Raw genomic sequence first — 227,838 nt, 5'->3', positions numbered from 1 at the left:
CCGGGCCGTGGTAGGTGGCAATGCGGGAGCCCGACTTGTGCGAAATCGTGTCGGTTATCGTGTTTTCCGACTTCGACAGGCCGGGCAGGTAGCGGTAGGTGTCGCGCGGGCCCAGAGCGTTGAACAAGGAATAGCGCAAGCCCAGCGACACGGCAAAGCGGGACGTCAGGTCAATTTTGTCGGACACGTACAGCGCCTGTTCCAGGGCCTGTTCCTGCGGCAGCACATCCCGCTTAATCAGCGACTCCGCGCCCAACGGCACCAAACTGCCAGCTGCCACTGAGTAATAGATGTTGTTTATCCCGAAGTCGATGCTGTGCTTGTTGGACGGCAAGTAGCTAAAGTCGGCCTGCAGGTTGCGCTGCTTGATGCCGAAGGCCAGCTCCGAGGCGTTGACCGGGTTTTTCTGGTTGGTAATGCTGTACTGGTAGCTGCTGTAAGAGCCCGTCAGCACCCCGTAGAGCGTGTTGCTGAAGTTGTGCTGCCACTTCACGCTGGCCGTCTGATTCAGATACTTATACAACGTATCGGTGGCTAGCTTAAACTGGTCCCGGCTCAGGTAGCCGGTGGCGTAAATCGTGTTCTTGTCATTGATCTGGTGGCTGATGTGGGCGTTCAGATCGTAAAAAGAGGCCGAGCTTTCCTGATAGGTTTTGTTGGGAATCTGGTGCAGAATCCAGTCGGAGTAGCTGGTGCGGCCGGCCACGATAAACGACGAGCGGTCCTTGATAAGGGGGCCTTCCAGCGTCAGGCGGCTGGTCATCAGGCCAATGCCGCCCGCGCCGCTAAACTTCTTCTGGTTGCCGTCGCGGGTGGCAATTTCCAGTACCGACGACAGGCGGCCGCCGTATTTGGCCGGCACGGCGCTTTTGTAAAGCTCCACGCTCTTGAGCACGTCGGGGTTGAAGGCTGAAAAGAAGCCGAACAAGTGAGCCGGGTTGTACACCGTCGCGTCATTGAACAGAATCAGGTTCTGGTCGGTGGCACCGCCGCGCACGTTCATACCGGTGCTGCCTTCCCCCACCGACTTTACGCCCGGTAAGGTCAGCACCACCCGCAGAATGTCGGTTTCGCCGAAAGCCGTGGGTACCTGCCGCATGGTTTTAATGTCGAGCTTTTCCACGCCCATCTGCATGCCGGCCACGTTGCGGTCCTTCTCGGCCTCGATGACGACCTCCTTGAGCGGGGTTATATCCTCTTCTACCTCGATTTCGAGCTTGCCGTCGGCATTAAGCACCACCTGCCGCCTGGTATTCTTGATGCCAATGGCGCGCACGCGCACCTCGTAACGACCCGGGGGCAGCGTCAGGGCATAGTAGCCAAACTGGTCGGTGGTGGTGCCGGTGTTGGTGGGCGCCTCCACAAACACGGCCGCGCCGATGACGGGCTCCCCGGTGGTTTTGTCGCGCACGTGGCCCGCCAGCGTGACGCGCCCGGGAGCCGGTCCGGCCGCCTTTCTCCCGATTTCGTAAAGCTTCAGCTCCGAGCTACCCGTGGTCGGGGCCGCCTCGGCAGCAACTGGCTCATCGGCCACGACCACCGCCTCCGTTTCGCCCGACAGGAAAAACGGGTCGGGCAGGTTGGGCTGAATAGCGCTGCCCGTGGTGATATACACGCGGCGCTGCTGGTCGACGGCAAAGCGGAAAGGCGTCTTGGCCAGCACGGCTCGCAGTACACTGTCCACGGGCTGGTTCTGTACCCGTAGCGTCACGCTCAGCGTGTCCAGGGCTTCCGGCTGGTAATACAGGCGGTAAGGCGTCTGGGCTTCCAGCTGTTTTACCAGCTCAGGAAAACGGCTTTTGGTAAACTCCCCGCTGAACAGCAGGGAGGCCGGTCCTTGCTGGCCCAGCACTACACTACTTGTGCAGCTGCACAGTAAAAAGAAAACCAATCGGTAAAAATACCTCATATCAGCAGGTGTGCAGCAAGTAACAGGAGAATAGGAGCGGGTAGGGCCGGGGTGGCCACCTAGCGCAGGGTATCGTAGTAGCGGGCCAGTTTCACGAAGGAGGCTTCCTGCTGGTCTTTGTTAAAGCTCAGCTTTTGGGCACTCACAAATTGCCGCAGCTCCTTCTTCTTGTCGGCCAGGGCTGTCAGCAGGTCGCCCTTGCCGCTGATGGGGTAGGGTTTGCCTTCTTTTTCCAGGAAAAAGCGGTTTGATTCCAGAAAAGCCAGTTCCACTCCACCACCGGTCAAGGTTTCCTGAATCTTTTTGATCCGCTTGGCCAGCACCCGCGTCCGACCTTCGTACAGCACGTCATAAAAGCCTGGCACCAGGGCTCCGGCCGTGGCAGGTGCCGGGCCGTTTATCTGCACAAATCGGTGGCGGTTGACGGTAAAGTAGCCTACCTTCTCGGTGTGCAGCTTAAGCTGATAGGGGCTCTGCGGAAACCGCAAAACCAGTTGGTCATACCGGATGTCATACTGTAGGGGCACATTCGTATACAGTGCTCCATCATAGAAAATATTTCCGGTCAGCTCTTCGGCGGCCTGAAAAAACTGGTGGCCTTTTACGGAGCGGAAAGTCTTCTCGTAGCGCACATATTCAGTGCCGTTGTAGAGGTTGGAGTTGCCTTCTGCCGGGGCCATCTGCAGGCTTGTTAGCCGGGTAGTGGCCGCGGCCAGCAGGCTCGAATCACGGGGCTGGCCCTGGCCCGCGGCCTGATTAGCACTAAGCCAGCTGGTCAGCGTAAGACAGCAAAGCGGGTAAAAGAACTTCATGAGAGCAGACAGGTGTGATAAGCGGACGGTACGAAGAGTAGAATAGCAGCTTAAAAGGTAAAGGAGGATAACCTGTTTTTATTGTTTTAACGAATAGGTTATATTTTATATATATAAAATTTATTCAGCCTGCACAGGTTGCTGCCTTCCACACGAGCTCGGGCTGCTGTCGGCATACTCATATGTCTGGGAATCTTGCGTTAGCGTTGCATCGGTAGCAGTGGGAGCAACCCGAAATACAAATGCTGCGAGGCAGGAGCTTGTGGGCCGCTTTATGCCATGTCCGGAAAACAAAAAAGCCTTCTGGCGTGAACCAGAAGGCTTTTTTTGTCTCAGGATGAAACTCGTAGTCCGTAGGGGAATCGAACCCCTGTTGGTAGAATGAAAATCTACTGTCCTAACCCCTAGACGAACGGACCATGTATCAAAACGGGTCGGGTAGTAGTCCGTAGGGGAATCGAACCCCTGTTGGTAGAATGAAAATCTACTGTCCTAACCCCTAGACGAACGGACCAGATAACGTCCCGACCTCGTTTTGATGCTGCAAAGATAGATAAGAGAACCTTGGCCGCAATAGCTGATTGAAAAAAAAGCCCCTAAAGACGTTAAAACAACTGATTTTCAGGGCAAAAAAATGCGAATGTCTAAAGTCAGTCGACAGCGGGCCAGCTGATGAGCTGAAAACCGGGCTGCTACTATAGGCCTTTCACCCGGGGAAAGGAGGCGGAAAAGACATGATTTTACCCGGCCTGATATTGATTTGGCGAAGTTAGCAGGACCCGGTACCTTCGCTCCGCGTTTTCACTCGGCCTCTTGTGGGCCGTTAAACCTCATCTCCCTTATTATGGCTAAAATTAAAGTCGCCATTAACGGCTTCGGCCGCATTGGCCGCCTGACGTTCAAGTCTCTTCTTGGCCGCGACAACGTGGAAGTTGTAGCAATCAACGACCTGACCGATAACAAGACGCTGGCTCACCTGCTGAAGTATGACTCGGTACACGGCCGCTTCGACGGTACTGTGACCTACGACGAGGAAAGCCTGACGGTAAACGGCCAGCGCATCGCCGCTTTGGCTGAGCGTGACCCCAAGCTGTTGCCCTGGGGCAACATGGGCGTTGACGTGGTACTGGAGTCGACCGGCCGCTTCGTGGACGAGACCGGCGCTGGTCAGCACATCACCGCTGGCGCTAAGAAAGTTGTGATTTCGGCTCCCGCTACCGGCAACATTCCGACCGTAGTACTGGGCGTAAACGAAGATATCCTGACCGGCGACGAGACCATCATCTCTAACGCCAGCTGCACCACCAACTGCCTGGCCCCAATGGCTAAGGTACTGGACGAGGTGTTCGGTATTGAGAAAGGCTACATCACCACGGTGCACGCCTACACTTCCGACCAGAACCTGCAGGACGCTCCTCACAAGGACCTGCGCCGCGCCCGCGCCGCTGCCTACAGCATCATCCCCACCAGCACTGGTGCCGCCAAGGCCGTAGGTCTGGTGCTGCCCACGCTGAAGGGCAAGCTTGATGGTTTGGCCATGCGCGTACCCGTGCCGGATGGCTCGATGACCGATCTGACCGTGATTCTGAAGAAAGAAGCCACGAAAGAGCAGATCAACGCCGCGCTGAAGTCGGCCTCGGAAGGTGCCATGAAAGGCATCATCGAGTACGCCACCGACCCGCTGGTGAGCATCGACATCGTGGGCAACCCCCACAGCTGCATCTTCGACTCGGAGCTGACGGCCGCCAGCGGTACGCTGGCCAAGGTTATCGGCTGGTACGACAACGAAACCGGCTACAGCACCCGCACTGCCGACCTGATCCAGAAGCTGGGTGAGGCCATGAGCAAGTAAGCGGAAGCTTTTTCCTGCCAAAGAAGCCTGCCCGCTTGGGCGGGCTTTTTTGTTGGGGCCGGCCGTTCAACTTTTCACTCCTTCCTGCGTTGTTGCCGTCTATGTCCGACAAGCTGCGAATCTGCTTTCTTATCAACCCCAACTCCGGTACCAACCGGCGGCAGGACGTGCCAGCCCTGATAGCCCAGCATCTGCCCGCCGACACGGTGGACTACGAGGTGCGGCTGACCCAGTACGCCGGCCACGCCGTGGAGCTGGCCCGGCAGGCCGCCGAGGACGGTTTCCGCATTGTGGTAGCCGTGGGCGGCGACGGGACGGTAAATGAAGTGGGCCGCGGGCTGCTCGGGACGCGGGCCGCGCTGGGAATTCTGCCCCGGGGCTCGGGCAACGGGCTGGCCCGGCACCTGCATGTGCCTCTTGACTTAGCCGCTGCCATCCGGCAGCTAGCCCGCCCCACGTTTCAGCGTATCGATGTGGGCTACATTAATGAGCGGCCTTTTTTCTGCACCGCGGGCCTGGGCTTCGATGCCCACGTGAGCAAGTGCTTTGCCCTGGCCGGCACCCGGGGATTGGGCACTTACGTGCAGGTAGCGCTGCGCGAGTACCGGCGCTACCGGCCCACGCCCATTACCGTCACGATGCAGGGCCAAACCACGAATACCGACTGCTACGTGCTGGCCTTTGCCAACGCGGCCCAGTACGGCAACAACGCCTACATTGCGCCCCTGGCCGATATTTCCGACGGCTTGCTGGACCTGTGCCTGATTGATGCCCTGCCGCTGTTGCGGGCCGTGCGCGTGAGTCTGGGCCTGGCCCTGGGCAATCTGCCCGCCTCGGGCGCGGCCGTGTACCACACCTGCAGCGACGTGCAGGTGCAGGCTGCCCGTGACCTGGGCTTCCACGTAGACGGCGACTACGTGGGTGACGCCCAAGCCTTCGACGTGAAGCTCGAGCCCTTGGCACTGGAAGTTGCGGTAGGCGTTAAGAAGTGAGGTAGGAGTGTTGTCGTTGAATCAAACACTAGCTCATCCTTCGCTACCCCGTTTTTATCCGCAACGCTTTCCACAGGCTATTTTAACAGCGCTAGGCGCGAACAAGCTCACCATTTCACAATCTCACCAACTCACCATATGAAAGCCGATAAAAACCGCCGAAGCCGGGAAGGCGTGGTGTATTCCACCAGCTCCGACTTTGAATACCAGCACAGCGCCGATGAAGAAGCCGAAACCCTGCCGCCCCAGCAGCAGAACCTGCGGGTGCAGCTCGATAAAAAGTCGCGCGGGGGCAAGCAGGTAACGCTCATCACGGGCTTCGTAGGCCAGGATGCCGATTTGCAAACCCTGGCCAAGCTGCTCAAAACCAAATGTGGCGTGGGCGGCAATGCCAAGGACGGCGAAATCCTGATCCAGGGCGACTTCCGCGACAAAGTGCTGGCCGTGCTGCTCGAGCAGAAATACAAAGCCAAGAAAGCCGGGGGCTAAGCGCCGCCGCTACTTGGGACAGCCAAGGCATGTTAACGTTGCCAACGGCTGTAGATGAGCGTTTTAACCTACCTAGCTGCTTATGATGCTGCTCTCTGCCGAACCGAGTACCCTGCATAGCCTGGCCGAGCACGGCGTTATTACCATCGTGCAGTGGCTCAAGCTCGGGGTCGAAACGATTGGGGCCTTCATCATTGGGCTCGGAATCCTGGTGGCTGGGCGCCTGTTTGTGCTGGCACTCTGGCACCGCCGCACCGCCGACTTTACGGCTATTCGTCTGACCCTGGCCCGGTACCTGGCGCTGGCCCTGGAATTTCAACTCGGGGCCGACATTCTTTCTACAGCCATTGCCCCCAGCTGGGAGCAGATCGGAAAGCTCGGGGCTATTGCTGTCATCCGTACAGCCCTGAACTTCTTTTTGTCGAAGGAAATGAAGGATGAGCGCCACGTGCAGGGCGAGGCGCACGTGGAACACCGCACCAACCAGATAAGCGGTGAAACCGGGCCTGAGCCGCGCTAAGTAGGGTCTATTAATCTAAGTCAGCCAGCTGCCGCCGGGCCCGCTCCAGGTCTTCCGGCGTGTCGATGCCGAGCGTAACGACCATCGTTTCGGCCGTCTGGATCAGGTAGCCGGCTTCGAGCCAGCGCAACTGCTCCAGGGACTCGGCCAGCTCCAGCGGCGAAGGAGGCAGGCGGGTTATTTCGGCCAGAATATCGGCCCGGTAGCCATACAGGCCAATGTGGCGCAGGTAGCGGTGGTGCGCCAACCACTGTTCCTGCGGGTACTGGCGTTGGTAGGGCAGGGGGTGGCGGCTAAAATAAAGGGCCTGACCCCGCCCATTGAGCACTACCTTGGGCATATGCGGGCTGAAAAGCTCCTCACTGGTATCTACCGGCTTTACCAGCGTGGCTAGTTGCGTGCTGAGGTCCTGCTCAAACAAGTCAATCAGCGCGTTGATCTGCCCGGGCTGAATAAACGGCTCGTCGCCTTGGATGTTGATGATGCAGTCGGCGGGGGAATCGAGCTGGCAATACGCGTCAAACACCCGGTCGGTGCCGCTGGGGTGGTCGGCCGAGGTCAGCAGGGCCTCACCGCCAAAGCTGCGCACGTGGTTTAGAATCCGCTCGTCGTCGGTGGCCACTACCACCCGGCTCAGGCGGGCCTGCTGGGCCTGCTCCACCACCCGCTGAATCATGGTTTTGCCACCCAGATCAAGCAAAGGCTTGCCGGGCAGGCGGGTGGAGGCATATCGGGCGGGAATGATACCAAGGGCGTTGATCATAGCGGCAAGCGGGAGAAAGACGAAAAGTGGCCCGAAAGTAAGCTGAATGTAGGCTTGAACCCAATATGGCGCTAAATTGGCTATACGTGGCCGTTAGTGCCCCGCTGCCAGGCCAAACGCTGCGTTACGGCCGGTTTTCCGCGTCTTATCCAGTCTGCTCAAGGATTATTTATTTATCTTTCGGCTGCGTTTATTCTGCTGGCAGCGTGCCATCCGTCTCGTTTTTCGCCCGTTGCCTGTTTTTCGCGCCCTGTCCGTATGACTCGTTTTTCCTTGCTGCTTGCCACGTGTGTTTTCTGTGGTTTTTCCGCTTCGGCGGCTGTTCGCCCCGTTGCCTTACCCGATTCCATCGGCGTTGAGTACCGCAACAACAAAGTATTAATCAAGCACCGTGTGGCGCCCGGCGAAACGCTTTATGGTCTGAGCCGCCGCTACAAAGTGCCCGTCGACCAGATTGTAGAGGAAAACCCCAAGCTCGAAGCCCTGGTTACGGGCCAGATTGTGCTGGTGCCCCGTAATCGGGTGGTGATGAACCCAGCCGGCACGGCCAAGAAGCCCGCTCCCGCGACTCCTGTCGCCGCCTCTACTGCCGGCCTGACCACCGACAGCCGCGGCAACAAAGTGTATAAGGTAGAAAAGGGCCAGACGCTATTTTCCATTGCCCGGCGCTTCAGTACCACTCCCGACGCTATTACGCGCGTCAACAAGCTGCCCGACAACGCTGGCGTGCGTATCGGGCAGACGCTGATTATCGTGCCTGCTGCGGGCTCCGTGGCTGCCCCGGAACCCGCGCCGGTAGCGGCTGCTCCCGCGCCGAAGCCGGCCCCGGCCGCGCCCACCAACCGCCCGAGCGAGCTGAGGATACCGACCGGGACAAGGACAAGGAAACCCCCGCGGCCGTGACCCCGGCCCCTAAGGAAAAAGACGAGGAACGCGTACCCGAGCGGGCCAGCGAAATTGTGCGCAAAGTCACCGAGGGCGGCCTAGCGGCCATTATCGAAGGCGGCGGCACCGACAAATACCTGGCCTTGCACAAAACGGCTCCCGTAGGCACCATCATGCAGGTGCGCAACATCATGAACGGGCAGTCGGTGTACGTGCGCGTGATTGGGCAGCTGCCCGACACGGGCGAAAACAGCAACATTCTGGTACGCCTCTCCAGGCGGGCCGTGCAGAAGCTGGCCACGCCCGATTCCCGCTTCCGGGTTGAGACCTCCTACGTGCCGTAGGCTGGTTTTTTCTGCTTATCATCACTACAAAGGCCGTCAGCACGATGGCCTTTGCGGTTTTTAGCTACTTCACACCGGTCTTATCCGTGCAAGCTTCGCAACTTTCAACCATCCGGCAGGTACTCGAAGAGCGTTACCAGCGCTACAACCAGCCCGGCTTTATCGAGCACGACCCTATTAGCATTCCCCACCGCTTCCGCCAGCGGCAGGACGTGGAAATCAGCGGGCTGTTTGCCGCCCTGCTGGCCTGGGGCCGCCGTCCGACCATTATCAGCAAGGTAACTGAGCTGCTGCGCCGCATGGACGATGCGCCCTACCAGTTTATCACCCAGCACCACGACGAGGACCTGAAAAAGCTGCTGGGTTTCTGCCACCGCACCTTCTGCGACACTGACCTGCTGTACTTCGTGCACTGGCTGCGCTGGTTTTATGCTGACCATAGCACGCTGGAAGATGCGTTTTTGTCCGGCGCCACCCAGCGGGAGCGGCTTGAAAACTTCCATGACCTGTTCTTCAGCCTGGAAGATGCCCCGCAGCGCACCCGTAAGCACGTGGCTACGCCCGCCCGGGGCTCGGCCTGCAAGCGGGTGAATATGTACCTGCGCTGGATGGTGCGCCAGGACGACCGGGGCGTGGACTTCGGCCTCTGGACCCGCCTGCCCATGGCCGAGCTGGTGTGCCCCATCGACGTGCACGTGGAGCGTCAGGCCCGGCAGCTAGGTTTGCTGCAGCGCCCGGTGGTCGATTGGCGGGCCGCCGAGGAGCTGACGGCCAACCTGCGCCTGCTCGACCCGCTCGACCCGGTGAAGTACGACTTTGCCTTGTTTGGACTGGGCGTAGAGGAGAAATACTAAACACGTGTTGCACCCGGGCCGGCAAAGGGCGGAAAGCATAAGCCCCAGGAGCCGCAAACCAACTTCGATTTGCCGCCTCTGGGGCCTAAGGGAAGAGCTGGGTTAGTTTACTTAATCGTATAGACGTTGATTACCCCGTGGTTCTGCTTGGTATAGTCTACTAAAAGCGGCTTGGAACGGCTGGTGGCCTGGCTGACGTAGTACCGGATATGCTCGTCCTCTGGCACTTTCAGCAGGTTGTCGTACAGCGTTAAGTAGAGGGGCGAGCTTTCTAGGAAATAGTAGATAGGGAGCGTTTCATCAATTTTGGGCGTGGTGCTACCAGCGGCATTGTACGAGAAGTTCTTAACGTTTGGCGCCAACACATACTGAAGCCAGATATTATCGGACAATTTGTTGCGCTCCTTATCCGTGAGGAAAACGGACCGCTCGAATTTGAGGTTGGGGTCGAAGTACATCGTGACGTAGCCATCGGCAATTTTTACCTCCGCCGCCAGCTTACGGGTAATGTTGTCCGGAATTATGGTTACCTCATCGGTTTCCTGCAACTGCTTTGCTAAGCCTTTGTGCTTGTCGGATAAGGCATTGGCGTACACTACTTGCTTATGGGAAAGCAGGCGGCCGCCCAAGTCATACCGCTCGAAAAAGAACCCTTCAGTAGTGGGATTAGGCGCCTGCTTATTCTTGGACGTTTTTTGGTACGCTCCGCAGAAGACGATGCTTTCGTTGGCCTGGTCAATGTAAAAAGACGGCTCGTGCAGGTTTTTGCCAACCGTTCGGTACGCGCCCAGCTGTAACTCCGGCTGAACGGAAGCCACGAGTTGGCCTTTATTATCGAAGCCCAAAAGCTCGAACCGTTGTTCGACAACGTGCTCGGCGGTAGAGCCTTTGGTTGATTTAAAACGGCGCGAAAAGTAGGTGATGCCCTTATAACGAGTGAGCAGATGCCAGTCTTCCTTGAAGTTGGGAGTCTTGCCAGGGCCTGGTTTGGCCAGGGGGAGCCGGATATGCTGGGTGTCTTTGCCCGTTAAGCTAAAGGAGTTCAGGTAAACCTCATCGGTGTCCTTGCGGTAATTAACCTCCCGGCTTATTTGGTAAAACGTATTGTCTTCGACGTAGCTTAAAAAGCTGGACACCGTCGTCGACGGCGAAATGGCGGCGTAGGTCAGGATCTGCTCCTTTTTCTCGCCAGTGGAATCTAAGCGCTGTAGCAGTATGTCATGGGCGTTAATGTTTTCTTTTTTAACGTTGCGATTCAAGTCTTGGTCGACCACCTCTGCCGCATAAATGGTATTGCCGACAGCAAATACCTCTAGGGGGTCAAGGGTGGGATACAGGCTTTCAATGGGGACGCCATTGGGCTGATTGGCTGCTGCCGTGCCCGGTCCTTTGCGAAAGGCAGTCTGCATCTTGGTGAGCGACTTTTCCCAGCGCAGCTTGCCATCGGTGTTTAGCAACAGCACCCGCACGTTGCCTTCCTGGGGTTTGGATACAAAAAGCGCAACCGTGCCATTTTGCAGCTGCAGCGCCGCTCCCAGTAGCTCTTTCTTGTTTAGCTTGACTGCTGTAGCCAGCTGGGTTTGCCCAACCGCTGGCAGCGACAAAGCACAGGACACGAGGGCTGCCGTAAGCAAGCGGTACCAGGCGGTAGGGGAGTTGGGTGGGTTGGAAAACATGGATCAGTGAAAGTGAAGCAGGTAGTAGTGGGTTGGGTCTGGTAAAAGCCGCTGCCGGAGTAGAGTACACAGCGAAGCAGGAATATGTATTCAGTGCTATTTTTTCTTGCTCACAACCAAATAATCCTAAAAAGAAGGAAGATATTGGCCGTAACAAGCAAGTATTCGTAGGGCCTGGGTAGGGCTAGTCCAAAAATAAGCGTGGCGCAGCAATATTGAAAGCAATAAAGTGCGTGGCCAAAATTTTCTTCCTCTACATTCAATTTCATCTTCTAACCGAATCTTTCCCTATGCCCAAGGTGTTTACCTTAGCACTCTCTTTCTAATCCGCAGTACCTCTACTACCCACTTTCGAGTTTGATTCTTCCTAATAACTTCGAGCAGAAAATCGGCTTCGCGCAGTTGCGCGAGATGCTGGAAAGCTTGTGCCTGAGCGCCCTGGGCCGCCAGTTTGTGGCCAAGATGCAGTTTCAGACCAAGCACGACCAGCTGGAAAAGCTGCTGCTGCAAACCGACGAGTTCCGCGCCCTGCTCCAGTCGGGCGCCGACTTTCCCAGCCAGCACTACCACGACGTACACCCATACCTGGTGCGGGCCAGCCTGCCCGGTGCCTACCTCGACGTAGCGGCTTTTTTCGCCGTGAAAATGTCGCTGCGCACCATCCGTCAGGCTCTTACCTTCTTTACCCAGGCCGAGGAAACCCTGTATCCCACGCTGCGCCTGCTGGGCATCGGCGTGCAGGTCGACCGTAACCTGCTGGCCGCTTTGGACAAGGTGGTGGACGACGAAGGGCAGGTGCGCGATAATGCTTCCCCGCTGCTGTCCCAGCTGCGCCAGGAACTCATCAACCGCCAGGGCATGCTGCGCAAGCAGATTGCCGGCATCCTGCGCCACGCCAAATCTGAAGGCTGGATTCCCGGCGACGCCGAGCCCACCATCCGGGGCGGCCGCCTGGTGCTGCCTGTTATTGCCGAGCACAAGCGTCGCGTCAAAGGCCTGATTCACGACGAGTCGGCCTCGGGCCAGACGGTGTTTATCGAGCCGGAAGCCGTGTTCGAGCTCAACAACGACATAAAGGACCTCGAAAATGCCTACCAGCGGGAGCTGATCCGCATTCTGACCCACCTGACTAGCCAGCTGCGCCCCCACATTCCGGACCTGCGCAAGGCCTATCAGTACCTGGGCTTGCTCGACTTCATCCGGGCCAAGGCTCTGCTGGCCGGCCGCCTGGAAGCCACCATGCCCGTGCTGCACCCCGCCCGCTAATGCAGTGGAAAAAGGTGCGCCACCCGCTGCTGTATCTTACCTTCAAGGAGCACTTCAAGGAAAACCCGCGCGAGGTGGTGCCCCTGGATATGGAGCTCAACCTCGATCAGCGCATCCTGCTGATTTCGGGTCCTAATGCCGGCGGTAAGTCGGTGAGTATGAAGACCGTGGGCCTGGTGCAGTACATGCTGCAGTGCGGCCTGCTCATCCCGGCCGGCGACGGTTCGGAAGCCGGCGTGTTCGATGATATTTTCCTCGACATCGGCGACGAGCAAAGCCTGGAAAACGACCTGAGTACCTACTCGTCGCACCTGCTGAACATGAAGCAGTTTGTGACCCTGGCCGGCAAGCGCAGCTTGGTGCTCATCGACGAATTTGGTACCGGTACCGAGCCTGCCCTGGGTGGCGCCATTGCCGAGGCCGTGCTCGACCAGCTCAACCGGGCCCGCAGCTTCGGGGTCATTACCACGCACTACACCAACCTGAAGAACTTTGCCGAGCGCAACGCCGGGGTGGTGAATGGGGCCATGCGCTACGACCCCGAGCAGCTGCAGCCGCTGTACCGCCTCGAAATCGGGAAGCCGGGCTCAAGCTTTGCCATCGAAATTGCCCGCAAAATCGGTTTGCCCAAGCAGATTGTGGAGCGGGCCACCCAGCTTGTGGGCAAGGATAAAATCCGCTACGACCGGCTGCTGGAAGGCCTGGAAAAGGAGAAAACCGACCTGGAAGTGCGCAACGCCGAAGCCGCCAAGGCCGAGAAGCGCATGAAAAAGGCCGCTCAGGAATACCAAGACCTCAAAAAGCACCTCGACGAAACCACCCTCGAAGTGTTGCGCAACGCCAAGGCCCAGGCCAAGCTGCTGCTCAAGGACACCAACCAGCAGATTGAGGCCACCATTGCCGAAATCCGCTCCAACCAGGCCGACAAGGAAAAGACCAAGGAGGCCCGGCAGAATCTGGACACCTTTGTGCGCGAAAAGCTCCAGATTGAGCCGCCCAAGCCCAAAGCCAGCCGCGAAACCGCCGACCCGAAAACCCTCAAGCCCGGCGACAAAGTGGCTTTGATCGGACAGGATGGCTACGGCGAGCTGATTAGCATCAAAGGCAAAACCGCCGAGGTGTTGTTTGGCGGCATGAAAACCATTGTCAAGGCCAGTCAGCTGGAAAAAGTGGGCCGGGCCGAAATCCGGGAGCGGGAGAAGAAGGCTGAAAAGGCCAGCTTCAGCTCCTCGGCCAGCCTGGGCATGGACCTGACCGGCCGCATGGCCAACTTCAGCCCCGTGCTGGATTTGCGCGGGAGCGGGCTGAAGATGCCCTGCACAAGGTTATGGCCTTCGTGGATGATGCCGTGATGCTGGGGATTCCCGAAATCAAGTTCCTGCACGGCCGCGGCAACGGGGTGCTGCGCCAGGTGGTGCGCGACTATCTGCACCGGGTGCGGGCCGCCGCCAGCGTAGCCGATGAGCACGCTGACCGGGGCGGTGACGGGGCTACCGTGGCCGTGCTGAAATAGCCGATGTTTTTTAACCAGCCCCAGCAATTTGCCTACCACGCCAACACGTCGGCCGAAGCCCTGCGCGCTACGGCCGACGTGTTTATTGCCCGGCAGGGTGGGCCGCTGCACCCGCACGTGTATCGGGCCAGCTGGCAGTCGGCTACGGTGCTTGAAGTGGCCCCGCTGGTGGCATTAGGTGGCCTGCGCTTTTCCGGAAAACAACGGGCTACGCTCGAAATCGGGGCCGCGGCTACCGGAACACCAGTGATGCTGACGGTGTATCCGGCGCCTTCGATGCAGCCCATGTTCTGGGGAATTACGCTGTTCGCCGCCTTGGCCGGTTTCTTTGATCTGGGTCAAACCCACTGGCTGCATGTCGGCTTTAGCCTCGTGTTCTGGACCCTGGGCAGCGGCTCGCTGTGGGTGCTGCACCGGGTGTCGACCGGGTTGCTGAAGCGGGACTTAGAACGTAGCTTTCAACTAGCGCCGCTTACCTGACGGCTAGGTGTAATGTAAAAGCAAAAAAGGCGGCTCCCAACACGGGAGCCGCCTTTTTTGCTTTTAGCTGCTGTGAGGATTATTCCACTACCACGCGGCTAACCTGCGTCGACTCGGGGGTTACGACCTGCACCATGTACAGACCGGCACCCAGGGCCGAAGCATCTACTTTTACTTCCTCACCAACGCCAATAGCCTGGGTCTGGGTTAGCACCACGCGGCCGGTTGCGTCGCGCAAGGTAACCGTGGCCGTCCGGGCCTTGCTGGCTGCCGCTACCCGCAGCTGGAACTTGCCGTGGGTGGGGTTCGGATATACCTGAATGCTGGATTGCTGAACGGTAGCCGTTTTGTTGGCCAGTACCAGGTTGCAGACCGAGATGCCCCGGTTCTGGTCGGCAATGCGGGCCGCAAATTCCTGGTAGTAGCGGTTTACCACCAGCGGGTCGTGCACCACCAGGGTGTTTTCGTCATTGGTCGTGTTGGCCGACAGGCTCCAGTTGTGCGAGCCCACGAATACCTGCGGGTCCGACTGCGAAGCACCGGCGTCTACAATCAGGGTTTTGTGGTGCATAATGCCACCAGTATTTTTCACCATAATGCGAGTGCCCAGCGCCGTGCGGATAGTGCGGAAAATAGCGCCAGTGCCCGTGTTGGAGGTGTCATTGAGCAAAGCTTCCGAGCAGTTGGCAATGTTGCGCAGCTGTACTTGGTCCCGCACTACCTGGCCGATTTCGCTCAGCGTGATGAGCATCGTTTCAATGTGCAGGTCATTGTCGGCAGTCCGGATGCTTTCCAGCAAGCGGGCGTTTACGTTGTCGGTCGGGCTAAACCACGACTCCACGCGCGAGCCACCAATTACGAAGAAGTGGGGCGTGTTGTCCGTTTTGCGGTTGCCGAAAACCGGCGTGCCGGGCGTCGGGCCTGTTGACCCCCAGATTTCCTCAAACTCCATCGTGTAGGTGCGGGCCAAGCTTTGGTCCTGCACGGCAATAACGTTGTTGTTGTCGCTAAAAAGCTGGGCCTGCGTCCAGTTGGTAGAGCCGGTCCAAACCCAGGGGCGGGTAGCGTTGGCGCTATTGGCGTCGATTACCACAAACTTGTTGTGCATGATGCCCCGGTTGCTGGCGTCACTATCCGAGTCGCGGCCGATACGCGGAATGGCAGCATTCAGCAGTTTTACGCTATTGTTCGCGTTGGTAGCCTCATAGATCAGACGCACCTTGATACCGCGAGCCTGGGCCCGGTTGATGGCATCCAGTATCGTCTGGTTGTTCCAGTTATAGATGGCTACATCCAGGCTTTCCTGGGCCCGGTCGATGTAGCGGGCCAGCGTATCGGGCACGGTCTGGTTCAGGTACAGAGCCGTATTGCTGGGCAGAGCCAGGCTAGTATTCACGGAGCTGTTAAAGTAGTTCCGGATTTTACCCGTCGAATTTGATACCGTAATCATGGGGCCGATGCCACTGCTGGAAGTCCCGTTGGCATTCGTCGACGATACGCGCACGTAGTACACGGTGGCGGGCTGCAGGCCGGTCAGGCTTACCTGGTGGGAAGTGGTAGCGGTAGCGGTAGTCAGTACGGTGCCCAAGGCGGGAGTAGTACCGTACTCCAGCTTGGTGTCGCCGGCAAACTGGGTGGTAAAGGAAACCGTGAAGCTGTTGCGCGTCAGGGCCGAGGGCACCGGGCCGTTCAGAATCTTGGGGCCTTCCAGAACGATATCCGCGTAGAGGCGGGGCAGCAGCTGGTAGCCGCCCGTGCCGGTGGTGGAAAACTGGCTCATAATGCCGATGATATCGAACGGGCCAGTCGGCACTGGTTTGCCAACCAGACCAGCGGCCCCGGTCGAAGCCGTGTTGGGCCGGATGACCAGCGTGGGCTGGGCATTGAGCAGGTAGTTGGTATTGCCGGCAAACACGGTTACCGCCGCGCCATTAGCGGCCGTAACGCTGGTGTTACCGTTCACGCGTACCAAACGGCTTTCATAGACTTCGGCGTATACCGAGCTGGCCGTGGCCACGTCTACCTCCGCTACGGTTAGCGGCCGGTTTCGCCCCAGCACCGTAACCGAGGTTACGGGGTCTATTTCCAGAATGCCGTTGAAGTTTTTCAGCGTACCCCGCACTTCAATACTGTCGCCCACGCCCAGGCTGGTGAAAGCCGTGGTGGTGGCATAAGCGGCCACGCCAGCCTCCTTATCCTGCAAATAGCGGATGGCGCCGAGCTCCGACCCGTTCGAGACGGTACCGCGCACCGCCACCGCGGCCCCCACGCCCTTGGCCCGGGCAGAGGCAATAGTTTCTACGGTTTGGGCAATAGCCGGCCGCAAGCCTGCGCCGAGGGCCAGCAGACTTAGAAGAGTAATTCTTTTCATGAAATTTGGGTAGGGGCACTAAGGGAAAACGCGCACAAAGAAACACAAAACCGTGTTAGCCACAGGTTAAGTTACGGCTAACGCAGAGTTTGTGACCCCGGCAGGGGTGGAAAAGACAGGTTTGGCCGCCGGATTATTCCGCGTCTTCGGCGGTGCGCGTGCGGCTGGTAGCCCGCTTCTTGGTGTCCGTAATCATCGGGACGGCCGCCGACTCAGAGCGGCCCACCGCGTTGGTCGACGATACCTTGACGTAGTACACCGTGCCGGGCTGCAGATCAGTTAGGGCAATGTTGTGCTTGGTCGTCTGGGTGGCGTTGGCTACTACCGTGCCCAGGGCTGAGGTTTTACCGTATTCCACCTTGGTGTCTCCCGGGTTCTGGGTGGTAAAGCTCACGGTGAAACCCGTACGGCTCATTTCCGTGGGAACCGGCTCACCCATCACGTTGGGCAGGCCGCCCCGAGCACGAGGTCGGTATAGAGGCGGGGCAGAATCTGGTAGCCGCCCGTGCCGCTGGGAGCGAACTGACTGACCACGCCCACCAAGTCGAAGTCGCTGGCGGGCACGGCTTTGCCTACGAGGCCGGTTTCGCCGCTGGAGGCCTGGTTGATCCGGATCGGGGCGCCTTTCTGCCCGTTGATCAGGTAGTTGCTGTTGCCGTTCATGGCTGCCAGGGGGGAGCCGCCCAGGGTTGTGATGCTGTTCACCCCTTTGATTTTCACCAGCCGCCCTTCGTAGGCTTCGGCAAACACTTTGGTCAGTTCCGCGGCTGGTACTTCGGCCATAATCAGGCGCCGGTTTTTGGCCAGCACCTTCACCGAGCTGATGGGGTCCATTTCCAACAGGCCATTATAATTTTTCAAGGTACCGCGCAGCTCTACACTGTCGCCGAGCACCAGGGAGGAGAAGCCGGGAGCGTTGAGCGAGTAAGCAGCCAGGCCGGCGTCTTTGTCCTGCACGTAGCGCAGGCCGCCCAGTTCAGGACCGTTGCTCACTGTGCCCGAATCGTGACGGTAGCACCCGGACCGGCCGCACGGGCGGCCAGCAGCGTCACGGGAGCTTGAGCATAGGCACTCATTGCGCCGCCGAGCAGCAGCGCCAGAAGGGTAACGTTTTTCATCAACTTAAAATGCAATAAGTGGGAAAGAGCAGGTCAGTGTGCAAAACACAAATATGCTTGTTTCCAGTCTAATTGCATTACGGATTCCGTACAAAAAACCCGTTTTGTCTATCGGATTGACCGAAAAAACCGAAGAAAGATGAAGAGGCTTACAGAATATTGACCTCCGGATGCAATTCCACTCCGAACGTGGCGCGCACCGAGGCAATGATTTCGTGGGCCAAATCCCGGATGGCGCTGCCCTGGGCCCCGCCGTGGTTTACGAGCACCAGAGCCTGGCGGTCGTGTACGCCGTGAGCCCCAAAGCGCCGGCCCTTCCAGCCGCACTGCTCGATAAGCCAGGCGGCGGGCACTTTCACGCCCCGGGCACGGCATAGCCGGGAATTTCGGGGTACTGGGCCTTAAGCTCGTCGTACTTGGCCTGGGAGATTTCCGGGTTCTTGAAAAAGCTGCCGGCGTTGCCGATCTGGGCCGGGTCGGGAAGCTTGCTGCGCCGGATCTGGATAACGGCCTCGCTCACGTCGCGCGGGGTCGGGTCGGCTTCAATGCCCATGTCGGCCAGCGTGGTGCTGATGGCCCCGTAGCTGACGTTGAGCTGGTGCTTGCGCCGCAGCTGCAGCACCACGCCCGTCACGATGTACTGGTTGCGCAGCGGGCCCTTGAACACACTTTCACGGTAGCCGAAGCCGCACTGCTCGTGGGTGAAGGTGCGCAGCTGCCCGGTGCTGATTTCCACGGCTTCGAGGTGGTCGAAGGTGTCCTTGAGCTCCGCCCCATAGGCCCCGATATTCTGCAAAGGAGCGGCACCCACCGTGCCCGGAATCAACGACAGGTTTTCGATGCCGCTCAGGTTCTGGCTAAGGGTGTACTGCACCAGTCCGTGCCACGACTCGCCGGCGCCGGCCCGCACCAGGGCCGTGTCCTGGGCTTCGTCCTGGGCAATGATTTCGAGGCCGGTTATTTCGTTTTTGAGCACCACCCCATCGAAGTTCTGGGTGAAGAGCAGGTTGGAGCCGCCACCCAGCACCAGCTTTTCGGCCTGCTGCACCTCGGGCAGAGCCAGCAGGGCGCGCAGCTCCTCGACCGAGCGGAAGCGGGCAAACAGGCGGGCTTTGGCGTCGATGCCGAAGGTGTTGTAGGGCAGCAGGGAAACGTGGTGTTCGAGAACGGGAGCCGAAGCCATAGCAAAGCGGAGTAAATGCGTGGAACGGCAAAGTTAGCCGTTTGCTACTAGTTGGCGCAGCTTGTGGGAGTTAGTGAAATGACGTCTCTAAAATCGGCGGGCGAAACGAAAAAGCTTAACGGTTGGACCAGCTTATTCTTAGTCTAGCCTTCCGAGAAGCCATAAGTTCAGGAAACGCAAGTCTGTCTGAGTTTCCTGAACGTTGATTTCCTGAACCAGTTTTCTGATCTCAAGCTGGGCTATAGGACCACTTTGCCATGCCAGTAGATGTGCATGGGCAGCAGTTCAAGAAAAGGAGCGTCTGATAGTGGACTTACATAGTTACGAATAGCGAGGAAGCCCCACTACTCTTGCAGTGCAGCACTATTACTCCACTATGTACGAGTTGTTGTCGAACATTAAATCGACAGAATTACTCCACCAGGTCTTACTTACATGATCCTGGAAATCCTTCGTAGCAGAAGGAAAACGAGAGACTTCCTTAAATCCGAATCGAACGGTACTGACAAGGCGCTTGTAGGACCCTGCTGCATACGCAGCAAGCTGCTCTGCCTGAGTACGGATAAGGGCAGCGTCCTTTGAGATGAACCCGTAAAAAACGAGCTTCTGATAGGGGTTGAGTTGTATTAGATCAGGAGTATTCTTATTGCAGTCACTTCCCCATAAGCCTATTCCCTGCCTATTCGTTACCCAATTCTCATCCCAGCCGCAGGACATGATCCAGAACTCCCTCAGGGTGCCGGATGTGTTGCGAACGGTCAGCTTAACAAAATACCCCTCGTCCCCATAGTTTTTCTGAAACGAGGACATAGAAGATTTTCCTTCTCCCGTTATTTCTGCTGTTACAGTCAGATCTTGTGGTACTAGTACTTGGGCTTGTATTGCCGGGGTAGATAGCCCAGTGAATAGTAAGCTTAAGAGCAGCCTGTATAGGAGGGGCGTTTTCATCAAATAGCGAAAGGCTTCCACTTTATAGAAAGGGTCCGCTTAAATAAACGCAAAAGCCTCGATACGAAGTTGGGCTTCTTCAGGCAGAAAATTATGTTAGTCTAAACGGTGGTTTTCATTAAAAGAGTGATGCACCACCGCTCACTATGCTTTCCGTTTTTGCGAGGTAACCGGGCAATAATAAAAAAGTGTTTCAGCCTAGGACTGAAACACTTTTTTTACTCAATGGCAAGCTGTTAGGCCAGCAGGCTTTTGACGAAATTAAGCCAATCTACCGCACCCGATAGCCCCTTACGCTGTAGAACAGCAGATACGCGTAGCAGAGGGCCGGCAGCACGAAGGCCACCCGCAACCCACCGCCGTTGGTGGCAATCCAGCCCATGAGGGGCGGAATGATGGCCCGCCGACGATGGCCATAATCAGGTAGGACGAGCCTTGCTTGGTGAAGCGGCCCAGGCCGGTAATGGCCAGCGGAAACACTACGGGCCAGATAATGGAGTTGCACAGGCCGCAGAGCACCACCAGCCACAGGGCCGTTTCGCCGCTGCTCAGCAGGGAGGCTACCACGAACAAGGTGCCGGCCGCGCACACACCTACCAGCAGCTTACGGGCGTTGAAGCGGGAAAGCAGCGGAATGCCGATAATGCGCCCTATCATCAGGCCAAACCAGTACGACGACACCAGCACCGCGCCCACGGCCTTGGTAAAGCCCGTGTTGGTGTCGATGGGCTCGGGGGAATGGCCAAACAGGGCGGCAGCCCAGCCCGTAGCCACGCTTAGGCCCCGCACCAGCTGCTGGGTGAAGCCACTGAGCTGATTGATGCCCTGACTTTCTCCGTAGCGAATCAGAAAGGAGCCGATGCCCACTTCCACGCCCACGTAGGTGAAGATGGCCACGATACCCAGCACCAGGTGGCGATAGTCGAGAGCGGAACGGCGGCCGGTGGTGCCGGCTTCGGCGGCCAAGGCGGCTTCTTCCTCGGCCGGAATGCTTTCAATTTCGGGCAGGCGCACTAGGAAAAACAAGGTGGCCAGTACGGCCAGAAACACGGCCAGACCCAGGTACAACGGCTTGACCAGCGTGGCTTCCTGGGTTAGGCGCTGCTCCAGGGGCAGGGCTGCCAGCTGGGCCTTGAGCACGGCCGAGCCGCCAAACAAAATCAGGCCACCGATAAGTGGAGAAATGGTGCCGCCCAGCCCGTTGGCTACGCCTACGATGCTCACCCGGCTAGCCGCCGTGCGAGCCGGACCCAGCACCGATACGTAGGGGTTGGCCGCCACCTGCAGCAGCGTGACGCCGGCACCCAATAAGCTTAGCGCCAGCAAAAACAGGCCGAACGTGCGGGAGTTGGCCGCCGGCACAAACAGCAGGGCCCCCGCGGCCATAATCAGCAAGCCCAGCACGATGCCGCGCTTAAAGCCGATTTTTTCCAGCACGATACCCGCCGGCAACGACATCAGGAAGTAGGCCCCAAAGAAGGCAAACTGCACCGCCGTCGACTGGAAGTCGGTGAGCTGGCACACATCCTTGAGGTAGGGCATGAGCACGTCGTTGAAGTTGGTAACGGCCCCGAACAGAAAGAACAGGGTCGTCATCAGCAGCATGGGCCCGGCGTAGGAGCGGGTAGTGGTGCTGGCAGAAACGGAGGAGGAAGAGACGGGAGCAGCCATGCAGGCGGGATAGGGAGAATGGTTGGGCCTTAAAGATAGGAATTCGCGCGAAGCGCCTCCGCAGAAAGCTGGCCGGGCCGTTAGTAGCGCGAACGGTGTAGTTGGCATAGCCCACGCCGTTAGAATCATTCTGGCACGCGAACTACACCGTTCGCGCTACGGTGCAGTGGGCTCCCCGGCCCGCCAAGCGTCCATCGTTGCCCCAAGTGTCGGGTTTACTCATTCGTTATAGATTGCAAAAGATGCGAGGGAAAACTGGTCCTCGCAGCTTTCTGTACCTGTCGCACAACATGTGAGGTCAGGGAAGGCCGCCCGTTGACTTACCAGTTGCTGCTAGGCGTAAGCCGCCTAAGCTCCCTAGCGTAACGATTTGTTAACCCCCGGCGTTAGCTGCCGGGGCGGCAAGTCGCGTTGGAAATAAGGCCGGTACCTATAGCGCCGTCCTTTGCCCATGAACTCCTCTCCCCTGGAAATCGGCCTGTTTGCCAGCAGCGGGCTGCTCTTGTTTCTGTACTCAGTAGGCCGGCTGGCGCTGGCCTTGCGGCAGGTAGCCGGGCCGCGCATGCAGGACATTCTCCACCGTTTTACCCGCTCGGTGCCCCTGGCCATTCTTACCGGCACGGTGGTAACCACGCTGCTGGATTCATCTTCCGTGGTGATTATTCTGGCTATTGCCCTGGTAAGTGCCGGGGCCTTGCCCTTCCGCAACTCCCTGGGCGTGGTGCTGGGCGCCAACATCGGCACGACCATCTCCAGTCAGCTGTTCGCCTTCGATTTGGGCCAGTACGCAGCCGTTGCCATGCTGCCGGGGCTGCTGCTGCTGTCCCTGAGCAAAAAGCGCGGGGGACGGACGGCGGGTCGGGCTCTGTTCTGCTTCGGGCTGCTTTTCTTTAGTTTGTTCTTGCTGGGGGAAGCGGCGGCTCCGCTGAAAGAGTACCCCGGCGTGCAGGCCTGGCTGCTACAGCTCGAAACGCCCCTGCGCGGCGCCGGGGCCGGGGCCCTGCTCACCTTGCTGATTCAGTCGTCGTCGGCTACGCTGGGCATGGCTATCAAGCTGGCCGACAAAGAGTTGCTCACCTTGCCGGCTGGCATTGCCGTGATGCTTGGAGCCGAGCTGGGCACCTGCTCCGATACCCTGCTGGCCACGATGGGACGGGGCCGGCCCGCCCTGAAAACCGGCCTGTTTCACCTGTTCTTCAACATTGTGTCCATTGCCCTGGGTCTGTTGCTGATTGCGCCCTTCACGGCCCTGGTGCTACGCTTGGCCAGCCATGCCGATGTGGCCCGGCAGCTGGCCCACGCCCATGTGCTGTTTAATGTGGGAGGTGTGCTGCTGTTTGCCCCCTTGCTGCCCCTATGCCAACGCCTGCTCGACGCCTGGCTGCCTGATAATGAAGTACCGCAAGCAGCCAGCGCCCAGCCCCAGGCCGCCTAAGCCGCGAGACGCTGGAAGGTTGACGGCGCAGCTTGGTGGTAGTAGCTATTTGATAACAAGCCTCATAAGCACGCAGGGCGCATCTTTGCACAGCAGTTCTTTCCGCTGCCATTTGTCCTTATGCGTATTCTGCTTGGAGCCCTACTGATCTTGCTACTAAACCTGGCGGCCCGGCCCGGTTGGGCGCAGACCAGTACGCCGTATCCACCCCTGACCGGGCAGGTCGTCAATAGCGGGCACCGTCCCCTGGCCGGTGTGAGCATCCTGGTGATGGGCACCACCCTGAGTACCACCGCCAACTGGGAGGGTGCGTTTCTGCTGCCCGTGCCGGGGCCGGGTACCTACAGCCTGCGGTTCGACTATCCGGCTCATCTGCTGACGGATGTCGTGGTCACGGACACCACCCGCCGGCCGCTGCGGGTTACGCTTTTCTCAACCCAGCCGCCGGTCCGGGCCCGGCGACCAAAGTCCTAGGGGCAGCCCGCGCCCAAGGGCCTGAATAGACGAGGGGGCCTACCTTCTGGCAGTCCCCTCTACGACGCAGCTCCAGCCGCTTTCGTAGGGCAAAGGTTGCGCCTTTATAAGCCACTGACAATACGCCGGCAGATTCTTCACCGGATGATAACCTAGCGAGGGTTCTGTGTGCCGGGAGCTGGAAAGTAGAATGGAGATGCCTCCGGAGCAGCGGCTAGGCTTCCCCGGCTGTCCGCTTTTTTGGGCCTGCTTATCGGCCAAGAGGACAACGGGTAGGGCAGGAGCAGGGAAAAACTCCGACCTTTGCGGTTCTTCATTTCTCTTAGCTACCCTGCCCCATGTCCGAAAACCGCCGCGACGCCACCTTCTTTATGACTGCCACCACCCAGTTTGGCCTGGAGGAAGTGCTGGCCCAGGAGCTGCGGGACCTGGGCGCCAAAATCGAGAAAGTCGGGCAGCGGGCCATTGAGTTCACCGGCACCAAGCAGCTGCTCTACGAGGCCAACCTCTGGTGCCGCACCGCCGTGCGCATCCTCAAGCCCTTCGCCGGCTTCTACGCCCGCGACGAAAAAGCCCTCTACCGTGAAGTGGGCCGCATCGAGTGGCCGGCCTATATCCGCCCCGACCAGACCTTTGCCATTACGGCCGTGGTCAACAAGTCGACCTTCGAGCACTCCCTGTATGTGGCCCAGCTCACCAAGGATGCCATTGTCGACCAGTTTCGCAACCGCACCGGCTCGAGGCCCAGCGTGGACGTGAAGAACCCCGACATCCGGCTGCACCTGCACATGATTGAGAATGACGTGGTACTCAGCCTCGACGCTTCCGGCGACTCCCTGCACCGCCGCGGCTACCGCCAGCAAACCAACGTGGCTCCCCTGAACGAGGCCCTGGCTGCCGGCATCATCCTGCTCACCGGCTGGGACGGCAAAAAGCCCTTTATTGACCCCATGTGCGGCTCGGGCACCCTGCTCACCGAGGCTGCCCTCATTGCCCAGCGCATTGCCCCGGGACTCTACCATCAGGGCAAGTTTAGCTTTCAAAACTGGGCCGACTTCGACCAGCAGCTCTGGGACTCGGTGGTGATGGACGCCCGCAGTGCCCGTATTGAGGAGCCCCAGGCCTACATTGCCGGCTCCGACTTGTCGCGCGAGTACATCGAGCTGGCCCGGGAAAACGTGGCCGCTGCCGACTTGGAGGACTACATCCGCCTCGGCGTGCGCGACGTGAAAGACGCCCAGGCCCCGAAGAACGAGCCGGCCGGCGTGGTGGTGTCGAACCCGCCCTACGGGGAGCGAATCGGGGAGGAAGCCCAGATGGAGGCGCTCTACAAAACCATCGGCGACACGCTCAAAACCAGCTTCCAGGGCTACGACGCCTTTTTGTTTACCGGCAACCTGGAAGCCGCCAAGCGCGTGGGGTTGAAAGCCTCCCGCCGCATTCCGCTCTTCAACGGGCCGATTGACTGCCGCCTGCTCAAGTACGAGCTCTACCAAGGCACGCGCAAGGCAGCCCGGCCCGAGTAGAGGGGACCCTGGGTACGGCTCCGGCCGGCAGCCTCTCCGAGACTACGTCAGGCGGGCCCGCACCTGCTCAACGGCTTGGTCGGTGGTCAGTACCGTGGCGAATTCGCCGTGCAAACTGGCCAGGGCCGTGGCGTGGATCAGGGCGGCGGGGTAGTGCTGTCCGTCGAAGCCGGTTTTGTCGAACGTAGCCGTGGCGTCGGCCACGAGGTAGGTTTCGAAGCCCAGGTTGCCCGCCATGCGGGTCGTCGTCGATACGCAGTGGTCGGTGGTCAGGCCCGCAATAAAGAGGCCGTGAATGTTGTGCTCCGCCAAATACGCTTGCAGGCCAGTGCCGATAAAGGCGCTGTTCACCGTTTTGGCGAAGATGGGCTCCCCGGCCTCGGGCTGCACCTCCGTTTTAAAGGCATTGCCCGGCTGGCCGGGCCGCAACGGAGAGGCCGGGCTGGCCGAGTCGTGGCGGATGTGAATAACTGGCCAGCCCAGCTGCCGCCACTGAGCCAGGAGCCGCCCGGCATTGGCTTCGGCCTGGGGGTTGTTGCGGTTGCCACCCCAGTAGGCCTGGTTGTCGAAAGCCTGCTGAAAGTCGATAAGAAGTAAGGCGGGGATGTGCTGCATGGCCTAAATATGGCGGGCCCAAATGGATTTATCGGTCCGGGAGCCGGCTGCTACACCCAATATACTCCCTTGGTGGGCTGCGAAGGGGCTTCATATGCTGCTGGCTGGGGCGGGCAAACCCGGCGCGGGCCAGGCCCCAGGCTATAACTTATTCGACGGGGCGGGTATAGTTTAGCGTAACTTCCCTTTTATCATTTTCCCGAGTACAATGAGTGCATTACCCCTATTGGATGGATTGGGCTGGGCAACATGGGTACGCCCATGTCGAGTCGCCTGCTAAGTGCGGGCTACCCGGTTTCGGTTTACAACCGAAGCCCGGAGAGAACCGTCGCCCTGCGCGAGGCTGGCGCCACCGTGGCCTCTTCTCCGGCGGCCTTGCTGACCCAGGCGGACGTCGTGTTCCTGATGGTGTCGGACGACCAGGCCGTGCGGGAGCTGTTTACCGGGCCCGAGGGTTTGTTGCAGGCCCAGGCCACCGGCAAGCTGCTGATCAACATGAGCACTGTCTCGCCGGGAGTCAGCCGCGAAATGGCCGTGCTGTGCCAGGCCCAGGGCCACACCTACCTCGACGCCCCGGTGTCGGGCAGCGTCAAGCAGGCCGAGTCGGGCCAGCTGGTAATTATGGTGGGGGGCGAGGAAAGTGGCTTTGCCCAGGCCCAGCCCTTGTTTGAGCACCTGGGCAAGCTGGCCCGCTACCTGGGACCCACCGGCAACGGCAACGTGGCCAAGCTGGCCCTGAACACCTTGCTGGGGTTTCAGGCCCAGGGGTTGGCCGAAGCCCTGCTCTTTGCCCAGCAGCACCAGCTGCAAACCAACGACCTGATGGAGCTGATTAACAACAGCGCCCTAGGCAGCGTCTTTATCAAGCTCAAAGGCGAGGCCGTGCAGGGCGAAAACTACGCGGCAGCCTTTGCCCTGAAGCTGCTGGCCAAAGACTTGCGTCTGGCTCAGGCCGAAGGCTTGGCCACGCCCCTGGCCGAAACCGTCGTTCAGACCTTTCAGCAGGCCGAGCCTGCGCTGGGGAAGAGGATGTAATAGCCATCCTCAAGCACCTGAAGCGCGCCTAAGTACTGTGGCCCGCCCCGGGGCTGCCTTTTTGAACGTCCTGCCGAGCTTTCTGCGCCCCAAAGCAGACTGCCAGACAGGGCGTTCTTTCTTTTGGCGGCGCTTCTTCTAACTTTCGGTTCTCTCCCAACTCTCTCCCGCCCATGAAACAACAGCTTTCCTACTTGCTGCTGGCCTTGCTGCTGCCGCTACTGGCCCCGGCCCAAACGCCGGCCATTACCCGCCTGAACCCCACCAACTGGTGGACGGGCATGAAAAACGGCAATCTGCAGCTGCTGGTCTACGGGCCCCAGGCCGGCACGCTGAGCTACACCATTAGCTACCCGGGGGTGAAGCTGGTGAAAACCAGTGCCGTGGAAAACCCGAACTACGCCTTTCTGGACCTCACCATTGCCGCCACCGCCAAGCCCGGCACGGTGAGCATCGTGGGCAAAAAGGGCACCCAGACCGTAACTCAGAAGTGGGAGCTGCTGGCCCGCGACAACCGCCCCAAGGGGCAGGGCGTAACCCAGGCCGACCTGATTTACCTGGCCATGCCCGACCGGTTTGCCAACGGGGACGCCAGCAACGACAAGTTTGCCGACATGGCCGACCCCAACTCGGACCGGGCCAACCCGTTTTTCCGCCACGGCGGCGACTTACAGGGTGCGGCCCAGCGCATCGGCTACCTCAAGGACCTGGGCGTGACGGCCGTCTGGTTTACACCCGTGCTGGAAAACAACCAGGGCCTGACCAACGAGGGCGGCACCATGCGCTCGGCCTACCACGGCTACGGCTTCACCGACCACTACACTGTGGACCGGCGCCTGGGCGGCAATGCGGCCTACAAAGCCTACGTGCAGCAGGCCCACGCCGCCGGCCTCAAAGTGGTGCAGGACGCGGTGTACAACCACGTGGGCAACAACCATTGGTTTATCAAGGACTTGCCCATGAAAAGCTGGGTGCACCAGTGGCCCACCTACACCAATACCAGCTACCGGCAGCAGCCCATCACCGACCCCCACGCCGCCCAGATTGACCGCGCCGTGACCCTCAACGGCTGGTTTGTGCCCTTCCTGCCCGACCTCGACCAACAGAATCCCTACGTGGCCAATTTCCTGATTCAGCACGCCATCTGGTCGGTGGAAACCTTCGGGGTAGATGCCTGGCGCATCGATACTTATATGTATAACGACCAGCCGTTTATGAACCGCTGCAACGCGGCGCTGCTGGCCGAGTACCCCAAGATTCACATTTTCGGGGAGTCGTCGGTGACCAGCACCGTGGACCAGGCTTACTACGTGCGCAACAAGATTGATTTCCCGTTCAAGTCCAACCAGCCCGGCGGCCTGGATTTCGTGCTAGAAAACGCTATGCTGGCTGGCCTCAAGGAAGTGGGCACGCCCGCCGCCACCGGCTGGGACAACGGGGCCCAGCGCGTGTACCAAGCCCTGGCCCAGGATGCCGTCTATCAGGACCCGACCAAGCTCGTGACCTTTATCGACAACCACGACCACAACCGGTTTCTGTCGGAAGTGGGGGAGGACTACGACCGGTACAAAATCGGGCTGACCTGGCTGCTGACTACCCGCGGCATTCCGAGCATGTACTACGGCACCGAAATCCTGATGAAGAACTTCAAGGACCCCACCGATGCCGAAGTGCGCAAGGACTTTCCCGGCGGCTGGTCTGGCGACAAAGAGGACAAGTTTACCGCCGCCGGCCGCTCGGCCAAGGAGAACGAGGCATTCAACTTTGTGAAAACCCTGGCTACCTACCGCAAAACCCACCCGGCGCTGCACAGCGGCAAGCTGATGCAGTACCTGCCCGAAAACGGCCTCTACGTGTACTTCCGCTACGACGCTACCGGTACCGTGATGGTGGCCACCAACTCTACCGATAAGTCTGCCGCGCTGCACACGGCTCGTTTTGCGGAGCGCATGAGCGGCTTCACCAACGCCCGCAACGTGCTCACCGGCGAAACACTCAGCAGCCTGACGACCCTGCAGCTGCCCGCCAAAACGGCCCTGGTGCTGGAGCTTGGCAAGTAGATAACGAAGGTGCCAGGCGCCGCTGTTAACGGGGCAACCTAGCTAGCCATTCACAAAAAAGCCCTTTGCCGCAGGTTGTGGCAAAGGGCTTTTGTTTTGGCCGGAGCCGCGCTATTCTACCATCAGGGCGCGGGCAGCGCGCTGGTCACCCAGCTGCAGCTGCACGTAATACAAGCCGGCCGCCAGTCCAGTCAAGGAGAATTCCAAGGCCCCCGTGGCTCCCGGCACAACAAACGCCGTGCGCACTTTCCGGCCCGTTCCGTCGAGCAAGGTAGCGGTAGCGGCGGCCTGGGTGCCGACTGGCAGCTGGAGCGTCACGCGGTGGTGAGCCGGGTTGGGGTACAGGCCCAGGCCAGCCAGCAGGGCAGGGCTGTTTGTGGCCGTCGTCACGTTGTCGGAGAGGGTTGCCAGGTAGGCAGTGGCAGTAGCCGCGGAGCCCGACAGCGTCTGGGTGCCGAAGCGGGCCGGGATGGTAGCGCTGCCTACTACGTGCAGCAGTGAGCCCCGCACGGCCAGACCGGTAGCATAATCGTGCCCTGTGCCGCCGGCCTGCTGGGCCCAGCTGAAGACCGGGGTCGTGGTGCCCACGTCGTTGAGCTTGGCTACTACGATGTCGAAAAAGCCGCTCTGGTTGTTGGAGAAGACATTGACCGAGCCGAAGCCAATCAGGGGGCTGTTGAACTGCCCGGCCACGTACACGCTGCTGCCATTCACGGCCAGAGCCGTAGCCTGGTCGAAGCCGGTGCCCCGGCCCGCTGGGCCCAGTTGAAGGCCGGAGCCGTCGTACCCGCATCCGTAAGCTTGGCCACGAATAAATCCGCGTTGCCGTTGTTGGCCAGAATCAGCCCGCTGAAGTTGGCCGCAATGCTGGCGAAGCTGCCGGCCACGTACACCGCGCTGCCCCTCACGACCAGACTCGTGGCCAGCTCGTCGTTGGCGCCGCCGGCCCGCTGCACCCAGGCAAAGCTGCTGGTCGCACCCGCATCGGTCAGGCGGGTTACAAACAAATCCTGGTTGCCGGCGCTGAACACCAGATTACTGCCGAAGCTGCCGGTGCTGCTGAAGCTGCCGGCCACGTACACGTTGGAGCCTTCTACGCCCAGGGCCGCAGCGGCATCCGTGCCCGGGCCGCCCGCGCTTTGGGTCCAGACAAAGCCGCCGGTGCTGCCGGGGTAAGCTTGGTAATGAAAATATCGGGGGTGGTACTCACGGTGCTGGTCAGCAGCGCGTTGCCGAAACGGGCTGAGCCGGTATAGGCGCCGGTGGCAAATACGCCAGAGGCCGTGGCCGCCACGGCGCTGAGCTCGTCGTTGGCTGAACCTCCGGCCTGCTGGGCCCAACTCAGGCTGGCCGTAGAACCTGCATCGGCATAGCGGGCCACAAATACGTCGGTGGTGGAGGCCGGGCCAGCATTGGTAAGGGTAGTGCTGCCAAACACGGCGGTGGCCCCGCTAAACATGCCGCCGACGTACACGCCGCCATTGTGCACGGTTACGGCCTTGGCCGTGTCGTTGCCGGCGCCACCCGCGCGCTGGGCCCACAGAAAACCGCCCGAATTCCGTTTGGCTACAAAAATATCCGTGCCGCCGGCGCTGGTCAGGGTTTGGCTGCCGAGCGTCATACTGCCCGCAAAGGTTCCTACCAGATACACGTTGCCGGCTTCATCGGTGGTGGTAGCCTTCACGTCGGTAGCGCTGCCGCCCACACTGGCAACCGACTGCCAGGAGCCCTGCGCGTAGCCCGGCGTGCCGGCCAGCAGCAGGCCCAGGCTCAGTAGCCACCGTTGGTTTAAAAAAGCGGATCGGAAAGATGTTTTCATAGATGAGCAGAAAAGTGAAACAAGAAGAACCCGCCCGGCAGCCGCAGTGCCTGCCGGAAGCTGGGGCATGAAGCTTCGGCAGATACGAGGTTGCTAAGGCGGAGTTACACTACGCGAAACGGCCGGTAATGAAGGGAAAACTTGTATTTATCTGACTGGCGTATTGTACTTATGAAATATGAACTGGACTTTCCTCTGCTGGACCTAGCTGGCAAAAAGAGTGGCAGTAGCTCTTGAGCTCCTTGCTTTCTTCCCCTTCTGAAATGCGGGATGAGACTCTTCTGCGTGAGGAGGCGCCGTGAGCAGGGTCGGCAAAATGAAAGATGTGCCTACTTTGGGCCCTTGAACTGAAACCACCGCGCTACCCGATGATCCTGAAAATAGTATACATCCTGGGCGGCATTGCCGTAGCCGTTGTGGGCGGCGTGGTGCTCATATTTTCCCTGGGGCAGCGCTCCGTAACCTACGAGCTCCGGCTCACCGTGCTCGGCGCCGATGGCCAGCCTCTGCCCGCGCAGCCGATTCTGCTGTGGGACCGTAGCAGCGGGCAGCACGAGTTTAAGCTCAACGAGCGGGGGCAGTTTGCGCGCCTGCGCTCCGAGTCCTTTGGCTCCAGCGCCCTGGGGCCCCGCCGGCCCGATGCCTTCGGGGTAGGACTGGCTTTCCCCGGCCTCTCGCCGCTGTACTACCAGTTTGCCATCCGCGGCAGCGGTCCGCTTGCTTCCTACGAGGTCTACAACGATTACTACTCTCACGGCACCAAGCAGTGGGTCGGCGACTTCAATGCCCAGGGCTTTACCCGCCGTCAGACCAAGCCCGACTCTAAAGGCGGAGTAGCTACCGCCGTGCTACCCCGGGGTGGTCAGGTGCTGCGCTGGCAGGCTACGGCCATCCTGAAGCGGGCCGGAACCACCCCCGACGGCCATCGGCTCTACCTCCTAGAGCTGACCCTGCGAGAAAGTGGTGTGGAGGTCGTGAAAGGCCCTTAAAACCGGCTTGTTATCCTGGGGAAGTGGGTGCAAGGCAAGGGAAATATCGTTTGGAGCAACCCGATACTGCGGAAATAAATCATTCTTAAGCTGTACGGTGAGCACCGGCGCGGTGCGGCGCCGGAATCTGCGAAATCCGTGCACTATTTCCCCGCGGCCACGGTTTATTTACGTCTGTCAAGTCCTGGTTTAGCCGTATTTTTACCGCATGTTATTTGCCCCCGAACCCCTCGCGCCCACGCTGGCTTCTGCTCGGCGCGTCCTGAAGCAGTACTACGGTTACGATACTTTCCGGCCCATGCAGGAAAGCATTATTTCCCATATCATGAGCGGCAAGGACACCGTGGTGCTCATGCCCACGGGTGGGGGCAAATCGGTGTGCTTCCAGGTGCCGGCCGTGGTACAGGAAGGCGTCTGCGTGGTCGTCTCCCCCTGATTGCCCTGATGAAGGACCAGGTGGAAGCCCTCAAGGCCAACGGTATTCCGGCCGAGTACATCAACAGCAGCGTGGGCCAGAGCGAGCAAAGCAGCATTGCCAGTGACTGCCTCAACGGCTACCTCAAGCTGCTTTACGTAAGCCCCGAAAAGCTGGTCTCGCCCGGCTTCGTGCAGTTTCTGCAACGCCTGCGCATCAGCATGTTCGCCATCGACGAGGCCCACTGCATCTCGTCCTGGGGCCACGACTTCCGGCCCGAGTACACCCAGCTGCGGGTCCTGCGCGAGCAGTTTCCGCAGGTGCCCATCATTGCCCTGACCGCCACGGCCGACCGCCTCACCCAGCGCGACATCCAGCAGCAGCTGCGCATGCACGAGCCCCAGGTGTTTTTGTCGAGCTTCGATAGGCCCAACCTCAACCTTATCGTGCGCCCCGGCCAAAACCGCGTGGGCAGCATTGTGGACTTCGTCACGGCCCGGCCCTCGGAGGCGGGCATCGTGTACTGCCTCTCGCGCAAGCAGTGCGAGACGTTGGCCCAGAAGCTCAAGGAAAAAGGCGTCCGCGCCGGTCACTACCACGCCGGCATGACCCCCAACCAGCGCGGAGCCGTGCAGGAAGCCTTTCTGCGCGACGATCTGCAGGTCATCGTGGCTACCATTGCTTTTGGCATGGGCATCGACAAGAGCAACGTGCGCTGGGTGATTCACTACAACCTGCCCAAGAACATCGAGGGCTATTACCAGGAAATCGGCCGCGCCGGGCGCGACGGGGCTCCGGCCACTGCGGTGCTCTTCTACAGCTACGCCGACGTGATGAGCCTGCGCGACATGCTCACCAAGGACGCCGACCCGCGCCTGGCCCAGCTCAGCCTCACCAAGCTGGAGCGCATGCAGCAGTTTGCCGAAGCCGCCAGCTGCCGCCGCAAAATCCTGCTCAACTACTTCGGCGAAACCCTGCCCACCGACTGCGGCAACTGCGACATCTGCCGCAACCCACCCACCACCTTCGACGGCACCGAGTTGGCTCAGAAGGCGTTGTCGGCCGTGGTGCGCATGCGCGAGCGGGCCCCCATCGGTCTGCTCATCGACGTGCTGCGCGGGATGCGCAACCAGGCCATTCTGCAGGGCGGCTACGAGCAAATCAAAACCTACGGCGCGGGCCGCGACTTGCCGTATTTGGACTGGTACAGCTACATCCACCAGATGCTCAACGACGGCCTGCTCTACATTGCGTACGAGGAAGGCTACGCGCTGAAAATCACTGACCTGGGTAAGCAGGTGCTGCAGGGCCAGCGCCAGTTGCCGATGAAGAAATTCCAGCCCGCCGAAAAAGCCGAGAAGCAGCCCCGGGGCAAGAAAGCCGCCGGCACCGCCACGGCGCCTACCGATGCCACGACCCAGCTCTTCGACCGGCTGCGGCAGCTGCGCAAGCGTATTGCCGACGAGCAGAACGTACCCCCATACGTCATCTTCACCGATACGACGCTGCAGGAAATGGCGGCCGAGCGGCCCGTGTCACGCACGGCCATGCTAGCTATTGGCGGCGTGGGCATGAAGAAGTTCGAGAACTACGGCGAGGTCTTTATCAAAGCCATTCTAGAGCACGGCGGAGTGCCCAACCCTTCGGATACCACCGATGACGACGAAGACGAGGACCTGCCCAGCGCGGCCCGCAAGCCGCGCCGCGCCCGCGAGGCCGGCGACACTCACGAAAACACCTTGCAACTGCACCGTGCGGGTCTGAGCGTGGAAGCCATTGCCGAGCGCCGCTCGCTGAGCCCTAGCACCATTCGGGCCCACATTGAGACGCTCTACGCCAAGGGGCAACCCATTCGGCTGGAGGAGTTTTTGACCATGGACGAATTCGCCAAAATTCAGACCGCCATCGGCCAGCTCGGCGGCGACCCACCCCTGCGGGACTTGTTTGACCACCTGCGCGAGCAGTACGACTACTTCAAGCTCCGCTTGGCCGTGATGTACCAGAAGCGCCTGCGCAGCAAGTAGAGCTAATATGCTAAGGTGATGGAATGTGCGAATGTGCTAATACACAACACGTGTCATTGCGAGCAACGCGAAGCAATCCGTTCTCTGCGGAGGTAGTCCCGCCCTTTTACCAGAAAGCCCTTTCCCGTAGCAAAACAGGAAAGGGCTTTTCACTTTAGAGCATTCCGTACATTTCAGAGGACGGATTGCTTCGTCGTGCCTCCTCGCAAGGACTGGTAAAAAGGCGCCCGTTGAGACCTTACCTTAAGACAGAGTTTTGCGGGTTGAAGGGTCTGGGAAAATACTTTTCCGGCTGCACCATAAGAATATACTAGCCGCGTTATATTGCCCTAGCGCTTTTCGGCTTCCCCATGCTTTCCTCTTTTACTATTCCGCGCCTGCTGCAATGGCTGGCGGGTGCGGCCGTAGCCTGTTTTACCATCCTAATGGGCACCAAAGTGTGGCCCTACCTATCGTTTGAGCCCGGCATTAACTTCCTGACGACCAAGTCGGAAGTAACGAACAGCCGCGGGCTGTTTCGGCTGGGCTTTTACGTGCACATTACCAGTAGCATGTGGGTGCTGGCGGCCGGACTAGCACAGTTTTTTCCGCGCCTGTTTCAAGGCCGGACCGCTTTGCACCGCAACCTGGGCAAGCTCTACGTATTTTCCGTCCTGGCTTTGGCGGCCCCCTCGGGCCTGATTCTGGCCAGCTTTGCCAACGGCGGCCTGGTAGCCAAAGTGGGCTTTACGCTGCAGTGCCTGGTGTGGTGGCTCGGCACCTGGCAGGCCTACCGCCTGGCCCGGCAGCGGCGCTGGGAGCAGCATACCGAGTGGATGATACGCAGCTTTGCCGTGACACTAGCCGCCATGAGCTTGCGCACCGAGAGCTACGTGCTGTTTTACGTGTTTGGCACCAAGCCCATTGAAACCTACCTGACCGTGACCTGGCTCTCGTGGACCGGCAACCTGGTGCTGGCCGAAGTGGTGATTCAGGCGGGTGCGGCCCGGCGGCTGCTCCGTTCGTTTCACGCTGCACCCGCCACCCGATGAGGCGCTGGAAAAAAATAGTACTCGGCTTTCTGCTGACCAGCAGCCTGCTGGCTGTAGCCGTCGTGGGGTGGGCGTGGCGGCGCAAGGTGGCGGAGCAGCGCGCCCAAGCCAGCTTCGACTCCCTGCTGCTGCCTTCCCAGAGCCAACGGGTGATGCCGTTGGTTGACACGCTGGAAGCGGCGGCTCGGGACAGGCTCTTTCTTCACTCAGATATTGCCCCGCTCTGGCTACTGAATGCTGAAAACCCCGTGCAGAACGGCTTGCTGGGCCCACACCACCAGCGGCTGGAAGTCGTATTTCAGCGGGCCTGGCAAGACGAGCGGCAACCGGGCCGCTTTCACCTGCGGGGCCTGCTGCGAGTAGCCCGCGTCATTACTCCGGTGCAGGGCACGGTATGGCTGCGGCAGGTGCGGGAGCATCATGATTTAGGCTACCAGCACAAAGGGCTGCGGGCTTATACGGCAGTTGGGCCGTTTACCTTCCACACGACGCAAGGCGTGCTGCACGGCACGGCGGCCCTCGATTGGCAGATAAACTCCCAGGGCCAGCTCAACTTGTTTGACACCCAGGTATCACCTCACCCGTCCCGTGGCTTTGCCTTCGAGGGGGCTACAAGCAAGGCCCGCAGCAACAGTCGGTACTCTGGGCCGCCCACCTGACCCAGGTGGCTGATGAGCTGCTGGGCGACTTCAACGTGGGAGGGCGGATAGTCGAAGTCAACCCGAAATACGCCCGCTACGGCTGGAATGAATACTACGAAAACGAGGAATGGTGGACGACGGCCCCAGCTAACCCCACGAAGAACCCTCGGCCCGTTGATTTCTTAAAGTAGAGCTGCTATGAACCTGCTCACGTTACTTCTGATGCTGCCCATTGGGGCAACTACGAACCCCTCTGCACCGCCGCCAGCTGTGCGCAAGCCAGCCCCTGCCAGTTCAGCCACCCTATTTCGTAAGTTTAACCTGGCCCCGTTGTGGCTGGTGTCGGCAAGGCCCGCCGAAGCCCAAACCATGCTGGGCTGCATGGGCCCGCAGTACCGGCCCGTGGATGTGGTATTTGAAAAAGTACGTCGCGACGCTAAAAATCCGGCCCGCTACTACGTGGAGGGCAAAACCCGGGAGCGGGAACGGCTTCTCTCGTTTAGCGGCACCATCACGCTGAGCTCTGTTCAAAAAGTGAAAGCGCCTTACCCGCTGGCCTCCTTCCAGGCATCCGCGCACTACCGGGCCACCGGCTCGTTTCGCCTGGTCGAAGATCGGGCCGAGGAAGCAGCTGGGGTCTTTAGCGGCTCGGTGGTCGTTACCTTCTCCCAAACCCCGGCCGGCCCGGCCTACCAACCCAGTTCAGCCTATTGGTGGACGGGAGCCAGCATTGGGAAAGCTCCCGCTTCACCAGCGCCTGGACCAGCGCGGCTCATCCCCGGGCGGTGCGCTTGGTGTGGGCCACCAACTTTATGAATATTGCCGATGATGTCATGGACCACTTCAACCTGTGGGACCGGGGCCCGCACATCAACTCCAAGTATACCCGCGTCGGCTGGAGTTCCTACTGGCAAAACGACGAGTGGTGGGTAGAGGCCGGAACTCCGGTTTTATAGCTGGGAAAGCAGTATGTTGTGTTTGCAAATCCAGCCCGGCTGCTCGGGCGAATTACTCCCTGAATTAGTCTCAACTCTATGCCCCTACTTCAACAAGGAATAGCTGCGGCCCTGATTACAGCCCTGGGGCTGACTTCCTGCCAGCAGTCGGCCACTTCTACAACCGCAACTGCCGTTGCTACCCCGCGGCATCTAGAACCACCGCTACCCGCCCGGCCGCGAAACCCGCGGCTCCGGCCCCGGTGCTGACGCCCGAAATGCGGACCTTCCTGGCGCAGTATGACTTAGGAGAGCTTTGGAACCCGGAGGATAAAACTACGTTTGGCCCGATGAACGGCTTTTTCGGGGCCGACCATTACCGGGTGGAAGTGCTGCTGCTATCATCGCGCAAAGACACGCTGCAGCCCGAGGTATACTATGTCACGGGCAAGAGCCGCTTCAAGGGCCGCATTACCTCTTTCACGGGTAGTATTACGCTTCAGAACGTGCATGATCTGGGCGTTGATCTAGGGAAATACCTGGAAGACAATGGGGCCGCCAAAGGCTATACGGCCACTGGAACCTACGTTTTCAACGAGGACCCCGCCAGCAAAGGGGCTGGCACCTTCACTGGTACTATGGCCGTAGACTTTAGCATGGACCCAAATCGGCCCGATGGACTGCAGCTGTTTTCGTTCGGCATTCCGGCTACGGATGCCTCATCCACCCGGGGTACGGCTCTGCTGTTTGATGGCAAGTGGCGCAGCTACCAGACCAGTCGGGAGAAGCCCGCGCTCTGGGCCTTCAATATTCTGCCGATTGCCGGCAAGGTTCTGACCGACTTCAACATCGGGGAACGGGGCCCGGAAGTAAACCCGAAGTACGCGAAGCTGGGCTGGGCTGGGCTCTGGGAAAATGAGGAGTGGTGGGCTGAGCCCGGTCCTGCTAAAACTCAAACTTCCCGCGCGACGCTTTTAAACCCGCCTGACCTCAACGAAGTGATGGCCCAAGCTCCACCGGATAGCCTTTAGAAGGGGGCGTGGGAGCAGAAGAAAGCTCCGGAGCTTTTTTCTAAAAAATTAAAGCTAATTGAATTAGTAAAGCTGCGGGTTTGTTGCTAATTTCACGAGCCGATAACCCTTTGATGTCGAAGCCTTTCCCGGCTCCCTACCCGCGATGATTAACACCAACCTGAAATTCTGGCGGCGCGAACTGGCCCTGACTCAGGCTCAGATGGCCGAAAAACTAGGTATCAAACGCTCTCTAGTAGGCGCTTACGAAGAAGGCCGGGCCGAGCCCAAGCTCAGCACCCTGGTCAATATGGCCCGCCTCTTCGGCATCTCCCTGGATGCCCTGGTCACGACCGACTTCACCAAGAAGAGCGCCCAGAAGGCCGCTTTGCGCCAACTCGAGCCTGCTACTTCTTCGCCCGAGCCACCCACGCCCCGTCCTGCCAACGGCCTGCGCATCCTGGCGCTGACCGTTGACAAAGAGCAAAATGAGAATATTGAACTCGTGCCGCTGAAAGCCAGCGCCGGCTACCTCAACGGCTATGCCGACCCCGAGTTTATCGAGGAGCTGCCCAAGTTCCGCCTGCCCATGCTCAGCACCGGCGGTACCTACCGGGCCTTCGAAATTGCCGGCGACTCGATGCTGCCCATTGCCTCGGGTACGGTTATCGTGGGCAAGTACGTGGAGGACTGGATGACCATCAAGGACGGTACGCCGTGCGTGGTGGTGAGCGGCAAGGAAGGTATCGTCTTCAAGCGCATCTTCAATAAGCTCAAGGACGGCGCCACGCTTTCCCTGCACTCCGACAACCCCGTGTACTCGCCCTACGAAATCGGGGTGGAAGACGTGGTGGAAATCTGGGAAGCTAAGTCCTACATCAGCAGCACGTTCCCAATTGCGGACCTGTCGCTCTCGCGCCTGGCCAGCATCGTGCTGGACCTGCAGCAGCAGATGAGCACCCTGAAAAAGGCGTAACATCCGTAGCGCAGTTATGCGCTGCGTATAGCAAGGCTCACTCGTTGTTCTTACGGGTGAGCCTTGCTGTTTATAAGGTGTTTCTAACTTAGCCCGGCTTTAGCGCGTATGCTTTAGGCAATTTGCTACCACACCAACACCTGAACCACCATGCTCAAGTATATCCCCGCTACCGACCGTCATCATGCCTCGCCGGTAGCCTGGCTCAACAGCTACTTCCTGTTTTCCTTCGCCGACTACTACGACCCGAACAACGTGCATTTCGGGCCGCTGCGCGTATTTAACGATGACACGGTAGCGCCCAACTCGGGCTTTCCCCAGCACCCGCACTCCGAAATGGAAATTGTGACCATCGTGTTGGAAGGAGAAGTAACCCACGAGGATACGATGGGCAACAAAACCACCATCAAGAAAGGCGAAGTGCAGCGCATGACGGCCGGTACCGGCCTGGCGCACGGGGAAATGAACCGTACCGACAAGCCCCTGCACATCTACCAGCTGTGGTTTTTGCCCAACCAGAAAGGCCTAGCGCCCAGCTACGAGCAAAAGGACCTGGATCTGCTCGACAGTAAGAATGAGCTGATGCCCATCGTTTCGGGCCAGAAGGTGCTGGAAGATGTGGTATACATGAACTCCAACAGCACGATTTACTGGTCGAATCTGAAAGAAGGCAAGGAAATCGAGTTCAAGACCTTCCCGATCCGCAATACTTTCATCTACGTCAAGGAAGGCACGATATACGTGAACGGCACCGAGCTGGGCCCCAACGACCAGGCCCGCATGACCGACGAGCACGTCGTGCAAATACGCGCCACCAAAGATTCGCAGTTTATCCTAATTGATTTGCCCGCTGCCGAAGCTAACTACTAGCTTCCACGAGCACCGAAGTTCTTTACTTAAAAACAGCCGGCCGCAAGTCCGGCTGTTTTGCTTTTAGGAGGCGGCAAACTCGGAGTCTTTTTCAGCGGCAAATACGCCCTATTTGATTCCGTATTAGTATCGTGAAAATGCGTATTTCAAGACTAGGCCCCAGCCGTAAACTTCTTCTACAGCCAACGCCGCTCGGGCGAGGGGCTGCTGGAAGGAGGCTTTATGGTTGCCATACACAATATTGCCAAGTGGCTGGCAGTCGGCCTGATGACTGCGCATGCGCTGGCCTGCAATTTTCAGAAGCAGAACGTAGCTTCCGCCCAGTCCGGGCCCGGCCTGCCGGTGCAGCTTACTGCTGACCAGGGCCCGAAGGAAAAGAAGGTTCAGATTCCCTACTATCCGCTGCAGTCGGCCCGGGACCTGGACCGGCTAATGGCCCAGATTGGGGACGCCCGGGTAGTGCTGCTGGGTGAGGCCTCGCACGGCACGCGGGAGTACTACCTGTGGCGGGCTGCTTTGAGCAAGCGCCTGATTGCGGAAAAAGGCTTCGACTTCGTTGCCGTGGAAGGGGAGTGGGCCGATTCCTACCGGGTCAACAACTTTATCAAAGGAGCCCGGCAGGATAGCGCCGCGGCCGTGCGGCTACTACGGCACTACAACCGCTGGCCTACCTGGATGTGGGGCAACCACGAAGTGGCCGGGCTGGTAAAGTGGCTCAACCACCACAACCAGCAAGTGGCTGGGTCCGAGAAAGTCGGCTTCTTCGGGTTGGACGTGTACTGCGTGTGGGAGTCACTGGCTGACCTGGTGCCCCACCTCGAAGGCCGGGACCCCGGGGCCGCCCAAGCTGCCCAGCGGGCCCAGCAGTGCTTTAAGCCCTACAGTGCTGACCCCCAGGAGTACGCTTTGGCAGTAGACCGCGCCGACAAAACCTGCTGGACGGAAACCAACCGCCTCTGGAAGACCATGGAAAAGCTTACGGGCGGGGCCATGCCCAGGACGAGCAGCTGTTTGTGGCCCAGCAGCACGCCCTGGTAGCCATGAACGGGGAGAAATACTACCGGGCCATGACCACCAGCAATACCGAGTCGTGGAATATTCGGGACAAGCACATGATGGAAACGCTGCGTCGCCTGCTGGAGTTGCACGGGCCACAGAGCAAAGCCATTGTGTGGGAGCACAACACCCACGTGGGCGACGCCCGCTACACCGACATGGCCAGCAGCGCCGAGGTGAACGTGGGCCAGCTGGCCCGGCAGCATTTGGGTCGGGAAAACGTGTTTATCATCGGTTTTGGCTCCTATCAGGGCTCCGTTATTGCGGCCGATGCCTGGGGCGCGCCCATTAAGCGGATGCTGGTGCCCGAAGCCAAAGTGGGCAGCTGGGAGGATATGCTGCATGCCATTGGTCCCACGGATAAGCTCGTGCTTTCCCAGGATTTGCTGAAAGACCCGTTTTTCAAGCGCCGCATTGGCCACCGGGCCATCGGCGTGGTGTATAATCCGCGGGCCGACCGGTTTCAGAACTACGTGCCCTCCATCATGCCCCAGCGCTACGACGCGTTTATCTACCTCGACAAAACCACGGCCCTGCACCCGCTTGAAACGCCGGTGAAAGCCAATGAGCCCCGGATTTGTATCCGTCGGGGACGTAGAGGTGCCTAATGAGTTATTTCTGTGCAGAATGAGAAATGTAGTTCATGTTGAAGTGCATGAAAACAATGGCTGCAACTGCATTCATGTTACTGCTCGAATAGCTTCCCTTGTTCCAGTATGGAAACTCTTGCTGGTAGCTTGGTGCCTCCAGCTCAACATAGTAGCCCTGCTGCAAGTCAGCTGTTGAAATATAGACCAAGATGCCATGGTTATCCGGGTGGGCAATTCCGATAGCCTCCGGATCATCGGTCCAATGGTCTACTATATCAAAATAGTTGTCGGAGAAAATACCCACGAGTTGCCTGATAGTTTCTTGAATAGGCAGGCTCTTGTTGTCTAATGGGATGAGCATAAGAGACGGGCGCAGCAATTCACTTCGTCCGTTCAAGATAGTGTAAAGCAGCCTTATAGAATTGTCAGCTTAGAAATAGCCCTACTTAGCCGCAGCTTCTGCCTTAGGCTTGAATACATACCGGAAAGCCTTGAGCGCCGATGGGTGGTAAATTGTGCCGTGGGTTTCAGTGGGTATCGGTTCGTAGTGCCAGGTAAGCGCGGCGTTGGGCGTGTCCTGCAGAATCTTGCCCAGGCGGGCCGAAGCGGCGGCAATAACCGGCTCGTCGCTCGAGGTCATGTATAGGGTTTTGGCCGGACCCTTATACGCTTTGATGGTCGCGGCAGCCTGCTTCACCAGTTGCTCGTTGTTCCACCACAAACTTGGGTCGAAGGCCAGGTAGTGGTCAAACAGGTCGGGTTCCAGCAGCAGGGTTTCAACTACAAACAGTCCTGCCAAGGACTCGCCCACAATGGCTTTTTCGGCCGTGGTGCGGTAGCGCTGCTGGACCTGGAGCATAAGCTCCTGACGGATAAACTGGCGGAAAGCGGCCGATTCGCCCACTTTGGGCGCAATCTTCTTGTCTTCAGCTACCGTCGTGGGGCCGGTCAGGTCGCGGCGGCGCTGGGTGTTTTCGATGCCCACCACGATAAAGGGCCGCATGGTGCTGTTGCCGACCGAAACCTGCACTAGGCCCGCCACGTGCAAAAAGTCTTCGGCCATACCGCCATCGGGCATGTAGAGCACCGGCAGCCGCAGCGTCTTCGATTCAGCGTAGCCGGCGGGCAAATACACGTTGATGCGCCGCGTTTCCCCAGGATTTTGGAAACAATGGTGAAGGTTTCACCAATGGCCAGGGGTTCGGCTTTGCTTTGGGCGGTGGCCTGTATCGTGCAAAGCTTTACCAGAAGCAAGAGCAGTAAAAACCCTGGGCGGAGTAGATTCTTGTTGTTCATGGACGGAAGCGAATCAAAAAACGGCGCCACATGAGTTGCAGCACCGTTTTAAAGGTAAGGGATACGTTGGCCAACCGAGCTTACATCGTGTACTTGCGGCCCTTGTTCTGCTCTTTCAGGTAGGCCATCAGGGGCTGGAAGTAATCCACCATGGCGCGGGCCGAAAGGTCTTCGCCGGTTTTCTCCTTCAGCACGGCCCGCCAGTCTTTGCTGGCCCCGGGGCGCATGATGTCGGCCAGGAAGGTGCCCACTTCCTTGCTGCCGTAGTAGTTGGTGGCGTGCGGGTCCTGCTTGAGGATTTTCTTGGCAATATGGTCGTGGAGTTGAAACAGGATGACGTACGACAGGGCATAGTCATAGTACTGGGCCGGGTCGTCGTTGATGTGGGTTTTGGTGGCTGGGTCGAGGAAGTTTTCCCGCGGGTGCTGGGCGGAACGATGCCCTGGTACTTTTTCACCAGCTCCCACCACCGGGCGTTGAGCTGGTCGGCGGGAAGGTTGTCGGCATAGAAGGAGTTTTCCCACTCGCTCATCACGCCCGAGGAGAAGGGAATAAAGGTCACGTAGTTCAGCGCCTCTTTCAGCAAAGTTTGAGTCTGGTCGGTTTTGGCTTTGGCGTCCTGCAAACCCAGGCCCACCAGGAATAGCTTCTGGGTGGCGGCCAGGCCCATCAGGCTACCCATGGCCTCGTGGTAGGCGCGGTTGGCCCCAGCCCGCAGCAGCACCGGCACTTCGGGGTTGGTGTAGGTCAGGTAGTAGTAGATGTGGCCCAGCTCGTGGTGGGTGGTTTCATACCACTCGGTGTTGGGCTCCACGCTCATCAGGCTCCGGACGTCGTTGTTGAGGTCCATGTGCCAGGCCGAGGCGTGGTTATTCTTCTTGTAGGTGGCTGTTTTGGGCAGCGGGTAGAGGCTGCTTTTCTCCCAGAACACCGGCGGCAGGGCCTGAAAGCCCAGGCTCTGGTAAAACCGCTCGGCCTGCTTCACCTGCCACTCGGCGCCCTTCTTGGCCAGCGTAGCGTCCAAGTTCACGCCTTTCACGTCGACCATGGCACTCCAGTCCTGGCCCCAGCGGTTGGGCAGCCAGGAGGCGGGCAGGTAGTCGGGCACCTGCTTCTGGCCGTACTTTTTGGCCAGTTCGTAGCGGGCGTAGGTGTGCAGTTCGCGGTAGAGGGGCCGCAGCTCCTCGTTGATTTTGCGCACCAGTTGCATCATTTCCTCCCGGCTCATGCCGTAGTCGGAGGCCTGGTAGGTGAAGTAGTCGGGGTAGCCCAGGGCCTGCACGGTCTGGTTGCGCAGGCCGCGCAGGTTCAGCAGGCCGTCCTTGAGGGTGGGGCCAATGGCCTTGCTGGCTTCCCAGATGGCCTGCCGCTTCTTAGGGTCTTTTTCCTTGCGCAGTAGCTCGTCCAGGTCGTTGGTCGTTACCGACTTGCCCTGGTACTTGTAGTCGAAGCCGTAGAGCTTTTCGGTCTGTTGGGTTTCAGACTTGATGCGGCGCTTGACCACGTCGGCAATGGTCTGGGGCGAGTTGGCCGCGTTATACAGGGCCGTTTGCAGCTGCTTGACCTGGATTTCAGTGAGCTGGTCTTTGTGCTCGAGCAATTGGCGTAAGTCGGCAATGTTCTGGCTGCTGCCGGTAAAGGCGGCCATGGCCTCGTTGGCCCGGGCCGTAGCGGCCGAGTTGGTGGTGTCGCCGGGCACAATGCGGGTGTTGGAGCGCCACTCGGCCTCCGCCGACTGGGTGTAGAGCTGCTGGTACTGGGCTGAGTAGTTGGCCAGAAACTCATCGGCCTGCCGGCCCCAGTCGACCGGCGCGGGCGGCGTCGACGATTGGGCGGAGGCTGCATCGGCGGCCGGGGCGGTAGCCGTGGCGGTTTTGGCCGTGGGCGCGCAGGCCCAGAGCGCCGAACCCAGCGTAGCCAGAGCCAGGCCGGAAATCAAAGGTTTTTTCATTGGAAGGGAAATGGAGCGGGAAGGGCAAAAGGTATTTCGCTGGCTAAAATAGCCAGTTGCCGGCAAAAGGAGTCAGCGCAACCGTGTCATTGCGAGCTTGCGAAGCAATTCGTCCTCTGAAATGTAGAAAGCTCTCTTCAGTAAAAAGCCCTTTCCTGCTCGTGCGGGAAAGGGCTTTCTGGAAAAAGGATGGGTCGTACTGCGCAGAGGACGGATTGCTTCGTGCCTCGCAATGACAGCGGAAAAGAATGGCTTTCTTGTAAAAGAACAGGCTACGCAGCTACCTGCGGTTCCTGCAGTAAATGGCAGTCTTTGTACTTCTTGCCGCTGCCGCAGGGGCAGGGGTCGTTGCGGCCAAACTTACGCTTGGAGCGTAGCGTTTTAAGCCATTCGCGCGGATCGACTGAGAAGCGCAGGAAGCGTTTCTTGGGGTTCTGGCGCAGGGCCCGGCTCAGGAGCTGGTAGAGCTCGGGGTGGTTTTCCTGCAGCTTCTCGGGCTTCTCGAAAAAGTACTCTGTCACCACGGCGAAGAACTCGGCCTCGTTAGTACCCCCGTAGGAGTTGATTTCCGACTTGCCCTCCCGGATAGCCGCAATTTCGCGCTCCATCACCTCGGCCCAGGGCTTGAGCAGCTCGGGCGGCAAGGCCAGCTTGGGTATTCCGTCAATCACACCGTCGGCTTGGTCGAGCATGTGGGCAAACTCGTGAATGCCCACGTTCTGCTTGTCCATGCCATCCTTGAAGCCTTGCTCCAGGGAGGCTTTCGACAGGTGCATGTAGTGCTGGTTCTGGAAATTGCGCACGCTGCCCAGCAGTTGCCCCTGCAGCGGGGCCACTTCCTGATTCGGGTTATTGGCCTCTTTCCAGGCTTCGGGCACGATGAGCACCTCGCCCAGGTTGCCGTATTCCCAGTCGCGGAAGCCGAAAATGGGAATAACAGCCGAAGCCGCCACCAGCACCCGCGTCACATCGTCGACCTCGGTTTGCAGGCCCGTTATGCGGGTGAGAGCCAGGAATACCTGCACTTCCCGCTCGAAGCGCTTTTTCTCATCTTTCGACAGCGACAGATAAAACGCGACGCGGGAAGCCAGAATCTGCCGCCACTCCTCGGGAAAGTCGGCGGCCAGGGCGGCGGCTTTTACCCGGGCCTCGCGGGTGACGTAGCGGTAAAACAGGAAGATAACGCCGGCCAGTACGGCCAGGTAAACAAGATAATTCATGGCCGGCTAAACGGGTGAACCGGTTTTGGGGTTGGCCCAAAAATCACCGACCCGGCGTAGGTGGCGGGGAAGAATAGGCGCGAAAAAACGTAAGTGCCCGCTGGTTAAACTCCTGCGCAATTTTCAGGGGAGAAACGTGAGACGCTTCGCTGAAAATGGTTAGCTCGGCTCGGGGGAGGCGGACCGCCCCATGAACGGCAAATCCGGATAAATTCAGGGTGTGGAAGTGGTTGTAGGCAGCTTATCCGGCTGTCGGCTCAGGCGGTAGGCCAACCCCAGGCGATATTCAATTCTGGGGTTGCCCCAGGCGGAATGCGGAACCAACTGCGCATCGAGGCTGGTCGTCAGGCGGCCGTTACGCCACCCCAAAGTCAGATTAGGCATCGGGAGCGGACTTAGATCCTGATACTCATCCGACGAGATAGTGGGCCCGCTGGTCGTGGTAAAGTCGGAAAAGAGGAGAGCCCGCATTTCCGCGCCCGCCCCAATAAACCATTGCTGCTGCTGAGCCAGATGGAAATAGCGGCGTAATCCCAGCCGGAACGTACTGAGCCAGGCCCGGTAGGTAAACGTGCTTTGCTGAGTCGAATAGATGACGTCAAACTCGCCGTTGGGCAGCAGTATCAGGTCGCGCCGGTAGGTGGTGCTGGTGTTCTCGCCCCGGTGAGAGCTCAGACTAAGCTCACCATGAAAGGAAAGCAGGCGGTTTGGCAGCAGCAGTTCCCCATAGATTCCGCCAAAAGGCAGCAACGGCCGGCCAAGGCCCTTCACCGTGCTATACCGTGCGCCCGCAAGGACGCCGCCCGTGAGTGCTACTTCCCGGCGCGGGTCTACCGTCCAGCTGCGAGTAGCCGTGTGGCTAGTAGTACACGCTTGATTGTAGGCCTGTACCACTTGTACCAAGCCTGCTGTTGTGAATGGTATTTTCTGGGATATATCTGCGGCGGCAGGGCAGTCGCCAAAGAAAATGCTGAGTTGGCCCCGGTAGTTGTTTCCATCCGTAGCCAGTAGTTTGCCAACAGCATCGGTTTGCAAATATTTCCGCTCGCTGAGGTCCAGAATGGGCAGACCGGGACGCTGGAGCAGGTAATGCGTAGCGCCACTCTTCGCCACTCGCAAGAGCAGAACCGGTCCCTCCAGCACGACATCAGCCAAGACAGAATCAATACGAACGTCGGGGTGGAAGCCGTAGGGTAGCTGCCCCAGGCGGGTTTCGGCCGCATAGTCGATGGGCACGACTTCGTAGCGGAAATACCGGCCGCCGGTGAAGCTGACAGCCCGCAGCTGACGGGGCTTAAAAAGCTGGACCGGGCTTTGAGGTGTCGTTTTAAACCGAATCAGGGTGGGCGGCTCGGTCCAGAAGGCGTTTTCAATTTCGCCCCGCAGCGTGTCGCCGTTGCTGCGCACCAGCACGCCGGGCTCAAAAGCCTGGGCCTGGACTCGAACAGCGCAACACGTCAAGCAAGCAGCAAAGAGTAAGCGTCGAATCATATGCTAAAAAGCAGAGATAGATAAGCAATTATAGCTGCTCGAGGTGTTCCCGGAGCCGCTCGCGCAGCAGCTCTACCAGGAGGGGAGCCAAAAACTGGAATTTGTCGGGAATGCGCAGGTTGATAATGGGCTTACCGGCCAGCGCTGCCCCAAACTTGTCGCGCAGAATATCGGCGTGGCGGCGCTCCATCACGAAGACCATGTCGGCCCAGCCGATGTGGCCGGCCGTCACGCGCACCCGGGCCCCCGGCTCGGTGCCGGCCGAGCGGGCCTCGTAGTGCGCGTGCTCATCGAAAAGCCGCTCGGCCGTGAGGCTGCGCCAGCGGTTCTGGCTACAGATGAAGAGCAGCTGCCGGGCTTCGGGGGCATCGTATTGGTAGATCTAATGGCGTGAGCTATTTTTTGAGGACAAGCTTATTTAGGGCTGCTAACAACGCCACTCGGTTTTTCGCGGACTTGATAAAAGTTGGCAACCGTTCAACCATGGTAGAGAAATCAGGAGCTTGGCGTTGGCGCAGCGTTGCCTGAATATACTCTTTCAGATGTTGCAGGTGCTCATAATTGTAGGCCCACAAACTATCCGACCCAAAGGAAGTTTGTAGCCAAAGTCGCAGGCCAAAATACGGCTCGGTTTCCCCGTCTCTTTTTAGGTGTACAGCAATGCTCTCATAGGTGGGCCTAAACTTGTTCGTGTTGTTACAGGCTGAGCACTTAAGCCGAATAAAACTTGTCTGGTGCCTTATGGAAGGTATATGCACCTCAACCCGGTAGCCGCAGTCAGGGCAATACTGGTTGACCGAGAGAGTATGTTTTAGCTCTCGGCCAATAGTATGGTAGCAGTTGCAGCAGCGAAACTCGTGCTGCCCAGATACCGGATTTTTATGGACTTCTGCTCGGCTCCGACACGACGGACACTCAACCAATAGTGTATCGGTAAAGCTGTACAAAGTGCGAGGACCGCCTTGAAAACGAACCGCTTTTTTAGCTTCCATAGACAGGCACTCGCGTTATACTTTACTCAACGACCGATACCCGAATCTTACGGCCTTTAATCTTGGCGCCGGTCACGCGGTTGGCTACTTCCTGGGCCTGCTCGCGGGGCACGGCCACATAGCTGTAGTGGTCGAACACCTCGATGTGGCCAACGGCGTCGCGCTCCAGGCCGCCGTGGGCCACGAACGTTCCTACCAAGTCGTGGGCACTGACTTTGTCGCGGCGGCCAGCCGATACGTGTAGGGTGGTACTGGTGGGGCGGGGAGCTTTGGGCGCCGCGGGCGGCAGCTTGGGGGCGTGCATGTCCTCCCACTTGATGGTTTCCGATACCGGCCACTTCTGCACGTGCTTCTGCTCGTGGGGCGTGGCCAGAATGTGGGCTACACCCTCGGCACCGGCACGAGCGGTACGGCCGGCCCGGTGCTGGAAGGAGTCGGCCTTGTCGGGGGCGTCATACTGGATGACGGTGTCGAGGGCCGTCACATCGAGGCCGCGGGCGGCCACGTCGGTGGCCACTACCACCTGGCTGGAGCCGTTGCGCAGCTTCATCAGGGCCTTGTCGCGCTCGGGCTGGGGCATTTTGCCGTGCAGCACTTCGGCTGCCACGCCCCGTCCCTGCAGGAAGCGGGCCAGCTCGGTGCACTTCTCGCGGGTGTTGCAGAAAATCAGGGCGCGGCCGGTTTCGGGCTGGTGCAGCAGGTGCAGCAAGGCGGCGGGCTTCTTCTCAATGGGCCCCACGTGGCCGCGCAACGTCAGGTTTTCGGGCAGGGTGCCTTCGTCCTCGCCGGCATTCACTACGCGGGGCCGGGTCAGGTTTTTGCGAATCAAGTCCAGCACCTTGTCCGACATCGTGGCCGAGAACAGCAAGGTCTGGCGGCGGCGGGGCAGGCGCTTGATGATTTCCACGAGCTCATCCTGGAAGCCCAGCTCCAGGAGCTTGTCGGCCTCGTCGAGAATCAGGACTTTGAGCTGATTGGGAATAATGGTGCGGCGCTCGAAGTGGTCGAGCAAGCGGCCGGGCGTGGCCACCACAATGTGGGGAGCCTGCTTTAGGGCAACGGTTTCGTCGCGGAAGGCGTGGCCCCCGTAGAAGGCCGCCACGCGCAGGTTGGAAGTGTATTTGCCGAGCTTTTTCAGGGCGTCGCGCACCTGCAGGGCCAGCTCCCGGGCCGGCACCAGCACGATAATCTGCACGGCATCGAGCTTTACATCAACCTGGTGCAGGATAGATAAGCCGTAGGCGGCCGTTTTGCCCGAGCCAGTGGGCGCCTGCCCTACCACGTCCTGCCCGGCCAGCGCCATCGGAATTACTTGCTCCTGAACGGGCGTAGGAACGGTAAAATTCAGCTCATCCAGAGCTTGTATCAAAGACGGCGCGAGGCCAAGGTCGGCAAAAGAGGGCATGCGAAACGGTATAGTATAAATGCAAAGGTACGCCGGATTTTGGCAGCCGCCGCAGGGAGGTTGCGGGGCCGAGGGTACCGGCATCAGGGAGCACGCCTCAGGTGCTCATTCAGCCAGGTTACTTGTTCGCTCGGGTAAGCAAACTATCCTATTGTTATTCGCGCCGGAGCAGCTAGGGGTACAAACTTTGCAGCACTTGGCTTAAAATCCCAACACTTTGGGTTAGCTCGTCGCAGTTGAGGGCGGCAAATCCGAGCCGCACGTGGGAAGCTCTGGCTTCAGCGGCCGTCTGGTAGAGTTGTCCGTCGCTTATGCCCAAGCCCCGCTGCTGGCACTGCCAGGCCACTTGGGTCAGGTCCACACGGTCGGCAAACCGGCCCCACACGGCCAAACCTCCCGTGGGCGCCTCGGACGTAAACCAGGCCGGCAGCTGCTCGCGCAGCAACTGGCAGAACACGTCCCGCCGCTGATGATAGGCCAAGCGGGCCCGCTTTAAGTGGGTGTTCATTTCTCCCTCGGCAAACAACTCGGCGATACCCTGCTCCAGGACCGTGTCGCCCTGCCGATCGATGCGCCGCTGCCAGTGGCCCAGCTCTTCCACGACATCGGCGGGAGCCACTACGTAGCCCACGCGAAAAGCCGGGGCCAGCACCTTGCTGAGCGAGCCCATGTAGAGCACCCGGCCCGTGCGGTCGGTGCTGGCCAACGGTAGGATAGGGGCCCCGTCGTAGTGGAAATCAAAGTCGTAGTCGTCTTCCAGAATGATAAAGTCGTGCTGCGCGGCGAGCTGCAGCAGGCGGACCCGGCGCTCGGCCGACAAGGTGACCGTCGTTGGGTAATGATGATGGGGCGTAACGTACACTAAGCGCACGGCCTGGCGCTGGCAAAGGGCGGCCAGTTCATCGATGCACAGGCCCTGGGCGTCGACTCCTACCCGGTGCAGGCGGGTACCTTGCGCGCTAAAGGCCCGGTCGGCCCCGTGGTAGCTGCGCTGCCCCACCACGACGGCGTCGCCGGGCTGAAGCAGCAGTTGAGCCAGCAAGTACAAGGACATCGTGCCGCCGCGGGTAATGGCCACATTCTCCGGCTGCGCCGGCAGGCCCCGGGTAGCGCGCAGGTGCTCGGCCAGCTGCTGGCGCAAAGCCAGGCTGCCGTTGGCCTCGGCATAGCCCAACAAATGGCGGCGGGCCGGCTGCAAACACAGGGCGCGGTACTTGCGGGCCAGCGCCGCCAGTGGGGCCAGGCGGCTGTCGGGCGTGCTGCTCAGCGTTAAAGGTAAGGATGAGACATGGCGTGGTGGCGAAGACGGCCGGAATTTCGGGTACGAAAAAGCGGCGCGGGGCGCAATGCGGCGGGCCGCTTCTGGCTGAAACGGCTGGGGCGTCACCGTGGGCAGGCGGGAGCTGACTCTGGCTGCTTTGGAGGACCGCTGCTCAATCCAGCCCTGGGCTTCGAGCTCGTCGAAGGCAACCACGACGGTTTGGCGGTGCACGCCCAGCAGGCCGGCCAGAGTGCGGGTACCCGGGAGCGGGTCGCCGGCGGCCAGCAGGCCCTGCTGCATCAGGTGAATCAGGCCGATAGTCAGCTGCTGACTCAGAGGAGTCGGCGTGTGACGGTTTAGGGGAAGCAGCGTGGCGTAAGGAAGCATAACCGGACCACTGACTATCTGAAAACCGGACTAGGCCACTGGGCCGGCAAGCTACTACGTTTGGGGGTGCTTATAAAATAGCGCCACCGCAACCGGCCTCTTGCCATCCATTTAGCTTCTACAACTTCTGAATTTATGCACCCGGAACCCACTACCATTCAGCTGCTAGGCCACGCCACGTTCAAAATAACTACGCCCGAAAAGAAGGTGATTCTGGTCGACCCCTGGCTGTTTAACAACCCTTATATCCCGCAGGGCCTGGAACAGCAGCCGGTAGTCGACCTGATGCTGGTGACGCACGGGCACGAGGACCACATGGATATTCGCCTGAAAGAACTTATCGACCAGTCTTCCCCGACTATTATTGCCAACAACATCTGCCGCCGCTTTCTGATTGAGCAAGGAGTAGACGAAAGCCTGTTTGAGCCCATGAACCTGGGCGGCAGCCTGCCAGTGCACGATGTGACCGTGACTATGGTCAACGCCTTTCATCACGCGCACGTCTACCTCACCGAGAAAACCGTGACTTTCCCGCACGCCGCCAACGGCTTTGTGGTGCGCCTGTCGGACGGCACGACCGTGTATTTTGCGGGTGACACCTGCGTCTTCGGCGACATGCAGCTGATTCGGGAGCTTTACCAGCCCACCATTGCCGTGCTGCCCATCGGGGGCGCTCCATGATGGGCGCCTTGGAGGCGGCGCACGCGGTAAAGCTGCTCCAGGTGAGCCACGTTATTCCCTTCCATTACGGCACGGCACCCGAACACACCCAAACACCCGACGAGTTTGTGGCCCTCACCCGGCAGTATCCTACTACCCGCGTGCATCTGCTGCAGGCCGGGGAGGTATTGAATTGCTCGTCCATGACCGTGGGTGCTATGGCAAACCCCGAGTCTGCTTTGTAATCTTGCCAATCGTCCTTACAGCTTGGTCTTGGGTAGGCAGTTGGTCGGGCCGCCTATTCCGCCACCTTTGCCTTCCCCAAATAATCAATCATCCATTTCTTCCTCTCTGATGCTTCACCTTCTGCGGACCATTGGCACTCACCCTGATTTTCAAACCCTGGTTGCCCTTCTTGACCAGGACTTAGCCTTGCGTGACGGGACCGAGCACACCTTTTACGCGGCGTTCAACAGCAGCACCTCGCTCCAACACGTTGTCGTGGCCTATGAGCAGGACTTCCCGGTCGGCTGCGGGGCGTTTAAAGAGTATGCTTCTGACCTAGTGGAAATCAAGCGCATGTTTGTGCAAGCCAGCAGCCGAAGAAAGGGAGTGGCGGCCAAAATTCTGCGCGAATTAGAGGTCTGGGCCCAGGAGCTGCACTACACGGGCTGCGTGCTGGAGACCGGCAAAAGGCAACCGGAAGCCATCAGCCTGTACCAGCAGAGCGGCTACCGCTTCGTGCCTAACTACGGGCCCTATATTGGGGTTGAAAACAGCGTGTGCCTGCAAAAAGACCTGGATATTTCTCCAGCAACGGGGAGGGAAGACCGGTAAGAAAAAGCCTGCGGCAATGTTCGGGAGCCTGCTTCCAGCCTCAGTAGAACCTTGAGACTTCCTTTCCCGCCTCACCAGCTGCCGGAGGCGCCGCGGTGCCGGGGCTCGTCGGGCAAATCAACCAGGCGGTAGCGCACGGCGTTTTTCTTGGGGCGAATGTCCATACCCACGTAGTGCGCATACACTTTGGTAAAGCAGGCGCCAAAGTAGAAAATCATGGCCGAGTAGAAAACGAACAGCAGTACCAGCACGATGCTGGAGGCGTGGCCGTAAATCGGGCCCAGATTGCGCGGCACCAGCAGGTAGCCCAGGGCAAACTCGCCCAGGTCGATGAGCACAGCCGTGAGTACGGCCCCGCGCAGCACGGCTTTCCAGGGTACTTTGGCGCTGCTCAGGTTACGAAACGTGACGCCAAACCACACGGCCAGAATCAGCAGGGACACCAGCTGGTTGAGAATCTGAATCAAATAATAGCCGAAGGTCAGGTCGAAGTCGCGCATGTAGTCGCCGAACACGGCCAGCAGTGCGTCGCTCAGAAAGGCCACCAACGAGAGCAGCCCCGTGGTCAGGAGCAGTCCCAGGGAGCGGCTGCGCTCCTTGACAATCTTGCTGAAGCGGCCCGTGGCCCGGTTGGGACGCACTTGCCAGAGCTGGTTCAGGGAGTTCTGAATGACCACGAACAGCGTAGTGGAGATGAACAGCAGAAAGCCAAATCCAAGCCAGGTAAGCAGGCGGCTACGCTCGATGTTGCTCACGTTGAGCAGAATCTGCTCGACCAGCTCGGCCGCCGAAGTGCCCAGCAGGGCCGAAAGCTTGCGCAGGAGCAACTGTTGTATCCCCGTGGTGGAATACACCGAGCCCAGCAACTGAATCAGGATAATCAGGATGGGCGGCAGGGCAAACGTGGTGAAAAATGCCGTGGCCGCCCCCAGCCGCAGCGGGTCGTTGAGAGCAAACTCCTTGGCGGCCCGCTTCATGAGCAGGAAGAAATCTGTCCAGACTTTTCGGCGGGGCTGGCCCGGCTGGCGTACCTTTGTCATCGGCTTCTCGTACGAACTTCGGGGTTAAGCCGTTTGGTGCGAACAACGAAGGTAAGGTGCCGGCGTCGTACTGTCCTGTCTCTTTTTGCTGTTGCCCGTGTCTTCTTCTGCTCCCTCCGTGCTGCCCGGCCCACTGCCCCGCGCCCCGACACCTGGTGGCGCCGCCGAGTGGTAGACCCGCTACGCAACATTCTCAAGCAGGGCCTTACCCCGCCCCAGCTGGCCCTCACCGTGGCCCTGGCCGTGCCGATGGGCCTGGTGCCGGTGCTGGGTATTACCACGCTGCTGGCCACGTTTGCCGCCGTGCGCCTGCGCCTGAACGTGGCCGCCATGCTCATTATCAGTCACCTAATGAGCCCGTTGCAGCTGGTGGTACTTATTCCCCTGCTGCGGTACGGAGCTCGTCTGCTCGGCAACGGGCAGGGCCCGGAGCTGAGTATCGGCCAGCTGCGCCATCTGTTTGCCACCGACTGGAGCAGCGGCCTGTCGTTGTTGTGGCGGGCCGGGGCCGGGGCCGTGCTGCTGTGGGCGGTAGTGTCGGTGCCGCTGGGGCTGCTGCTGTACTTCGGGCTGCGGCCCGTATTCCGGCGCCTGCTAGCCCGGCAGACTACAGCGGCCGTTGTTTCTTAACTTAGTCAGACCCAAAAAAAGCCCCGACGCAGGTCGGGGCTTTTGCTTTGTAAGAAGCTTTGCTGCTTAGGCATCAGCGCGCTTGTAGACAGGTGCGGCCTGCAGGAAATACTGGTTGAGAGGCTCGTCAGAGTTCTTGTCGAGCACCATCACGTCGACTAGGTCGTCTTCCTTAAGCTTGCCTTGCACCACGGGGCCCATTTCTTCCAAGAAGGACGGGTCGTTATCATCGGTGTAGAAAGCCAGCAGCAGGCGCGGGGCGTGGTTTCGTCCTGGAAGCGCACCATGGCTACGTGGGCGGTTTCAATCTGAGGCTTGCTTTGGGCAAACTCCTGCACGGCCTCTACCAGCGGGACGTGTGCCTCCGTTACGGGGCCCAGCGTTACTTGCATGTTGCCGCCGGGAGGGCCCTGCATGATGCTGCTGCTCAGAAGCTCGGCAATTTCATCGGCCATCAGCATTTTGCCCACGGTCGAGAAGGGGTTCAGAGCACAGTCGGCTCCTTGCACCATCTGGAAGAAGTCGAGGCCGCGCAGGCGCATGTAGGGCAGGGAGCCTTCCTCGGTGTTGCTCTCAAAAATCCGCTCCTTGGAGGTGAAAACGGGAATTTTGCCGTCGTTGAGCACCTGCAGCTGGATTTCCATGCCTTCCACCGGCGTTACTTCGCCCAGCGGCTCGCCTTCCTTCGGGATGGTTACCACGAAAACTTCCTCGTTGAGCAACGCCTGGTAGAAGCCGGGGCGGAACTCGGGCATGGTGGCAGCGTTGAACAGCAGCTGCTCCAGCACGTTGACGGGCTCGAAGTGCGGCATGCTGGGCAGCTCCGGAATCGGCATCTCCGGGATATTCATTTGCGGCATCGGCATCTGTGGCATCGGAGCCGGAGCCGCCGGAGTGGGCGAGGTATAGCTGGAGCCTTTGTAGCGGGGTCCGGCGGGCGCCGGCGTTTCAGCGGGCGACGAAGAAGCGGCGCCGGGCGTAGTGGGAGCCGGCGTTTCCGGCGTCTGAGGAGCCGGTTTGTTGGATTTCAGAAAGTCGAAGAGACCCATAGGACATAGTGGATTGGATACGCAAGCTAAGGAGGTTTGCGGAAGAATGCCGCCAAAAATGCTCCTTCGTATGACTTTTATGGTAGCAATTTGGTTCCCAGCGGATTTGCCGGCTTCCTACCGGCCGTCGCTGGCCCCGCAACCCCGGAGCTGCTCCGATACTTCCCGAATCGTGAAAATCTCGCCTTTATTGCCCCAGGAGGTCTGCACGAAGTTCAGGATATTGGTAATCTGTGAGTCGGTCAGGTGGGTGTCGGCCGGAGGCATTACCTGGTTGAATTCCACCCCGTTGACGACCAGTGGACCCTTCATGCCCTTGCGCACCAGGCAGGCCAGTCCATTGCGGTTTTTGGTCAGATAGTCAGACTGGGCCAGGGGCGGAATTAGGCGCTTGAGGCCTTCGCCCTGTGCACCGTGGCAATTGGCGCAGTGCGTGCCGTAGAGCGTGGCGCCCTCGTTCTGCCGGTTGGAAAAGCAGCTCATAACGCTCACGGCCCCGGCCAGTACGGCCAGGGCGCGCAACAGTAGCAGGGGCCGCCTCAGCGTCTTCATTGGGCTTTTTTCTGCTTGGCAGCCTCTTCCTGCAGCAGCACGGGCAGGTCTTTGATGAGCTGGTCGACTTTCTCTTTCACCATCCCGTCGTACACACCGCGGATGTGGCGGTCGGAATCAACCAGGGCGAAGGCGCCGCTGTGGGCATAGCCGCCGGCCACGGTGCTGTCTTTCTGGGCCGCGGCAAAGTAGCGCGGAGCCAGGCGGAAAATCGTGTCGTGGGGTGCCGTAGCAAAGTGCCAGCGGCTGGCATCCTTGATGCCCAGGCGCTCGGCATAGTCGCGCAGTACCGGAATGGAGTCGTGGGCCGGGTCGATGGTGTGCGACAGAAACACCACCTGGGGGTTATCCTTGAACTGCTCGTACACGCGCAGCATCTCGCTCTGCATCTTGGGGCAGATACTGGGGCAGGAGGCAAAGAAGAAGTCGGCAATGTAGACCTTGCCGGCAAAGGTTTGGTTGGTAATGGTTTTGCCTTCCTGGTTGGTCAGGGTGAAGGTGGGAATGGCGGCGAAAATGGTATCGGCCGGACGGCCATCGGCGCGGGGGCGCACGTCCCGCTCCCGTAGTAGGGCAGGGACTCGGGTTTCTCAGAACAGGAAGAAAAAGCCAGGGCGCTGCCCGCGGCCAGCAGGCCTACTTGGAAAGCGCGGCGGAAAGAAATGGAAATCATTGAGCGGAAGAGTTAGCGGCCGGAGTAGCCAGTTGTAAAACCAGCTTGGCCGAGTCAAGGTTCTGGCGCATGAGCCGGCCCACCGAATCTATTTTCTGCTGCTGCCCGGCAAAGTAGCGCAGCTTGGCCTCGGTGGCTACCGAGTCGGCGGGCTTGCGGTACTGGTGCATCCAGCCCATCATGGCCGCATCGGCCCGGAGCAGGCTGCGGCGCTGCCGGCCGGCTAGCACGGTGTCGGGCCCGGGCGCCTTTTGCAGCTGCTGGCGCAGGTCGTAGAGCTGGCCCATCTGGGCCATGAGGGTATCGTGGCTGGCCAGCACGGCTTTTTCGGCAGCCTCAACTTGCTGCTGCTCATTGGGGCCGGAGCTGCAGGCAGCTACCAGGGCTGCGCAGCCCACGGCCAGCAGCAGGGAAGGACGGAAGGTAAACACGCGGCAAAGGTAAGTCACGCGGCCCGGAGTAGAAGGGTTGCGTGTGGTTGCCGGCTACGCGGTATAATTTTATGCTGTCATCCTGAGCCCAGCGAAGGACCTTGCTTCCCTAGGTGACGAGCTTTTCAACGCACCAAAGCCCTTTGCCACTAGCAAAAGAACTTTGGTGCGTTGATGCCACCGGTAGTGGGATAGGAGAGGTAGGTCCTTCGCTGGGCTTAGGATAACAGCCGAAAGAAAGCGACACAACGAAGCGGTAGAGATGTTTCGACTTCGCTTTGCTTCGCTCAGCATGACGTCTAATTCCCAACAACGACGCCACGCGAGATTCCTCGCTCTGCTCGGAATGACGTTCTTATTTTCAGCATTCCCAACTTACCGCAGTGGGGCCGTCGTCAGCGGGGTGACGGGCGTTTCGCGGGGAATGCGGCCCTGGAAGTGGGGCATGGAGACGTTAGGCAGGCGGGGCAGCACGTAGCGGGCAAAGTAGTCGGCCTCGCCCAGCAGGGGGTAGCCCGAGAAGATGAAGGCCCGGAAGCCCATGTCCATGTAGCGGTTGAGCTTTTCGACAATCTGGTCGGGGTTGCCCACCAAAGCCCCGCCGGCCCCGGAGCGGGCCTTGCCGATGTCGGTCCAGAGCAGGGGTTCCACGAAGCCTTCCATGTCGGCGTGCTCGCGCAGCTGGTTCTGGCGGTGCACGCCCAAGGACCACGAATCCTGGGCCCGGCTCTTGATTTCGGCGCCTTTTACGGGGTCAAACTTGGACATGAGCTTTTTGGCGTAGGCCCGGGCCTCGTCCTCGGTTTCGCGCACGATGACGTGGATGCGCAGGCCAAAGTCAATCTGCCGGCCATGGGCCGCGGCCCGGGCGCTAAGGTCCTGCATCGTGTCGTAGAGCATTTCCTCGGTTTCGGGCCACATCAAAAACATGTCGCAGTACTGGGCGCACACCGCCCGGGCGCCTTCCGAGGTACCGCCAAAGTAGAGCAGGGGCCCACCGTTCTGCTGGTAGGGCTTGGCCGGGTCGGCGGGCATGTCGAACTGGTACAACTCGCCTTTGTGCACGATGCGCTCCTGGGTCCAGGCCTGGCGCAGGATTTCGATGGTTTCGGCGCAGCGCTGGTAGCGCAGCTCGGGTACCTCGCGCAGGCCGGGCAAGTCGGAGTTGATGATGTTGATGGTCAGCCGGCCCTCCAGCATGTGGTCGAGCGAGGCCAGGGCCCGGGCCAGCATCGGCGGGTGAATTTCCCCGGTCCGGATGGCCGTAAGCAGGTTGATGCGCGAGGTCTGGGGCGCAATGCCGGCGGCAAAGGTCATCACGTCCTGGCCCACGGTGTAGGAAGTCGGCAGCAGGATGTTGGAGTAGCCCAGCTCCTCGGACTTGAGCACAATGTCGCGGCAGTGGGCCCAGGAGCTGCGGTAGGACCCGTCGAGCACGCTCAGGTACTGGGTGTCGCCGCCGCAGAGGTCGTCAAACCAGGATATTTCGGCCACCCGCTGCGGGGTGCGAACGGCAACGGAGGAAATGGGAGTGGACAGCATCGGGAAGAATCAGAGCCGGCAAAACCGGATAAGGACAGAAGAAGAGTTGACGAAGCAGCCAAACTACAGCTGCCGTGGGGCAGGGGAACGGCGCTGGTTGTAAAGAACATATAAGACCAGACCGGCGCCGGCCACGATGGCCACGTCGCGGGCTTCATGGGCCGCGCTGTTCGACAAAAGCCACAAACAGAGCCCTACGCACAAAGCCGCCACTGCCGCTCCGCCCCATACCCGAAAGGGCGCCGGCCGCTCCGGGTGACGGCGGCGCAAGACCGGCAACGCCGCGCAGGTCAAAGCAAAGTAAGCTAGGCGAATTATGGTGCTCAGCGTCAGGGCGTAGATAAACGTGCCGGAAATGGCCAGTGCTAGCTTCAGCACCGCCGACACTAGAATAGCCACGTAGGGCGTGCGGAAGCGCGGGTGAGTGGCGCCGAAAAAGGCCGGAATCTGCTTCTGCTCGGCCAAGGCAAACAGCAGGCGGGGCCCGGTGAGCATCAGGGCATTGAGCGTACCCAGGGCCGTCAGCATGGCTGCCGCGGCTACAAAAGCCGCCCCAATAGGGCCCAGAAACTGCTGGGTGGCACTGGCCAGGGGCCGCTCGGCCGAAGCCAGATCGGGCAAGGTACCGATGCAGACCACCTGGACCAGCAGAAACAGCACGGCCACGGTGGCAATGGCCGTGAACAACGCAAAGGGCACGTTGCGCTGGGGTTGCTGGATTTCGGCGGCCGGAATGGCGGCCACGTCGAAGCCCGAAAAGGTGAAAATCAGCAGTAGCACGGCGCTTGAAAACCCGGTGTAGGTGGGCGCCACGGCAAAGGAAAACGCCCGCCAGTCCACGAAAAACAAGCCCACCACGGTGAACAGAACGAGCAGCAGGACTTTGCTGACGGTAAACACGTTATTGGCCGCCGAAGCCCGCCGCACGCCCACCAGGTTCAGTAGGGTCAGGGCCGTAATCAACCCTGCCATGAGCAAGCCGCGGCCCAGACCAGCGCCCGCGGCGGGCCAGAAGTAGGCGGCGTAATCCACGAACAGGTTGCAGAGGGCCGCAAAACTGGCCAAGCGCGACACCCACAACAGCCAGCCGACCTCAAAGCCAACCAGGGGCCCGAAGGCTTCCCGGGCGTAGAGATAGGGCCCGCCGGCCCCGCTGAAGCGGCTGCTGACTTCGGCAAAGCACAGAATTATCAGGGTCACGATGAGGGCGGCGGCCCCGTAGGCTACCAGGCTATAGGCGCCCACCAGGGCGTAAATCTTGGCCGGCAAACCCAGGATGCCGGCGCCGATGGTGATGTTGACAATAAGGGCCACAAAGTCCCAGCGGCGGATGCCACGAACCAGGTCGGGCCGCGGGGCGGCAACGGAAGTGGAAGTCATGCAAAAAGCGAAAAGCTGCAGAAAACGGGCGGCGCACACGGCCCCCACGACGCGGAAGTCAGGTAGTTGCGGGGCAACAACAACAGCGGTTTTCGAACAACTTAATGGCAGGCATGCGGGGTAAAAGCAGGAAAGGGAGCGAACGGAATCACCCGATTTTTCAAGATGACAACCGCCCCAGATGGCGGCAAATATAGACAGCGCGGCCCGCAGTGCAAGTTTTTGTCCGGGTTGAGCTGGGCGGTAGGAACCCAGGATTTTACTCAGACGAAAAATAATATTTGCGTTTCTGAATTTCGCCGCTTTACCTTTGGAACACCAATTCTTGATCCCATCAAAGGATTGTTTTTATACAGAGGCGTGGAGAGACAGGCTCTATGAAACGCCGACAACCCCGGAACATCCGGAACGGTGCCAAGTCCTGACCATATAAAAACAACAACGCCGTGAAAGCCTTCACCAGCTCCTCCGCTCATCTCGCACCCCGCGCCGCCCAAGTATTTGGCTGTTGTGGTATGCTGTGTTGCGCGGTCTGTATGCCCGCGTTGGGCTAGAGCTGCTAAGGATCAGGTACTTCCTTGTTTTCCTTCTTGTTTGCTCACGTAGCCGGCTGACTTAGCACGTTGGCTTGCTGCACCCTCGCCGGGCCACGTTTGCGCCGGGCGGGTTCAGGCCGCGGCCGTTTCCGGCGGTTCGGCGGCCGAAGTCGTCAGATTTTCTTTCTGGCCGATCAGCTTTCCCTGCTTATAATCCTATTTCGGCTGCCTTGGTGGCTGAATCAGGCCCGGCTGTGCACGAGTCGGGGCCGGAGCAGAGCAGCCTCTGTTTTCAGATTTTCTTCTTCCCGTTCGGCGCTGCTGGCACCGTTACGCTGGGTAAGCTGCGGCCTTTCTGGCACGCTGAGCTTAGTAGGTAACTGCCTGCCTCGCTGTAACTACAGGTGAAGAAAAGTCAAAACAGGGAAGGATTGGCCGGGAGCTTTTGCTCCACAGGTAGCCAACTTTTTCTATGAAATCCTCTACTCTTTTGGCGGTGCCGGCCGCATTAGCTGGCATCGTGTGCGTAGCTAGTCCGGCCTGGGCCCAAACCGCCCCGTCAGTTCAAACTGCCCCGCAACCCATTACCGGTACCATTACCGATGCCGCCGACGGCAGCCCCTTGCCGGGCGTTACCGTTGTGGTCAAAGGCACTACGGTAGGCGCCTCCACCGACCCCAGCGGACAATTCTCGCTGAACTTGCCAGCGGGTAGCAATACGCTGGTCGTTAGCGCCGTAGGCTACGAAAGCCAGACCGTGGCGGCTACGGGCGGCGCGGTGCGCGTCCGGTTGAAAGCCGACGTCAAGCAGCTTTCAGAAGTAGTCGTGACGGGCTACAGTGAGCAGAACCGCAAGACCCTGACCAGCGCCATCAACTCCGTGAAAGGCGACGCGCTGAAGGACATTCCGGCCGCCAGCCCCGACCAGCTCTTGCAGGGCAAGGCGCCCGGCGTGCAGGTGTCGGCCAACTCGGGTGTGCCGGGCGGCGGTATTTTCATCCGCATCCGGGGCAGCAACTCGGTGAATGCCAGCAACGACCCGCTCTACGTAGTCGACGGGGTGTTTATCAACAACACCAACCTGATTGCTACGGGCCTGGGTAACCAGGTATCGTCGAACCCGCTGGCCGATTTGAACCCGCAGGACATTGAGAGCATCGAGATTCTGAAGGACGCCAACGCCACGGCCATTTACGGCTCCCGTGGAGCCAACGGGGTGGTCTTGATTCAGACCAAGCGGGGCAAGGCCGGCGACAAAACCCGCATCACCTTCAACACCTACCACGGCTGGTCGAAGGCGGCCAAGCAGTACGATTTGGTAACTGGACCCGAACTGGCGGAGCTGGAAAACGAGCGGTTTTTGAACGACGGGGGTAACCCCAGCCAGTTACCCTACCGCTCGGTAGCCTCGGGTGGGCGGGGCCTGCCGGAGGAGCAGCCCACCTACGACCGGCTCTCCGACGTGTTTCGCACGGCCCAGACCCAGAGCTACGAGCTGTCGGCCGCGGGAGGCTCGGATAAAACCCAGTTCTACATCGGGGCGGGCTATTTCCAGCAGGAGTCTATTGCCCGGCCCAGCGCCTTCGACCGGTTTTCCCTGCGGGTCAACCTCGACAACTCCGTCACCGACAAGCTGCGCATCGGCACCAGCACGGCCCTGGCCCGCACCCACCGCAACGTAAGCAGCAACGACAACAACCCGGTGGGCGTCATCAACTCGGCCCTGTTTCCGCGCACCAACCTGCCGGTCTACAACCCCGACGGCTCCTACGCCAAGTACGGCTCCTTCGACAACCACCAGGCCCTGATTGACCACCTCAACAACGACGCGGTAGGCACCCGGGTCATTTCCAACGTCTATGGCGAGTACCGTTTCCTCAAAAACCTGACGTTGCGCAGCAGTTGGAGCATCGACTTCAACGACATGTACGAAAACAACTTCAACAACACCCTGATTCTGGCCGGCCAGCCCCGGGGCACGGCTTCGTCCTACCTCTCGCGCGACATTACCCTGCTCAACGAACAGACCCTGAACTACAATGTCGAGCTGGGCGAAAACCACTCCCTGCAGGCGTTGGTGGGCAATACGTTGCAGCGCAACACCTTCCAGCGGACCAGCTTGCTGGGGCAGCAGTTTCCCGGCAACGACCTGACCACCATTGCCTCGGCTGCTACCCAAACTGGTTCCTCGTCCCGCTCCCAGGCCGGGCTGGTGTCGTTCTTTGGCAAGGCCACCTACTCCTATAAGAGCCGCTACACCGCCGACGTGAGCGTGCGGGCCGACGCCTCGTCGCGCTTCGGGCGCGACAACCGCTGGGGTTACTTCCCGGCCGTAGGGCTGGGCTGGCGCCTGGGCGAGGAAGGCTTTATCCAGAACCTCAACGTGTTCCAGGAGCTTAAGCTCCGGGCCAGTATCGGCAAAACTGGTAACCAGGCCGGCATCAGCGACTTTGCCGCCCTGGGCCTGGTGCAGGGTGGAGCCAACTACCTCGATTTGCCCGGCACGGCCCCGCTGCAGCTGGCCAACCCCAACCTGAGCTGGGAAAGCACCCGGCAGTGGAACGTGGGCCTCGACGCGGCCGTGCTCGACAACCGGGTGCTGCTGGAGCTGAACTACTACGACAAGTACACCTCGGGTTTATTGCTGAACGTGCCGGTGCCGCGCAAAACCGGCTTCGCCTCAGTCGTTGAAAACTACGGGGCCGTCAGCAACAAGGGTTTCGAGGCCCAGGCCACGGTGAACTGGCTGACCAAAGGCCCCCTGCAGTGGAGCACGACGGTGAACTTGGCCCGCAACGTGAACAAGATTCAGAAGCTGGCCGCGCCCATTACCACCGGCTCCCGCGACATTTTCCGCCTCGAGGAAGGTGCCCCGCTCTACTCGTTCTGGCTCTACCACCAAACTGGCGTGAACCCCGAAAGCGGCGACGCCCAGTACGAGGACGTGAACGGCGACGGGCAGCTCACTGTGGTCGACCGGCAGTTGGTGGGCAACGCCTGGCCCGCCTACTTCGGCGGCCTCACCAACTCGGTTACTTATAAGGGAGTGGATTTTGGCTTCTCGCTCAACTTCGAGCAGGGCGCCAAAATCATGAACATGAACCGCTTCTTCCTCGTGCACGGCGGTACCCAGAGCAACATCGGCTACCTGCGCGAGCAGCTCGACCGGTGGCAGAGCCCCGGCGACCAGACCGACATTCCGCGCCTGACGACCAATGCGGCCAGCAACAACTACGGCGGGGTGGTGCAAAACCTCAGTGACCGGTACCTCGAAGACGGCTCCTTCCTGCGCCTGCGCACCCTGACGCTGGGCTACACCATCCCGAAGGAAACCCTGGCCAAAGCCCGCCTGAACTCGGTGCGCGTCTACGTGCAGGCCGCTAACCTGTTCACCCTCACGCCTTACTCCGGCCTCGACCCCGAGGTCAACTCCCAGAGCGGGGTGAGCAACACCAAAAACTTCGACTGGGCCACCGTGCCCCAGCCCCGCACTTTCCAGGTGGGCATCACGGTCGGCTTGTAGAAAAGACAACCAGAACGTCATGCTGAGCGCAGTCGAAGCATCTCTGCCGCTTCGACTGCGCCATAAAGAACGTCATGTCGACCCGCGGGAGACATCTCGCGTGCAGTAGTAATCAGAATTACTATGGCGGGAGAGATGCTTCGACAAGCTCAGCATGACAGTTAGTTTGGCAACATCAGCACGCGAGATATCTCGCTTTGCTCGACATGACGGCCATTATCCCACAACGATTTTAACTTCCATGAAATCCACGATACACCACCTGTTTTTTGCGGCTTGGCTCGGCGCTACTACGCTCAGCATCACGGCCTGCAATGATTTGCTGGAGCCCACGCCGGTGCAGCAACTCGCTGATGACAAGGCCATAACCGATGCCGGTAGTGCCCGCTCGGCCACCATCGGCGTGTATGACCGGGTGCAGGCTTACTACCAGCTCAACTGGCCGGTGCTGGGCTTTCTGCCCGGCGACAATGTGCGCTTCAACGGCACGCTCAACCAGTTTCTGCAAATCGACCAAAACCAGCTCAGCGCCGACAACGTGCTGATTACCGAGGCCTGGACCCAGATGTATCAGGCTGTGAACGGGGCCAACAACGTGCTGGCCGCCCTGCCCGGCATCAACGACCCGCTGCTGCCCGCCGCCGAGAAAAACCAGCTGCTCGGCGAGGCTTATTTTCTGCGGGCGCTGGTCTACTTCGACCTGGGCCGGGGCTGGGGCGGAGTACCATTGGTGCTGACGCCCACGCGCTCCAAGGAAAACGGCGCCGGCCAGGGCCGCAGCACCCTGGCCCAGACCTACGAGCAGGTGCTGGCCGACCTGATCCAGGCCGAGAGCCTCTTGCCCGAAACTGCTACCCGCAACCGCGCCGTTAAAGCCGCTGCCCGGGCCCTGCGGGCCCGCCTGCACCTCTACCGCCAGCAGTGGAGCGAGGCCGAAACCTACGCCACCCAGGTGATTAGCAGCAGCAGCAACTACCGGCTCGTGACGCCCTACCGCGCAATTTCCACGGCCCCTTTCCTGAGCCAGGAATCGGTGTTTGAGCTGACCTTCAGCAACTCCGACGCCAATAGCATGTGGAACAACTGGTTTCCCAGCGCCCTGGGCGGACAGTTCAACTTCCAGCCCCTGCCCGCTGCCATTACCCTGCTCAACGACCCGGCTACCGGCGGCAGCCGCTCGGCCCTGCTGGCTTCTACTACCATCAACGGCAGCAGCGTGACCTACGGCAACCTCTACAGCCGCTCGGCCCAGCGCGACGACCCGAGCTATGTGCTGCGCCTGGCCGAGCAGTACCTCATCCGGGCCGAAGCCCGCGCCAAGCAAAACAAGCTCACCGATGCCCTGGCCGACCTGAACGCCGTACGCGCCCGCGCCGGGGTAGAGCCCAGCAAAGCCGCCACCGCCGAAGCTCTGTTGCTGGCCATCGAAAACGAGCGGCGCGTGGAATTCGCCTTCGAAGCCGACCGGTGGTTTGACCTCGTGCGCACCGGCCGCGCCGCCACCGTGCTCGGCGTCACCGACCAGCGCCGCTGGCTCTTCCCGATTCCCTTCAACGACCTGGTCGCCGACCGGAGCCTGGAGCAGAACCCGGGGTACTAAACTCTGCGCAAAACTCTATAGGCCGTCATGCTGAGCTTGTCGAAGTATCTCTACCGCTGACACACCTATTTCATCTGTCATCCTGAGCCTTGCGAAGGACCTTCCTCCATGTTCTAACAAAGCCTGATACCAACGCCTAACTTTTATCGAAATAAGTAGGAGCGTTGGCAGGAGCTTCGGTTGGGTAGGTGAGGAAGGTCCTTCGCTCTGCTCATGATGACAGGATAAACAACATCAGCACGCAAGATTCCTCACAGGGCTCGGAATGACGGGCTGGGTTGCCCTTGCCTGCCAACTACTAACTGACAACTTAACCGGGCTATCATAGCCTGCTATACCCATGTTGAAATCATCCTTTTCCGCTGCCCTGCTTTCCCTGGGCTTGACACTAGCCCAACCCGCCGCGGCTCAAAACAGCTACTTTTTCCCCGCCGCCCAGGCTAGCACCTTCGACTCTAAAATCCCGACGCCCGAGCAGTTTCTGGGCTACGCCATCGGCACGCACTACACCCGCACCGACCAGATTGTGGCCTACCTGCGGGAGCTGGACCGGGTGTCGGACCGGGTGAGTCTGCGCACCATCGGGACGACCTTCGAGGAGCGGCCTCAGGTAGTAGCCACCATCACCGCGCCCCAGAACCAGCAAAACCTGGCCGGCTTGCAGCAGGCCCGCCGGGCCCTGGTCGACCCCGCGCAGCCGGCGCCCGACTACCGCAAGCTGCCGGTGGTAGTCAGCCTCAACTTCGGCGTGCATGGCAACGAAAGCTCCTCGTCGGAAGCGGCCCTGCTGCTGGCTTACTACCTGACGGCCTCCACCAGCCCCGAAACCCAGCAGTGGCTGGAACAATCGGTTATAACCATTGACCCGCTGGAAAACCCCGACGGGCGCGACCGGGCCTCACACTGGTTTGACTAGAATAAGTCGTGGCCTAACCCCACGGACCCGCTCGATCGGGAACACACCGAAGCCTGGCCGGGGGGCCGCACCAACCACTTCTACACCGATTTGAACCGCGACTGGCTGGCGCTGACCCAGCCCGAAAGCCGGGCCCGGATGGCGTTTTTCCACGAGTGGTACCCCAACGTGATGATAGACTTTCACGAAATGGGCACCAACGGCACGTACTATTTCGAGCCGTCCAAGCCCTTCAGTACCGAAAACGACCTGATTCCCCGGGCTACCTACGAAGTGCTCAACGTGCATCTGGCCAAGTACTTTGCCAAGGCTCTGGACAACCTGGGCTCTTTGTACTGGACCAAGGAGCAGTTCGACAACCTGTCACCCATCTACGGCTCGACTTATCCCGATTTTCAGGGCGGCGTGGGCATCACCTTCGAAGTAGGCAGCTCCCGGGGCCTGGCCCAGGAAGGCACCAACGGCGTGGTTACGTTCCCCTTTACCATCCGCAACCACGTGGCTACCGGCCTGGCTACGGTGCGGGGCGCCGTAGAGGAAAAAGAGCTGTATCTGAAGCACCAGCGCGAGTTTTTTGCCTCGGCCCTCACCGACGCCCGCAAGTTTCCGACCAAGGCCTACGTCTTCGGCAACGCCCAGGATGAAACGCTGACCAACAAGTTTCTAAACCTGCTGCTCCAACACAAAATCGAGGTGCACGAGCTGGGCAAAACCGTCACGCTCGACAAGCAGCAATTTGAAAAGGGCAAGGCCTACGTGGTACCCACCGCCCAGCCCCAGTACCGCATCGTCAACTCCCTGTTTGAGGAGCTGACCACCTTTCACGACAGTGTGTTCTACGACGTAACCGGCTGGAGCCAGGCCCACGCCTACGGCCTGGCGGTGGCCAAGCAAAAGAATACCAGCTTAGTACAAGGTGCCCCGGTGCAGGCCGTCAAAACCCTGAACGGCACCGTGCGCGGGGGCCAAAGCAGCTACGCCTACCTGCTGTCCTGGTCCGACTACAATGCCCCGCGCAGCCTCACCGCGTTGCAGCGGGCCGGCTTAGTAGCCAAAGTCAGCTTTAAACCCTTCAGCGCCGGCACTGCTCAAAGCTCCACCGACTTCGGCTACGGCACGCTCGTCATTCCCGTAGCGGCCCAGAAGCTGCCCGCCGATTCAGTGTTTCAGATTGTGAGCCGCATCAGCCGCCAGAACCAGGTCACCTTTACCAGCGTCGGCACGGGCTTCAGCGCTAAGGGTATTGACCTGGGTTCCAACAACGTGCGCACGGCCCCCGAAACCAAGGCGGCCATTCTGGTGGGGCAGGGCACCAACTCCTCGGAAGTAGGCGAGGCGTGGTTTGTAGCCAGCCAGCAGCTGGGTGTACCCTTGAGCCGGATTGAGGTCGGCAACTTCGGCCGGGCCCCGCTGGGACGCTACTCCAGCATTGTGCTGGTGGGCGGCTCGTACTCGGCTCTGGATAAGGCTGCTGTGGCCAAGCTGCGGCAGTGGGTGCAGGATGGCGGTACGCTCATTACCCTGAAAAACGCCTCGGAGTGGGCCATCAGGCAGGGCATCGTCAAGGAGAAACTGCTGATTCCGGCCAACGGCGGCTGGGCCGATACCACCGCCACGACCAGCGCGAAAGGCAAAGCGGGTGCTCCTGGCCGCGCCGATTTCGTGCAGCAGGAGCAGGAGGGCACCCGGGCCATTGCCGGCTCCATCTACTCGGCCGACATCGACATTACTAACCCCATCGGCTTCGGTTTGACCAGCCGCCGGCTCTACGTTTTCCGCAACGGCACCACCTTTCTCAAGCCTAGCCGAAACCCCTACGCCACCGTGGCCCAGTACACGGCCCAGCCCCTGGTAAGCGGCTACGTGTCGAAGGGCAACCTGAAGCAAATCAGCAGCTCGGCGGCCGTGGTAGTGAGCAAGGTAGGTTCGGGCCGCGTCGTGCTTTTCGCCGATGACCCCAACTTCCGCCACTACTGGCACGGCACGTCCCGGCTGTTTGCCAACGCCCTGCTGCTCGGGCCGCTCCTGAACCTGCCCGAAGGCCCCGCGGCTATTTCGGCCGAGGAAGAGCAGGAGTAGGCCGGCACAAAAAGAACGCCATGCTGAGCTTGTCGAAGCATCTCTCCCGCAGCAGTAATCAAATTACTTTAGCAGTAGAGATGCTTCGACAAGCTCAGCATGACGTGTTATAAGCGCTACAAGTACTCCAAATAGAAGTACAACTAATAGCCAGGTTTCAGCACCTGGCTTGGCAATCGGAGCCAGCTTTTACCACCAGTTCTCACTGCCGTACTGCCAGAACCAGGCCGTCAGCGTCCAGAGGCCCCAAACGAGAGCTGCCAGAAAGATAAAAAAGCCAATGAGCACTACCGTAAGCAGGCCCCGGCCGCTGCCCTGATGCTTGCCCTCGGCGTAGTGGGCCCGCAGCAAAGCTACGTTCCGGTCGTTGCTTTTGTAGGCGAAATCGAAGATGTTGCCCAAGATAGGAATGGCGCCTATAATGGTGTCGAGCAGGATGTTGAGCACCATGCGCACCACCAGCGCCCCGCTGGCTCCGTGCCGCATCATGGTCATTACCAGCACACTTGATACGGCCAAGGTCGGCAGCCCGCCCACCACGGGCAATAGCCCCAGGATGGGGTCCAGGCCGAAGCGGAAGTTGGTGCCTGGGAGCTTAAACTGGCTGTCGAGCAGGCGGGCCACGCGCTCCACCCAGCGCAGCCGCTCGTCCTGGTCGAAGGTGGGGAAGAAGGCGGAATGCTAGGACGGGTCGGGGCAGCCATGGCGAAGGGTTTTCTGCCTTTAACGCACAAGCAGCCAAAATGGCGAAGTCAAATCCTGGCGCGCAGCCAATCAAACCCGCGACTCGTAGGTTATACCTGCTCGATACTTTCTAACCACAACCACACACTACATGGAAACTCGCAATTTGGGCCAGCAGGGCCTGCGCGTCTCGGACCTGGGCCTGGGCTGTATGGGCATGTCCGACTTCTACGGCCAGCGCGACGACGCCGAAAGCACCCGCACTCTGCACCGGGCTCAGGAGCTGGGCGTCACTTTTTTCGACACGGCCGATATGTACGGCCCTTACCTCAACGAAGAACTCGTTGGCCGCGCCTTCCAGGGCCGGCGGCAGCAAATTGTGCTGGCTACCAAGTTTGGCATTCAGCGCGACCCCAACGACCCGGCCAAGCGCGGGGTCAACGGCCGACCTGAGTACGTGCGCCAGGCCTGCGAAGGCAGCCTCAAGCGCCTGGGCACTGATTATATCGACCTTTACTACCAGCACCGCGTCGACCCTAACACGCCCATTGAGGAAACCGTAGGCGCCATGAGCCGCTTGGTGGAAGAAGGCAAAGTGCGCTTTCTGGGCCTTTCCGAAGCTGCTGCCGACACCGTGCGCCGGGCCAATGCCGTGCACCCGATTTCGGCTTTACAAACCGAGTATTCGCTTTGGAGCCGGGACCCGGAAGATGAGATTCTGCCCACGGTGAAGGAGCTAGGCATCGGCTTTGTGCCCTACAGTCCGCTGGGCCGGGGCTTCCTTACCGGTCAGATTCAGAAGTTCGAAGACCTCGACCAGGACGATTACCGCCGCCACACGCCGCGTTTTCAAGGAGAGAATTTTCAGAAAAACCTGGACCTCGTAGCCCGCATTAAAGACCTGGCGGGCCAGAAAGGCTGCTCGGCCAGTCAACTGGCCCTGGCCTGGGTACTGGCCCAGGGGCAGGATGTCGTCCCAATCCCGGGTACCAAGCGCATCAGCTATCTGGAAGAAAATCTGGGAGCCCTGCAGGTGCAGCTCTCGTCGGAAGAGCTTCGCCAACTCGATGAAATTGCGCCCAAAGGCGTGGCAGCCGGCCAGCGCTACCCCGAGCAGATGATGCGCAGCGTAAACGGGTAAGCCCAACAGCGCCTCGCCGCACATTGAAAAGAGCCTCCTGTTACCGGGAGGCTCTTTTTGTTTGCCCCACTTGGAAGGATGATGGGAGTACGAAGGTCCGGTAAAAGAAGCGGTGCGACGGCGGCTTTTTAGTTTTAGTATATTGAATATCTAATATTAAATGTGCGGATTTATTTTCACGGCCTCTTTTTTATAAGACATTTTATATAATATATTTAAACCGTTACATAGAAATAATTTAAAACCCAACTATATGCTAGCTGCAGATTTGTGGATTGCAATAAGTAGCTCTGTAGCACTTAGAAATATTTTCCCTATTCATTGAATTTCGCCTGCGTTACAGTCATATTTTTAATGATATATCAACTAATTTAATAGTTCCTATAATCCTCGATAAACCACTGCTCGCATCTAGCGTATCGTTTGCTGTCACTCACCCTTCTCCTATTCCCAACCTTTACATCGCTGTACTTAGTATGACGCAATCCTTTACCCTACGCCGGGGGTCCTGGCATTTTTGTGCGCATCGGCGCTGACCGCTTGCGAAACCACCTTAGAAGACGCTGCACCTCTGGGCGCCTCCAGCAGCCAGAATGGTAAAGCCAGAGACGAGGAAGAGCGCACCTTCGGTCCGGCCGACTTTGCTGGCCCGGCCGGCGGAAGCAACACGCTCGATCTGACGGGCCCGATGTCGTTTGGCACCCCTTCGCCCGCCATTGCCGGCGCCGACTTGCAGCTGCACCTGGCCGGGCGTGAGGGCTTCGACCAGGTGTTTTCCCTCGAAGAGCTGGCCCCGCTCTGGAACAATGAAAGCTGCAGCGGATGCCACGTAAACGGCGGCCGTAGCAAGCTGGGTAGCAACCCGCTGATTCCGCAGCTGCTGTTCCGGGTGAGTATTCCCGGCACCAACCCCGACGGTGGTCCTAACCCCGTACCCGGCATCGGCGACCAGATCCAGCCTTTCATCGTGAAAGATGGGGTGAGAGTGGTAGGAGAGGAAGGCACGGTAAGCACCACGTACGTGGAAGAGTTGCGCGCCTTTGTCGATGGTCAGGCTTACAGCCTGCGCAAGCCTACCTACACGCCCTCGGTAAGCCTGCCGGCCGACGTAATGATTTCGCCGCGTATCGGGCAGCAGATGGCCGGTCTGGGCCTGCTGGAAGCTGTAGAAGCCAGGGATATTCTCGAACTGGCCGACCCCACTGACCGCAATAATGACGGTATTTCGGGCCGGCCCAACATGGTGTGGGATGTTGCCTTGCAAAAAGAAGTGCTGGGCCGTTTTGGCTGGAAGGCCAACCAGCCCAACCTGTTGCAGCAGGCCGCCGCGGCCTTCAATGGTGACTTGGGTATCACCAGCCCGCTTTTCCCCCTCGAGTCGAACGTGCCCGGTGGTGGCCGGAACAAGAGAGGTCCCGGCATTGCGATGACGACTTCCGGCTTGTCCAGCTTATCGACGGCAGCCGCCATCCTTAAGGATCCCAGCGCCTCTTCGACCGTCACCGATATTGATGTCGACAAGCTGTTTGCTACTGCCTTCTACACCGGTACGCTGGCTGTGCCGGCCGCCCGCAATGCCAACGACCCGCAGGTACTGCGCGGACAGGCGCTGTTCGTAGCGGCCAAATGCGCGGCCTGCCACCAGCCCGTGCTCGAAACGGTCGGCAATGCTCCTTTCGGCCTGGGCAACCAGAAAATACATCCCTACACCGACCTGCTGCTGCACGACATGGGTCCGGGCCTGGCTGATGGCCGCCCCGACTTTAAGGCTAGCGGCAGTGAATGGCGCACGGCTCCTCTCTGGGGCATCGGCCTGAGTGCCATTACTAGCCGGCACACCAACTACCTGCACGATGGTCGCGCCCGCAACGTGCTGGAAGCCATTATGTGGCATGGTGGCGAAGGCGACGCGTCGCGCCAGTATGTAGAAAAACTCTCGCAGACCGACCGCGACGCCCTGGTGGCGTTTGTCAATTCGCTGTAAACGTAGGCACCGTCCTCAAACTCTAAAAAAAGGCTGCCCCGAGTGGAGCAGCCTTTTTTAGGACTATTAAGCAACGGAAAGTGCCTTGCGGACCTATTTTAAATGAGTTTCTGCAGCCTGTAACGACTCTACCTTGTAACGATTTGCGGATGTTATGCCTTGAGCAGCTTAGAAAAGCGCGTAAGCAATAGGAAAAGGCCACAGCCACAGTTGAACAAAACAAAACGGCCTGCACTACGAGGTGCAGGCCGTTTTGAGCGTAAGAACAGGAAGCCGGATAAGGCAGCAGCATTACTGCTCACTACCGAACCCGCCAACCCTCATACGCTTACTTTTTGCGGATATCCCGCGGATTTCACCGAGGCCATAGGTGGAAGAGTGGATGTTCACATACATGCCATTCGAGAGCAGCTTGGTGGCCTGGTCTTTCGTAACGGGAACCGTTCCGGTGATGGGAGAAGCCGTTTTGGGCAGCGGTATGGCCACTTGGCCTTCTCCGGTGCCCGGACCACCTACGTGGATGTGCATACTCGTGGGAGTAATGCCCTGATAGGTAATCGTATACTTCATCTGATCGGTGCTGCTGTCGTAGGTGCCGGCGAAAGTGCCCGTAGCAGTTGAGTTGTTTGTAGGTACCTGCTGAGCGCTGTTGATGGTAGCAACCAGCTCGGTGGTAGTAACTGGAGCAGGAGTTTGATCCTCCTCTTTTTCGCTGCAAGCAGTCATAAAGCTGGCGGCGGCCATTGCTAAGTAGATGTAGGAATGCTTCATGTGGTAATGGAGAGTGAATGTAAAAGAGAGGTTCCTTTACTAAAAGTACATAATAGAGTTACAATTGTTTATAGATATTCTTGTTTAAATTAAGTTATTTCTATGTTCCATAGTAAGCCAAAAAGCGTGATAGTTTTTAATTAAATCGTTAATAGTCAAACTAATGAGATCAGTGGTCTAAAATTTCAATGGGATATCATGAGGTTGATAAAAGAAATGCTTTGTGCTTTTAATTAAAATTAATATGAAAATAGTAATAAAATATTTTCTTGATCCCGCTGCTTTTGAATCTGCGTCCGTAAATTTCCTATGCTCAACGCCTTATGCACCAAGCTCCTGGTTAAAGAACCAGTGCCCCTTACTGGCGGTTGGCTTTCATTTTCGGAAAACCGGTGCAAGGACGGGTTATGGCGCTACTCTGTATAGCCTACCTTTTCACCGGCGGTAACAGGTCGATTAAGCCGTCTTCACTTACTACCACGGCCAGGCAGGCGTAGCGGCTGCTTTCCACGTAGCGCACGGCCGAGTTGTAGCGGGAGCCGCGGGAAGAATCGCCCTTCTCGGTGGCCAGGCCGTCGAGAATAGCTCCGATGGCGTAGCACACGCCAGTTGGATCAATAAAAACCGCACCGTCGATGTTGGTGACCAGGCGCAAAACCGAAGGCGTCATGATGCGGGGCGTTACGCGGAAGCACTGCCGGGTAAGGCGCACGGCTTCTTGAGCGGCACCCTCGGATATAACCAGAATGGTGCCGTTGGTTTGCTTGGTGGCGTTCTGGGTAAGCTCCCAGAGGTAAGAAATACCGGGTTCATCTACCTGGGGAAAGACGCGGTGCACGGCCCGGGCAAAGTTTTCGGCATCTACCCGGCCCTGGGGCAGGCGGGGCGTATTGGACACCACTTTCATCATCACATGACCCGCGTGGCTGAGCTCCCAGCTGTAGTGCTTGGTAAAATGCACCGTGAATAAGGGCTCGTAATGCGGGTCGCTGGGTTCTACCACGTGGCCTAGGCCAAATACGTCGGAAGCGTCGGTAATCAGGGAGGTGCGGCCTTCGCTGATTTCCAGAAGCTTGCGAATCGAGCGGTGGTCGCGCAGGGGGATAGGTGTTTCCAGGGTCAGCACGGGCACCACGGCCGGATGGTGGCGGCGGGCCACCAGCATGGTGCCCACGCCTTCGTCGCCCTCGTGGCGCAGGGCCGCCACGCCATTGCAGGCATCGTAGAGGCCGTGACTACCAGCGGCGGCGCGGAGCATAAACCGGCGCCCGGCGGCGCGCAGCACTTCGTTGTAGTCGCGGTCGAGCACGGGGCGGTCCTCGTCCGTATCCGACTCGCGCAGGGCCCGGGAGCAGTCCTGCAGAAACTCATACACGGCCGCGTTGAGCAGGGAAGGGGAGCGGGTGCCGCGCTGCTGCACGGGCAGGGAGTAGTAGCTATGGTAAGCTTCGCTGGAAAGCTGCAGCACCACTACCACCAAATAGCCGTGCAAGCTCACCGGCAGGGAGCAGAAGCTGATCCGGTCTTCCCCCCGCTCTTCTGTCAGGTCGGTCAGGATATGCAAAGCTGAGCGGCGCATCAAATCGTACCAGCGCAGCTTTTCGTAGCGGTCCTGGTCGGAAGAATACAAGTGGTACACCACGTCGCGGGGACCATCGGGCTCCAAGGCGGCGGCCTGGGCTTTTACTTCGGCAAAATCGGCCGGAGAGTAGCGGTGGTTGGCAGGCTCAATGACAACAGCCTGAGGCTCGTCCGTTTCGCGGGCCGAGGCAAGGCCAAGCAGAAAAACTTCGGGTTTTAGGTTGCGGTCAAGCAGATTGAAAATGCCGTCGGCGAAGAGTTGAGCCGTAACACGGAATAGGCTTTGATGGTCCCACATGGGCATTCAGGGGCGGGCAAACGAACGAGAGGAAGGGGCGTACTGCGGAAGGTACGGGAAAACAGGCGGGAAGGTGGTATTTGCCCGGCTTAGATTCTACGCGAGCCGGCCAACATCCGGGCCGTCGGGCGGTTACAGTGCTGCAAAAGCTGCGCTTTTCTTTGCCAATGGCCGGGAAGAAGCGTAACTTAGGTTACTGTTGCCTGGTGCCCCCGGCTCTTCTTCTGTCAGCATTTAGCGGCTCCCGTTATGTTTATTGATATACTGCTGGCGTTTTTCTGTGCCTTGTCCTTCCTGCCACTCACCACGGGCTACTGCGCCTACAGCTACGGCCGCTCGTTCTGGCTGTGGTTTGCCCTGGGCTGCGTGCTACCCATCGTGTCGTTTTTTATCCTGTTTGCCTTACTCTACCGCAAGGAAATGGACCGGGGAGAGCAGCTGCTGGCCGAAGCCAAAGCGTTGCTGGCCGCCGCCGAAGCCCGGGCCCGGGGCGTTGAAATTCCTGATCAGGACTAAGGATTTGCTCTACGCCGGGGCGCTGCTACCCAGCCACTGCTGCACTCCGCGTGCCACCCAGGCCCCGGTGCTCAGGCAACCCTGCAGCAGGTAGCCCCCGGTGGGGGCTTCCCAGTCCAGCATTTCGCCGGCCACAAATACGCCCGGCAGCCGCTGCAGCATCAGATGCTCGTCTACTTCCGGCCAGGCCACGCCGCCGGCGGTGGAAATGGCTTCGTCCAGGGGCGCAGGCCGGTGACGGGAATGGGCAGCCGCTGCAGCAGCGAGGCTAGGGCCGCCGGCGAAGTACCCGCCTCCGCCGGCGCCAGCTCCCGCAGCAGCGTGGGAACGGGCGGGCCCAGACGCAGCGTTTTTTCCAGGTAAACGGCCAATGACTTGCCATTGCGGGGCGCCTGCATCTTTTGCTGAAGCTGCTCGGCCGTTAGGTCCGGCTTGAGGTTGAGGAAGAGGTTGGCCGGTGCCGATGCCTGCAGGGCGGCGCGCAGAGGTGGTGTCAGAGCATAGACCGGGGTGCCCTCCACCCCGTACTCGGTGAGTAGCAACTCCCCGCGCACGGTTTGCCCGCCACATTCTAGGGCAATATTCTTCAGCGGCGCGCGGCCTACTTTGGCCCGGAAAAATTCCGACCAGGCTACTTCCGCGCCGCAGTTGGAGGGTGCAAACGGCACGGTTTCGACGCCCCAGGGCCTGAGCAGAGCGGGCCACTGCCCATCGGAGCCAGTTTTAGCCCAACTAGCCCCGCCCAGGGCCAGCACTGTGGCGGCAGGCTGCACCCTGAATTCCTGGCCAGTGGATTCGTCGCGCAGGCGCAGCGCCCGTTCGGGCGTAAAGCCCAGCCAGCGGTGGCGCACGTGCAGCTGCACGCCCAGCGTTTGCAAATGCTGTAACCAAGCCCGCAGCACCTGAGCCGGCTTGTGGGCTTCAAGGGGAAATATCCGGCCACTGGTGCCCACGAAGGTTTCGATGCCCAAACTGCTGAGCCACTGGCGCAGGTCGGTGGGCGTGAAGTGGTCTAGGAAGCGTCCGAATTCCGTCTGCCTGCTGCCATAGCGCTGGGTAAAAGTGGGTAGCGGCTCAGCATTAGTCAGGTTGAAGCCCCCGTGCCCGGCCACCAGAAACTTACGGCCTACGGTAGGCTGGGCTTCGAAAACGGTGACGGAGTAGCCGGCCTCGGCCAAGCGCTGGGCGGAAAGCAAGCCCGCTGGTCCGCCGCCGACCACAGCAATAAAAGGCGCAGTAGAAATAGGTGCCATGCAGCCGCAAGGTACAACGAGCAGCTGTGTGCTGCCCTAGTTCTGCTTGGCGAAGGGGCTACTTTCGGCCGAAGCAGCTAGCCAGGCTGACAGAAGCCCCACCAGATGGCCTGCCGAAGCGCCGTAAAGCTGAGCTGATTGCCCTACGTCAGGCGGCCGGCTCTTTGTGACCATTCTGCTCACCGGCGTCCTTATAATGGTTGGTTTGCTGTTCGCCTGCAAAGCACCTGATCTGGCGAGTACTAGCTAAATGCCTGTGACCTAAGGACTAAGTCCTTGCATGCAATGCGAAGCAATCCGTCCTCTGAAATGTGCTGAGTTTTCTAAAGTGAAAAGCCCTTTACTACCACATGGAGTAAAAGGCTTTCTAGTAAAAGGGCGTTGGTCACTAGCAGAGGACGGATTGCTTCGTCATGCTTCCTCGCAATGACACGCGTTGTGCATCAGGGTTTTAGACTGTGTTGAGCAGACTATGAGGCGACGTGACTGTTTATTCCGTTTCCTTCAGGAGCTGACGCCGGTAGCTGGCCAGGATGGCGGATTTCAGGATGAAGCCAATGTAGAGGCCGTTATTAACCACCGGGAGGGCCCAGGCGCCGAGCTGGTCCATGCAGCGTAGGATGTCGAGCATGGTGTCGTCGGGGTTGACGTAGGCCGGCGGGGGCGTCATCAGGTCGCGCACCCGGGTGGTGTTGTAGTGCTCGTCGTCGAAGAGGGCATCGCGCACGGTGTCGAGTGAGACAATGCCCACGAGCCGCCCACCATCGTCGACCACCGGAAACAGGTTGCGCGTGGCATGGCGGAATACCATTACCAGCTCACCCAGCGTGCTTTCGGGGCTGACGGGCAAAAAATCAGTGCTGACCAAGGACATCGGGTCGAGCTGGGCCAGCAGGCCCCGGTCGCGGTCGGCGTGCATATACACCCCGCGCGTGACCAGCTTGCGGGTATATACGGAGTAAGGCTCGAAGTAGCGCGTAATGAGGTAAGAGCTAGAGCACACTACCATCAGGGGCACAAACAGCGCGTAGCCGCCAGTAATTTCGGCAATAAGGAAGATGGCCGTAAGCGGAGCGTGAATAACGCCGGCCAGCGTGCCGGCCATGCCCAGCACCACAAAATGCACTTCCGAAATGGGGTAGATGCCACTCAGGTTGATCAGGCGGGCAGCAATAAAGCCAATCAGAGCACCGGCGAAGAGCGAGGAGCCGAACATGCCCCCGTTCCCGCCCGAGCCCACCGTAATGCAGGTCGCAAACACTTTGAGCAGCATACTGGCCACGGCTACCAGAAGAATCGTCCACACGTTCTCGTCGCGGTACACCGAAAACATGGACGCGTCGGTGAGCTGCTCGGGATGGCCGCTGAGTAGCAGCTGCACAGTATTGTAGCCTTCGCCGTAGAGGGGCGGGAAGATAAAGACCATGATGCCCAGGGCCAGGCCCCCGAGCAGCACTTTGCGAAAGACGCCCTTCTTGCGTTCGAAGTACTTGTCGGCCAGGAAGTAAATCCGGATCATGTACACCGAGAGCAGGGCCGTGAGCAAGCCCAGCAGGATGTAGAACGGGATGCCCTGCACGGGCCAGGTAGTCGTCACCAGCACGAAAGGCTGGCCTGCGTACAACGATTTGGACACGACTGTAGCCGTGGCCGAGGAGATGAGCAGGGGAATGAAAAACGGGGCCGAGAGTTCTGAGAGGATAACTTCCACAGCAAACAGCACCCCGGCAATGGGGCTGTTGAAGATGGCGGCCACGCCAGCTGCCGCGCCGCAGCCCACCAGCAGCCGTCTTTCGCGGCGGCCCACCCGCAGAATCCGGCCCAGGTTGGAACCCAGGGCCGAGCCCGTCACCGAAATCGGGGCTTCCAGACCGGCCGAGCCGCCGAAGGTCACGGTCAGGAAGGAGGTGACAAGCTGGGAGTAGAGCTTGCTGCGCGGCACGATGCTGCCCTGCCGGGCAATGTTGTAGATAATCGGGCCGATGCCACGGCTCAGGGAGCCACCGAGCACGTAGCGCGTGAAAAGCACCGTGAGGCCAATACCGATGATGGGGTAAAGGAACAGGGCAAACACCCGATCCTGCTCGGGCACCCAGGAATAGAGTAGCTCTTGGGCCTTCTGTACCGACGTTTTGAGGATTACCGCCGCCAGCCCCGCCAGACCGCCCACCAGCACGCTTACCAGAATCAGGTACACCCGGTCGTTGATGTGGCGTAAGCGCCACAGGAGCAGGGGGCTGAGGGTCCGGTGAAGTAAGGTTTTGGGCATCGGCAGGGAAGGCGGAGCGGAAGAAGGCCGAGCATGCCGCCGCTCAGCTGCAGTATCTCAACGCATGATAGTGAAAAACGGGTGTAGCCCGCCCGGCATTCCCCGAAAAAACTACTGCACCACGTTGGCTACGGTGTAGCCTTCCCGGGTCAGGCCGCCTTTAACACCGCGCATGAGCGCACTTTTCAGTTCCAGCGTACCGCGCCGGTAATCTTCGGAAAAGGTCCAAAAGTAGGCGCGCAGGTCGGCCGTGGTAGGCGTGGCTTTTTCCAGGATGACATAGGGCGTGTGCGGCTCTTTCTCGTCCACATCCTTATTGGAGCGCACGTAGTTGAGCAGCAAGTCACTGGCTTCCTGGCTAGAACCTTCGGCGCCGTATTCAATGGTGACCAGAAAGTCCTGGCGGATGTATCCGTCGCGGGTAAAGTTGATGAGGGGCTCCCGCAGCACCATGGCGTTGGGCAGAAAGATGTGCTTGCCGTCGAAGGTTTTAATCAGGGTGACGCGCAGGCTGAGGTCTTCCACCTTGCCCACCAGGTCTTTGATTTGCACCGTGTCGTGAATACGGAAGGGTCGGTTGAAGGCCAGCACCACCCCGGCCAGGAAGTTTTCAGCAATGTCCTTGAGCGCAAAGCCCACGATAAAAGCCGACAGGCCCGCCCCGGCTACCAGGCCACCCACAATGGCGTAGAGGCCCACAACTTCCATGGCCAGCACGGCGCCGGCCAGAATCAGGGCCCACTTGCTGAAGCGCGTCAGAAAGTCGGCCATCAGCGGGTCGTGGGCCTTGGCCCGCAGTTTGCCGCCAATTAGTCCACTCAGGCGGTTGGCCACAAAAATGGCCAGCACCAGCACGATAAAGGCAATAAGAAGCTTGGGAGAAATGTAGAGAAACTGTTGCCAGTAGGTGTTCAGAACGCGCTGCAGATCAGAAAACATGCTCTTGAGTTAAATTCACAATCCGGAATCGGCCCGGTCAAGGCCCGGGTCGGTTCCAAGCCCGCTTGTACGAGCACTGCCCGGGAGAAGATTCCCGCCTTCTTAAGCCGGGCGGTTCAGCAGCTGCCGGAAAAACAGCGTGCCGACGGCATAGGCCGCCACATCGAGCGGGTCGCCGAAAAAGCGGCCCGACAGCCAGGGCATGACCAGCTCAAACCAGACCGACACGTAAAGCAAGGCCCCAGCAGCCAGGAATCAGGCAGGGTAAAGGCCGGGGTGCGCTGCACCCAGCGCCGCTGCACGGCCAAGGCCAGGGTCAGAATGACGGGCATGGCCAGCAGGTCGGAAAAGTAAGAGGCTATGAGCGGCGGTACCGGCCAGTGCAGAAAGTGGCTGTTGGCGTAATAGAGCAGGTACAGGCCCAGGGGCAGCCAGAAAGCCGGGTTGCGCAGTTCGCGGGGCAGGGCCATTTAACCGGCCGCCAGCGTGAGAAACCACAGAATAAAGGAGATGGTAGCGGCAAACGCCACCTGCCCACTCCGGATGATCTGCTTGAAAAACCGCACCGCGCCCTTGTCCTCGGGCTTTATCTCAATGAGCATGAACTGCGGCAAGGGCTCATTGGCCTTGTCTTCGCGGGCTTGCTCGCTGCGGTTGCGCACCGGATCCAGCAGTTGCCCGCACCGCTGGCAGGTGTCGTCTACTTTCTGCTGCCACGGCGACCAGAAACCACAGTGGGGACATTTCTTGGAGGCGGAAAGCGGGGCAGCATCGTTCATGCGGCAAAGGTAGGCGACGGGCCATGAATATGTTCTGCCGGCGGGTCACACAATCATGTAGGCGGTCCGCTGCTACTGTTGCTGCTGTTGCTGCATTTCCAGGAAGCGGCGGTAGGAGTTCTGGGGCTGGGCCGCGTCTTTGACCTCGTAGCTGTAGCTGGGGGTGTGGTAGAGCTCGGGTTGGGGCTCGTCGGATTTGCCGTTCTCGATATGCACTGTCACGTCCAGCCGGTGCGAGCCGGTGCCTTTGTAGGTGCCTTTCACGGGGTACAATCCGAGAAATTACGGCCGATGGCCAGGCGCACGTGCCCGTCGTTGACGATGCAGTTGTTGGTCGGGTCCAGGCCCAGCCAGCCGTAGTCGGGTATGTAGGCCTCGACCCAGGCGTGGGTGGCCCCGGCCCCGCGCACGCCCTCGGTTTTGGGGCACACGTAGCCGCTCACGTAGCGGGCCGGAATGCCAAACATCCGCAGCATTTCCAGCAGAATGTGGGCAAAGTCCTGGCAGACACCGGCCTTGAGGCGCCAGATTTCCTCGGCCGGCGTTTCCACGTTGGTCACGCCCTGCTGGTAGTGGAAGTTGTCGAACACGTATTCGGAGAGTACCAGCGCGTTTTTCAGGGGCTTCTCGGCCAAGTTCACGTGCTGACTGAGCGTGGCTTTCATGTCGTGGCAGGAGGCCAAGGCTTCCTGGGTCAGAAAGTCGATAAAGCCGACCTCGTGCCGCAGCCCGCGCAGGTGTTGCCACTGCTGCTCGGCCGGCTGCTCGTCCATCGGAAACTGGATGGGATGGGTTACCACGTCCTTGGTGGAGGTAATCACGAGCACGGTATGGGGCTGCAGCACCGTGAAGACGCCCACTGTGTTACCGAAATAATCCACGAAGGTGTCGATGTTCGATTCCTGCACCAGGCCCGCATCGTGGGAAATGGTGATGTCGTGGCTTTCGACGTCGAGGCGCTCATCCTCCACGGGGTAGAGCATGATCTGGTTGGCGCAGTCGATGACCTCGGCCGCGTAGGTGTAGCGCGTAATGTGCTTGATGGTATAGGCAGGCATCCGAGGCAGAGTTAGCTTCGTCCGAAATAATATTTGCCAAAGGCGCCGGCTATGCCCAGCAGCTCCTGGCGGGTTTCCAGCAAAAACTCGTTGAGAGTTTCCGGGTTGGCGGCCTCCACGTGCCGGTACTTGACCAGGTTAGCCAGCCGTCCGATCAGGAAGTTCAGCTTCTCGTAGCTTTCGGGCAGACTGTTGGGCTGGAGCTGCTCAAAATAGCGACTCAGCTGGTTCAGGCACGCAATCAGGGAGTGGGTGTAGGTGCAGTTGTGCAGCACGAACTGCAGCACGCTGTCGGGCTTGAAGTGGCCGCGGTAGGTTTTCAGGTAGAGGTCGTGGCCAAACAGGGCGTGCAGCAGGTAGCGCAGCTCGGGCGCTTCGGGCGCGTACTGCAGCTCGGTGGCCACGCCGGCCCACTTCACGCGCAGGGTGTCGGTGGTTTGCAGGGCCCGTTCCAGCAGCTTGCCCAGGGCTAGGTAGCTGTAGCTTTCGTCGCGGGGCATGGCGCTTTTGATGGCCCCGGCAAACACCAGGCAGTTGCGCATCAGCCCGTCGATGGCCGAGAGCGGGTCGCCGTGGCGCAGCTGCTGGGCTACTTCGGCGTCGCGCATGGTGTGGTAAAAGTCGTTCAGGCACTGCCACACTTCCCGGGCAATGTGGTCCTGGGCAGCGCGGGCATTTTCGCGGGCCTGATACACGTTATTATACACCGAGGCTCCGTTTTCCCGATCCAGAATGAGGTGGTCGAGTACCCGGGTGGTGTCGCGCTCAGCGGCGGCTATGTCGTCCAGGCTCAGGTCGCCGTAGCTGTAAAGCAAGGGGCGCCAGCTGAAGTCCTGCAGGCTGTCCTGGGAGGCCTGGTAATGAGTACGGATAACCTGCAGCATGGCCTGGGTGCGTTCCATGTAGCGGGCCAGCCAGTAAATTGTATCAGCAACGCGGCTTAGCATCCGGGAAGAAAAGAAAGGGTGGGATAGGGAAGTAGGGAGGAAGAAAAAGGCGAAATGTCTACCGGAACCGGTGCAGCATTGGCGCTACTCGCCCAGCACCCAGGTGTCTTTGCTGCCGCCGCCCTGCGAGGAGTTTACTACCAGGGAGCCTTCCTGCAACGCCACGCGCGTGAGGCCGCCGGGCACGATGTCGATGCCGCCGGGGCCATAAAGGGCGTAGGGTCGCAGATCCACGCGGCGGGGCTGGAGCACGCCGTTCAGGTAGCAGGGCGTCGACGACAAACTGATGATGGGCTGGGCAATAAAGGAGCGGGGGTCATCCAGAATGGCCTGGCGGAAAGCCTGCATCTGCTCCTCGGTGGCGCTGCTGCCAATGAGCATGCCGTAGCCCCCGACTCGTTGGTACGCTTAATGACCATCTTGTCCATGCGCTCAAACACCATCTGGCGCTGGTCGGGGTTGCTCATCTGGTAGGTCGGCACCGTCTTGAGAATCGGCTCCTCGTTCAGGTAGTAGCGAATCATGTCGGGCACGTAGGAGTACACGGCCTTGTCGTCGGCCACGCCGTTGCCCATGGCATTGACGATGGCCACGTTGCCCTTGCGGTAAGCCGCATAGATGCCGGGCACGCCCAGGGCGCTGTCGGGCCGGAACACCAGTGGGTCCAGAAACTCGTCGTCCACGCGCCGGTAAATCACGTCCACCTGCTTCAGGCCCTTGGTGGTTTTCATGAACACGTGGTGGTTGTGCACAATCAGGTCCCGGCCTTCCACCAGCTCGATGCCCATGAGGCGGGCCAGGGTGGTGTGTTCAAAATAGGCCGAGTTGTAAATGCCCGGGGAGAGTAGCACCACCGTCGGGTCGCTGATGTGGCGGTTGCCCAGGGCCTGCAGGTTGCGCAGCAGCAGGTCGGGGTAGTCGCGCACGGGCAGCACGTTGTTCTTGGGCAGCAAGTCGGGGTAGATGCGCGAGGTAATGCTGCGGTTTTCGAGCATGTACGACACGCCCGAGGGGGTGCGCAGGTTGTCTTCCAGCACGTAGAACTGCCCGTCCGCGTCCCGGATCAGGTCCACGCCGGCCACGTGGGTGTAGATGTCGTAGGGCACCTGCACGTTCATCATCTCCCGCAGAAACTGGGGGCAGGAGTACACCAGGGCAGCCGGAATCAGCCCGTCCTTGATGATGAACTGCTGGTGGTACACGTCTTTGAGAAAGATGTTCAACGCCAGCAGCCGCTGCTTGATGCCGGCCTCAATGTGCTTCCACTCCTGGTGCTGAATGATGCGCGGAATGATGTCGAAGGGAAAGATTTTCTCAATGCCTTCTCCGCTGCTGTACACCGTAAAGGTGATGCCCTGGCTCATGAAGAGCTTTTTGGCCAGCTCATCCTTGCGGGTCATTTCCGAGCCCGGCAGGTTTTCGATGGCCGACACAAAGTGCTGGTATTCGGGCCGAATCTGGTTGGCGTGAAACATTTCGTCCCACACCCCGGGCTGTTCCTGGTAGGCGTGTAATAAGGAAGTTTCTTTCATTAGTCTACGGCAAGCGGGCGGCGCCAACACGGGGCCGGGAGCCAGGCTCCGGGCAATTACAACTGCCACTCCGCGGTAAGGCTGGTACTTACGTACGAATTTTGGGTAATGTTGTACTTTTATAATAATGGCAATGGTTTTGCTGCTTGGCCCCTCATTCTCAATCCGTAAGTTTACGTTGGGTAAAAGGCCAGTTACTAGAAAGTCGCTGCTATGGTTGAGCTTATGGTAAACCGGCTAGCTGGGCAGTAAGGGCGTTTTGGACTGGTCGGGTCGGCTGGGCTGCGTCAGGGTGTAGGCGGGGTAGCACCGTCGAGGACGTAGGCAGGGTGGCTAGGGATTGTGTGGTATAAAATGTAATTATAGCAAGTTTTTTATTATCAAAAGCTTCTGTATGAGCCGGGAAGCGGTAGGGTAGTCAGCAAACCCCAACCAATCAGACAGTCGCCCGTTCGAAGTAGGCAACTTACTCTTGCATTCCTGTCCGCTATGAAACTCTTTAAGTGCACCCACTGCCAGCAACTCGTCTATTTTGAAAACGACCGGTGCGAGCAGTGCCAGTACCCGCTGGGCTTCGATCCGACCCAGTTGCGCATCGTGGCCCTGCAGGAGCACGCGGACCAGTCCTTTCAGCAAGTCGGCAACCCGCAGCAACAGCAGCAAACCTACCGCTACTGCGCCAACCACGCCGAGCAGGCCTGCAACTGGCTGGTGCCCGCGGCCAGCCCCGAGGAATTCTGCCGGGCCTGCGCCCTGAACAGCACCATTCCCAAGCTCAGCAAGCCCGAGCACCGACAGCGGTGGCTGACCCTGGAAAAGGCTAAGCACCGGCTGGTGTATACTCTGCTCCGCCTGGGCCTGCCGCTGGTCAGCAAAACGGAAAACCCCGATACCGGCCTGGCCTTCGACTTCTTAGCCGACAAGCCGGAAGAAGGCGGCCAGAAGGTAATGACCGGGCACGACAACGGGTTGATTACCATCAACATTGCCGAGGCCGACGATATAGAGCGCGAAATGGCCCGCAAGGCTATGCACGAAGTGTACCGCACCGTGCTGGGCCATTTTCGCCACGAAGTAGGCCACTACTATTGGGACCGGCTCGTGGACAATACGGCCTGGCTGGAGGAGTTTCGGCAACTCTTTGGCGACGACCGGCAGGACTATGGCGAAGCGCTGAAGGTGCACTACGACCAAGGCGCGCCCACCGACTGGCAGGAGCACTTCATCAGCGAGTATGCCACTACCCACCCCTGGGAAGACTGGGCCGAAACCTGGGCGCACTACCTGCATATTGTGGATACGCTGGAAACGGCGCACGCCTTCGGCCTGGAAATAAACCCCGGCGTGGCGCCGGCCAGTGCCCAGATGAGCGCCGACATCTGCCTGGACCCTTACCACCTCGACAAGCTCGACACGATACTGGATTTGTGGGTGCCGCTCACCTTTGCCCTGAACAGCCTGAACCGCAGTATGGGCCTGCCCGACCCGTACCCCTTTATCATTAACCCCGATGTGCGCCGCAAGCTCGACTTTGTGCACCGGGTCTGCCATCAGCCCCAGCTTTCCCCGGTTCAGCCTACTTTGCAGTAAAAATTGCTGCTATGACTATTGCTCAGTGCCGGGGAGCCTTGCTCGGATTAGCCGTGGGGGATGCTTTGGGCGTGCCCGTAGAATTTGAAGGCCGCAGTCGGCGCCGCCTCGACCCGGTGGTCAGCATGCGGGCCTATGGCACGCATAACCAGCCCGTCGGCACCTGGTCGGATGATGCCTCCCTAACGTTCTGCCTGGCGGCTTCCCTGACCCACGTGGGAGCCTATGCCATCGACGTGCAGGACCTGAGCCGCCGCTTTATCAACTGGCTGGATATGGGCTACTGGACGCCCCACGGCCAGGTGTTCGATGTAGGTATAGCTACGCGCGAGGCTATTTTTCGCCTGCGGGAAGGCATAGCTCCCGAAAAGGCCGGTGGCACCCGGGAGTTTGATAATGGCAACGGGGCCTTAATGCGCATTTTGCCCCTGGTGTTTCATCCGCTCTGGCAGCAAGCCGACGCCGCCGAGCGGCAGCGCCTTACGCACCGCGTGTGCAGCCTCACCCACGGCCATTACCGCTCCACGCTGGGCTGCTACCTCTACCTGGAAATGGCCTGGGGGCTGTTACAGGGCCTAAGTCCGGCCCAGGCGCACCAGCGGCTGCTACGGGAGGTACCCTTGGGCCTGCTGCCTAAGCTGGCCAAGGAAGTAGACCGCTACGCCCGAGTGCTCGATGAGCAGTTGGCTTTGATTCCGGAAGCTGACATCCAGTCGTCGGGCTACGTGGTGCACACGCTGGAGGCGGGGCTGTGGTGCTTGTTGCGCGGGAAGTCGTATGCGGATACGGTACTTACGGCTGTCAACCTCGGCGACGATGCCGACACGACGGGGGCCGTAGCTGGTGGGTTGGCCGGGCTGTATTTTGGCGCCGACCAAATCCCGGCTGAGTGGCGACAGGGGCTGGTGCAGCGAGCCGAAATCGAGGCCCTGGCTGACCGGCTGCTTTTTTAAAGAACAAGAATCGGTTACGGATACAGCAAGGCCCCGTGGAGCAGCGTCTCTACGGGGCCTTGCTGCGTCTGCTATACCCTTGAATTATCTTATGGCGGGTGAAAGATAAAATCATTGATTGTGTAGATATGACCTTAGGATTTGGGGTGTATTTTCTAAAATGATATAAAATATATTGATACATACCTTTTGATTAAGAGTGTATTTGGCTATACTTGTATGAATGCAGCTGAAAGGACTGTAAAATTTGAAGGGTGTGTAGTTTTGCGCCCTTGTTTGATTGCCCGCTCCGCTTTTCCTATCCCACCCACTCGTAAAACCGTCTCTCTTCGTCGTCCTAATTCCTTAGGCATATGGTACTGCAGCCGCTTCCTACCGTCGTTGTTATCGGCAATGGCATGGTGGGCTATAAGTTTTGCGAGAAGCTTCTTGCCAAAACCTCGGCCTTCAATCTGGTCGTCTTCGGGGAAGAGCCCCGCGTTGCCTACGACCGGGTTCACTTGAGCGAATACTTCGCGGGCAAGACGGCCGATGACCTGCTCATGGCTCCCCTGCAGTGGTACCACGACCATAATATCACCCTGCACCTGGGCGACGCGGTGCAGGAAATTGACCGGGCCAGCCAAACGGTACACGCCCGCAGCGGCCTGGTGCAGCCCTACGACTACCTAGTGCTGGCCACCGGCTCCTCGGCCTTCGTGCCCGACATTCCCGGCGTAGAAAAAGCCGGGGTCATGGTATACCGCACCATTGAGGACCTGGAGGAAATCAAGGCCTATGCTACCACCGCCAAGCGCGGCGCCGTCCTCGGCGGCGGTTTGTTGGGGCTGGAAGCGGCCAAAGCCTTACTCGATTTGGGCGTGCCCCAAACCCACGTCATTGAGTTTGCGCCCCGCCTCATGCCCCGGCAGATCGATGCGGCCGGCAGCCAGATGCTGCAAACCAAGCTCGAAGCCCTAGGCCTGCAAATTCACCTGAGCAAAGCCACCAGCAGCATCGTCGGGGAAAGCAAGATTGAAGCCCTGCACTTCGGCGACGGCTCCGTGCTGGAAGTCGACATGCTGGTGATTTCCGCCGGCATCCGCCCCCGCGACGAGCTAGCCAAGCTGGCTGGCCTGGAAGTAGGGTTGCGCGGCGGCATCGTCGTCAACGACGAGATGCAAACCAGTGACCCGCGCATCTTCGCTATTGGCGAGTGCGCCCTGCACGGGGGCATGATCTACGGCCTCGTGGCGCCCGGCTACGACATGGCCGAGGTAGTAGCCAGCCAGCTTACCCAGGGTGCCCGGGCCTTCACGGGTTACGACATGAGCAGCAAGCTCAAGCTCATCGGCGTGGACGTGGCTAGCTTCGGCGACCCCTTCATTGCCGAGCCCCACAGCCGCTCCATCGTGTTCGAGGACGCCCATAGCGGGGTCTATAAGCGCATCAACATCAGCTCCGACGGCAAGTACCTGCTCGGCGGCGTGCTCATCGGCGACGCGGAGGCTTATAACATGCTGCTGCAGACCGTCAACAACGAAATCGTGCTGCCGCCCCACCCCGAAGACCTGATTCTGGGGGCCCGGGGCGGAGAAGCCACTGAAGGCGCCGGCGTGATGAGCTTGCCCGACGAGGCTCTGGTTTGCTCCTGCGAGGCCATCACCAAAGGTGCCATCTGCGGGGCCGTCACCGAGCTGGGCGTCACGACGGTGGACAGCATGAAGAAGTGCAACAAGGCCGGCACCGGCTGCGGGGGCTGCGTGCCCATGGTCAAGGACTTGATCAACGGTACGCTGCTGGCCCAGGGCGCCTACATCAAGAACGTGCTGTGTGAGCATTTCGAGTATTCCCGGCAGGAGCTCTTCGACCTGCTCAAAATCAACGACATCCGCACTTACGACGCCGCGCTGGACCACTTCGGTCGGGGCGACGGTTGCGAAACCTGCAAGCCGGCCATCGGCAGCATTTTGTCGGGTTTGTGGAATGATCTGATTGTCAAGCAAAACACGATTCAGGACACCAACGACCGGTACCTGGCCAACATCCAGAAGGGCGGCAGCTACTCGGTCGTGCCCCGTATTGCCGCCGGTGAAGTCACGCCCGAGCAGCTCATGGTCATTGGCCGCGTGGCCCAGAAGTACGGCCTCTACACCAAAATTACCGGCGGGCAGCGCATCGACATGTTCGGGGCCCACGTGAGCGATTTGCCCGCCATCTGGGAGGAGCTCATCAACGCCGGCTTCGAGAGCGGGCACGCCTACGGGAAGTCCCTGCGCACGGTGAAAAGCTGCGTGGGCAGCACCTGGTGCCGGTTTGGCTTGCACGACAGCGTGTCGTTGGCCATCGAAATTGAGAACCGCTACAAGGGAATTCGCTCGCCCCACAAGCTCAAAAGCGGCGTGAGCGGTTGCGTGCGGGAGTGTGCCGAGGCCCAGGCCAAGGACTTCGGCATCATTGCCACCGAGAAAGGCTGGAACCTCTACGTGTGCGGCAACGGCGGAGCCAAGCCCCAGCACGCCCAGCTCCTGGCCACCGACATCGACAAGGAAACCCTAGTGCGCTACCTCGACCGGTTCCTGATGTTCTACATCAAAACCGCCGACCCACTGATGCGCACTGCCACCTGGCTCAACAAGATGGATGGGGGCTTGGCTTACCTCAAAAACGTGGTGGTCAACGACAGCCTGGGCATCTGCGCCGAGCTGGAAGCGGAAATGGCTCTGCTGATCCAAAATTACCACTGCGAGTGGCGGGAGGTGGTCGAAAACCCCGAGCTGCGCCGGCAGTTCACACACTTCGTGAATGCCCCGGAGCTCAAAGACCCCTCGATTGAGTTTGAGCCGGTACGGGGCAGAAGATTGTAAAAGCCTGGTAACAGGGCCCCAAAGCACTTTTTAAAATGGATACGTTGCCGCCCCACCCCGGGGCGGCCCGGAATACCAACGAGCAACACGGGCGCGGTGGGTGGTGTTGCAGCGCCGCTCATTCGCCGCCCAAATTCTTTCAAACAGATCCGAAAACGATGGAAACTGTCATTGACGTAACGTGGGTGGCCGTGTGCCGCGCCACCGACATTCCGGCCGACGGCGGGGCCTGCGCCCTGGTAGAAGGTGAGCAGGTGGCCATTTTCAACTTCGCCCGCCGCGGCGAGTGGTATGCCACCCAGAACCTGTGCCCGCACAAGCAGCAGATGGCCCTGGCCCGGGCATGATTGGCAGCACCGGCGAAGCCTGTGAGCCCAAAGTGGCCTGCCCGTTTCACAAGCGCACGTTTTCCCTGCTAACGGGCGAGTGCCTCAACGGCGACGAGTGTAGCATCCGGACCTACCCGATTAAGGTGGAAGACGGCCTGGTGTTCATTGGCCTGGAAGCTGGGTAGGACTTCTCCCGCCGCTAAAACCTCTGTCTACTCACCGGTAACCACTGTTTATGCCCGAGAATTATACTGCGAATAGGCTTTTTGGGGCGGTGATGTTGGCAGCCTCGTTGCATGGCTCGGCGGCGGTAGCGCAAGTAATAGTGTCGGCGGAGATTCGGCCGCGGACTGAATTACGGGACGGATTCCGGACGGTGAATACGCCCCGGGAACAGCCGGCTTTCTTCGTCGAGCAACGCTCCCGCCTCAACCTGGACTACGGACGCCAGAAGGTGAGCGTGCGGCTTTCGGTGCAGGACGTGCGCATCTGGGCAGCACCAGCCAGGTATATAAAACCGACCCCAACCTGTTCAACGTCTTTGAGGCTTACGGGCAGTACCACCTCACGCCTCGGCTGGCCGTGCGGGTGGGTCGGCAGGTGCTCGACTATGACAACGCCCGGTTTCTGGGCGGGCTGGACTGGGCCCAGCAGGGCCGCAGCCACGATGCCCTGAAGCTGATGTACGCCGACAGCTCGGGCTTCGCTGTGCACGGCGGGGCGGGGTTCAACCAGTCGTTTTCCCTGGAGCCCGCCAAGCTGACTGACACCTACTACGGCGGCGTGGACAACTACAAGTCCATGGAGTACCTGTGGCTGCACAAGGACTTGACCCGTGGCAAGCTCTCAGCCCTGTTTTTCAACGACGGCCGGCAGCATACTGACTCCACCACCTACTACCGGCAGACCTACGGCCTGACCGGCGAGGCCACTGCCGGCCGGGCAACCCTGACGGCCGAAGCCTATTACCAGACCGGCTACGATGCCGCCAGTCGTGCCGTGCGGGCCTATCTGGCGGCGAGCAGCGTGACGCTCACTACCAAGCTCACGCCCCTCACGCTGGGCGCCGACTACCTCTCGGGCTCCGACGCTACCGACTCCCGCAACCACGCCTTCGTGCCGCTCTACGGCACCAACCACGCCTTTTACGGGCACATGGATTACTTCTACGTGGGCAACAACCACGGGCAGAATGGCCGCACCGCCGGCCTGGCCGACTTCTATTTGAAAACCAACTTCAAGCTGACGCCCAAAACCAGTTTGATGGCCCACCTGCACCACTTCGAGTCGCCGGCCGCGGTGTACTCGCCGGGCACGACGGACCAAGCGCTGAGCAGCCGGCTGGGAGAGGAGCTGGACCTGGTGCTCAATGCCAACGTGAGTCCGGACTTCAACTTCAAGCTGGGCTACTCGCACTTTCTGGCCACCGCTTCGCTCGATGCACTGAAGGGGCGCGCCGGGCAGGCCCACAACCAGTGGGCCTGGGCCATGCTCACCTTCAAGCCGGTGCTCTTCAAAAACTAAGCGCGAAATCAGCGCCCTTGCTACGCCAACTTCACCTCTAACCCTCTGTTGACATGGACGATTTGCTGAGTGCCCGGCCGCTGGATAAGCTCGCCATTTTCTCCGGGAAAGGCGTGCAGATGCGCACCTTTCACCTGACTTGGCTCACGTTTTTCTTCTGCTTTTTCGGCTGGTTCGGCATTGCGCCCCTCATGCCCCTGGTGCGCGAGCAGCTCCACCTCGACAAAGGTCAGATTGGCAACATCGTCATTGCCTCGGTGTCGGCTACCATTCTGGCCCGCCTGGTTATCGGCAAGCTTTGCGACACGCTGGGGCCCCGCCTGACCTACACGCTGCTGCTCGTGGTGGGGGCCGTGCCGGTCATGCTAATTGGCCTGAGCAACAGTTACCAAAGCTTTCTGCTGTTTCGGCTGGCCATCGGCATCATCGGGGCGTCCTTCGTCATCACCCAGTTTCACACCTCGATGATGTTTGCGCCCAACGTGGTGGGTACGGCCAACGCCGTGGCCGGCGGCTGGGGCAACCTCGGCGGCGGCATTGCCAACATGGTCATGCCCCTGGTGGCCGCCGGATTTGTGTCGCTGGGCTACGTAGACCGGGCCAACTCCTGGCGCCTGGCCATGGTCGTGCCCGGCCTGATTCTGCTCGTTATGGCTTGGCTGTATTACAAATACACCCAGGATACGCCCCGCGGCAACTATGCTGATATTCAGCGCGAGTCAGCCCAACAGCCCAAAGGCACGTTTCTGCTGGCTCTGCGCGACTACCGCACCTGGGTATTGGCTTTGGCCTACGGAGCCTGCTTCGGTATTGAAATCACCATCGACAACGTGGCCGCCGTGTATTTTGTCGACCACTTCGGCGCCACGATGGTCATGGCCGGTATGCTGGCTGGCATCTTCGGGTTCATGAACATCTTCGCCCGCGGCCTGGGCGGCTGGGTAAGCGACAAGGCCGGCCGGACTTACGGCATGCAGGGCAAGTGGCTGCTGCTGAGTGGGCTGCTGGTGCTCGAAGGCGTGGGTATTGCCTTGTTTGCTCTAGCGCCCAGCCTGCCGCTGGCTATAGCTGCTATGTTAGGGTTTGCCTTGTTTTTGAAAATGGCCAACGGCTGCACCTATTCCATTGTACCCTTCGTGAATAAGCAGGCCCTGGGCAGCGTGAGCGGCGTAGTGGGCGCAGGCGGTAATCTGGGTGCCATGCTGGTGGGCTTCCTGTTCAAATCGGCTTCCATCAGCTACAGCACGGCTTTTCTCTACATCGGTATCGGCGTGGCGGCTGTGGGCGGCCTGGTGCTGCTGGTGCGGTTGGTGCGCCGGGAAATAAGTGAGCCGGCCGCCGAAGCCGCTACCGAAGCGCCCCTGACGCTGGCCGGTGCTTAGGCCGGAAGTTATTTTCTTACTCATTCCCTGGTAACTATGGCCCTGCCTTCCACCGCTCTTCCTTCCACGTGTTGCTACTGCGGCGTGGGCTGTGGCGTGCTGGTCAGGCCCGAGAAGAACGGCGACGTGACCGTGACGGGCAACCCCGACTACCCCGTCAACCGTGGGGCGCTGTGCAGCAAGGGCCTGAATCTGCAGTACACCGTCAATGACCGGACCGACCGGCTGCTGTTTCCGCAGATGCGCTACAGCCGCAGCCGCCCGTTGCAGCGGGTAAGCTGGGACGAGGCCCTGGAGCGCACGGCCGCCGTGTTCAATACTTTCATCGAGCAGTACGGCCCCGATTCGGTGGCTTTCTACGCCTCGGGCCAGTGCCTGACGGAGGAGTACTACGTGCTCAACAAGCTCATGAAGGGCTTTATCGGCTCCAACAACCTCGACACCAACTCCCGCCTGTGCATGAGCAGCGCGGTGGTGGGCTATAAAATGGCCCTGGGCGAGGACAGCGTGCCGGTGTGCTACGACGACATTGAACTCTCTGATTGCCTGCTGGTCACCGGGGCCAACCCGGCCTGGTGTCACCCCATTCTGTGGCGGCGCGTGGAAGCCCATAAAGCGGCCAACCCAGCCACCAAAATCATTGTCGTCGACCCGCGCGTAACGGACACCTGCGCCCTGGCCGACGTGCACCTGCAGCTCATTCCCGGCACCGACGTGGTGCTGCACCAGGCCCTGGCCCGGGTGCTGATTGAAAACGGCGACATCAACCTGTCCTTTATTGAGCAGCACGCCGAAGGGTTTGAAGACTACAAACAAGTGGTGTTGGAGCGCACCGTAGCCGAATCGGCCGCGCTGTGCGGGGTGGCGGAGGCGGATATCCGGTTGGCGGCCAGCTACATTGGCTCGGCCCGGGGCTTCCTGTCGATGTGGACCATGGGCCTGAACCAGAGCGTGGTGGGCGTCGACAAAAACCTGAGCTTGCTGAACCTGCATTTGATAACCGGGCAAATTGGCAAGCCGGGCGCGGGTCCTTTGTCCCTGACCGGCCAGCCCAACGCCATGGGTGGGCGGGAAGTTGGGGGCTTATCGAACCTGCTGCCGGCCCACCGCAACCTGACTAACCCCGCCCACCTGGCCGAGGTGCAGCAGTTCTGGGGCAGTGGCCCGCTGGCTTCAACGCCTGGCTTTACGGCTACTGAAATGTTTGAAGCCCTGGAAGACGGACGCCTTAAGGCCATCTGGATTGTCTGCACCAACCCGCTGACCAGCTTGCCCAACGTGCGCCAGGCCGAGGCGGCTTTGGCCAAAGCCAAGTTCGTGGTAGTGCAAGACATCAGCTCGAAGCCCGAAACCCTGGCCTATGCCGACGTCATCCTGCCCGCCGCCGCCTGGGCCGAGAAGGAAGGCACCATGACTAACTCCGAGCGGCGCATCAGCTACCTGCCCCGGGTGGTGGCCGCCCCCGGCGAAGCCCTTCCCGACGCGGAAATCATCTGCCGCTTCGCCCAAAAAATGGGTTTTGCCGGCTTCAATTTCCCCACGACTGAAGCCATCTACCAGGAGCACACCCGCCTGACGGCCGGCACCACCCTCGATATTTCGGGCCTGACCTACGAGGTGCTGCGCCAGCGCGGCTCGGTGCAGTGGCCCTACCGCCCCGGGCAGGCCGCCCCGGATACGGCCCGGCTCTTCACCGACCACCAGTTTTACACGCCCTCGGGCCGGGCCCGGATTCACCCCGTGGCCGCCGTGTTCCGCAGCGAAGCTCCCGATGAGGAGTTCCCCTTCATCCTGACCACCGGCCGCATCCGGGACCAGTGGCACACGATGACCAAGACGGGCAAAGTCAGCAAGCTTCGCCAGCACATTCCCCAGGCCTTTGTAGAGCTGCACCCCAAGACGCGGCAGCCCTGCACGTGGCGGAAGGCGAGCTGGTCACGGTCAGCTCACGGCGGGGAGAGGTGCGGGTAGCGGCGCGCTTGAGTTCGGGTATCCGGCCGGGTGTGGTGTTTTTGCCTATGCACTGGGGCAAGCTCCTGGGCTCTGATTTGCACCGGGCCAACAACCTGACCTCCGGCGCCGTGGACCCTATTTCCAAAGAGCCCGACTTTAAGTTCTGCGCCGTGCAGCTCGAAAAGTACCGCAAACCCCGGCAGCGCATCGTGGTAGTGGGGGCCGGGGCCGGGGCCTTTGGCTTCGTGAAGACGTACCGGGAGCTGAATCCGAACGACGACATCACGATTTTCAGCAAGGAAGATTTCCCGTTCTACAACCGGGTGATGCTGCCCGACTACATTAGCGGCCACCAGAGTTGGGAGCAGCTGGTTAAGATGCGCGACGAGGAAGAGCCCGGCTATAACATTGCGCTGCTCCGGGGGTGAGCGTGGAGGAAATCAACCGGGCGGAGAAATACGTGGTGGACTCCCGCGGGCAGCGCACCCACTACGACGTGCTACTGCTGGCTACCGGCAGCCGGGCCGCCGTGCCCCGCCACGTGCCCGCCCTGCCCGGCATCTTCACCATGCGCAGCCGCCTCGACGCCGACCAGTTCAAAAGCCACCTGCCAGCTCAGAACGCCCACGTCGTGATTGTGGGCGGCGGGCTGCTGGGGTTGGAAATGGCCGCTTCCCTGCGCGAAACCGGGGTGCGGGTATCCATCATTCAGCGTATTTCCCGCTTCCTGGACCGGCAGCTCGACGCCTTGGGCAGCCAGCTGTTGCAGGAAGAAATGGTGGACCAGGGTTGCGAGCTGTATTTCAACGACGAAGTAGAGCTGTTTTACGGCCGGGCTCAGCTTACCGGCGTGGGCCTGAAAAGCGGCCGCCGCCTCGACTGTGACGCGCTGATTCTGGCCATTGGCACGGTGCCCAACCTGGAGCTGGCCCGGGCCAGCGGCCTGGCGTGCGGCCGCGGCGTGGTGGTCAACCAGCGCCTGCAAACCTCAGACCCCAGCGTGTTTGCCGTGGGCGAAATTGCCGAGTTCGAAGGCACGCTCTACGGGATTACGGCCGCGGCCGAGCAGCAGGCGGCCGTAGTGGCCCGCTACCTGAGCGGCGACGTGGGCAGCCTCTACCGGGGCAGCACGTTTATGAACATCATCAAGATTCATGGCTTCGATTTGTGCAGCATCGGCCTGCCCGAGTGCCCCACAAATGATGGCAGCTACGAGGAAATTGTGTTTATCGACAAGGCCCGCCGCTACTATAAGAAGTGCATCGTGCACCAGGACCGGCTGGTGGGCGCCATTCTCATCGGCGACAAAGCCGAGTTGCAGGAGTTTCGGGCGCTGATTGAAGGCAAAATCGAGCTCAGCGACAAACGTCTGCAGCTGTTGCGCAGCGGCCGGACGGTCACTCCGGTCCTGGGCAAGCTGGTCTGTAGCTGCAACAATGTGGGCCGGGACAACCTGCGTCAGGCTATAGCCGGGGCTGCACCACGCTTCAGGAGCTCTGTGCCACCACCGGCGCCGGCACCGGCTGCGGCTCCTGCCGGCCCGAAGTGCAGCAGTTGTTGGCCACGGAAATTGCCCAGGTGGTAGCCTTAGCCGTCCCTGCCCAGGAGCTCATCACCGCCACTTACGCCGCGCCCGAATGAAGCCGTCCGACTCTGCTCTTGCTGTTGTTGCCGTAAACTTGCCGGGCGGCATCGTGCCGGCCGGCGACCTGCTGGCCCTGCTCAGCGCTGCTGAAGCCGCGGGCATCGAACAGGTGCAGCTCGGGCACCGCCAGCAGCTGCTATTGGCCGTGGAGCCTGCCCGGCGGCGGGCTTTGCTCCAGGCCCTGGCCGCGGCCGGGGTGCAGGCCGAGTCCGACCCGGAAGCGTATCCCAATATCGTAAGCTCCTACGTGGGCGAGGAGGTGTTTTACCAGGCGGCCTGGCTGCGGGAAGGCGTGTACAAGGACGTGCTGGACCTGTTCGACTACCGGCCCCGGCTCAAGATTAACCTGGTCGACAGCCGCCAGACCTTCGTACCGTTTTTCACCGGCCACCTCAACTTTATTGCCTCCGACACGAGCAACTACTGGCATCTGTATGTGCGCTTTCCCCGCACGGGGCAGCTCTATGCCTGGCCCCACCTCGTGTATTCGGAGGATGTACCCGTGCTCAGTGCGGCGGTAGAGCGGGTGGTATTGGCGGGGCCAGCACCCATAACCGACTCTGCCGAAGCGGCCGGAGCGCGGCTGTATGCCCAGGTAAGTGCCGCCCAGCCCCTAATGCAGCGCGTGGTAGCCGGGGCGCTGGTGCTGCCCCCGTTTATGCTGCCTTACTATGAGGGCTTCAACCGCAGCGGGCAGCAGCTGTGGCTGGGCATTTACCGGCGCAACGAGCTTTTTTCGGTGGCTTTTCTGCAGGACGTGTGCCGCGTGTGCCTGCTCACGCGGGTGGGTCAGCTGTGCACCACGCCCTGGAAGTCGTTGATTATAAAAGGTATTGCTCCCGATGTGCGTAGTCAGTGGGACGCCGTGCTGTGCCGCCACCGCATCAACGTGCGGCACGCGGCCAATGAGCTGAACTGGCAGGTGGAAGACAGCTGCCCCCAGGGGCTGACCCTTAAGCACGAGCTGGTGCGCTACCTCAACGAGGAAGACGTGCGCACCTATCAGCTGTGCTTTGCCGTCAAAACCCGGCCCCAAACCGGCCTGTTTGGCTCCATCATCATCCGGACCCAGCCGGCGCGTAATGGGGCCGAGCAGTACGAAATCCTGCATACCCGCGACTTCAACCCCAACTCCCGGGACTTTGTCGCCTTCCGCCAGCAGATACGCGCCGATATGCTGGGCTGGTATCTGGCCGAGCTCTGCCACCAGTTCTACGGCCAGCTCAGCGCCCCGCCTGCCGCACCCGATATAGTTGCCCCGCCGGAAGCGCCCGTGGCCGCGGCTTCTCTCGTGCCGCGGTGCCGGCGCTGTCTCACCGTCTATGACCAAGCCTACGGAGATGTCACGCAAGGTATTGTCCCCAGTACACCCTGGGCGAAATTGCCCTCATATCAGTGCCCAACCTGTGGGGCACCCGGTGGCGAGTTTGAGCTGTGGGAAGAGCCGGCCCCGCGGCATGGCGTCCTGAGCGTCTCCGCCTGAATCCTGTGTGACGCCAGTAGCTTGATTTTTCAACCCCGCTTTCATGCCCCGTACTTTGCCTGTTCGTTCGCAAAAACCTCAACCGCGGCGCCCGGAGTCCGCAACCACTACTGCAGCACTTCGGGTATATGCGTAGCAGCAGTATTATCCCGGAACTGTATGTGGTAGGCGCGGGTCCCGGCGACCCAGAGCTGCTCACGCTCAAGGCGCACAAGGTGTTGCAAACGGCCGAGGTGATTCTTTACGACAACCTGGCCAACCAGGAGTTGCTGGCGTTGGCGCCGGCTGCCTGCGAGTGCGTGTACGTAGGCAAAAAGCCATACGGCGAGTATACTCCCCAGGAAACGATTCACGAGCTTATCCTGGAAAAGGCCCGGGCCCGCGGCCGGGTTATCCGGCTTAAGGGCGGCGACCCGTTCATTTTTGGGCGGGGCTTCGAAGAAATTCTGTTTGCCCGCGCCCACGGCATTGCCACGCACTACATTCCGGGCATTTCAAGCATGCAGGCCCTGGGCTTCGAGGACGTGCCCCTGACGCACCGCATCGTCAGTGAGGGCGTCTGGATGGTGACCGGCACCAAAAAGGACGGCTCCCTGTCGGCCGATCTGCGGCTGGCCATGCAAAGCAACTCGACGGTCGTGATTTACATGGGGCTGAAAAAAGCCGCCGAAATTGCCGCCGCCTACTGCGCCATGGGCCGCGGCGACACCCCGGCCGCCGTGGTACAGCACCTCACGCTGCCCCAGCGCAAGCTGGCCATCGGGCAGGTGCGCAACCTGCCGGCGCTGGTCGCCACCCAAGGTATTACCTACCCGGCTCTCATCGTCATTGGCGGGGTGGTGGGCCTAGGCCATAGCGTGCCCGCCGACTAGTATTTTCTACGCCAGGGCCTTGGTTATCAGGGTTAGCGCCTCCTTAGGCAGCGGGAGCTGCAGGGCCAGTTGGTGCCCGCTGGGTGTCATCTTGCCCCAGGTTTTCTGCACGATGTCGATGACTTTCTCTTCGGGATGCTGGCGGGCAAAGTCGAGGAAGTAGTACTCCAGAAACACCAGGCAAATCACGTCTTCCAGCAGTTGCACGTCGGGGTCGCGGGTGAGCTGCTGCTTCTGCAGCAGGGCCTGCACCCGGGCTATCGTTTCGGCGTCGTAGCCTACCCCGGTCAGGATTTGCCCGGCTACCTCGGCGTGGTATTTTTTGAGTGTATTGCGCCACTGGTGGTAGCCGACGCGGTCCATCGAAAAATCCTGGCGCGGAATGGCCCAGCGGCGGATGTGCTGGCAGCGGGCGGCCAGCTGCACGGCTTCGGGCGCCTCGGGTGCCACCCGGGTCAGGCAGGCACTCATGCGGTGGCCGTAGAGTAGTTCCTTGGGCCACGTGCGGCCGTCGGCGTCGGTTTCCTGATTGGGGTCTTCGGCGTTGGCAGCATCAAACTGTGCCAGGGCAGCAGGGAAGCGGGCGTCAGAAAAGCTCATGGGCGGAATACAAGGCGCAAGGCCAGGTGAAGTTCTCTGCTAACCACGCACGCAACCACTAGGAAAGCAACAATGGGGCAGGAATAAAACTCGAATCTTTCTGCCGGCCAGCCGTGTGAGCAAGGGCCGAAAAGCAAAACGTCATGCAGAGGGCTGCCCTCCACATGACGTTCCATTTCGTCGTCTGAAAGCTGGTCTACAGCTCCATAATGTCCTCGTTCCAGAGCGTGGGCTCGGCTTCGACAAACTCATTCATCATGTCGACGCACTCCTGCAGGTCCAGGTCCACGACTTCCACGCCGTGGCTTTCCAGAAAGGCCCGCGACTCGCCGAACGTGCGCGACTCGCCCACCATTACCTTCGGGATTTTGAACTGCACGATGGTGCCGGCGCACATGTAGCAGGGCATCAGGGTGGTATAAATCACCGTGTCGCGGTAGCTGCGCTGGCGGCCGGCATTGAAGAGGCAGTCCATTTCGCCGTGCTTGATGGGGTTGTCTTCCTGCACGCGCTTGTTGCGCCCACGGGCCACGATTTTACCGTCGCGCACGAGTACCGAGCCAATCGGAATACCGCCTTCTTGGCGGCCCTGGCGCGCCTCGTCGATGGCAGCTTGCATGAATTCGTCCATGATATTTCTTTTTTGTGGGAAGTAGAGGGTAAAGAGAGTAAAGGTAGGGCTCCTAAACAGGTTTTCTTGGGACTCAACCGAAAAACGTCTGTCATCCTGAGCCCTGCGAAGGACCTAGCTCCATGTTCTAATAAGGCTTATTTAACGTTCGAAGCTCTTATTAGTAAGCGACTTTCAAGCACGTTGATAAGAGCTTTGGTGGGGTAGGAGAGGAAGGTCCTTCGCAGGCTCAGGATGACAGACGCTATAAACTGAGTGCTTACCGGGCGCAGATGCCGCGGTAGGGACAGAACTGACACCGCTCCAAGTCGTCGGTTTTGCGAATGGGCTCTTTGGGGTCCATGATTTTGCTGGCAAACTGGGTGAGCAGTTCTTCGCCTTTCTGGACGAAGGAGGTACCGTCTTCGGTCAGAAACGCCATGTCGGCCGTCATGGGGCCGGCTGCCAGGTTGCGCAAGGAAATGATGGCAGCATCGGCAGCGGATTGACCGGCCCGTTCCAGCATGAAGCGGTACAGCCAGAGCTGCCGCACTTTGTCGGCCGAAGAAGTGGCGTCATTCAGCAGGCGGTTGGTGGCCGCCGTAGCATCGTCGCCGCGCTTCTGCAGCTTGAGGTCGTAGGGCTGCACCAGGCCGGTCTTGTAGTCGACTACGCGCAGGCGGCCGTCGGGCAGTTCGTCGAGCCGGTCGGTGTAGCCAAATACAATCAGGTCGAAAGTTTCCCCATTGTCCAGCGTCACGGGCACCCGCGAATCCAGGATTTTTTCCAGCGCCACGATACGCAGGGGCAGGGCCCGGGCGTATCGGTCAAGCCTTCGAGGTAGCGCCGCACCAGCTGGGCGGCCACTTGTCCCAGTACGTGGTTGAGACCCTCGTCGGGGCGGGCGTGGCGCTCATCCTGCTCATGGCGCAGGGCCCGCTCCAGCTCCTTAGGAATCAGCCGGATCAGCACCGGAATATCCTCGGTCGTTATGGCTTTCTGATTGTTCACAAAGGGTTGAAACAGCATTTCCAGCGTTTCGTGAACAACGGTGCCAAAGCTGTCGGCTTCCAGCTTTTCTTCTACTTCGTCGTTTTCCTTGAACTTGGCCAGGCGGGCAAAATAGAATTGCAGGGAGCAGTTCAGGTACTGATTCAGAGCCGAGGGCGAAAGGCCCCGCTCCAGCACGCCGCGCAGGGCGGCCAGCATTTCGGGGTCTTTTTCCAGCACCAAATCCCCGCCGTACTCGCGCCGGGCGGCCGAATCGGGCGCGTCGTCCAGGACGCTGGCCGTTAAATCGCGCAGAGTCAGGTTGGGGTTTTGGGGCAGCAAGTCGTTCTGAATCTGGAGCAGAAATCGGCTCCGTTCACCGGTGCGGGTGCCTTCGGCGCCGGGTAGCACGTGCAGCAAATCCACGCGGCGGGCCCGCTGCAGCAGGCGCCAGAACTGATGGGCCGTGGCCGCCTCGTGGTCGGCGTAGGTTGGCATCTTGAACTGCGTGAGCACGTCGTAAGGGAACAGAGAGGAGTTGTTCTTGGGCGCCGGCAGCACCCGCTCGTTGCAGCTCAGAATAATGACGTGGTCGAAGTCCAGGGCCCGGGTTTCGAGCAGGCCCATCACCTGCACGTCGGCAATGGGCTCCCCGCTGAAGGGCAGGCGGGTGCGGGTCATCTGCTCGTACAAAAACCGGCGAAAGGAGCGCACCGACAGCCGCTGCTCCCGGCAGTCGAACACCGAATCGAGGCGCTTGACCAGGGTAAAGAACAGGAATAGGTACTCGGCTTCGATAGCCGAATGCTGGTCCTGGTAGGCCTTTTTGAGCAGATCAATGAGCGTGTAGCAGGCCGCAATGATATCGTCGCAGGTGTCCCAGGTGGCAAACAGGGCCTCCACCAGCGGGTGCTGCTGGCCCAGTTCCAGCAGCTCCGAGGCCGGCAGCAGCACGGCGTTGCGCTTGATAATCTGGCTGCAGATCTTGTCGAGCAGGCCGTGGTACTGCTTCTGGGGCTGCTTGTCGAGCCACTGCTGGTAGCGCCGCAAAAACGGGTGACCCAGCAGCTTGCTTACGGCCAGATGGTGGTAGCGCGGCACCCCGTAGCCGGTTTCGGCGCTGCCTTCCCGGATGCCGGTCAGGTGCACCTCAAACAGCAGATCCACCAGGTTGAACAAGGGCGTACTCTGGAAGCTCAGACCCATGGTTACGTTATACTCGGGCACTTCCTTCGGTGGCAAGCCGTGCAGTACGGGCAGCAGCAGGGTTTCGTCGGGCAGCACCACGGCTACCTTGGCCCGCGGGTTTTCGCGGCGGGAGGCGGCCAGCAGCTGCCCGGCTACCTTGCCCTGCATGCTGGCGTTGGCCACGCCCACAAACTGAATTTCCCGCTCCAGGGTCCGCAGCAAGTTAGGCAGGCCGGTGCCGGTGTCGCCGAAGGCTTCGGCCGGCAAATCCCAGTTTTTGCGGTACTGGCGTAGGTGCTGCCCGGCGCGGTTGGGCGAGTCAGTTTCCAAATAAAAGGCGTCGCCGTCGAAGCGCACCTCGGCCCGGCCTTCCTTAAGCAGCAGCTGAATCAGGCGCTGCTCGGCCCGGGACAAGGAGCCCAAGCCCAGAAACACGTGGCGGGGCAGGGTGTCGCCGTGCTCCAGGCGGTTCTGCACCTTGTTCACGGCCAGCCGGTAGGCCAGGCCGGGGTAAGCCAAATGGCTTTGCTCCATGCGGCGGCGCAGGCGCCAGTACACCTTTTCCAGGTCGTCCCAGAAGCGGAAATAGGCCGCCGTGGTGCTGACTTCCGTGGGCGTGTCGGCCAGTTCCCAGCGTTCCAGGGCCTTGGCCTGGGTCAGGTACTCAAACACCTTGGCCGGAGAGGCCAGGTTCTGGTCGAGGTTAGAAAAGTCCTGCACCAGCAGCCCCGACCAGCCCACAAACTGGTCGAAATCGAGTTTGGGGTCAATGTCGCGCAGGATGTCGAAGAGCAGCAGCTGCAGGGCAATGGGCTCCTCGACCTGCACGCCCGAAAGCTCCACCATGTAGTCTTCCATGGCCGCCACCCGCGGGCTCCACACCGCCGTGCCCACCTCAGCCGCCAAACTCAGCTCGTTTTTCAGATACACCACCGCCCGCCGCGTGGGCACCACCACCACCAGGTCCGACAAATCCTGTCCGGGAAAGCGCGTGAGCAGGTCGCGGGCCGCCTGGCTCAGGAAAGAGTCGGTGGTGGTGATGGGGAGGGTGGAGGCAATGGTTTCCATAGAAAGTAAAGATACCTTGCGGGCCAGGATATCCCGCGGATGATTTAGCCCCGCAACGGGCAGGCAGGTCAGTTTATCAGCTTACAACACCAAGCGTTTTTCGTTAACTCCATGATTCCCGAATTCTTAGCGCCCTTCGCCGAGCAACTTCAGCGCCACGCGCTGCCCAGTATTAAAATCAAGGCTACCCCGCTCCACAAACAAGGTCCGGCGTCGGCAGGCAGTAAGTTTGGCGGCCTGCCGTTTCTGCCCCAGAGTATAGCTTATCCGCGGGACGAAAAGGGCCTGCCGCTGTTGCTGCTGGCCCAGATCAATCTGGCTGAGCTGCCGGCTACAAACTGGCTGGCGGCCGCGGGCATGCTGCAATTCTATGCTTCGGCCCAGGAGCTGGCTGATATGGAGGATGCGAAAGTGCTTTATATCAACCCGGCACAGCTAGCAGAAGAAATGCAGCAGGATTTCAGCTTCTTTCCGGCCAATCACTACGACGAAAGTCCGGTGTATTGTGAGCATAGCTTGCAGTTTGAGCTAACCACGGAGTACGGCGGCCTGGAAGATTCGCGCTTCACCATTGACTTCGGCAGCCTCAATGCCCAGGACTTCCGAAAGAAGCTGCCGATGGAGCGAAAAAAGCAGTTCGAAAAGTTTTTCGACAGCGACGGGCATAAGCTCGGTGGCTACGCCACGTTTACCCAGGGCGACCCACGCGACTATGCTCCCGAAGGGGACAATGACGTGCAGCTGCTCCAAATCGATATAGACGAACAGATTATGTTCGGCGACTCCGGCGTGGCTCACTTCTTTATTGCGCCCCAAGCCCTGCAAAATGGAGAGTTTGATAAAGCCTATTTCTATTGGGACTGCTGCTAAGGAGTCGCTAGTGGCTAGCCATAGCCTCTTCTGGTACGGCCGTAGGCACTGCCGGCGCTACGTAGTGGCGCAAGGACCGCATGGCCAGTAGCATGCTGATAACGGTGAGCACCGCCCCGGTGAGAAAGGCAGCACCGGGAAAATGAACGGGCGCTTTAGGCCCGGTGAAGAAGGAAAACAAGTTGGTCATCAGCGGCGGGCCAATGATGGAAGTAAGACTAATCAGGCTGGTTAAAGCGCCTTGCAGCTCGCCCTGCTCATTGGGCGGCACCTGCCCCGACATGATACCCTGCAGGGCCGGCCCCGCAATACCGCCCAGGCAGTAAGGAATCAGGAACACGAACATCATCCAACCCACGGGCGCAAAGGCAAACAGCGAAAAGCCCAGGGCGTAGAACGCCAGCCCCAGAAATACTGAGCGTTTGGCGCCCAGCCACGGATTCAGCCGCCGGATCAGCAGGCCCTGCACCAGGGCCGTGAGCGTCCCGATGGCGCCCAGTGAGTAACCCACCCAGGCCTCGTTCCACTTAAACTTATACATGGTGTAGTACGACCAAGTGCTCTGGGTAGAGTGGGCCGCAATGTAAACCAGTACCAAGGAGCCGACCATACCCAGAATCACCGGGTACTTCTGCAGCTGGCGCAGGGACCCGATAGGGTTGGCCCGGCGCCAGTCAAACTTGCGGCGGTGGGCTTCATCCAAGGATTCGGGCAGGATAAAGAAGCCGTAGAGCCAGTTAATCATGGTTAATGCCGCCGCTACCAGGAAAGGCACCCGCGGCCCGAATTGCCCCAGCACGCCCCCGATTACCGGCCCGATGATAAAGCCCAGGCCGAAGGCGGCGCCAATCATGCCGAAATTCTGGGCCCGTTTCTCCGGCGTGCTGATGTCGGCTATGTAAGCCGACGCCGTGGTAAAGCTGGCTCCGGTAATACCGGCAATAATTCGCCCTACGAACAGCCAAGTAATGGTAGGAGCAAAGGCCACAAATAAATAATCCAGCCCGAAACCCAGCAAAGCAAACAGCAGCACCGGCCGGCGCCCGTACTGGTCGGAAAGGTTGCCTAGTACCGGCGAAAACAGGAACTGCATGCTGGCAAAGGCAAACATAAGCCAGCCCCCGTACCGCGACGCGTCGCTAATGGTGCCGCCCGTAAGGCCGCTGATGAGCTTGGGAATCACGGGGATAATGATGCCGAACCCGATGACGTCCAGCAGTAGCGTGATGAAGATGAAGCCGAGGGCGGCCTGGCGTTTATCTGACATAACGAAACGGGTTGCTAATTTTTTTGGCGGGGCAAAATACTAAAAATTTACGCAATTTTTATAGCTGACAGGAATATTGTTGCTATAAAATCTTGGTGTCGTTACACCCGGCAACACTTAGGAAAGGAGGGTAAGCTGGATATTTTGGGTTTCTTGCGGCTATATTCTCCACTCCCTATTCTTTCTTTCCATGTTGTTTTTCTTTGGACTCGGCCAAACCCGCATTACCACAACGGCCCTTTCTGGCGTAACGTGTACGCACTGCCACACCCCGGATTCGCTCACGGCCACGGTGTTTTCGCGCTACTTCCACTTCTTCTGGATTCCGGTAATTCCCATCGGCAAGTTTAGCCTGACCCAGTGCGGGCACTGCAAGCAGGTGCTGGAAAAAAAGGAAATGCCCGCTGCCTACCAAGCGCCGGTAGCCGCCGTCCAGAGTCAGGCCAAGCTGCCGGTTACCAACTATCTGGTGCTCATTCTGCTGGGACTAGCAGTGCTGTTTATTGTGGGCGTGGGCCTGTTCGGCGACAAAACCTCGAAAGCCAAGGCCGAGGCTACGCCGGCTGCCACCGAAGACGCGTCAGCTCTGCCCAACGTTGGGGCTGTGTATTCCATGCCCATGGGCCCTGGCCAGTATTCGCTCATGCAAGTCACCAAAGCTACTCCCGACAGTCTCTATTTCCGCATCACCGATCCGCTGGCTACTCCCGCCTCCGAGGCCGTTATCACCAGCGCCCTGCGCGACTCGGTGCACGCCGCCAACCAGGCCACAGGCTACAGCAAGCAGCAGTGGCAAATTGTGCAGCAGTACAACAAGAAGCTTAAGCGGCTGCGCTAGCCACAGACCGAAGGCAGGGCCTCGAGCAATTTAAAACACGATTACCTCTTCTGAGTCGAAGTAATACAGCACGCACTGCACGTCAGTGTAGCCCAGCTGCCGAAACAGGCCCGCGTATTGCTGCAGCTGGCGGCGGTGCTGAGGCTCGGGTGGCGGAATCTTGAAGTCGATAACCGTGACGCGGCCCGGCGCGGGCTTCACATCGGACTCAAACACGATTCGGTCGGGCTTGTAGTCCTGGCGGCGGGTGCCGCCCACCAGGATTTCCCGCTCGGTCTCCACAGCCACGGCCAGGCTGAAGTAGTGGGCCATCTGCGGATTTTCCACCGTGCGCCGCAGCAAGCTCACCAGCTGGCCTTTTTCCTTGCTGCTCACCAGGCCTTCGGCCACGAGCTGGGCCGTAACCCGGTCCACGTCGTTGGCTACTTCAAGGCGGCGCAAAGCGTAGTGCAGCTTGCGGTTCCACTCGCGCTGCACCTGCTGGTCGTCGAAGTCGAAGATGGTGTTGGCGTGCCGGCGCAGGCGGAGCCGCTCTTCCCAGGGCGTGCTCGAAAGGTTGGCCAGCGGGTAAGTTTCCGTAACCTCCCGGGTCTTGAGCCGGGGCACGAAGTTGTGGCTGTCGGCCAGGGTATAGGCCGTGCGCTCGTCGTTCCAGTGGCCGGTAGTCAGCAGGTAGCGGTGCAGCAGCTCGGCCACGGTTTTGGCCAGCTCCGCGCTGGTTGTTGGCTCCAGTTCTTTAACTGCCTTAGTGAGCTTAGGCCGGCGGCTGATGACGTAGAGCCGGTGCCGGGGCCTGGTGAAGGCCACATAAAGCATGTTGAGGCCTTCCAGAAACGTTTTTTCCAGCTCCTCGGTGTATTGCTGGGCCAGCGGAGTGCGCAGCAAGGCCTGGGTCTGGCTGACTACCGCAATGGGCGGCATTTCGGGCACCGGCTTGGCATCCTCCGGCAGCTGCCCCCAGAGCAGAGTGCCGCGGTAGGGCGTCAGGCTCCAGTCGGCGAAGGGCACGATGACCACCCCGTAGGCCAGGCCCTTGGCCTTATGCACCGTGGTAATAGTAATGGCGTCGCGCCCGGCCGGGGCGTTGATGCTCAACGCGCTTTTCTTCTGTTCCCAGTAAGCCAGAAAGTTGTTGAGGTTGTTGCCAAAGCGCAGGCTGTATTCCAGCGTCAAATCCAGAAAGCGGAACAGGTACTCACTTTCCTCGTTGCGGCCCAGCAGCCCGAAGGTGCCCATCAGCCGCTCGGTCAGCTCGTAGAGGCCCAGGTTGCCGGTTTCTCGTTCCCGCACGTCGTAGCCTAGCATGCGCAGCTCGTCGAAAAAGTCCTGGGCTTTTTCAGCATTAGCCAGCGTGGCAATGTGGCGGGCCCGGGCCGGGGTGGGAGCCAGCTGCCGCACTACTTTATCTACCAGGAGCAGGGCTTCGGCCCGGGCCAGGGTGTCGGCGGGGCGGTTCAGCACCCGGAACAAGGCCACCAGCAGGTTCACCACCTCGGCAAACTCGAGAGACAAGGAGTCGGCCGAAATAATGGGGTAGCCCCGCTCTTTCAGGAACTTAGCTACCCGGCGGCTACTGTCGCGGCGGCGGCAGAGCACGGCAATGTCCTGGAGCCGAAACCCATCCTGCATGGCCTGCTCCACCAATTGCAGGGTCAGGTAGAGCGTGCTGGCTTCGTAGTCGAATACCTCGTCGGGGCCCACACCGGGGAGAATTTCCGTGGTGTAGTCGCCCGTTACCGGGTCGTAGCGCCGGGCCGGGGCCTCGTCCTCGGTGAAGAGCAGTTCCACGTGGCCGGCCTCCCCACCGCCGGGCGTCTGCTGGCCAAAGTGTTCATCGTAAATGCTTTGCACCAGGGGCAGCTGCGGGTGGGTGCTGCTTACCTGCCCGAAAAAGTCGTTGTTGAACTGGATGATTTCCGGGGCTGAGCGGTAGTTGGTGTTCAGGTGCTCGGGCGTCAGGGCCTGGTCCAGGGTGTAGTAGCGGTCCTGCAGCAGCCCGCGCAGCTCTTCGTCGGCCACGCGGCCGTAGAGGTACTGCGTTTCGTTTTTGTGCAAACGCAGAATCTGCTCCATTTCCCCGCCCCGCCAGCGGTAAATAGCCTGCTTGGCGTCGCCCACGGCCAAGGACAGGTTGCCGGTCGACACGGCGTTTTCCACCAGCGGCAGCAGGTTGTTCCACTGCAGCACGGAGGTGTCCTGAAACTCGTCGATGAGCAGGTGCAGGTACCGTTCCCCCATCCGCTCGTAGAGGAAGGGCACCGGCTCCCGCAGCACGATGCTGGCAATGCGGCGGTTAAACTCGGCAATGAGCACCACGCCCCGTTCCCGGCTGAGCTGGTCTACGGCTTTGCTCAGCTCGCTCAGCAAGGACACGTGAAACAGGTAAGGCAGCATGCCGTTGACCAGAATGTAGTCGGAGAGCAGCGTAGCCCGCAGGTTTTCCAGCTCCAGGTAGTAGCGGGTCACTTCCTCTTTCACCGCGTCCACGCGCTGCTTGTCGGCGGCGGTTTTTACCTTGCCGCTGTACCACTTATCCTGCTCGAAAGTGGCCCGCACGTAGCTGTTGGCTTCCTTGTCGGGCAACAGCCGCTCTTCCCACTTGGTGAAATAGCCGATGATGCCGTTTTTGCCCTGGTACAAGTCCGCTTCGGTCACGCCGGCCGTTTCTAGGGCCACAATGGCTTGTAGGGCTGCCAGCTGAAACTTGCCCTCAATAACTTCCTTGCGCTTGCGTAGGGTCTCGTGCAGCCGCCGGTAGTCCTGCAACGACATCTTCTGCAGCTGGGTCACGGCCTCGTGCACCGGCTCACTCAGCAGAAAGCGCCCGAACTGGACCAGCTCGTCTGAGAGGTTATTCCAGCTGCGGCCCTCGTCGGCCTTGCTCAGGGCGTAGTCGGCCAGGGAGCGGCTGAGCAGGGCCGCGTTGGGGTCCCGATTGACGCGGTCCAGCAGCAGAGCCACCGCGCTTTGCAACACCGCGTCGCCGTCGAGCTCCACCTCAAACGTGGCCGGCAAGCCCAGCTCCCGGGTAAAGGCCTGCACGATGCGCTGCACGAAGGAGTCGATGGTGCTCACCCCGAAGTCGGCGTAGTGATAGAGCACCAGCCGGAAGGTGGCCGCCGCCCGCCGCCGCAGCTCCTGCCGTTGCTCCTCAGGCGTTTCGGCCCGCTTGGGCAGCAGGCCTTCCTCGGCCAGCTCCCGGGCAATGTCGCCGAGCAGCGCGTCCTGCTGCTGGGCATCGTCGGGGTAGGCAAAGCTGCGTAGGGCGCTGATAATGCGCTCCTTCATCTCACCCGCCGCGTCGTTGGTGAAGGTAATCGCCAGAATGCTCTTGAAGTAAGCCGGGTCCTCGGAGCCCAGGGCCAGCTTCAGGTATTCCTTGGTCAGCTGGTAGGTTTTGCCGGAGCCGGCAGAGGACGAGTAGATGCGAAACGTGGCGGGCATTGCGGGAGGGAAAAGCGGCCCGCAAGATACTTGATAAGCTCCGGGAAACCGGCCCTAATGCCTAGATTGCCGCTGGTGAGCTACTATATAGTCGACTCCTAAACTACTGCTGTATTCGCTTAAGTTACTCCGCTATGGGCCTGTTTATAACCAAGTTTGAATTTACAGGTCGCCGGCCTTCGTTGGAGGATATGGTGACGAGGGTTTTTGAGAAATATCACATCCACCTGGAGGTGCATCAGGAGCAAGCCACGCTGGCTGAAGAATCTGATAAGTTAATTGAAGCCACTGAAACAGACAGTTTCAGAGCGTCATTGTCATATCCAACCATTTGTGACATTACCACCCGCAAGCTTCGGCGCTACGGCTCGGTTAATGTATTTACAAGTGAATCGGATGGCCGGAGACTACTTGATATCTGGTTCGAACCCTTCGACAGAAGCCATATTATACGTAATATGCTGTTTGCTATTCTGCCAGACTTAGGTGGCGTAGAGTACAAGTGGTGGGAAAAGAAAAAGATCAAATAATGCTGATAGAGCACCTTATTGTTACTCTGTATGCGTGAGCGAATTTAATAATTCATAGTGCACAACATTACGCGGGGCGCAAGCCAATTCTTCAGTAGCAACTGAGCTTACTATAATGGGCATATCTAGACTTGCATTTGCGTTTTCAGAGCAATTTCCTCCGGGAGAAGAAATTCTGGCAGCAGTATTCAGAAGGCACCAGATAAGAATTAAGTTAATTGTCGGCTGGCCACTGAACCCTCCTGCTGAAATACCGCCGGCCAATACTACACCGCAGTATTCTTATTTGCTAACTCATCCCCGGGACATAGGTGTGGGCTGGTTGAGAAGGTCGCGCTACCGAGCCATTCAGCTGGTCAAGATGGAGTACGAAGGCCAAAAGCTGCTTTGGCTCACTACATCGCCCGGTCAGTCCGACATGATGCAGCTAGTTGCCGAGGCCTTGCAAACCCTGGGTGGGGTAGAAGTAGGGGGCTAAACCTAGTCCACGATAAGTCGTTGCTCATTCTCAACAGGCCTCGAAAGGTTTCCACGCTTTAGTACTTAATGACTACCACCGCAAAACGCCTGGCTCTGTTTCTGGTCGCGGCAATACTCTTAGCTGCCGCTGCAAAAACGCATCGGAAATACCTTCTTATGCGGAAATTTGGTGAGCTACAGATGCGGGACTTGGATATCACCTCCATCAGGGAAGTCGATATGAAGGCCGCTTGTAACTTCGACTATGTGGAAGCCTCCGAGGTTAATCATACACGCTACCGGCCCCAAAGCGCCTACGCCGTTGGTATGCACTATTCGTGGCTAACGGGAAAGTATGAGCGGATAGTTGGCGTCACTGATATGGACTTAGCTTCGAATTGTGAGCTAATTCAGAAGGCATCCGACTATTATCAATCCAGCACCACTTACTTGGAATCCATAAGCGGAATGGATGATGGTGCGGCTACGGCCTGGGTATACCGCAAAATTGACCCTGCTAAAAATGACTTTCCCAAGAAAGCGGCGCTCGACTACATGATGTGGAGAGAAGTCCGGCTGGAGCTCCGCCAAGGAGTTCTGCAAGTCAGCACCAGGAAGGAAGTGAATCAGCATCTGTTTTAGCCTCTCTTACCCCACTGCCACCCGCAGCCGCTCTTCCACCTCCGGCGTCACCCGCTTCGGGCGCTGGGTGGCCGGGTCCAACAGCACCCACTGCGTTTCGGCCTCGCAGAGCAGCACTCCGTCCGTGGCCCGCTCGATGCGCACGAAGCGCTGCGACTGCGCCCCGCGCACTTCCCCAATCCAGGTAGTGCAGCGCAGCTCCTCACCCAGGAAGGCGGGCTTGTGATAGCGCACCCAGTGTTCCAGCACCACCCAGATATACTGCTCCCGCTCGCCCGCCGGAAAGGCCGTGAGCCAGTGGGCCGCGGCCGTATCCTGCACAAACTGCACGTACTGCACATTATTAACGTGATTCAGCTCATCAATATCAGCCTCAACCACGGTAAGCAAACGGGAAAAGCGGAAGGACTCGGGCGTGGCGGTCATAATAGGCGAGGAAACTAGAGCAAGTAAGTAGGTAACCTCAGCGGTGCAGGGGTGAGGTAATACGTTAGAAAGAAGCTTTGCTGCAGCTGGGCCTTTTGACGGCTTTTTGCTGGGTAGAGGCCCTGTTTACGGGAAGGACCGCCGAGTTGTACAAAAAAATCTTTAAAAATCATCGGTCAATAAGTGGCGTTTGCAGGCTGATAAGGGCACTTTATCAGCAAAGGCCGTCGGGCAAGCAAAACCATAATGCAGCCTAATACGAACCGTTACGGTCAGAATGCGTATCTTTGGTTCAAGTTTAAGATAATGTGCTTCATTATTCTGCTATTCGTTCTGCAAAGAGCTACAACAGATATCATGGCCACTTTGCTTGAATGACATCCATACAATATCCTCATGCAAACAGGAACAGTAAAATTCTTCAATGACACCAAGGGCTTTGGTTTCATTAAATCTGACGAAAATGGTCAGGACATCTTCGTACACGTAAGTGACCTGGTCGACGAAATTCGTGAGAACGACAAAGTGCAATTCGACGTTGCACAAGGTAAAAAAGGCCTGAATGCCGTAAAGGTATCTTTGGTTTAATTACCGTCTCACTTCTCGCAAGTGAACCAAAAAAGCCTGCTTGCGCAGGCTTTTTTGCATTTCTGGCCCTATCAGTAGCGCACTGAGGGCCAAGCTGGTAGCGGCTATATTGCTATACTGCTGAACTTCTATGGGGAGCCCTGGGTTACAGCTAGCCGAGACGGAGGAGTGAGGGCTTTAGGCTTTACTACTGCACTCTGTCCCGGTACATCATCCCCTTTTAAAAGGAATAAGAATTAGCTAAAATGCCTGCTACGTATCTTTTTTCGCAGAAAATACGTACCTTTGCAGCCGCATTGAGAACGGCCATGTTCCGCGCAGCATAGGCTGCTGTAATCTAATAGGCTGGCCGCCTTCGTCTTCCGTCCGTTGCTTCCGTCGCTTGTCGTTGTTGTTGAGTGGGAGAGGAACGTCGCTGAATCCGCTGTTTTCAGAGCTAGTGTCTCTCATTCCATCTAACCAAGACATGGAAAAAGTAAAATTTGAAGAGCTAAACCTCTCCGAGGAATTGATGCGCGCCATTGCCGACCTCGGCTACGAAGAAGCATCACCCATTCAAACGGCCGCCATTCCAGTTCTGCTGGCCGGCCAGGATGTTATTGGCCAGGCCCAGACGGGTACCGGCAAAACCGCTGCTTTTGGCATTCCCGCCATCGAAGGCGTTGACACCAACAGCAAAGCCGTACAAGTTCTGATTCTGTGCCCCACGCGTGAGCTGGCCGTACAGGTATCGGGCGAAATTCAGAAGCTCGGCAAATACAAGCGTGGTCTAGCCGTAGTGCCAATCTACGGTGGCCAGAGCTATGACCGTCAGTTCCAGGCCCTGGAGCGCGGTGTGCAGATCGTAATCGGTACGCCCGGCCGGGTAATGGACCACCTGGAGCGTGGTACGCTGAAGCTGGACCAGGTAAAGAAAATCATCCTCGATGAGGCCGACGAAATGCTCGACATGGGCTTCCGCGACGACATCGAGGTGGTACTGAGCAAGATGCCCGAAGACCGCCAGACGGTGTTCTTCTCGGCTACGATGAGCAAGCCGATTATGGAGCTCACCAAAAAGTACCAGACCAACCCGCAGATCGTAAAAGTCAACCACCAGGAGCTGACCGTTACGAACATCGAGCAGATGTACTACGAGGTGCGTAACCCCATGAAGAAGGATGTGCTCTCGCGCATCATCGACATGTACAACCTCAAGTCGACCATCGTATTCTGCAACACGAAGCGCATGGTAGACGAGTGCGTAGCTGAACTACAGGCCCGCGGCTACTTCGCCGACGGCTTGCACGGCGACATGGGCCAGCAGCAGCGCCAGAACACGCTCGACAAGTTCCGTAAGGGTACGCTCGAGATTCTGGTAGCAACCGACGTAGCTGCCCGTGGTATCGACGTGGAGAACGTGGAAGCCGTAGTAAACTACGACCTGCCCGCCGACGAAGAATACTATGTGCACCGCATCGGCCGCACCGGCCGCGCTGGTAAGCTGGGTAAGGCCTTCACTTTCGTGAGCGGCCGCGACATCTACAAGCTGCGCGACATCATGCGCTTCACCAAGGCCAACATCAAGCAGGAGCGTATTCCTTCGTTTGAGGATGTGTCGGAGGTTAAAACCACGCTGTTCCTGGCTCAGATCAAGGACATCATTGAGAAGGGCAAGCTGGAGAAGTACGTTGCCCGCGTGCAGCGTCTGCTGGATCAGGAAGAGGACATCACGTCGCTGGACGTGGCGGCCGCGCTGCTCCGCATGACGATGAAGGAAGACAAGCAGGCTGAGAAGAGCCTCGAAGCCGGCCGCCAGCAAGGCGCCGTGCGTCCGGGCTTCACCCGTCTGTTCGTGACCATGGGCAAGAAAGATCGGGTTCATCCCCGCGACATCGTAGACTTGATTGCCGAAAATACGGCCCTGACCGGCAGCAAAGTCGGTGACATTGCCCTCTACGACAAGTTTAGCTTTGTGGAAGTGCCTTCGGAGTTTGCGGAGGAAATCACCACCAAGCTGGGCCGCACCTCGATTCAGGGTCGTCCCGTGTCGTTCAACATTGCTACGCCCCGCCAGGAAGGCGATGCGCAGCAGGAAGGCAACACCCGCGGCCCCGGCGGATTTGGTGGCGGCGAAGATCGTCCGCGCCGCAGCGGTGGCTTTGGCGGCGAGCGTCGCGAAGGCGGCTTCGGTGGCAACCGGGGCGGTTCGTACGGTGAGCGTCGCGAAGGTGGCTTCAACCGCGGTGGCGGCTCGTTTGGCGGCAACCGCGAAGGTGGCTACCGCGGCGGCAACAGCGGTGGTAGCTCCTACGGCGGTGGCTACAAAGGCAACCGTGACGGTGGCAGCTCCTACGGTGGCGGCTACAAAGGCAAGCGCGACAACGACGGTGGCGGCTTCCGTGGCGGCAACCGCAGCGAAGGTCCGGCTCCCCGTCCGCGTCAGGACTTCGACGAATAAACTAAAGCATGAGTGAATGGTAGTCGGCAGTACTGACTACCATTCAGCTTCAACTCAAAAAAGCCCGCCAAAACTGGCGGGGCTTTTTTTATGCACTTAAGTTTAATCGGATTACTTCGAGGCCGAAGCCGCGTCGCGCAGGGAGCGAATTTCGTTGTGAGCTTCCTGGATGCCCTGGTATTGCTTTTCGATGATGGTCTTCAGCTGACCGGGCAGTCCCTCGGCTTTCAGAGCCGTCTGGTAGGCTTTTACGGCGTAGTCTTCACCCCGCTCGCACTCATTCAGAATGCTTTCCCGGCTTTTGCTGGTAATGGCGGCTTTCAGGTTGATGAAGGCGCGGTGTACGGTGCCCGTAATAGAGCTTTCCTCATCGGCTTTCAGGTTGAGCTGGTGCATCTGGTCTTCCAGCTCGGTCAGGAAACCGTCGCGCTGCACGGCGTATTTCTTAAATACCTGCTTCAGGTCATGATCTTCTACATCGACAGTAGCGGTAGAATAGCCTTTTTCGCCGTCTTTCAGAGTTTCGAGCAGTTCGTTGAGCAGGGCTTGGGTTGCTTTGGCTTCCATGAGTGGGTCAGTAAATTAGGTGTAGTAGAAACAAAGGTTGTGTCTCTCTTTACTGACTGGGTGCTAATAGGGTTACAAGAGCGGCAATTAGTCACACATCCATAGTACCACGGCATATCGAAAAAATAGTATCAGGAAAGAGCACCAACTAGAGCGGCTGCCCAACCTAGATAGGATACCGGCGGAGGCGTAGAACGAAGTGCCTATGAAAGAGTGCCTTGCCCGAGTTTCGATTTTGTTTGTGAACCCGAGGGCTACGTAAGTACTTCCGAAGCGGTATTCAACGCAGGGGCAACTTGCAACGGCCCCCGGCCGCCTTAAGTACCGACTGAAACTAAGCTCCCGGCGCGGCTCATAGCCTGGCCGGCCAGAAAGCCAGTGGTCCAGGCAGCCTGGAAGTTGAAGCCGCCGGTGATGCCGTCAATATCCAGCACCTCGCCGGCAAAGTGCAAGCCGGGCACCAAGCGGCTTTCCATAGTTTTCATGTTGACTTCGCCTAGCACGACGCCCCCGCAGGTTACAAATTCCTCCTTGAAAGTAGTTTTGCCGCGCACGGCCAGCGGCATGCGTAATAGCAGCTCAATCAGGCGGTTCTGAGCTTTGGCCGGCAGCTCGCTCCACCGAACCTCGGCCCGATGCCGGCCTGCTCCACCAGGGCCCGCCACAGGCGCTGGGGCAAGCCAAACAGCGGGTTGACCAGCACCACTTTCTTGCCGTTGTCGTCGCGGAAGGTGTGCAGCCAGGGGCGCAGTGTTTCCTCGTTGTAGGTCGGAATCCAGTTGACCAGGGCGGTACCGGTGTATTGGAGCTCATGCAAACGACGGGCACCCCAGGCCGAGAGCTTGAGCACGGCCGGGCCGCTTACGCCCCAGTGGGTAATCAGCAGAGGGCCTTCATAATCAAGCTTTTCGCCGGCTATGACGACGCGGGCGTGGGGCACACTCACGCCCATCAACTCCTTGAGCGGCGACTCGGGCACGTTGAAGGTAAACAGCGACGGAACTGGCTCGGCAATGGTGTGGCCCAACTGCCGCAGCCAGTTGTACCCCTCAGTTTTGGGTACGCCGCCAGTGGCCACAAGCAGGCGCTGGGCCGTCAGGGTCTGGGCGTGCGTGCCGGTGAGATGAATCCGGAAGCCACCCTGGGGCTGGGGCTCCACCTGCTCGGCATTGGTGTTCTGCAGAATCTGCACGCCGGCGTTGCGGGCCGCTTCCAGCAGGGCCTGGGCAATGGTTTCCGACGAATCGGTGGTAGGAAACATGCGGCCGTCGGCCTCGGTTTTGAGGGCCACGCCGCGGTCTTCAAACCAGCGCACCGTGTCCTGGGCCCCAAATTGCTGGAAAGGCTCCTTGAGCTTTTTGCCCCCCGCGGGTAGTGCTGCACCAGCTGGGCAGCCGAAAAGCAGGCGTGCGTCACGTTGCAGCGGCCCCGCCCGATACCCGCACTTTGCTCAGCAGCTTACCGGTTTTCTCTATTAGCAGCACGCGGGCCGCGGGGTTGGCCTCGGCACAGGCAATGGCGCCGAAAAAGCCGGCCGCCCCACCTCCCAGCACCACGACCGTCAGTTTATCAGTATTCACAAGGCAAAGATAACCCCAGATTCGCCCGGTTAGCAAATCAACCGGTTGGGTGGTCTAAATCGTGCCGTCGATTTTGAAAATCGTCCCGTCCATTTTTAAAACGAACGGGACGATTTGCCCAGTCAACCGCTACTGCTGGCAAAGTCTGACCAGCGCAGGGCAAAAAGGGTTTGGTTTTTAGATCCTAGCAGTATTCCAGGGCCGCCAGCAGGTTGTCGTGCTGAAACTCATAGTGCAGGGTGCGGCGGATCAGGCTGCTGTCGATGGTTTTGCCCCGCCCGAATTCGCTCCAAAAACCGGAGCGGCCAGGCCCAGCTGCTGGGTGGCGGCCTCATAGAACTCCCGGCGGGAGAGGTGCTGAGCGGCGCTGGCATTGAAGGTATGGCCCAGATATTCTGCTGGATAATACTGATAAGTAGCCCGATACAGTCGTCGAGGTGAATCAGGTTGACCGGGGCGTCGCCGTTGGGCACGTTCTGGCGACCCGCCAGAAAGCGGCCCGGCGGACGGTCCGGACCAATCAGGCCGCTCAGGCGCACTACTGTAGTTTGCCACTGCCCGTTAGCCGAGGTAAACTGCCCTTCCGCCCGCAGCAGGTCGGAAGAGGCCTCGGCTGAAGCCACGGCGTCAGCTTCGGTCATGGGCCGGGGCTCGTCGGGGTATACGCTCGTGGAGCTTACGAACAGCACGTGCCGGACGCCGGCGGCGGCCACGGCGCTGCCTACTGGGCGCAGCAGGGCCGGATAGCCACCCGGCCCGGCTTTGCTGGGCGGAATATTGAGTACCAGCACCTCAGTGCCAGTCAGCATGGCCCGGAGCGTGTCGGCGTCGGTGGCACTGAAATCGGGGCCCAGCTGGAGCAGGTAGGGCGTGATGCCCGCGTCGCGCAGGGTGAGCAGCTGCTTGGGCGTAGTGGTTGAGCCCACCACGGGGTAGCCGGCCTGCACCAGGCTTTTGGCCAAGGGCAAACCCAGCCAGCCGCAGCCGAGCACCGCAATGGAAGGAAGAACAGGAGAGGAGGAGGCAGTGGCAGTCATGAGGCCCAAAGGTGGGAAAAAATCCTTCTTCTCGTTTTATATAGGGGCAAAGCCAACAATTACCGTTCTTGCAGCTTTCCCATCCTTCCCTTTTTACTCCCCTTTTCTATGTCAGCCTACTCTCAACCCATGCTCCGCGACAATGCCCTGCAAGGCAAAACCATCGTCGTGACGGGCGGCGGCACTGGCCTGGGCCGGGCCATGACCACCTATTTCCTGCAGCTGGGGGCCAACGTAACGATTAGCAGCCGCAAGCTCGACGTGCTGGAAAAAACGGCCGAGGAGCTTCGCCAGCAAACCGGCGGCAACGTGCTGGCCGTGCAGTGCGACGTGCGCAAGTACGAGGAAGTGGAAGCCATGCTGCAAAAAACCGTCGACACATTTGGCGGCGTGGACGTGCTGCTGAATAATGCCGCCGGTAACTTCATCAGCCCCACCGAGCGGCTTTCTCACAAGGCCTTCGACGTGATTGTCGACATCGTGCTGCGCGGCTCCTACAACTGCACTCTGGCTTTCGGCAAGCGTTGGATTGCCGACAAAAAGCCCGGCACCATTCTCAATATTGTTACCACATATGCTTCCGTGGGCTCGGCCTACGTGGTGCCCTCGGCCGCGGCCAAGGCCGGCGTGCTGGCCATGACCCGCTCCCTGGCCGTGGAGTGGGCCAAATACGGTATCCGTTCCAACGCCATTGCCCCGGCCCCTTCCCGACGGAAGGCGCCTGGAGCCGCCTGTTTCCGGCTCCGCTGGCCGAAAAGCTTGACCCGGCCGCCTCAGTGCCCCTAAAGCGGGTGGGTGAATACCAGGAGCTGGCCAACCTGGCCGCCTACCTCGTGTCCGACTTCTCGGCCTACGTTAATGGTGAAGTCGTGACCATCGACGGGGGCGAATGGCTTAACGGCGCGGGCGAGTTTAACAAGCTGGAGATGATTCCGGCCCCGATGTGGGACGAAATCGAAAAAGCTATGCGCGGCAACCGCTGAGGCCCACGGGCTTCAGTTGGTCTGCCGCTTCAGCGAAGCACTGCAGCTGTTTCGCAGGCACAAAGGGCCGGTTTAAGGTTAGAAGCATCAGTCTTCTGGCCTTGAGCCGGCCTTTTGCTTGTTAGTCGTGCCCACCAAACCAGGTATAAATACCTGGTTTGAAAAACAGGTGCTTATACGCGGAGAAGCCCGAGGCTGGGCAGCTTCCTTTGTAGAGTAATCTACTCTAGACAAGCCCAAGTAAGCCATTCAGAACTGCCTCTACCCATCCACGACATGATCCAGAATCTTTTGCCTGGCGCAGTGAAGCAGGTCCAGGCGCATGAAATCGAAGACGTGGTGTATCTGTACCGCACCGAGCAGGGCGGAGGCGGCCCGGGACTGGTAAGCTGGCAAACAGCTGACAAGGCTCCCCAGATTCTGCAAATCGTGGTGGGGCAAACCGTGCCTTTCCCTATCAACGGGGCAGCTGGCACGCTAACCAATAACTGCCCGTCGGTGGTGCGGGTGCTGCGACCGAACCAGTTGGAACCCGGAGCAGCTACAGCCCGAGTGACAGAGGCAGCAAGAATTTAATCAATACGTGAGGATTACTATCAGGAGCGGACTATGGTGATGCCCGCATGCAAGGGTGTTTATTTTTATACGAATCGTTACCTACGCAACGGCCGCTCCCAAGTAAGGGAAGCGGCCGTTGGCTAATTAGGCAAAGCGGTACTTAGAATTTATAGCCTTTGTAGTCCTTGGCAAACTCGGCGGCCGGAATGGGCTGATTGGCTACAACTTCCGAAAACTCGAACTTCTCAAACAGGCCCTTGTCGTCGTGCACCTGCACCATAGTGGGCAGAAACGTTTTCTGGTCGACGCAAACGATGGTGCGGCGGCCGTAGCTATTGGGCACCTGCAGAACCTTGCCGGCCGGCACCGTTTCCTCGACTGATAGGCCGTTGCGCTCCATAATGCGGTATTCGCCGCAGCCAAACCGCTCGGCAATGCGGGAAATAGACTCGGCCTTGGCCGGCTTGTATGTCACGTAGCGAAACTGCGGGAAATCGGAGCGCAGCACGTGGCAGGCCCGGCCGGCCACCACCGAGTCGCCGGTGTAGCGGAAGCTGCGCTCGTAGGCGTGGTCCTGGCGCATAGTGGAGCCCTTAATCAGGTCGGCAATGGTACCAAAGCCTGCGTTGAGCACCGTGTGATGCTGGTTGCGGCGCATCACCGAGCCATTGGGGTCCAGGTTGAGCGTTACGTAAGGGAAGGCGTTGGGATTAACCCAGGCGTCGCCGTTGTTCTGCCCCGTGACCCACAGCACTTCCACGCCTTTCTGGTTGCGTACGTACACTTTCAGCGGGCTGAAGGCAATTTTCATCGTGGAGCGGGCGGTCTGGTACTTATTGCCCTCCAGCCGCTCCCGGGCCTGCACGGTGCAGCGCAGGGTTTTCAGGGATTCAATAGAGCCAGACAGACGGGAAAGCAGCTGCTCGGTGGTAAGCTTATCGGCCGGAGCCGGAGCTGCCGCCAGGGCCGCCAGCAGCAGCAGCGCCACCGCCGGGAGCCGGAAAATAGAAGTCATGCGGGAATGGATGGGTAGAGTAGAAAGCCTAAAAACGGCGGCAGTGCGAAAACCGCGCCGGAGCTGTAAACTACCGAATTATGCTTAATTCAGGCTAATGCGCGGGAAACGGGAGGCAGTGCTGTCGAACACGAAAAGCTCGTCGATTTCGACCTGCAAAAAGAAGCGGTAGAGCGGAAACTGCTCTACGGTAGTGCGCACGGCTTCCTCACTGCTGCCATTCATCGTAATCCAGCCGCGGGTGCGGTTGGCACTGATGGCGTAGGCCTCCACCACGTTGGCCTCAATCAGTTCATTGATGAGGTGGCGGTGCTCGGGAATAAGCGCAATGAACTCTTCGTCAAAGGAATCCGGAAAGCGGACGGTGACAACAAACTTAGCCATGCGGAAGAAATGTGGTACTGTCTAAACGCCGGGCCAAAGGTAAAGTTGGGCTTGAGAGGCCCAACAGGCAACTTTTTGCGGCCAAAACCAGAATAGCGGGTATGCATTTCGCCCTGATTACCCCAGCCACAACCGCCGGCAGTATCTGCCCGAAGCCATTGCCAGCGTCCAGGCCAGCGTGAGTGCCCCGCTGGATTTCTCCCGGGAGCACCTGATTTACGAAAACGGCTCCACCGACGGCAGCCGCGAGTGGCTGCAGCAGCTCAGCCAGCCCGACCTGCGCTACTGGACCACACCGGAAAAAGTGCTGGCCGGCCGGGCCCGCAACCGCCTGATCGAACAGGCCCCGGCCGACGCCTGGCTCGTGCCGCTCGACGACGATGATATTCTGCTCCAGCGCTGCCTCTACCACTACGCCGCTCAGATTGAGCAACACCCCGCCCAGCCCTGGTTTGTAGCCGATTTTCTGCGCATGGACCAGGACCGGCGCTACCTGCCCAACGAGGACTACTACGCCTGGCGCTTCGACTCGCCCGTGGCCATGCTGCACGCCATTTTCAAGGCTGAGCACTTCATTCAGGGCAACGTGTGCTACAGCCGCGCCTTGTTCGACCAGGTAGGCGGCTACGACGAGGAGCTGGCCATGGCCGAAGATCTGGACCTCTACGTGCGGTTTTTGCTGGCCGGGCACTTGCCCGTACTTTCGCCTCACATCAGCCATCTGCACCGCTTCCACAACAGCAACGTCAGCATTGGCGTGGATGCCGGCAAGCACAACGAGGACCTGCGGGTGATTTATGACAAGTATGCCGAGCAGCTCAAAGCCCTGGGCGTAGAGCGGCCGGGGTAGCCCTACTCCTTGTACACTACGCCGCCTTTCACCACCAGCCGCACCTGCCGCAGCGCGGTAATCTGCTGGGTCGGGTCGCCTTCCACCGCTACTAGGTCGGCCAGCAGGCCGGGCTGGATGCGGCCCCGGTCGAGCAGGTGGAAGATGCGGGCGTTGCCGCTGGTCTGGCCCTGGAGCACTTCCAATGGGCTAAACCCGTATTCCTGCACTAGCAGCTCGGCTTCGCGGCTGTTTTCGCCGTGCCGAAATACGCCCACATCGCCGCCCACGGCCAGCTGCACCCCGCTTTTGCGGGCGGCTTGCACGCTCAGCCGTTTCTGCTGAATTCGCTCAGGCTCGGCGCCCTGGCCTTTTTTCCAGCCCTGGTACTGGGAAATGGCGTCGCCAGCGGCCACGGTGGGGCATAGGGCTACGCCGCGCTGCTTCATGAGCTTGAATACTTCCGCCGTGCCCCGTCGCCGTGCTCAATGGTTTCGACGCCGGCCAGCGTGGCCCGGCGCATGCCTTCGGGCGTAGAGGCGTGGGCTACCACGGGCCGACCGGCTCCTTTGGCGGTTTGTACAATCAGGGTCAGCTCGTCCTGCGAAAATGTAGGCCGGGAAGGCTCGCCCTTGCCCCAGCGGTAGTCGGCGTACACCTTGATGATGTCGGCGCCTTTGCCAATCTGCTCCCGCACGGCCCGCACGATGCCGTCCGTGCCGTCGGCTTCCTGGGCCCCCTGGGGTACTTCCACGTCCACGGAAAGCTTGGGACCGTAGCTGCCGGTGGCTACCAGGGCCCGGGTGGCAATCAGCAGGCGGGGACCGGGAATAAAGCCCTGGTCAATAGCCTGCTTGAGACCCAAGTCGGCGTAGTCGGCGCCCTCGGTGCCCAGGTCGCGGGCGGTGGTGTAGCCGGCCAGCAGCGTGGCTCGGGCGTGGGCCGTAGCCCGGGCCACCCGCAGCGCCTGCGACTCCTGCAGCACCTGGTCGTTCCAGGTAGTTTCGTTGTAGGGGTGCAGCAGCAGGTGGGAGTGGCCCTCAATCAGGCCCGGCAGCAGAGTTTGGCCCGGCAGCTCCACGGTGCGGGCGCCGGCCGGCGCAGTGATTTGGGCCGCGGGGCCGGCGGCCTTGATTGTGGAGCCTTCCACGAGCACCGCCCAACCCGGGTGCATGGTTTCGCCGTCGAAGACGGCGGCGGGGCGTAGCAAGAGCGGAGTCGCAGGGTTATTTGACGACTGGGCGTTTGCTGCAGCGGAAACGAGCAGGACTAGTCCGACCCAACTCCGGTGGAGTGCGTCAACGAAGTTTACCATGGGAAAGCTTGTAATACTGACGACCCAGATAGTGCAGGAATGAAATACCCGGGGCTAGTGGTGGGTCAGGGGTTGTTATTTCGGGGAGGCCAATCAGGTCGCGCAACAGGGTGGCAGCTTGTCTAGCGGCATGTATAGTTGGGAGTTGCGCAAAGAGAAGCCACGGCCCGGCCTTCGTGAGTTGTACTTCGACCAATCCGTAGCTAGGCTCATCCGGATCAATGGATGCAAGCTCCCGCACCTGAATGCTATGGATGGAACTGAGGGGGAGTTCTGGTCCGAGGGGAAGGGTAGCCTGCTCCTGCAGCTTGACGGGAGAAAAGTAGCAGCATGCCTCGCCCGCCGTATACTTCAGACGAATTATACCTGCGTACGTCGCCTGAACCCGAGCAGCAGAGGCTTGGAAGAATTGACTAACCAAAAGCAGGACCAGCAGCAGTATGCTCCAGGGCCATACAGGTTGCTTTACATAGATCAGCAAGTTATACACGAGGATTAGCACGGTGCCGGTCCCGAGCAGCTGCAACGTCCAGTGGAGGTTCGGACCCAGCGGTTGCTCGGTATGATACTCGTAGGAAAGCTCCAAATCATAGTGGGAATAACGCAAGTGCGTACGGCTGCCGCGAAGGAGAACCGCCAGGTCGCGCAGCTGATAGAATACGGGCCGACTGAATTCCATGCCCGAACCTACGCAAAACGCCTGGTTTCCAACTTAGAAACAGGGTTTTTGCGACCAAGAAATCCAGTAGCGGAGCGTCGCAGGAGGTCTGTTGGTGCCGACGTTTTGCAGGGGCCAGACAAATGAGGGGAACAGCAGGCGCTGGAAGCCAGTGCCGGGACCGTTAGCTCACGCGAGACAGGAAGGAAGTAGTTGTAGTATTTAAAGCTTCGGCTGCTTCCGCAAATTGTATGAAATGCCTACCTGACCATCCCAGACAAATTGACGCGAATCGTTGAAGCGGTAATGGCCGTCTTCTACCGGCTCGTTGGGCAAAAGCAGCTGCGGGTGCAGCCGGGCGTCCAGGCTAAAGCGGCTGTCATCCGCCAGGCGGTAAGTTAGGGCCGACCAGATGCCGACACCCCATTTAGCCCGGTCGCTCCGTTCCTGGGCGCCCAGCACATAGCGGCCGGCGCTCAGGCCCAGCGTGGCCTGCAATGGGGCACTGATGGACAAGCGGTAGGCCAGAAAGGCTTCCAGCGAGTACAGATAGTTGTGGTATTCCGTAATCTGGCGCCCACCACTGCCCATGAAGCCGGTAACAAACTCTTGATAGGCTTGACGTTGCCGTGCCGCCCCCAGTACCACGCCGCCGACCAACTTTGGGGCGAAAGGAAATTCAGCGCTCAGGCTCAGGGCCGGGGCCCCGGTGAAGGACGGTTTTTCCAGGCGTTTGTAGCCGCCCGTTAGGGCCAGCTTTTGGCCAAAGGCAGCGGGAAAGGCCCTGGAAAGGTCAGGAGGAGAATACCGTAAAAGCGCCGCATATGATAGAATGTTGATAAAAAGCAAAAGGGCGCTACCCCAAAGAGCAGCGCCCAGTGCGCGAAGGTAGCGGAGAAACTCAGCCTAGGCCTTTTCTTTCTCCTTGCGCTTCACTTTCATCTTCTTCACTTCTTTGCTCGCCTCGGGCGTAGCCGTGCCGTTGGGCCCGCCCACCAGGGTCATTTCCTTGACCAGATGGCCGGCGCCAGCGTATTTGTCGACCACGAAGAGCATGTAGCGCACGTCGAGGGTGATGTTGCGGACACGGTCGGGGTCGAACATGATGTCGCTCATGGTGCCTTCCCAGTTACGGTCGAAGTTGGTGCCGATCAGCTCGCCGTTGCCATTAATAACCGGGGAGCCGGAGTTGCCGCCGGTGGTGTGGTTGGTGGCAATAAAGGCCACGGGCACGGTGCCATTCACCGCGTAGGGACCGTAATCCTTGGTTTTGTAGAGCTCCGCCAAGCGGGCGGGCACCTCAAAATCGGGGTTGGTAGGGTCAGCCTTTTCCATGATGCCGTCGAGGGTGGTGTAGTAGTCATACTTCACGCCGTCGGCGGGCTCGTAGGTGGCTACCTGCCCATAGGCCACGCGCAGGGTGGAGTTGGCGTCGGGGTAGAACTTCCGGTCGGTCTGCATCTGGCGCAGGCCAGCCACGTAGGTGCGCTGCAGCAGGGTGATGTTGTCGGTGTAAGTCGTGTAGTTAGGCAGAATCGTAGCGCGGTAGTTGGTCACGATGGCGCGGATAAGCTGCATAGCCGGGTCATCGGCTAGGGTCTGCACGTTGCCTTTGCCTACTTCATCGAGCACCGCCTGGGTGCTGGCCTCGGTCGTGAGTTTCGACTTACTGTATAGCGAGTTGACGTAGGTGGTCCAGCCAGTTTTGCCGGTGTACTGCTTCTGCAGATTCTTTACGTAAGCGGGCAGCAAGGCGGTGGGTGTGCCGTCGGCGTAGAGCGGGAGCAAGGCGGCGGCTACTTTCTGGTCAGTGCTGACGGAATAGTTGCGGAAAAAGCCCAGGATGCCTTTTTTGGCTTTGCCCACGGCCGTGGCCAGGTCGGCGGCGGGAGCTTTTTTCTCCACCATGTCTACCAGGGGCAGCAGGCTATTGGCGTGGGCCAGGAGCTCAATGCCCAGGGCGGCTTCGGTCACGTAATCCCGGGCCAGGGTGTAGTCGCGCACGGCGCGGTAGTTTTTCTCTAGTTCGGGCAGCAAAGGGCCGTAAGCGGCTTTCTGGGCCTCAGTACCCTTCTGAGCCCACTGAATGAACTTGGCATCCTGCTCCTTTTTGCGGTTCACGGCGTCGAGCTTTTTGAGGCCGCGGGTTTCGCCGATCCACTTTTTCCAGTAGTTGGCAATGCTGGCGTACTTGGCCGCGTACTGAATCCGGACCTTGTCGGAGGCCTTCATGTCCTGATCCAGCAGCCGCAGCTTGGCGTCGCGCACCTTGATTTTGGCCGGGTTCGAGAGGGAATACACCTCATCGACGCCCCAGGAAGTGAGGTACTCATTGGTGCGGCCGGGAAAGCCGAAGACGAGGGTAAAGTCGCCGGGCTTGATGCCGTTGAGCGAGATGGGCAGGTGGTGACGGGGCTTGAAGGGCTTGTTGTCCTTGGAATAGGCAGCGGGCTTGTTGTCGGGGCCGGCGTAGATGCGGAAGATGCTAAAGTCGCCGGTGTGGCGGGGCCAGGCCCAGTTGTCGGTGTCGCCGCCAAACTTGCCGATGCTGCTCGGCGGGGCGCCTACCAGGCGGATGTCCTCAAATACCTCGGTAACAAACATGTAGTACTCGTTGCCGTTGTAGAACGGGCGGATAAACGACTCGTAGTGCGTGCCCTGCACGGCGGCCTGGGCCACGCGGGCAATATTGGCCTGCACCATCTTTTCCCGGTCGGCTTCCGCAATGCCCTGGGTGGGCACGCCGGCCAGCACCTGGCTCGTCACGTCTTCCATGCGCACAATAAACGTGGCCGTCAGGCCCGGATTGGGTAATTCCTGGTCCTGGTTCATGGCCCAGTAGCCGTTGGTCAGGTAGTCTTTCTCCACCGAGGAGTGCTGCTGAATCTGGCTGTAGCCGCAGTGGTGGTTGGTGAGAAGCAGGCCCTGGTCGGATATGATTTCGCCGGTGCAGCCCCCGCCGAACTGCACCACGGCATCTTTCAGGCTGCCCTGGTTGACGCTGTATATCTGCTCGGCAGTGAGCTTGAGGCCTTTGCTTTGCATGTCGGCCTCGTTGAGCTGCTTGAGTAGCAGGGGCAGCCACATGCCTTCGTCGGCGCGGGCCGCGGGCAGGTAGGAAAGAAGGGCAAGGGCCAGCAGCGCCAGCCGGGTAGTAATGCGCATATGGAAAGGAGTGGGTGAGCAGAAAAGGTGGGCCGCCCGAGCAGCCCCGCGAATTTCGCGGATTTTGCCGACGTTGAAGTAGCCCGGGCGGACTGCAAAAAAGAAACCCCGGCGTTGGGGGCCGGGTTCAGTTGCTTAGCAGAAAGCCGGAGCGGTTTAGGAATGACCTAGCTCGGCAACGGCGGGCGTGGCTTTGTCGGTATCAACGGCTACGGCGGCGGGCACCAGGTCACTTTCCGCTTCCTGGGCTTCGGCGGCGTGGGTTTTCTCCCACTCCCGGAACCGGGTAATTTCTTCCTGGAAGGAGCCCACAAACCAGCTCATCAGGCTCAAATCGTCCAGGAAGCCCACCACGGGAATAAAGTCGGGCACCAGGTCGATGGGCGAGAGGGTGTAAAGCAGCACGCCCAGGCCGGAGAGGATGGTCTGGGTTTCGATCTGGCGGTAGGAGCCGGTGACGTAGTTTTTCACCAGGCGCACCACGGTCAGCATCACGTCGAGCAGCTGGCGAAACTTGTTGTCGCCGCTTTTCTTATCGGCCAGCTTGTTGGCCACTTCGTTGAGCACCAGCACTACTTTAAACGGGCGACCCAGCAGGCGGCCGGCGCGGTTCATAAACACGCTGAACAGGGCGTTCTTGGAAATCGACAGACCTTTTTCGGCAAGTGACGACATAGGAGAGGAGTTAGGGGAATAATTGCAGCGTGTACGCAGCCCCAGCCCGGGAAGTTGGTTACCTTCGCCCCCGACACCAAGCTCCTCCGTCTATGTCAACCACCGAGCGGCCCATTGAGGGCCAGTATTTAGCGTACTGCGACCTGTACATAAATAACATTCCCGAGGGTGCCGACCCGCTGTACATCCTGGAAAAGCTGCCCGATGCCCTGCACGAGGCCGTGGGCCAGCTCAGCGACGAGCAGGCCCGCTTTGCCTACGCCCCGGGCAAGTGGAGCATCAAGGAGATGCTGGTGCACGTCATCGATACTGAGCGCATTTTTGCGTACCGCGCCCTGCGCATGTCCCGCAACGACAAAACTGATTTGCCCGGCTACGAGCAGGACGACTACGTGCCGGCTTCCGAGGCCAATGAGCGCCCCTTGAGCGACATTCTGGCCGAGTATGCTACCGTACGGGCAGCCACGCTTTCGTTGTTCCGCTCATTTTCGGAAACTCAGTTGGCACGCACCGGCACGGCCAATGGCGGCCCGGCCAGCGTGCGGGCCCTGCTGTTCATCATTCCCGGCCACGAACTGCACCACCTGCGTATTCTGCGCGAGCGGTACTTTCCGGCACTGAGCTAGTCATAGTTCACACAACACCTGCGCGCTTCATTGCGTTAGGAACCTAGGAATTCAATTTCTACCCAAATCAACCTGCATCATGGCTAAAGCACAAGACGCCCGCAAAGAGAAGAAAAAGGAGCCCGCCAAAACCACCAAGGAAAAGAAGGCGGCCAAAGACGAGAAGAAACGCGCTAAGAATAGCAGCAGCGAATAGTCTGGCGCTGGCTTTGTTCCAAAAGCTGAAATCCCCCGGTACCTGCAGTCAGGTGCCGGGGATTTTCGTGTTATAAGGTCGGATGAAGCAGGATATTCGTCTTGGGTTTCCAGGAGCCAAAGCACGCAATTTCCAAAGTGTCTACCACTAACACTTGGTTATGCTATTCATTACTAAGGGCTTGATGCTTTTTTCAGGTTCAGTAGTATTGTTGTTGCTGTCTGATTTAAAGAAATACCATTTGTATATCTCAATGTACTTTTGCTTGCGTCTGTAGGATGTAATTACGTATGATTCTTTTTGCTTGTGAATAACGTCGCCCTGCTTAAGGTAATTTGAACAGTCAAGATGAACTTGGAGCGAAATGGCTTTTCCATTAACTGACAAAATAGGCATGCCTCTTCTGTAATTATATATTGTATCAATCCGTCCGTTAATTTCGCTTTCAAAGTAAGCCTTCCCGTGCAGGGTATCTCTAGTGTGTATATAATTAACTATAAAGAAACCTAGTAGTAGAATTGAAATAGAGTACTTCAATACCTTGACAGTCCTGATTTGAAAGGGTGAGACTGGTGTAAAACTCATATTAATTTCTGAACTAGATATAAAAGTAGCTTGCCTTAGGTAAGAATCGTTTGGGCAAGGGAGCAGTTATAGGTTAGAGCGTGTAATAGGGCTCTTTTTCCTTGTCGTGGTGGCGGATGTAGCCGTGCAGGGTGAGCTTGATTAGCGTTTGGTAAGCCCGGCGCTTGCCCAGGTTGCCGAGCCGCATATACTGGGCCAGGGTGATGCGCGGGTGCTTGCGCAGATAGTCGAGCACGGCCAGTTCGTGGCGGTTGAGGGGGAGCTTTTCAAACTGCTGGGGCTGCTGCCGCTCCATTACTTTTTCGGTCAGGCCACTGGTTTGCACGCTTTCGTCGCGCACGCGCACGTAGCCGCGCCAGTCGCCCTCGGCCACCTGGGCGCGGTGGGGCTTGTGGGTGCTTTCGCGCACGGTCACAATCAGCACAGTGCGGCCTTCCTCTTCCACTTCCTTGAAATTGAGCGGAATAGGCGGGTCGATGTACTGCTCGGCGGCTAGGCGCAGCACGTACATTTCCTCCTCGGCATCCCGCACGCCCACGATGCGGCCGTCGTCGTCGACGCCCACCAGCACCCGGCCGCCGTGGGTGTTGGCCAGCGAGGCCAGGGTGCGGGCAATGCGGGTGGGATGGGTGGTTTTCTTCTTGAATTCCAGCCGTTCCCCCTCGCCGTGCCGGATGAGTTCCTGTAGTTCTGACATAGGTACGTGGTGCCCGCGGAGTGCCGCCGCGGAATATCCGGGCAGCTTCCACCCGGCTTCTTATACGCAACAACGGCCATCAGGGAAATTACTCCAGACCGGCTTCTTCCTCCGAAATCCGCCACAGCCGACTGGCTTCGGCCCGGTTGCGGGCTGTGCCCGAGGTGCGGGCGGGCTGGCTGTTCTTAAAGTAGCGGCCACTAATTGAGGCTACCTGCGGGTCGGAGGCCAGGAAGATGCTGGTTTTGGCTCCTACTTCGGCCGTCACCATTACCGGGCGGGCCAGCCACCACATCAGCTTCATGGCCCGGGAGCTGCCGGGATTCACCAGGCCCGTGTCCACGATGCCGGGATGCAGGCAGTTGGCCGTAATGCCGGTGAGTTCCAGGCGGTGGGCCAGCTCGTTGGTAAACAGAATATTGGCCAGCTTTGAGTCGCAGTAGGCCGTGAATGAGCTGTATTTGTCAGGAGCATTGCGGAACGTCTGGGCCGGCTCAATCTCGCCCAGCCAGTGCGCTTCCGAAGCCACGTTGATGATGCGCGCCCGGCCCGCCGCGTCGAGCAGGGGCAGTAGCAGGTTGGTCAGCAGAAACGGAGCCAGGTGATTGGTAACCCAGCTCAGTTCGTGGCCTTCCGCGGTAATTGTCAGGGGCCCGGGCATGATGCCGGCGTTGTTGATCAGCACGTCGAGCGTGGGGTAGCGCCGCAAGACTTCCGCCGCCAGGGCCCGCACCTCGCTGAGCAGGGAAAGGTCACAGAGCAGAATGTCGGGCGTGCTGGCTGGGTTTACCTGCTGAATCAGGGCTTTGGTTTGCTCGGCCCGCTCGGGGTTGCGGCATACCAGAATAAGGTGGGCGCCGCGCCGGGCCAGCTCCCGGGCCGTAATCTGCCCGATACCACCCGAGGCGCCGGTAATAAGAATGTTTTTTCCATCCAGACGATGGGAGTCAGCAAGCGCAGCCATGAGCGGGCAGAAGGAGGCAAAGCAATAGGAGAGAACCGCGCCCAAAGGGCCGTTTTGCCTCTAAACGATAAAACGATACCGGGAAGTTGTCCTTTTTCGCAGATAGAACGCTGGGTGATGTTCGGAATGCACCAAGCTGCGCCCACAAGCAAAACGGAAGCCGGGGCTCCTAAGGAGGAGTTCCAGCTTCCGTTCGTACAAGTGCAGGGCAGGCGCCCGACTAGCCAGCCTTAGAAGGGCAGGTCGTTGTCGTCGTCGCCGGCGATGGGTGCCGCGGGAGCAGCACGCAGGTTCGGGTTCTGATTCTGGGCAGGAGCAGCGGCGCGAGGAGCGGCAGCTTGCTGGCCGTAGCCACCACCGGCGGGAGCACCGCCGCCCGTGCCGGCCTCAATGCGCCAGGCTTCCAGGTTAGTGAAATACAGCATCTGGCCGTTCTTGTTGAAGCCGCGGCCACGCAGGTTGAAGGTAACTTTCACCTCGTCACCTACTTTGTAGGAGTCGATGAGGGCGGTTTTATCTTGAACCAACTGGAACTTGATATGCTCAGGGTACTGGCCATCCTGAACTTCCAGCACAAATTCGCGCTTGCGGAATTTCTCACTCACCTGCTGTTCGTCAAAAATCTCGTGCAGGCGGCCGGTAGCGTCGTAAGCCATAAAAAAAATCGTTAAGTGGGTAAATCCTTACTTCAAACGTACGAAAAAAAACGCGTTATGGCTATCCACGCCGCCCAAAATCCGGACCCCGGAGCTGCGTATCTTTGCCTTTCGATCTTGCCCTCAGCCCTCTAAATAACCCTCGTCTAATGGATTTTCCTTTTGCTTTAGCCTTGCACGGTGGTGCCGGTACCATCTCCCGCACCCTGATGTCGGCCGAAGCCGAGCACAACTATCGCCAGGCCCTACAGGCCGCTCTCGAAACCGGCTACGACGTGCTACGCCACGGCGGCGCGGCCCTCGACGCGGTGCAGGCTGCCGTGGTTAGCCTCGAAGATTGCCCGCTTTTTAACGCCGGCCGCGGGGCGGTGTTCACCCATGAGGGGCACCACGAAATGGATGCCTCTCTGATGGACGGCCGCAACCGCGCCGCCGGGGCCGTTACCGGGGCTCGCCACATTCAGAACCCGATTCGAGCAGCCCGGCTGGTGATGGAAAAGACCGAGCACGTGCTGCTGGCTTACCCCGGCAACGAGGAACTGGCCCGGGAGTTTGGCTTGGCTATGCAGCCTACCGAGTATTTTTTCACCCAGCACCGCTTCGACCAGCTGCAGGAAGCCCTGGCCGAAGGCCGCATGCGCCTCGACCATAGCCAGGCTATTCAGGCCCCGCTGGAAGAGCCGGTAGCTTTCGTGGATGAAGACCCTAAGAAAAAGATGGGTACCGTGGGCGCCGTAGCCCGCGACCAGCACGGCAACCTGGCCGCCGCCACCAGCACGGGCGGGATGACTAACAAGCGCTACTCCCGCATCGGCGACTCACCCATCATCGGCTCGGGCACGTTTGCCGACAACCGTACCTGCGCCATTAGCTGCACCGGGCACGGCGAGTTCTTCCTGCGCGCTGTGGTGGCCCACGATATTTCCTGCCTGATGGAATACCGCGGCCTGAGTCTGGCCGAAGCCTGCCGCATCGTGGTGCACGAGAAGCTGGCACCGGTCGGTGGGGAAGGAGGCTTGGTGGCCGTGGATAGCACCGGCCAGATTGCGCTGCCCTTCAACTCCGACGGGATGTACCGCGCCAGCCTGAGCTCTAATGGCTCCCTCTACGTGGGCATTTACAAAGACTAATCGGGGCGGACTTTTTAGTACCTATTATATAAGGAGTAAAAATCGTCATTTGACAAGACTGTAAACGTCAAAAGCAGAACGCCGCCTTTCTTCCCGAAAGGCGGCGTTCTGCTTTTAAATGGCTAGGGCAAATTATGCCGTGGCCGTTTGGGGGCCGAGGAAATTTCGGGCGTCGGTTCCGGCGACTCGGTGGGAGCCGGCGCAAAGGCCGTTTTGTCGGCGTAGAATTTCCGGTTCTCAATATCGTAGGTATTCCCCTTGGCCAGCACGTGCAGGGTCATGTTCTCCATCGACAGGGCCGCGCCTTTTTTGGCCGCCGCCGCGTTGTTGTGCTGCAGGTTGTGGCCGTCCATGATGATGACCAGATTGGAACCGATGGTTTCGATAATGTTGCCTTCGGTAATCAACACGCCGGTGTCTTCGCCCAGACCGATGCCGATGAGCTTGGGGTGCAACGCCACGGCTTCCATGAGGCGGCCAAAGCGGCCCCGCTTCACAAAGTGCGAGTCGATGACCACGCTACGGTTCAGGCTCAGGCCGGTGCCAATCTTGACGGCACCCTTCATCAGAGCGTCGGGCACGCTGCCACCCATAATCATGATGTGCGACATGGCCATGGCCCCGGCGCTGGTACCGGCAATGACGAAATTGGGCTCGTTGTAGTAGCGGGCCGTCATCCGGTCCAGAAACTCACTTTCCCCAAACATCATTTTCAGGCGCGACTGGTTGCCCCCGCTCATCATCACGATGTCGGCTTCGAGCAGGCGGGCCAGGTACTCGGGCTGCTGCGCGTCTTCCGGCGTCCGGATGTCGAGGATGCCCACGTTCATGCAATTGAGCATGGCAAACGACGACACGTAAATCTTGGCCACTTCCTCCGGAATCATGGACGCCGTGGTGATGACCTCAATGCGCGGATTGGATTTGCCCGACTCCGTTACAACGCGCTTGAGAATACCAAGCTCAAAAAAGTTGAGGTAGTACTTCTTCTTGGTGCGCGGGTTAGGATAGGTGCCTTTATCTTCATTGCCTCCGATGGCAATTAACTTCCCGAGAGGTTTAGGTGCTTTCAACGCGACAACTCAACTTTAATGACAACGAAAAGAAAATAACTCCGGACGGGCAAGCAAGGTTCAGGCCACACCCGCCAGAGCTCAACGGCAAGTTAGGCTGTTTGACCCACCATCGTATCGAAAGTACTGGTCGCTACCGAATGGTAATTGGCGCGAGCCCGGGCGTAGATGCGCTGGGCTCGTTCCCGGCCGCCGGGCAAGGCTAGGAGCGCCTTATATATCGGTACCAGAAATTTGCGCCGGCCCACGTGGGTTAGAAAATTTTCCGTGGCCTCGTCGGCGGGAGTATAGCCAGCCGCCAGAGCCAGAGGAAACCAGGCGGCCAGAATTTCGGCGTTGCCTGACTGGGTAAAGCCAAACGCGGCATCCAGCTCGGTTAGCCGCTCGGCCGACAAACTTTTGGGCAAGCCCTGTAGAAAGTGAACCCACTCGTGAGAACTCCACTCGACTGTTGGTAGAGTTGCGGCCGGAGCCCCTTGCTGCCATTTCTGCAAAGCAGCTTCCACGGCCGCAAACCGCTCCGACGACACAGGTGGGGCCACCGCCGGAATACCCGGGCCGTTAATCCAGGCGTCGAGCTGCAACTGCTCCTCCAGCCCCGGTTCTTTGTCCAGCATTTCCCGGCGCAGGTAGGCTACAAACGAAACCGTATCCATGGATCGGAAGCTGAAGCGGGCGAAGTACTCCTTAATAAAGGAGTCCAGCTTTTCCCGGCCCACCAGCTTTTCCAGGGTCAGTAGGAGGTAGTTGCCCTTTTCGTAGGCAATTTCATTGAGTCCTTCGTCGGGGTCCCGGCCGGCCAGGTTGAGGTGCAGGTGGGTGTCTTTGCTGGTAGCGCCGAGCTCTTCCACCGTATGGAGCAAGCCGGTGTGACCCAGCACCTGCAGCATGTCGGCGTAAGAGCTGCCATAAAGACGCTCCATGATACGGCGCTCAAAGTAGACTGTGAAGCCTTCGTTCAGCCAGAAATCATTCCAGGTAGCGTTGGTCACCAGGTTGCCCGACCAGGAATGAGCCAACTCGTGGGCTACCAGGCTGGTCAGGCTTCGGTCACCGGCCAGAATAGTAGGTGTTACAAATGTTAAACGCGGGTTTTCCATACCCCCAAATGGAAAGCTCGGGGCAGCACCAATAAATCGTATTGCTCCCAGCGGTAGGGGCCGTACAACTCTTCAGCCGCCGCTACCATATTTTCTAGGTCGACAAACTCGTGCGTGGCGGTGGGCAGGGTAGCAGGCTCCGCATAAATTCCTGTGCGCGTGCTCAAGGAACTATATTCCACGTTGCCCACGGCCAGAGCCATTAGGTAGGAGGGGATGGGCTGCTGCATGCGGAACGTGTACTCGCCGCGTGGGTCAAGCTGCTGCGGATTCTCGGCGCTCATCAGCGCCAGCAAGTGGGCCGGTACCCGCACCCGGGCCTCGTAAGTGAAGCGCACTCCCGGCGAGTCCTGGCACGGAATCCAGCTGCGGGCCAGAATTGCCTGCGACTGGGTAAACAGAAACGGCTGCTCCCGGCCGGCGGTTTGCTCGGGTGACAGCCACTGCAGCGCCGCTGCTCCTGGGGCAGTTCGGTACCGAAGGCTGACCACTTTCGTATCGGGGCGCACCGTTATGCGGAGCGGCTGACCAAGCACGGGGTCGCCGGCCCCAGCTCGAAGTCAGTAACCGGCCCATCGGGGCCATCCAGTCGAACGGCCTCTATGGTCAGTGTGCGGGCGTCGAGCCAGAGCTCAGTGGCACCCGTGTGGTTGGTCAGCTGCCAGGTGGCCATGCCCCGCAAGGTGCGAGTCGAGAAATTAACCTCAAGGTCGAGGAGTAGGTGACGCACCTGCACCTGAGCCGGGCGGGCGTAGCTATGCGGGTCGGGGGTAAACATACAGTCAGGAGCCGAAGAAGCGGAACAATACTTACCCTGTACGGGAAAGGCCGCAAATATAGCCCAAACCCGGAGGTGAATTTGCGGTTTGCCAACAGAGGGAGTAGCGGCAAAACTAGTATCTTGCAGCGTCGTGTGGTACTGCTTTCTCCACAACCCCAGGGCCCGGAAAGCAGTAGAACGCGCAGAGTGCTACGCCGGCACGTTGGTCAGCTTTTTGATTGACCTGCAGCGGCGGTAGCCTATTCTGCCTCTCTCACCACGACCTACGTACATGAATCAAGTAAATCGTCCGGCTTTTCTTACCGTCCTTGTGTTCTGGCTAATCAGCCTGACCATGCTAGGCTCGGCGTGCAGCCAGGATCAGAAAGATAAAATCCAGAACGCTGTAGCAGGTGGCCCCTCCCAAGATGGCGGAGCCCAGCCTAAGCTCGACAGTACCTTCGTCATTCGCTACATGACGGCTGAGCCGGCCTTCAAGGACCAGCTTGATTGGGGCAAAAAATTCTATCGGGAGCGGGACTTCCGCTTAGGGTGGTTCCGGAATCACGAGCTGGTGCCTCAGGCCAAAACCTTGCTCAGCGTCATCAACAAGGCTGCCGACGAAGGCCTCGACCCACGCGACTACAAGGTAAAGGACTTCGATAAGCTCTTCGCCGAGTTTGAGAAGTCCAAGTCTGATTCGACCAAGCGCAACGCACTGGAAAAAGAGATAGACGTCGCGCTTTCAGGTACTTACTTTAACTGGGCCTCCGATTTTTACCGGGGCACAGTAAACCCGCGCGAGGTAAAAAGCATCGATTGGAAGGTTAAGCGTAACAAAATCAAGTTGCACAAGGCCTTGATGACTATCCTCAAGGAACGCGAAAGTACTTATCCGTACTACGAGTTTGAGCCCCTGCACCCTGAGTATGACCGTCTGAAAAAAGCCTTGGCTGAGTATCGCACCATTCAGCGCAACGGGGGCTGGCCTACCTTGCCTGCTACTACCAAGCTCAAGCCCGGTGATACGTCGCCGGTCGTAGCTCAGCTCCGGCAGCGGTTACTGGGTGGCTCTGCTACCCCCGCCGAACCCACAGCTCCGGCTACTCCCGCCACCGCTACTACCCCCGTTCAGAGCACTGCCAATGTGACGCCGGCAGCCGCCCCGGCCGAGAAGTATACCCCTGAGCTGGTCAACGCGGTCAAGCAGTTTCAGGAACTCAACGGCCTCAAAGCTGATGGTATCGTAAGCGGAGAGACCCTTAAGACCCTGAACGTTCCGGTCTCGGCCCGCATCGACCAGATCATTCTGAACATGGAGCGCTGGCGCTGGGTACCCAAGAAGTTTGAGCCCAGCTACCTGCTGGTCAACATCCCAGACTACAAGCTGCACGTCATCGAAAATAACAAGGAAGTTTTCGACATGCGGGTTATCGTAGGCAAGGCATTGAACGCTACTCCAGTGTTTAGTGACAAGATGGAGTTCGTGGTTTTGTCGCCCTATTGGAACGTGCCGTGGAGCATCATCGACAAGGAACTGCGGCCAAAGCTGATCAATAACCCTCGTATCTGGACCGCTTAGATATGGAAGTTGTGAAGGGTTACGGCAAGAAAGCTGTGGCTGTATCTCCCAGTTCCATCGATTGGTCGAGCATCACTCAGGAGACCTTTAAGTATACTGTGCGGCGCCGTCCCGGCCCTAAAAATGACCTGGGTGAGGTGAAGTTTATCTTCCCCAACTCGAACGACGTGTACCTGCACGACACGCCCCATGACGAGCTCTTCAGCCAGGCCAAGCGTGGTTTCAGCCACGGTTGCGTGCGGGTAGCAGAGCCTCTGAAACTAGCCGAGTACCTGCTGCGCGACAAACCAGGCTGGGACCTGCAGACCATTCAGGACACCATTGCCAACCGCAAGGAGAAGTACGTAGCCCTGAAAGAAAAGCTTCCTGTGTACTTGGTTTACTTCACTGCTTGGGTGGATGAAGCCGGCAGCCTGCACTTCCGCGACGATATTTACAACCATGACAAAGCCTTAGCGCGGGAATATTTCGACTAGCCTAGGGTAGAGAGTAAATTCCTACTAAACCATGCAAACTGGCTACCGGCAAATCTTGTCGGTAGCCAGTTTTGTTTTAATCCAGTACCTACCTCAACCATCGCGCAAATAAAATCGGAACTTGGCTGGAACAAAGACAGCGAGGCTGAATGAATAGAGTTTGGTACTACGTATGTACAAAACGCCTGAAATACTGGAGCAGCAATACCCTTTCAACTACTAGGAAGAATAGGCGAGAGGCAGATAACATTTGTTTTACTTTTGTAATCTATATCCACCTGTTGATTGGGCGTAAACAAAAGTAACCAGGCATAGGCTTCATTATTTACATATGAAACACAGTAGAACTTCCTTTCCAAGCCTACAGTTGTTTCGTACATTTGTAAATCACATAGTGTTTTCATGGTTGAGCGTATTCGAGCCTTGCTGCAAGCCCGCCAATTGAGCCCGACTCAGTTTGCGGATGCTATTGGAGTTGCCCGACCAATTGTGAGTCATATTCTAAGCGGGCGTAATAAGCCTAGCCTGGAAGTGGTTCAAAAGATCATTGGGGCATTCCCGGAGCTTTCTTTGCCTTGGCTGCTCAGTGGCACGGGCCCCATGCTAGCCAGTAGCGTACCGCTAGCACCCGTTTCAGCAGTTGCACCAGCTAGTGAGGCAGCACCCGGTGTTGAGGCCGTAGAAACCCTCTAAAGCGTCCTCGCGCTACAGTGGCTCCAGCTACGCTAGTTGCTGACCCTACAACCTCATTACCACCTGCGCAAAGCCCCTCGGCCGCAGTTGAGCCTACGCCGCTTCCGGCTGACGCTGGTGCAGCAGAGGAGCCCCAAAGTCAGTCAGTGCCCCTGCTTTGCCGTCGGCAGTTACTGCTCAACCTCCTGCTGTAAAAGCTGCTGCCCCATGGATGCCTCTGTACTGGCTTTAGCAGAGCCAGGAAAAAAGATTCGGCGTATCGTCATTTTCTACCAAGACGGCACCTTTGCCGACTACCAGCCAGAGTAGTGCTCTACCTGCCAATAGATGAGCTATAAAGCGGCAATTCAGGCAGCTGATAGCAGCAGTGCAATTTGGCAGATCGCAAAAAGCCTTCCTTGATTTTGACGAGGCATAACCTGTTTTCGCTGGTTTAAGGCGAGTTATGGATGGCTACCTTGTAGGAGATAAATCTAGTATCTGGCTGGGCTTTAGAAAGAATAATATAATTTCTATATGTGTTTCTTAAGCGCTTGTATTTCAGAGTATGTATGAGTTTATTTAAAAGTAGACGTTGAGATAAAATTACTGATTGTATAGGATTAAGAATTACCGAATTAATCTTATAATTTCTTGTTTCAGGTGCAGCGGCAATATTGAGCTGCAAAATCCGAAGCTTGCTAAGTAAGTTGACATGCGGTGGCCGTGGAAAAAGGCAATATGTTGGTGGGGAGTTTGCGCTAACATAATTAGTGAGGTTAGCTTTATCCAGAGGGTCGGCTACACCTCGAGAAATAACTAGAGATTCAGGCGAACTAGTCAGCTTGTGGGGCTTCAGTTGGCTATTGCCCTAGTTATCATTTGTAACAAGGACGTAAAGTCGCTAAGCGGGATACTGTAGTTTATTAATGGTGTTACATTTCTTTACTGCTTAAAACGTCAAGGCTTTTTTGAAGGCACAGAGAGATGCAGTAGAATGCTTGGCTGTTTTGGCGGCGGTGCTTACCTTTGGGCCATGAAAAAGTCCCGTCTGCTCTTCCTGTTCGCCGCCTGCGGCTCGTTGTTCCTCGCCTCCTGCGAGCAAGCTCCCGACCCTGAGAAGGACCCCAGCGCTGATGCTGCCTATAAGCGTAACCACCGGGCCGAAATGTACCGGGAAGCTCAGCGCAGCAACGTAACTCAGTAAACCTGCTTATTGGGTAACCGCTAAAGGGCCCGCTCCAAAATAAAAGCCCCGCTCGACAACTGTCGGCGGGGCTTTGGCATTTCGGGCTGAATACTAACTCGACCTACGAAGCAATAGGAACGGACGTTTGGGCCAGGGGACCCACTAGCTCTGCGGGCAACTGGATAGTGCCCAGCAGCTGGGTTTCCAATAGCTGGGCCCAGGTCTGCAGGTAATACACCACGTCGTCGCGGTAGTTATGGCGAAGCGCGTTGCGGCGCTCGAAGGGCATGGCCGCCCGGATAGTCGGGTCGGAGAGCCGCTCCAGGTGAGTCAGGTCGGTGCGGGTAAAACCCAGGGCCAGCATCTCGTCGATGGTCTGGTCGATGGGCAGGCCGCTGGTGGGGCAATAGTCGAGCAGCTGCCGTTCCCAGTCGCCGTAGCGCTCCATGGCACGGGAGTGGATTTCGGCTTTGGTCAGGTGAGTGACGGTCTGCGCCAGGTGGCCGCAGTTGCAGCTGCCCATGTGGCCCCACTGGTAGGGCGCTTGCGTGGCAAGGCGCTGGGCAGTGTCGCGCAGGGCCTGGATTACAGGAAATGTGCTGAGGGCCATACTGATGAAGCGTATAGATGAAGGTGGAAAAACAAAGTCAGCGGATGCTATAATAAGCCCGGAACAACTTTTTTTGTTTCAGACCGCCGTATTATCCGGGGATTCCGCTTTATTTTCCTGGCTAGGCCGGCAATTACTGGCAAGTTGGCCTGCTCCGGCCGAGTGGCAGCAATACTAAACCAAAAAAGGCGTCCGGATCTAAGTCCGGACGCCTTTTTTAAGAAAGCAAGGATATAATGCTGGCTACCGTTACCGGCCTCCGCCTCCATTGCCGCGGAAGCGGCGACGCTGCCCGCCACTGCCAGCACCGTTGCCAGTGCTGCTGCCTGGAGTCCGTTCACCGGCAGGCCGGTTGGAGTTGGCCGAAGTAGAGCGGCCGCCACCCGAAGCTGCCGGGCGAGACTCGCCGCGGCCCGAGGAGTTGCCGGCGGCCGGGCGACCCGACCCTTGGCCGGAGCCTGCTGCACGCGGCGGACGGGCATCACCACCGCGGCCGGGCCGGGGAGCCCGCCCGGCTGGGCCTTTCGGACGCTGAATGGCAGGGCCACCGGAGAGGGGCACAGGCACCACGAACACGCTGAAGTAAGGATGATCAGAAACTACCGGAATCTGCCGGCGAATCAGCTTCTGGATATCCTGCAGATACGCCCGCTCTTCCTCGTCGCAGAAAGACAAGGCCACGCCGTCGGCGCCGGCCCGGCCAGTGCGCCCAATGCGGTGCACGTAGGTTTCGGGCTCGTTCGGAATTTCGTAGTTGATAACGTGGGTCAGCTCATCCACGTCGATGCCGCGGGCGGCAATGTCGGTGGCAACCAGCACGCGGGTGCTACCGGCTTTAAAGTTGGACAACGCCCGCTGCCGGTGGTTCTGGGACTTGTTGCCGTGGATGGCTTCGGCCGGAATGTTGGCCTTAGCCAACGTTTTGACCACTTTATCAGCCCCGTGCTTGGTACGGGTAAACACGAGCACGCGCTTGATGCTCTTGTCTTTGAGAATATGCTCCAGCAGCTCGGGCTTGTCGTTTTTGGGCACCATGTACACCGACTGGGTAATGGTATCGGCGGTGCTCGAAACCGGCGTTACCGCCACTTTTATCGGGTTCGGCTTTAGGATCGAGCCGGCCAGCTCCTGGATGACACCGGGCATGGTGGCCGAGAAGAACAGCGTCTGGCGCGAGGCCGGCAGCTTGGGCAGAATCCGCTTGATGTCATTGATGAAGCCCATGTCGAGCATGCGGTCCGCCTCATCGAGCACGAATACTTCGATGTGACGCAGATCCACGAAACCCTGATTCATCAAATCGAGCAGGCGGCCGGGAGTGGCAATGAGCACTTCTACGCCGCGCTTGAGGGCGTTGGTTTGGGGCGTCTGGCCCACGCCGCCGAAAATAACGGTGTGGCGTAGGGGCAGGTGGCGGCCGTAGGCGGCAAAGCTTTCCCCGATCTGGATGGCCAGCTCACGGGTGGGCGTGAGCACCATGCAGCGAATGCGGGAGTGCGAATGGTTTTCCAGCTTGGCCGTCTGGCTCAGAATCTGGAGAATGGGAACGGTAAAGGCCGCGGTTTTGCCGGTGCCGGTTTGGGCCACGCCCAGCAGGTCGCGCCCATCGAGCACGTGCGGAATGGCTTGCTGCTGAATGGGCGTGGGGTGGTGTAGCCTTCCTCGTGCAGGGCACGCAGAATAGGCGGAATTAGATTGAGTTCGTCGAACGTCATCAGAAAGGAAATGGAAAAGAAAAAAGGCCGCGGCACTACTTGAAACGGCCGGTGCAGCCTTTTTCTAGAAAAGCAGGCTGCGGTAAGCGTGTTAACTTGGCAAAAAATAAGAAGTGGGCTTAAGCAAAGCCCGGCGCCGCTGGCCGCGTATAAGCCAGGCAGCTAGGTAGCAGTTGTACGCGCCAGGCGGCGAAAAAGCCACTAACCTCAAATACTATGAACATCATCGACCGCAAAATCCTTCACGATGGATTCTACAAACTTACGCAATTGCTGGTGCAGGACGGCGGCCAGCAGCTCAAGCGGGAGCGTTTTGAGCCCGGGCAGGCCGTCGGAGCCCTGGTTTTCGACACCCAAAAGCAGCGCTATATCTTCGTGCGGCAGTTTCGGGTAGGAGCCGAAGCGGAGGTGCTGGAAATTCCGGCCGGCATGCTCGACAAGGAAGGTGAGCAGCCCGAGGAAGCCATGCGCCGCGAAATTCAGGAGGAGCTGGGCTACGAAGTCGACCGGATAACCTTTATCCGCAACTTCTACTCCTCGCCCGGCGGCAGCGCCGAGCAACTCTGGCTGTATTACGCCGAGGTAAGCCGGCAGACCGGCGCCGGTGGGGGCGTGGCCGACGAACACGAGAACATCGAAGTGGTCTGCCTCACCTACGACGAGCTGGTGGCCGAGCCTTGGCAGGACGCCAAAACCCTGATTGCGGCGCAGTGGGTGCAGCTGCAGTAAACCAGCGCATCAAGCAGAATAGAGCCGGTTTTTACCATTTGTGAAAACCGGATAACAGAAAGCCGAGTGGAGGGTAAACCTCACTCGGCTTTCTGTTTAGGACCGCTCAGAGGGCTACTGAACGTTGATGACGTATTCGAAGTCCTGCTTCAGCTTGGCGTCGGAAATAATCAGGGTCAGGGGCTGGGGCGTCTCCATTTTTACAAATGGAATAATCCGCTCACTCTTGTACTGGTCCTGGTTCCAGAAGCGGCCGGTGCCGGCCGTGAGGGTTTGGGCCAGCACTTCCTTGCCGTCCTTGGTGGTTGCCTTCAGGGCCAAAGCCGAGGGGTCGGCGTTCTGGGCACCGCGGCGGTACATCGTTACCTGAAGCTCCCCGCCCAGGGGCAGGTTCTTGAAACGGCGCTGATAGGTGCTGTCGGCCCAGCGGTTCATTTCGCGCATGGCGTTCAGGGCCGTGACCAGCTCGGCGTAGGGGCGGTAGGCCACGCGCGTCATGGAGGCATCCTTCTGGGAGTCCTCGTCGGTGTTTTTCGTCACGTTCAGCACCAGGGCGCATTCTTCGTCCTTTTTAGGACGCATGTAGCGTTTGCGCTCCGGGGTAACCATCTGGGCGGAGGCAGCAAAGGAAGAAAGCAGGGTAATGAGCAGGAAAAGCTTTTTCATCAAGCAACAAAAGAGAATAGGGTGGAGTGAACCGACCACCGTGCGGCAAAGGTACGCAAGAGCGCGACACGGCCCGCACCGGCTTCGCTGAACCCCCGCCGCGAAACGATGCAGCCCGCGAATCGGAAGTTCAACCAAAACGTGACCTAGTCATAATCCATGGGTAACGCCCAGGTCACACGCGGCGGCGAGCTTTGTCGTGGGTCAAACGCTCTGATTCTATGCCTGCTTTCGTGCTTGTTCCTGTTGGCCGGCGCCTGCTGCGGTGGCTGGCCTACGCGCTGTTTCAGCTGGCCCTAGTGCTGGCCTTTGCCCTGCACTCGGTGGCGGGGCTGTCGTCGGCTTTCCGGCGCAAAGATACCGCGGCGGACTCGCCCGTGCCCACCGGCCGCCTGACCCTGCCCCGCCATGCGTGAGTCCCGGCCCCGGCGGCGCAAACTCGACGTAGTCGTTATTTCCGACGTGCACCTGGGCACCTACGGCTGCCACGCCACCGAGCTGCTGCGCTACCTGAAAAGCGTGAAGCCTAAGGTGCTGGTGCTCAACGGCGACATTATCGACATCTGGCAGTTCAGCAAGAACTACTGGCCCGCTGCCCATATGCGGGTGGTGCGCTACCTGGCCGGGCTGGCCGCCAAAGGCACCCAGATTGAGTATCTGACCGGCAACCACGACGAGCTGCTGCGCAAGTTTGCCGGCACCCGCCTGGGCAATCTGCGCATCGACAACAAGCTGGTGCTGGAGCTGCCGGCCGGCAAAGCCTGGTTTTTTCACGGCGACGTATTCGACGTGACCATGCAGCATTCCCGCTGGCTGGCCCGCCTGGGCGCCCACGGCTACGACCTGCTGATTGTGCTCAACCGGGTCGTCAACTTCTTGCTGCAGAAGCTCGGCCGGCCCCGGGTGGCTTTGTCCAAGGCGGTGAAAGACCGGGTGAAAGGGGCCGTGAATCTGGTCAGCAACTTCGAGCAGACGGCGGCCGGTCTGGCCGTGGAGGGCGGCTACCAGTTTGTGGCCTGCGGGCATATTCACCAGCCCGAAATCAAGGAATTAACCACGCCCCGGGGCCCAGTAACTTACCTGAACTCCGGCGACTGGGTGGAAAACCTGACGGCCCTGGAGTACTCGGTCGAGGGCGGCTGGCAGCTTTACCGCTACGCCGACGACGTGGCCATGCAACGGCCCGCCGCCGCGGCCGATGCTCAGGACCAGGCCGCCGACGCGCCCGTGGCCGAGTTGCTCAGCGACTTGCTGGTGGAGTTTCAGCTGCACCGCCGCGCCGAATGAGACCCTACCGCGCAGCCCTATTATTCCCACTTGTAGTTACCTGATGCCCCGGATTCTATACGCCATTCAAGGCACCGGCAATGGCCACCTGAGCCGCGCCCTCGATATTGTGCCGCTACTGCAGCAACGGGCTAGCCGCGTGGATGTGCTGCTCAGCGGCCCACCCGCCGACCTTACGCTGCCTTTTGCCGTGCGCTACCGCTGCCATGGCATGGGCTTTATCTTTGGCAAAAAAGGCGGAGTCAATTTCGTCAAGACGTTCTGGCAGCTGAACTCGGCCGCCTTCCTGCGCGAAATCCGCCAGCTGCCGGTGGAAAGCTACGATTTGGTTATCAGTGACTTTGAGCCTGTGTCGGCTTGGGCCTGCCAGCTGCGCCGGGTGCCCTGCGTGGCCCTGAGCCACCAGAGCGCCGTGCTCAGCGAATACGCCCCGCGGCCCGAGAAGGAAGACCTCATTGGCCGGGCCGTGCTGCGACACTACGCCCCGGCCACGGCCCAGTACGGCTTTCACTTCGACCAGTACGAGCCCGGCATTCACACCCCCGTCATTCGGCGGCAGGTGCGGGAGCTGAGCCCGAGCAACGACGGTCACTACACGGTGTATCTGCCCGCCTTCGACGAGGAAACCCTGGTCAAGCGCCTGCGCTACCTGAGCGGGGCCACGCGCTGGGAAGTGTTTTCCAAGCACAGCACCCAGGAGTCGGAGCACGGCAACGTGCGGGTGCGGCCCGTAAGCGGCGCGGCCTTTACCGACAGCCTAGCCCGCAGCGCCGGAGTGCTGTGCGGGGCCGGGTTTGAAACGCCGGCCGAAGCCTTGTACCTGGGCAAAAAGCTGCTGGTGATTCCCATGAAAAACCAGTACGAGCAGGCCTGCAATGCTGCCGCTTTGGCCTGCCTGGGTGTGCCGGTAGTCAAAAGCCTCAAGGACAAGCACCTCGTGGCCCTCGACGACTGGCTGCGCACGGGCCGCCCCGTGCCGGTGCAGTACCCCGACCAAACCGCGGCCGTACTCGACAAGCTGCTACTGGAGCAGTTGCCGGTGCTGGCCCGCTAAGTGCCGCGGCCGGTATGGCCGGCGCGGCTTTTCCTTCGTTAGTAGCACATGCCTGAACGTGACGCGGCCCTGCCCGCCGCCTTTTTTCCGCCGACCACTCCGGCCCCGTTTTCCCGCGCCGACTTTGGCCCTGATTTCCGCTGGGGCGTGTCGGCGGCGGCTTACCAAACCGAAGGGGCCTGGAACCTGGACGGCAAGGGGCCCAGCATCTGGGACGACTTTGTGCGGCGGCCCGGTAAAATCCGCCGCCGCGAAACCGCCGATGTGGCCTGCGACTTCTACCACCGTTGGCCCCAGGACTTGGACTTGCTGCAGCAGCTGGGAATTCCCGATTTCCGCTTTTCCGTGGCCTGGTCGCGGGTGCAGCCCCGCGGCACTGGGTCCGTAAACGCCGCCGGCCTCGATTTTTACGACCGGCTGGTGGATGGCTGCCTGGAGCGGGGAATTACGCCCTGGCTCACGCTCTACCACTGGGATTTACCGGCCGAGCTGCAGCGCCGCGGGGGCTGGGCCAATCGCGACGTAGTAGGCTGGTTTACCGACTATGCCCAGCACGTGGCCGCCCGCCTTGGCGACCGGGTCTCGAACTGGATGGTGCTCAATGAGCCGATGGTATTCGTGGGGCGGGGCAGCTGCTGGGCCTGCACGCCCCGGGCCGCCGCAGCCTGGGCGGGTTTCTGGCCTCGGTGCACCACGCAACCCTGGCTCAGGCCGAAGGCGGCCGGGCGCTACGGGCCACGCTGCCAGCCGGAGCCCAGATTGGCACCACCTTTTCCTGCTCGTATCTAACGCCCTGGCGGCCCTTGTCAGGGTTGGATGCCCGAGCCCTGCGTCGCGCCGATGCCCTGCTCAACCGCCTGTTTGTGGAGCCGGCCCTGGGCCTGGGCTACCCCAGCGCCGATTTGCCCGTGCTCCGCTGGCTGGACCGCTACATCCGGCCCGGCGACGAGGCCCGCCTGCCCTTCGCCTTCGACTTTCTGGGCGTACAAAACTACACCCGGGAAGTTGTACGCTTTTCGCCCTACGTACCTCTAGCCTGGGCCACGCTGGTAGGAGCCAAGCAGCGGGGCGTGCCCTTTACCCAAATGGGCTGGGAGGTGTACCCCGAAAGCCTATACCAGATGCTGCGGCAGTTTGCGGCCTACCCAAATGCTCCCCGGCTTATCGTCACTGAAAACGGCGCAGCTTTTCCCGACCCGGCTCCGCAGCAGGGCCGTCTGACTGACCATGCCCGGCAAGCTTTCCTGCAGGCTTGTATTGGCCAGGTGCTGCGGGCTAAGCGGGAAGGAGTAACCGTAGACGGCTATTTTGCCTGGTCCTTTACCGATAATTTCGAATGGGCTGAAGGCTATGAGCCCCGGTTTGGCCTGGTCGGAGTCGACTTTGAAACCCAGCAGCGCACCGTCAAAGACTCGGGCCGCTGGTACCAGCAGTTTCTGGCCAGCAACGCCGGGGAAGCACTGTTTTCCGGTGCTGATACGCATGGAGCTACTACTGGATAAAGATTTATACATTTGGGTAAAATGGGTTTGTGTCGTGTTCACAATTCAGTAACTGACTCATAAACATGCCGTAACAGGCCGCCGGTAGCTTTGACGCATTCAATCACCAATTTCTTGTTTGATGCCGTCAAAATTCTACGCTTTGGGCGCCACTGCGCTTGCCTTACTAGCCCTTTCCCAGCCCTCTGCTCAAGCCCAAGCCCTGCGCCAGGGCTTCGAGGGCGGTAGTGCCGATACCTGGTCCTTTACGCCCACGCCCGCTACCTACAACTTTGCCAGCCTGACCGATATCTGGGCGGCTGTGCCCAGCGTGGGTACTACCAGCGGCACGGCCAGCGTGCAGGCCACGCCCGCCGCCGGGGCGTCACTTTGGGGCATGCAGGACTTGCAAAATCCCACCACCATCGACGCAGCCATCTGGCACTTCCTGGATTTTGCCCCGGTGCAGCTCCAAACCGGTACATCCGCGGCCAACACCGTCAGCTTTAAGTATTTCACCAATGCTTTCGACGGCCCGGACTCCCTGGCCTATGTGGTGCAGTTCGACAACGGCACAGCCTGGCCGGCCACCAAAACCTACGTGCAGCTTAGCAAGGACACCCGGGCCTACCAAACGGTAACCATATCTATTCCGGCCGGCAGCACCCACGTACGCCTGCGCCTGGCCGCCAAGCAGAACGGCAACGAAGACTGGGCCGCCTGGGACGAGGTGGAGCTGACCCGCTCGGCCGTGGCCGTGCCGCCCACCATCCGCTTGGCTGCCAGCTCGGCCGTGTTCAACGAAAGCGCCGGCACCATTACTATTCCGGTCAGCATCCAGAATCCGGGCACTGCGGTCAGCACCGTGGAAGTGGCCCTGCAGCCCGGCCTGAGCACTGCCATCGCCGGTACCGATTTCACCTTCTCCAGCCCCCGTACGCTCACGTTTCCGGCCGGCAGCACTGCCGACCAGAACCTGGTGATTCCGCTCACCGATGACGCCCTGACCGAAGGAGCGGAGTATTTTAGCTTGAAGCTGCAAAACCCCGCCAATGCCACGCTGGCCGCCGGCGCCACCGAGTTCCTGGTATATATCAAGGACAACGACGGGGCGGCTCCCGTCCAGACCAAGGGCTTTACCCTGCGCCACCTGGGCAGCTACCAGAACGGCGCTGCCGGGACCAATTCGGCCGAAATCGTGGCCCACGACCCTACCACTCAGCGCCTGTACGTGGCCAACTCGGTCGGGGGCAAGCTCGACATTCTGAGTCTGGCCGGCAACGGCACGCTCACGCCGGTGTCGTCGGTCAATATTCTGCCCTACGGCAACATCAACTCCGTGGCCGTGCGCAACGGGGTGGTGGCCTGCGCTATGGAGAATACCAACCCGCAGCAAAACGGCAGCGTGGTATTCTTTGACCAGAACGGCGCGTTTCTCAAGCAGGTAACCGTGGGTGCGCTGCCCGACATGATTACCTTCTCGCCCGACGGCCGTCTGCTGCTGACGGCCAACGAAGGCGAGCCTAAGTCGGACTACAGCACTGATCCGGAAGGCTCGGTGTCGGTTATCGACTTCAGCGGGGAGTGGCCGGTCTGACCCAGGCCAGTGTGACGACCGTGGGCTTTACCAACTACAACGGCCAGGCTGCCCAGCTCCGCGCCGACGGAATCCGCCTCTACGGCGGCACGGCCACCACACCCAGCACCGTAGCCCAGGATCTGGAGCCCGAGTACGTGGCCGTTTCGGCCGATTCGCGCACGGCCTATATTACGCTGCAGGAAAACAACGCCCTGGCCACGCTCGACCTGACCACCCTGCAGTTTACCAGCGTGCGGGCCCTGGGCTACCAGGACCACAGCCAGCCCGGCTTTGCCCTCGACGCTTCCGACCAGACCCCGGACGTGCTGCTGGCCAACTGGCCCATCCGCGGCATGCGCCAGCCCGACGCCCTGGCCACGTTTGAAGTAGGCGGCCAGCGCTACCTGCTCACGGCCAATGAAGGTGACGCCCGCGAATATTCGGCCCTGACCGAAGCTGTGCGCCTGGGCGACGCCGCCTACCCGCTCGACGCCACAGCCTTTCCTCAGGCGGCTCTGCTCAAGAACACCCAGGCTTTGGGCCGCCTGAACGTGACCAACAAGCTCGGTGACATTGACGGCGACGGCGACTTCGACCAGATTTACGCCTTCGGGGCCGCTCCTTTAGCATTCTGAATGCTACCACCGGGGCGCTGGTCCACGACAGTGGCGACTTTCTGGAACGCCTCACCAGCACCGATGCCACCTTTGGCAGCATTTTCAACGCCAGCAACAGCACGGGCGTACCCGTTCGGAAAAACCGCTCGGACGACAAAGGCCCCGAGCCGGAGGGCGTCACCACAGCCGTCCTGCGCGACACGGTGTATGCCTTTGTGTCCCTGGAGCGCATCGGTGGGGTAGCCGTATTCAACGTAAACGACCCGGCCCAGCCGCGGCTGGTAGAGTACATCAACAACCGCAGCACTACCGCCGGCACCGGCGACCAAGGTCCCGAGGGCATCGTATTCGTGTCGGCTACCAACAGCCCGACCCGGCAGCCGCTGGTGATTCTGGCCAACGAGGTCAGCAGCACGGTGGCCGTGTATGGCGTGCAGCTGCGCGGCCCGGTTACGGCCACTACCACGGCCCAAACCGCTGCTCAGCCTTTGTTTGCTTATCCTAACCCCACGACGGGCGGAGCGGTGCAGCTTAGCCGCCCCGTGACGGGCACGCTCTCCGACGTGCTTGGTCGGCCGGTGCGGGAACTGCGGCAAGCTTCGGCAGTAGAAACTACGGGCCTCACGCCCGGCCTCTACGTGGTGCGCGCTCAGGACGGCGCCACGATTAAGCTTGTGCTGCGCTAGCAACCTTCGTAATTAATACAAAGAGCCTGGTTCCAGCGCGTCACGCCGGGACCAGGCTCTTTGTATTAATTACGAAGGTAGTATTGGACGCTATAGCACCAGAAGAACAGGAGAGAAGTAAAAAGCAAAAGGCCCTCCAGATTTCTCTGAAGGGCCTTTGCGGTCCGGACGGGACTCGAACCCGCGACCTCCGCCGTGACAGGGCGGCATTCTAACCAACTGAACTACCGAACCATTTGCTTCTTGGAAGCCAGCTGCGTTCCGTTGAAGTGATGCAAAAGTAGAGGCTCGGTTTCGATTCCACAACCCTAGCGCAATGTTTTTGCCGAAAAAAGCTGCGTGACGCGGCTTTGTAGCTGGTTTTAAGCGACATTAATTTTTGGGCGGCTAGTACTTTTCAAGCCAACAGGAGCAGGCTGGCGTCTGTGACAGGGGGCTAGCGGCGTCGTTCCAGCAGCACAATAGGGTCGTCGTGGTAGGTAGTGCGGGCAAATTCCCGGAAGCCAAACTTATCGGCCAGCCGCAAAGAGGCTACGTTGTCGGGGTCGATGATGCAGGTGATACGGTCGGCGGCCAGATGCGCTTCTGCCCAGGCCAGGGCAGCTTGCAGAGCCTGGCTGGCAAAGCCCCGGCCGTGCACGCTCGGCGTCAGCACCCAGCCGGCTTCCGGAGTGCCGCTGATGGAGGGAGTAAGGTCGCGCTGAAAATCGAAGAAGCCTACACCGCCGATGTAGCGGCCGGTAGCTTTTTCCTCAATGGCCCAGGTCCCGTAGCCGAGCATGGCCCAGTGGCCGAGCTGGCCCAGCAGGCGGCGCCACACGTCTTCCTGAGACTGGGGCTTATTACCCAGGAAACGGTAAAAGTCCGGATCGGTGTGCATGGCTGCGGCGTCGGGCAGGTCGCTGAGACGAGGGCCGCGCAGGAGCAGGTCGGGCGTTTCAAGCAGCGGAACGACGGGGGCCGGGGTGGCCAGCAAGCTTAGGGGAGGCTTCATGGCAGCAAAGTAGCAAATACAGCGGGCATCGGCCAGTGCTACTGAATTTGCAGACGGAGAGGGCTAAAAACGAAAAAGGCTCCCAGCGTGATGCTAAGAGCCTTTTGCGGTCCGGACGGGACTCGAACCCGCGACCTCCGCCGTGACAGGGCGGCATTCTAACCAACTGAACTACCGAACCATTTGCTTCTTGGAAGCCAGCTGCGTTCCGTTGAAGTGGTGCAAAAGTAGAAGCTCGGTTTCGATTCCACAACTCCGGGCGGACTTTTTCTGCAAATAAACTTTCCCGGCTGAGCTTTCTGGCTGTTTGTCAGCGACATTATTTTTTCAAAAAATCATTCCCGGCCCCAGGCGGCACGTATGGAGGCGTTTCGCTTACCTTTGCTTTTCTCTGGGGCTGCCTCGGGCAACCTCAACCCAGTTCCATTTCTGCCACCCCTGACGCATTCACCCCGGCGATGCTCCTCGATTTCGAACAACCCATTGCTGCCCTCGAAGGCAAGCTCCGCGAAATGCAACAACTGGCCCTCGACAGCCAGGTTGATGTATCGGAAGCCGTAACGGCCCTGGAAGCTAAAATCAAGGCTCTTAAGAAGGAAACCTATACCAATCTCACCCGCTGGCAGCGCGTGCAGCTCTCGCGCCATCCCGACCGGCCTTACACCTTCGACTACATTGAGGGCATGACCTCCAAGTTTGTGGAGCTGCACGGCGACCGGACCGTAGGCGACGACAAGGCCATGGTGGGCGGCTTTGCTGACCTGAACGGCCGCTCGGTCATGTTTATTGGTCAGCAAAAGGGCCGCAACACCAAGGAGCGGCAGTACCGCAACTTCGGTATGGCCAACCCCGAAGGCTACCGCAAGGCTCTGCGCCTGATGAAGCTGGCCGAGAAGTTCAACAAGCCCATTGTGACCCTGATTGACACGATGGGTGCCTTCCCGGGCCAGGAAGCCGAGGAGCGGGGGCAGGGCGAGGCCATTGCCCGCAACCTGAAGGAAATGTTCATGCTCAAGGTGCCCGTTATCTGCGTCGTTATCGGCGAGGGCGCTTCGGGCGGGGCCCTGGGCATCGGTATTGGCGACCGGGTGCTAATGCTGGAAAACACTTGGTACTCGGTTATTTCGCCTGAGTCGTGCTCCAGCATCCTGTGGCGCTCCTGGGACTACAAGGAACAGGCGGCCCAGGCCCTCAAGCTCACCGCTACCGACATGCTGGCCGCCAAGCTCGTGGACGGTATCGTGAAGGAGCCCCTGGGTGGCGCCCACACGGCCCCGGCCAAGATGATTGACACCCTGAAGAAAACCCTGATTAAAGCCCTGGACGAGCTCGAAGCTGTGCCCGCCGAGGAGCGCATCAGTCAGCGGATCGACAAGTTTTCGGCCATGGGCGTGGTTATCGAATAACGCGCTGCCGCCACACAACGTAACGGCGTAAGAAAAGACGTCATGCTGGGTTCTGCGGAGCCGGGCATGACGTTTTTTTATTCCTTGCTACCTTTCCGCCGATTCCCGGACCCCACCTAACTTCTCTTTCCCAATGACGGTTCATACCCTCGATACCGGTTTGTTCAAGCTCGATGGCGGCGCCATGTTTGGCGTAGTGCCCAAATCCATGTGGCAAAAGCTCAACCCGCCCGATGCTAACAACATGTGCACCTGGGCCATGCGCTGCTTGCTCATTGAGGACGGCAACCGCCTGCTGCTGGTCGACAACGGCATTGGTGACAAGCAGGACGAGAAGTTTCGGGGCCATTTCTATCTGCACGGCGACGATACCCTGGAAAAGTCGCTCCGGCAGCGGGCTATACCTCGGCCGACATTACCGACGTTTTCCTGACCCACCTGCACTTCGACCACTGCGGCGGCTCGGTGGTGCGCTCGGCTGATGGCAAGCTGGATCTGGCTTTCCCCAACGCAACTTATTGGAGCAACGAGGCCCACTGGGAATGGGCCGTACAGCCTAACCCCCGAGAAAAGGCCAGCTTTCTGAAAGAAAACATCCTGCCCATCCAGGAAAGCGGGCATCTGCGCTTTGTCGACCCTGCCGTGGGCGTGCCGACTGAACTACCCCAGTTCCAGGAAATCGTCTTTGCCGACGGCCACACGGAGAAGATGATGGTGCCGTTGGTCGAATACAAAGGCCGGAAGCTGGCATTTATGGCCGATTTGCTGCCGTCCACGGGCCACATTCCGCTGCCCTACGTGATGAGCTACGACATGCGCCCCTGGTGACGATGACCGAGAAAGAAGCCGTGCTGCGCCGGGCCGCCGACGAAAACTGGGTGCTGCTGCTCGAACACGACCCCACAGTACCCTGCTGCACGGTGCAGCACACCGAGAAAGGCGTGCGCCTGGCCGAAACCTTCCGCCTCGAAGACCTGTAGGCTGACTCGGACGTAACTATTTAACTCAGCCGTTATGCGCAAGCTCGGATTAGCCTTGTCGGGAGGCGCAGCGCGCGGAATTGCCCATTTGGGCGTGCTTCAGGCCCTGGATGAGCTGGAATTGCCCATCGGCCACATTGCCGGCGTCAGTTCCGGGGCCATTGCGGGAGCTTTCTACGCGGCGGGCTTTCCACCCCGGCAGATTTACCAGCTCCTGACAGATACCCGCTTCGTGCGCCTGCTGCGGCCCTCGTTCCGCTTGGGTCTGGTGCGCCTTGACCTGGTCGAAAAGCTCTACCAACACTACCTGGGCGCCGCCCCAACCTTTGCCGAGCTGAAAGTACCCCTTACCTTGGTAGCCACCGACTTAGCGGCGGGGCAGACGGTGTACTTTCAGGAGGGTGCCTTGCTGCCGCCCTTGCTGGGAGCCGCGGCCGTGCCTATCGTGTGCCGACCGGTGGAGTGGCAGGGGCAGGTGCTCGTGGATGGGGGCGTGATGAATAACCTGCCCGTGGAGCCGCTGCTGTTGCAACAAAACCTGGCGGTGGTGGGGGTACACTGCAACCCGATGAGTCCCCAGGCCCCGCTGACGACCTTGCGGGAAGTGGGAGAGCGTACGGCTTATTTGGCTATTTCCATGAATGTGCAGCCCCGCCTGGCCCAGTGCCACTTCGTGCTGGAGCCGCCCGCCCTGCACCAGTACCGGGTCACGGATTTGCGGCGGGCCAGTGAAATATTCAATATTGGCTATGCCTATACCATGAGTCAGGCCGAGGCCCTACACCGGTGCTTGGCCGAAGATTTAGCCACGAGTCAGGATTGAAATTTCTTTAGTTTTGGCTTCCAAACACTACCATTTTGGTAGGCGCCACCCTATTTGCATGGAAAAAGCACGAAAGACTTCTACGTTCTGGTACCAGTTTTCCCGTTTCTGGTTTAAGATAACGGGTTGGCGTTTAGGTCCCCAGGTGCCAGCGGGTATTCCCAAAAGCATGATGATTGCCGCCCCGCACACCAGCAACTGGGACTTCATGTTTGCCCGCGCCGCCTTTTACCTGATGGACGTGGACGTGCGCTTTACAGTGAAAAAATCCTGGGTAGACATTCCCGTGCTGGGTAAGCTGATGCTGGCCCTGGGCGCCCTGCCCGTAGATCGGCAAAAGAACAACAGCCTCGTAGACGGTATGGTGAACCTCTTTAATGAGCGCGACGAACTGGTCATTCTCATTACCCCTGAAGGCACCCGCGCCTACCAGCCCCGCTGGAAAAAAGGCTTCTACTTCGCCGCTATGGGGGCCAACGTGCCGATTCTGCTCGGCTATCTCGACTACAAAAACAAAGAAGCCGGCGTGGGCCCCGCGTTCTGGCCCACCGGCGACTACGAAAAGGACCTGGAGGAAATCAAGGCCTTTTACCGTACCAAGACCGGCCGCTTCCCGGAAAAAGGCGTGCGGTAGGCGCTAACCCCGCATTTAGCTGAAAAGTGAAAAGGTACGTTCTTAAAAAGACGTACCTTCTCTGCCTTACTGAGGCGGCCTTTCGTTATGGAAAAACTCAAAGTACTTCTGCTGATTCTGGGCGGGCTTGCCGTCTTCGTGTGGCGTATGGTGCAGAAAATGCGCGAAACGGCGCGGCGCGAGCAGCAGGAGCGGCCCCCGGCCCGGCCTGCAGGAGGCAATACGTCGTTTGAAGAAATGATGCGGCAGATGCAGCAGCAGAATCAGCGGGGCAACCCCGGCGTGCCCGCCCCAACGACGCCCGGCGGTCGGCGCCTGCCCAGGAACAAGCCCGAAGGCCCGCACCCTGGAACAGCCCGTGCGCAAGGCCCAGTCGCAGGAGCGTCGCGCGACGAATACCTCCCTGGAAAAAACCGTGGCTCCTGCTCGCCGCAACACCGGCATGGACCACCCGCCTGCCGATAACCCCTGCGCCGTCCCCGGCCCACAGCTCCGGCCCCCACGGCCCGGCGCGTCATCACCGACCGGCTCCGCACTCCCGCCGATTTGCGGGATGCCTTTATTCTGAGCGAAATCCTCAAGCGGAAGTTTGAATAGGCGTAGCTGCCAATGCTACGTGTGCGGCTTAATTTACCCTTATGGGACTACTCGTTATCTTGGTTTTGCCAACTATAGTAGCTACTGTGCTCTTGTTCGGCCTATTAAGTACAAATCGGTTAGGTCCGGTCAGACGGTCGGCCCTGCTGACAGCTTTTACTACTTTGGAGTGGGGAATTACCGGGTGTGCTACAACTACACTAGCTATTATACTTTTATACTTTGCGCGAGTGGCCTAGCGCAAGGCATGGCAGCGGGTGAGCCGAAATGCGTAACAGGAGCTACCATATTTTTGCCCGTCGGCAGTTTGTTTACAATGCTGGCATTGCTTACTGGTATGGCTCTGACTATCAGTCGGGCTATTCGTCAGCCCAAAGTTGAATAAGCTTATTTGTGGTCGGGGCAATTGCTTGGCCTAAAGCCTCTGCTATTAATCCTGGGTTAGCGCGTACGTCACCAGGTTAGCGCCCATGCGCAGGGCAGCTTCGTGCACGGCGGGCGGGTCGTCGTAGGTACCCACGTCTTCCCAACCGTTGCCCAGGTCGCACTCGAAGCTGTAGAAGCATACCAGCCGGCCTTTGTAGAGCAAGCCGAAACCCTGGGGCCGTTTGCCCTCGTGCTCGTGTACTTTAGGCAAGCCTTTGGGAAACTGAAACTTCTGGTGATAAATCGGGTGGGAGTAGGGCAGCTCCACGAACTCCAGCTCGGGAAACACCTTCTTCATTTCGGGCCGGATAAACTTGTCGAGCCCGTAGTTGTCGTCGATGTGCAGGAAGCCGCCGCCGGTGAGGTAGCGGCGCAGGTTTTTGGCCTCCGCCTCGGTAAACGACACGTTGCCGTGGCCGGTCATGTGCACGAAGGGTAGGTAAACAGCTCGGGCGAGTCGAGCTCCACCACGGCCTCATCGGGCGCAATGTTGGTCTTGAGCGTCTGGTTGCAGAAGCGGATCAGATTGGGCAGGCTGGTTTTGTTGGCGTACCAGTCGCCGCCCCGCCGTAGTGGAGCTTGGCAATGCGGAAGCTGGGCGCGGGGGCCGCCGCCGTCAGGGACAAAAGCAGCAAAAAGGAAAGCAGCAGGTTTTTCAGCATAGGAAACGGGAGCAGATACTGCCCAATAGACTACAAAGTAACGACCGGGTGGCAAAGTTCAGTGCCGGGACCACATTGCTGCCGTAATAGCGCCCTAGCACGGCTTAAGTTGCCCGGCCGCCAGAGATTCGCGAAGTTGCCGCTATTCTCCTGCTACAGCATGAAAATTCGCCGGTTGGCTTTCTATACCCTAGTTCTTTTGGTCGTCTGGGGCCTTGTGCACACAGGCGTCGTGGTAGCCGACGGCCTGACCGACTCCGGACAGCGGGCCGACGTAGCTGTAGTGCTAGGCAACACGGTCAACCGCGACGGCAGCTTGTCGGAGCGGCTGCGGCAGCGGCTGGACTGCGGCCTGCGCTTGTACCGAGCGGGGCGGGTGCAACGGCTGCTGGTTAGCGGCGGCTTGGGCAAGGAAGGCTTTTACGAAGGCAGCAAGATGCGGGACTATCTGCGGCGACAGGGCGTGCCCGATTCGCTTATTGTGGTGGATAATAAAGGCAACACCACTGAACTGACCGTGCGCAATACCCTGCGCCTGCAGGACAGCCTGGGTTTCCGGAGCCTGATTGCCGTTTCGCAGTACTACCATTTGACCCGCACCAAAATGCTGTTCCGTAAGGCCGGCTTCCCCCACATCAGCGGCGTGAGCCCCGGTACGTGGAGTGGCGGGATTTGTACTCCCTGGGCCGGGAGTTCGTGGGCTATTATCAGCAGCTGCTGTTTTAAGCCATATTCACTCCCTGGGACTTCACAGCAGCGTGGCGCTTCGGCCCGTAAAAAGTCGTTTCTTGCCAAGTACTGGCGCTTCAGGTCATTACCCTACCCATTTTAATTCACCTACTGCATGATTACCGGTAAAGACTTATTGAACCTGGGCCTGAAGCCCGGCAAGTGGTTTAAAGAAGCCCTGGAGCATATCAACACGCACGGCCTGGAAGGCGACGCGCTGCAGGCCTACCTCGATACGGTGAAGCCCGCCCCGGAAATTCCGCTACTGGCCCAGTCCGTGCCGTTTCACGAAAATATCAGCGCCGACTCGGCCGTGGAGCAGGACAACATCGACTACGTGCGGCAGTCGATGCAGCTACTCATGCGCACGCCCACGGTGGTAGCCGGCGCCATCATGCCCGACGCCTGCCCGGCTGGACCCCTGGGCACCATTCCGGTGGGCGGCATCGTCGTGGCCCGCAACGCCATTCACCCCGGCATGCACAGCGCCGATATCTGCTGCTCGGTAATGCTGACCAACCTGGGCCATGTCGACCCGAAAACCGTGCTGGATGCGGCCCAGCAGATTACCCACTTCGGTCCCGGCGGCCGCCCCGACGACCAGCAGTTTGCCCTGCCCGCCGACATTGAAGCCGAATTCCTTGCCAACCCGTTTCTGAACTCGGCACGCAGCCTCAAGTTTGCCCACGAGCACCTGGGCACCCAGGGCGACGGCAACCACTTTCTCTATGTGGGTATCTCGCGCAATACCGGCGACACGGTGCTCGTAACCCACCACGGTTCCCGCGGCCCCGGTGCGGCGCTTTATACCCAGGGCATGAAGGTGGCCGAACGATTTCGCCAGGCCATTTCGCCCGCCACCGACCCGCATAACGCCTGGATTCCCAGCGAGTCGGAGGAGGGGCAGCAGTACTGGGCGGCCCTGCAAACCATCCGGAAGTGGACCAAGCAAAACCACCTGTGCCTGCACGAGGCCATTGGCACTCAGCTGGGCGCGACGGTACAACAGCGGTTTTGGAACGAGCACAACTTTGTGTTTCGCGACGGGGACCTGTACTACCACGCCAAAGGGGCCACCCCGCTCGATTCGAAGTTCATGCCCGACATTACCGGTCCGCGCATCATTCCGCTCAACATGGCTCAGCCTATCCTGATTGTAGAAGGCACCACCACGGGCAATAACCTCGGGTTTGCACCCCACGGGGCCGGGCGGAACTTGAGCCGCACGCGCCATAAGTACAGCAAGATCGGGCAAACCAAGGAAGAGCTGTTTGCCGCCGAAACCCAGGGCATCGACGCCCGGTTTTTCTTCAACCAGATTGACATTTCCGAGCTACCCAGCGCCTACAAGGATGCCCGGGAAGTGCAGCGGCAGATTACCGATTTCAACCTGGCTACCATCGTGGACGAAATCCGGCCCTACGGCTGCATCATGGCCGGCGACTGGGAGCAGGATGCGCCCTGGCGCAAAAAGAAGCTGGCCAAGGAAGCCGCCCGCCTGGCCGCCGACGATACCCAGACCGACGGCTCGGCACTGTCGGAGGAGTAGAAGCAGGGAATAGGGCTGCTGATAAGAGTCTGGGCTGCCTACAGCTCCCGCACCACGTGTACGGTATGCACCGCTGCCAGAGCGGCCGTTTCGGTGCGCAGGCGGGAGGCACCCAGCGTGACGGGTCGGATGCCGCGGCCCAGGGCCAGCTCGATTTCCTGGGGCGTAAAGTCGCCCTCGGGGCCGATGAGCACGCAGCAGCCGGGGCCCTGGGCCGCTACGTGGGATAGAGCCGTCCGCTCACCTTCTTCCAGGTGGGCAATAAATGTGGTGGTGGGCTCTACGGTCGGGATAAAAGCGGCAAAGTCGGTCAGCTCATCCAGCTGGGGCAGCCAGGCCTGGCCCGACTGTTTCAGGGCGCTGACGGCAATTTTTTCCAGGCGTTCCAGCTTCAGCTCCCGCCGCTCGGAGCGGCTGCCGCGCAGAAACGTAATCCGGTCGACGCCAATTTCCACGGCCTTTTCCACCAGCCACTCCATCCGGTCCAGGTTTTTGGTGGGAGCCACGGCCACGTGCACGAAATAGGCGCGACGCTCCATTTGCTCGGTCTGGGTGACGCGCAGCTGGCAGCGTTTGGGGTTGGCATCAGCTACCTCGGCCTGGTATACGCCGCCCCGGCCGTCGACCAGAACGACAGCGTCGCCGGGGCCAAGGCGCAATACCCGCACGGCGTGCTTGCTTTCATCTTCGGGCAGGGTGTAGGTCGGGCCGTTGAGGTCGGGAGCATAGAAGGTGTGGGGCATGAAGCAAAAGTATCATTTCCAGACGTGGGAAGCGCAGCCAGGGCCTGTCGACCGGTGAGCCTCTGCCCGGCCACAATCTTTTTTGTATCAAACCCCGCTGCCGGGCGTAGAACAAGGCTGTCCAACCTGAACAATCCTACGCTATGAAGCACAAACCAAAAAAACTATCTGACCAAACAATCGTCATTACCGGCGCCTCTTCCGGCATCGGCCTGGTTACGGCCCGTATGGCGGCCGAAAAAGGTGCCAAGCTGGTGCTGGCCGCCCGCAGCGAAGAGGCCCTGCGCCAGCTTTGCGTAGAAATCAACGACCAAGGTGGCCAGGCTACTTATGTGGTGGCCGACGTGAGCAACCAGGAAGACGTGCGCCGCGTGGCCCAGGCCGCCCAGACCAAGTTCGGCGGCTTCGACACCTGGATCAACGATGCCGGGGTATCCATCTACGGGAAACTGGAGGATATTCCGGTGGAAGACATGCGTAAGCTGTTTGATACCAACGTCTGGGGGCTGATTTATGGCTCCCTGGAAGCGGTGAAGCACCTCAAGCAGCGCGGCGGTACCATCATTAATATTGGCAGCATTCTGTCGGAAAGCACGGCCATTCTGCAAACCATTTACTCGGCCAGCAAGCACGCCGTGAAAGGCTTCACCGACGGCCTGCGCATGGAGCTGGAAATGGACGAAGCCCCGGTAGTCGTGACCCTCATCAAGCCCGCCGCCATCGACACGCCGTATCCGCTGCACGCCAAAAACTACATGGAGCGCGAAGCCCAGCACGCGCCGCCTGCCTACGCCCCGAAACCGTAGCCCGCGCCATTCTGCACTGCTGCGAAGTGCCGGAGCGCGAAATTACCGTGGGTGGCGGCGGAAAAATGATTACCAGCATGGCCACCTTCGCGCCCCGCCTGCTCGACAAGTTCATGGAAAACGTGTTTGCCAAGCAGGAAAAAGCCGACTACGCCCCGCGCCCCCGCAACCAGAACGGCCTCGACCACGCTGCCGGCCGCCTCGAGGAGCGCGGCAACTACCCCGGTCACACCCGGGAGAGTAGCTACTACACTACCGCTACGCTGCACCCGCTGGTGACAGCCGCCGTGGCCGGAGCTGTGGGCCTGGGGGTAGCTGCCCTGGTGCGCAAGTCGCGTAACGGGAACAGCACTGCGCCTGCGCAGGAGTCGGAGTCACACAGCGCCCAGTGGATTGAATAACACCTCAGGCACTAAACGCCCAACAAAAAGCCCTGCTGGCAGCTGCCAGCAGGGCTTTTTGTTTTTCAGCTAATTCGTGGTCAGCCTAAGCAGCTACCTCAGCTACTTTCGGCGCGCCAGCCAGGATTTCCTCGTTGGCGAAGTCAGCGTACTTCTGGAAATTGTTCACAAACTTATCGGCCAGGGCCGCGGCGGTTTTGTCGTAAGCCTCCTTATCGGCCCAGGTGTTGCGCGGGTCCAGAATGTCGGAAGGCACGCCGGACACGGCCGCAGGTACTTCCACGCCGAAGATGGGGTGCTTGGTGAACGTCACGTCGTTCAGGTCCCCATTCAGGGCGGCCGTAATCATGGCGCGGGTGTAGCCCAGCTTCATGCGCGAGCCTACACCGTAGGAGCCACCGGTCCAGCCCGTGTTGATCAGCCACACGTTCACGTCGGGGTTTTCATCCATTTTCTGACCCAGCATTTCGGCGTACTTGGTGGGGTGCAGGGGCAGGAACACAGCACCAAAGCAAGCCGAGAATGTCGTCTGGGGCTCCGTAATGCCCATTTCGGTGCCAGCCACCTTGGCCGTGTAGCCACTCATGAAGTGGTACATGGCGTGCGACTTATCCAGCTTGCTGATGGGAGGCAGCACCCCGAAGGCATCGGCCGTCAGGAAGAAAATGTTCTTGGGAGCATCGGCTACCGACGGCTCGATGGCATTGTCGATATAGCTGATGGGGTAAGCCGTGCGGGTATTTTCCGTCACCGACTTGTTGGCGTAGTCTACCGTGTGGGTACCGGGAATAAAGCGCGTATTCTCTACGATGGAGCCGAACTTGATGGCATCCCAGATCTGCGGCTCCTTTTCGCGGCTCAGGTCGATAACCTTGGCGTAGCAGCCGCCTTCAAAGTTGAAGATGCCGGCGTTGGGCGTCCAGCCGTGCTCGTCGTCCCCAATCAGGCCGCGGTTGGGGTCAGCCGACAGCGTGGTTTTGCCCGTGCCCGACAGGCCGAAGAATACGGCCGTATCGCCGTCCTCACCCACGTTGGCCGAGCAGTGCATGCTCAGGGTGTTGTGCTCGTGGGGCAGCAGGTAGTTCAGCACTCCAAAGATGCCCTTCTTCATCTCGCCGGCGTAGCCCGTGCCACCAATCAGAATCATCTTCTTGGTGAAGTTCAGGATGGCGAAGTTGGCCTGACGTGTACCATCTACGGCGGGGTCGGCCTCAAAGCCGGGGGCGCAGATGATAGTAAAGTCGGGCAGCCACGACGTGTCGGCTCCCTCTGCGGGGCGCAGGAACATGTTGTAGCAAAACAGGTTATGCCAAGCCAGTTCATTTACTACGCGAAGCTTCAGCTGGTAGTCGGGGTTGGCGCCGGCGTAGGCTTCCCGCACGTACAGCTCCTTATCGGCCAGGTAGGTCACCATTTTGGTGTGGAGCTGATCAAACTTGTCAGCGTCGAAGGGAATGTTGATGTCGCCCCACCACACGGATTCGGCCGTGTTGGCATCTTGTACGACAAAGCGGTCCTTGGGCGAGCGGCCGGTAAATTTACCGGTGTCGGCCATCAGCGCGCCTGTGTCGGTGAGCGTGCCTTCGCCACGGCGAAGCGCGTGCTCAACGAGCTCAGCAGGCGTCAGATTGAGGTGCACTTCACCGGTTTGGGAGAACCCGAGTGGCTGCAAACGATTGCGGAGAGAGGTAGTAGCGGCAGTGTCCATCATGGGGCCGGGAGCGGGAAAAAATTGGGTGGGAGATGGGGGAATTGCAGGACAAAAGTAGACAAAAAATTGATACAGGGGCTTACGCCTGTTAGTTTTTCAGGAATTATAGCGAATTTTCGCTGATTAAGTTTCAGTCCGTGAGCAAATCCTGGCAAATGCGGGGAACTGTCCAGGGTTAGGAAACTTTTGTAGCTTTACAAACCTGCCTTAGGTTTGCCGCAGGCAGCTTTTTCTCTTTCCACCACTTCATTTCCTTTTCATGCAAACGACCTCCGCTGTGCGGGAGCAGCCTAGTACGCAACAAGGGCATCCTCCGGGGCTCTATCTATTGTTCTTTACAGAAATGTGGGAACGGTTCAGCTACTACGGTATGCGAGGCCTGCTTATGCTCTATCTATCCAAGACGGCTATGGAAGGCGGTCTGGGTATTGATGCGGCCAGTGCCTCCCTCATTTATGGCTACTTCACCGGCTTCGTTTATCTGACGCCCATCATTGGCGGCTGGCTGGCCGATAAATACATTGGTCAACGGCGGGCTATTCTCATTGGAGGTCTTACGATGGCGCTAGGACAGTTTTTTCTGTTCATGCAGCCCACGCTTTCGACGGAAGGCGCGCTCTTCGGCTTGCCCTGGCCTACCTTACTGGGGTTGTTGCTTCTGATCCTGGGCAACGGCTTCTTTAAGCCCAACATCTCGACTATTGTAGGCAAGCTCTATGAGCAAGGCGACCCACGTCGGGATGCAGCCTTTACCATTTTCTACATGGGCATCAACACGGGCGCCTTCCTGGCCCCCTGGTATGCGGTTATTTTGCCGAGGATTTGTTTGCTACTAAAACCCTGGTAAATGGGGCCGAGCAGGTAGCCAGCTACGGTTTCCGCTACGGCTTCCTGGCCGCCGGTATCGGTATGCTGCTGGGCCAGTTGGCCTTCAACCTGCTGGGTAAGCGTTTTCTGGGCGACGTTGGGATGTATCCCGAGGGCCGCAACGAAGACAAAACAGTGGTAAAAGCGCCGCTAACGAAGGAAGAAACCGACCGTATGGCCGTAATCTTCATTATTACCCTGTTCGTGGTATTCTTCTGGGCTGGTTTCGAGCAGGCTGGTTCTTCACTCACGCTCTACACCGATAAGTTTATCGACCGGGAGGTTGGCGGATTCCTGATTCCGACTTCGTGGTTCCAGTCGGTAAATGCCGGCTTTATTGTCTTGCTGGGCGCGCCGGTTGCGGCGTTGTGGGTATACCTGGGCCGTCGGGGCAAAGATCTGAGCATTCCCGTGAAGATGGGTCTGGGCATGGTTCTGCTCGGGGTAGGCTTCCTGTTCATGGTTGGCGCCGTAATGGAGCGCGGCGGCGACGTGGCCGATCAGGCTGTCAAAGCCAGCATCTGGTGGTTGCTCGCGACCTATTTCTTCCACACGATTGGCGAACTGTGCCTCTCGCCGGTGGGCCTTTCCATGGTGTCGCGCCTGTCGCCGGCCGCTCTCACTTCTATGCTGATGGGCGTGTGGTTTCTGGCGCCTTTCGTGGCTCAGATTGCCGGTGGCTACATTGCCGCTTACGTGGAAGAACTCGGCGCCCTGAAAGTGTTTGGCCTGATTGCCGGATTTGTTATCCTGGCCGGCCTGATTCTGATTGCCATTGCCAAAAAGCTGTTCCACATGATGCACGGCCGCGGCTAGTAGCCCTTAGCCAAGCATTCTTATCGAAAAGCCTCGTCGACTTCAGCCGGCGGGGCTTTTCTTGTGGCAAGTACTTGCTTACTGCTGTAGATACAACCCATGTTGGTAGCTCATTGCGCTTAGGTGTTACCTTGTTTCGCCCAGAATACCACAGCCGTTTGATCTGCTTAGCGAGAGTCTAAGTCAACAAAAAAGCCCCGCCGGACATGGTCCAGCGGGGCTTTTCATAGTCAGCTAAGCAAGCTGAGAGGCTTGATTACATCATGCCGCCCATGCCGCCCATGCCGGGGTTGCCACCACCAGCACCGCCTTTGTCATCCTCTGGCTCGTCCGAAATCACGCACTCGGTGGTCAGGAGCAGGCCAGCAATCGAAGCGGCGTTCTCCAGAGCCAGACGCGTAACCTTGGTTGGGTCGAGGATACCAGCAGCCATCAGGTTCTCGTAGCGGTCTTCGCGGGCGTTGTAGCCGTAGTCGCCCGAGCCTTCACGCACTTTCTGCACTACTACCGAGCCTTCGCCACCGGCGTTGGCTACGATGGTACGCAGGGGAGCCTCGATGGCCGTACGGATGATGTTTACACCGGTCCGCTCGTCGCCGTTGATGGTATCAACGCCTTCCAGCGAGTCCAGGGCGCGCACCAGGGCGACACCGCCGCCGGGAACCACACCTTCTTCTACGGCAGCGCGGGTAGCGTGCAGGGCGTCGTCAACGCGGTCTTTCTTCTCCTTCATCTCAACTTCCGTAGAAGCACCGATGTAGAGGATAGCAACACCACCCGACAGTTTGGCCAGGCGCTCCTGTAGCTTCTCCTTGTCGTAATCCGACGTGGTCGTGCCGATCTGCGCTTTGATTTCGTTGATGCGACCCGTGATGGTTTCTTTCTCACCACGACCGTTGACAATCGTCGTGTTGTCTTTGTCGATGATGATTTTCTCGGCCTGGCCCAGGTACTCCAGCGTAGCGCTGTCGAGCTTGTAGCCACGCTCTTCCGAAATAACGGTACCGCCAGTCAGCACGGCAATGTCTTCCAGCATCGCCTTGCGACGGTCGCCGAAGCCAGGAGCTTTTACAGCAGCAATTTTCAGCGAGCCGCGCAGCTTGTTTACTACCAGGGTAGCCAGGGCTTCGCCGTCCACGTCTTCCGAGATGATAACCAGGGGCTTGCCAGTTTGAACAACCTGCTCGAGTACGGGCAGCAGCTCCTTCATGGTGCTTACCTTCTTGTCGTAGATCAGCACGTAAGGGTTGTCGAACTCAGCCTCCATTTTCTCCGGGTTGGTCACGAAGTAGGGGGAGAGGTAACCACGGTCGAACTGCATGCCTTCCACCGTCTTTACTTCGGTTTCAGTGCCGCGGGCTTCTTCCACGGTGATAACGCCTTCCTTGCCCACTTTGTCCATGGCATCGGCAATCATCTGGCCGATTTCCATGTCGTTGTTGGCCGAAATAGCGCCTACCTGGGCAATTTCCGAGGAGTTCTCAATTTTCTTGGACTGCTGCTTCAGGTTTTCAACTACGGCCTTCACGGCCTTGTCGATACCACGCTTCAGGTCCATAGGGTTAGCACCGGCGGCTACGTTCTTCGAGCCAGCCGCGTAGATAGCCTGAGCCAGTACGGTAGCAGTCGTAGTACCGTCACCAGCCTGGTCGGCAGTCTTGGAGGCTACTTCTTTTACCAGTTGAGCACCCATGTTCTCGATTGGGTCGCTCAGCTCAATTTCTTTAGCAACGGTTACACCGTCTTTCGTAATAGTGGGCGCGCCGAATTTCTTGTCGATAACCACGTTGCGGCCTTTCGGGCCCAGGGTTACTTTCACGGCATTCGCCAGTTTGTCTACGCCGCGCTTCAGTTTGTCGCGACCGTCGGTATCGAATTGGATGTTCTTAGCCATCGTATTTAACAGAGAGGATGATTTCGGAAAGGAAAGGGTGGTTTACAGGACAGCGAAAATGTCCGACTCGCGCATGATCAGGTAGTCCTGGCCATCCACGGTGATTTCCGTGCCGGCGTACTTGCCGTACAGTACCTGGTCGCCCACCTTTACCTGGGGCTGAATTACGGTACCGCTGTCGGCCACTTTGCCTTCGCCTACAGCCACTACTTCGCCACGCTGGGGCTTCTCTTTTGCTGTATCGGGGATGATGATGCCCGATTTGGTTTTCTCCTCAGCAGCAGCCGGTGCAATGATGACGCGGTCAGCCAGCGGTTTCATGCTTAGTGACATATTGTTCGTTTTGGTTGAAAGGGTTGGTTGAAATGAACCTGAGCCCGCAGGCAACACTTCTTGTGCCAGCCTCCGCAAACCTGACAGAATGAACACGTTTTAGCCCTATTCGCAGTCAGGTTTTCACTGTGGCGTGCCCAGGTGTCAGGGAAACGGCAGAAAACGGCAGAGCCTTGGCCGGGTCTGCGAGGCGTGCTGCGGCGAGTCAAGCTCTACCTATGCAGTGGCCAGCTGGCCCAAACAAAAGCCGCTGCCCCAAGGAAGGAGCAGCGGCTTTAAAGAGCAAGTAAGGATTGACGCCTACTGAGCCGGAGTAGCGGCGGGCTGGGCGGGGGTAGCAGCCGGGGCAGTTGCGCCGGGAGCCGTGGCGGCGCCAGGAGCGGCCGGTGCTGGGGTAGCAGGAGCACCCGTAGGCAGTTTGGTTTCGAGGGCTCTCTGCTGGTTGACGCTGCGGATTGGGCCGGCAGCCTGCGAAGTACCATTCAGAACGTGGGTGCCCAGGGTCAGAATCATCAGGCCAATAGCGAAGCCCCAGGTCAGGCGCTCCAGCAAATCACCGGTCCGCTTTACGCCCATCAGGTTGGCTGCACCGCCCGAGCCAAACTGGCTCGAGAGTCCACCACCTTTGGGGTTTTGGGCCAGCACTACCAGCGCCAGCAGCAAGCATACGAACAGAATCAGGCCAATGAGAGCGTAATACATTTACTCGGTGGATTTCAGTTGTTGGATTTGTTCGGCAAAATACGCCTTTTTTTCCGGCTGGCGCATCATCAGCCGTTCATATATTTCAATTGCCTTCTCAATTTTGCCTTGCCGGACCATGATTTTTGCCAGGCTTTCCGAGGCGATATCCGGCACAACCTGGGTACTGCGCACCGATAAATCGGCCTGCTCCTCGGCCGAGGCGGGCAGGGCTGCCGGCGTGCGGAGCCGGGGCTGGTTGCGCAGAAACTTGTTGATCAGGTCGAAGGGAGAGGGAGCGGGGGGCGGCGGTGGCAAGTATTGAGGGGTTTGCTCCTGCAGCAGCGCGTCGGGCTCGAAGAACTCGGTAGTGGGCAGGGCCCAGCTTAGCTCGTCGGCCAGCTGCAGGCAGAACCCCAAGCGGCTGCCGCCACTCAGGGCATAGCCCAGGTGGTCATCCCCACGGAATCCGGCCGCCATTTCCGCCGCGGCTACCGGCTCTTCTTCCTCCAGGACCGGCAACTCATAGAGAATCTGCTCGGCGGGCTCCGGTATTCCCAGGCCAAACTCGAAGCGGGAGGTTCCAACTTCTATCGGCGGGCGAATCGGCGGTGCTACAGCAGGTAATATGTCATCATCAGGGCTGATGGCAGCCTGCTCCAATATCTCATGGGGCAACTTCTCATCCTGGATAACCTCCTGGTCAGATGAAGGCAATGCCGGGTTCGCCTCAAGCAGAACATCAGGCTCATCTGCTGGCTCTCCAGCAGTTTCGACTACCATATCGGCCGGTAACTCACCCCGTGCCTGCTCTTGGTCACTGGCAGGCTCTACGGACAGCTCGGGCTCAAGGGACTCGTCAGCTACGACCAATTCCGCTACTGGCGCCACGGTTTCAGCGTCAAGCGTCGCGACGGCAGCTGCTTCCTCGTTGGTCAGGGCCGTTTCCGGCTCCGCCTGTACTTCCTCAGTGGGTAGCGGAAACTCATCCTCGGCACCGCCAGCAGGAGCCTCATCTGATGACAAGTTAGTAGTACTGGTAGGCTCCTCCAGAAGTACGGAATTAGCCTCTACTAGCTCGGGCCCATCTGCTTCAGAATCCAGTACGCCAGTGTCGGGGTTCTCGGTAACGGGCACTGCTTCTGGGGTGCGGGCTAGCTCAGAATCCTCAGAGGCAGTTTCCGGGGAAGTATTCTCCACGGCCAACCCCGCTTCAACCAGCACTTGTTCTGCCGGCTCAACTACCGGCGCCGACGCCACTTCTTCTACCGAAGCGGTTTCTGCGACGTGGAATTCCGCTGTCGGAGGATCCGCCAAGGGCATTAGTGCTTCGGGTTGAGCACTGGTCAGTACGGCGGCTGGCTGCTCAATAAGGTGGCGGAGCAACTGCCGGTCGGTGGCGTAAGTGGCCGCCCGTCGCAGGCGCTGACTGGCCAGCATGCTGCCTTGGTCGTGCGCGGCCTTGGCCAGTAGCACGTGGGCCGTTTGGCAGTAGGGGAAAGCGGCGGCCAGTTGCTCAAGCTCCCGAATTTCGGCCTCCGAAATGGTGCCTACGTGGTCCAGAATGTGCAACAGTGACGCGCGGGTCATAGAAAAGGAAGTTAAAAGCCGGTCCGCCAAAGCCAGAACCAATGGCTTCCGGCAGACCGGAGCCAGGAAGCCCGGCCGGATACGGGGCGGCAAAAGTGCATCAATTTACGCAGGAAACCCACGCCGGCGGCAAATTGACCGAAAACGGGCCTTACCAGTTGGCTACCGACTTATTAAAAGTATCGGTAATAATGTTGGTAACCGGGACGCGGATGGCATTCGGGTTATTGTTGATGCTGGTCAGGTCCTCGTTGGCACCGAAGGGGGCATAACTCTGGAAGGTTTGCTCAAAATCCTGTTTTGGGTCCTTGGTATTCGTAAACCGGACCCGTACCTGAATGGTGAGGCGGTTTTCGGCAGCCTGGGTAACCCCATTGGTGTTCTGAATCGTGGCCGGAGCGAAGTCAAAGGCAATAATCTGGCCTTCGAACTGCAGGTCCCCGTCGCGCGGTACCAGCTTAAGAGTGGTGTTGCGCTGGTAAAAATCCTTGAAGTCCTCCGTAAAGCGCTGGGAAATGTAGGACGGAGCGTTATTGGCCGTGTTCTGAAAGGTCTGGACGGAAAACGTCTTGACGGCAGGGTCAATGTTGGTGCCGGCAAAGGAGTACACGCCACAGCCCGACAGCCAGGGGAGGAAGGATAGAACTACCAGCCAGGTTGCCAGATATTTACAGTTGTTCCAGGTCATATTGTTTTAGCTTCCGGTATAGTGTCCGCTCGGAAATTCCCAGGTCGTGGGCCGCGTACTTGCGCTTGTTGTGGTGCTTTTTGAGGGCCTTCATGATCATCTCCTTTTCCTTGGCCTCCAGGGAAAGGGTTTCCTCCTCGGTTTCGTGCGGAATGTCTTCCACGCGCTGCGGTTCCTCCTCGTAAGTAGCCGCATCTTCCACCGATATTTCGGGCCGCGGGGTGATGAAGTACTCCGTGGCGCCGCCCTCGGTGGGAGCAGAACGGGTCAGGCGGTTGTTTTCGTACACCGGGGCCACGTTCAGGTTGTTGAACAGGTGGCTGTTCTGGCGCAGCAGTTCCTGGGTTTCGGCCGGGCGCTGTCCGGCGGCCATATCTAGCACCATCTTTTTCAGGTCCGTCATGTCGCGGCGCATGTCAAAGAGCACCTTGTAGAGCAGATCCCGCTCGGAGTAGCTGCTGGCTTCAGCTCCGGCGCCGGAGGCGCTCAGCAGCATGGGCAGGCGGCTGCTTTGCTCGGCGGGCAGGTACTGGCGCAGGCGAGTGCCGTCCACGTCCCGCTCAGTTTCGAGCACCGACATCTGCTCGGCCACGTTCTTGAGCTGGCGAATGTTGCCGGGGAAGCTGAAGCGCTGCAGTTCTACCACCGCGTCGGAGCTCAGGGCAATGGGCTTAACGCGGTAGCGCTCGGCAAAATCCGTAGCAAACTTTCTGAACAGTAAGTAAATATCGTCGCCCCGTTCACGCAGGGGTGGAACCGTAATGGGGACGGTGTTGAGGCGGTAATAGAGGTCTTCGCGGAACTTGCCTTCGCGCACGGCGTCGAGCAGGTTCACGTTGGTAGCAGCCACCACGCGCACGTCGGTCTTCTGTACTTTGCTGGAGCCCACGCGGATAAACTCCCCGTTTTCGAGCACGCGCAACAGGCGGGCCTGGGTACCCAGGGGCATTTCTCCAATTTCGTCGAGGAAGATGGTGCCGCCGTTGGTGACTTCGAAATAGCCTTTGCGGGCTTCCTGGGCGCCGGTAAACGAGCCTTTCTCGTGGCCAAACAGCTCGGAGTCAATGGTGCCCTCGGGAATGGCCCGCAGTTGATGGCAATAAACTGCCCGTGCTTGCGCGGCGAGAGGGCGTGGATAATCTTGGAAAAGGATTCCTTACCCGAGCCGCTTTCTCCGGTGATGAGCACCGTCATATCGGTGGGCGCCACCTGAGCCGCCACCTGAATGGCGTAGTTCAGGGCCGGCGCGTTACCGATGATGCCGAAGCGTTGTTTGATGGATTGTATTTCGGAAGGTGTCAAGGTCGGAGGTTGGGTTTTCGGTAGGAGGACGGAAAGCTGCGGGTTTTACTTTGGGTCGCCCAGTAAAACAGTTGTCATCCTGAGCAGAGCGAAGGACCTTATTAGGTTAGAACAAGTTGTTCTACTGCTATAAGGTCCTTCGCTTTGCTCAGGATGACAGATACTTAGACAATCTCGCCCAATAGAGCCGCGCCGGTGGTGCTGGTAACCAGTACGTTCACGTAGTCGCCTTTCTGGGCGGTGCCTTTGGGGAAGATGACCACCTGGTTCTGGCTGTTGCGGCCGCTGAGCTGCTCTTCCGACCGTTTGGAGCGGCCTTCGACCAGCACGCGGTGCACCCGGCCCACCATGCGGGCGTAGCGGGCCCGGGCGTGGAGCTGCTGCCGGTCGATGACTTCCTGCAGGCGGCGCTTCTTCACCTCCAGCGGCACGTCGTCGGCCAGCTTGCGGGCGGCCAGCGTGCCGGGGCGCTCGGAGTAGAAGAAGTTGTAGCCCATGTCGTACTGCACGAAGTCGATCAGGCTCAGGGTTTCTAGGTGCTCTTCCTCGGTTTCGGAGCAGAAACCCGAAATCATGTCGGTGCTGATGGCGCAGTCGTCGCCCAGGATGCGGCGGATGGCCTGTACCCGCTCCTCGTACCAAGGCCGGTCGTAGGTGCGGTTCATGAGCTTAAGCACCCGCGAGTTACCGCTTTGGGCGGGCAAATGGATGTACTTGCAGATATTCTCGTACTTGCCCATGGTGTAGAGTACCTCGTCGGTGATGTCCTTGGGGTGGGAAGTCGAGAAGCGCACCCGCAACTCGGGGCTGATCAGGGCCACGCGCTCCAGCAGCTGGGCAAAGTTGACGAACTCCTGGCCGTCTTCGGAAGTCCACTTGTAGGAGTCCACGTTCTGGCCCAGCAGGGTTACTTCCTTGTAGCCCTGGGCCACCAGGTCGCGGCACTCCTGCACGATGCTGTGCGCGTCGCGGCTCCGCTCCCGACCCCGGGTGAAGGGCACCACGCAGAAGGAGCACATATTGTCGCAGCCCCGCATAATGCTCACAAAGGCCGTGATGCCGTTGGAGTTGAGGCGCACGGGCGTGATGTCGGCGTAGGTCTCGTCGCGGGAGAGCAGCACGTTCACCGCCTTCTGTCCGCCGTCAACTTCGCGGATCAGGTTGGGCAGGTCACGGTAGGCATCGGGGCCCACGACGAGGTCAACGAGCTTTTCTTCTTCCAGGAACTTGCTTTTCAGGCGCTCGGCCATGCAGCCCAGCACGCCCACGAGCAGGCCCGGGTTGCGCTTTTTGTGGCTGTTGATCTGCGAGAGGCGCATGCGCACGGTTTGCTCGGCCTTTTCGCGGATGGAGCAGGTGTTGAGCAGCACCAAATCGGCGTCGGCGAGCTGCTCGGTGGTATCAAAGCCTTCCTCAAAGAGGATGGAGGAGACGATTTCGGAGTCGGAGAAGTTCATCTGGCAACCGTAGCTCTCGATATAGAGCTTGCGCTGCCGGCCGGTACGGGTGGCCGGGCTGACGCGCACATCCTGAGCCGGTTGGTGGTCGGCGGCAGCGGGTGCGGCGGGCGTATCCAGAAAGTCGAGGGTGAGCAGGGGCTGGGACATAGATATCGTAAACACAGAAGGAGGGCAAAGGTAACGGTTTTTGCCCCAAAATGACAGAATGGCAGAGCTTCGGAAGTGGTGAAATGGTGAAATTGTGAGGTAGTGAGTTGTCGTTCGGCTGGCGCGAAAGGCATATTCGTGTCATTGAGAGGCGGAGCCGAAGCAATCCGTCCTCTGAAATGTGCGGAGCGACCTTAAGTGAAAAGCCCTTTCCTGTTTGCTACGGGAAAGGGCTTTCTGGTAAAAGGTCGTTTGTCACGAGTAGAGGACGGATTGCTTCGGCTCCGTCTCGCAATGACGCGTGTCGTTGAACATTAACTCACCATTTCACCAACTCACTAGTTCACCAAATCCAGCACCTGGCGCAAATCCGTGACGGCGTGAAACTCCAGGCCCTGCAGCTTCTCGGGGTCGACGTGCTCGAACACCCAGGTGGCGTGGAAGGGGACGTGCACGGCCCGGAAGCCGAGCTGGGCCACGGGCAGGATGTCGGACTTGAGGGAGTTGCCAATCATGAAAAACTCCCCGGGCAGGGCGTTGTAGCGGGCCAGCAGGCGCTGGTAGGTGGCCTCGTCCTTTTCGCTGACAATTTCTACGTAGTCGAAAAAGTCGCCCAGGCCGGAGCGGGCCAGCTTGCTTTCCTGGTCAAACAGGTCGCCCTTGGTAAGCACCATCAGGCGGTGGCCGCGGCGGCGCAGCTCGGTGAGCACCTCCACCACGCCCGGCAGGGGCTCGATGGGGTAGCGCAAGAGGTCCTTGCCCATGTCCAGAATCTGCTGGATTTCGACGCCCGTCACCTTGCTGTCGGTGAGCTGGATGGCGGTTTCAATCATGGAGAGCATAAAGGACTTGGCCCCGTAGCCGAAGAGCTTCATGTTCTGGCGCTGCACCCGGTTGAGCTCCTCCGTGATGCGGGCGGCGTCGCCAAAGGAAGCCAGGATTTCGAGGAGCCGGGCCTCGACCTGGTCGAAATGGGGCTGGTTGGACCAGAGCGTGTCGTCGGCGTCGAAGGCAATCAGGTAGGGAGCGTCCATGGCGGCAAAGCAAAGGAAAACCGCCGAAAAAGCCAGCGGAGGCCGTAAAGTTACCGAACTTGCCGCCCATGAAACAGCTGATTGACTTAGCCACCTGGAACCGACGGGAGCATTTTGCCTTTTTCTCGGCCTTCGAAGAGCCGTTTTTTGGATTGGTGGCCCCCGTGGAATGCACCGGGGCCCAGGCCGAAGCCAAACGCCGGGGCGTCTCGTTTTTCCTGTATTACCTCTACCACGCCGTGCAGGCCGCCAACGAGGTGCCCGAGCTGCGCACCCGCATCGAAGACGGGCAGGTGTATCAGTATGAGCGGGTGCACGCCTCGGCTACCCTGGGCCGCGCCGACCGCACCTTTGCCTTTTCCTTTATTGAGCAGCACGACGAGCTCAGCGGCTTTGTGGCGGCGGCCACGGCCGAAATGGAAGCCGTGCAGAACAGCTTCGGCCTGCGTTTGAGCAACACCACCGCCCGCGTCGACGTGCTGCACTGCTCGGCCATTCCCTGGGTGCGCTTCACCGGCCTGACCCACGCCCGCAGCTTCTCGCACCCCGACAGCTGCCCCAAGATTTCCTTTAGCCAGCTCTACGAGGAAAACGGCCGCACCTATATGAACGTGGCCGTGAACGTGCACCACGCCCTGGCCGACGGCTACCACGTGGGCCAGTTCCTGCAGGCATTTGAGCGACGGCTTACAGGTGAGATGGTGAAATCGTGAACTGGTGAGTTGATGTTCTGGCGGCGCTAGCGACTGTAAGCTGCCGCTTCTACTCGCGGAGCATTTTTGTAAATACAGAAACGCCCCGCGAGTAGAAGTGAGGGGCCGCAACATCTCCAAAAGTGCCTCCCGAGTAAACGAGAGGGGCTACAGGAAGTACGAAAGCCCTTCCCGCCTACTCGGGAAGGGCTTCACGCACTACAAAAATGCCTCCCGAGTACTCGGGGAAGCTGCATGAATACCAAAAGACCCTCCCGAGTAGAACAAGTGCCATTGGTGCGGATGGAACGGCAAACTCACCATTTCACTAACTCACCGTAGCCCCCAGCACTTGGAGTATGGCCTGGGCCTTGAGCAAACACTCATCGTACTCGCGCCCGGGTCGGAGTCATAGGTAATGGCCGAGCCGACCTGGAAGCTGAGGTAGCCCGTGCCGGCGCGGTACTGCAGGCTGCGGATGACGACGTTGAAATCGAAGTCGCCAGCGGGGGTGACGTAGCCCAGGCTGCCGCTGTAGAGGCCCCGTTTGGTGCGCTCATAGTGCTCAATAAGCTCCATGGCTCGTATTTTGGGCGCGCCCGTCATGGAGCCCATCGGGAAAGTGGCCCGCAGCATGTCAACCAGCCCCAGGTCGGGCCGAGCCTGGGCCTGCACGGTGGAAATCATCTGCCAGACGTGCCGGAAGGAGTAGAGGCCAAACAGCTCGGGTACCTGCACCGAGCCGGTCTGGGCCACGCGGGCCAGGTCGTTGCGCACCAAATCCACAATCATCAGGTTTTCGGCCCGCTCTTTCTCGTCGTGCAGCAGCAGTTGGCGCTGCCGCTCGTCTTCCCCGGGCGTAGCGCCCCGCCGGATGGTGCCCTTGATGGGCTGGGAAATCAGCTGCGGGCCTTTTTTCTGCAGAAAACGCTCGGGCGAGGCGCAAAGCAGGTACCGGTCGTGCCACTTGTAGAAGCCGGCAAACGGGGTGGGCGAGGCCTCCAGCAGGCGCAGAAAGGTACCCACAGGCTCCAGGGCCACTGTTTCGGCGTAGAACTCCTGACAAAGGTTCAGCTCGTAGACTTCCCCGTTAAGAATGTCTTCCCGAATAGCCTCCACGGCCGCCAGATACTCGGCTTTGGGCAGGCGGGGCGCATTGCAGCTACCTGAACAGGCGCCTCAGCCGGGACTTTAGTTGTAAGAATGGCCTCCAGCACTCCTGCTGTTTTCCCCTTGATTTCTACGCCGTCTGGGCCCCAGCATAGCCAGGTTTCAGGTGAGAAAAAGTGCAGGCTGGGCCACTGCAGGCCGTCGAAATGGTGGCTGTGCAAGGCTTCCACCTCGTTTTTGACGTCGTAGGTTATAAAGCCGCAGCGCGGGCCCGGGGCGGGCTGAGTTAGCCATTTCTCCAGCTCCGGCAGACTGGCCGGGGCAGTCTGCGGCCCGTTGGCTACGGCTAATAGTCGTTCGAAGGCTCCCTGCGGATACTCCAGGTCGTTGGGCTCGTAGTAGGCGCAGTACGCAAACTGCGCCGCCCAGTGCAGGGCCCTGGCCCGAAACTCGGCCGGCGCGGGTAAGGAGCCATAAGAAACGAAAACAGCCACGGGAGCGAAGAGGAAGAAAGCCGGAAGGAAAAAGTGGCCGCAAAAGTAACCCGCCGCTACCGAATCTTGGCCGCGGGCAGGGCCGCCAGGGCCACTTTGGCTTTGGCATCGGTGCTGTTCTTGTACTCGTGCTTGGGCGAGTCGAGCACCTTCTGGAAGTACAGCCGAGCCATGTTCAACTGTCCGTCGGCTTGGCACAGGTAGCCCATCTGCAGCGCCGACTGCGGCCCGAAGTAGTACGGTGCCTTGCCCCCCGACAGGGCAATGGTGCGGGTGTAGTAGAGCCGAGCCGAGTCGAGGCGGCCCAGGCCGTGGTAGGCGCGGGCGCGGCGGTAGGGTTCTTCCAGCCGGTCGCGCAGCAACCCCGACACGCTAAAGCCGCGCAGGGTAGCCAGAGCCGGGCGGTAATAGCCCCCGTCAATCTGCAGCCGGGCCCGGGTCAGGGTGCGGTTCAGCGGGGTCTTGTCCTCGAAAAAGCGCTGGGCGTAGGCATCTTCCTCCACCACCGTGCGCCCCGCCTGGCCGATTTGCTGCCGGTACCGCTCGGCGGCCTGCTCGTCGCCGCTCAGCCAGGCGGCCAGATACAGCTTGAAAGCCGCATCCTTGCGGTAATGCAGGCCCCGGTAGTCTTGTAAAAATTGATGGTTGGCCCGCCCCGAAGCCGCGTACTGGCCCTGGTAGAGCAGCAGGTCGCCGGCCATATGGTGCAGGTAGGGTACGCTCAGGTAGCCCGGGCCCGTGGGCCGGCTGCGGTAGGCGGCCAGGGCGGCGTCGGTTCGGTGCAGGCGTTTGTTGAGGCTGAGCAGCAGGTAGGAGTAAAGCAGATTATCGGGCTGTTGCGCGGCCATTTGCTGCACGAGGCGGACTGTTTCCTCGCCCTGCTTGTAGTACGTTTCCTGCACTAGGGCCAGGATAATACGGGCTTCGGGTTGAAAATCGTGGGTGTTTTGGGCCGCCAACCGCAGGTTTTGCACCCCGCCGGCCACGCTGCCCGGCAGCCCCAGCAGCTTCAGAAACCAGTGGTAGCCTTCGGGCAAAGAGCCTATCATAAACTGGCACATGCCCAGCGTCTTGCGGGCCGGCAGAAAGTCAGGGTAGCGCTTCACTACGGCCTGCATCTGCTGGTAGGCCTGGCGCAAACTCCACGCCCCCTGGATTTCGTGCTGATACGTAACCTGGGCTGCGGCCTGGTGCAGCCGGATTTCGGCCCGGGCATATTCGCGCAGCGGCCCTGCCTCCGCTGATTTTTCCAGGGCCGCCAGGCGCCGGTCCTGGGCCGCTACCACGGCCGCGTAGCGACTGGCATCCTGCAGAATCATCAGCTCAGTAAAGTCGATGCAGTCGGCTACGAGCAGGGTGCTGGCGCTGTTGGGAGCTCGTTTTAGCTCGGCCTGCATCAATGCCCGGGCTGGCTCCACCCGCAGCTTGAGCAGCTCGGCATATGCCCGGCGGGCCCCCGGCGAAAGGCCGCCGGGCGCTGTACTGGCAGCTTCCGGAGCCTGGGGTGCGGCCGTATCGTGCTGGGGCAATCGGGCCGCCGTGAGCAGCACGAGCAGCAGCCCCAGCAGCAGCCGGAGTCCGGAAGGAGGGCGCAAGGGGGCTGGGAGCTGAGACAAGGCCGGGAAAGCAATAAAAAAGGAACGACTGGCGAGCCGTTCCTTTTTTGAGGTGAGGTTGCAGCGCGAAGCGCGGCAATTAAGCCTGGGGCTTCACGTCCACGTCGGCCAGAACCCGGCCGCAGTGCTCACACACAATGATTTTCTTGTGCGAGATAATGTCGGCCTGGCGCTGGGGCGGTACGGTGTTGAAGCAGCCGCCGCAGGCGTCACGCTTTACCATTACCACGGCCAGACCGTTGCGTACGTTGCCGCGGATGCGGGTGTAGGCCGTCAGCAGGCGCTCTTCGATAGGCTTTACGGCGTCTTCACGCTCGTCGAGCAGCTTTTTCTCGTCGGCTTCGCTTTCGCCCACGATGGTCTGCAACTCGGTATTCTTGTTGGTCAGGTCCTTCTTGCGCTCTTCCAAGCGCTGCTTGGTGCCGGCGATGTCGGCATTCTTCTGCTCAATCTGGTACTGGGCCTCCTTGATTTTCTTTTCCGAAATCTGGATTTCCAGGCGCTGCAACTCGATTTCCTTGGCAATGGCCTCGTACTCGCGGTTGTTGCGCACGTTTTGCTGCTGGTCCTCATACTTCTTGATGAGGCCTTCGGCGTCTTTGGCGTTCTGCTTGCGCTGCTTGATCTGGTCGTTCAGGGACTGAATTTCCTCGTCAAACTTGCTCACGCGCACCTCATAGCCAGCAATTTCGTCTTCCAGGTCGCGCACTTCTTCGGGCAGGTCGCCGCGGACGCGCCGGATTTCGTCGAGCTGCGAGTCAAGGCGCTGCAGGTTCAGAAGGGCTTCCAGCTTACTGGCAACGGTGGTTTCCGTGGAAGGATTAGAAATCATAACGGACAGGGTTGGTGAGGGTCTCAGCGATTAAGACCGCAAAAGTACTTTTAAAGTTGGCCGTAAGCAAATCCCGGAAGATTTCCCCGGTAAATTGCTCACTTTCGAAGTGGCCCACGTCGCAGAGCAGCAGCTGGCCCTCGGCCCCGAAGTACTCGTGGTACTTCAGGTCGCCGGTCACGAAGGCGTCGGCCCCGGCCCGCCGGGCCAGGCTGATCAGAAAGCTACCGGCCCCGCCACACAGCGCTACTTTCTTAATGGGGCGCTCAAACTCCGTGTGCTTCACTACGGGCACATTGAGGACAGTCCGCAGCAATTGGCGGAACTCGGTTGGAGACAGGGCTTCGGGAAGCTCGCCCAGCATGCCGGAGCCCACGTCCTGGTCGGTGTTTTCGAGCTTTACAAGCTCGTAGGCCACTTCTTCGTAGGGATGCGCCGCCCGCAGGGCCCGGAGCGCAGCGCCTTGCAGGTGCAGGGGCAGCAGCACTTCCACGCGCTCCTCCCGCACCGATTCGGGTTTTTGCGGCTCGCCAATAAACGGATTGGTAGCCACGCCGGGCGTGAACGTACCTAGCCCTTCGACCCGGAAGCTACACTCGGAATAGTTGCCAATCTGACCCCGCCGGCCTGGTAGAGCGCCTGCAGTACGGCCTCCGTATGGGTAACGGGCACATAGGTAATCAGCTTGCCCAGCGTGCCGCTTTTCGGGTCCAGAATACGCAGGTTCTGCAGTCCGAGCTTTTCGCCCAGCTTGCGGTTGACGCCCGGTAGCACGTTGTCCAGGTTGGTATGGGCGGCGTAGATGGCCACGTCGTTTTTGATGGCCTTTATCAGGGTTTGCTCCACCTCGTTGGCCCCGGTCAGGCGCTTCAGGGGCCGGAATACCACCGGATGGTGGGCCACTACCACGTTGCAGCCCCGCCGCAGGGCCTCCTCAATGACGGCTGGGGTGCAGTCGAGGGCAATGAGCACGCCGCGGATTTCCGCCTGCGGGTCGCCGCACTGCAGGCCGGCATTGTCGTAGGATTCCTGGTAGGGCAGGGGCGCCACTTTTTCCAGGGCGCGGGCGAGGTCAGCAACAGTTGGCATCAGCGGAAATGCAGAAAGTTGATTGGTAGCAGAAAATATTTTTGGACGGCCCACGGACAGCAGCCCCGGCGAAGGTACACGGTCCGGAGTCGGTTTCGGCGGCAGACGGGCTGTTTTCCGAGCTACCAGCTATACTTTAGCAGCCCCGTTGCTACCGTGCCGCCAGTTATAGTTTAACACGGAAACGGGAAGCTCATGTTTTGTACTATTTTGCTGTTGGTTACCTTTGCAAGGACTTACCTATAGCGTATGGTTGATTTTACTCAGCTGATTACAAAAATACTGCGTCTGTGTATCGTTTTGGCCCTGCTACCGGTGGTAGTACGGGCTCAAAGCCTCGATACGGCCCTAACTCAGCGGACTATCCGCTTGGAAGACGTGGAAATAGCCCCAACCGCAATAAACACCAACGGGTGGCTGCTGCTGGATCAGGATATTAAAACAGAGCTGGATGGTGGGGTGGAAAACTTGTATAATTTCAAGTTTGACAGAGCCGAGAAACAGTTTCGCTCCCTGCGCCGGCGCTACCGCCAGCATCCGTTGCCCTATTTTCTGCTGGGCCTGAGCCAGTGGTGGAAAATCATGCCGACGAATATCACGGAGAAGAGCGTAGACAAGCTGTTTTTCGCCTACATGGATACGGCCGCCACGAAGGCTGAGGCCTTGTATGAGCAGGACAATCAGAACTACGAAGCCAGCTTTTTCCTGGCGGCTTCCTACAGCTTCTCGGCCCGGCTGCATGCCGAGCGCCACAACTGGACGCAGGCAACGGTGGCCGCAAAACGCTCCTTAAAGTATCTGGAGCTAAGCAAGCAGGCCAATGGCCTGAGCCCCGAGTTCCTATTTGGGCAGGCTCTGTTCAACTACTACGCCGTCTGGATTGCGGACGAATTTCGGTGGCTGCGGCCGGTGCTGTTGTTTTTTCCCAAGGGCAATACCCAACTCGGATTGCAGCAGCTACGCAACGTAGCAGCCAACGCCGTGTATACCGGCCCGGAGGCAAAATTCTTCCTGTTAAAAATTCTGTCGAGTGAGCGGGAAAACCAACCCGCGGAGGCGCTGCAAATGGCCCGCAAGCTGGCCACTACCTACCCCGACAACCCGTATTTCCAGCGGCAATACGCTATGCAGTGCTTCAATAACGGCTACTTTGCGGAGTGTGAGAAGGTCAGCAGCAGCATTCTGGACAAGCATAATAGGGGACTGACGGGCTATGACAGCTTCAGTGGCCGCTACGCCAGTTACTTTTTGGGCTACATCCAGCAAATGAAGTACAAGTCCCTGGCTACGGCCAAGGATTATTACCAGCGCTGCCTCGTCTTTTCGGAGGTAACCAACCAGACGGAAGGCTATTATCTGTATGCTACGCTGAATCTGGGCCGCATTGCCCAGAAGCAGAATGATGCCGCCGCGGCCCAGCGCTATTTCAAGGTGTTAGCGGCCAAGTCTGACCGTAAATCGGCCCTGTATAAGGAGGCGCAGGACTACCTGAAGGCCCGGAAAAAGAGTGCTCGTCCGGCCAAAGGCACCGTCTTAGCTGCTGGCCAATAAACCGGTGCGAGTTGCTGGTTCGGGCCTCGTAGCCACCCCTGTAGCGGCTATACCGTGCTTATAGCTGGACCCGGCAGTCGTTGAGAACCTCCACGTAGCGGTCCACGTGCCTGGGTAGCTCCCGGCGCTTGTACTGCATCAGGTAGCGCGGGTGGTCGAGGATGTGAATCTGGTCGAAGAGATGCAGCTCCTGGTTCAGCCGTAGCAGGTGCTCCCCGTTGCGCCGGCCCAGGCACACGGCCGCATGACGAGCCAGCCCCACTTCCTTTACCTGCTGATTTAAAGAGAGTCGGATAGCAGGAGTTAATGCTTTGATAAGGGCTGGGGAGTCGTAGTAATTATAGTTTAGGCCGTGGCGGAGAAGTACCAGCGGGTAGAGGGAGCCTAGGTAAAAGTCCTGGTAAAAAGCCGCTGGTCCGCCCAGCGCTGCCACCACTTCGTACACAAACTGGCTCGAGAGTTCCCGCTGCTGGGGCAGCTCGTTGGCAATGCCGCAGAAGTCGTTCAGGGCTACTGGGTCGGTAAAGGCTATGCCGGTGCGGCCGTGGCCCAGGCGGCCGGGATTGATGCCCAGCAGCGCTATGCGGGGGCGGTTGTTGTGGTAGTACTGCCGGGCAAACTGGGTAAACAGCGCCCGGGCGTGCTTTCCTGGTAAGGGCTTAGGGCTACCGCCTCATCGGGCAGGTTTGCGGGTAGGGGAAAGGTGGTCAGAAAATCCAGCAGACGGTCGGCAAACGTGGACATAAGCAGCGGGGTGAAGCCTGGGCATACGCAAAACAGGTCTGCCAGGGCTTACTGCCCTTCTTATCACCGCCAAAATAGCAACCCGGGACTCGGCTTCAGTTTCGTCGCTTGCTGAAGTAGGCGTACTTTTGTAACACTGCCTTATTGCCGCCGCGTTATGCCTCATTTCTTAGCCTTTTTGCTGTTGCCCTTCGCCTGGCTGTACGCCACGGTGTTGCACGTACGCAATTGGCTGTACGACAAGGGTATAAAGGAGTCAGCGCGGTTTGCAATACCCGTTATCAGCGTGGGCAACCTCCGGGCCGGGGGCACGGGCAAAACGCCCCACGTGGCCTGGCTGGTACGGGAACTGCAGGTTCTGGGGCAGCAGCCGGCCATTTTGAGCCGGGGCTACGGCCGCCGCACCCGGGGCTATGTCGAGGCCGATGCCACGGCTACGGCCGCCACTATCGGGGATGAGCCCTTGCAGCACTACCAGGATTTTCAAGGGCAGGTGCCGGTAGTTGTGTGTGAAAACCGCCGCACGGGCCTGGAAAAGCTGTTTCGGCAGGAGCCCCCACCCACCGTCGTAGTGCTCGACGATGCCTACCAGCACCGCCGCGTGCAGCCCACCCTCAACATCCTGCTGACCGAGCAGCAGCGGCCTTTCTACCAGGACTACGTGTTGCCGGCCGGCCGGCTGCGCGAAAGTCGGGGCGGAGCCCGGCGGGCCGATGCCGTTATTATTACCAAGTGTGCCCCTGACCTGACGGCCTCGCAGCAGGCCGCTAGTGCGGCCCGGGTGCGGCGCTACACCCGGTCGGCAGTACCGGTGCTGTTTTCGGCCTACCGCTACGGCGCGCCCGTGGCCGTGGGCGGTGCGGCGCGGGTGGAAAGCCCGGAAGTGGTACTGCTCACCGGCATTGCCCAGCCTGGTCCGCTCCGGGAATATCTGGCCGGAGCCGGGTATCAGATTACGCACCATGCCGCTTTCGCCGACCATCATACCTTTACCGCTGCCGATATTGCGGCGGTGGCCGGGCAATTACGGCCGGGTCAGAGCGTTTTTACCACGCAAAAGGATGCCGTCCGGCTGCTGGAGCCTGCGTTGCAGGCGGCCGTAGCGGCTCTGCCCATTTTTTATATTCCCATTCAGGTCGAGTTTCTGGCCGATGGGGCTGCCCAGTTGCAGCAGTTGCTTTCTCCTTTATTTCAGCCCCACGCTGTTGTCTGATCTGCTCGTTCCATTGGCTTCCTTCCGCTTTCTTTACCGTGTTCTTCCGGCTCTGCTGCTCGGGCTGCTCTTGTGGCCGGCCCTAGGGCGGGCCCAGGTGCTCGACGACTCTACCAAGGTTATCTACGGGGCCAAAACCACCCGGGTCCTGTACGAGGCCGATATCCTGCGCGAGCAGTACGAGGGCCGCCTTATCGATACCACGCTCACCAACCAGATGCGTGACCGGTACTGGTTTCACGATACCACCTTCCAGCAGGATCTGGGCAACGTCGGGACGGCCTCGCGCCGTCTGCTGTGGGAAGCCGACAACGGTATTGGAGCCCGCTACGGCCGCAACGTATTTGATAAGTACGCCCGCAACTCGGCCACTATTCCCTACTATGATACCCGCTCGCCCTTTACGTTTTTCCGCTTTATCCAGAGCGCCGTGGGGGAGCAGGTGTTTGAGCTGTCGTACTCGCGCAGCCTGGGCAAAAATCTAAACGTGGGCCTGGCCTACGAGCGGTTTGCCTCCCGCAAGGTGCTGGCCGCTTCTAGGCGGGAGAACTTTACCGAGCACAGCAACGTGCTCTTCTTTGCCCGCTACCAAACCACGGATGAGCGGTACCACGCCCTGTTCAACATCAATACTGCCCGGCACCGTATTCCCGAGCAGGGTGGCATCCGCTACGGGGCCTCTGATACTCTGGCAACGGGTGAACCCCGCCCGGGCAGCTTATTTGGCTATGAACTGGAGGATGTAAACCTGAGTTGGGCCCTGAATGCCGACGACCGGGACGAGGTGCGCCTCGTGCAGACCCTGCGCCTGCTGGGCCGGGCCTGACGGCCTATCATATCGTCGACTGGCGGCGGCAGTTCAACAACTACACTGACCGGCCCCAGTCCGGTACGCTCGTTGATGCCACTGGCCAGCTCCGGTTTTACCCCGTAGCCCGCTACAGCACCAACCTGACTAATGACCGGGCCGAATACCGGCAACTGGAAAATGAAGTGGGCGTGATGGGCCACACCCCCACCGTGGGCTACCGCCTGTACGGCCGCTACCGCCGTGCCAGTCTGTTTTCCAAAAGCTACCAGGACCAAAGTTACCCACTGCCTACGCCGGCTGCGCCCCGGAATGATATAATTCAGCCGTTTGATTTGCGCTACGGCCAGATATTTCTGGGTGGCACGGCCAACTTCCGCTACCGTAGCCTCGTGGCCGTGGAAACGGCCGGCGAAATTCTGGGGCCGCAGCTAGCCGGGACGGGCACGGCCTTTAGCGAGTACTGGTTGCGGGCTACGGCCCGCCTGGGCCCTTTGAGCGGCGAGTTCTACAGCTCTTCCTACTCGCCCACGCTCACCCAGCAGCGCTTCGACGGCAACCACTACAATTGGGACCATCTTCCGGACTCAAGCTCTGCTTTTAAGAACACGCTGGTCAACCAGGTAACCGGCCGCCTCTCCCAGCGACTGGGGCGCCACCACCTGGATGCCTCTGTCCGGTTCGTTACCATCAACGACCTGGTATACTATAACCAGGCCGCGGAGCCGGCCCAGCTTGATAGCGTCAAGGTACTGCTCATCGGCACGCTGCGTCACCGCTTCAACCTGGGTAAGTTTTTCTTCGACAACCAAGCTACCGGCACCTTGGGTGGGGAGGGCGAAGGCCTGCGCATTCCCAAGCTAGTGGCCAACGGCCGGATTTACTACCAGGACTACCTGTTCAAAAAGGCCATGTTCAGCCAGATCGGAGCGGAGATATACTTCCAGTCCCGCTTCAAGGGCTACGACTACAACCCTACTGCCCAACAATTTTACCTGCAAGACCACTTCTCCATCCGCTCCTACGCGGTGGCCGATGTGTTCTTTATCACCGATATCAAAACCGTATCGGTGTTCCTGAAAATGGCTTACATCAACCAGGGTCTCTACAATACGGGCAATGGTTATTTTGCCACCCCGCTCTACACGGGTTTGCCGCGCCGCTTCCAATTTGGTATTCGGTGGCAGTTTTTTGATTAAGTTAGCAGATAACGAATACGCGTCCCGGCGGCGCCCTGCATACTATGGAACCCTTTGAATCCAAAGAGAAAACCATTCTCAAGCTCAAGCTCAATACCGACCCGCGCTGGGTGGATATTGCCAGCAAAAACATCGAGGATATCCTCGTTGACCACGCTTACTGCGAGCAGAAGGCCGCTAGCACGGGTATTTCCCTGATTGTGAAATACCCCGAGAAAACCCGCCTTGTCGACGAGCTGACGGCCCTGGTGGCCGAGGAGTGGGCCCACTTCGAGCGGGTACTGCTGGAGCTGCGCAAGCGGGGCTTCGAGCTGGGGCCGCAGCGGCGCGACGAGTACGTGGTGCAGCTCCTGACCCACGTGCGCCGTGGCGACCACCGCGACCGGCAGCTAATGGATATGCTGCTGGTTTCGGCCCTGATTGAGGCCCGCAGCTGCGAGCGGTTTAAGCTGCTCTGGAAGCACATTCCCGACCCCGAGCTGAGCAAGTTCTACTACGAGCTGATGGTGTCGGAGGCGGCCCACTTTGTGAGCTACGTGGACCTGGCCAAAGAATACCGCGACCCGAAGGAAGTGGACGTCCGCCTGCAGGAGCTGCTTAAAATTGAGGGCGAAATCATCACTAGCTTACCCGTGCGCGACGACCGGATGCACTAACTGAATTTATGGCCGGAATATTGGTAAGAAAAAAACGCTGCCACTGTTCGGCTTATCAACTAAAACGTTTTACTTTCCCAACCATGAAAGCACGCTATACCCTATTGTTGTTATTCTTACTGGTTTCGGCCGTGGCTTTCGGGCAGGCCCCGCCAGCGGCCGTTAACTTCTGCGGGCAGGACTTTCCGCTCCCGGAAGGGGCGGCGTTGGTTTCGCCCTATGAGGTGAAAGCCGATAAGTTTGACCTAATTCTGATGTACCTGAATCCGGCCGACCTGCGCAACGGAGCTCCTGCGGACTACACCAAACAGCGAATGAAGAAGGTGAAAGGCAAGGAGCTACAGGAAATATCTTGTTTTATCCAGGGTACCCCGGCCAAAGCATTCAAGTTCAGCCACCCCACCGAAACCGGTACGGCTTACGAGCTGCTGGCTTACGGGGTGACCAAGGGCCAGCCGGTCATGATTCAGCTTACCTTAGACGTGGACCCCTACAACAATATCGAAATACCCGAATTTCCGCGCCAGTTCGTGCACTTTGATAAGTAGTAGAAGGCTGAACGGAACGTAGCATCCACAGTAAACACAGAAAAGCCCGGCTGCTAATTAATTAGCAGCCGGGCTTTTCTGTGTTTACTGTGGATGCTGGGCTTGCTAGCGTGGCCCCTCGAACTGGCGGGAATTGAGAATACCCGCCGGCACCGACAACTCACCGGTGTGGGGGTCGATAACGCCGTTGCGCTCATCCTCGATGTTGGTGGCCTGCGTGTACACGTCGCCGGCAATGGGGCGGGCCCGCAGCTCCTGCTTAAACTGGCGGATCCGCTCGGTACGCTCTTCACCGGCCTGGGGCCCGCCGTAGTCAGCAAAACCAAAGCCGCCCCATTCGCTCACAATCAGAGGTTTCTGACGGCGGTAGAAAAAGGCGTCGCCTACGACCAGCGGGAAAGCCGCCACGCCAATCATCTCGCCGGCCACGAGCCGGTCGAGCAGGTTCTGCCAGTGGGGCAGCTCGGGCGTGTAGAGGTGGGCCGTAAGCAGATCCGACTTCAGGCGGCCCTCGGCGGAAATATGCTGCCACCCATCGTTGTCGACCACCAGAAACTGCGGGTGCTCGATTTGCATGAAGTGGTAGGTATCGGTGATGTAGCGCCGGGTTTCGGGGTTGGTAGCAATGTCCTGGCAGCCCCAGTCCTCGTTGTAAAGGCTCCAGATAACCACCGAGGGGTGGGACTCAATCAGGGCCAGCATGCGGAGCAACTCCTCCTTGTGGTTCTGGCGGCTGCGCGGACTCGAGGTGTGCGGGCTGGGCACTTCCACCCACAGCAGCAGGCCCAGTTCGTCGGCCAGGTTGTAAATGCGCGGGTCGACGCCGGCAATGTGCACGCGCACCAGGTTGCAGCCCAGCTTCTGCATGGCATGCATGTGGCGCTGCATTTCCTCGTAGGTGGCCGTGCCAGGCTGGTAGAGAATCCCGTCGAGGTAGGTAGGCTCGTTGTTCAGGTACACGTGCTTGCCGCGCGACTCAATCTTGCGCAAGCCGAAATGGGTTTCAATCTGGGCGGCATAGCCTTCCGAATCGATGAGCTGCGCTACGAGTTGGTAGAGGTCGGGCTCTTCCGGCGACCAAAGTCGGGCGCCGGGCATTTCCAGCACCACGCGCTGCTGTTTCTGGCCAGCTTCCAGGCGGAGGGGAAATTCCGAGGTATAAAGCGGCGGGGTGCCGTTTTTGCGTCCCCGCTCATACACCTGCAGGCGCAACGTGTAATGGCCCGGGTCGTGAATGCGGGTCGTGATGTTGAAGCGCACGAGCTGATCTTCTACCACGCTGTCGACGCCCACACGGGAGCGGAGGCGGTTGCGTTCCACCATTTCCAGCCACACGCTGCGCACGGCGCCGGTATAGGTCTGGTACCAGATGCCACCGCGCTTGTAGATGTGGGACTCCTGCTTACCGCGGGTGGTTTCGGCGTCCATCGTGTCGGCAATGCGCACGGTCAGCCGGTTTACCAGGTGCAGGTTTTCTTCCCGTAGCTCGTAGGAAAACGAGGTGTACTCGCCGTAGTGCACGTCTTCACCCTCAATGGTGCGCAGTTGCCGGCCATTCAGCCACACCCGGGTTTCGTAGCCGCAGGCCCCGAAGGTGAGCTGGAACATGGAGCGCAGCAGCGGCTCCTCCACTTCGGGCAGGGTGAATTCCCGCTCGTACCAGGCTACCACCCGGTCCTGCCACTGTGTGGGCTGGGTCTGGCCTTTGGCCTGGGCCATGTGGGCCTCAATAGAGCCGGGCCACTGGGCTTTGTATTCGTAGTTGTGCCCTAGGTACCACCCATCCCGCAGGCCCCGGTCGTCGGTGTCGAGGGCGAAATTCCATTCCCCGTCGAGCAGGGCGTGGTTATTCAGGCGTAGTACGGCCCGCGGCAGCGGGTTGGGCATTTCCTCAATAGGCTTGGTTTCTTCCTGGCTGGCCGAGAGGCCATAGTTGATGTGCTCTAGGTTCATACAAGGGGCGTTGGTACAAAAAGCGGCTTCGCAGTGGCTCAGCGGGCCAAGGTAGCAGTATACGCAAAGCCAGCTTAGAAGAGCAGACAGCCCCGATTTTTCTTAATTTAGCGGAGTAGCCTTGGGCTAAAAACACGGCGGCCTGCCTACCAAACCGGTAAGCAGGCCACCGTGTTTTGGGGTACCTAGAACTTAGAAGCGCAGGGTAAACGTGCCGTTGGTAACAGTGGCCGTACGCGGCGAGGAGCCGGTAAAGTCAGTGCCCGAGAAGCCGAAAGTTCCGCTCATGGTACCGGCAACGGCATTGTAGCTGCTTATCGTAATGGTGCCCGCGGCCGGGTCAGTGGTGCGGTATTGAGCAGTGATTAGGCCCTTGTTAATGCGCTGCAAGGAGGCGTTCTGGTAAGTGCTGCCCAGCGTGTAGGTACCCGTGCCGGCAAAGCTCTGAGCCAGGGAAAGGTTGAGCAGGTCGCGTACGTCCCCGGTCAGTGTTTCGCTCGTGATGTATAGCAGCCCCTGCGCGGCATTGACCTCGCCCACCAGTTGCGTGGAGGAATACGTCACGCCGTCGGTGTTCCAGCTCATGGTGCCGCCTTTTACCAAGCCATTTGACGCGACGACCACTGTGCCGGCGGAGGCCGTCTGGCCGGCTACTACGGTGATGGTACGGCTGGTTGGGGTCACGTAGCCGTTGGCCGGCGTAAAGCTTAGGGTGTAAGTCCCGGGCGCGAGGTTGGGCAGCGAAAACGCGCCCGTGGTAGCATTCGGGGCCGCCAGAAAGGTTAGGCCACCGGCGTTGGTAGCCGTCACGTTGATAATCGAGCCGCTGGGGCTGATGGTTCCTTCCACGATACCCGTGGTAGCCACTGCGGCTGGGTCATCTTCTTTTTCAGAACAGCCCCCGAGCGAAGTGGCCAGTACAGTAAGTAATAGCAGGCGCGGCGCCCAGGTGCGTACAGAAGATAGCATGTGAATAAGGGAGAGAGGAGGTGGGAAAGGGAAATATATAGCCGGTAAACCCTGCAAGATAAGTGCTTAAATGAATTTGGCCGCCAGCTGGGGCCTGAAGCCTACTTTACCCGTGCAGGCTTAGCTGGGCCTCGCAGCGCTAGCCCCAGTGGAGCTTCACACCGGCCCTGGATTACTTCCAGAATCATGGTATTAAAGTCGCCCAGCAGATAATCGGCCAGAGCTTCCCGTAAGTATTCAGGTTGGTTGTGATGCGGTAGGTGCAAGTTAGCGTCAGCCGACATGTATTAGCCGCCAGGGGCTCGATGGAGTAGCTGCCCCGCACCACGTCGAAGTAGCGGCCACCCACCAGCACGTGCTCATCCAGGGTAGAAGGCGGAATCGAGGCCGCATCGACTTTAATAGTATAGGCAAAGCCGCGCCCGGGCTGCCAGTGCGTGATGTGCTCCTGGAAATAAAGGCCTTTCTCCCAGCGGATATGACGCGTGCCTCCTACGCGGGCATAATCCAGGTAGCCGTCCAGCGGGCGGGGCACGCCGATAAGATGCACGAAATGAGGCTTGATTTCGCTCGGCCGGATGTGGCGCACGTTCTGGATATTGCGCCACACTACAGCCGGCGGAGCGGCAATAAGCCGGGTGCTCACTACGGTATGAATCTGGTCGGAGGCCACCAGTTGCTCCTCCAGCAACAAGGCCCCAAAAGGCAGCAGCACTAGCAAGGATACGTACAGGGATGTCTGAGGGCGTTGGCGCAGCCGCACCAGCCGGTAGAGAAACGCGCCCAGGCTTCCTAGAATGCTAAATGGCCCGATGATAATAACCAGACAAATCAGGCCCTCGAACCCCGTAACCATGCTCAGGGCGAATACGGTGAAGGTAATCAGCCAGGGCGCAGCCAGATAGAGGAAGTAGTTGGACAGCTGCTCACGCGAGGAAAACAGCACGGGAATAGCGCCCAGCACTACGGGCACCATAAAAATGAAGGACAACGAAACGGCCCGATGCGTGAGGCTGACCAGCATCACGCACAGAAAACCATAGACGACGCCCGCAGCTACGCCCAGTAGCAATGTGCGCCCCCGGGAAGGCGAGGAGAACCAGGAATTTGCCAACGGCCAGACAGTTAAAGATTAAAAGCTGGTGCAAGGTAAGCCAGTGCGCCTAGGCTTAGGTTTTTTGCTTTTTCTTCTTAGCCGCCGGGAATAGGATGTTGTTCAGAATCAGGCGGTAACCGGGGAGTTGGGGTGCAAAGCCAGGTCGGTGGGCTCTTCTTCCACCAGGTGCTGGTAGTCTTCCGGGTCGTGGCCGCCATAGAAGGTCCAGGTGCCTTTGCCCAGGGTGCCGTGCATGTAGCGCACTTCGCCCGAGGCCTTGTTGTCGCCCATCACCACCACGTCCGACTTGATGAGCTGCTTGCGGAAAGCCGTGGTCTGGCCCATAAAGCCCTTGATGGTTTTCTCGTGATTCTGGGTTAGCATGGTCGGCACCGGGTCGTACTTGGCCGAGAAGGTAAAGAGCTGAAAGTAGTCGTTGTCTTCGTACACGCCCCGCTCGCCGGGCTGCATGTCGATGTTGGAATACTCGTACTGGTAGGGGTCCCGCACGATCTGGAAGTCCTTGAAGGCCAGGGTGCGGTTGAAGTTGAGCTTGGACTGGGCCTGGGGGTCGGCCGGGTCGCCGTCGTACATGCTTTCCACCATATCCAGGCCCAGGCCGGCCAAAGCAATATCGTAGGTGTCGGTGGCCGAGCACATGGCAAACTGGAACCCGCCACCGGCAATAAACTCCTGCATCCGGGTCACGACGGCGCCCTTCATCTGACTTACCTTGCTGAAGCCGTGGCGCTTGGCGGCCGCCTCGGCGTCGCGCTGCTGCTGCTGGTACCAGGGCCGGTTGCGGTAGGAGGCGTAAAACTTGCCGTACTCGCCCGTGAAGTCCTCGTGGTGCAGGTGCAGCCAGTCGTATTTGGGCAGCACCCCGTTGAGCACGTCGTCGTCGTAGATTTCGGTGTAGGGAATTTCGGCGTAGGTCAGCACCATCGTTACGGCATCGTCCCAGGGCTGCTTGCCCTTGGGCGTGTACACCGCAATTTTGGGCGCCTTCTCCAGCTTCATGATGTCCATGTTAGCGTTGGGGTCGGCAATTTCCTGCAGGATGTTGCCGTACTGGGCCTCGGAAATCACCTGGTAGGTGATGCCACGCACGGCCAGCTCGTTTTCCAGGCCCTGGGCGTTTTCGCAGGCAAAGCTGCCGCCGCGGTAATTCAGCAGCCAGTCGACCTCCACCTGCCGGGCCAGCAGCCAGTAGGCAATGCCGTAGGCTTTCAGGTGCTCTTTCTGCCCCTGGTCCATCGGAATAAAAACGTGGTTGGCCCAGGCCGCGGCCGGGCCGCCAAGCCAGGCTGCCACCAGCAGCAGCAAAGGCAGAATTCGCTTCAGCACCATCAGGGGGTTCTGCTAAGTCGGGAAAGAAGGGGGAAAACAACCGTACAACAAACCGACGCTTAGAATTCCGTTTGGGTTGCCAGGTTGGGCCGGGCGGGCCTAAACAAATGTAGCGAAACGGGCCGGAGTTTGCCGGAAACAGGTTACCTTGCGGAACCCGACGATGAGGTAAAATCGTCGTTTAAGACCGAATAAGCCTGTTTTGGCCGATTACTTCCGGTAGATTTTATCCTTAGCCATTATGCACCTGCTCGAAAATATTAAGGAGGCATTTCGCTCCATTCACAGCAACCTGCTGCGGACCGTGCTGACGGCCCTGATTGTGAGCATCGGCATTATGTCCCTGGTCGGCATCCTGACGGCCATTGATGCCATCAAGTATTCTCTGAACCAGACTTTTGCCAGCCTCGGGGCCAACTCCTTTGAAATCAAAGCCAAGGGCTACACCAACCGCATGCGGCGCGGCGGGGTGCAGGGCAAGGTGTATCCGGCCATTACCTACCTGCAGGCCAAGCAATACAAGGAGCAGGTCGGCGACGATGGGCAGGTGGGCATTTCCGCCTTCATTGCCGGCGCGGCCGAAGTGAAGGCCAACGGCAAGAAAACAAACCCCAACATGAACGTGGTGGCAGGCGACGAAAACTACCTGCAGATTCAGAATTACAACCTCGCGCGCGGCCGGGCGTTTTCCTCGATTGAGCTCGAAAACGGCACCAACGTGGCCATTGTGGGCAAGGAAATCACCGACAAGCTGTTTCCCAACCAGAGTCCGGTCGATAAGTACATTTACCTGCTAGGCCGCCGCTTTCAGGTGGTGGGCGAGCTGGAGAAAAGCGGCTCAACCATGGGCGGGGGCGGAGCCGACCGAATGGTGCTGATTCCGCTGGAAACCGGCAACCAGATGCCCCGGCAGCGGGCCCTGACCTACGACGTGAAAACGGCTACCCTGGAGCCCGAAAACCTAGCCTACCTTACTGGTCAGGCTACAGGTATCATGCGCGCCGTGCGCCACGACCAGCTGGGCAGGAAGACAGCTTCGACGTGGAGCGCAGCGACTCGCTGGCCGGCAAGCTCGATTCGCTGTCGGGTAACCTGCGCATGGGGGCGGCCTGGTAGGCTTTATCACCCTGCTTGGGGCCAGCATTGCCCTGATGAATATCATGATGGTATCGGTGACGGAGCGCACCCGAGAAATCGGGATTCGCAAGGCCCTGGGCGCCACTTCCCGGCAGATTCGGCAGCAGTTCCTGATTGAGGCCATTGTTATCTGCGTGATGGGCGGCCTGCTCGGTATCCTGCTCGGCGTCACGATGGGCAACTCGATTTCTCTCTTTATCGGTGAGGGTGCCTTCCTGGTGCCCTGGTTCTGGATGACCATGGGCCTGGCCATTTGCATTGCCGTAGGCCTGGCTTCGGGCTACTATCCCGCCAGCAAAGCCGCCGGCCTCGACCCGATTGAGTCTCTGCGCTACGAGTAAAGCTGTACTGGCGGGCCAAAAAAATGAAGCAACTGACGCGGTGGTTGCTGGGAGTAGGGGTGGTGCTGGGCGCCAGACTGCCGGATGTAGCCCAAACGCAGCCCGGCGAGCAGGCACAGGTATACACCGTCACCAACGACGGCGCGGGCGGAAACTTTCACCTTCCTCAGGTTCGGCTGGCCAATACGGCCGTGGCCCGGCGCATCAACCGGCAGCTGCTGGGCCTCGTTACCGATTATAGCAGCGCCATCGACTCGACTGCCAGTCCGCGGCGGCAGCTGACCCAGCTGGCCCGCGAATGCTGCTACGACGAGGAAAGCCGCAGCTGGCTGGCCGCGGGCAGCGGCCTGACCGGTATGACGTACGAGGTGCTGCTCAACCAGAATTATCTGCTCTCCTTTCAGTTTCAGCGGGAAGATCAGGGCCTCGCTCAGCCGGGCACGAGCCATCTCACCTTCGATTTGCGAACCGGCCGGCTCCTGACGCTAGCGGAACTAGTCGCCGATGCTCCCGCCCAGTTGGAGCGGCGCCTGGGGTACGCCATCAGCCGCCGCCTGCACGACGAGCTAGCAAACGTAGTGGCCAACTACGGCGACGACTCCACGATGATTGCCCACGTAGCGCAGCTCTACGGCATCTCCGAGTGGAATACCACTCCCCAAGCCGCCCTCCGGCTGGATATGGGTAATGGGAGTGGAGGCGACCCGTACGAATCTAGGCTGCATCTGACCGAATTCGCCCTGCGTCCTAATGCGCTGCTGCTGTTTTACTCGGTCGGCATGTCACGCCTCAACTTTGAGTTTCTGCCCGACGAGACCTATGTATTTCCCTACACCCGTTTGCAGCCGCGGCCGTTGCTGCAGCCCATAGCGCAGGCCTCAGCAAGCAAGAAAAAGTAAACCCTACGGTTATTGTAGCTGTATTATTGCTACATTTGGATTATAAAACATTTGGATATGGTTGCTACTGGAACGGTTGGGCAGCGCTTTACGCAGCTTATTGCTCATTTGGGAATATCAAAAAACGCCTTTGCTTCGTCATTAGAAAAGACGGCAACGGTTATCCAACACATTGTGGATGAGCGTAACAAGCCGGGGTTTGACCTTTTGTGTAAAGTTTTTGAAGTATACCCAAATGTATCAAAGGACTGGCTGTTGCAGGGTACGGGGACAATGATGGTTTCCGGTTCTTCCCTGCCGGTTGAACCCTCGTCAGCTGCACCAGCTCCCCGCCAAGTGGCAGCAAAAATGCAGTCGGAAGCTACCGTTGCCAGCCCACAGCCCGCTGCTGAAACGGTTCCTCCTCGGCCTTTGGTAGCGGCTGCTGTTGCTCCTGAGCCTGCTCCGGCTGGGGCAGCGCAACCCCAACCCCAACCCCAACCTTCCCCTGTGGAGCCAACTTCCTTGGCCGCGCCAAGTATTATGCCGTCTGTTGTCCAGGAGGCTGCTATAGAAATTCCGGTAGTACCTCCAGCAACTGTAAATGCGCTTCCCTTTATTGCTCCCGCTCCCACTCCTGTACCAACCCCAGCCCCAACTCAAACCGATACCAGTTGGCAGACGGCATTATACACCCAGCAGATGGCGCACCAACTGGCCATGGCTGAGCTGCGCAACCAGCACTTACAAGAGCAGCAGAGGATGATGCAACAAATGATGGACTTGATGAAACAACAAATGTTTAAATAAGCGCTTGTTACATTTGGGTGTAACATGAAAATCCCCGTCAGGTAGGTTGACGGGGATTTTTGCGTAATAAATGGCAGTCCGGGCCGGCTAGTGCTGAAAAACTTCCACGCCGACTTCTTCCGCCTCCATCAGGTTTTGCGGATTCACAGCCGTCAGGCGCAGCCGCTTCATTTCACCAACCAGCAGCGGGTCGTACTTGGCTACTACCCGGATGTAGTTTGGGGTGAAGCCCTCCATCTGTCCGTTAGTCACGTCGTCCTCGAACAAGACCGCCGTTTCAGCGCCTACATGCTGCTCGTAGAAATAGCGCTTCTTCTTTTCCGACAGACCTCGTAGCTGCGTGGTCCGCTCGTGGCGGTGGCGGTCCTGCACCCGGCCGGGCAGCGTGGGTGCCAGCGTATTTTCCCGCTCCGAATACGGAAACACGTGCAGGTAGCTCACATCCAGGTCATTGAGAAACTGGTAGGTTTCCAGAAAGTCGGCTTCGGTTTCGCCGGGAAAGCCCACGATGACGTCGACGCCGATGCAGGCGTGGGGCATTACTTCCTTGATCAGGGCCACGCGCTCCTGGTATAATTCCCGGCGGTAGCGGCGGCGCATCAATCCCAGAATCTTGTTGGAGCCCGACTGCAGCGGAATGTGGAAGTGAGGCATAAAGCGCTTCGAGCGGGCTACGAAGCGGATAATGTCGTCGGTGAGCAGGTTGGGCTCGCAGCTGCTGATGCGGAACCGCTCAATGCCTTCCACCTCGTCGAGGGCCTGCACCAAGTCGTAGAAATCTTCCAGGCGCTGCCGGTCGGGGCCCTGCAGGCCGAAGTCGCCCAGGTTTACACCGGTCAGCACGATTTCCTTCACGCCGGTTTCAGCCAGCTTCTGCACCCGCTCCACCACGCTTCGCACGCTGCCGGAGCGGCTCTTACCCCGGGCCAGCGGAATGGTGCAGAACGAGCAGGAATAGTCGCAGCCGTCCTGCACCTTGAGAAAGGTGCGGGTACGGTCGCCGTAGGAGTGGGCGGCATGAAACTCGGTGGCCGCGGCAATGGGTGAGGCGTGCACGTGGCCGGGCTGCCCGGTAGCGGGCTTTTCGAAGCCGGCCAGGATATCCACGAGCTGAAATTTCTCGGCCGCGCCCAGCACGGCGTGTACGCCGGGAATTTCGGCAATTTCCTGGGGCTTAAGTTGGGCGTAGCAGCCCACGATGGTTACAAAAGCCTCCGGATTATGCTTCAGTGCTTCCTTGACCACCTTACGGCACTTACGGTCGGCGTGGTCGGTGACGGAGCAGGTATTGATGACGTAGATGTCGGCGGCATCCTCGAAGGCTACTTTGCTGAACCCACGTTCCTCAAACTGCCGGCCAATGGCCGACGTTTCGGAGAAGTTGAGCTTGCAGCCCAGCGTATAAAAGGCAACTTTTCTGGTTTCCATAAGCAAGACCACAAAGATACAGCTTCGGAAGTTCAGGCGCGGGCCACCCGCCAGAAATAATGCACAAGCTTCTGCCAGACAAGGCCGGTGCTGGCAGCCTAGGCTCCTGCTGCCAGGCGCTGCCGGATCAGCTGCATCAGGCCCGGCAAGTCGGCTTGGTTGAGCTCCGTGGCAGTAATAAAGGGTGTTAGAGTATCCGTCTCGGTGCGCCCAAACACGGCCGGCAGCGCCGTCGCCGCCCACTGCGGATACCGCGCCAGGAATTCATCCCGGTGCAAAAACTCCGACTGCAGGGACAGACCGGCTATGAATTCCTTCCACTCCGGCCGCATCCGGGTGCCGTGAGTGATGGCGCACAGGGAGCAAGGGTAAGTGGTGGGCGAAATGAGCTTGTGCGCCAGATCCAGCACGCTGTTGACGAGCCCGGTGTCGGCGTTGTAAACAAAAACGAGTTGTTGCATCATGCGGCTATACGGCAGAAGCAGGTTCACCTGGTTATTTGCGTAGAAAATCCCCGTACGACACCTGCTCAAAGGCCTGGCCCCGCCGCAACTGCCCTTTTGTAACCAGGGTGTCGCTTTTAATCACCTTTCGGGGACATTGTCGAACGTGACGGTACCGGTGGGGCTGACCATGCCGAAGCCATCGGAGAAGCAGTAAAACGCAAACGGCTGGCGCAGGGGCTGCAGTAGGTCGTGGCTCCACTCGTAGCCGGCCGTAGGTAGCTTCAGCTGCCGGAGCAGGGTGGCCGCTATATCGGTCTGGGAGGCTATGTGCCCATATACCCGGCCTCGAACCTCGGGCCGCAGGGCGCCACCGGCCAGCACCAGCGGAATTCGGAACTTGCGGTAACTCTCGTTCGGGTCGTTGCCGGGCAGGGTGTGGCCGTGGTCGGCCACGAGTACCACCAGCGTATTGTCCCACCAGGGCTGCTGCCGGGCCGTGCGCAGAAAGCGGCCCAGAGCCCAGTCGGTATAGTACACGGAGTTGCGGAACAGAGCCGTTTCGTCGGTACCCTTGAACTTGCGCGGAATCGGAATTTCGAATGGCTCGTGGCTGCTTAAGGTAAAGGCCGTGACGAAAAACGGCGTTGGCTGCGTTTGCAGATCCTGCAGCACCCGGTCGAACAGCACATGGTCGTGGGCGCCCCACTTGGAGTTCTGCTCACTGCGCGCAAAGTCGGCCCGCTCGGTAAATTGGTCGTAGCCGGCCGCCACCAGGTAGCTTTTCATGTTGGCAAAGGCCAGTTCGCCACCATAATAATAGTGGGACTTGTAGCCGACCTGCTCCAGGGAGCGGCAGAGGTGGGGCAGATGCTCGGTTTTGCGCGGGTACTTGATAATGCTGGTCGTGGGCTGGCTGGGGTAGCCGCTGAGTAAGGCCACCAGGCCCTTCTGGCTTCGGTCGCCGGCCGCGTAGATGTTGGTGAAGCGCACCCCGGTACGGGCCAAGCTATCCAGATTGGGCGTTACGTTGGTTTCGCCGCCGGTGCTGGCTACGAGCTTGCCCGTAAAGCTTTCCAGGATAATAAACAGCACGTTGGGCCGGGTGGTGCGCAGCAGGCGGGTGCTGTCGGCCTGCGAAGCCGGGGCATACAGCTGCTGCACGGTGCGCGTGGCTACCGAGTCGGGCATAAACTGGTAGGGGTTCGGGCCGTTGTCGGTTAAAAGCGCCGTCTGGGCCACGTTCCAGGGCACGTTCAGGGCCGCATGGTTAGCAAAGGGGACGGCGCTGAAGTACACGTCGCTCTGGTTGATGGGAATCTGCTGCAGCCCCCGCGCAGGGGCACAATGAGCAGCGCCAGGTACAACACGCTGGCCAGCACGGCCCGTCCCCGGCCAAAGTGCGGCGGTAACTCCGGGATGGGGCCCACCAGCTTTTTATACAGCCACCAGCCCAGCACCAGCAGCCCGGCCAAGATACTCGTTAATAATAGGAGTGGGGCGCTACCGGCCGAAGCCGCCATTTCGCCGGGCGAGTTGAGGTACTGCAGCGGCGTAGCATCGAGCCGGAAGCCCCAGGCCCGGTACAGGTCCAGGTCGGCCACCGTAAAGCAGGCCACTACCACGCCGATAACGGCCGAGTAGAAGGCAAGCAGACGGCGGGGAAACCACCGGGCGGGCAGGGCACTCCCGATGACAAATACCAAAAAGGGTATAACGCTCAGGTAGGCCGTAGCCGAGGCGTCCAGGCGCAGGCCGTAGCCAAATATGCGGGCCACGCTGCCGGCGGGCAGCTGCGCCGTTTTTGGGAAGTGGTACAGTAAAAAAGCAGCCTTCGTAATGACGAAGTACACCAGCCAGAATAAAAAGTAGCGGGGCTGGAACGCAAAGCGGTTTCTCACCCCGCAAAGGTAGGGGAAAGGCCCGGGCTACCGAAATCCTGTATTGGAAACCATGTTTCCTAAATATTAGGTAGTCGGTAGCTGTTTTAAGGCAATTTTCAAGAAAAACAGCTGTTAGTTTTGTTGACTCCCTTCTATTAGATAGGGTATGGGCTGAAAAAAAGAGTCATTTTTGAAAAAATACTCATTTTTGAAGGGTGGTAGTTGCAAATACTGGATGAGGGACCTTACATTTGCTACAGTTAATCACTAATCGTTGCTTTTCGTCTTCCTAGTACATGGCAATTCTTCGCTTTAAAGCTCTTGAGTTAGTCGACCAGCGCAAGCCGCAGGCCGTTGTTACTTCCGATGAGCGTCGTTCCGACAGTTTCGGTAAGAACGTATTCAACCTGGACGCCATGCGCGCTACCATGCCGGGCGAATACTTCAAGAAGCTGCAAGCCGCTATTAAACAAGGCTCCCCGTAGAGCGCTCCGTGGCCGATGCCGTAGCCTCGGCTATGAAAACCTGGGCCATGGCCAAGGGCGCCACGCACTACACGCACTGGTTCCAGCCCCTGACCGGCTCCACGGCCGAAAAGCACGACTCCTTCTTTGATCTGAACTCCGACGGCCGCCCGGTTGAGAACTTTAAAGGTTCGGCCCTGGTGCAGCAGGAGCCCGATGCCTCGTCGTTCCCCAACGGCGGCATCCGCAATACCTTCGAGGCCCGCGGCTACACCGCCTGGGACCCGACTTCCCCGCCTTCATCATCGAGACGGCCGGCGCCAAAACCCTGTGCATCCCCACGATTTTCGTGGCCTACACTGGCGAAGCCCTCGACTACAAAGCTCCGCTGCTCAAGTCGCTGGCCGCTCTGGAACAGGCTGCCGTAGACGTATGCCAGTACTTCGATAAGGACGTAAACCGCGTGAGCACCACGCTGGGTATCGAGCAGGAGTACTTCATCGTCGACAAGGCGCTGTTTGATGCCCGCCCCGACCTGGTGATGACCGGCCGCACGCTGTTTGGTCACGCTCCGGCCAAGGGTCAGCAGCTGGAGGACCACTACTTCGGCTCGATTCCAAGCCGGGTGCACGCCTTCATGCTGGAGTTTGAGGAAGAGTCCAACCGTTTGGGCATTCCGCTGCGCACCCGCCACAATGAGGTAGCGCCCAACCAGTACGAGTGCGCCCCCACCTTCGAGGACGCCAACCTGGCTGTCGACCACAACCAGCTGCTCATGGACATCATGGACCGCGTGGCCGAGAAGCACAACCTGAAAGTACTGTTGCACGAGAAGCCTTTCGCGGGTGTCAACGGCTCGGGCAAGCATAACAACTGGGCCATGAGCACCGACACAGGCGTAAACCTGCTGGCTCCCGGCCGTCGTCCGAAAGAGAACCTGCAGTTCCTGGCTTTCTTCATCACGACCATTAAAGCCGTGCACCGCTACGGCGACTTGCTGCGCGCCAGCATTGCCTCTGCTTCCAATGACCACCGCCTCGGCGCCAACGAAGCCCCGCCGGCCATCATGTCGGTGTTCGTAGGTTCGCAGCTGAACTCGGTGCTCGACGAGCTGGAGCGTACGGCCAAGCTGCCGCTCGACAAAGGCGACAACATCTACCTCAAGCTCGGCATCGATAAGATTCCGGCCATTCTGCTCGACAACACCGACCGTAACCGAACCTCGCCTTTCGCTTTCACCGGCAACAAGTTCGAGTTCCGCGCCGTGGGTTCGTCGGCCAACTGCTCGTCTTCCATGACGGTGCTCAACACCATCGTAGCCGACCAGCTGATCGAGTTTAAAGAGTCCGTGGACGAGCTCATCGAGCAGGGCAAAAAGAAGGAAGTTGCCATTGTGGAGGTGCTGCGTGAGTACGTTATCAGCTCCAAAGACATTCGCTTCGAAGGCAACGGCTACTCCGACGAGTGGAAGGAAGAAGCCGAAAAGCGCGGCCTTTCGAACATCCCAACCACGCCCCAGGCCCTCGACGCTCTGGTGCGGGAGGATGCCGCTGATCTGTTTGCCCGTCACAACATCTTCTCGCACGTGGAGCTGCACGCCCGCCACGACATCTTGCTGGAAGACTACATGAAGAAAATCCAGATCGAGAGCCGCGTCATGGGGGATCTGGCCGTGAACCACATCATCCCAACGGCCGTGGCTTACCAGACCAAGCTCATTACCAACGTGCGCGGACTGCGCGAACTGGGCCTAGACGACGAGTTGTCGCAGGTAACGGTGGACACGATCAAAGCTATTTCGCGCCACATTGCTACCATCAAAACTCAGGTGGATGAGATGGTGAATGCCCGCAAAGTGGCCAACAAAATTGAAGATACCCGGGAGCGTGCCATTGCGTACTGCGACACGGTTAAAACGCATTTCGACACCATCCGCCGCTCCGTCGACAAGCTGGAGCTGATGGTAGCCGATGAGGACTGGCCTTTGGTAAAGTACCGCGAACTGTTGTTCCGGCACTAAGTCCAGAGGTTAGAATCGAGCCGGAGTTGGGTGGGAATTTTCTCCGGTTCTCGATTTCACTAAAGCCGTTCCGGGTGGGGCGGCTTTTTTGTGTTTATGGCTTATCATGACCTACTAAAAAAGCCTTATGCAGCGAGCATAGGGCCTTTTTTATTCAGCGTTAATCAATGATAAGATATGGATACCAAGAACCTGCCCCATTATTGCCCCCGAATCTGCCCCCGTTTTTGTAGGGCCAGCTGAGCATGCTCGTGGAGTTCTTCGGCAAGAAATCCGCCCCTTCGCAAAATGGCCCTGCTGGCTCAGAAGGCCTTGGCGATTCAGGAAATATAGGTCAGCGTAACCAAGCAGATAATTACGAATGCCGAAACCAGGGTGATGATTTCAGCCTATGTCTCCTGGGTCTAGCCTATACCATCAGTGCCGATATCCTCACCGGCGCCCTGGCCGCCCGGTCAGTGTCAAAAATCCTGGGCTTCCGGAAGGGTGGCCTCACCAGCTCCGGAAGGTAAAGCTCCACAGGATATGGCCGGCCTGCAGGTGGGCGCAAACAGCAAGCTCCGCAACTAGGACGGGTTTGCTGTCGCCGGCGTAGTGCACGAGGAGGAGTACGTGATTCCTGCGTGGATGCGCTCGGATCCGAAAGTGGTGCAGATGGAGCAGTGGTTGGAAACCCGGCGCCAGCGGGGCTTTATCACGGGCGGGCCCACGAGCGAGGACGGGAGCCAGGCGCTGGATCCGGATGCGGAGCTGACCAGGTCGCCGGCTGTCGTTGGCTTGCTCCAGCAACTGGTCGAGGGCCAGCGCCGGCAGGATGAGCGTATCGACACCTGGGCCCTGGAGCTGCGCGTGGTGCAGGATACCATCGGGCTGAGCAAGGAGCTCGACATGGTTAAGGAAGTGCAAACGCGCAACGGAATTACCAGCTGAGGTTTTCTCCAGATAACACCTGTTTATTGAAGGCAGTAGGAGTTCACGAAACTCACGCCTGTCTATGTTTTCTGAACGTTGATTTTGTGAACCAGTATTTTGAACTCAACGGCCAGCCCTTGGAAACATTAGAGGCCTAAGCAGCAGGTATGAATAGCGGTTCATGAAAGGGAGGGTATGATCTGCTACGCCAATCCAAAGCGTTGCTTGATGCCAGCCGCTTCCTCCTGTATCATTGCTTTAAGGGTATTCTCCTATCGCGAAAAATAAGTACATCTGCTGATAGGAACAGAAAGCCCCGACCATCCGGCCGGGGCTTTCTTGTTTCACTAATAGATAAGCGCAGCAAACAGGAAGTACTGGTATGAGATGTCCTTGCTACTTAATGGACAACTTGTATGGTTGTACGCCCCGGTTTTTTTCCTGGTTCAGCAGGTGTCACGAGTTGATATAAACCAGCAGGTAATCCCTGTACGTCTAGGGTCATCTTCTGTTGGTTCGCCCTTATTTTTTGCGCTACATGCCCTTGACTGTCGATCAGGTAGATGAATTCAGTGCTTGAAGGGCTTTTAACTTCCACATTAAGTGTCCCAGTGGCTGGGTTTGGATAGGCCGGTGTTTTAGAGGTAAAATAAGGGTCTTCTCCACCCCGTGGCATCCACCGGGAGGACAATTGGGCACATGCAGGTATTGATATGACGCTGGAGAAACACTGCTGCATGAGTTACTGGCTATAACAGTTGTATGATACCACGTTTCCCCGATCAATTCCAACACAAAAGTTGAGAAGCCAAACCCATCGTCATTTACTGCCATAGTTCTATTGGCATATGGGTTACCGTTTTGAAGGTTCAGGGTGAAGAATTCGACTCCGGGAGTATTATACACCTTGATATCGAAAGTCGCATTGCTATTGGATGAGTTGGGTGCATGCTCTACCAAGTAAAAAGTCGGAGCATCGGTCAAGGCAGGGCAAGGAGGGCATGCATTCACTGTCACAGCAGTGCTATAGGTACTGCCATCCGGTAGTCGAACAGTCAAGTTATAGGTGGTTGTGCTAGTGGGTCTGACATTCCACTGCAGAGTAGTAGCCAATACTGTTGAGCTGCCACTCTGTGTCCACGCATACGTTGCACCTGGAATGGCGCAGCCTTCCCCAATCTGAACAGGCGCTCCGGTACAAGCACGATCTGGACCGGCTGTCGGAACTTTGAAGATCTGCAAATCATCTACAAATACATACATATTGGGAATGGATGCATTTCGTCCAGGGAGCGGAAGTAATGCCGAAGGAGCCGAGTTAAACAGCCCTAGAGTAACTGTATTTGCACCTGAAGGCAAATCAAATTGCCCAGAAATAGGCGCTTGATTCCAGTTGTCTATATGATTCTGCCCGATAGGTTGTGTACTAAGCACTCCCTGTCCGGATGGTGGGAGGAAATCGCGCATGGATGCCGACGCCCCGGGTAGGTTCCCATTTGAAAACTGTATACCAAATCCACTAGCAATTCCCTGATTTGCAACACTAGTGTTGCGAGTCAGATTCGCTCGGAACTGCGCGTAATAACGGCCTGCTGAAAGAGATACCGAAGCGGTAACATATTCAGAAACACGGTCAAAGGAGTCATAGGTTTGGCGAGCGAATAAGCCCACGCTGCCAGTGCCTATTGCCGTGAATGGACCATACACAGCCGATGCCGGTTTGGCCATGTCATTAGTGGCGTTGGTAGCATAATAGTCCGGTGTGCCGCCGGTCGCAGAACGCCACTGTTGTAAGTCCGATCGGCCTTGTGGTGCATTAAGAGTCTCTGCTGCATTCGGATACCCGCCATTTAGATTATTAATGCGGTTAGGTACAAACGCCTGAGCCTCGAAGTCTCCATTGGGGGCGATATCACAAGCTCCATTGCGAAGATCAGTGGTGGGAGCAGAGAGCGTAGGTGAAGCCGGGTTAGCCTTGTAAGGCGCCGATGACTTTTGCCGAGCCTCCCAATACTTCCGGAAGTAGGGCTCATCTTCCTGCGCATAGGCAACGTGATGATTCAGCGCTAAGCCACTGGTTAATGCCAAAGCAGATAGAGCTTTGAAGAATAGAAAGTGTTTCATGATAGTAGAATGGAAAGGATATGAGATACCCAAACCTACCATCCTAGTATCAGCACACTCAAGGACATAATGAGTTATATTGTGACATATACATATATATAATATTACATAATACAAGACCATTTATGTGACGCTCGTCGAAGTCATGGAAGGTATAATTGTACAAACCACGTTCAGCGAAACGGTCGAAAAGCTAAACGAACGTTATACCTTGCCTGTGTAGTACAACCGTTTGGCACTTACCGTGTCGGCTGTCCAATGGCCGGATTCAGGGCCAAAGCCTGTACCACCAAAATCAAGTCGGGTGCTAGCCCGAGTTGCTAATGCTATGAGTTGTGAGGCTCGAAAAAAGCCCGCCAGACGCAAGTATATCACACGGCATAGTTACTCGGCTGCTGAGTCCACGGTGGCCAGCGTATCCACTGGGGCTGCAGGAGTAGGGTGCTTAGGAGCAGCGGCAGGACCAGGAGAAGTAGTGGACTTACCGAAAAGGGCTATCAGGATCAAGATGATAATCAAGACGATGATGCCGTTTTTGCTGGAAATAGAAACCCCAGCTACGGGCGGAACAGGAGTAGGGCGTTGGGACATGGGTGAATAAAGCGTAAGGAGTAACGGAATGGGTAGAGCTGCTGTATTCAGGAAGTTGGTAAGACAGGAGGAGCAGCTCCGCTGGCGGGGTAGTAAAGCAGAGTTGGCTTTCGGCTCAACTGCCACTTACCGGCTGCCACACGGCATCTTGCAAGGTTTCTAGCAGCTCGGCGGCGGTAAGCTGAACCTGCTGCCGCAACTGGTTTTGCCGGATGCCCGGGCCGGAAACCGGGTTGAGCTCCCGGCCGGGCTTGAGTAGCTTTTCCAGGGGAACCAGCCGAGGAGTGGGCCGCTCCGGACTTGGCTCAGCAGCTCGGCTGAAGCGGCTGATTTCGTACTGCAGCTGACCGGGAGTAAGAGTCAGGCGCAGCGTATACCAGAGCTGGAAAGCTGTGATATGGCCGGAAGAGTTGAGCAGATCCATGGGCATCCAGGTGTAGCTGCTCATCACCAGCGTGTCGGGCCGGGGGCTGTCTACTTCCACCGGGCCTAGTTGCTCCTTCAGCCAGGCGTAGCTGCGGGCGGCCAAGTCGTTCATCCCCAGGCTGTCGGCCGCAAGAACAGCGGTAAACGTAACCCGGCCAGTACTTGCATCGAGGGGCAGCGCGATGAGGTCGGGGAGCTTTACTAGCTGCCGGGTGGCCACCAGCACCGAGTTGTGGCCCCGCTGAATCCGGAGCCAGCCCGGGGCCGGGGCGCTGATGGCTTTGACGGGGCCTCGGAGGACCAAGTACCGGGGCCTGCCTGCCGTATCGGCCAAGGTGGCAAAGGCGGGCGTGAGCCGCTCCCGCGGGTCGTAATAAGCCACGCGCGGCCCCGCAACCACCTGTCCCAGGGCGGGAGTAGCGCAAAGTCCTAATAAGGCATAGAGTACTAGTTTAAACATCTCGGCTAAGCAATAGAGGTAGATAGCGGGCCGGCTCCCTGACTTCTGCCCGCAGGAAATTCTGTCGTTTGCAGTCCGGCCGAACTTACAGCTTTTGGGCGACCAGTCGTACCAGGCGCTGGGTTTCCCGGGAAAAATCGGCAATGGCAACGGGCTCCTCGTAGCGCAGAATGCGGAAGCCGGCGGCCGAGTACAGGTCCGGCAACTCCTGGGTACGAAAGCCGATTTGCTGGCTAGGCGGGTTCTTTCGGGCCTCGTTTACGTCGTAGTGAAAGTTCTCGAAAACCACCAGTCCCCCGGGTTTGAGTGCCGCCGCAGCCCGTTCGGCATGCGTTTGCTCGTCGGCGTAACAGAGCACCAGCAAATCCCAGCAGTGGTGGCCCCAGTCGAAAGAGGCTGCGTCGTGCTCGATGGTGGTCAGCGCCACGCCGAGCTGCCGGGCCCGCTGCTGGGCGTAGCGCAGGGCCGCGTCGGCAATATCGACGCCCGTGACCTGCCAGCCGAGCCGGGCTAAGTGCAGTGCGTTCCTCCCTTCGCCCATATTCACGTCCAGGGCCGTACCAGGAGCCAGCTCGCCCACGGTTTCGGTGAGCAACAGGTTGGGAGCCGGATTGAAACGGGTCTGGCGCCAGGTGTCATCCAGCAGTAAATGATTCCAGAGGCCGCGCTGATATTCCCGCTGCTGCTCGGCCGTGGCATCGGTGGGCGGTGGCGGATAAGCGGCGGACGGCGTGAGCTGTGGTGCGGCGGCTGAGGGTTCTGGCATGAACGAAGGCGGGTGATGGAACAAAGGTCGGCGGGGTCAAGATAGGGTCAACGGGACGTACTTTGGGCGGAACGAGCTGCGGTAAAATGCAGAATGCCTGCGGCCGCTCGAGGTAGCCGGCCGCTCGGTATTTTCATTTCCGATTGGCCGGTAGTACTTTAGTACAGCGTAGGTAAAGCACTAGGTTTGTTAGGATATGGAGGCGGATCAGAATAAGGTAGCAACGGAACTGTATACCCCCGCGGGCCAGCCCACAAACACCGGCCCCGAGGCCTGGCCGGCGGCGCGGGCCCGCAAGCGCGACCGGCTGATGGACCCGCTCGTCATTACCGCCGCCACCACGGCCGTTAAGCTTCAGCCCTTGCTGGAGCTGGTCGAGCGAATCCGGCCCCACATGGAGCACGACTCGGTTTTCACTTCCCGGCGCGACAAGCTCCGCGCCCAGCTGTCCATCATTCAGGAGCAGCTGCATGCCGACCAGCCCCGGCACGAGGCCGTGGCGCACTCGTTTAAGCTTCTGGCGGAGTTTGTGCGGGAAGAATCCCGGGAAGTAAGCAAAGATGAAGTAAAGGAGTCGGCCAAGCGCTTCGTGCTGGTGGCCCTCAAAACGGCCCCCGACCTGATTCGGGCCGCGCACACGGCCGGGCTGTTTTCCTGACCCGCAAACGCCGCATTTTCCCGTGCTGGGAGAGTAGATTCGCCCCGGAGCTAAGGTGACCTGTGGTGCTGGTTGTTACTTATATAATAAGCAGGCCGTTACTAGTTAAGTAGTTTAGTTGCTGCCAGTAACTGCGCTGTCTAGACAAGCTTACCCTCCAACCCTAGCCGGCCGTCGGGGCAGCTGGGCGGGCGTCGGCGTATCGTCGGGCAGCACTTCGGCCCCGCTGCCGGCGTCGGGCACGATGGTTTTCCAGGCGGCGCGCTTCAGCTCGTCGAGGCGGCGCAGCGTGTCGGTAACGGTGGCATGGGTGCGGACCTTTTCGAAGAAGCCGGTGCTGACGCCCACTTTGATGAGGCGCTCCAGCACGAAGGGCAAAATCCAGCCCACGACGTTGGTTGCCAGCACGCCGCGCAGGCCCAGGCGCACCAGCAGGCGGGCGGCCATACGCTCCAGCAGCAGGGCCTTGGCCGCGGGCAGGGCTTTATCGGCCAGAAAGTCGGCCACGAGCTGCACGTTGCCTTTTTGCACTTCGGCCCGCAGAATATCCTGAATCGAGTCCAGGGCTTTTTTGGCCAGTTGCTGAAACAGCCGGCCGGTTTGCCAGGCGGCCATTCCGGTGGCGCGGGCGGCATTAAAGAGAGGGGGAAGAAACAAGGGCTTTTTCATGAGGCTACAGGCGTATTGCTGCTACGCGGCAGCGCGAAGTAAGGCTAAAAAAAGTAAGGCTAGTCTGCCATAAGGCCCGTTAGCGGAGGACCAATAGCTCAAAAACACCCGGCCGGGCAACATTCGTACGGCGGAATGCTTCAGTATGGCGGCGCTTACGTATACTGCCCTGCCCTAACGGAGCTTCTGCGGCCTGTTACCATCCCTCTATGCCAGCCCACCCCGACTATCAAGCCCTGTTTGAAGCCCTTCCCGGTATACACCTGGCCCTCTCGCCAGCCCTGACCATTGTGGCGGCTTCGGCCCAGGCGGCGGAAGTAGCCGGGCAACCGCTGGAGCAGCTGCTGGGCCAGGCTGCGGCGGTTGTATTTGCCCCCAGTGCAGCTTCGGAATTAGGGCTGATAGGCGCCGAGCTGCAGACCGGCCTGGCGGCCGTAACAGCTTCCCGGGCCCCGCACGAGCGGCAGGCCGGGGGCTGGCAGCACCGCACCTGGCCCGTGCTGGGACCCGAAAACGAGATTCGCTATTTTCTGTACCGGGCCGAGCCAGCAGCGGAAAGAAGTGTGCCGCTGACCGATAAGCCTGCCGTTACCCCCGACTTTCGGGAGCTGTACGACGTGCTGCCCGTCATTGTCTGGACAACCCAGCTGGACGGGGGAGCCGATTACCATAATGCCCGCTGGCTGGAGTACACGGGCCTGACCATTGCCCAGGCGGAGGCCGATGGCTGGCTGGACGTGGTGCATTCCGACGACCAGGTCCGGGTGTTGGAAACCTGGCTCCGGGCCCGTACCGGCGGCACCGACTATTTCAACGAATACCGCATACGCCGCGCCGACGGGCAGTACCGCTGGCAGCTGGTGCGCGGCGTGCCGCGCCGGGATGCGGCAGGCGCCATCCTGGGCTGGACGGGCACCACGCTCGATATTCACGACCAGAAGTTGGTGGAGCAGCGCCTGGCTTCCCAGGACCGCCACCTGCAGCAGATTTTAAGTCAGGTGCCGGCCCATATTGCTACCCTGCTTGGTCCCGACCACGTGTATGGCTTCCTGAACGAGAAGGGCAACCAGCTGTTTGGGGGCAAAGTGAAGCCCGGCATGCCCGCCGCCCTGGCCGTGCCCGAGCTGGTAACCAACGGCTACATCAAGCTCGTGGACGAAATCTACCGGACCGGCAAGCCCTTTGTGCTGTCGGAAATGCCGATGGTGCAGCCGCCTGCCGCCGATGGCTCCGTGGCCACGCTCTACTTCGACGGCGTGCTGCAGCCCCTGACCGACGAGCAGGGCCAGACCCAGGGCATTCTGGTGTTCGGCATCGACGTGACCGAGCGGGTAGAGGCCAAGCAGCGCACGGCCGAGCTGATGGCCGAAATCCGGGAGCAGAACGCCCAGTTCCGAACCATGGTGGAATCCTTGCCGCTGTTTGTCTACATTGCCGACGAGCAGGGGAAGATATTGTATATCAATCCGCAGCGCTACGAGTTTACGGGGCAGCAGGCGGAGCAAGGCCTGTCTAACTGGGCAGAACCCCTGCACCCCGACGACCGGCGCCGCCTCAAGGAAGATTTTGCCCGCGGCCGCCGGCTAGGACAGGCCTGGTCGGGGGAATACCGCCTGCGCCGCCACGATGGGCTCTACCGCTGGCACCTGCTGCGGGCCGTGCCCATGCTCCGGCCCGAAGACGGCTCAGTAGGCCGGTGGTACGCCTCTAGCGTGGATATCGACGACCAGAAGCAGTTTCAGCGCCAGCTCGAAACCAAAGACGAGTACCTGCGGCAAATCCTGACCCAGGCCCCGGCCATGATTGCCACCCTGGAAGGCCCGAGCACCGCTACGCTTTTTTCAACGGCCGCTACGAGCAACTGGTAGGCAGCCGGGCGGTGCTGGGCCAGCGGGTGGCCGACTTGCTGCCGGAATTGCAGGAGCAGGGCTTTATTTCCATTCTCGATCAGGTGTACCGCTCCCAGCAGCCCTACGTGGGTCAGGAAAGCCCCCTGTGGCTGACGGACACCGCCTCCGGCCAACCTCGCCTGCACTACCTGAGCTTTACCTACCAGGCCTTGCGCGACAACCAGGGCCAGCCCCAGGGTATTCTGGCGTTTCTGGTGGACGTGACCGAGCAGGTGCAGGCCCGGCAGCGGGCCGAGGGCCTGGCCACTCAGCTGCAGCGCAGCGACGAGCGGCTGCGGCGTATGACAGAATCCTTGCCGGTCATGACCTTTATCAACGACGCCGAGGGCCGCACCGAATACACCAGTCCGCAGTGGTGGCAGTACGCGGGCTACCCCGATGGCACCGACGTGAATGAGGTGTGGGACGCGCTGTTGCACCCCGACGACCGGGCCCGGGCTCAGGCGGAATATGCCGCGGCCCTAACGGAAAAGCGCGGCTGGAACCTGGAAGTGCGCCTGCGCCGCCACGACGGCCAGTACCGCTGGCACCTGAGTCATACCGTACCCGCCTACACCGACGATGGCCTGAAGTGGTACGGCTCCACAGTGGATATTCACGAGCAGAAGCGCCTGAGCCAGGAGCTGGCGGCCAGCACGGCGCACTTCAGTCAGCTGCTCGAAGCCCTGCCCCAGCTAACCTGGACGGCCGACCCTGCCGACGGCCAGGTGACCTATACTAACCGCAGCTTTCAGGCCTACACCGGCGCTTCGGCCAGGAGCTGCTGGGCGCCGGCTGGTCGCGCTTCGTGCACCCCGACGACCAGGCCCGGACCTTTCTGGGGCTGCCCGAGGTCATCCGCACGGGTACCGGCGCCCAGACCGAGCACCGCCTGCGCGGGGTGGATGGGCGCTACCGGTGGTTTTTGGGCAATCTGCAGCCCCTGCGCGACTCGGCCGGCGAAATCACCCAGTGGCTGGGCACCAATACCGACATCGACGACCAGAAGCGCGTGCAGGAACAGCTCCGCCGTCAGGATCAGCGCCTCAGCCAGATTCTGGGGCAGGCGCCGGCCATTATTGCCACCATGGATGGGCCCGAGCACCGCTACGCTTTTTTTAACGAAGCCCACCGTGCCTTGATGGATAATCGCGCCATTCTGGGTAAGCCCATAGCCGAGCTGCTGCCCGAAATGGTGGAGCAGGGCTTTGTGGAGCAGCTGGACCACGTTTACCAAACCGGGGAAACTTTCGTGGGCCACGAGGTGCCAATCCTGCCCGTGGGCAGCCGGCCCGGAGCCCCCAGTCTTTACCTCGACCTCACCTTTCAGGCCCTGCGCGACGAACAGGGCCAGATTTTCGGAGTGTTGGCCTTTGCCGTGGAAGCTACCGAGCGGGTGCGGGCCCGGCAAAGCGCGGGAGCCCTGGCCGCCGAAGTGGGCCGCCGCGACATGCGCCTGCGCCGCATGACCGAAGCCCTGCCCGCCGTGTCATTTATCTGCGCCCCGGATGGCACCATGGAATATCTGAGTCCGCAGTGGTACCATTACACGGGCCAGACCACGGAGCTAACCACGGGCGACATCTTCACGGCCCTGGTACACCCCGACGACCAGCCCGAAGTGCGCCGGAGCCTACGGCTGGCCCTGATGCACGGGCGGCCCTGGGAGCTGCAGTACCGCCTGCGCCACCACGATGGGCTCTACCGCTGGCAGATCAGCCGGGGAGTGCCCGAGTACGATGCCCAGGGGCAGGCCCTGCGCTGGTATGGCACCCTGGTCGACAACCACAACCAGAAAGAGCTGCAAAACCAGCTGCAGCGCAGCGAGGAGCAGTTCCGCTTTATGGCCGAGAGCATCCCGCAGATTGTGTGGACCACCCGCCCCGATGGCACCCTGGATTATTTCAACCAGCGCTGGACCGAGCTGACAGGCCGCTCGGTAGCCTACGGCCTGGAGTTTGGCTGGACCGAGCTGCTGCCGCCCCAAAACCGGGAGCAGATTACGGCTAATTTTATGGCTGGTATTCGCAGCGGTACGGATTACGAGCAGGAAAGCCAGCTGCTGTCGGCCCAGGATGGGCGCTACCGCTGGTTTCTGCACCGTGCCTCGCCCATGCGCGACGACGCCGGCAACATTATCAAGTGGTTCGGCACCAGCACGGACATCGACGATTTCAAGCAGGCCAGCCAGCAGCTTGAAGCCCGCAACCAGCAGCTGGCCCGCACCAACGCCGACCTGGACAGCTTCGTATACACGGCCTCCCACGACCTGACTCAGCCCATCAACAACATGGCTGGCATCTTCGAAGAGCTAACCCGCACGGCCTATTTCCGCGACCCGGACGCCATCCAACTCATTGCCATGTTTGAGCGGGCCCTGCAGCAGATTCACCAAACTATCCACGACCTCTCCGACGTGGTGCAGCTGCAGCGCCGCCACGCCCTGGTGCCGGCCGAAGACGTAAGCCTGGCTGCTTTGGTGGAGGAAGTGCTGGGCAGCATCCGGGAGCAAAGCACCGCGCTGGGGGCCGAATACAGCCTTGATTTTACCGCCGTGCCCACCGTACGCTTCGTGCGGCCCAACCTGCAGAGTATTCTCTACAACCTGCTCAGCAACGCCCTCAAGTATTCCGAGCCGGGCCGCCCGCCCCGGGTGCAGGTCAGCAGCTGCCGGCAAGACGGGGTGCCCGTGCTGACTGTGCGCGACAATGGTCAGGGCATCGACCTGGAACGCCACGGCAGCCAGCTGTTTCAGCTCTTTCGGCGGTTCCACGAGCATGTCGAGGGCTCGGGCATGGGCTTGTATCTGGTCAACCGCATGGTGCAGCTCAACGGCGCCTGGCTGGAAGTCGACAGCCAGGTGGGCGTGGGCTCCACGTTCCGTATCTACTTTAAAGCCTCTGAATCCTGATTCTTTCGATGAAAGCTATTGTTATTACCCAGCCCGGCGGCCCGGCCGTGTTACAGCTCCAGGAAAAAGAACGGCCCACCCCAGCTGCCCACGAGGTCCTGATTCGGGTGGCCGCTGCGGGCGTCAACCGGCCTGATGTGCTGCTGCGCCAGGGCAAGTACGGCGGCTCAGGCGACGTGACGAACTTGGTGCCCGGCCTGGAGCTGGCCGGCACCGTAGAGGCCTGCGGAGCCGCCGTGACGCGCTGGCAGCCCGGCGACGCGGTGTGTGCCCTGCTCACGGCCGGCGCTTACGCCGAATACGCCGTAGTCGACGCCCGCCACTGCCTGCCCGTGCCCGCCGGCTGGACGCTCCCGCAAGCCGCGTCCCTGCCCGAAACCGTGTTTACCGTCTGGCACAACGTATTCCAGCGCGGCACCCTGCAGCCCGGCGAAACCCTGCTGGTGCACGGCGGTAGCAGCGGCATCGGCATCACCGCCATTCAGTTGGCCGCCGCCCTGGGTTCTACGGTTTTTGCCACGGCCGGCAGCGCCGACAAGTGTAGAGCCTGCGAGGAGCTGGGCGCCCGGCGCGGCATCAACTACAAGGAGGCAGACTTTGAAGCCGAGCTGCGGGAAACTGGCGTCGACGTGGTCTTGGATATGATTGGCGGCGACTACACGGCCAAAAACCTGAACCTGCTCAAGGATGACGGCCGGCTGGTGTTCATCAACGCCATGCGCGGGCCCCAGGCTGCTTTCAACGCCCTGGAAGTCATGCGCCGCCGGCTTACCATCACCGGCAGCACCCTGCGCCCCCGCTCGGCCGACTTCAAAGCGGCCCTGGCTGCTGAAGTCGAGCGGCGCGTGTGGCCGCTGCTGGCGGCGGGCAAGTTCAAGCCCGTCATCTACCGAACCTTTTCCCTGGCCGAAGCCGCCGCCGCCCACGAGTTGATGGAAAGCAGTGAGCATATCGGCAAAATTGTGCTTATAACGAGTTGATAGGTTAGTACTTGTGTCATTGCGAGGAACGAAGCAATCCGTCCTCTTAAATGTGCGGAGTTACCTTAAGTGAAAAGCCCTTTACTATTGCGGTAGTAAAGGGCTTTCTGGGTAAAGGTCGGGTCGTGCTTCGCAGAGGACAGATTGCTTCGCGCTGCTCGCAATGACACCAGGATTATGAAATTCGCACTTTCAAGCAACTATGCCTTCTTCCACTTGATGGTGCAGCCGATGGCTTTGGTGGAGCTGGTGGCGGCGGGCTTGCCGGCCAGAATGTCGGTCATGGCTTGCTCCACATACTTGGTTTTGACCAGCTTGGCGTCTTCCGAGTTGTCGTCGATGGCGCCGATGTAGCTCACCACGAAATCGGAGCCCTGGCGGGTAACCACGTAGAGGTGGGGCGTACGGGTGGCGCCGTAGGTGCGGGCTACCTGCTGGGTGGCGTCCTGCAGATAGGGGAAAGGATACTTTTTGCTGGCGGCCCGGGCCTTCATTTCGGCAAAGGAGTCGCCGGGCACAGAGGCCTCGTCGTTGGGGTTGATGGCCACCACCGGGTAGCCCTTGGACGCGTACTTCTGGTGCAGCTCGATGATGCGGCTTTCGTAGGCCTTGGCGTAGGGGCAGGTGTTGCAGGTGAATACCACGATGTAGCCCTTGGCGGTCTTATTGTCGGCCAAGGACACCGTTTTGCCATCCACGTTTTTGAGCTTGAAATCGGCGACTTTGTCACCAACCTGGTAGCCGGCCGGGTCGGCCACGAAGCCCGTGAGCAGCACCAGCGTCAGCAGCGCGGGAAAGAAGGAGAGGAGCTTTTTCATGGAGATTGGGATGGAGGTGAAGGGTTTTACAACAGAAACTTATTGATTTCAGCCGTCAGCTCGGGCTGGGTGAATTCCCGCTCAAAGGTGGCCCGCTTGTTTTTCTTTCCGTTCCAGATAACGGTAAACGGAATAGCACCCGACCACTTGGGGTCTACCTTTTCCAGGTAGGAATTTGGGTCCGGCTCATTCAGCAGCACCACCTCCGACTTTAGGTTGCGCTTTAGCACGAAGGGCTTTACCTTCTTGTCGAGTTGGGAGGCGTAGTCCAGGCTCACGAGTAGCACTTTCACCTTTTTGCCGGCCTGGGTGGTATTGAGCTGCTCAAACAGCGGCAGCTCCTTGACGCAGGGTGCGCACCAGGTAGCCCAGAAATTGACCACGTAGGTCGTGTCGTTCTGCTGGCTCAGGCGCTTTTGCAGGTCCGCGAATTTGATAACCGAAACCTGTTGGGCCCGGCCCGGAGCCGCCCACAGCAGGCCCGCGGCCAGGAGCAGAGTTGAGAGGTACTTCATGGATGCAGCAGGGTTTAAGAGAAAGACAGTTGAGCCGGCCGAAAGTTGCTGCCCGGCCGCCCAGGGCCGCCACCCGCGCCGGGCTGGTACCGGACAAACTCGGCTTTATCCCGCGTAAGTGCCAACGTGTCCCGGCGCGTAAGCTTGCGTACCTTTGCCTTCCGCAACTTTACGCGACTCTCCGTAGTTTTGGCTACGCCTATCCAGTTTCCCAGCATGACCACTGCCTCCACTTCCAAGATTTACTGCCCCAGCCTGACTCAGTACCAGCGCCGCTTGTCGCGCGAGGTGAAAATCGGGGACCTGCCCATGGGTGGCCTCAACCCGATTCGGGTGCAGAGCATGACTACCGTCGACACGATGGACACCTTGGGTTCGGTAGAGCAGACTCTGCGCATGGTGGAAGCCGGCTGCGAGTACGTGCGCATCACGGCTCCCAGCGTGAAAGAAGCCCAGAACCTGCTGGAAATCAAGAAGGAGCTGCGTAAGCGGGGCTGCACGGTGCCCCTCATTGCCGACATTCATTTCACGCCCAACGCCGCCGAGCTGGCCGCCCGCATCGTGGAGAAAGTGCGCGTCAACCCCGGCAACTACGCCGACAAAAAGAAATTCGACGTCATCGACTACACCGACAGCAGCTACGCGGCCGAGGTGGAGCGGATCCGGGAGCGGTTCCGGCCCCTGGTGCAGATCTGCAAGCAGTACGGCACGGCCATGCGCATCGGTACAAACCACGGCTCCCTGTCGGACCGTATTCTGAGCCGCTACGGCGACACCCCGCTGGGCATGGTCGAGTCGGCTTTGGAGTTTCTGCGCCTCTGCGAGGAAGAAAACTACTACGACGTGGTGCTCAGCATGAAGGCCTCCAACACCCAGGTGATGGTGCAGGCCTACCGCCTGTTGGTGCAGAAGCTCGACGAAGAAGGCCTGCAGCCCTACCCGCTGCACTTGGGCGTAACCGAAGCCGGCGAGGCCGAAGACGGCCGCATCAAGTCGGCCGTGGGTATCGGCACGCTGCTCGAAGACGGCCTGGGCGACACTGTGCGCGTGTCGCTCACCGAAGCGCCCGAAGCGGAAGCTCCCGTGGCCAAGGCCCTGATTGACCGCTACACCAACCGCGCCGCCGAAGCCAAGCCGATTGCGCCGGTGACCCAGGTGCCCATCGACCCGTTCCAGTACTTCCGCCGCTACACCCGCGAGGTGCAGAACCTGGGCGGACAGAACGTGCCCCGCGTGATGGTGGATATTTCCCGCCTCTCGTCGGTAGAATATGCCGATCTGCGCGCCGTTGGCCACTTGTACTCGGCCTTCCTCGACAAGTTTCAGATGAACGACCTGGGCGCCGACTACCTCTACAGCGGGCAGCGCCCCGTGCCCTTTATGCTGCCCAACGGCCTGAAGGAAGTAGTGGACTACAGCGCCTGGCTCGATGGCGGTGCCCGCCAAGACCATTATCCGGTGCTCACCCAGGCCGAATACGCCGCCTCTGGCACGCGGCACGCGGAGCTGAACTTCGTGTTTCACAACCTGGAATCCTTGACCAGCACGGCCCTAGACCAGCTGCGCCAGGATACCACGGCCGTCATTATTCTCTACACCGATAATGCCCACGCCATGCCCGAAATTCGCCGGGCGTTTTTCGAGCTGCTCAACAACGGCATTACCAACCCGGTCATCATCAACCGCCAGTACCCGGAGCTGACGCCCGAGCAAACCCAGCTCTACGCCGCTACTGACGTAGGCGGCCTGCTGCTCGACGGCCTCGGCGACGGGGTGGTACTCAGCACCGAGCTGCTGCCCGAGCGCCCGAAAGAGCAGTGGCTCACGACACTGGACCAGCTCAACCAGCTCAGCTTCGGCATTTTGCAGGCGGCCCGCACCCGCATGTCCAAGACCGAGTACATCAGCTGCCCCAGCTGCGGCCGGACGCTGTTCGACCTGCAGGAAACCACGGCCATGATCCGCAAGCGCACCGACCACCTGAAGGGCGTCAAAATCGGCATTATGGGCTGCATCGTGAACGGGCCCGGCGAAATGGCCGACGCCGACTACGGCTACGTGGGCGTAGGCAAGGGCAAAATTGCCCTCTACCGCGGCCAGGAAGTCATCAAGAAATCCGTGCCCGAGGAGCAGGCCGTGGACCAACTCATCGAGCTCATGCGCGAGGACGGCAAGTGGCTGGAAAAGGAAATGCTGGAAGAGCCAGTGGGCGCCTAACCCGGGCTGACGAAGCGTATGTGCTATTGCGTGTATATCGGGGCCGACGCCGCATTGCCCTTGGTTGGGTTTGATAAGACCAATTCGGCCTTCAGCCTGGAGCCCGTGGCTGGCTGGGAAACGACCGTAGCGCAGCATTTCTCCAAGCAGAACATCTACTACGCGGGCTCCTGGCAGGGCTGCTCCTGCGGCTTTGCCGGCGGCATTGATCTGGAGGATGTTGCCTTGGTCGCTAAGAACTTACGCTCGGTACGGGCGCTGCTGGCCTACCTCGATTCGGCTTTGCAGCTGGAAGATACCATTGAGTTTTACACCTGTTGGACCGGCAACCAATGGCAGGAGCCCGAGCAAAGAAGGGTGGAAAGCATGTATACGGTCAGGGCCGAGCCCGCTTATTTTGAGCTGGAAGAAGACGTGCTAATAACTTTTACCCGCAAGCAACCTTCCCTGTGAAGAATCTGAGCTTTAAGCATCTGCCACAGATGAAAGTAGCCCTCGCCGCTATTCTCACGCTCTCTTCCTGCTCGACGGCCATTACGACGCCTCCCTGGATGAGAGGCCGCTGGAAAGACTCGCGGGATGCCGGGACGGAGTACCGGTTTGATGAAAAAGCCCTATTGGTTAAAACCTCGGCTCAGCCAAGTTGGCAGGACTGGTTGAAGTCCGGGTTCGAGTGTGAGTACTGCTGGTTTCATCAGGACGAAGAGTTTCACTTCGACAATCGGTATGTGCTGAAAACAAATCATTATCAAGGTCAGGAGTCGATTTACTATATAATTTACAAGCGGATCGACGACTCGAGAATAGTGGTGTATGACTCAACCCGAACCTCTTATATAAATTCAGATATAGGCAAAAGAGTATTTCTTCCGTTTGCCCGCCATTGGCAAATGGAGTTAGTTAGAGAATAAACCTGCCTTAAAACATCCGCCCCGCTCATCCGTCTACTTGCTTATGAAGATCAAAGCAATTCTGACCGGGGCTACCGGCATGGTGGGCGAGGGGTACTGCACGAAGCCCTGAACCACCCCGACGTGGAGCAGGTGCTCAGCATCAGCCGCAAGCCCTCGGGCGTAACTCACCCCAAGCTGCGCGAAATCATCCACGCCGACTTCCACGACCTGACCCCGATTCAGGACCAGCTGACGGGCTATAACGCCTGCTTTTTCTGCCTGGGCGTGTCGTCGGTGGGTATGAAGCAGCCCGAGTACCAGCGCCTGACCTACGACCTTACCCTGCACTTCGCCCGAACCCTACTGCCGCGTAACCCCGAGCTGACGTTCTGCTACGTCTCGGGCGCCGGCACCGACAGCACCGCCCACGGCCGCAGTATGTGGGCCCGGGTGAAGGGCCGCACCGAAAACGACCTGCTGCAGCTGGGCTTTAAAAGTGCTTATATGTTCCGACCCGGCTTTATGAAGGCTACGCCCGGCTTGCATCATACATTGTCTTATTACAAGTATTTCGGCTGGCTGTACCCGGCGCTGCGGCAGTTTCTGCCTCGGTACGTTTCCACTTTGGCCGAGTTAGGGCAGGCCATGCTGAACGTGGTGCGCAAAGGCTACCCCAAGCCCGTACTGGAAGTGCCCGACATTGTAGCGCTGGCCAGACAGTAAGCCCGTGCAGAAGCTACACAATGGGCTTGCGGTGATGCACAAACTTCTGCTTCAGCCAGAAGAAGGGTACGCCCAAGCCTATGATAAAGCCCCAGTCGGCGCCGAAGCGCTCCAAGCCTTCTAGGGCCAGATCAAAGCGGCCCACGGCCAGGCCGGCCCCAATTAGGGCAGCAGCCGGAATAAAGGCCATGGCAATAAGCGGCCCGGCCTGGAAGCTGCGGCGGTAGGCGGCCAGGATGACCACGCCCGCCACCGCCCCGGCGGCGGCCACCAGCAGCTCCATCAGACCCGGATGCATCAGGTTTTTCACTTCAGAGTTGGAGGCCAGCTGCTCGGCGGTGGTTTCTCCGGTAGCTACCAGCACGTACATCGTTAGGGCGGCCGTGAGAACCAGCACCGCATAGCCCACCAGCGCCGACTGAATGCCGCGCCATACCAAGGGCCAGCGTTGTAGCACCAGCCCCACGGGTACTTTGGTCATGGGGTCGAAGCCGGGGGCAATGATGGCGGAGGCAATGAAGGCCACGGCCTGGGGCACAGGGTCCGACACCAAGCCCACCGCGCAGATAAGACCACCCAGAGCCATGAGCAGCAGGTAGTTGGTGGTAATGGTGCCCTGGTGGCGCAGGCCGCTTTCCACTTCCTCCCAAATGGCCTCGTCCTTGTCGTCGATAATGACTTTATGATCAGTGGGGGAAATAAAGCTGGCTGCCTCGCTGGTGACTATGCTCAGGTCGTTTTCGTTCGGTACGGCTGCCCGCACCTGCCGCAGCACTTCGTCGGCCCCGCGGTTGAGCACGTGTACCACCAGCACGTCGCCGGCGGGCTTGCGCGAGGCGCCGGGCTGTACGCTCAGGCCTATAACTTCGTCCAGAGCCGTAAGCTGCTGGCATAGAGGGTCCGTTACCGCGGTTGGCACGGTGATTTCTAAGGTTCGATGCATCGGAAAGAATAGTATAGAAAGCCGCTGACGGCAGCTGGGCAGTAGAGGGTGTACGGGTGGCAAGCCGCTGCTGTTCGTGAAATATGGCGGTGGGGCCTAACCCGGCCCGTTTACTACCTTTGCCCGCCTACCCACTTCTGCCCATGATTCGCACCGTCATTTTCGATATGGACGGCGTGCTCGTCGATACCGAGCCGCTCCACCACGACGCTTTTTTCCGCCATTTTGCCGAGCTGGGCATTCCCATGACGCAGGAGGAATACGCCACCTTTCTGGGCGCTTCCACCCGCAACGTATACCAGCAGCTCAAGGAACAGTTCGGGCTGGAAGCCGACGTCGAAAACCTGATCCAGCGCAAGCGGGAGCTGTTTGGCAAATCCTTCGACGAATCCACGGAGCTGGACCTGCTGCCCGGGGCCCGGGCCCTGATTGAGGATTTGCACCGGGCCGGCGTACCGCTGCAGCTGGCCTCGTCGGCTTCCAAGGAAACCATTGCCCGCGTCTTTACCCGTTTTGGCCTCTACCCGTACTTCGACCATCTGGTCAGCGGTGAGGATTTTCCGCGCTCCAAGCCTGATCCGGCCATTTTTCTGCACGCGGCGCAGTTGGCCGGTATTCCGCCCCACGAGTGCCTGGTTATCGAGGACTCGGCCAACGGCGTGACAGCAGCCAAGGCGGCGGGCATGGTCTGCATTGGTTACAAGAGTGAGCATTCCGAAGGCCAGGACCTGCACCACGCCGACCAGGTCGTGTCGCACCTGGGGCAGCTGAGCGCCGCAAGTATTCTGGCTCTGTAGCCCAGATTACCCGCAGTATCCTTCCCCATGAAGATCTTAGCTCTTGCTCTGACGGTGGTTCTGCTCAGTGCCGGGCGGGCCCGGGCCCAGGTGCCGGTTCAGACGCAGTTTGCCCTGCAGCGCGGCTGGCTGTATTTCAGCCCGCCGGCGCAGCGCCTCGTGCTGGATACCGTGGCCGCGCCCGGGCGGCAGAATATTCCCACGACTTACACCACGCTCGACGGGTACCGGCTGGCTCTGCAGGGCTCGGGGAGGTTTTTGTGGTGGGGCCCGACCATACAACCGGGCAGCACCATGCCTACGGCGGCCAAAACGGAGGCTGGCCCGTGCAGCTGCTGGCGTATGCCAACGGTCGGCTGCTGTTCCTGGCTACTTCCGACGGCTACCTGAGGGCCCGCCGGCTCACGTTGGTGGAGTTAAACCTGGCGGCCAATTCCTGCCGAGAAATCGTGCGGGGCAAGCAGATTGCCGACGTGCGCTACGCCCCGGATTTGGGCACCGTATATTTCACCCGCAACGGCCAGCCCGGCACCTGGCAGCGCCCGGCGCAGTAGCCCGCTGCCCGGCGCCCACTTTTCCCGACCAGCACCGTATGAGAATGCAGAGCTAGGGGAGACGAATCAAATGGCTAACCGCATTCTAAAATTGCCCGAACTGGGGCTGCTGGTTTTTCTGCTGCGCGACAAGCCCCAGGCCGAATACCTGCTGGCCAAGCTCTACACTTCCGAAGTCCGGGAAATGGACGAGGTCCAAACCGGCAGCCTGCGCTTCGTAAGCCCGCAGGAGGAGCGCCGCCTCGGGGAAAAAATTGCCAGCACCCGCTTCCTGGACGAAGACGGGGTACCGGTATTTGTGTCGCTCTACCTCGACCAGCGCGGGGAGCTCTACGAGCTGGACTGCTGGAAGGTGGACGACACGCCCCTGCGCCGGATTCCGGCCTTTTAAGCCGGTGCTGGGTTCTTATTTGCAGCCGTCCTTGCGGCGCGTGTCGATGATGTGCACGATGCGCCAGCCCTCGGCAAACTTGACCAGCTGAAACGAGTTGTAGCCGCAGTGGCTGAACTTGGAGCCCACGTAGAACTGGTAGGGCGTCCAGACACTGGCCAGGTTGGCATCCACCAGCACCTGCTCGAAGCTGATCCGCTCGTCGTAGACCTCCTTATGCGGCGTGCCCACGAGCCTGAGAAATTCCGCGGCCTTTTCCGTGCCGGTCTGCACCACGCCGTTGCGGCTCATAATGGTATGCAGCACTACGCCGGTCGCCAGCGTATTGCGCACCATCGTGCTGTCGCCCTTGCGCATACCGTCGAAAAAAGTGGTAATGGTTTTCTTAACGGCGGCCGTTTCGCTGGGGCTGCTTTGGGCCAGGGCGGCGGAAGCCGGCAGCAGGAGCAGGGCAGCGAGGAAAAGTCGATTCATAGGGGCTCGGTTAGGGGAAGTATGTCAAGGTAACGGGTTTCTGCGCACGGTTGCTTCCCTCACCCGGGGCGGGTTGTAACAGCCGGTTGTGTAGCTTGCGCCCTAGTAGCAACCCCTACCATCCTGGCATGCCTTCGACCTTTCCTCGCCTCACTCAGGAGTTGCAGCAGCAGGGCTTTGTCGTGCTGCCCACCCTGCTGCAACCCGCCGAAACAGCCCGCCTTCTACATGCCCTGGAGCAGGCCCCGAGCAGCGGACCCAATTTCCGCCGCAGCCAGGACCTATTCGCCATCCGCGACGTGCTGGGCGAAGTTCCTGCCTTGCAGCCCATTCTGGCTGCCTCGGCGCTGCCGCAGCTGTTGCAGGCGCTGTTTCCGAAGGGTTGCCACCTGGTCAAGTCAATCTACTTCGATAAGCCCGCGCATTCCAACTGGCTGGTGGCCTGGCATCAGGATCTGATGATCAGTGTAGACCGTAAAGCCGAGCTGCCGGGCTACGGCCCCTGGACCAGCAAGCCCGAGGGAGTGGCCGTGCAGCCGCCCCGGGCGGTGCTGGAGAACATCTGCACCATCCGCCTCCACCTCGACGCTTGCGACGCCACCAACGGGGCCCTGAAAGTAGTGCCCGGCTCGCACCGGGAAGGGCCGCTAGCTGGGGCCGAGCTGCCGGGCCGCACTACCGGGGCGGTGGTGTGCGCTGTGCCGGCCGGGGGCGCTATGCTCATGAAGCCCTTGCTGCTGCACGCCTCCAACCGCAGCCGCAGTGCCCGCAGTCGACGGGTGCTTCACCTCGAATTTGCTTCCATTGACCTGCCCCAGGGCTTGCAGTGGCGGGAAAAGCGTGAGCTGCTGTAGCTGCCTGGCGAACTTAGCTGGGCCTTAAATACAGGCGTTGGTTATGCTGCGAATTCCGAATATTTTCGGAATCTATTTACCTTTCCGGTAAATCATTCCGCCCCTCTGGGTGTTCTATTTCTGTACTAAAAGCCCACTGATATGGACGGCCGCAACCTGTTTAACTTTGGTCCCGCTCTCGGATATTTCTTCCGGAAAAACGACCCCAACCGCAAAACCAACTTCAACCTGCGCACGATGCACTTCATCAATAAGCTCAGCATGGCCATGTTCCTGGTCGGCCTGTGCGTGGTGCTGTATCGATTGTTTACGCGCTAGGGGGTAAGTAATTATATATCAGGCCTTCGGCCGGCGAACGGGCCGGTCGAAGGCTTCTTTTTTCAGCTGATTTCAGCCGCTAGTATATGCATATCGAAGAGTTCCGCGACTACTGCCTGCTCAAAGCCGGCGTGACCGAAGAAACCCCGTTCGGGCCTGATACTCTCGTCTTTAAGGTGGCGGGTAAGGTCTTTGCCCTTACCGATATCGAAACCTTCGGCAGCATCAACCTGAAGTGTGACCCGGAGCGGGCCGTGGACCTGCGCGAGCAGCACGACTACGTGCTGCCGGGCTACCACATGAATAAAAAGCACTGGAATACTGTGCTCATCGGCACCGGGATTCCCGCCGGGCAGTTGCGGGAGTTGATTGACCATTCCTATGAGCTCGTGAGGGCTTCCTTGCCCAAAAAGCAGCGCGAGGAGCTTGCTGCTGCCGAGCAGGAAAGCTAGTCCCGTTTTTTGTTTGTTAGGAGCAACTGCTTGAGGACAAGACTTAGCAGCAGCCGGCGGAAGGAAGGGCTCAGAAGCAGCAGGCAGGAGTCGAGGTAGCCAATTTGCTATATAGGCGCCGGGCGAGGCTAAAATAGTGGCAGCCAAGCCCAACCAATGGCTTTGCCATATTTGCTGCCGACCTTTGCGCCCGTCAGCTCCTCCATTCTGCTTTAATGTCCAAAAAAGCCGCTGGTCATACCAGCCTGATTCTGCTGCTGGGCCTGCTCACGGCCTTCGGGCCCATGAGTATTGATATGTACCTGCCCGCCTTCCCGGCCATTGCCCGCGAGTTTGGCGTGTCGATATCGGCGGTACAGTTTACCCTGGCTTCTTATAACATCGGTATTGCTCTGGGGCAGCTGCTCTACGGGCCTTTAGCTGACCAACTGGGCCGCAAGCCGAATCTGCTGGCCGGCATGCTGCTCTACGGGCTGGCTGCCGTAGGCTGCGCCTTTGCCACATCCGTTGATAACCTGATTGTTGTGCGCTTCCTGCAGGCCCTGGGCGGCTGCGCGGGTATGGTCCTGGCCCGGGCCATTGTGCGTGACCGGTTCGACGGGAATGAGTCGGCCAAGGTGTTTTCCACCCTTATGCTCATTATGGGCGTGGCCCCGATTCTGGCGCCTACTGTGGGCGGCCTTATCATTGCCCACCTCGACTGGCGCTATATTTTCGGCCTGCTGGCCCTGCTGGCTGCCCTTACGCTGGTGTGCATTGTGCTGGTACTGCCCGAAACCTTACCCGTCGAGCGGCGCAATCCGGTGGCAGTACGCAACTCGTTTCAAACTTACGCAGCCCTGCTGCGCGACCGGGAATTTGTGGGCTATGCCCTGACGGCGGGCATGGTACAGGGCGGCATGTTTACTTATATCACCGGCTCCTCGTTTGTGTTCATGAACCTCTTTGGGCTCAGCGAGCAGCAGTTCGGCATCCTGTTTGGCCTCAACGCGGCGGGCATCATCACCGCTTCACAGGTTAATAACTTACTGCTCAAGCGCTTTACCTTCCAGCAGATTCTGCGGGCCGTGACGGTGTTTTACCTCGGAGCGGCCCTGGTGCTCCTGTTGATGGCCAGTACGGGTTGGTTGGGAATCTATGGCATTGCCATTCCGCTGTTCTGCACCGTGGGCTGCGTCGGGCTGGCCGTGCCCAATGCCACGGCCGGAGCCATGATGCATCACGGCAAACAGGCTGGTAGCGCCTCGGCCTTGATGGGCACGCTGATGTATAGCTGCGGGGCCCTAGCAGCCATCAGCGTCAGTGCCCTAGCCAACAATACTGCTCTGCCTATGGCTGCCACTATTACCGTCTGCGCTGTATCTAGCTTGTTGATTTTTAGAACGATGGTAGGCAATGTTAAGGCGCGAGAGCAGAAAGTAGTAGCGTAAGACAAGATCTAACTTAACGTGTCATTGCGAGGAGGCACGACATTCAGCGTATCAAGCGGCGTCAATCCGTCCTCTGCTAGTGACAAACGTTTTTTTACCAGAAAGCCCCTTCCTACACGCCGTAGAAAGGGGCTTTTCACTTAAGAACGCTCAGCACACCTTAGAGGACGGATGACCACGGCCTTCGGCCTCGCCATGACACAAGCAAAAAGCCCCGCTGGAGCTAACCAGCGGGGCTTTTTATAATAAGTTGCCAGCTAAACTACACCACCACGTTGACCATGCGGCCGGGCACGACGATAAACTTCTTGGGCTCTTTGCCCTCAGCGAAGCGCGTCAGGAAACCGGATTCGCGCACGGCGGCTTCGATTTCGGCGGCGGTAGCGGCGGCGGCAAACTGCTGGGTTTCGCGCACTTTGCCGTTGATGGCCACGGGGTAGTTTACAGTATCCTCGACCAAAAACTCCTCCTTGAACTCCGGGTAGGAAGCGGAGCTGATGCTGCCTGCTTCGTGGCCCAGCTTCACCCACAGCTCCTCGGCCAGGTGAGGCGCGTAGGGCGAAACTAGAACGCAGAGCGGCTCCAGGATGGCCCGTTTGTGCGAATCAAGGGCCGTCAGCTCGTTCACCGTAATCATCAAGGCGCTGACGGTGGTGTTGAACGAGAATTTCTCGATGTCCTCTTCCACCTTCTTAATGGCCTTGTGCAGGGCCTTCAACTCGGCGGGCGTAGCCGCTTCGTTCGTTACGGCGAAGTCACCGTCCTGGGGATGATAGAGGCGCCAGAGCTTTTTGAGGAAGCCCGCCACGCCGCTCATGCCGTTAGTGTTCCAGGGCTTATACTGTTCCAGGGGCCCCAGGAACATTTCGTACAAACGTAGCGCGTCGGCTCCATACTGATCTACCAGTGTATCGGGGCTCACTACGTTGAACTTGCCTTTAGACATTTTTTCAACCTCCCAGCCGCACACATAGCGGCCATCATCCTCGAGGATAAACTCAGCTGAAGCATAGTCGGGACGCCACTTTTTAAAAGCCTCCGCATCAAGAACGTCGTTATTCACGATGTTCACATCGACGTGTAGTGCGGTGGTTTCGTGCTGGTCTTTCTTGCCGGCGGTTACGAACGTGTTAGTGCCGTTGATACGGTACACGAAGTTGGAGCGGCCCAGAATCATGCCCTGGTTGATGAGCTTCTGGAAAGGCTCAGCGGCGGTTACTAGGCCCAGGTCTTTCAGAAACAGGTGCCAGAAGCGGGAGTAGAGCAAGTGACCCGTAGCGTGCTCTGCACCACCGAGGTATAAATCCACGTTCTGCCAGTACTGCTCGGCTTGTTCGCCCACAAAACGCTCGTTGTTGGTGGGGTCCATGTAGCGCAGGAAGTACCAGCTCGAACCGGCCCAGCCGGGCATGGTGCTCAGCTCATACTCATACTGGCCTTTGTACTTCCAGTCCTTGGCGCGGCCTAGGGGCGGCTCGCCGGTTTCGGTGGGCTTGTACTCGTCAATTTCGGGTAGCACCAGGGGCAGGTCTTCTTCGGCTACGCCGTAGGCCACGCCGTCCTTGTAGTAAATCGGGATGGGCTCACCCCAGTAGCGCTGCCGGCCGAAGATGGCGTCGCGGATGCGGAAGTTGGTTTTGCCCTTCCCGATGCCGCGCTCCTCAAGCTGCTGAATCAGGGTTTGAGTGGCTTCCTTGTAGCCCATGCCCTGGATAAGGCCGTGCAGATACTTGCCTTCCTTGGTTGGGTCGGCCTGCTCTTCAATCTGCTGCTGATCCACGACCTGCACGATAGGCAAGCTGAAGTGCTTGGCGAAGACGTAGTCGCGCTGGTCGCCGGAGGGCACGGCCATCACGGCGCCGGTGCCGTAGCCGGCCAGCACGTAGTCGGCAATCCAAATCTGGATGGGCTCGTTGCTGAACGGGTTGATACCGTAGGAGCCGGTGAAAGCGCCCGACACGGTTTTGGTGTCGGCCATCCGGTCGCGCTCCGAGCGGCGCTTGGTGGCGTCGATGTAGTCCTGGATTTCGGCCTGCTGCCCGGGCGTAGTCAGCTCCTTTACCAGCTCGTGCTCGGGAGCCAGCACCAGGAAGGTGGCGCCGTAGATGGTGTCGACGCGGGTGGTGTAGACCTTGATCTGGGCCTGCTCGTGGCCTTGTACCTCAAAGGTGACCTCTGCGCCGATGGATTTACCAATCCAGTTGCGCTGCATTTCCTTCACGGCCTCGGGCCAGTCGATGTGGTCGAGGCCCTGCAACAGGCGGTCGGCGTAGGCCGTAATGCGCAGGTTCCACTGGGGCATCAGCCGACGTTCCACGGGGAACCCTCCGCGTTCGGAGAGGCCGTCCTTTACTTCGTCGTTGCTGAGCACCGTGCCCAGGCCGGCGCACCAGTTGACGTAAGTATCTGACTGATAAGCCAAACGGTAGGGGTGAACGGCCTGCAGCTTCTGCTTTTCGCTCCACATCTGCCACTGGCCGGCCGTGAAATCGTGGCGTTCCTCTTCGTCGCCGGCGGCGCGCACGCCCTGGCTGCCGTTTTCGGCAAACTTGGCGAGTAGGGTTTTCAGGGGCTCGGCGCGGTCGGTGTCGAGGTTATACCAGGAGTTGAACAGCTTAAGGAAAATCCACTGCGTCCACTTGTAGTACGAGGGGTCGGAGGTGCGGACTTCGCGGCTCCAGTCGTAGCTGAAGCCCAGGGACGAGAGCTGCTCGATGTAGCGGGCAATGTTCTCGCGGGTGGTCTTTTCGGGGTGCTGTCCGGTCTGGATTGCGTACTGCTCGGCGGGCAGGCCGAAGGAGTCGAAACCCATGGGATGCAGCACGTTGAAGCCCTGCAGGCGCTTGTAGCGCGTCACGATATCGGAGGCAATGTAGCCCAGGGGGTGTCCTACGTGCAGGCCCGCCCCCGAGGGATAGGGGAACATGTCGAGCACGTAGTATTTGGGCTTAGCCGAGTTGTTGTCGGCCTTGAAGGTGCTATTCTCTTTCCAGTGGGCTTGCCACTTCTTCTCAATATCCTGGGGGTAATAGCCGGGCATGGGCTTCCAATTAGTTGATGGGTGCTGAACAGGCGAAATTAAGCGGAATTGCCGGGAAAGGGTAATTCTCGGCCAGATTAGCGGGCGGGAGCCGGTTAAGCAGGGCGGTTGAGGGGGCGTTTTGAGGCGACAAGTAATTACAAAGGCCCGGCAAGTCATTGCACAACGGCACTAAGTCGTTCCAAAGGATAGTCCGGTGATGACAAAGGCTCAGTGAGGGGCTTTAAAAGCTTGCCAAGGCCCTTCGAAGACTCGGCAAGGCGTGAGTAAGGCCTGTCAAATGGTGTTTTGCCTCAGGCAACGCATGTTTTCGGTCCGGTAAACCGGACTTTACTTTGGCAAAGTCTTGTTTTCGAACCGGCAAGGAGAAAAGACGGCCGGTGGAAGCGCTACACTGGGGAAAAGTTGTGCAACTTGCCCGGCTAACTTATTGCGGAATGTTACCGGGTGCCTTATGATCAAACAGTACTTTTTGCTGCTCTCCTGCTGGTGTATGGCCTTGGGCGGGGCAGCCCAAACCGTTCCGGCCCCAGTGCGGCCGGGGCTAACCGCCGTGACGGTGTATCTGAACGGGACGGCGCTGGAGCACCAGGGACGGGTGCCGCTGACCGCGGGCCTCAACCGGCTGGCGTTGGTGGGACTCTCGACCAAAA

General features: G+C 59.5%; 203 protein-coding genes, 4 tRNA genes, 22 pseudogenes and 1 riboswitch (2 of these 230 running past the window's edge). Of the genes and pseudogenes, 113 read left to right on the top strand and 116 right to left on the bottom strand.

Features of this window, described 5'->3' with window-relative positions:
• The 4 genes from MUN79_RS21870 to MUN79_RS21855 all read right to left on the bottom strand — a co-directional run.
• Positions 1-1,909: the 5' portion of a TonB-dependent receptor gene (locus tag MUN79_RS21870; RefSeq protein WP_244674677.1), read on the bottom strand. 863 nt of this gene lie to the left of the window's left edge; the window shows 1,909 of its 2,772 coding nt (coding positions 1-1,909); its start codon is at positions 1,907-1,909; the stop codon falls past the left edge of the window.
• 59 nt (positions 1,910-1,968) lie between these two features.
• Positions 1,969-2,721, bottom strand: a complete 753-nt coding sequence (locus MUN79_RS21865; protein WP_244674676.1) for a hypothetical protein — start codon at positions 2,719-2,721, stop codon at positions 1,969-1,971.
• Positions 2,722-3,068: 347 nt separating this feature from the next.
• Positions 3,069-3,140 (bottom strand) — tRNA-Glu (locus MUN79_RS21860).
• 23 nt (positions 3,141-3,163) lie between these two features.
• Positions 3,164-3,235, bottom strand: a tRNA-Glu gene (locus MUN79_RS21855).
• A 330-nt stretch (positions 3,236-3,565) separates the two neighbouring features.
• Here MUN79_RS21855 and gap point away from each other — a divergent pair.
• The 4 genes from gap to MUN79_RS21835 all read left to right on the top strand — a co-directional run bounded on the left by gap (position 3,566) and on the right by MUN79_RS21835 (position 6,574).
• Positions 3,566-4,573, top strand: a complete 1,008-nt coding sequence (gene gap, locus MUN79_RS21850; RefSeq protein WP_244674675.1) for a type I glyceraldehyde-3-phosphate dehydrogenase — start codon at positions 3,566-3,568, stop codon at positions 4,571-4,573.
• Between the two features lie 101 nt (positions 4,574-4,674).
• Positions 4,675-5,565, top strand: coding sequence for a diacylglycerol/lipid kinase family protein (locus MUN79_RS21845; protein ID WP_244674674.1), 891 nt, complete (start codon positions 4,675-4,677; stop codon positions 5,563-5,565).
• A 138-nt stretch (positions 5,566-5,703) separates the two neighbouring features.
• Positions 5,704-6,054 (top strand): translation initiation factor, encoded by a 351-nt coding sequence (locus tag MUN79_RS21840; RefSeq protein WP_244674673.1) that lies wholly within the window; start codon positions 5,704-5,706, stop codon positions 6,052-6,054.
• An 82-nt stretch (positions 6,055-6,136) separates the two neighbouring features.
• Positions 6,137-6,574, top strand: coding sequence for a DUF1622 domain-containing protein (locus MUN79_RS21835; RefSeq protein ID WP_244674672.1), 438 nt, complete (start codon positions 6,137-6,139; stop codon positions 6,572-6,574).
• Positions 6,575-6,584: 10 nt separating this feature from the next.
• On the opposite strand, the gene kdsB is transcribed toward MUN79_RS21835, so the two are convergent.
• A complete protein-coding gene (gene kdsB, locus MUN79_RS21830) occupies positions 6,585-7,334 on the bottom strand; it encodes a 3-deoxy-manno-octulosonate cytidylyltransferase (protein WP_244678373.1) in 750 nt (249 codons plus the stop codon).
• 261 nt (positions 7,335-7,595) lie between these two features.
• Between kdsB and MUN79_RS21825 the strand changes: the two genes are divergently transcribed.
• From MUN79_RS21825 to MUN79_RS21815, 3 genes are all read left to right on the top strand, one after another.
• Positions 7,596-8,240, top strand: a complete 645-nt coding sequence (locus tag MUN79_RS21825; RefSeq protein ID WP_244674671.1) for a LysM peptidoglycan-binding domain-containing protein — start codon at positions 7,596-7,598, stop codon at positions 8,238-8,240.
• Positions 8,237-8,566: an RlpA-like double-psi beta-barrel domain-containing protein gene (locus MUN79_RS21820; protein WP_244674670.1), complete on the top strand. Its 330-nt coding sequence runs from the start codon at positions 8,237-8,239 to the stop codon at positions 8,564-8,566. The genes MUN79_RS21825 and MUN79_RS21820 overlap by 4 nt, the downstream gene beginning before the upstream one ends.
• Before the next feature lie 86 nt (positions 8,567-8,652).
• The gene (locus tag MUN79_RS21815; protein WP_375378190.1) at positions 8,653-9,420 is read left to right on the top strand and encodes a TIGR02757 family protein; all 768 of its coding nucleotides are present in this window, start codon (positions 8,653-8,655) and stop codon (positions 9,418-9,420) included.
• Positions 9,421-9,527: 107 nt separating this feature from the next.
• Here the strand turns inward: MUN79_RS21815 and MUN79_RS21810 are convergent, their stop codons facing one another.
• Positions 9,528-11,096: a hypothetical protein gene (locus MUN79_RS21810; RefSeq protein ID WP_244674668.1), complete on the bottom strand. Its 1,569-nt coding sequence runs from the start codon at positions 11,094-11,096 to the stop codon at positions 9,528-9,530.
• A 357-nt stretch (positions 11,097-11,453) separates the two neighbouring features.
• Here MUN79_RS21810 and MUN79_RS32290 point away from each other — a divergent pair.
• A pseudogene (locus tag MUN79_RS32290) lies at positions 11,454-13,875 on the top strand (endonuclease MutS2).
• Between the two features lie 3 nt (positions 13,876-13,878).
• A complete protein-coding gene (locus MUN79_RS21790; protein ID WP_244674664.1) occupies positions 13,879-14,355 on the top strand; it encodes a hypothetical protein in 477 nt (158 codons plus the stop codon).
• Positions 14,356-14,434: 79 nt separating this feature from the next.
• Here the strand turns inward: MUN79_RS21790 and MUN79_RS21785 are convergent, their stop codons facing one another.
• The 8 genes from MUN79_RS21785 to MUN79_RS21760 form a co-directional block, all read right to left on the bottom strand.
• Positions 14,435-16,726 (bottom strand): phospholipase D-like domain-containing protein, encoded by a 2,292-nt coding sequence (locus MUN79_RS21785; protein WP_244674663.1) that lies wholly within the window; start codon positions 16,724-16,726, stop codon positions 14,435-14,437.
• A gap of 133 nt (positions 16,727-16,859) precedes the next feature.
• On the bottom strand, positions 16,860-17,165 hold the full coding sequence (locus tag MUN79_RS21780; RefSeq protein ID WP_244674662.1) for a fibronectin type III domain-containing protein: 306 nt from the start codon (positions 17,163-17,165) through the stop codon (positions 16,860-16,862).
• A complete protein-coding gene (locus MUN79_RS21775) occupies positions 17,165-17,719 on the bottom strand; it encodes a hypothetical protein (protein WP_244674661.1) in 555 nt (184 codons plus the stop codon). Before MUN79_RS21775 ends, MUN79_RS21780 begins: the two co-directional genes overlap by 1 nt.
• Positions 17,716-17,844 (bottom strand): hypothetical protein, encoded by a 129-nt coding sequence (locus tag MUN79_RS30280; protein ID WP_262922917.1) that lies wholly within the window; start codon positions 17,842-17,844, stop codon positions 17,716-17,718. Before MUN79_RS30280 ends, MUN79_RS21775 begins: the two co-directional genes overlap by 4 nt.
• A gap of 149 nt (positions 17,845-17,993) precedes the next feature.
• Complete coding sequence (locus tag MUN79_RS31325; protein ID WP_311136551.1) at positions 17,994-18,203, bottom strand: hypothetical protein; 210 nt, start codon at positions 18,201-18,203, stop codon at positions 17,994-17,996.
• Complete coding sequence (gene murB / locus MUN79_RS21770; protein ID WP_311136550.1) at positions 18,200-19,027, bottom strand: UDP-N-acetylmuramate dehydrogenase; 828 nt, start codon at positions 19,025-19,027, stop codon at positions 18,200-18,202. The genes MUN79_RS31325 and murB overlap by 4 nt, the downstream gene beginning before the upstream one ends.
• Positions 19,028-19,393: 366 nt before the next feature.
• Positions 19,394-19,975 carry a hypothetical protein gene (locus tag MUN79_RS21765; protein WP_244674660.1) on the bottom strand — a complete coding sequence of 194 codons (582 nt, stop codon included), beginning with the start codon at positions 19,973-19,975 and terminating at the stop codon, positions 19,394-19,396.
• 291 nt (positions 19,976-20,266) lie between these two features.
• Complete coding sequence (locus MUN79_RS21760; protein WP_244674659.1) at positions 20,267-21,646, bottom strand: sugar MFS transporter; 1,380 nt, start codon at positions 21,644-21,646, stop codon at positions 20,267-20,269.
• 451 nt (positions 21,647-22,097) lie between these two features.
• Here MUN79_RS21760 and MUN79_RS21755 point away from each other — a divergent pair, with 451 nt between their 5' ends.
• The 3 genes from MUN79_RS21755 (at position 22,098) to MUN79_RS21745 (ending at position 25,081) form a co-directional block, all read left to right on the top strand.
• Positions 22,098-23,081, top strand: a complete 984-nt coding sequence (locus tag MUN79_RS21755) for a Na/Pi cotransporter family protein (protein WP_244674658.1) — start codon at positions 22,098-22,100, stop codon at positions 23,079-23,081.
• A 120-nt stretch (positions 23,082-23,201) separates the two neighbouring features.
• Positions 23,202-23,555, top strand: coding sequence for a carboxypeptidase regulatory-like domain-containing protein (locus MUN79_RS21750; protein WP_244674657.1), 354 nt, complete (start codon positions 23,202-23,204; stop codon positions 23,553-23,555).
• A 338-nt stretch (positions 23,556-23,893) separates the two neighbouring features.
• Positions 23,894-25,081, top strand: a complete 1,188-nt coding sequence (locus MUN79_RS21745) for a THUMP domain-containing class I SAM-dependent RNA methyltransferase (protein ID WP_244674656.1) — start codon at positions 23,894-23,896, stop codon at positions 25,079-25,081.
• A 42-nt stretch (positions 25,082-25,123) separates the two neighbouring features.
• Here MUN79_RS21745 and MUN79_RS21740 read toward each other — a convergent pair whose 3' ends face one another.
• Positions 25,124-25,696, bottom strand: a complete 573-nt coding sequence (locus MUN79_RS21740) for a cysteine hydrolase family protein (protein WP_244674655.1) — start codon at positions 25,694-25,696, stop codon at positions 25,124-25,126.
• A 216-nt stretch (positions 25,697-25,912) separates the two neighbouring features.
• Here MUN79_RS21740 and MUN79_RS21735 point away from each other — a divergent pair, with 216 nt between their 5' ends.
• The gene (locus MUN79_RS21735) at positions 25,913-26,731 is read left to right on the top strand and encodes an NAD(P)-dependent oxidoreductase (RefSeq protein WP_311136792.1); all 819 of its coding nucleotides are present in this window, start codon (positions 25,913-25,915) and stop codon (positions 26,729-26,731) included.
• A 173-nt stretch (positions 26,732-26,904) separates the two neighbouring features.
• Positions 26,905-28,791 (top strand): alpha-amylase family glycosyl hydrolase, encoded by a 1,887-nt coding sequence (locus tag MUN79_RS21730; protein WP_244674653.1) that lies wholly within the window; start codon positions 26,905-26,907, stop codon positions 28,789-28,791.
• A gap of 111 nt (positions 28,792-28,902) precedes the next feature.
• On the opposite strand, the gene MUN79_RS21725 is transcribed toward MUN79_RS21730, so the two are convergent.
• Genes MUN79_RS21725 through MUN79_RS21715 form a run of 3 tightly spaced genes read right to left on the bottom strand, consistent with a single transcriptional unit; the run spans position 28,903 to position 30,610 of the window.
• Positions 28,903-29,505 (bottom strand): T9SS type A sorting domain-containing protein, encoded by a 603-nt coding sequence (locus MUN79_RS21725; protein ID WP_244674652.1) that lies wholly within the window; start codon positions 29,503-29,505, stop codon positions 28,903-28,905.
• Positions 29,502-29,873, bottom strand: coding sequence for a hypothetical protein (locus MUN79_RS21720; protein ID WP_244674651.1), 372 nt, complete (start codon positions 29,871-29,873; stop codon positions 29,502-29,504). Before MUN79_RS21720 ends, MUN79_RS21725 begins: the two co-directional genes overlap by 4 nt.
• Positions 29,874-29,884: 11 nt before the next feature.
• Entirely contained in the window at positions 29,885-30,610 is a 726-nt protein-coding gene (locus MUN79_RS21715; protein WP_244674650.1) for a hypothetical protein, read from the bottom strand.
• A 368-nt stretch (positions 30,611-30,978) separates the two neighbouring features.
• Between MUN79_RS21715 and MUN79_RS21710 the strand changes: the two genes are divergently transcribed.
• From MUN79_RS21710 to MUN79_RS21660, 12 genes and pseudogenes are all read left to right on the top strand, one after another.
• On the top strand, positions 30,979-31,599 hold the full coding sequence (locus MUN79_RS21710) for a hypothetical protein (RefSeq protein WP_244674649.1): 621 nt from the start codon (positions 30,979-30,981) through the stop codon (positions 31,597-31,599).
• Between the two features lie 208 nt (positions 31,600-31,807).
• Positions 31,808-33,576: pseudogene (gene recQ, locus MUN79_RS21705) on the top strand (DNA helicase RecQ); the annotation flags it as partial.
• Complete coding sequence (locus MUN79_RS31975; protein WP_375378269.1) at positions 33,562-34,038, top strand: helix-turn-helix domain-containing protein; 477 nt, start codon at positions 33,562-33,564, stop codon at positions 34,036-34,038. The pseudogene recQ and the gene MUN79_RS31975, both read left to right, overlap by 15 nt.
• Before the next feature lie 350 nt (positions 34,039-34,388).
• Positions 34,389-35,069: a DUF2306 domain-containing protein gene (locus MUN79_RS21700; protein WP_244674648.1), complete on the top strand. Its 681-nt coding sequence runs from the start codon at positions 34,389-34,391 to the stop codon at positions 35,067-35,069.
• On the top strand, positions 35,066-35,728 hold the full coding sequence (locus MUN79_RS21695; RefSeq protein ID WP_244674647.1) for a hypothetical protein: 663 nt from the start codon (positions 35,066-35,068) through the stop codon (positions 35,726-35,728). Before MUN79_RS21700 ends, MUN79_RS21695 begins: the two co-directional genes overlap by 4 nt.
• A 5-nt stretch (positions 35,729-35,733) precedes the next feature.
• Entirely contained in the window at positions 35,734-35,901 is a 168-nt protein-coding gene (locus MUN79_RS21690) for a hypothetical protein (protein WP_244674646.1), read from the top strand.
• Positions 35,902-35,908: 7 nt separating this feature from the next.
• A complete protein-coding gene (locus MUN79_RS21685) occupies positions 35,909-36,526 on the top strand; it encodes a hypothetical protein (protein WP_244674645.1) in 618 nt (205 codons plus the stop codon).
• Positions 36,523-36,666: a hypothetical protein gene (locus MUN79_RS21680; RefSeq protein WP_244674644.1), complete on the top strand. Its 144-nt coding sequence runs from the start codon at positions 36,523-36,525 to the stop codon at positions 36,664-36,666. Before MUN79_RS21685 ends, MUN79_RS21680 begins: the two co-directional genes overlap by 4 nt.
• Before the next feature lie 242 nt (positions 36,667-36,908).
• Positions 36,909-37,676, top strand: a complete 768-nt coding sequence (locus MUN79_RS21675) for a hypothetical protein (protein WP_244674643.1) — start codon at positions 36,909-36,911, stop codon at positions 37,674-37,676.
• Between the two features lie 145 nt (positions 37,677-37,821).
• Complete coding sequence (locus MUN79_RS21670; RefSeq protein WP_244674642.1) at positions 37,822-38,631, top strand: LexA family transcriptional regulator; 810 nt, start codon at positions 37,822-37,824, stop codon at positions 38,629-38,631.
• Positions 38,632-38,781: 150 nt separating this feature from the next.
• Complete coding sequence (locus MUN79_RS21665) at positions 38,782-39,501, top strand: pirin family protein (protein WP_244674641.1); 720 nt, start codon at positions 38,782-38,784, stop codon at positions 39,499-39,501.
• A gap of 222 nt (positions 39,502-39,723) precedes the next feature.
• Positions 39,724-41,165 (top strand): annotated as a pseudogene (locus MUN79_RS21660) (erythromycin esterase family protein).
• Positions 41,166-41,169: 4 nt separating this feature from the next.
• Here MUN79_RS21660 and MUN79_RS21655 read toward each other — a convergent pair.
• The 8 genes and pseudogenes from MUN79_RS21655 to pdxR form a co-directional block, all read right to left on the bottom strand.
• Positions 41,170-41,508 (bottom strand): hypothetical protein, encoded by a 339-nt coding sequence (locus MUN79_RS21655; protein ID WP_244674640.1) that lies wholly within the window; start codon positions 41,506-41,508, stop codon positions 41,170-41,172.
• An 81-nt stretch (positions 41,509-41,589) separates the two neighbouring features.
• Positions 41,590-42,282, bottom strand: a complete 693-nt coding sequence (locus MUN79_RS21650; RefSeq protein WP_244674639.1) for an alpha/beta hydrolase — start codon at positions 42,280-42,282, stop codon at positions 41,590-41,592.
• A gap of 241 nt (positions 42,283-42,523) precedes the next feature.
• Positions 42,524-44,394 (bottom strand): annotated as a pseudogene (locus MUN79_RS21645) (M2 family metallopeptidase).
• Between the two features lie 272 nt (positions 44,395-44,666).
• Positions 44,667-45,614 (bottom strand): M90 family metallopeptidase, encoded by a 948-nt coding sequence (locus tag MUN79_RS21640; RefSeq protein WP_244674638.1) that lies wholly within the window; start codon positions 45,612-45,614, stop codon positions 44,667-44,669.
• 213 nt (positions 45,615-45,827) lie between these two features.
• On the bottom strand, positions 45,828-47,105 hold the full coding sequence (locus MUN79_RS21635; RefSeq protein WP_244674637.1) for a hypothetical protein: 1,278 nt from the start codon (positions 47,103-47,105) through the stop codon (positions 45,828-45,830).
• 28 nt (positions 47,106-47,133) lie between these two features.
• Positions 47,134-47,343, bottom strand: coding sequence for a hypothetical protein (locus MUN79_RS21630; RefSeq protein ID WP_244674636.1), 210 nt, complete (start codon positions 47,341-47,343; stop codon positions 47,134-47,136).
• 776 nt (positions 47,344-48,119) lie between these two features.
• Positions 48,120-49,502 (bottom strand): DEAD/DEAH box helicase, encoded by a 1,383-nt coding sequence (locus MUN79_RS21625; RefSeq protein WP_244674635.1) that lies wholly within the window; start codon positions 49,500-49,502, stop codon positions 48,120-48,122.
• 172 nt (positions 49,503-49,674) lie between these two features.
• Positions 49,675-51,150 (bottom strand): MocR-like pyridoxine biosynthesis transcription factor PdxR, encoded by a 1,476-nt coding sequence (gene pdxR / locus MUN79_RS21620; RefSeq protein WP_244674634.1) that lies wholly within the window; start codon positions 51,148-51,150, stop codon positions 49,675-49,677.
• Between the two features lie 135 nt (positions 51,151-51,285).
• Here pdxR and MUN79_RS21615 point away from each other — a divergent pair, with 135 nt between their 5' ends.
• The 3 genes from MUN79_RS21615 to MUN79_RS21605 all read left to right on the top strand — a co-directional run bounded on the left by MUN79_RS21615 (position 51,286) and on the right by MUN79_RS21605 (position 52,647).
• Positions 51,286-51,831 (top strand): MBL fold metallo-hydrolase, encoded by a 546-nt coding sequence (locus tag MUN79_RS21615; RefSeq protein WP_244674633.1) that lies wholly within the window; start codon positions 51,286-51,288, stop codon positions 51,829-51,831.
• A complete protein-coding gene (locus MUN79_RS21610) occupies positions 51,828-52,055 on the top strand; it encodes an MBL fold metallo-hydrolase (RefSeq protein ID WP_244674632.1) in 228 nt (75 codons plus the stop codon). Before MUN79_RS21615 ends, MUN79_RS21610 begins: the two co-directional genes overlap by 4 nt.
• A 109-nt stretch (positions 52,056-52,164) precedes the next feature.
• Positions 52,165-52,647 carry a GNAT family N-acetyltransferase gene (locus MUN79_RS21605; protein ID WP_244674631.1) on the top strand — a complete coding sequence of 161 codons (483 nt, stop codon included), beginning with the start codon at positions 52,165-52,167 and terminating at the stop codon, positions 52,645-52,647.
• Between the two features lie 71 nt (positions 52,648-52,718).
• Here the strand turns inward: MUN79_RS21605 and MUN79_RS21600 are convergent, their stop codons facing one another.
• Positions 52,719-53,624: a YihY/virulence factor BrkB family protein gene (locus MUN79_RS21600; protein WP_244674630.1), complete on the bottom strand. Its 906-nt coding sequence runs from the start codon at positions 53,622-53,624 to the stop codon at positions 52,719-52,721.
• A gap of 231 nt (positions 53,625-53,855) precedes the next feature.
• On the opposite strand from MUN79_RS21600, the gene MUN79_RS21595 reads away from it, so the two are divergent.
• Positions 53,856-54,317 (top strand): DUF2062 domain-containing protein, encoded by a 462-nt coding sequence (locus MUN79_RS21595; RefSeq protein WP_244674629.1) that lies wholly within the window; start codon positions 53,856-53,858, stop codon positions 54,315-54,317.
• A 66-nt stretch (positions 54,318-54,383) separates the two neighbouring features.
• On the opposite strand, the gene MUN79_RS21590 is transcribed toward MUN79_RS21595, so the two are convergent.
• The 7 genes from MUN79_RS21590 to MUN79_RS21560 all read right to left on the bottom strand — a co-directional run bounded on the left by MUN79_RS21590 (position 54,384) and on the right by MUN79_RS21560 (position 59,944).
• Complete coding sequence (locus tag MUN79_RS21590) at positions 54,384-54,527, bottom strand: enhanced serine sensitivity protein SseB C-terminal domain-containing protein (RefSeq protein WP_244674628.1); 144 nt, start codon at positions 54,525-54,527, stop codon at positions 54,384-54,386.
• Positions 54,476-55,366, bottom strand: a complete 891-nt coding sequence (locus tag MUN79_RS21585; protein WP_244674627.1) for an SseB family protein — start codon at positions 55,364-55,366, stop codon at positions 54,476-54,478. The genes MUN79_RS21590 and MUN79_RS21585 overlap by 52 nt, the downstream gene beginning before the upstream one ends.
• 117 nt (positions 55,367-55,483) lie before the next feature.
• Positions 55,484-55,918, bottom strand: a complete 435-nt coding sequence (locus MUN79_RS21580; RefSeq protein WP_244674626.1) for a c-type cytochrome — start codon at positions 55,916-55,918, stop codon at positions 55,484-55,486.
• On the bottom strand, positions 55,915-56,472 hold the full coding sequence (locus tag MUN79_RS21575; RefSeq protein WP_244674625.1) for an SCO family protein: 558 nt from the start codon (positions 56,470-56,472) through the stop codon (positions 55,915-55,917). The genes MUN79_RS21580 and MUN79_RS21575 overlap by 4 nt, the downstream gene beginning before the upstream one ends.
• Positions 56,473-56,587: 115 nt before the next feature.
• Positions 56,588-57,040 carry a hypothetical protein gene (locus MUN79_RS21570; RefSeq protein WP_244674624.1) on the bottom strand — a complete coding sequence of 151 codons (453 nt, stop codon included), beginning with the start codon at positions 57,038-57,040 and terminating at the stop codon, positions 56,588-56,590.
• 357 nt (positions 57,041-57,397) lie between these two features.
• Positions 57,398-58,564: an LLM class flavin-dependent oxidoreductase gene (locus MUN79_RS21565; RefSeq protein ID WP_244674623.1), complete on the bottom strand. Its 1,167-nt coding sequence runs from the start codon at positions 58,562-58,564 to the stop codon at positions 57,398-57,400.
• 63 nt (positions 58,565-58,627) lie between these two features.
• Positions 58,628-59,944 (bottom strand): APC family permease, encoded by a 1,317-nt coding sequence (locus MUN79_RS21560; protein WP_244674622.1) that lies wholly within the window; start codon positions 59,942-59,944, stop codon positions 58,628-58,630.
• Positions 59,945-60,289: 345 nt separating this feature from the next.
• A riboswitch (SAM riboswitch) is annotated at positions 60,290-60,380 on the top strand.
• Between the two features lie 572 nt (positions 60,381-60,952).
• On the opposite strand from MUN79_RS21560, the gene MUN79_RS21555 reads away from it, so the two are divergent.
• The 4 genes from MUN79_RS21555 (at position 60,953) to MUN79_RS21540 (ending at position 68,598) form a co-directional block, all read left to right on the top strand.
• Complete coding sequence (locus MUN79_RS21555; RefSeq protein ID WP_244674621.1) at positions 60,953-64,003, top strand: SusC/RagA family TonB-linked outer membrane protein; 3,051 nt, start codon at positions 60,953-60,955, stop codon at positions 64,001-64,003.
• A gap of 241 nt (positions 64,004-64,244) precedes the next feature.
• Positions 64,245-65,603 carry a RagB/SusD family nutrient uptake outer membrane protein gene (locus MUN79_RS21550; RefSeq protein WP_244674620.1) on the top strand — a complete coding sequence of 453 codons (1,359 nt, stop codon included), beginning with the start codon at positions 64,245-64,247 and terminating at the stop codon, positions 65,601-65,603.
• Between the two features lie 340 nt (positions 65,604-65,943).
• On the top strand, positions 65,944-66,519 hold the full coding sequence (locus MUN79_RS21545) for a M14 family zinc carboxypeptidase (protein WP_244674619.1): 576 nt from the start codon (positions 65,944-65,946) through the stop codon (positions 66,517-66,519).
• Between the two features lie 90 nt (positions 66,520-66,609).
• Positions 66,610-68,598, top strand: coding sequence for a M14 family metallopeptidase (locus MUN79_RS21540; protein WP_244674618.1), 1,989 nt, complete (start codon positions 66,610-66,612; stop codon positions 68,596-68,598).
• Positions 68,599-68,787: 189 nt separating this feature from the next.
• Here MUN79_RS21540 and MUN79_RS21535 read toward each other — a convergent pair whose 3' ends face one another.
• Positions 68,788-69,231, bottom strand: coding sequence for a DUF4112 domain-containing protein (locus MUN79_RS21535; RefSeq protein WP_244674617.1), 444 nt, complete (start codon positions 69,229-69,231; stop codon positions 68,788-68,790).
• Positions 69,232-69,433: 202 nt separating this feature from the next.
• On the opposite strand from MUN79_RS21535, the gene MUN79_RS21530 reads away from it, so the two are divergent.
• Positions 69,434-70,423 carry an aldo/keto reductase gene (locus MUN79_RS21530; RefSeq protein ID WP_244674616.1) on the top strand — a complete coding sequence of 330 codons (990 nt, stop codon included), beginning with the start codon at positions 69,434-69,436 and terminating at the stop codon, positions 70,421-70,423.
• A 517-nt stretch (positions 70,424-70,940) separates the two neighbouring features.
• Complete coding sequence (locus MUN79_RS21525; protein ID WP_244674615.1) at positions 70,941-72,407, top strand: di-heme oxidoreductase family protein; 1,467 nt, start codon at positions 70,941-70,943, stop codon at positions 72,405-72,407.
• Between the two features lie 291 nt (positions 72,408-72,698).
• On the opposite strand, the gene MUN79_RS21520 is transcribed toward MUN79_RS21525, so the two are convergent.
• Positions 72,699-73,178 (bottom strand): CHRD domain-containing protein, encoded by a 480-nt coding sequence (locus tag MUN79_RS21520; protein WP_244674614.1) that lies wholly within the window; start codon positions 73,176-73,178, stop codon positions 72,699-72,701.
• A gap of 427 nt (positions 73,179-73,605) precedes the next feature.
• The gene (locus MUN79_RS21515; protein WP_244674613.1) at positions 73,606-75,057 is read right to left on the bottom strand and encodes a diadenylate cyclase; all 1,452 of its coding nucleotides are present in this window, start codon (positions 75,055-75,057) and stop codon (positions 73,606-73,608) included.
• Positions 75,058-75,306: 249 nt separating this feature from the next.
• Here MUN79_RS21515 and MUN79_RS21510 point away from each other — a divergent pair, with 249 nt between their 5' ends.
• Positions 75,307-75,573, top strand: coding sequence for a hypothetical protein (locus MUN79_RS21510; protein WP_244674612.1), 267 nt, complete (start codon positions 75,307-75,309; stop codon positions 75,571-75,573).
• Positions 75,574-75,582: 9 nt separating this feature from the next.
• Here MUN79_RS21510 and MUN79_RS30275 read toward each other — a convergent pair.
• From MUN79_RS30275 to MUN79_RS21465, 10 genes and pseudogenes are all read right to left on the bottom strand, one after another.
• Positions 75,583-75,876, bottom strand: a pseudogene (locus MUN79_RS30275) (NAD(P)/FAD-dependent oxidoreductase); the annotation flags it as partial.
• Positions 75,801-76,826: pseudogene (locus tag MUN79_RS21505) on the bottom strand (TIGR03862 family flavoprotein); the annotation flags it as partial. The pseudogenes MUN79_RS21505 and MUN79_RS30275, both read right to left, overlap by 76 nt.
• Positions 76,827-77,316: 490 nt before the next feature.
• Complete coding sequence (locus tag MUN79_RS21500; protein WP_244674611.1) at positions 77,317-79,095, bottom strand: chloride channel protein; 1,779 nt, start codon at positions 79,093-79,095, stop codon at positions 77,317-77,319.
• A gap of 111 nt (positions 79,096-79,206) precedes the next feature.
• Positions 79,207-80,034, bottom strand: coding sequence for a mechanosensitive ion channel family protein (locus MUN79_RS21495; protein ID WP_244674610.1), 828 nt, complete (start codon positions 80,032-80,034; stop codon positions 79,207-79,209).
• Positions 80,035-80,150: 116 nt separating this feature from the next.
• On the bottom strand, positions 80,151-80,504 hold the full coding sequence (locus MUN79_RS21490) for a hypothetical protein (RefSeq protein ID WP_244674609.1): 354 nt from the start codon (positions 80,502-80,504) through the stop codon (positions 80,151-80,153).
• Positions 80,505-80,813 carry a hypothetical protein gene (locus tag MUN79_RS21485; protein WP_244674608.1) on the bottom strand — a complete coding sequence of 103 codons (309 nt, stop codon included), beginning with the start codon at positions 80,811-80,813 and terminating at the stop codon, positions 80,505-80,507.
• A gap of 72 nt (positions 80,814-80,885) precedes the next feature.
• Positions 80,886-81,077 carry a hypothetical protein gene (locus tag MUN79_RS21480; RefSeq protein WP_244674607.1) on the bottom strand — a complete coding sequence of 64 codons (192 nt, stop codon included), beginning with the start codon at positions 81,075-81,077 and terminating at the stop codon, positions 80,886-80,888.
• Positions 81,074-81,871, bottom strand: coding sequence for a transglutaminase family protein (locus MUN79_RS21475; RefSeq protein ID WP_244674606.1), 798 nt, complete (start codon positions 81,869-81,871; stop codon positions 81,074-81,076). The genes MUN79_RS21480 and MUN79_RS21475 overlap by 4 nt, the downstream gene beginning before the upstream one ends.
• An 11-nt stretch (positions 81,872-81,882) precedes the next feature.
• Positions 81,883-82,818: an alpha-E domain-containing protein gene (locus MUN79_RS21470; protein WP_244674605.1), complete on the bottom strand. Its 936-nt coding sequence runs from the start codon at positions 82,816-82,818 to the stop codon at positions 81,883-81,885.
• Positions 82,819-82,902: 84 nt separating this feature from the next.
• Positions 82,903-84,182 (bottom strand): annotated as a pseudogene (locus MUN79_RS21465) (circularly permuted type 2 ATP-grasp protein).
• Between the two features lie 657 nt (positions 84,183-84,839).
• Here MUN79_RS21465 and MUN79_RS21460 point away from each other — a divergent pair.
• From MUN79_RS21460 to cobA, 11 genes and pseudogenes are all read left to right on the top strand, one after another.
• A complete protein-coding gene (locus MUN79_RS21460) occupies positions 84,840-85,940 on the top strand; it encodes a zinc-binding metallopeptidase family protein (protein WP_244674604.1) in 1,101 nt (366 codons plus the stop codon).
• Between the two features lie 11 nt (positions 85,941-85,951).
• Positions 85,952-86,893 carry an ADP-ribosylglycohydrolase family protein gene (locus MUN79_RS21455; RefSeq protein WP_244674603.1) on the top strand — a complete coding sequence of 314 codons (942 nt, stop codon included), beginning with the start codon at positions 85,952-85,954 and terminating at the stop codon, positions 86,891-86,893.
• Positions 86,894-87,246: 353 nt separating this feature from the next.
• Positions 87,247-89,739, top strand: coding sequence for a nitrite reductase large subunit NirB (nirB, locus tag MUN79_RS21450; protein ID WP_244674602.1), 2,493 nt, complete (start codon positions 87,247-87,249; stop codon positions 89,737-89,739).
• Between the two features lie 158 nt (positions 89,740-89,897).
• Positions 89,898-90,253 (top strand): annotated as a pseudogene (gene nirD / locus MUN79_RS21445) (nitrite reductase small subunit NirD).
• A gap of 169 nt (positions 90,254-90,422) precedes the next feature.
• Positions 90,423-91,592, top strand: coding sequence for an alginate export family protein (locus tag MUN79_RS21440; protein ID WP_311136791.1), 1,170 nt, complete (start codon positions 90,423-90,425; stop codon positions 91,590-91,592).
• Between the two features lie 53 nt (positions 91,593-91,645).
• Positions 91,646-92,974: an MFS transporter gene (locus tag MUN79_RS21435; RefSeq protein WP_244674601.1), complete on the top strand. Its 1,329-nt coding sequence runs from the start codon at positions 91,646-91,648 to the stop codon at positions 92,972-92,974.
• Between the two features lie 36 nt (positions 92,975-93,010).
• A pseudogene (locus tag MUN79_RS21430) lies at positions 93,011-95,355 on the top strand (molybdopterin oxidoreductase family protein).
• Positions 95,352-96,215 (top strand): annotated as a pseudogene (locus tag MUN79_RS31970) (NAD(P)/FAD-dependent oxidoreductase); the annotation flags it as partial. The pseudogenes MUN79_RS21430 and MUN79_RS31970, both read left to right, overlap by 4 nt.
• 140 nt (positions 96,216-96,355) lie before the next feature.
• Positions 96,356-96,568: a (2Fe-2S)-binding protein gene (locus MUN79_RS31965; protein ID WP_375378268.1), complete on the top strand. Its 213-nt coding sequence runs from the start codon at positions 96,356-96,358 to the stop codon at positions 96,566-96,568.
• Positions 96,565-98,055, top strand: a complete 1,491-nt coding sequence (locus tag MUN79_RS21425; RefSeq protein ID WP_244674600.1) for a rubredoxin — start codon at positions 96,565-96,567, stop codon at positions 98,053-98,055. The genes MUN79_RS31965 and MUN79_RS21425 overlap by 4 nt, the downstream gene beginning before the upstream one ends.
• A 128-nt stretch (positions 98,056-98,183) precedes the next feature.
• Positions 98,184-98,927, top strand: coding sequence for a uroporphyrinogen-III C-methyltransferase (gene cobA, locus MUN79_RS21420; RefSeq protein ID WP_244674599.1), 744 nt, complete (start codon positions 98,184-98,186; stop codon positions 98,925-98,927).
• A gap of 6 nt (positions 98,928-98,933) precedes the next feature.
• Here the strand turns inward: cobA and MUN79_RS21415 are convergent, their stop codons facing one another.
• From MUN79_RS21415 to MUN79_RS30265, 4 genes are all read right to left on the bottom strand, one after another.
• Complete coding sequence (locus tag MUN79_RS21415) at positions 98,934-99,527, bottom strand: DUF4202 domain-containing protein (RefSeq protein ID WP_244674598.1); 594 nt, start codon at positions 99,525-99,527, stop codon at positions 98,934-98,936.
• Between the two features lie 196 nt (positions 99,528-99,723).
• Positions 99,724-100,158, bottom strand: coding sequence for a nucleoside deaminase (locus MUN79_RS21410; protein WP_135391741.1), 435 nt, complete (start codon positions 100,156-100,158; stop codon positions 99,724-99,726).
• Between the two features lie 259 nt (positions 100,159-100,417).
• Positions 100,418-100,933: a RecB family exonuclease gene (locus tag MUN79_RS30270; protein WP_262922914.1), complete on the bottom strand. Its 516-nt coding sequence runs from the start codon at positions 100,931-100,933 to the stop codon at positions 100,418-100,420.
• A complete protein-coding gene (locus MUN79_RS30265; protein WP_262922913.1) occupies positions 100,894-103,383 on the bottom strand; it encodes a PD-(D/E)XK nuclease family protein in 2,490 nt (829 codons plus the stop codon). Before MUN79_RS30265 ends, MUN79_RS30270 begins: the two co-directional genes overlap by 40 nt.
• 111 nt (positions 103,384-103,494) lie before the next feature.
• Between MUN79_RS30265 and MUN79_RS21400 the strand changes: the two genes are divergently transcribed.
• Complete coding sequence (locus MUN79_RS21400) at positions 103,495-104,253, top strand: YwqG family protein (protein ID WP_244674597.1); 759 nt, start codon at positions 103,495-103,497, stop codon at positions 104,251-104,253.
• Positions 104,254-104,260: 7 nt separating this feature from the next.
• Here MUN79_RS21400 and MUN79_RS21395 read toward each other — a convergent pair whose 3' ends face one another.
• Positions 104,261-105,520 carry a TCR/Tet family MFS transporter gene (locus MUN79_RS21395; RefSeq protein WP_244674596.1) on the bottom strand — a complete coding sequence of 420 codons (1,260 nt, stop codon included), beginning with the start codon at positions 105,518-105,520 and terminating at the stop codon, positions 104,261-104,263.
• A gap of 190 nt (positions 105,521-105,710) precedes the next feature.
• On the opposite strand from MUN79_RS21395, the gene MUN79_RS21390 reads away from it, so the two are divergent.
• Positions 105,711-106,358, top strand: a complete 648-nt coding sequence (locus MUN79_RS21390; RefSeq protein WP_244674595.1) for a zinc ribbon domain-containing protein — start codon at positions 105,711-105,713, stop codon at positions 106,356-106,358.
• Positions 106,359-106,388: 30 nt separating this feature from the next.
• Here the strand turns inward: MUN79_RS21390 and MUN79_RS21385 are convergent, their stop codons facing one another.
• Entirely contained in the window at positions 106,389-109,802 is a 3,414-nt protein-coding gene (locus MUN79_RS21385) for a UvrD-helicase domain-containing protein (RefSeq protein WP_244674594.1), read from the bottom strand.
• A gap of 134 nt (positions 109,803-109,936) precedes the next feature.
• On the opposite strand from MUN79_RS21385, the gene MUN79_RS21380 reads away from it, so the two are divergent.
• The 3 genes from MUN79_RS21380 (at position 109,937) to MUN79_RS21370 (ending at position 111,433) form a co-directional block, all read left to right on the top strand.
• Complete coding sequence (locus MUN79_RS21380; RefSeq protein WP_244674593.1) at positions 109,937-110,332, top strand: hypothetical protein; 396 nt, start codon at positions 109,937-109,939, stop codon at positions 110,330-110,332.
• Between the two features lie 286 nt (positions 110,333-110,618).
• Entirely contained in the window at positions 110,619-110,810 is a 192-nt protein-coding gene (locus MUN79_RS21375; RefSeq protein WP_244674592.1) for a hypothetical protein, read from the top strand.
• A gap of 68 nt (positions 110,811-110,878) precedes the next feature.
• Entirely contained in the window at positions 110,879-111,433 is a 555-nt protein-coding gene (locus MUN79_RS21370) for a hypothetical protein (RefSeq protein WP_244674591.1), read from the top strand.
• A 6-nt stretch (positions 111,434-111,439) separates the two neighbouring features.
• Here MUN79_RS21370 and MUN79_RS21365 read toward each other — a convergent pair whose 3' ends face one another.
• Positions 111,440-111,859: an acyl-CoA thioesterase gene (locus MUN79_RS21365; protein WP_244674590.1), complete on the bottom strand. Its 420-nt coding sequence runs from the start codon at positions 111,857-111,859 to the stop codon at positions 111,440-111,442.
• A gap of 396 nt (positions 111,860-112,255) precedes the next feature.
• Here MUN79_RS21365 and MUN79_RS21360 point away from each other — a divergent pair, with 396 nt between their 5' ends.
• A complete protein-coding gene (locus tag MUN79_RS21360; protein ID WP_100336319.1) occupies positions 112,256-112,447 on the top strand; it encodes a cold-shock protein in 192 nt (63 codons plus the stop codon).
• A gap of 466 nt (positions 112,448-112,913) precedes the next feature.
• Positions 112,914-114,887 (top strand): DEAD/DEAH box helicase, encoded by a 1,974-nt coding sequence (locus tag MUN79_RS21355; RefSeq protein WP_244674589.1) that lies wholly within the window; start codon positions 112,914-112,916, stop codon positions 114,885-114,887.
• A gap of 111 nt (positions 114,888-114,998) precedes the next feature.
• Here the strand turns inward: MUN79_RS21355 and MUN79_RS21350 are convergent, their stop codons facing one another.
• The 3 genes and pseudogenes from MUN79_RS21350 to MUN79_RS21340 form a co-directional block, all read right to left on the bottom strand.
• Positions 114,999-115,454, bottom strand: a complete 456-nt coding sequence (locus tag MUN79_RS21350) for a ferritin-like domain-containing protein (protein WP_244674588.1) — start codon at positions 115,452-115,454, stop codon at positions 114,999-115,001.
• A gap of 317 nt (positions 115,455-115,771) precedes the next feature.
• Positions 115,772-117,019, bottom strand: a pseudogene (locus tag MUN79_RS21345) (BaiN/RdsA family NAD(P)/FAD-dependent oxidoreductase).
• A 242-nt stretch (positions 117,020-117,261) separates the two neighbouring features.
• The gene (locus tag MUN79_RS21340) at positions 117,262-118,071 is read right to left on the bottom strand and encodes a Rossmann-fold NAD(P)-binding domain-containing protein (RefSeq protein WP_244674587.1); all 810 of its coding nucleotides are present in this window, start codon (positions 118,069-118,071) and stop codon (positions 117,262-117,264) included.
• Between the two features lie 108 nt (positions 118,072-118,179).
• Between MUN79_RS21340 and MUN79_RS21335 the strand changes: the two are divergent.
• Both MUN79_RS21335 and MUN79_RS21330 read left to right on the top strand, forming a co-directional pair.
• Positions 118,180-119,054 (top strand): annotated as a pseudogene (locus tag MUN79_RS21335) (SDR family oxidoreductase).
• A gap of 276 nt (positions 119,055-119,330) precedes the next feature.
• Positions 119,331-119,630: a hypothetical protein gene (locus tag MUN79_RS21330; RefSeq protein WP_244674586.1), complete on the top strand. Its 300-nt coding sequence runs from the start codon at positions 119,331-119,333 to the stop codon at positions 119,628-119,630.
• Positions 119,631-119,772: 142 nt separating this feature from the next.
• Here the strand turns inward: MUN79_RS21330 and MUN79_RS21325 are convergent, their stop codons facing one another.
• Positions 119,773-120,627 carry a DUF1571 domain-containing protein gene (locus tag MUN79_RS21325; RefSeq protein ID WP_244674585.1) on the bottom strand — a complete coding sequence of 285 codons (855 nt, stop codon included), beginning with the start codon at positions 120,625-120,627 and terminating at the stop codon, positions 119,773-119,775.
• An 84-nt stretch (positions 120,628-120,711) separates the two neighbouring features.
• On the bottom strand, positions 120,712-121,011 hold the full coding sequence (locus MUN79_RS21320) for a hypothetical protein (protein ID WP_244674584.1): 300 nt from the start codon (positions 121,009-121,011) through the stop codon (positions 120,712-120,714).
• A gap of 133 nt (positions 121,012-121,144) precedes the next feature.
• On the opposite strand from MUN79_RS21320, the pseudogene MUN79_RS21315 reads away from it, so the two are divergent.
• Positions 121,145-121,861 (top strand): annotated as a pseudogene (locus MUN79_RS21315) (glycosyltransferase family 2 protein); the annotation flags it as partial.
• Positions 121,862-121,863: 2 nt separating this feature from the next.
• Here MUN79_RS21315 and MUN79_RS31315 read toward each other — a convergent pair.
• From MUN79_RS31315 to MUN79_RS21290, 6 genes are all read right to left on the bottom strand, one after another.
• Positions 121,864-122,289 carry an amidohydrolase family protein gene (locus MUN79_RS31315; protein WP_311136547.1) on the bottom strand — a complete coding sequence of 142 codons (426 nt, stop codon included), beginning with the start codon at positions 122,287-122,289 and terminating at the stop codon, positions 121,864-121,866.
• The gene (locus tag MUN79_RS31310; protein ID WP_311136546.1) at positions 122,286-123,050 is read right to left on the bottom strand and encodes an amidohydrolase family protein; all 765 of its coding nucleotides are present in this window, start codon (positions 123,048-123,050) and stop codon (positions 122,286-122,288) included. The genes MUN79_RS31315 and MUN79_RS31310 overlap by 4 nt, the downstream gene beginning before the upstream one ends.
• 88 nt (positions 123,051-123,138) lie before the next feature.
• Positions 123,139-123,762, bottom strand: a complete 624-nt coding sequence (locus MUN79_RS21305) for a hypothetical protein (RefSeq protein WP_244674582.1) — start codon at positions 123,760-123,762, stop codon at positions 123,139-123,141.
• 273 nt (positions 123,763-124,035) lie between these two features.
• Entirely contained in the window at positions 124,036-124,404 is a 369-nt protein-coding gene (locus MUN79_RS21300) for a hypothetical protein (RefSeq protein ID WP_244674581.1), read from the bottom strand.
• A 315-nt stretch (positions 124,405-124,719) separates the two neighbouring features.
• Entirely contained in the window at positions 124,720-126,978 is a 2,259-nt protein-coding gene (locus MUN79_RS21295; protein ID WP_244674580.1) for a S46 family peptidase, read from the bottom strand.
• Positions 126,979-127,134: 156 nt separating this feature from the next.
• Positions 127,135-127,653, bottom strand: coding sequence for a YkvA family protein (locus tag MUN79_RS21290; protein ID WP_244674579.1), 519 nt, complete (start codon positions 127,651-127,653; stop codon positions 127,135-127,137).
• Between the two features lie 92 nt (positions 127,654-127,745).
• Here MUN79_RS21290 and MUN79_RS21285 point away from each other — a divergent pair, with 92 nt between their 5' ends.
• The gene (locus tag MUN79_RS21285; RefSeq protein ID WP_244674578.1) at positions 127,746-128,279 is read left to right on the top strand and encodes a DinB family protein; all 534 of its coding nucleotides are present in this window, start codon (positions 127,746-127,748) and stop codon (positions 128,277-128,279) included.
• An 854-nt stretch (positions 128,280-129,133) separates the two neighbouring features.
• On the opposite strand, the gene MUN79_RS21280 is transcribed toward MUN79_RS21285, so the two are convergent.
• The 3 genes from MUN79_RS21280 to MUN79_RS21270 form a co-directional block, all read right to left on the bottom strand.
• The gene (locus MUN79_RS21280) at positions 129,134-129,757 is read right to left on the bottom strand and encodes an AlbA family DNA-binding domain-containing protein (protein WP_244674577.1); all 624 of its coding nucleotides are present in this window, start codon (positions 129,755-129,757) and stop codon (positions 129,134-129,136) included.
• 88 nt (positions 129,758-129,845) lie between these two features.
• Positions 129,846-130,721, bottom strand: coding sequence for an SDR family oxidoreductase (locus MUN79_RS21275; protein WP_244674576.1), 876 nt, complete (start codon positions 130,719-130,721; stop codon positions 129,846-129,848).
• A gap of 230 nt (positions 130,722-130,951) precedes the next feature.
• A complete protein-coding gene (locus MUN79_RS21270; protein ID WP_244674575.1) occupies positions 130,952-131,377 on the bottom strand; it encodes a DUF3127 domain-containing protein in 426 nt (141 codons plus the stop codon).
• A gap of 149 nt (positions 131,378-131,526) precedes the next feature.
• Between MUN79_RS21270 and MUN79_RS21265 the strand changes: the two genes are divergently transcribed.
• The gene (locus MUN79_RS21265) at positions 131,527-132,507 is read left to right on the top strand and encodes an isoaspartyl peptidase/L-asparaginase family protein (protein ID WP_244674574.1); all 981 of its coding nucleotides are present in this window, start codon (positions 131,527-131,529) and stop codon (positions 132,505-132,507) included.
• A gap of 122 nt (positions 132,508-132,629) precedes the next feature.
• On the opposite strand, the gene MUN79_RS21260 is transcribed toward MUN79_RS21265, so the two are convergent.
• From MUN79_RS21260 to MUN79_RS21245, 4 genes are all read right to left on the bottom strand, one after another.
• Positions 132,630-133,580, bottom strand: coding sequence for a cyanophycinase (locus tag MUN79_RS21260; protein ID WP_244674573.1), 951 nt, complete (start codon positions 133,578-133,580; stop codon positions 132,630-132,632).
• Positions 133,581-133,672: 92 nt separating this feature from the next.
• Positions 133,673-134,680, bottom strand: coding sequence for a leukotriene A4 hydrolase C-terminal domain-containing protein (locus MUN79_RS21255; RefSeq protein WP_244674572.1), 1,008 nt, complete (start codon positions 134,678-134,680; stop codon positions 133,673-133,675).
• Complete coding sequence (locus MUN79_RS21250; protein ID WP_244674571.1) at positions 134,662-135,189, bottom strand: gluzincin family metallopeptidase; 528 nt, start codon at positions 135,187-135,189, stop codon at positions 134,662-134,664. The genes MUN79_RS21255 and MUN79_RS21250 overlap by 19 nt, the downstream gene beginning before the upstream one ends.
• Before the next feature lie 2 nt (positions 135,190-135,191).
• On the bottom strand, positions 135,192-135,458 hold the full coding sequence (locus MUN79_RS21245; protein ID WP_244674570.1) for a hypothetical protein: 267 nt from the start codon (positions 135,456-135,458) through the stop codon (positions 135,192-135,194).
• Between the two features lie 313 nt (positions 135,459-135,771).
• On the opposite strand from MUN79_RS21245, the gene MUN79_RS21240 reads away from it, so the two are divergent.
• The 4 genes from MUN79_RS21240 to MUN79_RS21230 all read left to right on the top strand — a co-directional run bounded on the left by MUN79_RS21240 (position 135,772) and on the right by MUN79_RS21230 (position 139,377).
• A complete protein-coding gene (locus MUN79_RS21240; protein ID WP_244674569.1) occupies positions 135,772-137,022 on the top strand; it encodes a L,D-transpeptidase scaffold domain-containing protein in 1,251 nt (416 codons plus the stop codon).
• Between the two features lie 35 nt (positions 137,023-137,057).
• Positions 137,058-137,498 carry a L,D-transpeptidase family protein gene (locus tag MUN79_RS21235; RefSeq protein ID WP_244674568.1) on the top strand — a complete coding sequence of 147 codons (441 nt, stop codon included), beginning with the start codon at positions 137,058-137,060 and terminating at the stop codon, positions 137,496-137,498.
• A gap of 402 nt (positions 137,499-137,900) precedes the next feature.
• Positions 137,901-138,191: a helix-turn-helix domain-containing protein gene (locus tag MUN79_RS31960; protein ID WP_375378189.1), complete on the top strand. Its 291-nt coding sequence runs from the start codon at positions 137,901-137,903 to the stop codon at positions 138,189-138,191.
• Positions 138,192-139,206: 1,015 nt separating this feature from the next.
• Positions 139,207-139,377, top strand: a complete 171-nt coding sequence (locus tag MUN79_RS21230) for a hypothetical protein (protein ID WP_244674567.1) — start codon at positions 139,207-139,209, stop codon at positions 139,375-139,377.
• Positions 139,378-139,480: 103 nt separating this feature from the next.
• Here MUN79_RS21230 and MUN79_RS21225 read toward each other — a convergent pair whose 3' ends face one another.
• Together MUN79_RS21225 and MUN79_RS21220 are read right to left on the bottom strand one after the other, a co-directional pair.
• Entirely contained in the window at positions 139,481-139,969 is a 489-nt protein-coding gene (locus MUN79_RS21225) for a hypothetical protein (RefSeq protein WP_244674566.1), read from the bottom strand.
• Between the two features lie 249 nt (positions 139,970-140,218).
• A pseudogene (locus MUN79_RS21220) lies at positions 140,219-141,684 on the bottom strand (DEAD/DEAH box helicase).
• A 216-nt stretch (positions 141,685-141,900) separates the two neighbouring features.
• Between MUN79_RS21220 and MUN79_RS21215 the strand changes: the two are divergent.
• Positions 141,901-142,413, top strand: coding sequence for an NUDIX domain-containing protein (locus MUN79_RS21215; protein ID WP_244674565.1), 513 nt, complete (start codon positions 141,901-141,903; stop codon positions 142,411-142,413).
• 114 nt (positions 142,414-142,527) lie between these two features.
• Here the strand turns inward: MUN79_RS21215 and MUN79_RS21210 are convergent, their stop codons facing one another.
• Entirely contained in the window at positions 142,528-143,079 is a 552-nt protein-coding gene (locus MUN79_RS21210) for a hypothetical protein (RefSeq protein ID WP_244674564.1), read from the bottom strand.
• Positions 143,080-143,312: 233 nt separating this feature from the next.
• On the opposite strand from MUN79_RS21210, the gene MUN79_RS21205 reads away from it, so the two are divergent.
• The 7 genes and pseudogenes from MUN79_RS21205 to MUN79_RS32390 all read left to right on the top strand — a co-directional run bounded on the left by MUN79_RS21205 (position 143,313) and on the right by MUN79_RS32390 (position 149,783).
• A complete protein-coding gene (locus MUN79_RS21205; protein WP_244674563.1) occupies positions 143,313-143,495 on the top strand; it encodes a hypothetical protein in 183 nt (60 codons plus the stop codon).
• Positions 143,488-144,366 carry a UDP-2,3-diacylglucosamine diphosphatase gene (locus MUN79_RS21200; RefSeq protein ID WP_244674562.1) on the top strand — a complete coding sequence of 293 codons (879 nt, stop codon included), beginning with the start codon at positions 143,488-143,490 and terminating at the stop codon, positions 144,364-144,366. Before MUN79_RS21205 ends, MUN79_RS21200 begins: the two co-directional genes overlap by 8 nt.
• Before the next feature lie 43 nt (positions 144,367-144,409).
• Positions 144,410-145,420 (top strand): glycosyltransferase family protein, encoded by a 1,011-nt coding sequence (locus MUN79_RS21195; RefSeq protein ID WP_244674561.1) that lies wholly within the window; start codon positions 144,410-144,412, stop codon positions 145,418-145,420.
• A 48-nt stretch (positions 145,421-145,468) separates the two neighbouring features.
• The gene (locus MUN79_RS31305; protein ID WP_311136545.1) at positions 145,469-146,209 is read left to right on the top strand and encodes a glycoside hydrolase family 1 protein; all 741 of its coding nucleotides are present in this window, start codon (positions 145,469-145,471) and stop codon (positions 146,207-146,209) included.
• Positions 146,107-146,922 (top strand): glycoside hydrolase family 1 protein, encoded by an 816-nt coding sequence (locus MUN79_RS31300; protein WP_311136544.1) that lies wholly within the window; start codon positions 146,107-146,109, stop codon positions 146,920-146,922. The genes MUN79_RS31305 and MUN79_RS31300 overlap by 103 nt, the downstream gene beginning before the upstream one ends.
• 121 nt (positions 146,923-147,043) lie before the next feature.
• A complete protein-coding gene (locus tag MUN79_RS32395) occupies positions 147,044-148,498 on the top strand; it encodes a choice-of-anchor I domain-containing protein (RefSeq protein ID WP_244674560.1) in 1,455 nt (484 codons plus the stop codon).
• A pseudogene (locus MUN79_RS32390) lies at positions 148,486-149,783 on the top strand (choice-of-anchor I family protein). Before MUN79_RS32395 ends, MUN79_RS32390 begins: the two are co-directional and overlap by 13 nt.
• Positions 149,784-149,943: 160 nt before the next feature.
• Here the strand turns inward: MUN79_RS32390 and MUN79_RS21170 are convergent.
• The 3 genes from MUN79_RS21170 to MUN79_RS21160 all read right to left on the bottom strand — a co-directional run bounded on the left by MUN79_RS21170 (position 149,944) and on the right by MUN79_RS21160 (position 150,958).
• Positions 149,944-150,017 (bottom strand) — tRNA-Asp (locus MUN79_RS21170).
• 202 nt (positions 150,018-150,219) lie between these two features.
• Positions 150,220-150,777: a GNAT family N-acetyltransferase gene (locus MUN79_RS21165; protein WP_244674557.1), complete on the bottom strand. Its 558-nt coding sequence runs from the start codon at positions 150,775-150,777 to the stop codon at positions 150,220-150,222.
• A 107-nt stretch (positions 150,778-150,884) separates the two neighbouring features.
• A tRNA-Asp gene (locus MUN79_RS21160) sits at positions 150,885-150,958 on the bottom strand.
• 277 nt (positions 150,959-151,235) lie between these two features.
• Here MUN79_RS21160 and MUN79_RS21155 point away from each other — a divergent pair.
• The 5 genes and pseudogenes from MUN79_RS21155 to MUN79_RS21135 all read left to right on the top strand — a co-directional run bounded on the left by MUN79_RS21155 (position 151,236) and on the right by MUN79_RS21135 (position 155,085).
• Complete coding sequence (locus MUN79_RS21155; RefSeq protein ID WP_244674556.1) at positions 151,236-152,183, top strand: acetyl-CoA carboxylase carboxyltransferase subunit alpha; 948 nt, start codon at positions 151,236-151,238, stop codon at positions 152,181-152,183.
• 133 nt (positions 152,184-152,316) lie between these two features.
• Positions 152,317-153,163 (top strand): annotated as a pseudogene (locus tag MUN79_RS21150) (MBL fold metallo-hydrolase).
• Positions 153,164-153,197: 34 nt separating this feature from the next.
• Positions 153,198-153,986, top strand: a complete 789-nt coding sequence (locus MUN79_RS21145) for a patatin-like phospholipase family protein (RefSeq protein ID WP_244674555.1) — start codon at positions 153,198-153,200, stop codon at positions 153,984-153,986.
• Positions 153,987-154,044: 58 nt separating this feature from the next.
• The gene (locus MUN79_RS21140; RefSeq protein ID WP_244674554.1) at positions 154,045-154,620 is read left to right on the top strand and encodes a 1-acyl-sn-glycerol-3-phosphate acyltransferase; all 576 of its coding nucleotides are present in this window, start codon (positions 154,045-154,047) and stop codon (positions 154,618-154,620) included.
• Between the two features lie 87 nt (positions 154,621-154,707).
• The gene (locus tag MUN79_RS21135) at positions 154,708-155,085 is read left to right on the top strand and encodes a hypothetical protein (RefSeq protein ID WP_244674553.1); all 378 of its coding nucleotides are present in this window, start codon (positions 154,708-154,710) and stop codon (positions 155,083-155,085) included.
• 562 nt (positions 155,086-155,647) lie between these two features.
• On the opposite strand, the pseudogene MUN79_RS21130 reads toward MUN79_RS21135, so the two are convergent.
• Positions 155,648-156,305 (bottom strand): annotated as a pseudogene (locus MUN79_RS21130) (DUF4159 domain-containing protein).
• A 160-nt stretch (positions 156,306-156,465) separates the two neighbouring features.
• Between MUN79_RS21130 and MUN79_RS21125 the strand changes: the two are divergent.
• The gene (locus tag MUN79_RS21125) at positions 156,466-157,137 is read left to right on the top strand and encodes a YdcF family protein (RefSeq protein ID WP_244674552.1); all 672 of its coding nucleotides are present in this window, start codon (positions 156,466-156,468) and stop codon (positions 157,135-157,137) included.
• Positions 157,138-157,149: 12 nt separating this feature from the next.
• The gene (locus tag MUN79_RS21120; RefSeq protein WP_244674551.1) at positions 157,150-158,583 is read left to right on the top strand and encodes an RtcB family protein; all 1,434 of its coding nucleotides are present in this window, start codon (positions 157,150-157,152) and stop codon (positions 158,581-158,583) included.
• A 38-nt stretch (positions 158,584-158,621) separates the two neighbouring features.
• Here MUN79_RS21120 and MUN79_RS21115 read toward each other — a convergent pair whose 3' ends face one another.
• Complete coding sequence (locus MUN79_RS21115; RefSeq protein ID WP_244674550.1) at positions 158,622-159,326, bottom strand: 16S rRNA (uracil(1498)-N(3))-methyltransferase; 705 nt, start codon at positions 159,324-159,326, stop codon at positions 158,622-158,624.
• 143 nt (positions 159,327-159,469) lie between these two features.
• Here MUN79_RS21115 and MUN79_RS21110 point away from each other — a divergent pair, with 143 nt between their 5' ends.
• Complete coding sequence (locus tag MUN79_RS21110) at positions 159,470-160,132, top strand: SDR family oxidoreductase (RefSeq protein WP_244674549.1); 663 nt, start codon at positions 159,470-159,472, stop codon at positions 160,130-160,132.
• A gap of 26 nt (positions 160,133-160,158) precedes the next feature.
• Positions 160,159-160,533, top strand: coding sequence for an SDR family oxidoreductase (locus MUN79_RS21105; protein ID WP_244674548.1), 375 nt, complete (start codon positions 160,159-160,161; stop codon positions 160,531-160,533).
• 85 nt (positions 160,534-160,618) lie between these two features.
• Here MUN79_RS21105 and pckA read toward each other — a convergent pair whose 3' ends face one another.
• Positions 160,619-162,241, bottom strand: a complete 1,623-nt coding sequence (gene pckA, locus MUN79_RS21100) for a phosphoenolpyruvate carboxykinase (ATP) (RefSeq protein WP_375378267.1) — start codon at positions 162,239-162,241, stop codon at positions 160,619-160,621.
• A 262-nt stretch (positions 162,242-162,503) separates the two neighbouring features.
• On the opposite strand from pckA, the gene MUN79_RS21095 reads away from it, so the two are divergent.
• Together MUN79_RS21095 and MUN79_RS21090 are read left to right on the top strand one after the other, a co-directional pair.
• Positions 162,504-163,091 carry an oligopeptide:H+ symporter gene (locus MUN79_RS21095; protein WP_262922912.1) on the top strand — a complete coding sequence of 196 codons (588 nt, stop codon included), beginning with the start codon at positions 162,504-162,506 and terminating at the stop codon, positions 163,089-163,091.
• Complete coding sequence (locus tag MUN79_RS21090; RefSeq protein WP_244674546.1) at positions 163,067-163,927, top strand: peptide MFS transporter; 861 nt, start codon at positions 163,067-163,069, stop codon at positions 163,925-163,927. The genes MUN79_RS21095 and MUN79_RS21090 overlap by 25 nt, the downstream gene beginning before the upstream one ends.
• A 256-nt stretch (positions 163,928-164,183) precedes the next feature.
• Here the strand turns inward: MUN79_RS21090 and groL are convergent, their stop codons facing one another.
• The 8 genes and pseudogenes from groL to MUN79_RS21050 all read right to left on the bottom strand — a co-directional run bounded on the left by groL (position 164,184) and on the right by MUN79_RS21050 (position 173,056).
• Positions 164,184-165,821 carry a chaperonin GroEL gene (gene groL, locus MUN79_RS21085; RefSeq protein WP_244674545.1) on the bottom strand — a complete coding sequence of 546 codons (1,638 nt, stop codon included), beginning with the start codon at positions 165,819-165,821 and terminating at the stop codon, positions 164,184-164,186.
• Positions 165,822-165,863: 42 nt separating this feature from the next.
• The gene (gene groES, locus MUN79_RS21080; RefSeq protein ID WP_100336272.1) at positions 165,864-166,154 is read right to left on the bottom strand and encodes a co-chaperone GroES; all 291 of its coding nucleotides are present in this window, start codon (positions 166,152-166,154) and stop codon (positions 165,864-165,866) included.
• Between the two features lie 300 nt (positions 166,155-166,454).
• On the bottom strand, positions 166,455-166,856 hold the full coding sequence (gene secG, locus MUN79_RS21075) for a preprotein translocase subunit SecG (protein WP_244674544.1): 402 nt from the start codon (positions 166,854-166,856) through the stop codon (positions 166,455-166,457).
• A complete protein-coding gene (locus tag MUN79_RS21070) occupies positions 166,857-168,425 on the bottom strand; it encodes a DUF8458 domain-containing protein (RefSeq protein ID WP_244674543.1) in 1,569 nt (522 codons plus the stop codon).
• A 151-nt stretch (positions 168,426-168,576) separates the two neighbouring features.
• The gene (locus MUN79_RS21065) at positions 168,577-169,113 is read right to left on the bottom strand and encodes an LptE family protein (protein ID WP_244674542.1); all 537 of its coding nucleotides are present in this window, start codon (positions 169,111-169,113) and stop codon (positions 168,577-168,579) included.
• Positions 169,094-170,415 (bottom strand): annotated as a pseudogene (locus tag MUN79_RS21060) (sigma-54 interaction domain-containing protein). Before MUN79_RS21060 ends, MUN79_RS21065 begins: the two are co-directional and overlap by 20 nt.
• A gap of 164 nt (positions 170,416-170,579) precedes the next feature.
• A complete protein-coding gene (miaB, locus tag MUN79_RS21055; RefSeq protein ID WP_244678370.1) occupies positions 170,580-172,022 on the bottom strand; it encodes a tRNA (N6-isopentenyl adenosine(37)-C2)-methylthiotransferase MiaB in 1,443 nt (480 codons plus the stop codon).
• 338 nt (positions 172,023-172,360) lie between these two features.
• Positions 172,361-173,056, bottom strand: a complete 696-nt coding sequence (locus MUN79_RS21050) for an HAD family hydrolase (protein ID WP_244674541.1) — start codon at positions 173,054-173,056, stop codon at positions 172,361-172,363.
• Between the two features lie 68 nt (positions 173,057-173,124).
• Here MUN79_RS21050 and MUN79_RS21045 point away from each other — a divergent pair, with 68 nt between their 5' ends.
• Entirely contained in the window at positions 173,125-173,769 is a 645-nt protein-coding gene (locus MUN79_RS21045; RefSeq protein ID WP_244674540.1) for a chloramphenicol acetyltransferase, read from the top strand.
• A gap of 312 nt (positions 173,770-174,081) precedes the next feature.
• Here MUN79_RS21045 and MUN79_RS21040 read toward each other — a convergent pair whose 3' ends face one another.
• The 6 genes from MUN79_RS21040 to MUN79_RS31290 all read right to left on the bottom strand — a co-directional run bounded on the left by MUN79_RS21040 (position 174,082) and on the right by MUN79_RS31290 (position 178,889).
• Complete coding sequence (locus MUN79_RS21040; RefSeq protein ID WP_244674539.1) at positions 174,082-174,867, bottom strand: anthranilate synthase component I family protein; 786 nt, start codon at positions 174,865-174,867, stop codon at positions 174,082-174,084.
• Positions 174,819-175,352, bottom strand: a complete 534-nt coding sequence (locus tag MUN79_RS21035) for a hypothetical protein (RefSeq protein ID WP_244674538.1) — start codon at positions 175,350-175,352, stop codon at positions 174,819-174,821. The genes MUN79_RS21040 and MUN79_RS21035 overlap by 49 nt, the downstream gene beginning before the upstream one ends.
• 56 nt (positions 175,353-175,408) lie before the next feature.
• Positions 175,409-176,947, bottom strand: a complete 1,539-nt coding sequence (locus MUN79_RS21030) for a DUF3808 domain-containing protein (RefSeq protein WP_244674537.1) — start codon at positions 176,945-176,947, stop codon at positions 175,409-175,411.
• A 100-nt stretch (positions 176,948-177,047) separates the two neighbouring features.
• Positions 177,048-177,800, bottom strand: coding sequence for a zinc ribbon domain-containing protein (locus tag MUN79_RS21025; protein WP_244674536.1), 753 nt, complete (start codon positions 177,798-177,800; stop codon positions 177,048-177,050).
• A complete protein-coding gene (locus MUN79_RS31295; RefSeq protein WP_311136543.1) occupies positions 177,790-178,353 on the bottom strand; it encodes a Nif3-like dinuclear metal center hexameric protein in 564 nt (187 codons plus the stop codon). Before MUN79_RS31295 ends, MUN79_RS21025 begins: the two co-directional genes overlap by 11 nt.
• A 17-nt stretch (positions 178,354-178,370) precedes the next feature.
• Complete coding sequence (locus tag MUN79_RS31290; RefSeq protein ID WP_311136542.1) at positions 178,371-178,889, bottom strand: Nif3-like dinuclear metal center hexameric protein; 519 nt, start codon at positions 178,887-178,889, stop codon at positions 178,371-178,373.
• Positions 178,890-179,138: 249 nt separating this feature from the next.
• Here MUN79_RS31290 and MUN79_RS21015 point away from each other — a divergent pair, with 249 nt between their 5' ends.
• The gene (locus MUN79_RS21015; protein ID WP_244674535.1) at positions 179,139-180,440 is read left to right on the top strand and encodes a tetratricopeptide repeat protein; all 1,302 of its coding nucleotides are present in this window, start codon (positions 179,139-179,141) and stop codon (positions 180,438-180,440) included.
• 58 nt (positions 180,441-180,498) lie between these two features.
• Here the strand turns inward: MUN79_RS21015 and MUN79_RS21010 are convergent, their stop codons facing one another.
• Together MUN79_RS21010 and MUN79_RS21005 are read right to left on the bottom strand one after the other, a co-directional pair.
• On the bottom strand, positions 180,499-180,993 hold the full coding sequence (locus tag MUN79_RS21010; RefSeq protein WP_375378266.1) for a uracil-DNA glycosylase family protein: 495 nt from the start codon (positions 180,991-180,993) through the stop codon (positions 180,499-180,501).
• 26 nt (positions 180,994-181,019) lie between these two features.
• Positions 181,020-181,184, bottom strand: coding sequence for a hypothetical protein (locus tag MUN79_RS21005; protein WP_244674534.1), 165 nt, complete (start codon positions 181,182-181,184; stop codon positions 181,020-181,022).
• 157 nt (positions 181,185-181,341) lie between these two features.
• Between MUN79_RS21005 and lpxK the strand changes: the two genes are divergently transcribed.
• The 5 genes from lpxK (at position 181,342) to MUN79_RS20980 (ending at position 185,608) form a co-directional block, all read left to right on the top strand.
• Complete coding sequence (gene lpxK, locus MUN79_RS21000) at positions 181,342-182,397, top strand: tetraacyldisaccharide 4'-kinase (protein WP_244674533.1); 1,056 nt, start codon at positions 181,342-181,344, stop codon at positions 182,395-182,397.
• Positions 182,390-183,223, top strand: coding sequence for a putative porin (locus MUN79_RS20995; RefSeq protein ID WP_244674532.1), 834 nt, complete (start codon positions 182,390-182,392; stop codon positions 183,221-183,223). The genes lpxK and MUN79_RS20995 overlap by 8 nt, the downstream gene beginning before the upstream one ends.
• A complete protein-coding gene (locus MUN79_RS20990) occupies positions 183,151-184,404 on the top strand; it encodes a putative porin (protein ID WP_244674531.1) in 1,254 nt (417 codons plus the stop codon). The genes MUN79_RS20995 and MUN79_RS20990 overlap by 73 nt, the downstream gene beginning before the upstream one ends.
• A gap of 44 nt (positions 184,405-184,448) precedes the next feature.
• Complete coding sequence (locus MUN79_RS20985; RefSeq protein WP_244674530.1) at positions 184,449-185,060, top strand: MiaE family protein; 612 nt, start codon at positions 184,449-184,451, stop codon at positions 185,058-185,060.
• A gap of 83 nt (positions 185,061-185,143) precedes the next feature.
• Positions 185,144-185,608 (top strand): hypothetical protein, encoded by a 465-nt coding sequence (locus MUN79_RS20980; RefSeq protein WP_244674529.1) that lies wholly within the window; start codon positions 185,144-185,146, stop codon positions 185,606-185,608.
• A 105-nt stretch (positions 185,609-185,713) separates the two neighbouring features.
• On the opposite strand, the gene MUN79_RS20975 is transcribed toward MUN79_RS20980, so the two are convergent.
• The 4 genes and pseudogenes from MUN79_RS20975 to MUN79_RS20960 form a co-directional block, all read right to left on the bottom strand.
• Positions 185,714-187,561: a glycoside hydrolase family 2 protein gene (locus MUN79_RS20975; protein ID WP_244674528.1), complete on the bottom strand. Its 1,848-nt coding sequence runs from the start codon at positions 187,559-187,561 to the stop codon at positions 185,714-185,716.
• A 192-nt stretch (positions 187,562-187,753) separates the two neighbouring features.
• A complete protein-coding gene (locus tag MUN79_RS20970; RefSeq protein WP_244674527.1) occupies positions 187,754-188,530 on the bottom strand; it encodes a carboxypeptidase-like regulatory domain-containing protein in 777 nt (258 codons plus the stop codon).
• A 184-nt stretch (positions 188,531-188,714) separates the two neighbouring features.
• On the bottom strand, positions 188,715-189,644 hold the full coding sequence (locus tag MUN79_RS20965; protein WP_244674526.1) for an SRPBCC family protein: 930 nt from the start codon (positions 189,642-189,644) through the stop codon (positions 188,715-188,717).
• Positions 189,645-189,699: 55 nt separating this feature from the next.
• Positions 189,700-190,970, bottom strand: a pseudogene (locus MUN79_RS20960) (asparagine synthetase B).
• 247 nt (positions 190,971-191,217) lie between these two features.
• Here MUN79_RS20960 and MUN79_RS20955 point away from each other — a divergent pair.
• From MUN79_RS20955 to MUN79_RS20945, 3 genes and pseudogenes are all read left to right on the top strand, one after another.
• Positions 191,218-192,454: pseudogene (locus MUN79_RS20955) on the top strand (ABC transporter permease).
• 23 nt (positions 192,455-192,477) lie between these two features.
• Positions 192,478-193,353, top strand: a complete 876-nt coding sequence (locus tag MUN79_RS20950) for a hypothetical protein (protein ID WP_244674525.1) — start codon at positions 192,478-192,480, stop codon at positions 193,351-193,353.
• A 57-nt stretch (positions 193,354-193,410) separates the two neighbouring features.
• Positions 193,411-194,142 (top strand): hypothetical protein, encoded by a 732-nt coding sequence (locus tag MUN79_RS20945; protein ID WP_244674524.1) that lies wholly within the window; start codon positions 193,411-193,413, stop codon positions 194,140-194,142.
• An 87-nt stretch (positions 194,143-194,229) separates the two neighbouring features.
• On the opposite strand, the gene mtaB is transcribed toward MUN79_RS20945, so the two are convergent.
• From mtaB to MUN79_RS20925, 4 genes are all read right to left on the bottom strand, one after another.
• Positions 194,230-195,570 carry a tRNA (N(6)-L-threonylcarbamoyladenosine(37)-C(2))-methylthiotransferase MtaB gene (gene mtaB / locus MUN79_RS20940; protein WP_244674523.1) on the bottom strand — a complete coding sequence of 447 codons (1,341 nt, stop codon included), beginning with the start codon at positions 195,568-195,570 and terminating at the stop codon, positions 194,230-194,232.
• Positions 195,571-195,668: 98 nt separating this feature from the next.
• Positions 195,669-196,034, bottom strand: a complete 366-nt coding sequence (locus MUN79_RS20935) for a hypothetical protein (RefSeq protein WP_244674522.1) — start codon at positions 196,032-196,034, stop codon at positions 195,669-195,671.
• A gap of 120 nt (positions 196,035-196,154) precedes the next feature.
• Positions 196,155-197,312, bottom strand: a complete 1,158-nt coding sequence (locus MUN79_RS20930; protein ID WP_244674521.1) for an LTA synthase family protein — start codon at positions 197,310-197,312, stop codon at positions 196,155-196,157.
• Positions 197,270-197,914 (bottom strand): hypothetical protein, encoded by a 645-nt coding sequence (locus tag MUN79_RS20925; RefSeq protein WP_244674520.1) that lies wholly within the window; start codon positions 197,912-197,914, stop codon positions 197,270-197,272. Before MUN79_RS20925 ends, MUN79_RS20930 begins: the two co-directional genes overlap by 43 nt.
• A 278-nt stretch (positions 197,915-198,192) precedes the next feature.
• Between MUN79_RS20925 and MUN79_RS20920 the strand changes: the two are divergent.
• A pseudogene (locus tag MUN79_RS20920) lies at positions 198,193-200,380 on the top strand (glutamine synthetase III family protein).
• Positions 200,381-201,007: 627 nt separating this feature from the next.
• Positions 201,008-201,310: a hypothetical protein gene (locus tag MUN79_RS20915; RefSeq protein ID WP_244674519.1), complete on the top strand. Its 303-nt coding sequence runs from the start codon at positions 201,008-201,010 to the stop codon at positions 201,308-201,310.
• Positions 201,311-201,692: 382 nt separating this feature from the next.
• Here MUN79_RS20915 and MUN79_RS31950 read toward each other — a convergent pair whose 3' ends face one another.
• The 5 genes from MUN79_RS31950 to MUN79_RS20895 form a co-directional block, all read right to left on the bottom strand.
• Positions 201,693-201,890, bottom strand: a complete 198-nt coding sequence (locus MUN79_RS31950; RefSeq protein ID WP_375378188.1) for a hypothetical protein — start codon at positions 201,888-201,890, stop codon at positions 201,693-201,695.
• Complete coding sequence (locus tag MUN79_RS20910) at positions 201,848-203,416, bottom strand: hypothetical protein (RefSeq protein ID WP_244674518.1); 1,569 nt, start codon at positions 203,414-203,416, stop codon at positions 201,848-201,850. Before MUN79_RS20910 ends, MUN79_RS31950 begins: the two co-directional genes overlap by 43 nt.
• A gap of 384 nt (positions 203,417-203,800) precedes the next feature.
• The gene (locus MUN79_RS20905) at positions 203,801-204,007 is read right to left on the bottom strand and encodes a hypothetical protein (protein WP_244674517.1); all 207 of its coding nucleotides are present in this window, start codon (positions 204,005-204,007) and stop codon (positions 203,801-203,803) included.
• A gap of 115 nt (positions 204,008-204,122) precedes the next feature.
• Positions 204,123-204,893, bottom strand: coding sequence for a DUF4468 domain-containing protein (locus tag MUN79_RS20900; RefSeq protein ID WP_244674516.1), 771 nt, complete (start codon positions 204,891-204,893; stop codon positions 204,123-204,125).
• Positions 204,894-204,978: 85 nt separating this feature from the next.
• Positions 204,979-205,659, bottom strand: a complete 681-nt coding sequence (locus MUN79_RS20895) for a class I SAM-dependent methyltransferase (RefSeq protein ID WP_244674515.1) — start codon at positions 205,657-205,659, stop codon at positions 204,979-204,981.
• 196 nt (positions 205,660-205,855) lie between these two features.
• Between MUN79_RS20895 and MUN79_RS20890 the strand changes: the two genes are divergently transcribed.
• Positions 205,856-206,317, top strand: a complete 462-nt coding sequence (locus tag MUN79_RS20890; RefSeq protein WP_244674514.1) for a hypothetical protein — start codon at positions 205,856-205,858, stop codon at positions 206,315-206,317.
• A 150-nt stretch (positions 206,318-206,467) separates the two neighbouring features.
• Here MUN79_RS20890 and MUN79_RS20885 read toward each other — a convergent pair whose 3' ends face one another.
• Positions 206,468-206,974 (bottom strand): hypothetical protein, encoded by a 507-nt coding sequence (locus tag MUN79_RS20885; RefSeq protein ID WP_244674513.1) that lies wholly within the window; start codon positions 206,972-206,974, stop codon positions 206,468-206,470.
• Positions 206,975-207,195: 221 nt separating this feature from the next.
• On the opposite strand from MUN79_RS20885, the gene MUN79_RS20880 reads away from it, so the two are divergent.
• The 4 genes and pseudogenes from MUN79_RS20880 (at position 207,196) to MUN79_RS20865 (ending at position 212,766) form a co-directional block, all read left to right on the top strand.
• Positions 207,196-208,854, top strand: coding sequence for a PAS domain S-box protein (locus tag MUN79_RS20880; protein WP_244674512.1), 1,659 nt, complete (start codon positions 207,196-207,198; stop codon positions 208,852-208,854).
• Positions 208,855-208,865: 11 nt separating this feature from the next.
• A pseudogene (locus MUN79_RS20875) lies at positions 208,866-209,510 on the top strand (PAS domain-containing protein); the annotation flags it as partial.
• A gap of 173 nt (positions 209,511-209,683) precedes the next feature.
• Complete coding sequence (locus tag MUN79_RS20870) at positions 209,684-211,786, top strand: PAS domain-containing sensor histidine kinase (protein WP_244674511.1); 2,103 nt, start codon at positions 209,684-209,686, stop codon at positions 211,784-211,786.
• 8 nt (positions 211,787-211,794) lie between these two features.
• The gene (locus MUN79_RS20865) at positions 211,795-212,766 is read left to right on the top strand and encodes an NAD(P)H-quinone oxidoreductase (RefSeq protein ID WP_244674510.1); all 972 of its coding nucleotides are present in this window, start codon (positions 211,795-211,797) and stop codon (positions 212,764-212,766) included.
• A gap of 200 nt (positions 212,767-212,966) precedes the next feature.
• Here MUN79_RS20865 and MUN79_RS20860 read toward each other — a convergent pair whose 3' ends face one another.
• Complete coding sequence (locus tag MUN79_RS20860) at positions 212,967-213,584, bottom strand: thioredoxin family protein (protein ID WP_244674509.1); 618 nt, start codon at positions 213,582-213,584, stop codon at positions 212,967-212,969.
• A gap of 26 nt (positions 213,585-213,610) precedes the next feature.
• Positions 213,611-214,099: a TlpA family protein disulfide reductase gene (locus MUN79_RS20855; RefSeq protein ID WP_244674508.1), complete on the bottom strand. Its 489-nt coding sequence runs from the start codon at positions 214,097-214,099 to the stop codon at positions 213,611-213,613.
• A 216-nt stretch (positions 214,100-214,315) separates the two neighbouring features.
• Between MUN79_RS20855 and ispG the strand changes: the two genes are divergently transcribed.
• From ispG to MUN79_RS20835, 4 genes are all read left to right on the top strand, one after another.
• Positions 214,316-216,316 carry a (E)-4-hydroxy-3-methylbut-2-enyl-diphosphate synthase gene (ispG, locus tag MUN79_RS20850; protein ID WP_244674507.1) on the top strand — a complete coding sequence of 667 codons (2,001 nt, stop codon included), beginning with the start codon at positions 214,316-214,318 and terminating at the stop codon, positions 216,314-216,316.
• 18 nt (positions 216,317-216,334) lie between these two features.
• On the top strand, positions 216,335-216,769 hold the full coding sequence (locus MUN79_RS20845; RefSeq protein WP_244674506.1) for a hypothetical protein: 435 nt from the start codon (positions 216,335-216,337) through the stop codon (positions 216,767-216,769).
• Positions 216,766-217,227: a hypothetical protein gene (locus tag MUN79_RS20840; RefSeq protein ID WP_244674505.1), complete on the top strand. Its 462-nt coding sequence runs from the start codon at positions 216,766-216,768 to the stop codon at positions 217,225-217,227. Before MUN79_RS20845 ends, MUN79_RS20840 begins: the two co-directional genes overlap by 4 nt.
• 123 nt (positions 217,228-217,350) lie before the next feature.
• Positions 217,351-217,932, top strand: coding sequence for a Rossmann-fold NAD(P)-binding domain-containing protein (locus tag MUN79_RS20835; RefSeq protein ID WP_311136539.1), 582 nt, complete (start codon positions 217,351-217,353; stop codon positions 217,930-217,932).
• Between the two features lie 13 nt (positions 217,933-217,945).
• Here MUN79_RS20835 and MUN79_RS20830 read toward each other — a convergent pair whose 3' ends face one another.
• A complete protein-coding gene (locus MUN79_RS20830; protein ID WP_244674504.1) occupies positions 217,946-218,875 on the bottom strand; it encodes a DUF389 domain-containing protein in 930 nt (309 codons plus the stop codon).
• A 143-nt stretch (positions 218,876-219,018) separates the two neighbouring features.
• Here MUN79_RS20830 and MUN79_RS20825 point away from each other — a divergent pair, with 143 nt between their 5' ends.
• The 4 genes from MUN79_RS20825 to MUN79_RS20810 all read left to right on the top strand — a co-directional run bounded on the left by MUN79_RS20825 (position 219,019) and on the right by MUN79_RS20810 (position 220,617).
• Positions 219,019-219,672: an HAD family hydrolase gene (locus MUN79_RS20825; protein WP_244674503.1), complete on the top strand. Its 654-nt coding sequence runs from the start codon at positions 219,019-219,021 to the stop codon at positions 219,670-219,672.
• 27 nt (positions 219,673-219,699) lie between these two features.
• A complete protein-coding gene (locus MUN79_RS20820) occupies positions 219,700-220,062 on the top strand; it encodes a hypothetical protein (RefSeq protein WP_244674502.1) in 363 nt (120 codons plus the stop codon).
• Positions 220,063-220,079: 17 nt separating this feature from the next.
• Positions 220,080-220,226 carry a hypothetical protein gene (locus tag MUN79_RS20815; RefSeq protein WP_244674501.1) on the top strand — a complete coding sequence of 49 codons (147 nt, stop codon included), beginning with the start codon at positions 220,080-220,082 and terminating at the stop codon, positions 220,224-220,226.
• Between the two features lie 70 nt (positions 220,227-220,296).
• Positions 220,297-220,617, top strand: a complete 321-nt coding sequence (locus MUN79_RS20810; RefSeq protein ID WP_445991683.1) for a DUF6984 family protein — start codon at positions 220,297-220,299, stop codon at positions 220,615-220,617.
• Positions 220,618-220,632: 15 nt separating this feature from the next.
• Here MUN79_RS20810 and MUN79_RS20805 read toward each other — a convergent pair whose 3' ends face one another.
• Positions 220,633-221,091, bottom strand: a complete 459-nt coding sequence (locus MUN79_RS20805) for a nuclear transport factor 2 family protein (protein WP_244674499.1) — start codon at positions 221,089-221,091, stop codon at positions 220,633-220,635.
• A 128-nt stretch (positions 221,092-221,219) separates the two neighbouring features.
• Between MUN79_RS20805 and MUN79_RS20800 the strand changes: the two genes are divergently transcribed.
• From MUN79_RS20800 to MUN79_RS20785, 4 genes are all read left to right on the top strand, one after another.
• Complete coding sequence (locus MUN79_RS20800) at positions 221,220-221,945, top strand: phytanoyl-CoA dioxygenase family protein (RefSeq protein ID WP_244674498.1); 726 nt, start codon at positions 221,220-221,222, stop codon at positions 221,943-221,945.
• Positions 221,946-222,086: 141 nt separating this feature from the next.
• A complete protein-coding gene (locus MUN79_RS20795) occupies positions 222,087-222,263 on the top strand; it encodes a DUF6728 family protein (RefSeq protein WP_170061838.1) in 177 nt (58 codons plus the stop codon).
• A gap of 86 nt (positions 222,264-222,349) precedes the next feature.
• Positions 222,350-222,715, top strand: a complete 366-nt coding sequence (locus MUN79_RS20790) for an MmcQ/YjbR family DNA-binding protein (protein ID WP_244674497.1) — start codon at positions 222,350-222,352, stop codon at positions 222,713-222,715.
• Between the two features lie 215 nt (positions 222,716-222,930).
• On the top strand, positions 222,931-224,145 hold the full coding sequence (locus tag MUN79_RS20785) for a Bcr/CflA family multidrug efflux MFS transporter (protein ID WP_244674496.1): 1,215 nt from the start codon (positions 222,931-222,933) through the stop codon (positions 224,143-224,145).
• A gap of 262 nt (positions 224,146-224,407) precedes the next feature.
• Here the strand turns inward: MUN79_RS20785 and leuS are convergent, their stop codons facing one another.
• Entirely contained in the window at positions 224,408-227,185 is a 2,778-nt protein-coding gene (gene leuS / locus MUN79_RS20780) for a leucine--tRNA ligase (protein WP_244674495.1), read from the bottom strand.
• A gap of 454 nt (positions 227,186-227,639) precedes the next feature.
• Between leuS and MUN79_RS20775 the strand changes: the two genes are divergently transcribed.
• Positions 227,640-227,838: the 5' end (the start) of a DUF4139 domain-containing protein gene (locus MUN79_RS20775; RefSeq protein WP_244674494.1), read on the top strand. It continues 1,364 nt past the right edge of the window; 199 of the gene's 1,563 nt are visible here — the first part of the coding sequence; its start codon is at positions 227,640-227,642; its stop codon lies off the right edge, out of view.

Source organism: Hymenobacter cellulosilyticus (assembly GCF_022919215.1).
GTDB lineage: Bacteria > Bacteroidota > Bacteroidia > Cytophagales > Hymenobacteraceae > Hymenobacter > Hymenobacter cellulosilyticus.
Note: the sequence above shows the minus strand (reverse complement) of the source record. Positions and strands in the feature narration are given on the sequence as shown.

Bases quoted from the DNA above. Each gene is read 5' to 3' on its own strand.
- MUN79_RS21615 (WP_244674633.1), top strand. From the start codon at position 51,286: ATGCACCCGGAACCCACTACCATTCAGCTGCTAGGCCACGCCACGTTC.
- MUN79_RS21195 (WP_244674561.1), top strand. From the start codon at position 144,410: ATGCCCCGGATTCTATACGCCATTCAAGGCACCGGCAATGGCCACCTG.
- MUN79_RS21585 (WP_244674627.1), bottom strand. From the start codon at position 55,366: ATGGGTCTCTTCGACTTTCTGAAATCCAACAAACCGGCTCCTCAGACG.
- MUN79_RS21295 (WP_244674580.1), bottom strand. From the start codon at position 126,978: ATGCGCATTACTACCCGGCTGGCGCTGCTGGCCCTTGCCCTTCTTTCC.
- MUN79_RS31305 (WP_311136545.1), top strand. From the start codon at position 145,469: ATGCCTGAACGTGACGCGGCCCTGCCCGCCGCCTTTTTTCCGCCGACC.
- MUN79_RS21395 (WP_244674596.1), bottom strand. From the start codon at position 105,520: ATGTCAGATAAACGCCAGGCCGCCCTCGGCTTCATCTTCATCACGCTA.
- MUN79_RS20865 (WP_244674510.1), top strand. From the start codon at position 211,795: ATGAAAGCTATTGTTATTACCCAGCCCGGCGGCCCGGCCGTGTTACAG.
- MUN79_RS21765 (WP_244674660.1), bottom strand. From the start codon at position 19,975: ATGAAAACGCCCCTCCTATACAGGCTGCTCTTAAGCTTACTATTCACT.
- MUN79_RS20790 (WP_244674497.1), top strand. From the start codon at position 222,350: ATGCATATCGAAGAGTTCCGCGACTACTGCCTGCTCAAAGCCGGCGTG.
- MUN79_RS32395 (WP_244674560.1), top strand. From the start codon at position 147,044: ATGCCGTCAAAATTCTACGCTTTGGGCGCCACTGCGCTTGCCTTACTA.
- MUN79_RS20970 (WP_244674527.1), bottom strand. From the start codon at position 188,530: ATGCTATCTTCTGTACGCACCTGGGCGCCGCGCCTGCTATTACTTACT.
- MUN79_RS21745 (WP_244674656.1), top strand. From the start codon at position 23,894: ATGTCCGAAAACCGCCGCGACGCCACCTTCTTTATGACTGCCACCACC.
- MUN79_RS21470 (WP_244674605.1), bottom strand. From the start codon at position 82,818: ATGCTAAGCCGCGTTGCTGATACAATTTACTGGCTGGCCCGCTACATG.
- MUN79_RS20800 (WP_244674498.1), top strand. From the start codon at position 221,220: ATGCCTTCGACCTTTCCTCGCCTCACTCAGGAGTTGCAGCAGCAGGGC.
- MUN79_RS21300 (WP_244674581.1), bottom strand. From the start codon at position 124,404: ATGGGCAGTGGTGGGCGCCAGATTACGGAATACCACAACTATCTGTAC.
- MUN79_RS20985 (WP_244674530.1), top strand. From the start codon at position 184,449: ATGGAACCCTTTGAATCCAAAGAGAAAACCATTCTCAAGCTCAAGCTC.
- MUN79_RS20935 (WP_244674522.1), bottom strand. From the start codon at position 196,034: ATGATGCAACAACTCGTTTTTGTTTACAACGCCGACACCGGGCTCGTC.
- MUN79_RS21265 (WP_244674574.1), top strand. From the start codon at position 131,527: ATGGATTTTCCTTTTGCTTTAGCCTTGCACGGTGGTGCCGGTACCATC.
- MUN79_RS20825 (WP_244674503.1), top strand. From the start codon at position 219,019: ATGATTCGCACCGTCATTTTCGATATGGACGGCGTGCTCGTCGATACC.
- MUN79_RS21730 (WP_244674653.1), top strand. From the start codon at position 26,905: ATGAAACAACAGCTTTCCTACTTGCTGCTGGCCTTGCTGCTGCCGCTA.
- MUN79_RS21385 (WP_244674594.1), bottom strand. From the start codon at position 109,802: ATGCCCGCCACGTTTCGCATCTACTCGTCCTCTGCCGGCTCCGGCAAA.
- MUN79_RS21125 (WP_244674552.1), top strand. From the start codon at position 156,466: ATGAAAATTCGCCGGTTGGCTTTCTATACCCTAGTTCTTTTGGTCGTC.
- MUN79_RS20910 (WP_244674518.1), bottom strand. From the start codon at position 203,416: ATGAAACACTTTCTATTCTTCAAAGCTCTATCTGCTTTGGCATTAACC.
- MUN79_RS20830 (WP_244674504.1), bottom strand. From the start codon at position 218,875: ATGCATCGAACCTTAGAAATCACCGTGCCAACCGCGGTAACGGACCCT.
- leuS (WP_244674495.1), bottom strand. From the start codon at position 227,185: ATGCCCGGCTATTACCCCCAGGATATTGAGAAGAAGTGGCAAGCCCAC.
- MUN79_RS21560 (WP_244674622.1), bottom strand. From the start codon at position 59,944: ATGACTTCCACTTCCGTTGCCGCCCCGCGGCCCGACCTGGTTCGTGGC.
- MUN79_RS21415 (WP_244674598.1), bottom strand. From the start codon at position 99,527: ATGAGCTTTTCTGACGCCCGCTTCCCTGCTGCCCTGGCACAGTTTGAT.
- MUN79_RS20950 (WP_244674525.1), top strand. From the start codon at position 192,478: ATGAAGCAACTGACGCGGTGGTTGCTGGGAGTAGGGGTGGTGCTGGGC.
- MUN79_RS20975 (WP_244674528.1), bottom strand. From the start codon at position 187,561: ATGAACCTAGAGCACATCAACTATGGCCTCTCGGCCAGCCAGGAAGAA.
- ispG (WP_244674507.1), top strand. From the start codon at position 214,316: ATGACCACTGCCTCCACTTCCAAGATTTACTGCCCCAGCCTGACTCAG.
- MUN79_RS21605 (WP_244674631.1), top strand. From the start codon at position 52,165: ATGCTTCACCTTCTGCGGACCATTGGCACTCACCCTGATTTTCAAACC.
- groL (WP_244674545.1), bottom strand. From the start codon at position 165,821: ATGGCTAAGAACATCCAATTCGATACCGACGGTCGCGACAAACTGAAG.
- MUN79_RS20860 (WP_244674509.1), bottom strand. From the start codon at position 213,584: ATGAAAAAGCTCCTCTCCTTCTTTCCCGCGCTGCTGACGCTGGTGCTG.
- MUN79_RS31960 (WP_375378189.1), top strand. From the start codon at position 137,901: ATGGTTGAGCGTATTCGAGCCTTGCTGCAAGCCCGCCAATTGAGCCCG.
- MUN79_RS20895 (WP_244674515.1), bottom strand. From the start codon at position 205,659: ATGCCAGAACCCTCAGCCGCCGCACCACAGCTCACGCCGTCCGCCGCT.
- MUN79_RS21355 (WP_244674589.1), top strand. From the start codon at position 112,914: ATGGAAAAAGTAAAATTTGAAGAGCTAAACCTCTCCGAGGAATTGATG.
- MUN79_RS21245 (WP_244674570.1), bottom strand. From the start codon at position 135,458: ATGTTTACCCCCGACCCGCATAGCTACGCCCGCCCGGCTCAGGTGCAG.
- MUN79_RS20820 (WP_244674502.1), top strand. From the start codon at position 219,700: ATGAAGATCTTAGCTCTTGCTCTGACGGTGGTTCTGCTCAGTGCCGGG.
- MUN79_RS20805 (WP_244674499.1), bottom strand. From the start codon at position 221,091: ATGAATCGACTTTTCCTCGCTGCCCTGCTCCTGCTGCCGGCTTCCGCC.
- MUN79_RS21230 (WP_244674567.1), top strand. From the start codon at position 139,207: ATGAAAAAGTCCCGTCTGCTCTTCCTGTTCGCCGCCTGCGGCTCGTTG.
- MUN79_RS20880 (WP_244674512.1), top strand. From the start codon at position 207,196: ATGCCAGCCCACCCCGACTATCAAGCCCTGTTTGAAGCCCTTCCCGGT.
- pdxR (WP_244674634.1), bottom strand. From the start codon at position 51,150: ATGCTTCCTTACGCCACGCTGCTTCCCCTAAACCGTCACACGCCGACT.
- MUN79_RS21610 (WP_244674632.1), top strand. From the start codon at position 51,828: ATGATGGGCGCCTTGGAGGCGGCGCACGCGGTAAAGCTGCTCCAGGTG.
- MUN79_RS21500 (WP_244674611.1), bottom strand. From the start codon at position 79,095: ATGCCCAAAACCTTACTTCACCGGACCCTCAGCCCCCTGCTCCTGTGG.
- MUN79_RS21290 (WP_244674579.1), bottom strand. From the start codon at position 127,653: ATGTCGTCACTTGCCGAAAAAGGTCTGTCGATTTCCAAGAACGCCCTG.
- secG (WP_244674544.1), bottom strand. From the start codon at position 166,856: ATGTATTACGCTCTCATTGGCCTGATTCTGTTCGTATGCTTGCTGCTG.
- MUN79_RS21455 (WP_244674603.1), top strand. From the start codon at position 85,952: ATGACTATTGCTCAGTGCCGGGGAGCCTTGCTCGGATTAGCCGTGGGG.
- MUN79_RS21070 (WP_244674543.1), bottom strand. From the start codon at position 168,425: ATGACCCGCGCGTCACTGTTGCACATTCTGGACCACGTAGGCACCATT.
- MUN79_RS21365 (WP_244674590.1), bottom strand. From the start codon at position 111,859: ATGACCGCCACGCCCGAGTCCTTCCGCTTTTCCCGTTTGCTTACCGTG.
- MUN79_RS21640 (WP_244674638.1), bottom strand. From the start codon at position 45,614: ATGAATTATCTTGTTTACCTGGCCGTACTGGCCGGCGTTATCTTCCTG.
- cobA (WP_244674599.1), top strand. From the start codon at position 98,184: ATGCGTAGCAGCAGTATTATCCCGGAACTGTATGTGGTAGGCGCGGGT.
- MUN79_RS21350 (WP_244674588.1), bottom strand. From the start codon at position 115,454: ATGGAAGCCAAAGCAACCCAAGCCCTGCTCAACGAACTGCTCGAAACT.
- MUN79_RS21200 (WP_244674562.1), top strand. From the start codon at position 143,488: ATGCGTGAGTCCCGGCCCCGGCGGCGCAAACTCGACGTAGTCGTTATT.
- MUN79_RS21495 (WP_244674610.1), bottom strand. From the start codon at position 80,034: ATGTTTTCTGATCTGCAGCGCGTTCTGAACACCTACTGGCAACAGTTT.
- MUN79_RS21400 (WP_244674597.1), top strand. From the start codon at position 103,495: ATGATTCCCGAATTCTTAGCGCCCTTCGCCGAGCAACTTCAGCGCCAC.
- MUN79_RS21655 (WP_244674640.1), bottom strand. From the start codon at position 41,508: ATGCTCATCCCATTAGACAACAAGAGCCTGCCTATTCAAGAAACTATC.
- MUN79_RS21490 (WP_244674609.1), bottom strand. From the start codon at position 80,504: ATGGCCCTGCCCCGCGAACTGCGCAACCCGGCTTTCTGGCTGCCCCTG.
- MUN79_RS21110 (WP_244674549.1), top strand. From the start codon at position 159,470: ATGAAGCACAAACCAAAAAAACTATCTGACCAAACAATCGTCATTACC.
- MUN79_RS21565 (WP_244674623.1), bottom strand. From the start codon at position 58,564: ATGCTGTCCACTCCCATTTCCTCCGTTGCCGTTCGCACCCCGCAGCGG.
- MUN79_RS21155 (WP_244674556.1), top strand. From the start codon at position 151,236: ATGCTCCTCGATTTCGAACAACCCATTGCTGCCCTCGAAGGCAAGCTC.
- MUN79_RS21370 (WP_244674591.1), top strand. From the start codon at position 110,879: ATGACTACCACCGCAAAACGCCTGGCTCTGTTTCTGGTCGCGGCAATA.
- MUN79_RS21255 (WP_244674572.1), bottom strand. From the start codon at position 134,680: ATGGAAAACCCGCGTTTAACATTTGTAACACCTACTATTCTGGCCGGT.
- MUN79_RS21845 (WP_244674674.1), top strand. From the start codon at position 4,675: ATGTCCGACAAGCTGCGAATCTGCTTTCTTATCAACCCCAACTCCGGT.
- MUN79_RS21685 (WP_244674645.1), top strand. From the start codon at position 35,909: ATGAACCTGCTCACGTTACTTCTGATGCTGCCCATTGGGGCAACTACG.
- MUN79_RS21360 (WP_100336319.1), top strand. From the start codon at position 112,256: ATGCAAACAGGAACAGTAAAATTCTTCAATGACACCAAGGGCTTTGGT.
- MUN79_RS21025 (WP_244674536.1), bottom strand. From the start codon at position 177,800: ATGATTTCTAATCCTTCCACGGAAACCACCGTTGCCAGTAAGCTGGAA.
- MUN79_RS21555 (WP_244674621.1), top strand. From the start codon at position 60,953: ATGAAATCCTCTACTCTTTTGGCGGTGCCGGCCGCATTAGCTGGCATC.
- MUN79_RS21425 (WP_244674600.1), top strand. From the start codon at position 96,565: ATGAAGCCGTCCGACTCTGCTCTTGCTGTTGTTGCCGTAAACTTGCCG.
- MUN79_RS21165 (WP_244674557.1), bottom strand. From the start codon at position 150,777: ATGAAGCCTCCCCTAAGCTTGCTGGCCACCCCGGCCCCCGTCGTTCCG.
- MUN79_RS21135 (WP_244674553.1), top strand. From the start codon at position 154,708: ATGGAAAAACTCAAAGTACTTCTGCTGATTCTGGGCGGGCTTGCCGTC.
- MUN79_RS21635 (WP_244674637.1), bottom strand. From the start codon at position 47,105: ATGATTCGACGCTTACTCTTTGCTGCTTGCTTGACGTGTTGCGCTGTT.
- MUN79_RS21825 (WP_244674671.1), top strand. From the start codon at position 7,596: ATGACTCGTTTTTCCTTGCTGCTTGCCACGTGTGTTTTCTGTGGTTTT.
- MUN79_RS20945 (WP_244674524.1), top strand. From the start codon at position 193,411: ATGGTTGCTACTGGAACGGTTGGGCAGCGCTTTACGCAGCTTATTGCT.
- MUN79_RS21390 (WP_244674595.1), top strand. From the start codon at position 105,711: ATGTTGTTTTTCTTTGGACTCGGCCAAACCCGCATTACCACAACGGCC.
- lpxK (WP_244674533.1), top strand. From the start codon at position 181,342: ATGCCTCATTTCTTAGCCTTTTTGCTGTTGCCCTTCGCCTGGCTGTAC.
- MUN79_RS21700 (WP_244674648.1), top strand. From the start codon at position 34,389: ATGCTTTCCTCTTTTACTATTCCGCGCCTGCTGCAATGGCTGGCGGGT.
- MUN79_RS20905 (WP_244674517.1), bottom strand. From the start codon at position 204,007: ATGTCCCAACGCCCTACTCCTGTTCCGCCCGTAGCTGGGGTTTCTATT.
- MUN79_RS21320 (WP_244674584.1), bottom strand. From the start codon at position 121,011: ATGGCTAAGTTTGTTGTCACCGTCCGCTTTCCGGATTCCTTTGACGAA.
- MUN79_RS31315 (WP_311136547.1), bottom strand. From the start codon at position 122,289: ATGAAGCAGCGCGGCGTAGCCCTATGCCCCACCGTGGCCGCTGGCGAC.
- MUN79_RS21210 (WP_244674564.1), bottom strand. From the start codon at position 143,079: ATGAAAAAGCTTTTCCTGCTCATTACCCTGCTTTCTTCCTTTGCTGCC.
- MUN79_RS21460 (WP_244674604.1), top strand. From the start codon at position 84,840: ATGAAACTCTTTAAGTGCACCCACTGCCAGCAACTCGTCTATTTTGAA.
- MUN79_RS21045 (WP_244674540.1), top strand. From the start codon at position 173,125: ATGAAACAGCTGATTGACTTAGCCACCTGGAACCGACGGGAGCATTTT.
- MUN79_RS21760 (WP_244674659.1), bottom strand. From the start codon at position 21,646: ATGGCTGCTCCCGTCTCTTCCTCCTCCGTTTCTGCCAGCACCACTACC.
- murB (WP_311136550.1), bottom strand. From the start codon at position 19,027: ATGGCTTCGGCTCCCGTTCTCGAACACCACGTTTCCCTGCTGCCCTAC.
- MUN79_RS21340 (WP_244674587.1), bottom strand. From the start codon at position 118,071: ATGACTGCCACTGCCTCCTCCTCTCCTGTTCTTCCTTCCATTGCGGTG.
- MUN79_RS20890 (WP_244674514.1), top strand. From the start codon at position 205,856: ATGGAGGCGGATCAGAATAAGGTAGCAACGGAACTGTATACCCCCGCG.
- MUN79_RS21325 (WP_244674585.1), bottom strand. From the start codon at position 120,627: ATGACTTCTATTTTCCGGCTCCCGGCGGTGGCGCTGCTGCTGCTGGCG.
- MUN79_RS21670 (WP_244674642.1), top strand. From the start codon at position 37,822: ATGATTAACACCAACCTGAAATTCTGGCGGCGCGAACTGGCCCTGACT.
- MUN79_RS20795 (WP_170061838.1), top strand. From the start codon at position 222,087: ATGGACGGCCGCAACCTGTTTAACTTTGGTCCCGCTCTCGGATATTTC.
- MUN79_RS21410 (WP_135391741.1), bottom strand. From the start codon at position 100,158: ATGGACGAATTCATGCAAGCTGCCATCGACGAGGCGCGCCAGGGCCGC.
- MUN79_RS31290 (WP_311136542.1), bottom strand. From the start codon at position 178,889: ATGCCAACTGTTGCTGACCTCGCCCGCGCCCTGGAAAAAGTGGCGCCC.
- MUN79_RS21715 (WP_244674650.1), bottom strand. From the start codon at position 30,610: ATGAAAACATCTTTCCGATCCGCTTTTTTAAACCAACGGTGGCTACTG.
- MUN79_RS21625 (WP_244674635.1), bottom strand. From the start codon at position 49,502: ATGCCCTCTTTTGCCGACCTTGGCCTCGCGCCGTCTTTGATACAAGCT.
- MUN79_RS21515 (WP_244674613.1), bottom strand. From the start codon at position 75,057: ATGTGGGACCATCAAAGCCTATTCCGTGTTACGGCTCAACTCTTCGCC.
- MUN79_RS20980 (WP_244674529.1), top strand. From the start codon at position 185,144: ATGAAAGCACGCTATACCCTATTGTTGTTATTCTTACTGGTTTCGGCC.
- MUN79_RS21710 (WP_244674649.1), top strand. From the start codon at position 30,979: ATGATCCTGAAAATAGTATACATCCTGGGCGGCATTGCCGTAGCCGTT.
- MUN79_RS21835 (WP_244674672.1), top strand. From the start codon at position 6,137: ATGATGCTGCTCTCTGCCGAACCGAGTACCCTGCATAGCCTGGCCGAG.
- MUN79_RS21140 (WP_244674554.1), top strand. From the start codon at position 154,045: ATGGAAAAAGCACGAAAGACTTCTACGTTCTGGTACCAGTTTTCCCGT.
- MUN79_RS21280 (WP_244674577.1), bottom strand. From the start codon at position 129,757: ATGTCAGAACTACAGGAACTCATCCGGCACGGCGAGGGGGAACGGCTG.
- MUN79_RS21680 (WP_244674644.1), top strand. From the start codon at position 36,523: ATGAATATTGCCGATGATGTCATGGACCACTTCAACCTGTGGGACCGG.
- MUN79_RS21750 (WP_244674657.1), top strand. From the start codon at position 23,202: ATGCGTATTCTGCTTGGAGCCCTACTGATCTTGCTACTAAACCTGGCG.
- MUN79_RS20845 (WP_244674506.1), top strand. From the start codon at position 216,335: ATGTGCTATTGCGTGTATATCGGGGCCGACGCCGCATTGCCCTTGGTT.
- MUN79_RS21215 (WP_244674565.1), top strand. From the start codon at position 141,901: ATGAACATCATCGACCGCAAAATCCTTCACGATGGATTCTACAAACTT.
- MUN79_RS21545 (WP_244674619.1), top strand. From the start codon at position 65,944: ATGTTGAAATCATCCTTTTCCGCTGCCCTGCTTTCCCTGGGCTTGACA.
- MUN79_RS20810 (WP_445991683.1), top strand. From the start codon at position 220,297: ATGGCTAACCGCATTCTAAAATTGCCCGAACTGGGGCTGCTGGTTTTT.
- MUN79_RS20900 (WP_244674516.1), bottom strand. From the start codon at position 204,893: ATGTTTAAACTAGTACTCTATGCCTTATTAGGACTTTGCGCTACTCCC.
- MUN79_RS21520 (WP_244674614.1), bottom strand. From the start codon at position 73,178: ATGAAGCATTCCTACATCTACTTAGCAATGGCCGCCGCCAGCTTTATG.
- pckA (WP_375378267.1), bottom strand. From the start codon at position 162,241: ATGGACACTGCCGCTACTACCTCTCTCCGCAATCGTTTGCAGCCACTC.
- gap (WP_244674675.1), top strand. From the start codon at position 3,566: ATGGCTAAAATTAAAGTCGCCATTAACGGCTTCGGCCGCATTGGCCGC.
- MUN79_RS21095 (WP_262922912.1), top strand. From the start codon at position 162,504: ATGCAAACGACCTCCGCTGTGCGGGAGCAGCCTAGTACGCAACAAGGG.
- MUN79_RS21120 (WP_244674551.1), top strand. From the start codon at position 157,150: ATGATTACCGGTAAAGACTTATTGAACCTGGGCCTGAAGCCCGGCAAG.
- MUN79_RS21380 (WP_244674593.1), top strand. From the start codon at position 109,937: ATGGGCCTGTTTATAACCAAGTTTGAATTTACAGGTCGCCGGCCTTCG.
- MUN79_RS20855 (WP_244674508.1), bottom strand. From the start codon at position 214,099: ATGAAGTACCTCTCAACTCTGCTCCTGGCCGCGGGCCTGCTGTGGGCG.
- MUN79_RS21330 (WP_244674586.1), top strand. From the start codon at position 119,331: ATGATCCAGAATCTTTTGCCTGGCGCAGTGAAGCAGGTCCAGGCGCAT.
- MUN79_RS21065 (WP_244674542.1), bottom strand. From the start codon at position 169,113: ATGACCTGGAACAACTGTAAATATCTGGCAACCTGGCTGGTAGTTCTA.
- MUN79_RS21600 (WP_244674630.1), bottom strand. From the start codon at position 53,624: ATGAAGCGGGCCGCCAAGGAGTTTGCTCTCAACGACCCGCTGCGGCTG.
- MUN79_RS21865 (WP_244674676.1), bottom strand. From the start codon at position 2,721: ATGAAGTTCTTTTACCCGCTTTGCTGTCTTACGCTGACCAGCTGGCTT.
- MUN79_RS21475 (WP_244674606.1), bottom strand. From the start codon at position 81,871: ATGCCTGCCTATACCATCAAGCACATTACGCGCTACACCTACGCGGCC.
- MUN79_RS21840 (WP_244674673.1), top strand. From the start codon at position 5,704: ATGAAAGCCGATAAAAACCGCCGAAGCCGGGAAGGCGTGGTGTATTCC.
- MUN79_RS21050 (WP_244674541.1), bottom strand. From the start codon at position 173,056: ATGGACGCTCCCTACCTGATTGCCTTCGACGCCGACGACACGCTCTGG.
- MUN79_RS21485 (WP_244674608.1), bottom strand. From the start codon at position 80,813: ATGAACGATGCTGCCCCGCTTTCCGCCTCCAAGAAATGTCCCCACTGT.
- MUN79_RS21530 (WP_244674616.1), top strand. From the start codon at position 69,434: ATGGAAACTCGCAATTTGGGCCAGCAGGGCCTGCGCGTCTCGGACCTG.
- MUN79_RS21015 (WP_244674535.1), top strand. From the start codon at position 179,139: ATGGTTGATTTTACTCAGCTGATTACAAAAATACTGCGTCTGTGTATC.
- groES (WP_100336272.1), bottom strand. From the start codon at position 166,154: ATGTCACTAAGCATGAAACCGCTGGCTGACCGCGTCATCATTGCACCG.
- MUN79_RS21270 (WP_244674575.1), bottom strand. From the start codon at position 131,377: ATGGCTTACGACGCTACCGGCCGCCTGCACGAGATTTTTGACGAACAG.
- MUN79_RS21755 (WP_244674658.1), top strand. From the start codon at position 22,098: ATGAACTCCTCTCCCCTGGAAATCGGCCTGTTTGCCAGCAGCGGGCTG.
- MUN79_RS31975 (WP_375378269.1), top strand. From the start codon at position 33,562: ATGCTAGCTATTGGCGGCGTGGGCATGAAGAAGTTCGAGAACTACGGC.
- MUN79_RS21225 (WP_244674566.1), bottom strand. From the start codon at position 139,969: ATGGCCCTCAGCACATTTCCTGTAATCCAGGCCCTGCGCGACACTGCC.
- MUN79_RS21550 (WP_244674620.1), top strand. From the start codon at position 64,245: ATGAAATCCACGATACACCACCTGTTTTTTGCGGCTTGGCTCGGCGCT.
- MUN79_RS20785 (WP_244674496.1), top strand. From the start codon at position 222,931: ATGTCCAAAAAAGCCGCTGGTCATACCAGCCTGATTCTGCTGCTGGGC.
- miaB (WP_244678370.1), bottom strand. From the start codon at position 172,022: ATGTCCCAGCCCCTGCTCACCCTCGACTTTCTGGATACGCCCGCCGCA.
- MUN79_RS21665 (WP_244674641.1), top strand. From the start codon at position 38,782: ATGCTCAAGTATATCCCCGCTACCGACCGTCATCATGCCTCGCCGGTA.
- MUN79_RS21145 (WP_244674555.1), top strand. From the start codon at position 153,198: ATGCGCAAGCTCGGATTAGCCTTGTCGGGAGGCGCAGCGCGCGGAATT.
- MUN79_RS21810 (WP_244674668.1), bottom strand. From the start codon at position 11,096: ATGTTTTCCAACCCACCCAACTCCCCTACCGCCTGGTACCGCTTGCTT.
- mtaB (WP_244674523.1), bottom strand. From the start codon at position 195,570: ATGGAAACCAGAAAAGTTGCCTTTTATACGCTGGGCTGCAAGCTCAAC.
- MUN79_RS21275 (WP_244674576.1), bottom strand. From the start codon at position 130,721: ATGGCTGCGCTTGCTGACTCCCATCGTCTGGATGGAAAAAACATTCTT.
- MUN79_RS21115 (WP_244674550.1), bottom strand. From the start codon at position 159,326: ATGCCCCACACCTTCTATGCTCCCGACCTCAACGGCCCGACCTACACC.
- MUN79_RS30265 (WP_262922913.1), bottom strand. From the start codon at position 103,383: ATGGAAACCATTGCCTCCACCCTCCCCATCACCACCACCGACTCTTTC.
- MUN79_RS21285 (WP_244674578.1), top strand. From the start codon at position 127,746: ATGTCAACCACCGAGCGGCCCATTGAGGGCCAGTATTTAGCGTACTGC.
- MUN79_RS21005 (WP_244674534.1), bottom strand. From the start codon at position 181,184: ATGTCCACGTTTGCCGACCGTCTGCTGGATTTTCTGACCACCTTTCCC.
- MUN79_RS21435 (WP_244674601.1), top strand. From the start codon at position 91,646: ATGGACGATTTGCTGAGTGCCCGGCCGCTGGATAAGCTCGCCATTTTC.
- nirB (WP_244674602.1), top strand. From the start codon at position 87,247: ATGGTACTGCAGCCGCTTCCTACCGTCGTTGTTATCGGCAATGGCATG.
- MUN79_RS21510 (WP_244674612.1), top strand. From the start codon at position 75,307: ATGTTTATTGATATACTGCTGGCGTTTTTCTGTGCCTTGTCCTTCCTG.
- MUN79_RS21740 (WP_244674655.1), bottom strand. From the start codon at position 25,696: ATGCAGCACATCCCCGCCTTACTTCTTATCGACTTTCAGCAGGCTTTC.
- MUN79_RS21785 (WP_244674663.1), bottom strand. From the start codon at position 16,726: ATGAAAAGAATTACTCTTCTAAGTCTGCTGGCCCTCGGCGCAGGCTTG.
- MUN79_RS21695 (WP_244674647.1), top strand. From the start codon at position 35,066: ATGAGGCGCTGGAAAAAAATAGTACTCGGCTTTCTGCTGACCAGCAGC.
- MUN79_RS21780 (WP_244674662.1), bottom strand. From the start codon at position 17,165: ATGGGTGAGCCGGTTCCCACGGAAATGAGCCGTACGGGTTTCACCGTG.
- MUN79_RS30280 (WP_262922917.1), bottom strand. From the start codon at position 17,844: ATGAAAAACGTTACCCTTCTGGCGCTGCTGCTCGGCGGCGCAATGAGT.
- MUN79_RS21790 (WP_244674664.1), top strand. From the start codon at position 13,879: ATGTTTTTTAACCAGCCCCAGCAATTTGCCTACCACGCCAACACGTCG.
- MUN79_RS20915 (WP_244674519.1), top strand. From the start codon at position 201,008: ATGCGCTCGGATCCGAAAGTGGTGCAGATGGAGCAGTGGTTGGAAACC.
- MUN79_RS21580 (WP_244674626.1), bottom strand. From the start codon at position 55,918: ATGAAGACGCTGAGGCGGCCCCTGCTACTGTTGCGCGCCCTGGCCGTA.